Origin of the sequence: Arthrobacter sp. 2MCAF15, from assembly GCF_052115605.1 — a bacterium.
Taxonomy (GTDB): domain Bacteria; phylum Actinomycetota; class Actinomycetes; order Actinomycetales; family Micrococcaceae; genus Arthrobacter.
Map to the genome: position 1 here is coordinate 1 of NZ_JBFRGZ010000002.1, position 227,466 is coordinate 227,466.

Genomic DNA, 227,466 nt, shown 5'->3' on the forward strand with positions numbered 1-227,466 from the left:
TCCGCCGTGCGCCCTATACACACGACGGAAGGAGCCTAAACTGGGTGGCCCCCAAGCACGCCACTACCGGCACCCAAGACCGCTACTGCGCGCTCAGCCCACCGGCCCCCAAACACACGACAGATGGACCCCAAAAACGCCAATATTCAGCCGGGTCGCGGAAGAACCGCACTGACCGGTAGCGGTGTTCATCAATGCCGAGCATTCGCGGGGCCAAGGCATCCACATCGGGCAGCGTCAGCGCCGCGAAGTCCAGAGCCCGCTGCACCAGCCACCATGAGACGCCGAACGAGGAGGCAGCCTCCGCGGCTGCCCTTCCGGAACCGATCACGGCGGCCACGAGGGCGTCGCGGAGCCGCCGGGTGGACCGGGCGCGGCGCGGGACCTGGGCGGTCTCTTCGACGAAGGTCCTGCGCGGGCACAAGTACTCATCGCAGAAGAATCTCCGCTTGGCCCAGATCACCTCGACCGGTCCGGCGACGGGGATGTCGCGCAGGCGTTGGTGCCGGCGGGAATGCACGCGGGTGCTGATGACGCCGCAAGATGGGCAGCCAGCCTCGGCGGTGGCTTCGACCCTGATCCGGCGCTGCCCGAACGCGAGGACCTCAGTGTCGGTGACGCGGTAGTCGGGCAGATTGAATATGGCGGTGGCCGCATCGGGGCGCGGGGAAGTAGGCTCGATCAAGGCTCGTAGCTCCTGACTCTTGATGAATGCGTAGAGAACATCCATCACAGCAGGGCTACGAGCCCTTCAGCTTTCAAGACACGGAATCCAATTCACCACGAACCGTGGAGAGCCCGTTTACGGGCCCTTCGCAGATGAGCGTGGTTAGGGCGGGCTGAGACTGGCGCCGCGGGTAGGGCCGTTTCCGGTGCGGCATGGTGCGGCGGGAAAGAGGTCAGGGCCTCTTTGAATTGGTAGCGACCAAGCAGCCAATATCCAAAGAGACCCTGACGTGAATAACTCTATGTCTTGTTCTGATGGCCCCTGTGCACCCGCGCGGATGCGCTGCTCGGTGTCGAAGGCGTCCACGTGCGCTCCGTCATGGCACGGAGAGGCGGGCAGACGCGCTCGGCGTCGACGAACATGTCTGGGCCCACACCGGCCCGCCCGGCACCGGGATGGTTACGGGGATCGTGGACCAGACCCGCGACGCGGACGGCACCGTTCACGCCCGGCTGCTGGACCTCGTGCCGGGACGTTCCGGAAAGCCTACGCGGACTGGCTCAGGGACTGCGGCGCCGGGTTCACCGCCGGGATCAGGACGGCCGCGCTGGACCCGTTCCGCGGCTACACGAACGCGATCCGTGACGAGCTGCCCGAAGCCATCACCGTGTTGGATGCCTTCCACGTCGTGAAGCTGGGGTCGGCCATGGTCGATGAGGTCCGCCGCCGGGTCCAGCGGGACACCCTGGGACACCGCGGCCGCAAAAAGCGATCCGCTTTACGGGATCCGCCGGAGCCTGCAGATCGGCGCTGAACACCTCAGCGAGAAACAGGCTTCCCGGCTGGACGCGAAGCTCACCGCCGGGGACCCGGACCACGAAGTCACCCTCGCCTGGCAGGGCTACCAGAAGCTCCGGAACATCCACCACGCCCGCCCGGAACACGGCAGGGCCCTCGTCACCGACGTGGTCGCGTCATTTCCGACCTGCCCGATCCCGGAAGTCGCACGCCTCGGGCGGACACTCAGACAATAGAAGTCGGCGATCCTGGCGTACTTCGACACCCTCGGCCCCTCCAACGGGCCCACCGAGGCGATCAGCGGCGTCATCGAGACCACCCGCAAAATAGCGCGAGGCTTCCGGAACTTCGCCAACTATCGGCTCAGATGCCTACTCGCCGCCGGCGGCCACCGCCCCTACCGGGCGAAACAAACCAACCATGCCTAAATACGAAGGGCCCATAATGCGCGTGGAGTAGTTCCGGCTATTGACGAACCCGCGTCCGGTCCGTTTCAGGTGCTTGATGGCGGTGTTGTTCGCTTCGACTTTCGCTGTGGTGGCGCCGGAGACGCTGCTGCAACCGTTACCGGCAGTGACTTTCGAGATCAGCACCTGGACATATGGGCGCAAAGTAGGCCGGAACGGACACATGGTCTGGGCAAAAAAACTTCTACTCCGTCCCGTTCACCCACATCGGCGCGCATGTTGATCTTCGCGTCACGGACACCATGCTCGAGATCTATCGGAGTGGTGAGCGCCTGACCAGCCACCTGCTGCTGCTCCTGAGGACGAACCAGTATCGGACGAACAAAGCCGGCGTTCACGCCGACGCAATCATGGACCGGACCATCCACAACACGATCTGGGTTGAGACAGGCAATTGCAACTTGCGCGAGCGCACAGCACTCGCAACCGCCTAGCAATCGTTACGGAGGGCGTCAGCGGCGCCAGGCCACGCGACCGCTGGCGCTCTCTCGCACGAACCCCGGCGCTGAACCGCACGAACCGGTGGCGCTCAAAGCTTCAAATACTCACCCGGAATCATCCAGGCCCCTTCCAAGGTCACCGTAAACGACGACCACGCCACCTCAATAAGGGCTACCTAATAGAGACAAGCCCACCAAAGACATGACGAGAACCGTAGAAGTGGAATCGTTCAGCAAATTTCTCCGGAACGGAAGTTCGCTGAAAAGATATCATTGGGGGCAATTTCTAGTGGATTTCTCGGTCGCTTCGAGGAAATTTGTGCGCTGGTTGCGGTTCGGTCCCCATGATTGCCTCTTCGAAATCACCGAAATGAACAACTTGGGCCTCAGCAGGGGTTGGGTTCCCCAGACTTGCTACGTCCGATTTGTGGTTCGCTGTTAGACGGCTCGTCTCGTCGTTGCTGTAGTAGCTATAGGCGTATGAGTCGGGGCCCTTGACCGGGAGGCGATTCAGAACGATGCCCAGGACGTTTGCGCCCACCATTGCAAGGGTGCTCAGCGACTTCTCAAGATCGTTTTGCCGGAGCTTCTGAGATCCAACTATTACGACTACTCCTCCAACGTGCTGCGACAGAACAGCAGCATCTGTGACGGGCAGGAGCGGAGGCGCATCGATTACGACTGTATCGAAAGCGTGCTCCAGCCTTGTGATGAGCTGCTTCATCTCATCGGATCCAAGTAGTTCGCTCGGGTTAGGCGGAATCTGTCCCGACGCCAAAACGAAAAGATTGTCTTCACCCCAAGGTTGAAGAAGATCATTAATATCAGCAGACCCAACGAGTGCTGTGGTCAGCCCGGCGCTGCGGTCCAGACCGAGATACTCATTGATCATTGGCCGACGAAGGTCGGCGTCGACCAAACAGACGCTCTGACCAGCCTCCGCAAGCGAAATTGCCAGGTTAGTTGCTGTCGTACTCTTTCCCTCGCCGGGTAGTGACGAAGTAACGAGTACCGTGTTGGCGCGCCCTGACACATTGGCGAACTGGAGGTTCGTCCTTAGTTGCCTGAAGGACTCCGACCGGGGGCTCTGACGGGCCGCCTGAGTGATCAATGGTTTGCGCGTAGCGTCCTGATCGAAGGATATTCCGCCAAGGAGTGGCAGATCCGTAACACGCCGCAGAGTCGCTTCGCCTCTAATCCGATTGTCTAGAGATGTCCTCAAGATCGAGGCGCCGACCCCGGCGGCAAGGCCCAAAACGAGCCCAACCAAAAGGTTGATACGAGTGTTCGGTGCTGATGGCGTGGAAGGGGCCTTGGCTGGCTTCGTGATAGACAAGCTGACCGGCGAGGTGCCCCCTGTTTTGGGTTTTTCCAGGGTATCGACGACTTTGACTAGGCTATCGGCTACGGCCTGCGCGGTCGCTGCAGCTTGCGCGGGAGAAGTGTCCTCCACTGAGATGTTAATAAGAACGGTGTTGAGGTCGGTGTTTGCCTTAACTCTCCCACTGAGTTCTTCGGCCGTAGTGGGAAGGCCTAAGTTGTCGATGACGGGTTGCAGCACTATGGGGGACGCAACGGTTTTTACGTACGACTGCACCCTTGCTTGACTGAAAGTGTTGCCCTGCTGAAGTTCCTGCACTGAACCGGAGCTCTGAATCGCAACAAATAGCTGGGTTTCGGCTCTATAGGTCGGCTTTGTCAAGACCGATCCAACGCCCCCAAGTAACAGGCCAGCCAGGGCAGTGGCCACGATCAGGAGCCAATTGCGGCGCAAAACCCGCAGGCTCTCGTGTAGGTCCAAACTGAGTCCCCCTGTGTCGATGATTCAACCTGCCTACCGGCACGCCTCCAGAACAGCAATAATGTTGCGCTCTCGCCAATAGTACCCGGTGTATGTTGTCCGAAGCGGGAGCCGCCGCGTTGTACCGGTAACGTAAACAGGGAGCGGTCTGGATTGCGGCCGGCCTTTCCAGTGCTACGGAAAGCGAATGTCGAATCTTGCTATGACGTGGTCCGGGCGACCCTACCGCGTATCCACATCCTCGAACACCAAAAACGTCTGGGTGTCCAGGACGCCCGGCATGGACTGCAGCTGGTCGAAGATCACCCGGCGCAGGTCAATGTTGTCCACGGCGCGCACCAGGAGGATGACATCGAAGTCCCCGCCCACCAGCGCGATGTGGTGGACCTCGGGAATGGCGCGCAGGAGTTCGCGCAGCTCGCGCCAGGAATGCTGGCGCACCTTCAGCGTGACGTAGGCCGAGGACTTCAAACCCGCCTTGATGGGATCCACCAGGGCGGTGAACTTGGTCAGCACGCCTTCACCGGTGAGCCGGGCAATCCTGGTGTAGGCGTGGGCGCGGGAAATATGGACGTTCTCGGCCACCTGCGTCACCGACATCCGGCCGTCCCGGGTCAGCTCCGCAATGATGTTCCGGTCCACATCGTCCAGCGGCACCGCCACCTGGTCCGGCTCACGCTCCGCCATTCGTCTACAACCCCCGCCGGTAATCCAGCTCACACTTACGATTTGTCTTCCAGATTAGGGCAAATTTGTGGACTTCTCCACGATTCGCAGTGGAGGTGGATACGAAACATCGGCTGGCGGCATACTGGGAAAGACTAGTGGCTACAGAAGGACGGACCAATGACGATCTCCGCAGACCAAACTGCGCAGCAGCCCGTGCAGCAAGATGCTGCCAGTGAGGCCGTACGTAAGTTCGGCATAACTGTTGAGGACTACATGCTCCCCGCCCGCCACCAGATCCAGATGGTCGGCCCGGACGGCACCCTGAATCCCCACACGGAGCAGGGCACCCAACCCGGGCACGAATACAGCCTGCCCAGCGAGGCCGAACTGCTGGCCGCCTACGAGCAGCTGGTCGTCGGCCGCCGCGTTAACGACCAGAACTCCGCGCTGGTCCGGCAGGGCCGCATGGCCGTCTACCCCTCCAGCCACGGCCAGGAGGCCTGCCAGGTTGCCGCGGCCCTGTGCCTCGCCGAGGGCGACTGGCTGTTCCCCACCTACCGCGACTCCGTGGCCGTGATGGCCCGCGGTGTGGACCCTGTCCAGACCATGACGCTGTTCCGCGGTGACTGGCACGGCGGCTACGACCCCGCCAAGAACAAGGTCGGCATCCAGTGCACGCCGCTGACCACCCAGCTGCTGCACGGCGTCGGCGTGGCCCACGCCGCCAAGCTGCGCGGCGAGGACACCGTGGTCCTGGCCATGTGCGGCGACGGCGCCACGAGCGAAGGCGACTTCCATGAGGCACTGAACTTCGCGGCCGTCTTCCACCTGCCCGTGGTCTTCTTCGTCCAGAACAACCAGTACGCGATCTCCGTGCCGCTCGCGCACCAGTCCGTCGCGCCGTCGCTGGCCCACAAGGCCGTGGGCTACGGCATGGCCGGCGAACGCGTGGACGGCAACGACGTCGTGGCCCTGCTCGCCGTCCTCGGCCGGGCCGTCAAGCTTGCCCGCGAAGGCTCCGGCCCGCTCCTGGTGGAGGCGCACACCTACCGGATGCAGGCGCACACCAATGCCGACGACGCCACCCGGTACCGGCAGGACAGCGAAGTCGCCGAATGGGTGGCCAAGGACCCGCTGAGCCGGATGAAGACCTACCTGACGGACCGCGGCCTGCTCGACGACGGCCGCGCCGCCGGAATCGCCGAAAAGGCGGAGGCGGTTGCCACGCAGCTGCGCGAAGGCCTCGGCGAGGAAGTTCCGGTGGAGCCGCAGGACCTCTTCCGCTACGTCTTCTCCACCCCCACCCCGCAGCTGAAGGAACAGTCCGCCATGCTCGCCGACGAACTGGCCCGCGACGCCGCCGCGTCCACCACCGAGGAGACCGCACGATGAGCCCCACCGTCACCACCTCGTCCGAGGCGAACGGCAACGTCAGCGCCGCCACCGCGATTGCGGCCGCCAAGGCCGCAGCCGCATCCGAAAAGTCCGGCCCGCAGACCATCACGCTGGCCAAGGCGCTGAACACAGCGATGGCGGACGCCATGCAGGCTGACCCCTCGGTCCTGGTCTTCGGCGAGGACGTCGGCATGCTCGGCGGCGTCTTCCGGATCACGGACGGGCTCACCAAGACTTTCGGCACGAGCCGCTGCTTCGATACGCCTCTGGCCGAATCCGGGATCGTGGGCATGGCCGTGGGCATGGCCATGAACGGCATGCGCCCGGTCATCGAGATGCAGTTCGACGCGTTCGCCTACCCGGCCTTCGAGCAGATCGTCAGCCACGTCGCCAAGATGCACAACCGCACCAAGGGTGCCGTGAAGCTGCCCATGGTCATCCGGGTCCCGTACGCCGGCGGCATCGGGGGAGTGGAGCACCACTGCGACTCCTCCGAGGCCTACTACGCGCACACCGCCGGCCTGAAGGTCTTCACCCCCGCCACCGTGGCGGACGGCTACCGGATGCTCCGCGAAGCCATCGACTCCGATGATCCGGTCATGTTCATGGAGCCCAAGAAGCTGTACTGGTCCAAGGACCAGGTGGACCTGGACGCGCTGCGGGCCGAGCATGCCGCGAACGCGGAGCGCGGCACGTCCTCCGAGGGCCGGGCCGCTGTGGCCCGCCCCGGCACCGACGCCACACTGATCGCCTACGGGCCGTCCGTCCCCACGGCGCTTGCCGCCGCCGCGGCCGCCGCCGAGGAGGGCCGCTCGCTCGAAGTGATCGACGTCCGCTCGATCGTGCCCTTCGACGACGAGACCGTCTGTGCCTCGGTCCGCAAGACCGGCCGCGCCGTGGTCATCGCCGAGGCCCACGGCTTCGCGTCCGTGGCCTCTGAAATCGTCGCCCGGGTCCAGGAACGCTGCTTCCACCACCTGGCCGCGCCGATCCGCCGCGTCACCGGCTTCGACGTGCCCTACCCGGCGCCGAAGCTTGAGCACTACTACCTGCCCGGCGTGGACCGCATCCTCGACGCCGTTGACGATCTCCAGTGGGAAGACTGACCATGAGCGAACCGAAAGTATTCCTCCTCCCAGATCTTGGCGAAGGCCTCACCGAAGCCGAACTCGTCAACTGGCTCGTGGCCGTGGGCGACGAGATCCGCGTGGACCAGCCGATCGCCGAAGTGGAAACCGCCAAGTCCATGGTGGAGGTGCCCTCCCCGTACGCCGGCACCGTGGCCGTGCTGCACGGCGAACCCGGCCAGACGCTCGACGTCGGCAAGCCGCTGATCTCGGTGATGCCTGTTGGCGCTGCCGCCGCGGATGATGCCGCCCCCGCCCCTTCGCCGGACGGCATTGCTGCAAGCAGCATGCCATCCGGCTCCGACAGGCCCGATGCCACTCCCGGGGCGGCATCATCCGCGACGGCTGGTCTCGTTGCTGACTCGCCTGCTGCTGTTGCGGCTGAGGCGTACCGCGAGGAGGAGAAGGCTGGGTCCGGCAATGTCTTGATCGGTTACGGGACTCCGGGCGGGCATGGGGTTGCCCGGCGGACTCGGGCTCCGAAGCGGGCTGTTTCCGAATCGGGTTCCGGGGTGTCTGCTGCCGAGAAGGCTGCCGATGACCTGGTGCTGATGCGGACCAGGGTTCCCGGGAAATTGGGGGCCGTTATTTCTCCGCTGGTCCGCCGGATGGCGCGCGATCATGGGGTCGATTTGGGGGGACTCCAGGGGTCGGGGGCCAGCGGGCTCATCATGCGGCGGGATGTGGAGGCCGTGATCAAGCCGTCTCCGGTGGCGGAACGCCCGGTTGTGGAGCCTGCGGCTCCTGCTGCACCGTCCCACACGGATGCGCGTACCGGGCTGGGCATCTCCGGACGTACTGCCGTCCGCGGCGTGCGCAAGGCTGTGGCGGCGAACATGTCGCGCAGCCGGTCCGAGATCCCGGAAGCCACGGTGTGGGTGGATGTGGACGCCACGGCGCTCGTGGAGATGCGCGCCGCCCTGAAGAAGGCCGACCCGCACAACACCCCGGGCCTGCTGGCGTTCATCGCCCGCTTCGTCACTGCCGGATTGAAGAAGTTCCCGGAACTGAACACCCGGATCGTGACTACCGAGGATGCCGCGGGCGGCACGATGCAGGAGATTGTGGCCTTTGACGGCGTCAACCTCGGTTTCGCGGCGCAGACTGACCGCGGACTGATGGTGCCCTCGGTGCGGAACGCGGACAAGCTCAGCGCCCGTGAACTGGACGCGGAGATCCGCCGCCTCACCGCCGTCGTGCGCGAGGGCAAGGCGACTCCGGCGGAACTGGGCAGCGGCACGTTCACGCTGAACAACTACGGCGTGTTTGGTGTGGACGGGTCCGCCGCGATCATCAACCACCCCGAGGTGGGGATCCTCGGCGTCGGGCGGATCATCGACAAGCCCTGGGTGGTCAACGGCGAGCTCGCGGTCCGCAAGGTCACCGAACTGACGCTCACGTTCGACCACCGGGTCTGCGACGGCGGCGCGGCCGGCGGTTTCCTGCGCTACGTGGCCGACGCGATCGAGAACCCGGGATCGGTGCTCGCCGACATGTGAGCCTGACCCGGTCTGTCGGGACTAGCTTGCATATCAAGCCATGCAACCTTGCCTGGCGTCTTACAAGGTAGTTACGACGATCGGTATGCTCATGCTCGCCAAGAAACCTTACGAGCGAATCACTTAGCCGGTCGAAAGATCCCCTTGGCATTGGGACCACGGGGGACGCACCTAAGTCGTTGCCGCCGTTCTTCAGGTTCATCGTGGTTCCAGCAACAGAGGACCTTGTGTACCTTTTGCGAGAAGCTGGCGAAGGGGGTTACTGCTCAGCGGAGTACCGGGAACGGGACAGCATCATGCAGGCCCACGGCTAGGGCGTCAGCTTAGGCAGCGGCCGCGTGATCTTGCGGAGGGCCTGCTGGTCGGCCATGCCTTGATGTACACCTTTATGGAATTCTTCACGGGGCCGGTTAGCGGTCGGAAACCGGCCGCCTGTAAAGTTCGGGACGAGGATCAAAAATGGGGACTGGTCCGCGGCTCTTCGCCGGATCAGGTACCCCGCCAATTCCTGTGTGTCTACCACACAGTCGAGGGGGAATAAGTGGGCGGCAATTCAACGCGAACAGACGCGGCCAAAAAGCAATTCAGACCTGAAATTCAGGCCCTTCGAGCTATTGCTGTCTGCCTGGTTGTCGCCTACCACCTTTGGCCGACTCGGATTGAAGGTGGGTACGTTGGAGTCGATGTATTTCTGGTCATCTCCGGCTATTTGATCACATCGCATTTGCTGAAGGGCTTCGATCAGTCTCCCCGCCTTCGCTTGAAGGACTTCTACGTGGCACGGATTCGGCGACTGCTGCCAGCATCACTCTTGGTTCTCGCAATCGTTGGCATAGCCACTACGGTCTTGCTCCCACAGACCATGTGGGGTACGGTCGGCCGCCAAGTCCTGGCCAGTGCCTTCTACGTCCAGAATTGGGTGCTAGCTTCTGAGTCAGTTGACTATCTCGCCGCGGGCGCGGACGCTAGCCCTGTCCAGCATTATTGGTCACTCTCGGTAGAGGAACAGTTCTACCTCGTGTGGCCACTCTTCTTGATAGCGCTGCTTTGGATTGTCAAACGAAGCGGCGGCAGTCGACGGTTGACAGTCTCGTTGGGTGTTGCCGCTGCGACTGTCGTCTCGTTCGCAGTTTCTTTGATCGCTACTGCGTCAAGCCCCCAGGACGCCTATTTTGTTACTCCGACGCGGATTTGGGAATTCGGGGTGGGCGCACTCTTGGCGATCTGCATGACGAAGCAGGTCGTATCGAAGCCGTTGAGTTCTGTTCTCTCTTGGGCCGGCGTTGTGGGTATTCTCGCGTCAGCGGTCATCTTCACAGGTGCTACCCCGTTCCCGGGTTACGCCGCACTACTGCCAGTCCTGTCGACGGCCGCGGTAATTGCTGCTGGCTGTGTTGATGCTGCGTGGGCGCCGACAAGGCTTTTCGCCTCACGCCCAGTCCAATTCCTCGGTGATATATCATACTCACTTTACCTATGGCACTGGCCTCTAATCGTTATCGTCCCCGTCGCTGTTTCTGGCATCGGATCGACGCTAACTAGTGCGGCCAAGGTGGGGATCATTGTCGCAAGTGTCATCTTGGCCTGGGCCACGAAGGTGCAAATCGAAGATAGATACCGCCGCCGCCCGGAACGATCACGGGGTCGGGTCAACGGCAGACCGAAGGCCAGACTCGTTCTAGCGTCCGCACTGGCTGGGATGATGCTTGTCGGACTTGTGGGAGGGTCTGCGGCTGCGGTCAGCCAGAGTAAAGCCGCGGAGGCAACCGCCGAGCTCGCCGAATTCGAAGCGGCGCCTACGGAATGTTTTGGCGCCAAAGCACTCGACCCTGCCGAGGTAACGGCATGCGGATCTGCGCAAAGCCAGGGGGTCTTCCCTGATCCGCTGATTGCATCCGTCAGCGCGGCAGACCAGGGATGCCAGCAGCGCGTCACGAGAGCAGCTGTCATCAGTTGCACATACGGCGGCCCTGGAAAGCTAAAAGTTGCTATGGTGGGCGACTCACACGCCAACCAGTGGTTTCCGGCCGTTGCAAAAATCGCAGAAGACAAAGGTTGGACGCTGACTACCTACTTCAAGTCAGGGTGCGCCTTCAACGTCGCGCCGTCCGGTCATAAGAGTTGTGCGGAATGGAATTCCTCCGTCAGATCGAGCCTTGTCGACGGTAGATTCGATGTGATCATCACTTCTAACGTGGCCACGGCTGAGTACGAAGGTGGGCACTCCGCTGGCGTAGAAGGCTTCCGAAGGACGTGGCAAGGCCTCAATGACGGCGGCGCCAAGATCATTGCCATTGCTGACACGCCCCGGCCTAGCTCCGCCGGCATCGCCGATCCTCCTTCATGCGTCGAGGCCAAAGGCATAGATGGCTGCTCATTCGACGAGAAGGAAGCCCTATCAAGCGATCCTCAGCAAGAGGCAGCCGCCGAGGAAAGAGGCGTGGTCGATTACCTCGATATGAATGACCTGTTTTGTACTGAATCCAAGTGTCCCGCGGTCGCAGGAAGCGTTCTCGTGTATCGGGACGGCAATCATATGACTGCGACGTACGCACGGTCTCTGACCACCTATCTTCAGGAACGCATGTCTTTCGCTGGTATCCGCAGCTAGCGGATCCAACTGTTAGGAGCCGCCCGGACGGTTCCGCCGCGATCATCAACCACCCGGAGGTGGGATGCTCGGCATCGGGCGGATCATCCACAAGCCCTGGGTGGTCAACGGCGAGCTCGCGGTCCGCACGGTCAGCAAACTGACACTCACCTTTGACCACCGCGTGGGCGACGGCGGCACGGCCGGCGGTTCCTGCTCTACGTCACCTATGCGATTGAGAACCTGGGCTCGGCGCTCGTGGACATGTGAAGTGGGCCGAGACGCCAGGGCCGGCTGGGTCATCAAGCCATGCAACCTTGGCCCGCGTCTGCCAATGTATCTACGCCGAATGGGCTGCTTAACCTCGCCAAAATACGAACCCGACGTCATGTCATGTCGTCCCCGGGCTTCTCTGTGGCACTCCCGAGCGAGCACCGGACCTGAATGCACTGCCAACGACTGGGTCACTTGACCGGTCTTATGGGCCGCATATCATGGGGTCAGGTCTCGACCCTGGGGGAAAAATTTGAAGCAGCACATATCCGGCCTGACTGGAATTCGTGGTCTCGCCGTACTCGCGGTCGTCGCCTACCACGTAGCACCGGACCTCGTCCCGTTCGGATCTGTTGGAGTGACGGTGTTCTTCGTGCTCTCTGGGTTCCTTATCACCGGGCTGATGCTAAAAGAACGGGAGGAGCATGGCGCGTTGGATTTCTTCGCGTTCTACGTGCGTCGGCTTATCCGTCTCGCGCCGGCTCTGATTACCGCGATCATCGGGGGTGGGCTTCTGCTCTGGGCGTTCCGTGATCCTCAGCTCACGAGCACCTATCCGGGCGAGGCTCTTGTGGCTTTCCTCTACTTGGGCGACATTACGCAGCCGTTCGGCATGGACATGCCGGTCATTGGGCACACATGGTCATTGGCGGTGGAAGAACAGTTCTACATGGTGTGGCCGCTCCTGCTGATGTTCCTGGTTTCCTTTACGCGGGGCGATCGGCGGAGGCTTGTCTACGTCATCGCCTCGCTGGCGGGGTTAGCTCTTGCTTGGCGAGTGTACCTGGCGGTTGCCGCTGATACTTGGGAGCGCGCATATTTCGCTCCAGACGCGAATGCCTATGCCCTTTTGTTGGGCTGTGTGCTCGGAGCCCTTCCCGGTTTGAAGCGTGCACCAAAGTTCATGCTCTGGGGCTCACTGGTGCTCTTGGCCGCGCTTTGCGTTCTTCCCTTGGACAGCCATAGCGACGATGGCCGGCGGCTGCAGGTGGTCATCGGAACGGTGTCCGCCATTGTTGCCGTGGGCCTGGTCTGGGCTGCTCCGCGTGCTGGCCGCCTGCTGGAGAACAAACCGCTGGTCTGGGTTGGGAACATCTCTTACGGGTGGTACTTGTGGCACCAGATCATCTGGCACATCCACCCGAACGGGAACGAGCCCAGCGGGATGATCCCTCACGCTATCGCCGCCGGAGTGTCACTGGTGCCAACGGTGCTGTCGTACTACATGATTGAGCGGCCCATCTCCAAGAAGCTCAAGCCACGGTTCGAGCGCGACCGCCCGGCAAGCAAGACGAGCGACATGGAACCGTCAGCACGTCACCTGGCTTCGTAGCCCGGGGCGCCGACTTGCGGCCATGGGGAATACAATTATGCCGCCGATCTTCCGACTCGTCGCTTGGTGGCGGCACCGTCAGTCGCTGTGCACCGCTTGCCACAAGAACCCGAAAGCTGTTGCGGCAGACGGCGCCAACCGATACTGCTCAGATGAGTGCCTGGAGTGGGAAGTTCACATGCAGGCCCACGGCTAGGCCCGCATCCCATACCGGAGCGGCAGGGTTTTGAGTTGCTCCAGCGTCGTGACCGCCTGCGCCAAGTGCCCCGCGTCGTTACGGTGGATTTCGTCACCGACGGAACCCATGTTGTCCCAGTTAAACCCGACGCCTGCGTGGACCGTTCGCGTCTGACCCGGCCCGGCGAACTCCGGTTCGGCCACGACGTCATCAATGATCTTGTTTAGGACATCCAGCCGGTACTGGCCGATGGCGGACGTGATGCCCGCCGTCCGGTAGTTGATGGTGTGGGAGTCTTTGACCACGAAGATGGACGGCGGGGTGACCGGCGGAAGCAGGTAGCCGTTGAAGAACATCTGCGAGCCGACGCCACCTCCGAGTGTCGTGATGACGATATTCCCTGTGAGCGGCAGTCTCGTGACGCGGTAGGCGGTGACCTGGTATCCGTCCGGGTTGACGCCGGGGGAGGAGCAACCGCCTGCGCGGCCCGTGTCGAAGGGTGCCGTAGACGGGGGCGCCGACTTTCACGTCGAAGGTTCGGGGCGCGGTGGCGGTGTAGCCGGTGTAGGCGAGGTGACGACTTCGCCGGTTCCGGGGTTGGGAATGGTTACTGTGGCGCCGACAACGCTGGTCTGCTTGGCGAAGCCGCCGCGTGAGCCGGTCAGCGCACTGCTGCCCCATGTTCCGCCGTAGGTGATGGATGCGTCCGTGGGGTAGATGTAAGCGGAGGACCGTAGAATCCGCAACGCGGTTCGGAGCGCGGCGGTGAAGCCCAGCACGTCGTTGGGGAAGTCGGCGTCCGTGGTGTGCAGAACGTCGTTGAGGACGGACTGAAGCGCAACTAGGGCCTTCGTGTTGGGTTCCCGCTGGACGCCCCCGCCGCTGATCTTGTGCATGGTCTGGGCCATGCAGTAGCCGCCCGTGCCCCGGTTCGTCAGGGCCGTGCCGCTGAGGGCAGCGGACTGGTTTACCCGGCGCTTAGCCGTTGTGGGTTCGCCGTTTCCCGCGACATGTGAGTGCCCGTAGGCGATGAACGCCGCACAGGTCAGGGCAGTCGCTGCGCGGGGCGTGAAGGTCGCGTCTGCCGCGGCCCGGGAGTAGTCGGGGGTGCCGAGGATACCCATTGTTAGCTCACCACAATCTGGGGGACGAGGGTTGCGGCGCCGTTGGCGTTCCGCGTGATGGTCGGCTGCGTGAAAGTCTTCGTGACCGGCGAACCGTACGTAATGTTGTACTCCGTCACAGCACCCAGGGGCCGCGGCTGGTGATGGTCAACGTACCCCGGGAACCGTCAGGCCAGAGAACGGCTGCCGATATGACCTGATCCGAACCGTCCACCGTGACCGCCCCGGCGATCAGCGTGTCAGGGTTCTTCGCCAACTGCACCAGCCCGGGCGGCAAAGGTGGCATTAAGTGCCCTCGGCAACGGTATCCGCAGAAGGCGCCGAATTGTTGCGGCGTGTTTGGTGTGGACGGGTCTGCCGCGATCATCAACCACCCCGAGCTCGGGATCCTTGGCGTCGGGCGGATCATCGACAAGCCCTGGGTGGTCAACGGCGAGCTCGCGGTCGGCAAAGTCACTGAACTGACGCTCACGTTCGACCACCGGGTCTGCGACGGCGGCGCGGCCGGCGGTTTCCTGCGCTACGTGGCCGACGCGATCGAGAACCCGGGGACTGTGCTCGCGGACATGTGAGGCAGCGACTGGGCGAGGTTCGAGGCATGGGCGGTCAATCGTCAGGAACATCTGGCTCACCTGTTGGCCCGCTTGGATGGGCAGAGCTGTCGCCCAGATGAACTGGCGGGCTCATAGCTCGGCCGCTTCTCGCGAACCTCAAAGATTCGTTGCTCTGGGAATCAACGATCCGGCGCGCCTCGAGACGATGTCCTGGGTCGCCGGCGCTGGACGGCCCGCCGCTGACGGCAAGTTGGGGCAGGTACGTCCCCGGCTACCCGGGTAATTTGGCAAGAAAACGCAGGTGCGGGCTACGCGTGTCGAGCCGATTCCGCGTCCCTACACTCGGCATTAATCCGGCGCTGGGCCGGGCTATCCCTAACCGCATCTGGGAGCATAGGCCATCGGGTCTGGACAGAACAGTCTGGGTACTCGAGCGGACTCCAGGATATGGTCTCCGGTTAGCCGCCGAGACACGGGGTCGGGCTGATTCAGATGGACCCGAAGGAAAATGCGCTTCCGAGACGCCGCCGGTTAGCACGAAACAGTTTCATTCTGCTCGTCACCACAGTAGGCCTCCTGATCGTCTGCGCCATGGCAGCATTCCTGGCGCTTCAACCGGCCGCTCGAGTGACAGAAGCAGCGGCCACTCAGAGCCCTTCGGCCACAAGCGTGGAGCCCACGAAAGACCCTCCGGACCCGGGTTCCTCGGCTGCCGCCGTCACAACGACGACGGCCGAGGCCGTTCCCGAGAAGGTCAAGCCTCCAGCTGCCGACAACACGGGCTCCGTGCCCGCCGCCGCGGCTGCGGTCGTGGAGCCCGCGCCGGCAGCGGTGCCGGAAGGTGCTGGAGCGGGTGCAACTGCCACCAACGCGTACGTGGTGGTGGCGGGCGACACGGTCAGTGCTATTGCCAACCGCTTCGGCGTCGACGCCTACCAAATGCTCGCCGCCAACGGGCTGGGCGTGTACACCCTGATCTTCCCTGGCCAGACGCTGAAACTCTCAGGCCCTCCTGTCAGCGTTCCCGCAGCGCCTCCCGCGCGCAGGGCTCCTGCCGAGGCCGCTGCTGCAGCGCCGGGAGTTCGGACCATTCACATCGCCGGCGCCGGAGGCCAGTCCATGGTGGACCGCTGCATCGGCCCGATCCACTTCACCCCCACAGACGCATTCTCGCTGTTCATCACCGAACACGACTGGTGCGGGGGGTGGGCGCGGTTCTCCGGGATCGGGGTCGGGGAAACGGTAAACATCCCCGGCTTCGGAACCTATAAGGCAACGGGCCGCGGGCGGGTTCCCCAGGGCGGTAATACCAACGACGTTTCGGCCGTGTTTGGCGGCTTCCCCCGGGCGATCCTGCAGACATGCATCCCCGGCACGAACCAGATGCTGCTGATCGCACTGAACTAGGTTCGCTTCGGATACCGGACACCTCGCACTAGTGGTCCTCCGAACGAAGCAAGTGGTCAGGTGATGCGAAGACAAGTACTCGCCACGCTGTTTCAGAACTGTCCCAATCTCGCAGGCTTAGTCGCGTGGGTGAAATCCCGATCTTGACGGCTATGGGACTTAGTTGGGGAGACCAGATGAGCACGAGCTACAACATTCATGGGCGTGAGGCTAGGCGTGACTCGAGGCGGCGTGCCTGGCGATTCGCACAGTTTGCCGGGYTCGCTGTCCTGGCGGTCACCACGCTAACGGTTGTTTATCTCGCACTCGCGCGTCAGTACTAGCTCCCCGCTCGTTTCTCCGCCGAGGCCGCCAGCCAGCGCGCCAGCCACGACGCCGGCAGCAGCAGGAGCCACAAAAACGGCGTGTAAGAGTTGAGGGCGAACGCGGCCGGAATCGAGAGCAGGAAGACCAGGGCTACGGCGATGCGCGCGTAGAAGATGCGCCGGTGCACGTGGGCGGCCATCTCGCGGTCCATGAGGCCGGCATGCTTCGCATAGCCCCAGATGCCCGCCATCATGAGATAGACCGCGGCGATGTTGGCGGCGTACAGAACGCTCGGCCACGGGGTGGGGTCGTCCCCGTAGTCGCTGAGAATCGACGTTGGACCGGGCAGCATGGCGATGAAGAACAAGAGCGCCAGGTTCAGCCACGCCAGGGTCGCATTAAAGCGCCGGATGAGGGCAAAGTCGGAGTGGTGGGACATCCAGGTCTTGGCGACGATGACAAAGGACAGCGCGTACGCCAGCAACTGAGGCCAGGCCGCAATCAAGGCGCTGTCGAGCTGGTCCGCGGGAATGCCCTCGGGCAGTGTCAGGTCCAGGGCCAGGAGGGTCAGGGCTATCGCGAAGACGGCGTCGCTGAAGAACACCATCCGTTCCAGGGACGTGCCGGAATTCATCGGGAGCCACCCCCAATCGTTCGGCGGAGCAAATGGCTCATCAAGGGAAGTAGCCCACAGGCTACACCGTGGCACCGGCTACGGCGATGGCCTGCGGACTCGCCCGCCCGCCACCGCGGGACGGCATGCCCTCCGGCAATTGCCAGCCGGCGCGGGTAGAATCGAGGCCTGAACAGCGCACCAAAACGCCGGAATAGCGTCTGAATTACGGAGATTTAATGTCACGTTGGCTCGAGGTCGGTCCGGACAACTACGTACTGACCACTCAAGGTTCCCTGCTCAACACGGGTCTGGTGGTGGGCACCGAACGCGCCATGGTGATCGACACCGGCGGCGGGCCCCGGCAGGGGCGGGAGATCCTGGCCGCCGTGCGGGAAAAGACCGGCCTGCCGCTCGTCGTCGTCAACACGCACGCCCACTACGACCACTTCTACGGCAATGCGGTCTTCGCCAGCGATGGCGTCACGGAATTCTGGGCGCACGGAAACTGCGCCGCGGAGATCGAGGAAAACGGCGACGAGCAGCGCCGGCTCGTCGCCTCGGCGGAACCGGAGATGGCGGCCGGGCAGGGCGCCGACGCTGAGCTGGTGGTACCGAACGCGATCGTGAAGGACCAGCCCGTCCTGGTGGACCTGGGCGGACAGGCCGCAACGCTGTTCTATCTGGGCCGTGGGCACACCGACGGCGACCTCCTGGTGGGCACGGCCAGCACCCTCTACGCCGGCGACCTAGTGGAACAGGGTTCCCACCCATCCTTCGAGGACTCATTCCCGGAAGACTGGGCAGACGCCCTCCGGCACCTGTCCGCGCTGCGGCACCGCTACGAATTCCTGATTCCCGGCCACGGCGAACCGTGCAGCGACGAGTTCGTCAAGACCATGGCCAACACCATGACCACCGCGGTCCGGCAGGCAATCCAGGCCACCCGGGAAACCCCGGACGACGCTACGAAGGCCATCCCGATCCTGCCGTACGGGCCCGAACAGTCGCGCTGGTTCATCAAGCGCCTACAGGACACGGGCGCCGGCCGCTAGAGAGAGGCGGGCTAATGGCGAGTCGAATGGACAACGCCGGTAGCCTGTGAGTAATCTCATCCCGGGTCCCTTTCCGTGGGCCCGCTCTCACAGCGTCCAGCTTTGCCCAGGGATGGGGATCCCGGGCACGCGTCAATGATGTCGCTGCTTTCAGGAGGTCTCACCTGTGACGTTGCCCGGCTATGTCTTTGCGCTGTGCATTTTGCTGGGGAGCCTTCTTTTACTCTCCGCCGTGTTCTACGTGCTGCTTCGCCTCAGGCGCCGCAGGCACGGGCTCACCTCCGTTACTCGCCGCCAGGAGCTTTGACAGTGCCGTACATCGACATCAACCCCCACCGGTCCCGCCCCAAGTGGCGTTCCTACGTGGGCCTTGCGCTCTTGACGGCTGCCACCGCCTGCGTGGTTTTTGTGGCGCTTGCAGCTTTGTAGCTGCCAGCGGCCTTTGGAGCTGGCCCGGTGACGCCGGTTCGCTTGGCGAAATAATCGCTTGACGTGGCCTATCTGAAACATTGCGCATGTAGCATCACCGGCATGGGGACAAACAAGGTTGGGTACTACGCCAAGGATTCCAAACGCGAGGCCCGGAGGAAGCGACTCCACGCGCTGGCCTATGTGGGGCTCGCGGTTCTGGCCATCGCGACAGCCGCAGTGGTGGTGTTGGCGCTCCAGCGGTAAATCCGCAGAAACCCGGCCACGCCCTGCCCGCTGGTCCGTCGTTGAGCATATCTGGGCCTAGACTTGCTGTTTGGACCATTTCAAACAAGCAACGCAGCGGCCTGCGCTGTGATCCCTGGGGGGAATAAACATGTCCAAACCGGTGGACACCAAAACTGCCAATGACGCCGCGGACGCAGAGCAGCCGGACCTCCGGCGCCGGCGTGACCGCCGCGGCGACGACTCCGATGCCTGGACAGGAACCATGCCCATTATTTCGAGCAGCCAGGCAGAACAGCGCCCGACGGCCCCCAGCAGTTCCTGGGCCGAGGCCGCCGCTGCAGCCGACGCTCCCGCGCCGTCCCAGCCCGCCAAACCGTCCCAGGACCCTGTCCGCAAGCCGCCGGCCCCCGAGGCCGCCCCTGCCGTGCCCGCGCAGCCGGCCCGCTCCACGCGTTCCGCCAGCCGTACGGCGGCCCTGGCCGACGGCCCGCTGCCTGACTTCATCAGTTCCCCGGGCCTCTTTGTCCGCGAGCAGAAGCCCCGGCCCGTGGGCGGGTTCCGCGGCGGCCTTTACAAGCTGACCGGGCTGAACCTGGGCCCGAGCGCCCGGCAGCGTGAGGAAGACGAGCTGGCCCGGCGCATCTCCCGCCAGCTCCAGGGCAGCTTCAACACGGCCGTCCTGAGCCTGAAGGGCGGCATCGGCAAGACCTCCACCACGGTGGGTGTCGGCCTGACCCTGGCCGAGTTCCGGGGCGATCCTCCGTGCGCGATCGACGCCAACCCCGATTCCGGCGACCTCGTGGAACGCGCCCTGGGCGAGGGCATCTACCAGCAGCAGAGCCCGCGCACCATCACGGACCTGCTCAAGAACATTGAGTCCGTTGATTCCCTGACGGCCCTGGCCCGCTACATGCACCATGCCGGCAGGCTCCACCTCATTGCGGGTGAACAGGACCCCGAGGTGTCGGATTCACTGACGGCCGAGGCCTACCTGCGGATCCGCAAGCTGATCGCCGGCTACTACTCGGTGGCGCTGATCGACTGCGGCACGGGCGTGACGCACAATGCCATGAGCGGCATCCTGCAGTCGGCGGACAACCTGATCATCGCGGCGGGCTACGCCGTCAGCGGCGCCAAGCGGGCCCGCAGTACCCTGCACTGGCTGGCCAGCCACGGCTACGAGGACCTGGCGCGCAACGCCGTTGTGGTCATCACGGACAAGGACGAGGTGTCCAGCCGCGTGGACAAGGACGCGATCGAGGAACACCTCTCCGGCATCTGCCGCCAGTTGATCGCGGTCCCGCACGACCGCGGAGTGGCCGACGGCGACCTCGTCACCCTGGACGTGCTCCGCCCCGACACGCGGCGCGCCTACCGGGAGATTGCCGCGGCAATCGTCGACGGGTACAGCTGATCCCACCCGGCCGGGCCGCCGCGGTACATTTAGGCATGGCCAACAACTACGTCGGGGACGACGCCGCCCGGCACCTCCAGGACCTGCTTCTCGGGACGGACAACGTAGAGGACTTTCTGGGCCGCCTCGCCGAATTCTCGGCAGCTGCCTTGAGCCGCGCGGCCGACGCCGACATTGACTGCGGCGTCACGCTGCGGCGTCGGAAGCGGTCCATGACGGTGGCGGGCAGCAGCCCGCGGGCGGTCACCCTGGACCGCATCGAACAAAGCCTCGGCGACGGCCCCTGCATCGAGGCGTTGCGGACCAATGATGTGGTCCTGCTGGCGGATGTAGACACAGACCCCCGCTGGCCCGAGTACCAGCGTCAACTCAAAGCCCAAAGCTGCTACAGCATGCTGGGGGTTCCGCTGGAAATCGGCGAGGACGCCGCCGCGGCCCTGAACTTCTTCGGGGCGGACACGGGACTCTTCACTGAGGACATCATTGCGGAGGCGGCCGGGTTCGCCGATCTCGCCGGCCGTGCCCTCCGGCTGGCCGTACGGCTCGGAACCTTCCAGTCCCGGGCCGAGGACCTGCAGGCCGCCCTGGAAAACCGCACGTCCATTGATCTCGCCTGTGGCGTGATCATGGCCCAAAACCGCTGCTCCCAGGACGAGGCCATGGCCATCCTGACCCGGGTGTCCAGCAACCGGAACCAAAAGCTCCGTGACGTCGCCGCGAACGTGCTCAGGAACGTCACCAGCAAAGAAGTCCGCACCCACTTCGACGCGTAGGCTCGGCCTCCCGCGGCGACGTCAAACGAGTGGACAAATAGTAGCCGGATAGCCCCTTGTTCCGGATAGGCTGTGTCTCGATTACCTCGCCGGGTGCCGGCGGGGTCCGTGTATTGGGGGAAAATTGAAGAGAAGAGTCATCCGTCTCGGCGTTGCCGGGACGCTCGCCGCATTGTCCGTCTCCGCCGTCGGAATTCCGGCGCACGCCGCCGACGTCCAGCCCGCCAAGCCGGGTACCGCGGTCGAGGCCACCGCCCTGCCCGCCGTGAAAACACCGGCATTTGTTGAAGCTGCCGGAATACCTGAGGTCGGCGGCGAAGTTTTCATCAGCCATGGCGGCGGGTCTGTCGACGCCAAGGTGAGCTACCAGTGGCTCCGCAACGGCGTTCCGATTCCGGGAGACACCGGGCCCGTCCATAAGGTTGGTGCTGCGGATGTTGGCAAGAGGCTCAGCTACCGGGCCACCTTTTCTCAGGCCGGACACAAGCCCGTCACCCTGACCTCGAACAGCACTGCCGTTGTCCCAGCTGCTTTCCCCGCACCGATCGTCACGGGCACGGCAACCCCGGGAAGTGTCCTGCGCGGAACCCAAAAAGAACCCTGGGCGATGACCGTCCCGGTGAGCGTGAAGTACCAGTGGCTGCGCAACGGCAGCCCGATCCCAGGCGCGACCACCCTGAACTACAAGCTCACCAAGGCCGACCTCAACGCCTTGATCGTGCTGCGGGCCCAGGGCGTCAACGGCGGCAAAGTGGTCGGCAGCTCCTACGCATTGCCGGTCAAACCGTCCACCCTGAAGCCGCTGACCATTTCACCGCAGCCACTGAACGGTGATCCCAGAAACCCCAAGTGGGGTCCGTACACGATCGGCAATGCGGAGGCCGGCGATACCCTGCTTCTCTCCACCGCGGTGTGGAAGCAGGCCGGTGCCACGAACAGCGTCCAGTGGCTGCGCAGCGGAGCGGCGATCCCCGGGGCGACCGGCACCACCTACACGATCACATCCGCCGACGTCGGCAGCAAGGTGACGGCGATGATCACCGGCTCCTTGAAGGGCTATGCGGACACCATCGTTGCGGCCGACTCATTCAACCCGACGGTCAAGGCCGCACCGCCCGCAGGCTCCATGCCCTCCATTACCGGCAAGGCGACGGTCGGGTCCGTGCTGACCGCGACGTGGAAGAAGAATCCCACGGCGGCATTGACCTGGTACCGCAACTACAGGCCCATCCCAGGCGCCACCGGGAAAACCTACAAACTCACGGCAGCCGACAAGGGCGCCCTGGTTTCCGTTGCCACGACGGTGACGGTCCCGGGTAAGACCTTCCCGGAGTACAGGTACAGCCCCAACGTCGTCGTCCGCTGACGCTGAGCATGGGTGCAGCCCCAGACTCGCTGGACCCATCAAAGTCCGGGGCTGCCCCAGCACATGCCTAGGATGAAGGGGATGACCACCACACGCCTCGCCCCCTTCAGCCTCCGCAGCATCGCCGTTCCCGCGTTCGGGCCGGCCCTGATGTTCAGCCTGGGCGAAGGTGCGATCCTGCCCGTGGTGGCCCTGTCCGCCCGCGACCTCGGAGCCTCCGTGGCCGGTGCCGCGCTGGTTGTCACGCTGATCGGGCTCGGATCCTGGTTCTTCAACCTGCCGGCGTCCCTGATCACCCTGAAGTTCGGGGAACGCTGGGCGATCGTGGGAGCCGCTGCCGCCAGTGCGTTGGCCCTCGCCGCCGCGGCCGTCGCCCCGCTGTTCTCCGGCGGCCTCTGGGTGCTGGCGGCGGCAATGGTGGTGGTGGGCATGGCCGCCAGCGTGTTCAGCCTCGCCCGGCAGAAATACCTGACCGAGGCCGTGCCGGTCATGGTCCGGGCACGGGCACTGTCCACGCTGGGCGGCGTCAACAGGATCGGGATCTTCATCGGCCCGTTCATCGGCGCCGTCGTGATGCAGTTTGCCGGCATCAGCGGGGCCTACTGGGCCGGCGTCGTGGCGATGGCCGCCGCCGCGGCCGTCTCCGTGACGATCCCCGACCTTGAGGCGAAGCCGCTGCCGGACGACGGCGTTGCGCCGCAGCAGCCCACCCTGCGCAGCATCGCGGTGTCCCACGCGGGGGTCTTCCTGACCGTGGGCGCGGGGGTCCTGCTGCTGAGCGCGCTGCGTGCCTCCCGCCAGGCGGTCATCCCGCTGTGGGCCGATCACCTGGGCATGGACCCCACCCAGGCCTCCCTCATCTACGGGATCTCCGGGGCGATCGACATGCTCGTGTTCTACCCGGCAGGCAAACTGATGGACCGCAAGGGCCGCCAATGGGTGGCCGTGCCGTCCACGCTCATCATGGGCACGGCCATGGTGCTGATTCCGCTCAGCACCGGCTTCGTCTCGCTCATGCTGGCCGCGCTCCTGATCGGCTTCGGCAACGGGATCAGTTCAGGCCTGAACATGACCCTTGGGGCCGACTTCTCGCCGGACAACGGTCGCGGCCAGTTCCTGGGCATCTGGCGCTTCATGGCCGACGCCGGGTCCACCGGCGGGCCCGTGCTGCTCTCAGCCGTTACCGCCGTCGTGTCTCTGAGGGCCGGCGTGGCAGCGACCGGCGTGATCGGCTTTGCCGCGGCCGCGGTGTTCGCCGTGACCATTCCCCGCCTCAAGCACCGCCGGAACTACTGACTGGCTGAACGACTGGCTCGCGTGGCCGCAAGGCCGAACAACCACACTCCGGCCACCGTGGCGAGGTAGCCCGCAATGACGATCAGCGATGTTCCGGCCCAGAAGTAGCTGGTAGTGCTGTTCTCTTGACCTCCCACGCCGACGCTCAGCATGGCATACGCTGCCACCCCGGCCGCGGCAAGGCCGGTGAGCACGGGAAGCGCCACCCACAGCCTGGCCGAGGCCCAGTGCTTGTTGTAGCCGTCCCAGACGTTCCAGCGCGTGCCCCGCCGGATGATCAGCCAGCCGGCCGGGATCATGAAGGCCCCCACCACCAGGAAAGCAGCCACCACGTCGGCCGGCCGGTGCCACTGGTTAATCAGGGTGGACACCCCCGTGGCGACGGCGAAGCTGCCGCCCAGGAAGCCGGCCAGCGGCCGCCAGCGCGGCGAGACCATCAGGAACACGGCGGCGGCCGCGGAGGCAGCCATGGTGGTGTGGCCGGAGGGCAGCGAATTGAGTTCCAGCGTCTCGACGCCGCGGTACGGCCGGACCGGCAGCCAGTCCTTCAGGACCTGGGTGGCAAGGTTGGCGCCCACGCAGGCCGCTATCGCGATCGCGGCCGCAGACCAGCGGCGCCGCAGGATGGTGACGAAGGCCACCACGATCGACGCGATCGCCACAGAGAGCGCCGGCAGCCAGTCCAGCAGTTTGGTAGCGGCCTTGCCGGCGGTGCCGCTGAGCTCCACCGCCTCCACGAGGGCGGATTCGTCAATGAACTGGCCGGTGCCGGTGCGCACAAAGAAGACATACGTGGCGGCCAGCACGGCGGTACAGGCAAGGGTGGCAAGCACGAACATGGCCGCCGTTCCCCTGCCGGGGGACCGTTGGGGCTGCTGGAGTCGCGTGTCCTGGACCTGGGCCTCCTGGAGTCGCGTGTCCTGGACCTGGGCAGACCGGTCCCAAGGGGTGCGTTCCTGCCGAAAAGTCATGCCATCAAGGGTCCCACAGAACTCTGCACGCCAGCTGAAGGGCCCGGTGGAGGGTCCGGCTCGGCGGGGAAGTAGCGGCCGCCGAAAAAGCAAGTACTCACTACTCGTGCCGCGCCGGAACGGGATTCGTAGAGTCGAGTGTGCCGGCGCGGTTCGCCCCCGGCACCACGCTCCTTGAGCGGGGCCGGCGGAGACGAGTTTCCTGGACCAGGGACTCACCCCCAGTCGATGCCGGCCCAATCAAGGACCTCGTTCTGGTTGCCGTGCAACCGCCCGAGGCGCGTCACGCGATGCCTTGGCTGGGGAAGCGGACGTGCGCATGGCAGGATGAATCCATGACTCCCCACCCCCCTGATCAGGTCCGCGCACGTCCGGGCCGCTGGGTGCCAGGACTGCTGGGAGTTGTTTTGCCGGTACTGATCTGCTCCGCCGCGTGCTCGGCCGAGACTCCTCCGTCGTCGTCCGGCACAGTGAGCGCCGCGTCGGCGGCGACAGCAGCGTCGTCGGCCGCATCGCCTGCGGCCTCACCGGCGGTCCCTGGGACGGCCTCGCCCAGTAGCGGAACTTCTGCCTCGACCGGGATGTCCCACACGGTGGAGGAAGCCCTGGGGACGCTACTTCGTTCATCTCCGCAACCGAGCCGGGAGCAGATCCGGGCGAGCCTTGCCGCGGCCGGGGTTGCCCCCGCCGCCGTCGAGATCACTGCCTCGCGCACACCCACCGGCCTGGCCGTGGATGCCGTCGAAGTCGGCGTGCTGGCCGACCGCCAGTGCGTCATGGTGCAGATCCGTTCCGCAAACCTGGAAACCTCAGTGTTGCCCGTTCTCACGAACGGGCGATGCTTCCTTGGCAGCGTCCAGCAGTAATCAACAGGAGTGCCATGTCTAGGGTATTGAGTCGCCGCGACTTGGTCCGGCAAGAGAGCCAGCGAAAACGCCCGCGCGGCTTGCTGCTCGTGGTGCAGGTCATGGGTGAACTGCTGCTGACCGGCGGGGTTCTGGCGCTGCTCTTCGTAGCCTGGCAATTGTGGTGGACCAACGTTGAAGCCGACGGCGTTCAGTCGGCCGCCGTCAAGCAATTCGTCCAACAGCATCCGGCAACCATCACTGACGCCGCTCCGCAAACGGGGGCCGGCAGCGCGCCGGGGGCGGCACCCGTGCCAGTGGGCAAGGCGCCAGGTCACGGAGAGGCGATCGGGGTCATCTACGTTCCGCGGCTCGGAGCCGATTACAGCAGGCCGATTGTCGAGGGCACCAGCCAGGACGTCCTGGACACGCTCGGCCTAGGCCACTATCCGGGAACAGCCATGCCGGGAGCCCCGGGGAACTTTGTCGTGGCGGGCCACCGGCAGACACATGGTGCAGTTCTCGACAACATCCACATGCTGGTGCCTGGGGACAAGATCTATGTCCAGACGGCCGACGGGTTCTACACCTACGTTTTCCGGAACCAGGAGATAGTCCTGCCGGACCGGACAGATGTGTTGGCGCCGGTGCCCACCGAGCCGGGCGCGACGCCGGAGCAACGGATTTTGACCATGACCAGCTGCAACCCACGCTTTGGTTCCCAGGAGCGCATCATTGCATACTCCGTATTCGAGTCATGGCAGCCGCTCAGCGCCGGCCCTCCGGCGCCCATCGCGAAACAGCTCGCCGAGCTGCACGGAAAGGGCTAGATCATGTACGCGTGGCTTTTTCGGCAACTTCCAGGGCCTCTGTGGCTCAGGATCGCCATTTCCCTGGTGCTACTTGCCGGAGTCCTTGTGATCCTGGACCACTTTGTATTTCCGTGGGTCGCTGACGTGACGAATCTGACCGACGCGACCGTCGGCCAGAACTGAGCGCGGCGCAATCATGGGCACGTTTTCGCCGCGGCCGGACGGCCCCGGACGCCATCCGGAGAAATCCGGCCAGCAGCTTCCTGAACTGGGTGAACTCCTCGCCAGCGCCCATGTTGTGAGCCTGCCCATGCGGGTGAAGTTCCGCGGGATACTGCAGCGCGAAGCCCTGCTGCTGGAGGGCCCGGTGGGCTGGGGCGAATTCTGCCCCTTCCCCGATTACGGCGATGCCGAGGCCTCCCGCTGGCTGGCCGCCGCGATCGAGGCCGGCTGGTCCGGGTTCCCTGCGCCGCTGCGGGACACCATTCCGGTCAACGCCACAGTCCCTGCCGTGCCGGCGCACCGGGTGCCCGAGATCCTGGCCCGCTTCGGCCGGGTGGACGCGGTCAAAGTCAAGGTTGCCGAAAGCGGGCAGAACCTGGACGACGACGCCGCCCGGGTGTCCGCCGTCCGGGAAGCACTGCCGGACGCCGCGATCCGGGTGGACGCGAACGGCGGGTGGGACCTGCCGGAGGCCCTCACGGCACTGAAGCGGCTCGCCGCCGTCGGGCTCGAATACGCCGAACAGCCGGTGCCCGATATCCCGGGGCTGGCCGAGGTCCGGCGGCAACTCCGGGCCGCAGGGGTCCCCGTGCTGATCGCGGCGGACGAGAGCGTGCGCAAAGAGGAGGATCCGCTCAAGGTTGCGCGCGCCGGCGCCGCGGATCTGATCGTTGTGAAGGTGGCGCCGCTCGGGGGAGTGGCGCGCGCCCTGGACATTGTGGCGCAGGCGGGGCTGCCCGCCGTCGTGAGTTCCGCGCTGGACACCTCGGTGGGAATCCGCGCGGGGCTTGCGCTGGCCGCAGCCCTCCCCGAGTTGCCCTACGCCTGCGGGCTGGGCACTGTTTCCCTGCTGGCTGCCGACGTGACCAGGGATTCCCTGGTGCCCGACGACGGCGGCATCCGGCTCCGCGAGGTCCGCGCCGATCCGAATCTGCTGGCGGAATACGCGTCCGCGCCGGAACGCCGGGACTGGTGGCTGGACCGGCTGCGCCGCGTCCACGCGGTGCTCGCCTCGCGCAGGTGACGTTCCCGCACGTCTCGTCGCGGGGCGCGCGGCCGGCTGGGGCCGCTGATACATCTCCACGACGCGCAGATTTCCTGCCGATGCCGGAATGCCGGTAGCGGCAGGTATTCGCGGTGTCGAATGGGAGTTTGCGTGTCGGCGGGGCGAATGGGCGTCGCCGGAAGTGTCGCCGCGGGGTTGAGCACGGGTCGGGCGCGGGGGTTGGGCGCGCTGGCGATGCGGAAGCATGTCCTCGACGCGCAGATTTCCTGCCGATGCCGGAATGCCGGTAGCGGCAGGTATTCGCGGTGTCGAATGCGAGTTTGCGTGTCGGCGGGGCGAATGCGCGTCGCCGGAAGTGTCGCCGCGGGTTGGGCGCGGGTTGAGCACGGGTTGAGCACGGGTCGGGTACGGTGGCGACGCGGAAGCATGTCCTCGACGCGCAGATTTCCTGCCGATGCCGGAATGCCGGTAGCGGCAGGTATTCGCGGTGCCGAATGGGAGTTTGCGTGTCGGCGGGGCGAATGCGCGTCGCCGGAAGTGTCGCCGCGGGGTTGAGCCCGGGTTGGGCGCGGGTCGGGCACGGGTTGGCCGACGGCGACGGCGACGGCGACAGCGGACGACGACGTCGTCGTCAGCGGACAGGCAGGCGGACGGTCAGCGGCCGGCGGCGTAGTGGGCCTGGGCCTGGGCTGCGGTGAGGGCCGTGGGGTAGACGGCGGCGTTGTCGATGCTGCCGGCGAAGAACGAGCTGGTGGCGGCTCCGGGCCAGTCCCTGTTCTTGTCGAAATCCATGCTGTCGTAGCCGACGCGCCAGTAGCCACTGTAGGCGCGCTCAGCAACGAGAGCCTTGTTGGCAGCCACCTGCACACCGTCCACATACAGGACCGACCCGGCAGGGGTCATGGTGGCCGTGGCCAGATGCCATTGGCCGTTGTCATACGAGGTGGGACTTGTGATGGCGGTTGCCTTGTAATTTTGGCTGCTGCCGTTGCGGGTAGCGGCGCCGAAGCTGATTGCGCCGCTGTCCGTCATGTAGAGGTGGCGGTCTGAGAGCGTGGAGTCTCCGGTCTGGGCGTCCCCGAACCCCAGCAGCCGGCCCCCGGTGGCCCCCGGCGTTACCTTGAACCAGATTTCCACTGTGAAAGTATCCGGAGCGCTGAGGAGCTGGGGGGTGCTGACGTAGCCGGAGGAACCGTTCAGGGCCAGGGCAGGACTTTGGCCGGCGGCGCAGGAACCCGCGACGCGTGTAGTGGCGCCGCGCAGCAGGCCGTTCCGGCCGCTGCCTGAGGCGTCCTCGGCCACGGTCTCTGAGTCCTCGTTAAACGCGAAGAACAGAGACGGGTTGTCCTGGACCGTGGGGGACAGGCACGGGTAGCTGCTCAGTGCGGCAAAGCTGCTGGCGTTCGTGGGCGCGGCGGCAGAGTACGCTGCGTGCGCCGGCGCGGCCAGCAACAGCTCCGGAGCCACCAGAAGGGGAAGCGCGGCCAGGCACAGCAAGGCGCGGACGGCGTGGGTCCTTCGCGTCGCTGCCCGGAAACGCCGCCTGATGGCGGGGCGGCCGGGGCGGGCTGTGTGGGCTTGCGTCGGCCGCTGCCGGCCGTCCGTCCCCTCGGTCTTGGCAGGGCCCTGGGTCTTGGAAGGGTCGGATGCGCCGCGGGGAGCAGCGCTGGAACCGGCGGCTGCTGCCAGGGTCAGGGCAGAGACCGCGACGAACACCGCGGCGAGACTACCCCAGTTCTTTTCGGCGATCCAGACAAGAGGGAGTCCCACAAAGGGCACGCGAAGCACGGCCACGCCGTGAACTGCCTCCGGCGTGACCGGGGACGAATCGTTGGCCGAGTTGGCGTCGCCGCGCAGGACGAGGTTGCCGTCCGGCGTGTCCTCTACATAGCGGTGCAGGCGCAGCTTGTTGGCATGGTCCGGGTCGTCAACCAGCAGGATGTGGCCCAGGGAGGCCGTTCCGGTGGGGATTGGCCGGGCGATGACGACGTCGCCGGCGGAGATCCGGGGCTCCATGGAGCCGGTCATCACGGTGGTAGGTTGCCATCCCAGTGCGAAGGGGAGTACGGCCCACGCCAGCATTCCGAGGAGGGCGAACAGGACTGCCCGTGCCACTAGGGACACGGCCAGCCGGGCGGCTCCTACGCTGGCGAGTTCCGGGCCGCCGTCGTGAATCTCGGGGACGGTGCCTTCGCCGGGGGCGGCAGCTGCTGCGGCCATGTGGTCCGCGCGGACCCCCGGGTGCACCTTGAGTGAACGGTGACCCGCCCTGTGGGAGGTGTTGTTGTCCGGGGTCCCGCCGACGATTCCGCGGGACGTCCGGGCACTACGGTGCCCGGACGTCGCGGGCAGTCGGCTCGGTCCGGGCATCGGATTAGCTGTTCTGTGCTTCCCAGGTGAAGCCCATGGAAGCGGTGCCACCCTGGGTGCCGTTCGGGGCATCCGACTTCACCGTGTACGCGATCTTGTACGTGCGGGTTTGCGTAGCGGTGCCGGTCGGAGCCCAGGAACCCCAGCCCGTCGCGAAGCCGGTCTTGTCGGTGCCGAAGGCCGCGAGAGTGCCGGTGTAAGTCGGTGCGGCGGGGGTCAGAACGGCGAAGTCTGTGCAAGCGCTGTCTGCGCCCGTGCCCTCGGTGATGACCAAGTCGATGTTGGAGCTGAGAGCCTTAGTGGTGTTCGGCGTCGTGCCGTAGAGCTTCACGGTGGAGGCCAGGGTACCGGAGGAGGTTACGGTGATGCACTTGGCACCGGTCGAGCCGGGCTTCAGGTTCGTTGCGGTGAACATTGCTGTCGAGGCGTTTGCGCCCGCACCACTCGTGGAGCCGCCGTCGAGTGCGACCGTTCCCGCGGTCCAGTTGCTCGTGGAGCTCTCTACTTTGGCGCTGAAGGCGGAGTAGGAGGCCTGGGAGACGGCGACGCCGCTCACCAGGAGTGCTGCGGGGACAACTGCCCATTTGGCCCAAGTGGCCGTGCGTGCTGAGATCTTTGCCATGACGTGCTCCTGGTGATGAGTTGGGGCCCCTGCCCCTATGAGACCTGCGCCGGCCCCCTGAGCGGGGCCGGCAGAAGTAAATCTACACACGATTGGCTTGATAATCAAGCAAAAAGTTTTTCCGCCTAGTTTTTAGGTCGTCTCACCCCTTGTTTCTAGGGGTTTTTAAAGTATTTAGCTTGAGAGTAAAGTAGATCAGAAAGCGGATTGAGGTTCGATCTGCAGCACAGTTTGAAGCGCGGCGCCTATGATGGATTGCCCGCAGGTAGCTGGGCGCAAAAGCAAGGAGYGGGACATGGCAGACCAACCTGAGGGGTCGACGGGGGACAAGGACGCGCTGCTGCGCATCACCCAGGGCTTGCGGCGCGTTGACGTCGGGACCTACGCCCTCAGGATCCGGCTGGCCGAGAAGCTGGGCATCGGCACGATCGACATTAACGCGATGGCATTCGTGGGCGAAGTCGACGGCATGACGCCGAAGGCCCTCGGCAATCTGCTAAACATCACCACCGGATCCGTGACCGCCATGGTGGACCGCCTGGAATCCAAAGGCTTCATGATCCGCAAGCCCAACCCCACGGACCGGCGCAGCGTGCTGCTGCACCTGAGCCCGGCAGGGACCCACGCAATGCAGTGGGCCACGGAGCACTTTGCCGAAGCTGCCGCGGCAGTCCTCGCGGGATCGCACGAAGAGAGCATTTCCGACGTCGCGAGCTTCCTTGAAGGAATCGGGCAGCGGTTGCTTGCCGCCGCAACAGCGCCGGAATAGTCGCGGAGCCGACAGGGGAGTTCATCGGATCTTCACCCGGGGGACGGGTCCGCGTAGTCCGTGGCTGGAAGGGTGGGCGCGACCGCAACTCACCCCATGGAAGGTCTCTCCATGTCTGTCTCCTCCGGACGCACGTTTTCCCTGCTCCCCATGCTTGGCCACACCAAAGGCAAGCGGAGCCCCATCACCTGCGCGCTGAAATGCGACAACGCCTGCTCGGGCGAAGTCTGCAACACCAGCACCAACAGCTACTTCCGTGACATCGCCTCCGCCACGATGTCCCGCCGTGCCGCCTTGGGCTTCGGCGCCGCCGGCGCGCTCGCCGTCGCGTTCGGGAACGCCGTGACCTCGGCCGGGCCCGCCGTCGCCGATGGCGGCCCGGGCCTCGCGGCCGCCGCCAAGGACGGGTTTGGAAAGTCCAAGCTGCAGTTCACCGCCATCGCTCCGGTGGACGCCGCCGTCGACCAGCTCACCGTCCCCGCCGGGTTCACCTGGCAGCCGGTCATCCGCTGGGGCGACCCGYTCTTCAACGACTCGCCGGCCTTCGACATCGACCACCAGAGCGCCGCGGCGCAGGCCCGCCAGTTCGGCTACAACAACGACTACACGGACATCCTGCCGATCGATGGCTCCAAGGACCGCCGGGCCGTCCTCTTCACGAACCACGAATACACGAACGAGAACATCATGCTGCCGGCCGGGTTCGATGCCGCCGAGACTCGCGCGATCGGCCGGGCAGCCCACGGCCTCACCGTGGTGGAGCTGGAGCGCAAGAACACCAACAAGCCCTGGAGCTACGTCCGCGGCGCCGGACTGAACCGCCGCTTCCTGACGGACACCACCTACGAGCTCGACGGCCCCGCCGCCGGATCCGCGCTCCTGAAGACCGCCGCCGACCCCTCCGGCCGGGCCATCAAGGGCACGCTGGGCAACTGCTCCGGCGGAACCACCCCGTGGGGCACCATCCTGTCCGGCGAGGAAAACTTCAACGGCTATTTCGCCACGCCCGGAACCTCTGATTCGGACAAGCGCTACGGGCTGACCAGCAAGCCCACCGCCCGCCAGTGGGAACTCGACGACCCGCGCTTCGACACCCGCAACCCCGGATACGGGAACGAGGCCAACCGCTTCGGCTGGATTGTGGAAGTGGACCCCTTCGACCCCTCCTCCACGCCGCGCAAGCATTCGGCAATGGGCCGCTTCAAGCATGAGGGCGCCAACGTGATCATCGCCAAGTCCGGCCACGTGGTGGCCTACATGGGCGACGACGAGCGCTTCGACTACCTGTACAAGTTCGTCTCGGCCGGCACGTACCGGCCCGGCAAAACGGCGGCGGACCGCAAGAACAACCTCACGCTGCTCTCGGAGGGTGACCTGTACGTCGCCAAGTTCACGGGCAACTCCCCGGCGGCCGGGTTCGACGGCACCGGGAAGCTTCCGGCCGACGGGGCCTTCGACGGCGCCGGCGAGTGGCTGCCCCTCGTGGTGGGCGGACAGTCCAAGGTGGCCGGAATGTCCGTGGAAGAAGTGCTGGTGTACACCCGCCTCGCCGCGGACAAGGTGGGCCCCACCAAGATGGACCGCTGCGAGGACGTCCAGCCCAGCCTGCACACCGGCAAGGTCTATGTGGTCTGCACCAACAACGCGGACCGCGGCAAGCCGGGCAAGGAAGGGGCCACCGAGGTCAACCCCCGAACCCTGAACCGTGACGGCCACATCGTCGAAATCACCGAGACGGGGGACCAGACCTCCACCACGTTCGGCTGGAACCTGCTGATGGTCTGCGGCGATCCGGCCAAGAACTCCGCCGCCTACTTCGCCGGGTTCCCCGCCAGCCAGGTCTCACCCATCTCCTGCCCGGACAACGTGGCCTTCGACTCCGTGGGCAACCTCTGGATCTCCACCGACGGCGCGCCCTCCAGCATCGGCTACGCCGACGGCCTCTTCAAGGTGACCCTGGACGGTGCCGAACGCGGCCGGGTGGAACAGTTCCTCGCCGTCCCGCGCGACGCCGAGACCTGCGGCCCGGTCATCCACGACGAGGAGCGCACCGTGTTCGTCGCCGTGCAGCACCCCGGCGAGGAAGGCACGTTCGCCGAACAGCACTCCTACTTCCCGGACTACGTCGGCGCGGGCACGACGCCGAAGCCGGGCCAGGTGCGCGCCCCGCGTCCGTCCGTGGTCCAGGTGTTCCGCACCAACGGCTAGCCAGCCGCCGCCACAGCACCACAGCACCGCTGCACCAAAGAATCACAGCACCACTGCACCACTGCAACGCGGGGTCACTTCGCGCCCATGTTTGGGGACCCTGGATGGGCGCGACCTGGCCCCGCGTTGCTTGTGCGGGCGGGCGGCGGATATGGGGAGCGTCGGGGGTGAGGCCCGAACTGATAATTTGGAACTGTGAATAATCCGGCCGAATTGGTTGTCCCCAGAGTCCAGGCTGCAATTGCCACCGCGTTCGGCGAAGAGTTCCGGCAGACGGACCCGGTGGTCAGGCCCTCCCAGTTCGCCGACATCCAGATCAACGCCGCCATGTCCCTGGCCAAGAAGGCCGGCTTGCCGCCGCGGGACGCCGCCGCAAAGATCGTGGAGGCCCTGAACCTGGACGGCATCTGCACCAGCGTGGAAATCTCCGGGCCCGGCTTCATCAACCTCAGCTATGACGGAACGTGGATCGAGGAACTGCTCAACGCAGAGTCGGTCCAAGCCGCGTCCCCGGCCACGGCAGTCACGCCCGCCGCAACGCCGCAGCGCGTCGTCGTCGACTATTCCTCCCCGAACGTCGCCAAGGAAATGCACGTCGGCCACCTGCGCACCACAGTGGTGGGGGACAGCCTCGTCAAGGTCCTCGAAGCACTCGGCGACACCGTGATCCGGCAGAACCACATCGGGGACTGGGGCACACCGTTCGGCATGCTGATCGAGCACTGGCTCGAGATCGGCGAGGACTCCCCGGAGGCGGCGTTGCTGGTGGAGGACCCCAGCGCGTTCTACCAGGCCGCGCGGGCCAAGTTCGATGCCTCGGCCACGGACGCGGAAGGCTTCGCCACCCGGGCCCGGCTCCGCGTCGTCGCCCTGCAGGGCGGCGACGCCGAGACCTTCGCCGTCTGGCAGCGGCTCGTCGCCCAGTCCAAGCGCTACTTCAACGCCATCTACTCCACGCTGGGCATCAGCCTCACCGACGACCACATCGCCGGCGAAAGCTCCTACGACGCGCATCTGGCACAGCTGTGCCAGGAACTCGAGGACCGCGGCCTGGCCCGGATCAGCGACGGCGCCCTCTGCACCTTCCCCGAGGGCTTCAGCGGCCGCGACGGGCAGCCGCTGCCGCTGATCATCCGCAAATCCGACGGCGGCTACGGCTACGGCACCACCGACCTCGCCACCATCCGCTACCGCGTCCGCGACCTGGCGGCCAACCGGATCCTCTATGTCGTGGGCGCCCCGCAGAACGTCCACCTGCGCATGGTCATGGCCAGCGCCCGGGACGCCGGCTGGCTGCCGGACACGGTCGAGGCCGTGCATGTGCAGATCGGCAACGTGCTCGGCGAGGACGGGAAGATCCTCAAGTCCCGGTCGGGTGCCCCGGTGAAGCTCATGGCCCTGCTCGAGGAGGCCGTGGACCGGGCCCGGGCCGTCATCGACGCGAGCCGGCCCGAGCTCAGCGAGGAGGAGCGCGCCGTGACCGCCCGCCAGGTGGGCATCGGCGCCGTCAAGTACGCCGACCTCTCCACCGGCCACGACACCGAGTACGTCTTCGACTTCGACCGCATGCTCGCCCTCAGCGGCAACACCGGACCCTACGTGCAGTACGCCGCGGCGAGGATCCGCTCCATCCTGCGCAAAGCCGGGGTGCTGGAGCAGATCACCAGCGGCCTCGACGGCGGCACGCCGGCATCCGCAGCTGCGGCGACCGGCGCCACCGGCGAAAGCGGGCCCGCGACGGCGATCGCCGTCGTCGAACCCGCGGAACGTGCCCTGGCCCTGCACCTGCTGGAGTTCGACGCGACGCTGAACAAGGTCCGGGAGGCGCTCGAGCCGCACAGGCTCTGCGGCTACCTGTTTGAGCTGGCGCAGCTGTTCACGGCGTTCTACGACCAGTGCCCGGTGCTCAAGGCCGAGGAATCCGTGCGGGACTCGCGGCTGGCCCTGTGCGCGCTGGCGCTGCGCCGCCTGTCCGGCGGCCTGGAGCTGCTGGGCATCGAAACGCCGGAGAACATGTGAGTCCGGCGGATTCCGCGCCGGGATCGTCCACGCCCGGCCTTGCCGCGGTGGAGGCCGCACGGATCGCCGTCGACACCCTGCTCGAAGCCGGTGTGCGCCAGGTGGTGGTGTCCCCGGGTTCGCGCTCGGCACCCATGGCCTACGCCCTGGCCGAGGCAGAGGCCGCCGGACGGGTTGAGCTGCTGGTCCGGATCGACGAGCGGTCGGCCGGGTTCACGGCGCTGGGCGTGGCCTTGTCCACCGGCGCCCCCGCCGCCGTCCTGACCACCTCCGGGACCGCCGTCGGCAACCTCCTGCCGGCCGTCATGGAAGCCAACCACGCCGCCGTGCCGCTCGTGGTCATCTCCGCCGACCGGCCCGAGGAACTGCGGGGCACCGGCGCCAACCAGACCACCGTGCAGCTGGACCTGTTCGGCGAGCACGTACGGTTCGCCGCCGACGTGCCCGCGGGCAGCGATCCGCGGCGCGCCGTTGATACGGCCCTCAGCGCCGCCACCGGGGCCTTCGAGGACGCGCCTCCGGGTCCTGTGCAGCTCAACCTGGCCTTCCGTGATCCGCTGGTCCCGGCCGTGGGCGACGGGCTTCCCGCTACGGCCGGCCGCGGCGTATACCGGGCCGCCCGAAACCCCCTGGCGCTGGACTTTCCGGCCGCGTCGGCCGCCCTGCCGGAGCGGCGCACCGTGGTGCTGGCCGGGCACGACGCCGGCCCGGTCGCCGAGGCGTTCGCCCGCGCGCACGGCCTGCCGCTGCTAGCCGAACCGTCCTCCAACGCCCGCTTCGGACCCAACGCTGTGGGCCCCTACCGGCTGCTGATCGACCACTTCGGCGCGGACTCGGCACAGCCGATCGAGCGCGTGGTCCTCTTCGGCCGGCCGACGCTCTCCCGGCCGGTCAGCGCTTTGCTGGAGCGGGCAGATGTCCCCTCGGCCCTGTACCAGCCCGTCCCGGTGGCCTGGTACGAACCCGGCCGCCGCACCGAACTGCCGCTGGAATCCCTGGCGGACCTGGCCGAGTTCGCCGGCCGCGGAGCCGCCTCGTGGCTCGATGCCTGGCTGCTGGCAGGAGCCGCCGCGCAGCACGCCGTGGACCTGATCCTTGCCGCGTCTCCCGCCGCGACCGGACCGTCCGTGGGCGCAGAGGTCTGGAAGCACGCCCGCGGACAGCTGATGCTGGGCTCCTCGAACGGGATCCGCGACGTGGACCTCGCCGGGGCACCGGTCGCGGAACCACAGGCCACCGTGTTCGCCAACCGGGGCCTGGCCGGGATCGACGGCACCACGTCCACCGCCACGGGGATCGCGCTGGGCGGGCGCCAGGAAACCACCGTGTTCATGGGGGACGTGACGTTCCTGCACGACGCCGGTGGACTCCTGCTCGGCGCCGGGGAGGCCGAACCCCAGCTGCGGATCGTGGTGCTCAACGACGCCGGCGGTGCCATCTTTGGGCTCCTGGAGCACGGCGCAGTCGCCGCGGCGGGGCGCTACGGCGACGCCGTCGAACGCCTCTTCGCCACCCCGCAGCGGGTGGACGTCGCAGCCCTGGCCGCGGCATACGGCGTCGGGCATCAGGCGGTGGGCACGACGGCGGAACTCGCCAAAGCGCTGTCCCAGCCTTTGGAGGGCCGAAGCATTATCGAAGTGCGCACGGACCGGCACCGGCTCGGGGAACTGCACCGCGCCATCCGGGCCGCGGTGGCCACGGCCGTGGAAGGCCTCCCGCTGACGTAGCGGCACCTCCCCGTATACGACGCGCGGCACCCGGGTGCGACGCGCTTCGTGCCCGGCGATGCGCAAAATACCCGCCGACACCGGAATTCCGCCGCGTGGGGTATTTTGCGCGTCGCCGAACTGAATGCGCGTCGCCGTTGTCCCATCGGGTTCGTGGGACGTCCCGCCGCGTGGGTGCGACGCGCTTCGTGCCCAGCGATGCGCAAAATACCCACCGATACCGGAATTCCGCCGCGTGGGGTATTTTGCGTGTCGCCGAACGGATCGCGCGTCGGGTTGCCCCCTCGGGTTCGTGGGATGTCCCGCCGCGTGGGTGCGACGTCGGGTGGGTGCGGGTGCGGGCTCGGGCCGGGTGCGACGCGCTTCGTGCCCAGCGATGCGCAAAATACCGGCCGATACCGGAATTCCGCCGCGTGGGGTATTTTGCGCGTCGCCGAACGGAACGCGCGTCGCCGTTGTCCCATCGGGTTCGTGGGATGTCCGGCCGCGTGGGTGCGACGCCGGGTGGTTGCGACGCCGGGTGGGTGCGACGCGCTTCGTGCACAGCGATGCGCAAAATACCCGCCGACACCGGAATTCCGCCGCGTGGGGTATTTTGCGCGTCGCCGAACGGAATACGCGTCGCCGCCGGTTCAGACATGAATGCGCGTCGCCGAGCGGAACGCGCGTCGGGTTGTCCACATCCGGGCCGCCGTTGATGGCGCCGGCGCACCTGGGCTGGGATCTTCGATCCATGAACGAATTGCCCAGACTGATCCTGGCTCGCGAGCACGTCCAGCAGGGAACTACGCCGAAAGAGCTCGCCAAACGGTGCCGGTCAGGGGCGCTGTTTCGCGTGCGCCAGGGCGTCTACGTCGACGGGGCGGCTTGGAAGGCGCTGCGGCCCTGGGACCAGTACCGGCTCCGGGTCAGCGCCGCGGCGGAGTCATTTACGGCTCCGACAGTCTTTGCCCGCCATTCCGCCGCGGCCGTGTGGGGATTGCCCATGATTGGGCTGGGCGAGCCGGTCCATGCTTTGACCCTCCAGAATGATGGGGGACGCTCGCGGGCAGGGGTACGGAGGCACTACGCGGCCCCGGACGGTCTCAGGGTGTTCCGACGCGAAGGCCTCCTGGTCACGGGAAGGATCCGTACAGTGCTGGATCTGGCTGCTTTTACACCGTTTGCCCAAGCTATCGTTCCGTTGGACCATGTGCTCCGGCCGGACGCCGCCCAGGGGTTGCCCGCGCTCTCCAAGGAACAGTTGCTGGCCGACGTCGACGGCAACTACTCCGCCGCGGCCGTCCGGCGGATCCTGGCTGCCGTGGAATTCGCGGATCCGCGGTCCGGGTCTCCGGGGGAGTCCTACGGCCGCGCGCTCATGCGGGTGGCAGGGTTCCAGCCGCCGGAACTGCAGCACGAAATCCGTGATGGGTCCGGACTCGTGGGCTATTCGGACTACTTCTGGGAGAGAGCACGGCTGGTGGGCGAGTTCGACGGCGTCGAGAAGTATCTGAAACCCGAATACCTGAGGGGGAGGACCGCATCGCAGGCTGTCGTGGACGAGAAAGAGCGCGAAGACCGGATCCGGGACACGGGGCTCCGGGTGCTGCGGTGGGCCTGGGCGGACCTCATGGAGCCGGGCCGGCTGGAACAGAAGCTGGCGGCGTTCGGTGTGCCCCGCCGTCGGGCCCGTTCCGCACGGTGGCCATGACGCGCAATCTGTTCCGCGACGCGCAAATGCCCTGTCGCTACCGGAATTCCGGCAGCGACAGGGCATTCGCGCAGCGACGGGGCATTTGCGCATCGACAGGGCATTCGCGCAGCGTCAGCCAACTTCCGGGTCAGCCAACTTGCGGGTCGGGCAACGTGCAGGTCGGTTACAGCACCCGGCTCAGGAACTCCTTGGTGCGTGGATGCTGCGGGTTGGCCAGCACTTCGCGCGGGTCGCCCGCTTCCACCACCACGCCGCCGTCCATGAACGTCAGACGGTCGCCGACCTCGCGGGCGAAGCCGATCTCGTGGGTCACCACGATCATGGTCATGCCGGACTTGGCGAGGTCCTTCATCACGTTCAGAACATCGCCCACGAGCTCCGGGTCGAGCGCGGACGTGGGCTCGTCGAACAGCATGAGCTCGGGGTCCATGGCCAGGGCCCGGGCAATCGCGACGCGCTGCTGCTGGCCGCCGGAGAGCTGGTTCGGGTAGTGGCCGGCACGGTCGCCGAGCCCCACGCGGTCCAGCAGCTCCAGTGCCCGCTTCCGGGCCACGGCCTTCGACTGGCCCTTGACCTGGATCGGAGCTTCCATGATGTTCTGCATCGCCGTTTTGTGCGGGAACAGATTGAAGCGCTGGAACACCATGCCGATCTCGCGCCGCTGGGCTGCGATTTCCTTGGTCTTCAGGTCATGGAGCCTGCCCTTGACCTCGCGGTAGCCGATCAGCTCGCCGCCCACGGAAATGCGTCCCGCGCTGATGGTCTCCAGCAGGTTCACGCAGCGGAGCATGGTGGACTTGCCGGAACCGGACGGGCCGATCACCACCGACACCTCGCCCTGGTTGACGGTCAGGTCGATGCCGCGCAGCACGTGGTGGTGGCCGTAGTACTTGTGAAGGCCCTCGATCTTGACCAGCGGCTGTTCTGTGGTGATCGTCATTTCGCCTCCTCCTCGGGGAAGTCCATCTTCAGGTCCGGCTCGGCAGCGGCGCTGGGGGCCATCGCCGCGGAGGCCTTGGCTGCCGCGGGGTTGATTGCCGCCGGAACCCGGTTGTCCACGCCCTTGCCGTAGTGCGCCTCAATGAAGTGCTGGCCCACCATCAGCAGGCTGGTCACCAGCAGGTACCAGAAAGCAGCAACAATCAGGAGCGGAATCGGAAGGTAGATGCGGTTGGCCAGGGCATTGGTCGCGAAGGTCAGGTCCAGCGTGAACGGTACAGCCAGAACCAGGGAAGTGGTCTTCAGCATGCCGATGGTCTCGTTGCCGGTAGGCGGAACGATGACGCGCATTGCCTGCGGCAGGATGATCCGCCGCATGATCTTGCCCTTCGTCATGCCGAGTGCCTCGGCAGCCTCACTCTGGCCCGTGTCTACGGACTTCAGGCCGGCCCGGAAGATCTCCGCGAGATACGCGGACTCATTAAGACCCAGGCCAAGGATGGCCGGGATCAGGCCGTGCGTGGGATCCGAGGTCACCCAGGTGACGGTTGCAGGACCAAACGGGATTCCGAGAACGATCGTCGGATAGAGAACAGTTGCTAGTCCCCAGAAGAGCAACTGGGTGTACACCGGGGTGCCGCGGAAGAACCAGACCCAGGTCCAGCTGGACCAGCGGAACACAAAGTTCTCGGACTGCCGCATGAAGGCCAGGAGGATGGCCAGGACGATCGCCAGGACCATGGAGGCAAACGTCAGGAACAATGTCCACATCACGCCCTGGACCACCTTGGTGTCCAGGATGTAGGTGCCCACGACGTCCCAGCGGAAGTTGGGGTTCGTGAACAGGCTCTGCAGGAAGGCGACAAGGAACCCGACGATGATGATGGCGCTGATCCAGCGGCCGGGGTGCCGCACCGGTACTGCGTTGTTCAGTACCGGTGCTGCTTCAGTGTCCTGATGGCTGTCCATCTGTTCCCCTGCTGTTGGTGGGGTTGTGGGAATGCTCAAGATGTCGCCGCCGGGTTGACCTGGGATGTGGTGATGGCACCGTCAGCGGCGCCCCAGCCCTCAAGGATCTTCTTGTAGGAGCCGTCCTGCATCAGTTTGGCGACGGTCTTCTGGATGACGTCGGCCAGGGCCGTGTCGGACTTGGCGACGGCGATGCCCTGGGGCGCGGCGTCGTAGACCTCGCCGAGCTTTTCGAGCTGGCCGTTGGTCTGGGTCAGCGCGTAGCCGATGATGGGCGAGTCGGCCGCCATCGCATCGATGCTGCCGTTGACCAGGCGGGTGGTGATGTCCGTCTGGGTCTTGAGCGTCACGATGTTGATGGGCTGCTTGCCATCGGCCAGGCACTTCTTGTTGCGGCCGGAGAGGTCCGGGTCCTCCTGGATGGTGCCGGTCTGCACGCCGATGGACTTGCCGCAGAGGTCATCCAGCGAGACCTTCTTCGGGTTGCCCTTCTGCACGGCCCAGCCGGTGCCGGCCTGGTAGTAGCTGACCATGTTCACCGCGGCGAGCCGCTCCGGGTTGATCGTGAAGGAGGAGATTCCGAGATCGTACTTCGGGCCCAGGGCCGGAAGGATGCCAGTGAATTCGGCCGTCTGGACCTGGACCTTCAGGCCCAGAGCGGCGCCGATCGCCTTGGCGATGTCGACGTCGTAACCCACGGCGGTCTGGCCGTCGGTGCCGAGGAATTCCGCAGGGGCATAGGAGGTATCCGAGCCCACCGTCAGGGTGCCTTTAGACTTGATCGCCTCAGGCAGCATGGCGGCCAGCGCGTCGTCCTTCTGGACCGTGCTGGGGTCAAAGCTGGCCGCGGCACTGCCGGAAGCGGTGGCCGCGCCGCCGGTCCCGGTCTCGGAGGCGTTTGTGCAGGCCGTGAGGGCCAATGCGCTCACGGCGAGGACCGTGGCGGCCTTGAGTGCGGGGTTGCTCAGGAGCGAACGGGAGATCTGCATTTTCTTACCTTTTGTTGCAGGAGGGATGCGTATTCAAGTCGATATAAAAAGTGTATCGCCGACAAAGAGATGTACGTCACAGAAAACTAAGTTTCACTATTGGATAACTAAACCAGACCCGAATGCAATATCCCCAATGCCCGATGTGTCTGTAATCCCGGATTCCTGCCGGTTCGGCGACCTCTGCGGGCCCTGCCGTTTGGGCGTCACGGCCCCCGCTGGCCCCGCAGGCCTCCCAGACCCCGCAGGCCCCCCATGCCCCGCGGGCCCCCCATGCCCCACGAGCTAGCTGCTGATTCCCAGCGACTCCAGCATGGGGCGGAACTTCGCCCACGTCTCGGCGAGCTCGGTCTCGGGCACCGAGCCATCCACCACGCCGCAGCCCGCGTACAGCCGGACCGTCTGCGGGGATTCGATGACGGCGCCGCGCAGCGCGATGCCCCACTCGCCGTTGCCTGCCGCGTCCAGCCAGCCGACCGGGCCGGCATACGGGCCGCGGTCCAGGTGCTCAAGCTTGCGGATCAGGGCACCCGCCACGGTGGTGGGGGTGCCGCAGACGGCGGCGGTCGGGTGCAGGGCGTTGATCAGGGCCAGGCAGGTGGGGACGTGGCCTTCCACCTCGGCCAGTTCGGCCTTCACATCCGAGGCCAGGTGCCACACGTTGGGCAGTTCCAGGATGAACGGTTCGCTGTGTGCGTTCATGGCCTCGGAAAACGGGGCCAGCTGCGTGGTCAGGGACTGGATGGCGATGTCGTGCTCGTGCCGCTGCTTCTCGGAGCCGGCCAGCACGCGCTCGGCGAATTCCAGCGGGGAGCCGTCCATGCCGTCGGCGTCCCGGCGGTCCAGGGTGCCGGCCAGGACGCGGGCCTGGGCGGTGCGGCCCTCCACCTGGATCAGCATTTCCGGCGTGGCCCCCACCAGTCCGTCCACGCCGTAGGTCCAGCACTCACGGTAGCGGGCGGACAGTTCGCGCAGCACCTGGGCGGCATTGACGCCGGTGGGGACGGTGGCCACGATGTCCCTCGCCAGCACCAGCTTCTCCAGGGCGCCGGTACGGATCTCCTGGACGCCGGCGGCAACGGCAGCCATCCAGGCTTCCTCGGTCAGGGAACCGGTGTGCAGGGTTGCCCCTGCAGCCAACGTCAAGGGGCGTACGACGGCGCCACCCGCCTGAGCGGGCACCGGCAGCGGGTCGTCCACCACGGTGCTGCCGGTATCGGCACCGGCAGTGGCGCTGCCCAGCCACCCGTTCAGGGCGGCGCGCGCGCCGGCCTCGGTGAGTTCGCCGTCGTCGAAGGTCAATTGGGTGAGCCAGGCCTGGCCGTCACGGAGCCCCACAACGATCTCTGGGACCAGCAGGCGTGACTCGTGGGCGGAGGCTTTAGAGAAGGCGAACGAACCGAAAGCGACAGGGCCCGTGCCGGGACAGTCCACGGCGTCCTCGATGTCCGCCTCGAGGACCAGGTGGCGCCACCAGATGTCGGCCTCAAGGAAGCGCTCGGCGCCGGTGGCGGTGAACCGGGCGATCTCGCCGAAGCCCACGAGTCCGGCCTCGCGGCGGGTCCAGCAGTGGACATCGTCCCGGACCAGAAACGACGGCAGGCCCCCGGGGAAAGTTTCGGCATCGAGGGGGACTGTCAAGGTGCGGAACGTGCTCGTCATGATGGCATAACACTAGCCCGTGATCGCCCTGCCGTGGATAATCACCGGCCGGCAGGGGCTGCGCGCGGCGGGCCCGTCCGTTGCCGCAGGTGAAAGCGGCGTTGATTGGCGGCCCGTTCGTGGGCGAGCCGATCATTTGAGACAATGGCATGGTGAACCGAGCATCCTTGGATAAGCGTCCGGACGAAGTAGCCACGATGTTTGACGACGTCGCCCCCAAATACGACGTCGTCAACGATGTCCTGTCGATGGGGCAGACGCGGCGTTGGCGCAAAGTGGTGGTCGACGCCGTGGGCGTTTCGGCCGGCCAGCGAGTGCTGGACCTTGCTGCCGGCACGGGCACCTCCAGCGAGCCGTATGCCGACGCCGGCATCGACGTGATCGCCTGCGATTTCTCCCTTGGCATGCTCAAGGTCGGCAAGCGCCGCCGCCCGGACATCGACTTCATCGCCGGGGACGCCACACGCCTGCCTTTCGCGGACAACACCTTTGATGCCAGCACGATCTCCTTCGGCCTGCGCAACGTCAACGAGCCCAAGAAGGCCCTGGCCGAGATGCTGCGGGTCACCAAGCCCGGCGGCCGGCTGGTCATTGCCGAGTTCTCCCAGCCTGTGGTGCCGCTCTGGCGCACCATGTACACCGAATACCTCATGCGGGCCCTGCCGGCCATCGCCGTCAAGGTCTCCTCCAACCCGGACGCCTACGTCTACCTGGCCGAGTCCATCCGTGCCTGGCCGGACCAGGACCACCTGGCGGCCTGGCTGCAGGAAGCCGGCTGGGAATCCGTCACCTACCGCAACCTCAGCGGCGGAATCGTCGCCGTGCACCGGGCCCAGAAGCCGCTGGCCGGCCCCACAGGTGATCCCGCCAGCGGGGCGGCAGCGCTGGCGGCCCACACCGGACCCGTGGCCAAGCTGCGCCGCAACATCACCCGGCCCGGGCGTTAGCCGATACGCGTCGTGAAAGTACTGATCGTCGGAGCGGGGCCGGCCGGTTCCACTGCCGCCTACTACCTTGCCAAAGCCGGTATTGACGTCACGGTGCTGGAGAAAACCAGCTTTCCCCGCGAGAAGGTCTGCGGCGACGGCCTGACTCCGCGCGCGGTCCGCGAGATCCAGAAGCTGGGACTCCCGCATCCGGAAACCGAGGGCTGGCGCCGCAACAAGGGCCTGCGCCTGATCGCCGGCGGCCGCACCATCGAACTGCCCTGGCCCGAGGTCTCCGACTTCCCGCAGTACGGGCTGATCCGGACCCGGCTCGGCTTCGACGAACAGCTGGCCACGCATGCCCGGTCCGCGGGCGCCGTCGTGCTGGAACGCCACAGCGTCACCGAGGCGCTGCGCTCCGAGGACGGCCGGGTGGCCGGCGTCCGCGCCGCGCTGCTGGACGAGTCCGGGCGCAAGACCGGCGAAACGCGCGACTTCAGCGCCGACGTCGTCCTCGCGGCGGACGGCAACTCCACGCGTACCGCCGTCTCGCTGGGCATCAGCAAGCGCGATGACCGGCCGCTCGGCGTTGCCGTGCGGACCTATTTCACCAGTCCCCGGCACGAGGACGACTGGATGGAAGGCTGGCTGGAGCTTCCCGGCCGCGACGGCAAACTGCTGCCCGGCTACGGCTGGGTTTTCGGCGTCGGCGACGGCACCTCCAACGTGGGCCTGGGCATCCTGAACTCCTCGAAGGACTTCGGCAAGCTGGACTACAAGCAGGTGCTGCGCGAATGGACCGCCGGCATGCCCGCCGAGTGGGGCTTCGCGCCCGAGAACCAGGTGGGCGAGATCCGCGGCGCCGCGCTGCCCATGGGCTTCAACCGCACGCCGCACTACTCTCCTGGCCTGCTGCTGCTCGGCGACGCCGGCGGCATGGTGTCCCCGTTCAACGGCGAGGGCATCTCCTATGCTATGGAGTCCGCCCGCTTTGCGGCCGAATTCATCATCGACGGCGCCGCCCGGTCCGCGTCGGCAGGCTGGGGCTCCGGAACGGAAGCCACCAGAGCCGCCGACGCGCACCTTTCCCGGTACGCCGACCATGTCCGGGAACAGTGGGGCTCGCACTTCACGCTGGGCCGGGCGTTCGCCGCCCTGATCGGCAAGCCGGCCGTCATGAAACTGGCCCTGCGGACGGGCATGCCCATCCCGGTGCTCATGCGTTTTGTGGTGCGGATGCTGGCCAACCTCACAGATCCCGCCGCCAAGGGCTTCGAGGACCGGGTCATCCGCGTCCTGGAATCCCTGGTTCCTGCAACTTCGAATCAGGCACCGTCGAAGCAGGCAAAGTCCAATCAGGCCACGCCCACCACGGACAGCGGTCCGCACACCGGCGCCAACTCCGCGGATTCCGCAACAAAAGTTAGGGTTAACCCGTGACCAACTCTGCCGACCAAAGCTGGACGCACGCCGGACACGGCCTGCCGAGCTCTGAACCCTCCCTCAACACCACGGCGATCGCCACCGGCCTCCAACTGCCGGCAGGCTTCGCGGCCATTGCCGGCGACCCCGAGCTGGGCCCCGCCCTGACCACCAACCTGGCCCGCGTCGAGAAAAGGCTGCGCGAAGCCATCGCCAATTCCGACCCCCTGGCTGACGCAACATCGCGTCACCTCGTGGAAGCCGGCGGCAAGCGCATCCGTCCGCTCCTGACCCTGCTGTGCGCCCACCTCGGCGACGCCTCCCTGCCCGCCGTGGTGCAGGCCGCCGTCGTCGTCGAACTGACGCACCTCGCCACCCTGTACCACGACGACGTCATGGACTCCGCGCCGTTCCGCCGCGGGGCGCCGACGGCCCACGAGGTCTGGGGCAACTCCGTGGCCGTCCTGACCGGTGACCTCATCTTCGCGCGTGCGTCCATTCTGGTCTCGGAGCTCGGCTCCCGCGCGCTGGGCATCCAGGCGCGAACCTTCGAGCGGCTCTGCCTCGGACAGCTGCACGAGACCGTGGGACCCCGCCCTGACGAGGACCCCCTGGCTCACTACCTGTCGGTCATCGCCGACAAGACCGGCTCGCTCGTGGCGGCCTCCGGCCAGCTGGGTGCGATCTTCTCCGGCGCCGACGAGGCCTACGAGCCCCTGCTGGTCGAGTACGGCGAAAAGGTGGGCGTGGCCTTCCAGCTCGCCGACGACGTCATCGACGTCACCGGGATCAAGGTCAAGTCCGGCAAGTCCCCGGGAACCGACCTGCGCGAAGGCGTCCCCACCCTGCCCGTGCTCCTGCTCCGCAACGCCGCCCGTGACGGTGACCAGTCCGCCGTCGAACTGCTCACCCTGATCGACGGCGACCTCAGCTCGGACGAGGCCCTGGCCGCGGCCGTGGCCGGACTCCGCGAGCATCCCGTCACGGCGGAGTCCTGGGTGGTGGCGCGCGCCTGGGCCGATGAGGCCATCGCCGCGCTTGCCCCGCTGCCCGAAGGCGTCGTCAAGGCCTCGCTGACCAGCTTCGCCCACGCGGTAGTGAACCGCAGCAGCTAGCCCGCCGGGTTGGTTCTTGGGCCGGTCCGGCCGGGCTCGTTCGGCACTTCCGGCCGCGCCCCGGCCGGTGGGTCAGGGTTGGCACGGCGGCTGATCTTGCCTGGTTGGCCGCGCCGGGGCGATCTCGTCACGTGGCCGCGCCGGGCTGATTCGGCCGGGCCTGCTGATTCTTAAACGGAATGGCCCCGGTTCCTCACAACGTTCGAGTCTTCCGTTGTGCCGAACCGGGGCCATTTCTCCGTTCGCATCAGATCCACCGGAGGCATTTGGTGAACCCAGAAATGAGTCTATGACAGTTGTGTCATAGCGTCCAGCCCTTTCTGTTATTTTCTTGTCATAAGATTCTCAGGTCCATGCCAGTGTTGTCGCGCCGAGTTTCCCCACCTTTGGCCGGGCAGCTTCAGGACACGCCGGCCCGCAGGCGGGACGCGCCGTCGGACGCCGTCAAAACTGGGGAAAGTCGGCGCAAAAGCCTGGGGGTGCCGGCGCCGGAATTTTCCACATAGATGCCAACAAGGCTGTTGGTGCGCTCGGGCCGGGACTGTGCTGGGCTCATGGACCTCACCACTTACCTCAAATCCGCCGGCTCCGTGGCCCGGACGGGGACGCTGTTGCAGGCCGGCTTCTCCGAGCGGAGCATCAGGATTGCCGTGGCTGCGGGGGAGATGTCACGGCTGCGCCACGGAGTCGTGGCCCTGGAGGGCGCCAGGCCTGATCTGGTGGCCGCCGTGCTCGCGAACGGCACGCTCTGCTGCGCCTCCGCCGCGCCGTTCCACGGCATATGGCGCCTTCATGAGCCCGAACGGCTGCACCTGCTCTGCGCGCACGGATCAGCGCCCGGCGCCGTCATCCACCGCGGTACTGTAGTGCCGCCGGTGTTCCCGTTGCCAGTGGCCGGTCTGACGGACACCCTGCTCCATGCGCTGCGGTGCCTGCCCGCTGTCGAGGCCGCCGTCATGGTGGAAAGCGCCCTTCTCCAGGGCCGCACCACCCTCGACTACCTGCGGGACCGGCTGCCGGGAAACCGGAACGGCGCCGCCCGCGCAGTCCTGGAGCTGGTCGACGGCACGGCGGGTTCAGCCATCGAGGTCGTTGCGAGGCTGCTCTTCCGGAGCCAGGGTATTGGCGCCCAGACGCAGGTGGCGCTGCCCGGGATCGGCATTGTGGATTTCCTGCTGGAGGGATTCCTGATCGTGGAGATCGACGGGAGCACCCATCTTGAGCGGGCGCAGGTCAGGAAGGACCGCGGGCGGAACAACGCCAGCACCCTGACGGGCTATGCCGTGCTCCGCTACGGGTATCAGGACGTGGTCCACACCCCGCAGAAGGTGGTTGATGAGGTGTGGCAGGTGCTCCGCGGCCGGGTCATCCGCTGAAATTCCCCAGGTATGAACGTCCGACGCCGAAAATCACCGCCGGTTTGCCGGACACTCCGTCGAGGGAGGCCAAACATGGGGAGAATCCGCCGCGGGGCAGACAGCGCAGCGGGGGCAGGCAGCGCAGCAGGCCGGGGAAGGCTGGAGGCGGGGCGGCCAGCCCCGGGCTTAGTCTTCGTCCTCGTCGTTGAAGGCCCACTCGAACATGTCGAAGACGAATTCGGAGAAAGTCCCCTCTTCGCTCTTCCACTGGCCGCGGGCGTTGTTGCGGCGGTACACGATGGGATCGGGGATGCTGAGGTCTCCCACGCGGAAGCCCCAGGTGAACTGCTCCTCCTCGTCCTCGAGGAACATGAGGAAGCCTTCGTCGTCGACTTCGAGCTCTTCGGGGTCCCAGAAGTAGTGGTAGGCCTCCATGATGTCCTCGCACCCGCCGACGGCGAGGTAGAACTCGCGCAGGACCAGCGGGACCTGGAACTGGTGTTCGGCGAGGGCGGCGTCGAGCTCGTCGGCCGCCAGGCCATCTTCTTCCTGCCATTCGTCTTCGAGATACTTCGGGACAAGCGCGCGGAATTTCTCGAGGAACATGTCAGTCATGGTCTTATCCTAGCTAATCCTCAGCGGTCGTTTTCCGCCTCGTCCAGGCCCAGCCGGTGCCAGCCGCGGACGGCCAGCGGAACGTACCAGTGGCGCCGCCAGGCGGTGACCCGGAAGGCGAAAACGACGGCGGCGACAGCGCCGGCACTCACCGCTGTGAAAGCCCCCGTCAGGGACAGGATCGCGGTCGATGCCGCCCCCGCGAACGCCGGCAGCGCGTACAGGTCCTTGGGGTCGAAGAGCTGCGGCACCTCGTTCGCGGTGATGTCCCGGAGCAGGCCGCCGCCCACCGCCGTCGTGACCCCCAGCAGCACGGCCGCCACCGGGTTCATCCCGGCGGCCAGGGCCTTCAGGGTGCCGGTGATGCAGAACAGGGCCAGCCCGCCGGCGTCGAACAGGACCAGCAGCGACGTGAAGCGCTGGACGCTGGAGAACAGGAAATACACCAGCACCGTGGCGAACAGGGGAGGCGCCAGGTAGGCCGGGTTGGTGAACGCTGCGGGCGGGCCCGCGTTGATGATGATGTCGCGGATGACGCCCCCGCCAAGGCTCACCAGCGAGGCCAGGAGCAGCGAGCCGATGATGTCGAACTGCTTCCGCGCCGCGAGCAGTGAGCCCGAGACCGCAAAGAAGAAGACGCCGGCAAGGTCAAGCCAGACCAGGACAAGGCTGAAGGAGAAGGTCATGAAGCGTCCCGGTCGATAACAAGGGGCGGATGGGGCGGCTCCAAGGTTACGCTAACGGCTATGAATAGCCCCATCCTGATCGCCTGCGCCCATGGCACGTCCAGCCCGCACGGAGCCGCGGAGGTCAACGCGCTCCGGGACGGCATCGCCGGGCTCCGTCCGGGACTGGACGTCCGCGAGGCCTACGTCGACGTGCAGGATCCGGACCTGCCGGCCGTCGTTGCGGGGCTCCCGGCGGGGGAGCGCGCCGTCGTGGTTCCGCTGCTGCTCAGCGTCGGCTACCACGTCAAGGTGGACATCGCCCGGGCCGTGAAGAGCCGGCCGGACACCCTTGCCGCCGCGCCGCTGGGCCCGGACCCGCGGCTCGCGGCGCTGCTGGACCAGCGCCTGCGCGAGGCCGGGGTGACGGACAACGACGCCGTGGTCCTCGCCGCCGCCGGTTCCTCCGATCCCAGCGCCTCGAAGAACGTCGAGGAGCTCGCCGACCAGCTCCGGGCGCTGCGGTCCAACCGGATCGTGGCGGGGTATGGCGCCTCGGCCAAGCCCTCGGTCCCCGAGGCCGTCGCCATGCTCCGCGAGGAGGAGGCCGGCGGCGCCGGCGCGGGGGAGTCGGCCGGGGCGGTGGACCTGGGCGGACGGGTGGTGATCGCCTCCTATCTCCTGGCGCCCGGCTTCTTCCATGACCAGCTGGCCAAGGCCGGCGCGGACCTGGTGACGGCGCCGCTCCTGCCCTCGCCGGTCCTCGCCGAAATTGCGCTGGAACGCTACGACGCGGCGCTGGTGGCAGCCTCCCAGCTGCCGGGCTGACCGTCCCCGCCGATGCACAGGCGCACGGATCGATCAAGGGTTTTGGGCGGTTCGTGACGAAATGTTTCCCTAGGTGACTTCCCGTTTCCGACCCTTTGTGACGGCATTACGGCCACCCCTACAGTCGATGCATGACTGATACAGCTCTAGCCGGAGCGTCCACGGACAAGCCCTCGCGCCCGGCCCGTGCCTCCCGGCCTGCCGCCAAGCCCCACGGCCAGTGGAAGGTCGACGGAACCACGCCGCTGAACGCCAACGAAACCTGGAAACAGGAAGACGACGGCCTCAACGTCCGCGAACGTATCGAGTCCATCTACTCCAAGGACGGCTTCGACTCCATCCCGGGCCAGGACCTGCACGGCCGCTTCCGCTGGTGGGGTCTGTACACCCAGCGCAAGCCCGGGATCGACGGCGGCAAGACCGCCACCCTTGAGCCGCACGAGCTCGAAGACAAGTACTTCATGCTCCGCGTGAGGATCGACGGCGGCGCGCTCACCACCGAGCAGCTGCGCGTCATCGGCAACATCTCAGTCGACTTCGGCCGCGACTCGGCCGACCTCACCGACCGGCAGAACATCCAGCTGCACTGGATCCGCGTGGAAGATATTCCCGAGATCTGGAAGCGGCTCGAAGGCGTGGGCCTGTCCACGACCGAAGCCTGCGGCGACGTTCCCCGCGTCATCCTCGGCTCGCCCGTGGCCGGCATCGCGAAGGACGAAATCATCGACCCCACCCCGCTCATCGCCGAGCTGGGCGAACGGTTCATCGGCAACCCGCTGCTGTCCAACCTGCCGCGCAAGTACAAGACCGCCATCACCGGCCACCCCAGCCAGGACGTGGTGCACGAGATCAACGACTTCGCCCTCGTCGGCGTCAAGCACCCCGAACTCGGCATCGGCTACGACCTCTGGGCCGGCGGCGCACTGTCCACGAACCCGATGCTGGGCAAGCGCCTCGGCGCGTTCGTCACCCCCGAGCAGGCTGCCGACGTCTGGCTCGGCGTCACCAGCATCTTCCGCGACTACGGGTACCGCCGCATGCGCACCAAGGCGCGCCTGAAGTTCCTCATGGCCGACTGGGGCCCGGAGAAGTTCCGCCAGATCCTCGAGGACGAGTACCTCGGCTACAAGCTGGCCGACGGTCCCGCCGCGCCCAAGCCGTCCACCCCGGGCGACCACGTGGGCGTGCACGAACAAAAGGACGGCAAGTTCTTCATCGGCGCCACCCCCATCGCCGGCCGCCTCTCCGGCAGCCAGCTGGTCAAGCTCGCGGACACCCTCGAGGCCCGCGGCTCCCACCGCCTGCGCACCACCCCGCACCAGAAGCTCGTCGTGCTGGACGTGCCCAAGGACGAGGTTGAGCCGCTCGTGGCAGAACTGGACGCCCTGGGCCTGTCCGCCCGGCCGTCCGTCTTCCGCCGCGGCACCATCGCCTGCACCGGCATCGAGTACTGCAAGCTGGCCATCGTGGAGACCAAGGTCACCGCGGCCACCGCCGTCGCCGAACTGGAACGCCGCCTCGCCGACCTCGCGGACAGCGGCCAGCTGCCCCACGCACTGTCCCTGCACATCAACGGCTGCCCCAACTCCTGCGCCCGCATCCAGACCGCGGACATCGGGCTCAAGGGCATGATGCTCCCCACGCCCGACGGCGACCCCAGCCCGGGTTTCCAGGTCCACCTCGGCGGCGGGCTGGCGTCCTCGGACCGCGAAGAGGCCGGCCTCGGACGCACCGTCCGCGGCCTGAAGGTCTACGTTGCGGACCTGCCGGACTACGTGGAACGCGTGGTGCGGAAGTTCGTGGCGGACCGCGCCGAAGGCCAGACCTTCGCCGAATGGGCCCACGCGGCCGAAGAGGGTGATCTGCAGTGACCGACGCTCAGCCGCTGGGGGCGGCATCGCCTGCCCCCGTCGCACTCCGCTCCCATGAGGAGCTCAAGGCCCTCGCCGAGGCCGGCTCCGCCGAGCTCGGCTGGGACGCCCCGGCCCGTGACGTCATCGCCTGGGTTGCCCGCAACTTCGAGCTGCCCGCGGTCGCCGTCGCCTGCTCCATGGCCGACGCCGTCCTGCCGGCGCTGGTCGCGGACCAGCTGCCCGGCGTCGACGTCCTGTTCCTGGAGACCGGCTACCACTTCCCGGAGACGTACGCGACGCGCGACGAGGTCGCGGCCAACCTGCGCGTCAATGTCGTGGACGTCCTCCCGGAGAACACCGTGGAGCAGCAGGACCGGCTCCTGGGCAAGGACCTGTTCGCCCGCGACCCCGCCCAGTGCTGCGCCCTGCGTAAAGTCGCGCCCCTGCGCCGCACCCTCGCCGGCTACGAGCTCTGGTTCACCGGAGTCCGCCGGGACGAGGCCCCCACCCGCACCAACACCCCGCTGATCACCTGGGACGAGGCCAACGGACTGGTCAAGGTCAACCCGGTGGCGGCCTGGACGTTCGACCAGCTGGTGCAGTATTCCGACGACAACCTCCTGCCCGTCAACCCGCTGCTTTCACAGGGCTACCCGTCCATTGGCTGCCAGCCTTGCACCCGCAAGGTAGCGCCCGGCGATGATCCCCGCGCCGGCCGCTGGGCAGGAACCGACAAGACAGAATGCGGACTACACGTATGAGCACTTTCCTGACTGAGGAGCCCACACAGGTGACCGACGCTCCCGTTTCCACACGCCTCTCCAGCCTGGACACCCTCGAGTCCGAGGCCATCCACATCATCCGCGAAGTGGTCGCCGAGTTCGAGAAGCCGGCGCTGCTGTTCTCCGGCGGCAAGGACTCCGTGGTCATGCTGCACCTGGCCACCAAGGCCTTCTGGCCGGGCAAGGTGCCCTTCCCCGTGCTGCACGTGGACACCGGCCACAACTTTCCCGAGGTCATCGATTTCCGCGACCGCACGGTGGAGCGGCTGGGCCTGAAGCTGGTTGTCGGCTCCGTCCAGGAGTTCATCGACTCCGGTGAACTGGCCGAACGTGCCGACGGCACCCGCAACCCGCTGCAGACTGTCCCGCTGCTGGACGCGATCCAGCGCAACAAGTTCGACGCCGTCTTCGGCGGCGGCCGCCGCGACGAGGACAAGGCCCGCGCCAAGGAGCGGATCCTGAGCCTGCGCGACGAATTTGGCCAGTGGGACCCGCGCAACCAGCGCCCCGAGCTGTGGAACCTGTACAACGGCCGGCACACCGTGGGCCAGCACGTCCGTGCGTTCCCGATCAGCAACTGGACCGAACTGGATGTGTGGCGCTACATCGAGCGCGAAGGCATCGAACTGCCCGGCCTGTACTACGCCCACGACCGCGAAGTCTTCGCCCGCGACGGCATGTGGCGCGCAGTCGGCGAGGTCTCCCAGCCGCGCGAGAACGAGGAAGTCATCACCAAGACCGTCCGGTACAGGACCGTCGGGGACATGTCCTGCACCGGCGCCGTGGAATCGGCCGCCGCCACCGTGCGCGACGTCGTCATTGAGGTTGCCGCCTCGACCATCACCGAACGTGGCGCCACCCGGGCCGATGACCGCATCTCCGAGGCCGCCATGGAAGACCGCAAGAAGGACGGCTATTTCTAATGAGCACGGAAACGTTTCTCCCGGACCCGGACCTGGTGTCCGGGGCGCTGCCCACCACCCTGTTCCGCTTCGCCACCGCGGGCTCGGTCGATGACGGCAAGTCCACGCTGGTGGGCCGGCTCCTGCACGACTCGAAGGCGATCCTCGCCGACCAGCTCGACGCCGTCGCCCGCACGTCCGCGGACCGCGGCTTCGGCGGGGCCGGGGCCACCGGCACGAAGGCGATCGACCTCGCACTGCTGACCGACGGCCTGCGCGCCGAGCGCGAGCAAGGCATCACCATCGACGTCGCGTACCGCTACTTCGCCACGGACCGCCGCAGCTTCATCCTCGCGGACTGCCCCGGTCACGTGCAGTACACCAAGAACACTGTGACCGGCGCGTCCACCGCGGACGCCGTCGTCGTGCTCATCGACGCCCGCAAGGGTGTCCTGGAGCAGACCCGCCGGCACCTGTCCGTGCTGCAGCTGCTGCGCGTGGCGCACGTGATCGTGGCCGTGAACAAGATCGACCTCGTGGACTTCAGCGAGGACGTGTTCCGCGAAATCGAGGCAGACGTCCAGCGGGTGGGGCGCGAGCTCGGGCTGGGGTCCGACGGTGTCGCCGATCTCCGGGTCATCCCGGTGTCCGCGCTCGACGGCGACAACGTGGTGGACGCCTCGGAGCGCACCCCCTGGTACACCGGTCCGGCGCTGCTGGAAGTCCTGGAGACGCTGCCGGCCGCCGACGAGCTCGAAAGCCACCTGGAGAGCTTCCGCTTCCCCGTCCAGCTGGTCATCCGGCCGCAGGGCGCACTGGCGCCGGACGCGATCGCAGCCGGGCTCGACGCCGAGGCGTACCGCGACTACCGCGCCTACGCCGGGCAGATCACCGAAGGTTCGGTCAAGGTGGGGGACCAGGTCAGCATCCTGACCCCGGGCCAGGCCCCGCGCACCACCACGGTCACCGGGATCGACTTCGCGGGCAGCGAGCTCGCCGAGGCTGCCGCCCCGCAGTCCGTGGCGCTGCGCCTGGCCGACGAGTTCGACGTCGCCCGCGGCGACACGATCGCGGCTGCGGGCACCGTCCGCGAGGCCAGCGCGGACCTCTACGCCGCCCTGTGCTGGCTCTCGCCCAAGCCGCTCCGCGAGGGCGCCAAGGTGCTGGTCAAGCACGGCACCCGCACGGTCCAGGCCCTGGTCCGGAATGTGACAGGCAAGGTGGACCTCGCCAGCTTCGGCCTGGAACCGACGTCCACGCTGGAGCTGAACGACATCGGGCACGCGCAGCTTCGGCTCGCCGCCGCGCTGCCGCTGGAGAACTACCTGCACCACCGCCGCACCGGGGCGTTCCTGGTGATCGACCCGCTCGACGGCAACACCCTTGCCGCCGGCCTGGTCAATGACCACCCGGGAGACCACGAGGACGAGCGCTACGCGATCTGACGCCCCTCCTCACGGGTGCAGCCTGTTTCCTTGCCCGCAGCAATTGCCGCGGGCCAGGAAACAGGCTGCCGTCTTTTTCGGCCGAATATGACGCTGCATGAACTTGCGTGACCCCCGGTTTCCGGGCCATTGAACCGCGTTTATGACACTCCCTATGGTGAATGAATGACGACGACGGAACGGTTCCACGGTCTTGTCGACGGGGATCTTCGGGGGCGATGTCGCTGGCGCTGACCACCCCGCCCGGCCTTTCCGCACAGACCCAGAACAGGATTCAGCCCATGTCATCCACACCCGAAAACCGTGAGCCCACGCAGCCCGGCACCACCCGGATCGTCGCCGGCGAGACCGGAAAGCCCAAACGCAAGCGCACCCTGGAGATCGCCCTCGTCGCGGGACTCGTGATCCTGATCGGCGCCGGCGCAGCCGTGGCATCCTCGCTGTCCCGCGCCCCGGAAACGGCCCCGGCGTTGGCCGCGGCGGACACCAGCCCGGCCACCGAACTGCGGCTCGGCTACTTCAACAACATCACCCACGCCCCGGCCCTGGTCGGCGTCAGCAAGGGCATCATCGCCAAGGACCTTGGCGCAACCAAGCTCACCACCCAGACGTTCAACGCCGGCCCGGCCGCGATCGAGGCCCTGAACGCCGGCGCCATCGACGCCACCTACATCGGCCCCAACCCGGCCATCAACTCCTTCATCAAGAGCAAGGGCGAGTCGATCAGCATCATCGCCGGCGCCGCGGCAGGTGGAGCCCAGTTGGTGGTCAAGCCCGGCATCAACTCACCGGCCGACCTCAAGGGCAAGACGCTCGCGTCCCCGCAGCTTGGCGGCACCCAGGACGTGGCCCTCCGCGCCTGGCTCGGCCACCAGGGGCTGAAGACCTCCACCGACGGCGGCGGCGACGTTGCGATCAACCCGACCGAGAACGCCCAGACCCTGAAGCTGTTCCAAGACGGCAAGCTCGACGGCGCCTGGCTGCCTGAGCCTTGGGCGTCCCGGCTGGTCCTGCAGGCCGGTGCGAAGGTCCTGGTGGACGAAAAGGACCTGTGGGACAAGGGCGAGTTCATCACCACCGTCCTGATCGTCAACAAGAAGTTCGCGGCCGAGCACCCGGCCACCGTGCAGGCGCTCCTGAAGGGCCACGTTGAATCGGTCAACTGGCTCAATGCGGCGCCCGCCGCCGAGAAGGCCACCGTCCTCAACGACGCGCTCAAGGCAGCGGCCGGCTCGCCGCTTCCGGCCGATGTGATCGACCGGTCCCTGAAGAACATCGCCTTCACCACGGACCCGCTCGCCGGGACGTACAAGAAGCTGCTCCAGGACGGCGTCGACGCCGGAACCACCAAACCGGCCGACATCAACGGCATCTTCGACCTCACAGCGCTCAACAGCGTCCTGGCTGAGACTGCGGCGGGCCAGAAGATTTCCGCCGAAGGACTGGGCAAGGACTAGCTCCTTAGCCTCCAGCCGCCACCCGCAACAACAGTTAGGACCCGACCATGCCAGTCGTACTGGAAAACCTGGGCAAGCGCTTCGGCGACGGCGCCCCGGTGCTGGACGACGTCAACGCCACCATCGGGCAGGGCGAGTTCGTCGCCCTGCTCGGTGCGTCCGGCTGCGGCAAGTCCACCCTGCTCAACATCATGGCGGGACTGGAGGCACCGACGTCGGGGGCCCTGGAAGTGCCCAGCGACGGCGCCGCCTTCATGTTCCAGGACTCGGCACTCTTCCCGTGGCTCACTGCCCGGGAAAACGTGGAACTGGCACTGAAGCTGCGCGGGCTCGGGAAGGCCGAGCGCCGGACCAAGGCCGGCGAACTGCTCGACCTCGTGCACCTGGGCAGCGCGGGGGACAAACGCCCGCACGAGCTCTCCGGCGGCATGCGCCAGCGCGTGGCCCTGGCCCGCTCCCTGGCACAGGACCGGCAGCTGCTGCTGATGGACGAGCCGTTCGCCGCCCTGGACGCCATTACGCGAGACCTGCTCCATGACGAGCTGGAGCGCATCTGGAAGGAAACCGGCCGCACCATCGTCTTTGTCACCCACAACGTCCGCGAGGCCGTCCGGCTAGGCCAGCGCGTGCTGCTGCTCTCCTCCCGGCCCGGCCGGGTGGTGCAGGAATGGCACGTCACCGAAGAGCACCGCACCGACGCCGGACTGGCCGGCCACCTGACCGGCGTCATCACCGCCCGGCTACGCGAGGAGATCCGCCGCCATGCCAAGTAACCAACTACCCGTAGCCGAAGCTGTGGCGGACGCCCCCGCCGAAACCCGCAAAGTCCACGCGGCCCTGACCCGTTCCTCCACCGGCAAGGAAGACCTGCGGCAGCTCGAGTCGGGGCTCGATTCGCTGCAATCCGATGCTGTACGCAAGGCCGGCATCGACTGGAGCCGGATCCTGCTCCCGGTGGCTGCCCTGGTGGTGCTTGTCCTGATCTGGCAGGTGTACGTCTCCCTTGGCTACAAACGCCGGGACATCGTGCCCGGGCCGATGGACGTCGTTGGGCAGATCGGCACCCTGTGGGGCGAGGGCAAGCTGCAGCAGGCCGTCTGGACCTCGCTGCAGCGCGGCGTCGTGGGCTTCCTGATCAGCGTGGTCGTCGCGACTCCGGTGGGGCTCCTGCTGGCGCAGGTGGCCCCGCTGCGCCGGGCCTTCGGTCCGCTGATCTCCGGGCTGCAGGTCCTGCCGTCCGTGGCCTGGGTGCCCGCGGCCATTCTCTGGTTCGGCCTGACCGACGCCACGGTGTATTTCGTGGTGTTCATGGGCGCCATCCCCTCCATCATCAACGGGCTGATTTCCGGCGTGGACCAGATCCCGCCGCAGTACCGCAGCGTCGGCAAGGTCCTCGGGGCGTCCCGGCTGCAGCTGGCCCTGCAGATCATCCTCCCGGCGGCCCTGCCCGGATACCTCAGCGGCCTCAAGCAGGGCTGGGCGTTCTCCTGGCGCTCACTCATGGCAGCGGAGATCATCGCCGTCGGCGGCACCATCGGCTTTGGCCTGGGCTCCATGCTGGACCAGGGCCGTGCCCTGTCCGACATGACCGTCGTGATGTCCGCGATCCTGCTGATCCTGGGTGTCGGTATCCTGATCGAACTGCTCGTGTTCGCCCCGATCGAAAAGCGGCTCCTCCGCCGCCGGGGCCTCCTGGCGGGCAGCACCCGCTAAGGCACACACCACACCACCAGCAGGGCCCGACGGACCACCGCCGTCGGGCCCTGCTGCGTTCCCGGGAGGCATCCGGGACCTCCCTGTCGGGACCTCCTTGTCGGGACCTCCTTGTCGGGGTTTCCGGCAGGGGCCTACACTCACGCCTATGGGCCGGGTTGTGCCCATTCCACGACTGACTCCAAGGAGGTCGCTGTGGCAGCAAAATTTGGCGTGCTGGCCCTGGTCGAAGCCAAGGCGGGGAAGGAACAGGACGTCTGGGACTTCCTCAACGGGGGCCGCGAGATCGTGCTCAACGAGCCGGGAACCCGTACCTGGTACGCCTTCCGGGTCAATGAGAACACCTTCGGCATCTTCGACACCTTCGACACCGAGGAGGACCGTCAGGCCCACCTCACGGGCGCCATCCCGGCCGCCCTCGGCGAGCACGGTCCCGCACTGCTCGCCAAGGACCCGGACATCAAACTGATCGAACTCATCGCAGTGAAATAATCGCAGTGAAATAATCGCAGTGAAATAGCAGTGACATCACCGTGAAATAGCGGCGCCCGGGTCCCGGAATGGCCCGGTCCCCAATGTGACGCGGCGTTACCTTGCGTGAACTGGTGTTTCCGCACCGTTGTTCCGCAATGTGACGCCGCCCTATCGTCGATGCATGGCAATTCAGGACATTTACCCCACGGCGCTGCGCCTCCTCGGCCGTCCCGTGCTGGTGGTTGGGGCAGGACCCGTGGCCGCCCGGCGCACCAAGGGGCTGCTCGACGCCGGAGCCCGCGTCACCGTTGTGGCCCCGGTTGCCTGCCCGGCCCTGGCTGAACTTGCCGACGCCGGCCTCGTGAACTGGGAGCCCCGCCAGTACCGCCCCTCCGACATCGACGGTGTCTGGTTTGTCCAGACCGCCACCGGCGACGCCGCCGTGGATGCGCAGGTTTCGGCCGACGCCGAGGCGCAGCGCATCTGGTGCGTCAACGCCTCCGACCACGAAGCGTCCGCGGCCTGGACGCCCGCCGTCGCCGTGGTGGACGACGTGAAGATCGCCGTCAACGCCGGCGGGGACCCGCGCCGCGCCATGGCCCTGCGCGACGCCGTCGCCACCGCACTGGACACCGGGGACCTGCCGCTGCGCAGGCGCCGTGTCTCCGGCACAGGCGCCACCGGATCTGTTGCCCTCGTGGGCGGCGGTCCCGGCGACACCGGACTGATCACCGTGCGCGGCCGCCGGCTCCTGGGCCAGGCCGACGTCGTGGTCGCGGACCGGCTCGGCCCCCGCGAACTGCTCAACGAACTCGCCCCCGACGTCCGCGTGATCGAAGTCGGCAAGACTCCGGGCCACCATCCCGTCCCGCAGGCGGAAATCAACCGGATCCTGGTCGATGAGGCCCTGCAGGGCCACCGCGTGGTCCGGCTCAAGGGCGGCGACCCGTACGTTTTGGGCCGCGGCGGCGAGGAAGCAGAATTCTGCCGGCAGCACGGCGTCGAGGTGGAAGTGGTTTCCGGCGTCACGTCGGCCATCTCAGTCCCGGCCGCCGCGGGCATCCCCGTCACGCACCGCGGGCTCGCCAAAGGCTTCAGCGTGGTCACCGGCCACGAGGAACTCTCCGAGGTCCCGGCCCGCGCCGACCACACTGTGATCCTGCTCATGGGCGTGGGCCAGTTGCGCGATTCCGCAGCCTCCTTGGCCCGCGCCGGTTTGCCTCCGGAGACGCCTGTTGGCATCGTAGAGAATGGATACCTGCCAAACCAGCGGGTGACCATTGGAACTCTCGGGACCATCGCGGATCAGGCGGAGGCCGCCGGCGTCGCGAACCCCGCCGTGATCGTGATCGGCGACGTGGTCCGCGTCAGCCCGTTCGCGCCGTCGCACTTCAGGACCGCGGACTACAGCACCACCTCCCCGAACGCTCCCCGCACCACCAAGACCCGCGTACTGACCCCGTAAAGTCCGTCGATTGCTCCATAACTGCCGTTATCAAGCCTCAAAAGGGCGTTTGTGGAGCAACGGATGCAGAAGAAAAAGGAACACAGCCGTGTCAACGAACACCCCTGTAGGAACTGCCGCCCGCCCGCTGCGCGTCGCCGTCGTCGGCTCCGGTCCCGCCGGCGTCTACGCCGCGGACATCCTGACCAAGAGCGAGGCCGTCAAGAGCGGCGAGCTCACCGTCAGCATCGACCTCTTCGACCGCTACCCGGCACCCTACGGCCTGATCCGCTACGGCGTTGCCCCGGACCACCCCCGCATCAAGGGCATCGTCAACGCGCTGCACAAGGTCCTGGACCGCGGCGACATCCGTTTCTTCGGCAACGTGGACTACGGCACCGACCTGTCCATCGATGACCTCCGCACCCACTACGACGCCGTCATCTTCGCCACCGGCGCCATCAAGGACGCGGACCTGAACATCCCCGGCATCGAACTCGAGGGCTCCTACGGCGGCGCAGACTTCGTCTCCTGGTACGACGGCCACCCCGATGTGTCCCGCGAATGGCCGCTGGACGCCAAGGAAATCGCCGTGATCGGCAACGGCAACGTGGCCCTGGACGTGGCCCGCATGCTCTCCAAGCACGCCGACGACCTCCTGGTCTCCGAAATCCCGGACAACGTCTACGCCGGCCTGAAGTCCTCGCCCGTCACGGACGTGCACGTCTTCGGCCGCCGCGGCCCGGCCCAGGTTAAGTTCACGCCCCTGGAACTGCGCGAACTCTCGCACTCCAAGGACGTCGACATCATCCTCTACGCCGAGGACTTCGAGTTCGACGCCGAGTCCGACCGGCAGATCCAGAGCAACAACCAGACCAAGACCATGGTCGGCACGCTCACCAACTGGATCGCCGAGCAGCCCGAGGACCTCTCCGAACTCAAGGCCTCCCGCCGGCTGCACCTGCACTTCCTGCACAGCCCGGTCGAGGTGTACGGGGACAAAACCGGCGGAGCCGGTGCTCCCGGCCGCGTCGCAGGCATCAAGTTCGAGCGCACCGAACTGGACGGCACCGGCAACGCCCGCGGCACCGGCGAGTTTGTCGACTACCCGGTCCAGGCCGTGTACCGCGCCATCGGCTACTTTGGCTCCGCACTGCCCGAGGTCGAGTTCGACCACAGCAAGGGCGTTGTCCCGAACGACGGCGGCCGCGTCCTGGATGCCGCCGGCACCCACGTCCCCGGGATCTACGCGACCGGCTGGATAAAGCGCGGGCCGGTGGGACTGATCGGCCACACCAAGGGCGACGCCCTCGAAACCGTGACCTACCTGCTCGAGGACCGCGCCAACCTGCCGCTGGCCGCGGCACCCGCCCCGGAGAAGATTGTCGAACTCCTGGAGGGCCGCGGCATCCAGTACACAAGCTGGGAAGGCTGGCTGGCGCTCGACGCCCATGAGCGCGGCCTCGGCGAGACGGCGACGGCGGCCGGCCCGTCCTTCGGGGTCGAGGTCACCCGTGAGCGCATCAAGGTGGTCCCGCGCGAGGAAATGGTGGCAATCTCCCGCGGCGGAGTGGCCGCGGAGGTCTAGCCTCAACAGCACAGCGCCCGAAGCTTAGAGCAACGCGGGGTCACTCCGCGCCCTTCCCGGACGGGATTATGGGCGCGGAATGACCCCGCGTTGTTTGTTGTGGGTGGAAACCCGGGTGATAGTCAGTAGGCTTACCGTCATGAGGCTCCGTCACAGCAACGCGTCCGGCCGCGGGTACCGCCGGGTCCCCGCCGGGACCGGCTTCAGCTACAAGGATTTGGACGGGTCCACCCTGCCGCCGGGTCCCGTGCGGGACCGGCTTGAGGGCATCGGGATCCCGCCGGCCTGGACGGATGTCTGGATTGCCCCGTACGACAACGGACACATCCAGGCCACAGGTCTCGACGCCGTGGGCCGGCGGCAGTACATCTACCACCCGGGCTGGCGGGAACGGAAGGACCGGCTGAAGTTCGACCGTTCACTCCAGCTCGCCGAGACCCTGCCGGCCGCACGCCGCCTTGTGACCATGGACCTGCGCTCCGAAGGGCTGGGCCGCGAGCGGGTGCTGGCCGCCGCCTTCCGGATGCTCGACAGCGGATCGCTGCGGGTCGGCTCGGAGCGGTACACCAATGAAAACGGCAGCCACGGCCTCGCCACCCTGCTCTGCGCCCACGTCAAGGTGCACAAGAATGAGCTCCGGCTCAGTTTTCCCGCCAAGAGCGGCAAGACCTGGGAATCGCGGATCGACGACGCCGACCTCGCCGCCGTCGTGCGCCAGCTCAAGCGGCGCGGTGGCAAGGCACGGCTGCTCGCCTACAAGTCAGGCCGCCGCTGGCATCCGGTCTCCAGCGCGGACATCAACGAGTACGTTAAGGAGCGCACGGGGGAGGACTTCACGGCCAAGGACTTCCGCACCTTGCGGGGGACGGCGGCGGCGGCCGTCAGCCTGGCGCGCAGCGGCCCGCAGGCGAAGGTATCGGCCCGGAAGAGGGCGGTCAGCCGCGCCATGGTTGACGCGTCCGCGGTCCTGGGCAACACGCCCTCGATCGCCCGGAAAAGCTACGTGGATCCGCGGCTGCTGGACCACTTCGCCGCAGGGGAGACGATCGATGCCAGGCGGCTGGATTCCGCCGAATCCGAGATCCGTGCCCTGCTGTACCAGGAAGGCGACGTGGTTCCGCTACGGAAGGCCGCCGGCTAGCAGCACCGCAAGGGGCTACATCCGCCCGAAGCGCGCCCGCACCAAGGCGAACGCGCCGTAGGCAATGAAGCCCGTGCCGATCGCCAGGAGCAGGTACGGGCCGAACGGGTGGTCCCGCAGTGCCTTGAGGCTCCCGTCCAGGCCGGTGGAAGAACCGGGGTTGTTCGTGGCCGCGGCAATCACGAACAGCAGCCCGGTCAGAATCAGCGCCAGCCCTTTCGCGACGTGCCCGGTGACGCCGAGCATACTGATCAGCCTGCCGCGGCGGGTGCCCTCGAAATGGTGCAGCTCCTCCTTGAACTTCTTCCCGAAACCCTTGGCGATGAAGTACACGCCGATCCCGATGATGACCAGGCCCAGGCCGACCAGGGCCGGAACCCCGAACGGGGACCGGGCCAGGGCCGTGCTGAAGTCCCGCGTAGAGTCGCCGGAATCGCCGCGCTGGCCGAGCGCGAAGCCGGCGAAGCTCAACCCGACGCTGCCGTACGCGACGGCCAGGAAACCGGAGGAAATGAGCTTGCCCAGCCGCTCGCCGCGCGGCAGGTGCCGGGCCCGCAGGGTCGCCTCGCTAAGCTGCCAGAGCGAAAGCCCGGCGCACGCCGCGCACGAAGCCCACATGACGGCGGGACCCCAGGGGTTGGCCGCGAGCTGTTCGATGGCGCCGGTGGGGTCGGCCTGGCCGGGGACCCCCAACACCAGGGCGATGGCGATGGCCCCGATCACGATGTGAAGCAGCGCCATCACCGCGAAACCCGACCGTGCGGCGACGTCGAGCCAGATGCTGTTCGACGCCGCCTCGGCGGCGTCCGCGGCGCCGTCGATGACGGAATCGCTTCCTGACTTGTCATCTGCCGTAGCGATGCCGCTTAACCTCATCCGGTCCGGTGAAACTCTCTAGTGCCCACGGCGTTGTCCAGTGTTGTGCCCAGGGCGTTGGCTGTGGCCCTGATTCTACGCGCGCCGGCTCCCAGCGTCAGGCAGGAACGGCCGGCGCCAGGACCTTGGCCCTGTCCGCACTATGCCGGGCCCGCAGGATCACCTTGAACAGTTCGCCCAGGAGCAGCAGCACCACGGCCGGCACCAGGCAGATCAGCCACTGCGACCCGTTGAGCTGCACGGTGGCGAACAGGTCCTGCAGCACGCGCATCTGGGTGATCAGCATCGAGCCGACCACTGCCCAGCCGAACGCCCAAAGCAGCTTCGGGTTGGAGACCGTGGACGGGCCGAACGCGCTCTCCTCGGGGAATCGCAGGTTGAGGGCCACGGTAATGTTCATCAGTCCCAGGCCAACTATGGCCATGGTCTGCCCTACCTCCAGCGAACCGTAGCTGGCCTTGCCGATCTGCACGAGGACCAGTGTGGCGGCCGCCATGAACAGCCCGACGACGAACAGGCGCACCATCATCGACCGGACGATGATCGGCTGATTGAACGGACGGGGCTTGCGGTCCATGATGCCCGGCGTCGCGAGGTCCAGGCCCATCACGGCGCCGATGGGGGCGACGATCGCCATGTGGATCCACAGCACCTGGGCCGGGCTGAGCAGCGCGGTGCCGGCGATCGCGAACGCCGACGAGCCGATGAAGGCCAGGATGAACATGAACAGGTTGGCGACCTGGATGCGGATGAACTTCTGCAGGTTGTCGTACACGAGCCGGCCCTGCTCGACCGCGGTCACGATCGTGGCGAAGTTGTCGTCGGCGAGGATCATTTTGGCCGCGCCCTTGGCGACGTCCGTGCCGGTGATGCCCATCGCGATCCCGATGTCGGCCGCCGCGATGGCCGGCGCGTCGTTGACGCCGTCGCCGGTCATGGCGACGACGTTGCCCTTGCGCTTGAGCACTTCGACCAGCCGGACCTTGTGCTCGGGCGCCACGCGGGCGATCACACCGATCCCGTCCACCTGGCTGTCGGCCTCGGAATCGCTCATGGCCGCGAACTCGGCGCCCGTGACCGCGCGCCCCCGGATGCCGAGCTCGTCGGCGATCGCGGCCGCGGTGATGGCGTGGTCGCCGGTGATCATCCGGACCCGGATGCCGGCGTGTTTGGCCTTGGCGATGGCGGCTACGGCTTCGGCGCGCGGCGGGTCCACCTCGCCGATCAGCGCCGAAATCTCCAGATCCTGCATCAGCGCCATGAGGTCGCCCGAGGGCTGGAACGTGGCCGGGTCGAATTCGCGCTGGGCCAGGGCGAGCACCCGCCGTCCCTGGCTGGCGATCCGTTCGTTCGCGGCCAGCACCTTCCCGCGCATTTCCTCGGTGAGGGTCTCGGCCCGTCCGCCCGGCATCCGCCCGGACGAGGACCTGTTGAGGACGACGTCGGGTGCCCCCTTCACGTAGGCCCGGATCACGGGCTTGCCGTCGGCGCCCGGCATCAGGTGGAACGTGGCCATGAACTTGTAGTCGGAGTCAAAGGGCACGGACGCCACGCGCGGGTTGTTCCTGCGGAACTCGCGGACGTCCACGCCGCCCTTCTGCGCGAGCACGTACAGTGCCGCCTCGGTGGGATCGCCGATGACTTCGCCGTTTTCGATATCGGAGTCGTTGCACAGCGCGCAAGGGAACATCACGTAGTCCAGGTCGCGTTCGGCGTCGCCGGTGGTCCGCTGGACCTGGCCGTCGAAGCTGTAGCCCTCGCCGCTGACCGTGTAGTGGTGCTGGACGGTCACGACCTCCCGCACCGTCATCTGGTTCAGGGTCAGGGTGCCGGTCTTGTCTGAGTTGATGGCAGACGTGGAGCCGAGGGTCTCCACGGCGGGCAGGACCTTCATGATGGCGTTCTTCTTGGCCATGTTGACCGAGCCCACGGACAGGATTGTGGTGACGACGGCGGGAAGCGCGTCCGGGATGGAGCCGACCGCCAGGGCCACGCCGATCCCGAACAGCACCGCGAAGCTTTCGCCCTGGGCCAGGCCCATGACCACGATCGCGACGAAGGCGAAGAGGGCCGCGATGATGATGAAGATCGTGAGCCGGTCCACCTGCTTGGTGAGCGGGGTCTTCTCCTCCTTCTGGCCGGAGAGCATATGGGCGATGTGGCCGACTTCCGAGCCCATGCCCGTGGTGGTCACGAGGATCTCGCCGTGGCCCCGGGTGACGTTGGTGTTCATGAAGGCCATGTTCACGCGGTCGCCGATGCCGACGTCGTGCCGGCTGATGGCCCCGACTTCCTTCTCGACGGCGACGCTTTCGCCCGTCAGCGCGCCCTCTTCGACCTGGAGGGTCGCGGCCAGAATCACCCTGCCGTCGGCGGGGACGCGGTCACCGGCGTCGACCACCACGATGTCGCCGGGCACAATCTGCTCGGAGGGGATCTCCGCCATGTCACCGTCGCGGCGCACCTTGGCCATGGACTTCATCATCTGCCCCAGGGAAGCGGCGGCCGCCTCGGCCTTGCCTTCCTGGTGGTAGCCCAGCCACGCGTTGAACAGCGTCAGCAGGGCAAGCCCGATCGCGGTCCCGTACTCCTCGATCAGCAGGCTCACCAGGGCGGCGACGACGAGCACGATCTGCATGTAGTCCCGGTAGTGCTTGAAGAACCGCTTCCAGACCGGCTCCTGCTTCGCGGCGGCCAGGGCGTTGGGGCCGTACTCCTGCAGCCGCTGCTCGGCCTCTGCCGCGCTCAGCCCGCTGGCCGGGTCCACCCTCAGCTCGGACGCCACGTCCGCTGGTGCCATGGAGTACCAGGTTGCGTCCGCTTCGGTCGCGGCCAAGTCTGCTGCTGCTCCGGGATTGTCGGTCATGACTTTCCTCCTCGTGGCCGGGACGGTGCTCAGAAAGGTGTCGGGATGTGCCGGACGGCCAGCGTGGGCTCGCGGTAGTCGCCGGCCTTCTGGCGCTTGGGGAGCTCGACGTCGAGGCCCGGGAACGGCTCATAGGGCACCTGGCTGAGCAAGTGGCTGATGATGTTGAGCCGGCCCCGCTTCTTGACGTCGTTGTGCACGACGTACCACGGCGCCCAGGCGGTGTCAGTCGCTTCGAACATGGCGTCCCTGGCCCGGGAGTAGTCGTACCAACGTTTGTAGGACTTCAGATCCATGGGAGAGAGTTTCCAGGTCTTGCGGGGATCATCTATCCGGCTCTCCAGGCGCCGGGTCTGCTCGTCGGCGCTGACCTCGAGCCAGTACTTGATCAGGATGATTCCAGCATCGACCATCGCCTTCTCGAAGATCGGCGTCATGTTGAGGAACCTTTCGGTCTCCTCCGGGGTGCAGAAGTTCATCACGCGTTCCACACCGGCACGGTTGTACCAGCTGCGATCAAAGATGACCACCTCGCCGCCCGCCGGAAAGTGGGACATGTAGCGCTGGAGGTACATCTGGGATTTCTCCCGCTCCGTCGGGGTGGGGAGCGCCACCACCCGGAACACCCGGGGGCTCACCCGCTCGACGATGCGCTTGATCGTGCCGCCCTTGCCGGCCGTGTCGCGGCCTTCGAAGACGATGCAGACCTTGGCTCCCGTGGACTTCACCCACTCCTGCATGGCGACCAGCTCGCCTTGCAGGACGGCCATCTCCGCCTCGTACTCCTTGCGGGGCATTTTCTTCCGGGCCTGCTCGTCCTGTCCTTCGGCGCGCCTGGCCTTTTTCTTCTTCTTGCCCACCTTCGACCTCCTCGCGGCGTACTTGCTGAGGCAAAGCACAGCAGGCACCGCCGCACGCGGCGAGGCTGTCATCCGGCCGGACTGTCATCCGGCGAGACTGGCACCTTTGTCCGGGGACTGGGGTGCAAGCAGGTGACCCTTTTTCGGGCACCCTCGTGCAGCGTCCTACCACTCTTAGTGTTGACCGTGGCCCGGGCCCGGTCTACGGCCCTAAGACCCTATTGACGGGCCGCTGAGCCCCGCGCCGAAGTCGAGCCGGCCCCTGCTGCTGGGCGCAGGGACCGGCCGTCCGGACTCGGCGTTGAGGCCGACGGTGACGCGAATCCGCGTGCCCGCGGGCCAGGCTGTGAGGCCGGTGCGCGAGTGGCGGGCGCCACTGAGACAGAGCATCTTCCGGCCACCTTCGGAAAACCCTCGGCAACTACTCCTGCAGCCATTCGGCGCAGGAATTCAGGTTCCGCGTGACGCTCTCGACGGCGGCCGCCTCGTCGCGGGCGGCAATCGCGGCCACGAGTTCGTCGTGGCCCTCAAGCGGGAGGCCGTTGAATCCTGCTCGCCGCTGCTGGCGGAGCAGGTCATTGTGGAAAACTCCGCCAAAGCTGACATACAGCTCATGCAGCAGCGGGTTGGCGGACGTCTGCGCCACCCGCGCGTGGAAGTCCCAGTCGGCGCGGGCCCAGGCGGCGTAGTCTCCTGCCAGCCAGGCGTCCCGGCGTGCCGTGAGCAAATCGCGCAGGTCGGTGACGTCCTCAGCCGTCGCGTGGCGGGCGGCAAGGCGGGCGGCCTGGGTGTCCAGTCCGACCCGGACCTCCAGGATGTGCTCCTGGGAGTGGTCCTGGTACATCCGCTGCGTGGCGCCGGCGATCTCGCTCGTGGCGCGGACGTACGTGCCGTCCCCGCGCCGGACCTCGAGCATGCCGCTGTGCGCGAGCGCCTTGATGGCCTCGCGCAGGGTGCCGCGGGAGACCCCGAACGCGGCCATCAATTCCGGTTCGGCCGGAATGCGCTGCTGCAGCGGCCACTCGCCCGAGTGGATCAGTTCCCGGAGCTTGGCGGTGATTTCCTCCGCCAGCGGGGGCCGGTGCGAGGCGGTGAGAGTCATGGCCGGGTCCTTGCCTCGGAGCGCAGTTGGACGGAGCGCAGTTCGGCGGCCCGCCGTTCCTTCTCGCGCAGCTCTTTCGGCCCGGCCGACAGGAGATGGCCCACCACGATCTGGCCGAGGGCCACGGCCAGCAGCAGGGCCAGGGGCAGGGTCCAGGAGTTGGTGGCGCTGTGCAGCAGGCCCATGCCGAACGGACCGAGCGTCGCCAGCAGATAGCCGGCGGACTGGGCCACGGTGGACAGCGCGGTGGTCTCGGCCGTGGTGCGGCCGCTGCGGCTGATCATCACCATGACCAGCGGGAAGATGCCGAGCCCGAAGCCCAGCAGCACCGCGGTCAGCGGAGCCCAGGTAGCCGGCAGGACCAGCATGGCCAGGACGCCGAGGGCCATAGTGACGGTGGCCAGGTAGAACGCTGTGCGCAGCATCCGGGGGCGTGAGCCGACGGCCACCAGCACCATGCCGGCGGGAACGGAGACGAGCTGCATGAGTCCGAACATGAGCCCGCTGTCGGAGGCGGTGAGGCCCATCGTGGCCAGCATGTAGGGGAACCAGCTGAGCACGGCGTAGGCCAGGAGCGCCTGCACGGTGAATCCGAGGGTAATCAGCGCGCCGGTGCGGGTCCGCAGCAGGGGCCACGGGGAAACCCTGGCGGCCTTGCCGGCGGTTGCGTTGCGGTGGGCGTGGACCGCGATCGGGACGAAGCCGAGGCAGGCGCCCAGGGCAAGGAGGCCGATTGCGCCGACGCCCGCCGAAGGAGAGCCAAGGGCGGTGGCCATCGGAACGATCAGCACGGCGGTGACCGTGGCACCGGTGGTCATGGTCAACGTGTAGACGGCGGTCATGAGGGAGGTGCGGTCCGCGAAGTGCACCCTGATGAAGGACGGCATGGCCACGTTGCAGATAGCGAGCCCGGACATCCCCGCCACGGTCCCGGCCAGGAGCATTCCGGTGGACGGAACGCCGCGAAGCAGCAGACCCGCGGCCAGCATCACGAGGGAGAGCAGGATGGCTTTTTCCAGCCCCAGCTGCCGGGTGAGCCAGGACGTGGCGGCCCCGGCCACCGCGAAGCACAGCGTGGGGATCGAGGGGAGCAGGGCCGCGATGAAGGGGCCGTAGCCCAGGACGGCCTGCAGGTCGTGGAAGAGGGCGGCGGCGCCGGTGATCCCTGCGCGCAGGTTGAGCCCGATGAGCACGAGCGCCACGACGCCGGCCACGATCACCCCGCGCGGACGGCCGGCACCGGGTGGAGCTGTCTGGGAAAGTGCGGAAACCGCCGTGCTGCTAGCCATATCTAAAGGTTAGACGTTTGATGTTTGAGCGTCAGCCTTTAGTGGCGAATATCTCTGCGAGTGACAGCGGCTTTGGGGGCCGGGGTCGGGTTGGGCGGTGTGCCGTCAGCGCGGCTGCCGGGCGCTGAGCCGCTGCACCGCCAGCGCGAGCCAGAGCTGCACCCGGTCCGGTGTCTGGGCCGGGTCGTAGCCGGTGAGTTCGGTGATCTGCGCCAGCCGGTAGCGGACCGTATTGCGGTGCAGGGTGAGTTCCTCGGCGACAGCCGCGACGGAGCCGTTGTTGACGAGGTAGCTCTCCAGCGTGGCCATGAGTTCGGCGCCGTGGGCTGCGTCAAAGGCCCGCAGCGGGTTCAGCGATTCGTTGGCCATGTCCGCCAGCGGGACGTCTTCACTGGCCAGCAGCAGCGAAGTCAGGCTCAGCCGCTCCGGCTCGTTGACCGGCAGGCCGTGGCTGGACGCGTCGCGGGCCTCGAAATAGCTCCAGCGCAGGCCGTTGGGTTTGGTGTAGGCCCCGCCAATGCCGATCGTGGCGTGGATCCCGGCTTCGGCCAGATGGTCGCTGAGGCTGCGGGCCAGGGCGCTGGCGCCGCTGCCGTCGTCGGGCATCACCACCACGAGGTCCTTCCCGACGGCGGCGCTGACCGCCGCCTCGAGCGGCTGGGGCAGGGAGGAGCTCCCCAGCTGTTTCTGGTGGGCGGCCGACTCGGCGAGCAGGACCACGTTCTTGCGGGTGCTGTTGATCCCGACGCCGGCGAGGCGCCGGGTGGCTTCGCTGGACTCCAGCGTGCCGTGGATGACGTCGTCGAGGACCTGTCCGGCCAGGGCCCGCTGGGCCTGCCGCTGCTTGACCATGTTGTTCAGTTCAACGCTGATCAGGTTTTGGGCGTAGCCCACGATGCCCGAGTCCTCAAAGGGCTGCTTCACCCACAGCGTGCAGGCGTCGCGGCGGCCCGTGGGGATGGGGTAGGACGCCCAGCCCTCGGCCTTGGGCGCCGGGTGGCCGGGCACGCTGTTGTACAGCTGGGCGGTGAACTGGGTCAGGACGATCTCGGTCCGCAGCATCGAGCCCAGGTGCTTCAGGAGTTCGGCCAGGCCGCCACCGGTCAGCAGGGCCCGGGCCAGGATCTGGTGCCCGGCGATGAGCCGCTCAAGCTTCACCAGGTGGTCCGCGGACTGGGCGTCGGCCACGAGCTTACCGATCGCGATGAACGGCGTCTCGTAGGGCACTTCCACCACCGGCAACCCCCACCGGTTGGCCTCGGCGATCAGGGCCGGAGGTACGGCGTCGTGCGTCAGTCCTACCCCGAACCCGATTCCGACGGCCCCGGCCCGCTGGACCTGCCGCACGAAGCGGCGCTGTTCGGCGGCGCTCTTGAGCCGCATTCCGGTGGTCAGGATCAGTTCGCCGCCGTTGAGGAACCGCTGCGGGTCCTCCTGTTCGGTGACGGCCACCCAGAGGATGTCCTGGTGCCAGGTGGTTTCGGCGAGGCCGGCCTTGGTGAGATTCAGGGACGGAACTCCCAGCAGGGCAGCGAGTGAAATGGCCATGGATTCAGGATAGCCGGGTGCTGGTCAAGCGCACTAAACTCTTGCTGGCAAGGTGTGCAGGTGCCTATTCCCTGGCTTGCCCGGCTGGCATAGGCTCGTGACCAGTCACACACATCCGTCATTGGCAGTAAGAAAGAGGTTGTACACCGTGGTCCAAACCTTGCAGAACTTCATCAACGGCGAGTTCGTCACCCCCGCCGGCACAGGGATGCTGCCCATCGTCAACCCCACCAACGGCGACGTGGTGGCACAGTCGCCGATCTCGGTGCAGGCCGACGTCGACGCCGCCATGACGGCCGCCAAAGACGCCTTCAAGACCTGGAAGCACACCACGCCGGGGCAGCGGCAGCTCATGCTGCTCAAGCTCGCGGATGCCGTCGAGGCCAACAGCGACGAGCTCGTGGACGCACAGCACCGCAACACCGGCCAGGTCCGCTCCCTGATCGCCTCCGAGGAAGTGGCCGCGGGCGCCGACCAGCTGCGCTTCTTCGCCGGTGCCGCCCGCATCATGGAAGGCAAGTCTGCCGGCGAGTATTTTGAAGGCCACACCTCCTACGTTCGGCGCGAGCCGATCGGCGTCGTGGCCCAGGTTGCCCCGTGGAACTACCCGTTCCTCATGGCCATCTGGAAGATCGGGCCCGCCCTGGCCGCCGGCAACACCGTGGTCCTCAAGCCCTCGGACACCACCCCGGAGTCCACCCTGGTGCTGGCCCGGCTCGCCGGCGAGATCTTCCCGGCCGGCGTCCTGAACGTTGTCCTGGGCACCGGCGAGACCGGCGCCATGATGGTGGAGCACAAGGTCCCCGGCCTGGTCTCCATCACCGGTTCCGTCCGCGCCGGCATCGCCGTCGCCTCGGGCGCCGCCAAGGGACTCAAGCGCGCCCACCTGGAACTCGGCGGCAAGGCTCCGGCCATCGTGTTCGCCGACGCCGACATCAAGAAGAGCGCCGCGGCCATCGCCGAGTTCGCCTTCTTCAACGCCGGCCAGGACTGCACGGCCATTACGCGTGTCCTGGTCCAGGATTCGGTGCACGACGACGTCGTCGCCGCCATGGTGGAGCACACCAGGACCCTGCACACCGGCTCGCAGAACGATGAAGACAACTACTTCGGTCCGCTGAACAACGTCAACCACTTCAACGCGGTCACCTCCGTCGTCGAGCACCTGCCGGCGAACTGCAAGATCGAGACCGGCGGCCACCGTGCGGGCGAGAAGGGCTTCTTCTTCGAACCCACCATCGTCACGGGCGCCAAGCAGACCGATGACATCGTCCAGAAGGAAACGTTCGGCCCCGTCATCACGGTGCAGAAGTTCAGCACCGAGGACGAGGCAGTGGAACTGGCCAACGACGTCGAGTACGCCCTGGCGTCCAGCGTCTGGACGACCAACCACGGCACCGCCATGCGCCTGAGCCGCGACCTCGACTTCGGCGCCGTCTGGATCAACACCCACATTCTCCTCACCGCCGAAATGCCGCACGGTGGCTTCAAGCAGTCCGGCTACGGCAAGGACCTGTCCATGTACGGCGTGGAGGACTACACCCGCATCAAGCACGTCATGAGTGCGCTCGACGCATAACGCCGTCGCATAACGCGGATGCAGAACACAGCAGCCGCATAACTCAACCTGACGCATAACTCGCGCGCCTCAACCGCACGCTTAGGAAGGCCTTCCCATGACCACCACCGCACATGACATCACCTACCGGCTCGAGCAGAAGCGCCGCGTCCAGGCCGACTTCCCGGGCCCCAAGTCCGTTGCCCTGACCGAGCGCCGCAAGGCGGTCGTCGCGGCTGGTGTCGCGTCCAGCGTCCCGGTCTTCGTGGCCGACGCCGACGGCGGCATCATCCACGACGTCGACGGCAACTCCTTCATCGACCTCGGCTCCGGCATCGCGGTGACCAGCGTCGGCGCCTCGGACCCCGCCGTCGTCGGCGCCGTGAAGGAAGCCGTGGAGCACTTCACCCACACCTGCTTCATGGTCACGCCCTACGAGGGCTATGTCGCCGTCGCCGAGCAGCTGAACCGCCTGACCCCGGGCGACCACGAAAAGCGCACGGTGCTGTTCAACTCCGGCGCCGAGGCTGTCGAAAACGCCGTCAAGGTGGCCCGCCTGGCCACCGGCCGGGACGCCGTCGTCGCGTTCGACCACGCCTACCACGGCCGCACGAACCTGACCATGGCGCTGACCGCCAAGGCCATGCCGTACAAGACCAACTTCGGCCCGTTCGCGCCCGAGGTCTACCGCATGCCGATGAGCTACCCGTTCCGCGAGGAAAACCCGGAGATCACCGGCGCCGAGGCCGCCAAGCGCGCCATCACCATGATCGAGAAGCAGATCGGCGGCGAGCAGGTTGCCGCGATCATCATCGAGCCCATCCAGGGTGAGGGCGGCTTCATTGTCCCCGCCGATGGCTTCCTGCCCGCCCTGGCCGCCTGGGCCAAGGACAAGGGCATCGTCTTCATCGCCGACGAGGTCCAGTCCGGCTTCTGCCGCACCGGCGAATGGTTCGCCGTGAACCACGAGGGTGTTGTCCCGGACATCATCACCATGGCCAAGGGCATCGCCGGCGGCATGCCGCTCTCCGCCATCACCGGCCGCGCCGACCTCCTCGACGCCGTCCACCCGGGCGGCCTCGGCGGCACCTACGGCGGCAACCCGGTAGCCTGTGCGGCCGCGCTGGCCTCGATCGGCTCGATGGAGCAGTACGACCTCAACGCCCGTGCCAAGCACATCGAGGAGATCGCCCTCGGCAAGCTCCGCGAACTCGCCAACGAGCAGTCCGTGATAGGTGACGTCCGCGGCCGCGGCGCCATGCTCGCGATCGAGCTCGTCCAGGCCGGTTCCAAGGAACCCAACCCGGAGCTGACCAAGGCCGTGGCCGCAGCCTGCCTCAAGGAGGGTGTCATCATCCTCACCTGCGGCACCTACGGCAACGTCATCCGGCTGCTGCCGCCGCTGGTGATCAGCGACGAGCTGCTCCTGGACGGTCTCGCGGTCCTGGCCGCGGCCATCAAGGCCAACGCCTGATCCACCCCCTGAAACATGCCGCCGGGACGGCGATCCCTTCCCGGCGGCCGGCCTTCCGGTAAACGCAGGAGCCGCGGACACACCGTCCGCGGCTCCTGCGTTGTTTTTTGGTCCCGCGTCTTCCGACCCTGGCCCCGGGGCGGAAATCCGGGGCGCTATTTCCAGGCCGACGAATCCAGCTGGATCGCCACCACGTACAGGTGCTGGCCCTGCTCGATCTTTTCCACCTCAGAGACGCGAACCTTCGTCTCCGGGACCGTGCTCATCGGACGGCCGACGCCGATTCCGTAGCTCAGCACGCCCTCGAAGTCCCCGGCCGGCGCGTAGCTGGTGAGCGCCTGGTATCCGATTGCCGGTGGCGGCGCGCTGGTCACGGTGCTGGCCGTGCCATCCGCAGTGTGCGACTGGGCGCCCCGGAACGTTACCTCCAGGATGGTGCCCGTACCGGGCATCGGGATGGGCAGGCCGCTGCCGTCGGCGACGAGTTCGGGGACCACTTCGAGGTCGTAGCTGGGGAATCCGCCGGAGAACCGGAAGCTCAGCTGGTCATACGGCGGGGTGTCGGAGGGGTGCTGGCCCGCGCCGATCGCGTAGAGGGCTGGCAACGGGGACGCCGGCGGAGGCGCGATAGGCACCGGGTTCTGGTGGTCCGTGTGGATCGGTGTGGTCGGCCCGGGCACCGACCAGTCGTGGGCGACCGTCGAGGAAATCACCTTATCGCCAGGTTGCGGCGGTGCCGTTTCATCAGCGTCGCCGGTCGGCAACGGCCTCGCGGTGGCCGTGGTTGTCGGGGACTGCGACGGCGGCGGGCTGCCGGCCGCGGGCTGCGGGGCCGGCGTCGTGCAGGCGGTCAGGACCATCAGGAGCGCCAGGGTTCCCAGCCCCGCTGTCCGCGACCCGGTCCTGCGGTTGCGGATGGCGTTCATGGTCCTCTCCCCTCGACCATCCCAGCGTAGGCGCGGAAGATTGTGCTGCTCAGGGCCATTGGTCACCACCTTTCGGGGGGCTGCTGGACTAGAGTCATCCATATCCACTGCAGGAACGCAGACCGGCCGACGTCGCCCGGAACCCCCGGGGCGCAGCTGGCATCTGCCACAGACCCATAAGGGGTTCATACATGCGATACGTAGTCGGCTATACCCCCACCGAACGCGGCGCGGACGCCGTTGCCCTGGCGTCGGCCATGGCCCGGGCGCAGGGAGCGCATCTTGACCTGGTCTATGTGGTGGACCGGCACACGCCCTATGTGGCGATGAATCCGGAAGGCAGCCGGGTCAGCACCGCCGAGCAGCAGGTTATCTCCGCGGAACGCCAGGGAATGGAACTGGTCCCCGAGGGACTGGAGGCGCACTTCCACGTCCGCCAGGCGGAATCCTTCGCCGCAGGCCTTATCGACGCCGCCCTCGAATACCGGGCCGGCCTGATCGTGGTGGGGGCAGCAAGCAACGGGCTCTTCAAGCGGCACACCGTGGGCAGCGTGGCCAGCGCCCTCCTGCACGCCGCCCCGGTCCCGGTGGCACTGGCGCCGCGCGGTTACCGCCGGACCGAGGCCGTCACGCGGCTGACCCTCGCCGTGGGCCAGCGCGTCGGAGCGGAGGCAGCGATCGACGTCGCGATTGAATCCGCCCAACGCCGCGGAGTGCCGCTTCGGCTGGTTTCCCTCGTGGAACTCGACGTAGAGGGCGACGGCGGGGAAAACGTCAACGCCGCCCACATCCACGCCAACACCGTCCTGGCAGCGGCCGCCCAGCGTCTGCCCGAAGGCCACCACGCCAGCGTGGAGGTGGCCCACGGCCGCTCGATCGAGGAAGCAATCGACGACCTGGAATGGGACGACGGCGAGGTCATGATCGTGGGGTCCTCCCGCCTGGCGGAGAAGTACAAGCTGTTCATCGGCAGCACTGCCAACAAGGTGCTGCGGGCACTCCCCGTCCCGATGGTCGTGGTTCCGCGCGACTACCAGCGGGTGGACACCTTCCCGGAAGTCTAGGTCCCGGAGGCCTGGGGCCGCGGTGCAAGGACCGCCCAGTACGCCGGAATGCTGCCGGGCGGTCCGCCGGGCTCCATCGGCACTGTCCTCAGGACGGTGGAGCCCTCCGCGATGAGGGTCCAGCGGTCAGCGGGGAACACACGCGCGCGCTGCCCTGCGCCGAAATGGCCCGGTTTCGGCAGGGCGGAAATGGCCTGGCGGAGAGGTCCCGGGATCTGCCCGCCCGTGGCGCCGAGGCCCCTGAGGTAACTTAGCGCGCCGCCCGGGACGTTCGTCTCGACGAGGTAGACCCGTCCCCGGGCGCCGAGGAGGACTTCGATGGAGCCCGCCAGGCGGGCCTGCCGTCGCCGGTCCAGGACGTGAAACACACCGCGCACAAAGACGTTGGCGTCGCCGGGTTCGCGGGCCAGCGCCGCCGCTGCGGCCGGCCGCGTGGCATCCAGGCTCCGGAAACTGAGGCCGGGAATGCCCGGGTGCGCGGATTGTGCTGCCGCCACGGCCCCGGGGGAGACGTCCACGCCCAGGACCGTGGGGAAGATTTCGGTGAGCCGCCGGGTGATGGCGCCGTTCCCGCAGCCGAGATCGATCACCGGAAGGCCGGTGTCCATTGTGCCGGCCATCGTCTGCAGATGGTGACGGACCTCCTCGTTGCCGTCGCCGGGGGCCGCATCCCAGATGATCGCTTCCGTAAGGGATCCCTGCGACACGCCGCGCCAGAAGGCATCCCAGCGCCGGTCCGGGCGCCGCGGACGGTGCAAAGACAGGGCGGCGACCCTGGCCGCGAGCCGGATCGTGTCCGCAGCCCTGCCTATGGCGTTCCCGGTTATGCCCGTCCCGTGCGCGCCCGACGTGTGGGTGCCTGTCTTCTGTGTGCCCGTCTTCTGGGTGCCTGTCTTCTCGGTTCCGCTCACGCGACGGCGCCGTCCCGGTGCGCCAGCAGATCCGTCATGCCCTCGACAGGCAGCGGACGGCTGAAGAAGTAGCCCTGGCCGAATTCGCAGTTCAGCTGCCGGAGCCTGTTCGCTTGCTCGCTGTCCTCGATGCCCTCGGCGACGGCGCCGAGGCCGGCCGAATGGATCAGTTGCAGGATGGCCGCGACGAAGGTCTCCTGTTGCCGGTCGGTGGTCAGCCCGTCGAGCAGGGACTTGTCGATCTTGGCCTGCGTGACAGGCAGCGTGCGCAGGTAGCTGATGGACGAATAGCCTGTGCCGAAGTCGTCAATCTCGATCCGGACGCCGAGGTCATTGAGCGATTTCATCGTGGCTGCCACTTCCGGACCGCCCCGCATGATCGCGGTTTCGGTGATTTCGATGGAGACATTGCGGGGTTCGACGCCGTGGCGGGCCAACAGGGTTTCGACGTAGGGGGCCAGATCGACGTGGTGCAGGTCCGCCGGTGAGAGGTTGATGTGCGTGCTGAAGCCCGCTGGAAGCCCGGGTTCGGACTTCCATCTGCCGGTTTGGGCGATGGCGTTCCGGAGCACCCAGTGCCCGATTTCCACCGTGAGCCCGGCTTCGTCGGCGGCGTCGAGGAAGGTATCGGGCGCCAGCAGGCCCAGGGCGGGGTGCCGCCAGCGGATCAGGGCCTCGGCGCCGGCGATGGTGCCGGTGCGCAGATCCATGATGGGCTGGTATTCCAGTTCGAGCTGGTCCGTCGCGAGCGCTGTCCGCAGTTCCGCCACCTGGTGGACCCGCTGCTTGGCAGCCTCGTGCATCGCCGCGGAAAACATCAGGAGCGTGTCGCGGCCACGTTTCTTGGCCTCGTGCATGGCGATGTCGGCATCGCGGATAAGCTCCTCGCTGCGCAGGCCAGGTTCCCCCAGCCGGACCCCGGTGCCGGCCGTGAGGGCGATCGCGACGCCGCCGGCGACGATTCTGGCCTTCAGCGATTCGCCGAGCCGGGCCGCGATCTGCAGCACGGCCTCCGGGTCCTGGTCCGCCACGAGCACGGCGAACTCATCACCGCTCAGGCGTGCGATCAGGTGGCCGGGCCCGGCCGCAGCGCTCAACCGCAGCGCCGCCTCCCGCAGCACGGCGTCCCCCGCACCGTGGCCGAGGCTGTCGTTGATGAGCCGGAAGGAGTCGAGGTCCAGCAGGATGAGGGCCGGCTGGTGTCCGGCCCCGGTCTGGGCTCCGGCTACGGCCTCGGCCGCTTTTTCCTGCAGCAGGGAGCGGCTGGCCAGTCCGGTCAGCTCATCGGTATTGATGACGCGCCGGAGTTCGGCCTTGGCTGCTTCCAGCAGGGCGGTCCGTTCGGCGACCCGGACTTCCAGGTCTTCGTACATGCTTTGGAGTTCTTCGGCCAGCAGGTTGATGCCGGTCGTTACGGCGTCAATGCCGTCCCGTGCCGGGGACACTGGCAGGCGGTTCGACAGATCGCCCGAGGACAGTACGACGATGCCGTCCACGAGTTCCTCGAGGCGGCGGTCATCATCATTCCCCGTCATGGCCCTGCGAGGTCAGCCAGCGGACCGCTTCATCGCCGTTGGTGAAAAAGCGTGTCGGAACCGGCGCGGAATTGACGCCCAGGAAGAAGTTGGCCAGCACCCGGTCCACGGCGGACGAGCCAAGGAGCGCGATGGCCGAGGCGTCGCAGCGCTTGGCGAACACGGCCCGGGCGGCCCGGCTGACGGACTGCGTGGTGGCCATGTCGATCAGCAGCGGCGTGGGCCGGCCGCCGCACAGTTCATTGACGCGGTCCATGGCCAGCTGTGCGTTGGGCGCATCAATCACGATGCCCCGGGCCCACTCCAGGCGCAAGATGCCGCTGTTGTCGAAGTCCAGGGACGAGATATCCCGCCCGCTTGGAGTTCCACGGTCCTCTATTGGCACCAGCAATCCTCAATTCCGCCCCAAAGTGTCCATTCATGATGACACTAGTGCACGGCGGGCGTGGTGTGCAGGACGCCGGCCGGCGGAGTTGAGTGCCGCCTACGCGGTGGCGCGGGCCAGTTTCCGGGTCACGGAGTTCTTCCGGGCAGTGAGCAGCATGTCCACGGTCAGGATCAGCAGGGCCAGCCAGACCACGCCGAAGCCGATCCAGCGGTCAAGTGTCATGGCCTCCTTGAACACGACGAGCGCCACGATGAACTGCAGGACGGGTGCGAAGTACTGCAGCAGGCCAATCGTGGTCATCGGCAGCCGGCGGGCGGAGGCGCCGAAGAACAGCAACGGCACTGCGGTGATCACGCCCGATGCCACGAGGAGCCAAAAATGCCCGGCACCGTTGGAGGCCAGGCTTGCCGCCCCGCTGACCGCGAGGACGATCATGGTGGCCGCAGCCACCGGGGCCAGCACGATCGTCTCCACCGTGAGGCTGGTGATGGCGTCCGCTCGCGGGCCAACGCGTTTCTTGACGAATCCGTAAAGGCCGAAGCTGAACGCCAGCGTCAGGGCGATCCAGGGGAGCTTGCCGTAGGAGACTGTCAGCACGCCGACGGCGATGAAACCGATTCCGACGGCGGCCCACTGCAGCGGCCGCAGCTTCTCCTTCAGGACAAAGACCCCCAGCAGGACCGAGACCAGCGGGTTGATGAAGTAGCCCAGGGAAGCCTCGACGGCCTGGCCGGTGGTCACGCCGTAGGTATACGTCAGCCAGTTCACCGCGATCAGCGCCGCGGCGATGGCCAGCGGGCCGATCACCGTCCGGTTCCGGAACGCGGCGCCGAGCACCCGCCAGGACCGGGTGACGGTGATCAGCAGGATGCAGAAAATCAGCGACCAGACCACCCGGTTCGCCACGATTTCGACCGCGCCGGCCGGACGCAGGACATAGAAGTACAGGGGCAGCAGCCCCCAGAGCCCGTAGGCGCCGATGCCGAACAGGATCCCCGCCGTCGTGTCCTTGTCTACCGGTGCCGGTCCCGCCGGCCGGACGGGGCCGGGGCCTGCGGCAGCGGCGGGGACGGGCGGCGCCGTCGGCGGGGCGGGAGAGAAGGATCCTTCGGGATTAGGCACAAGACCAATAACACCATCTGCGCTGCGCCTATTCCTTCCAATTGGGCGCAGGCGAGCCGGCGACATTTAGAATAGGGGCCTGTGCGCTGTATCTACTGGCGCTGTCCCTAAGGATCAGAAGGGCTCCCGGTGTCCAACTCGGCCGAATCCACATCCACCCGTCCCCTCCGCGTCGCGATTGTTGGCGCCGGTCCGGCCGGCGTCTACGCCGCGGACATCCTGACGAAGTCCAATGAGGTCAAGGACGGCGACTTCCAGGTCAGCATCGATCTCTTCGAGGCCTACCCGGCCCCGTACGGCCTGATACGCTACGGCGTGGCCCCTGACCATCCGCGGATCAAGGGAATCGTCAACGCGCTGCACAAGGTACTGGACCGCGGCGACATCCGGTTCCTCGGCAACGTCACGTACGGCCGGGACCTGACGCTGCACGATTTCCGCGCCTTCTACGACGCCGTCATCTTCTCCACCGGAGCCATCAAGGACGCGGACCTGGACATTCCCGGGATCGGCCTGGAGGGTTCCTTCGGCGGGGCAGACTTCGTCTCCTGGTACGACGGCCACCCGGACGTGCCGCGGGAATGGCCGCTGGAGGCCAAGGAGATTGCCGTGATCGGCAACGGCAACGTGGCCCTGGACGTCGCCCGCATGCTGGTCAAGCACGCCGATGAACTCCTGGTCACCGAAATCCCGGACAACGTCTACCGGGCGCTGAAGGATTCCCCGGTCACCGACGTCCACGTCTTTGGCCGCCGCGGCCCGGCCCAGGTGAAGTTCACGCCTCTGGAGCTGCGCGAACTCAGCCACGCCCGGGACGTGGACATCGTCCTGTATCCGGAGGACTTCGAGTTCGACGAGGCCTCGGACGAGGCGATCCGCAGCAACAACCAGATCCGGACCATGGTCAACACCCTGACGAACTGGCTCGTCGAGGAGCATACCGAGGCCGAGGAACCGTCCTCGCGCCGGCTGCACCTGCATTTCCTGCACAGCCCGGTGGAGGTGTACGAGGACGCCGCGAACCCCGGCAAGGTCGCGGGCATCAAGTTCGAACGCATGCAGCTGGACGGCACAGGAAACGTCAAGGGCAGCGGGGAGTTCCTCGACTACCCGGTCCAGGCCGTCTACCGCGCCATCGGCTACCACGGCTCGCCGCTGGATGAGCTGGAATACGATGCCCGCCGCGGCGTTGTCCCCAACGAAGGCGGCCGCGTCCTGGACGCCGAAGGCAACCCCGTCCCCGGGATCTACGCCACGGGCTGGATCAAGCGCGGGCCCGTCGGGCTGATCGGCCATACCAAGGGCGACGCCCTCGAGACCATCGGCTTCCTCCTGGAGGACCGGCTGACCCTGCCGCCGGCACAGAACCCGGACCCCCAGGCCATCATCGACCTGCTGGAGGAGCGCGGCATCGAATACACCACGTGGGAAGGGTGGATCAAGCTCGATGCCCACGAGCTCGCCCTCGGCGCCGAATGGTCCGCGGCGGAGTCCGCCAACGGGATCGAACGGGAGCGGATCAAGGTGGTGCCGCGCGAGGACATGATCGAGATTTCCCGCGGCTAGGCATGTCGCCTCATTCCGCTGCGTGATGGCTGGAAAAAAGTGTCGGCACGCGGCTGCCTGCGTGCCAGAATCCTCACATGACCAAGGAACGCAGTGAACTGAAGAGCACCGGATACGAGATCTTCATCGGTATCCTCTCGATCCTGTCGATCGTCAATCTCGTGCTCCTGTATGTCGTGCAGGACGCGTCGCTCGATACCGTGCTCACCGTGATGAACGCCATCTTCAGCGTGATCTTCCTCGCCGACTTCCTCTACCGGATCTTCACGGCGCCCTCGGCGGGTGCTTACTTCTTCAAGCACTTCGGCTGGGCCGACCTGTTGGCCAGCGTGCCCGTTGCCCAATTCAAGATCCTGCGTATCTTCCGGCTGATCCGTGTCTACCGTCTGCTCCGCGAGGTCGGCGTCCACACGATCGGCCGCGCGCTGATGAAAGACCGGGCCGGCAGCTCCCTGTACATACTGCTGCTCATGGGCATTTTGGTCCTGGAATTCGGCAGCTTCACGATGCTCCGGGTCGAGCAATACGCCCCAGGGGCCAACATCACGAGCGCCTCGGACGCCATCTGGTACACGATCGTCACGATCTCGACAGTTGGCTACGGTGACCAGTATCCGGTCACCGATGTGGGTCGGGTCATCGGGTCAGGCATCATCGTCCTCGGTGTCGGCATCTTCGGCACGTTCACCGGCTACCTCGCCAACTTCTTCCTGGCTCCCAAGACTCCCGCGCCGCCCGTCGATAAGGCCGACGCCGGTACCGCGACGGTCGAAGGACTCCGCCTGCGCCTGGAAGCATCCGAAGCCAAGCTCACCGAAATCAGAAAGCTGCTCGTCGAGCCAACGTAGTGGCCGAACCAACCCAGTGAACGCCTGGTCCCGCCCGGCGTCCGGACGTAGAATCTTCACGGACACCGACGGCCGCGGCGGGCACCGGGCCGCCGCGATTCCCGCGCATAGTCCCGCGCCGTTCATGCCGTGCCGTTGGTCCCGCCCAGTTAGTCGCTTCGGGAGGTTGCCGTGGACGAACAGCTCCGCTGGATGGATGCCACCGAACAGGCGGACTTGGTCCGCTCCGGCCAGGTCAGCGCCGCCGAACTCCTCGCTGAGGCGCGGGACCGCATCAGGGAAATCAACCCCGCCGTGAACGCAGTGATCGCCGAGCTGGACGGCAACTCTCCGGTTACCGGCAGTCCGGACGGCGGCGCGGCGGCCGATGACCTCCCCTTTCCCGGCGTGCCGTTCCTCGTCAAGGACCTTGCCCTGGAAATCGCCGGGACACCGTTCTCCGAAGGCTCCCGCTGGCTCGCCGGCAACGTCTCACAGCACGACCAGGAGCTCGCGAGCCGCTTCCGCCGGGCCGGGCTGGCCATCATCGGCAAGACCAACACCTGCGAGTTCGGCCTCAGCCCCCACTGCGAACCGCTGCTGCAAGGAGCCACGCGCAACCCCTGGGACCTGTCCCGGTCCACGAGCGGATCGAGCGGCGGGTCGGCCGCCGCCGTGGCCGCCGGGATCGTCCCGATGGCCCACGGCAACGACTTCGGCGGGTCACTGCGCTATCCGGCGGCATGGTGCGGGCTTTTCGCCCTCAAACCGACCCGGGGACGGGTGCCAATGGGGCCGGAATACGGTGATGTGGTCGGCGGCCTCGCGGCCGAATTCGCCCTGACCCGGACAGTGCGCGACGCCGCGGCGCTGCTGGACGCCGTCGCCGGCCCGGCTCGCGGGGACCCCTACTGGGCACCGCCGCAGCAGCGCCCGTACGTGGCCGAAACCGCGACGCCGCCGGGACGGCTGCGGATCGCCGCCACAGCCACGCCCAACAGCGGCCAGAGCGTCCATCCCGACTACCTTCGGACCTTCGACGCCACAGTGGAGTTGCTGGGCAGCCTGGGCCACGACGTCGAAGAGGCGCACCCCGAGCCCCTGGACCAGGCCGGACACCGGGCCATCCGGGCGGTCTACGCCGCCGCAGCCGCCTGGATCGAGGGGTACTGGACACGGCGGTTGGGCCGCGGGCCGGATCCTGGCGAGCTGGAACCGCATACGGAGGTCCTGTTCGGGCGCGGCCGGAAGGTCAGTGCCGGAGACTACCTTCAGGGCGTGGAGGAACTGCAGCGGTTCAGCCGCCGGGTAGCCGGCTTTTTCCGAGTCTACGATCTCTGGCTGACGCCGACGGTGGGCTGGCCGCCGTTGCCGCTGGGCACCCTGACGCCGACGGCGGAGGACCCCGTCCGCGGGGAACGGGAGGCCGGCCGCTTCCTGATGTTCGACGGCGAGTACGCCAACATCACGGGCGACCCGGCCGTGTCCGTTCCCCTGGGCACCGATTCGGCAGGGCTTCCCGTGGGCATGTCCTTCCTCGCCGGCTTCGGTGCCGAAGCGACCCTCTTCCGGCTCGCCGCCCAGCTGGAACAGGCCAGGCCGTGGGCCGGACGGCATCCACTGGTGCCTGTATAGCGATATCGCGCAGCGGAGTCGATGTGAAGGAGAGCGATGATGTATTTGGGAATGTACAGCTTCCGCGGTGACCCGGCAGAGCTTCTGGCCGGCCACGACCGCATGCTGGCCCTCTTGCCGGCCGGCCAGTTGGACGTGCATCTGTGCGTGCAAACGGAGGAGGGCATCGCCGTCCTGGACACTTGCCCGAACCGGGAGATCTTTGACCGGTTCAGCAGCGGCCGGGAATTCCAGGAGCTGCTCACGGCCGCTGGCCTGCCGCATCCCGATATCCGGCACCTGGGCGAGGTCAAGAGCTACGTCCTGCCGCCGGGAGCGGGCGCCTGATCCGCCCGCGGGCCTGTTCAGGCCGGTGCGTTTCCAAACTCCCCGCGCGGAACTAGACTGGGCCGGACGAGGCGGCCTTCGGCACGCCGTCGAGCCCGTCCGGTGGGAGTTCAATGAGGAATCTGGTCCATCCGGCAGCGCTGTTCCCGCCAGCTGGCGGGGTCACAGCAGCGCTGCGCCAGCAGCATGCCAGCGCCGGGCACGAGGAACTGGACTCGCGGGGACTCGTTTCCCCGGAGGCGCTCCAACTGCCCGGACTCAGCAGCCTGATCCAGGAGTCGTGGCGGCGGTCAGCCCAATTGCGCGCCAACCCTGACAACCCCGAGGCGCCGCTGGCCCTGGACCGCGAGGAACTCGAAGAATACCGCCGGCAGCACCCGCTGGCCGCCATCATGCCCGTGATCCATAAGCTGCTGGTCCTGCCCAGCCATGACAGCGGCATGCTGGTAGCTGTGGGGGACGAGGTCGGCAGGCTGCTCTGGGTGGAAGGCGACGCCGAGCTGCAGCGCCGGGCGGAAGGCATGATGTTCGTCCCCGGCGCCGACTGGTCCGAGGCGACAGTCGGCACCAGCGCCCCCGGTACCGCCCTGGCCCTCGGCCGGGGAATCCAGATCTCCGGCGCCGAGCACTACAAGCGCTCGGTGCATCCGTGGAGCTGCACGGCTGTGCCCTTCCACGATCCCGATTCCGGCGCCCTGCTGGGGGTCGTGGACATCACCGGCACCGAGTCGGCCGTGGCGCCGCACACGCTGTCGCTCGTTGAGGCCACAGTCGCCGCGGCCCAGGCCCACCTGCGGGTGGAACGGCTGCAGCTGGCCGCTGCCCGCGAGTCCTCGCCGTCCCGACGGCGCAGCTCGGCGCCCAGACCGTCCGGGGCGCCGGCCGCCAACAGCCTCTACCGCGACAGCCTCCAGCTGCTCGGCCGCGACCAGGCCCTGCTCAGCATCGACGGCCGCACCGTTGCACTGTCCGCCCGGCACAGCGAGATCCTGGCGCTGCTCAGCACGCACCCCGCAGGGCTGAACGCCGAGGAACTCTGCGCCCTCCTGTACCCGGGGGACGCCTCCACCATGACGTTGCGCGCGGAGATGGTGCGGCTGCGCAAGGTACTCCACCAGCTCAACCCCGGCGCCGTCCCGGAATCACGCCCCTACCGCCTGCCGCTGGACCTCATTCCCGACGCCGGACAGGTGCTGGACTGCCTGCAGCGCGGCGCCCACCGGATAGCGCTGGAACTCTACCGGGGCGCCGTGCTGCCACGCTCCGAAGCGCCCGGCATCGTGGAGTTGCGGGGCAGGGTCTCCGCGCTGATGCGCGAGGCCCTGCTGACGGACGGCAGCGCCGAATCGCTCCTGAAGTACGCTGCGCTGCCCGAGGCAAAGGACGACGTCGAGGTCCGGATCGCCGCGCTGAAGCTGCTGGCGCCCCGCTCGCCCAAGCGCGCCGCCGTCGTCGCCGATCTGGAACGGCTGGACAAGGAACTGAGCGCCTGACCCCGGCGCGGGAAGCCGGGACGCCCGACAGGTGACCTGGCTCACATAGGTTGCAACCTGATTGCAACCTATGCCCGCCTACGCTGGGTGCAACGGGGGCCGGAAGCGCCTTGCTGCCCCCCATCTTGCACAGCAAAGGAGCTAGCAATGACTGTTTACGCCCAGCCCGGTACCGAGGGCTCGAAGGTCACCTTCAAGGACCGCTACGAAAACTGGATCGGCGGCGAATGGGTTGCCCCGGTCAAGGGACAGTACTTCGAGAACATCACCCCGGTGACCGGCAAGGCGTTCTGCGAGGTCGCCCGCGGCACCGCCGAGGACATCGAGCTGGCACTGGACGCCGCCCACAAGATCGCACCGTCCTGGGGCAAGACCTCCGTGGCCGAGCGCGCCGCGATCCTGAACAAGATCGCGGACCGGATCGATGAGAACACCGAGATGCTCGCCGTCGCCGAGTCCTGGGACAACGGCAAGCCGATCCGCGAAACCCTCAACGCCGATATTCCGCTCGCCGCCGACCACTTCCGCTACTTCGCCTCCGCAGTGCGCGCCCAGGAGGGCCGGCTGTCCCAGCTCGACGACGACACCACCGCCTACCACTACCACGAGCCCCTCGGCGTCGTGGGCCAGATCATCCCCTGGAACTTCCCGATCCTCATGGCCGTCTGGAAGCTCGCCCCGGCCCTGGCCGCCGGCAACGCCGTCGTCCTCAAGCCGGCCGAGCAGACGCCGTCCTCGATTCTGGTGCTGATGGAACTCATCGGAGACCTCCTGCCCGCTGGCGTGGTCAACGTGGTCAATGGCTTCGGCGTCGAGGCCGGCAAGCCGCTGGCCTCCAGCTCACGGATCCGCAAGATCGCGTTCACCGGTGAAACCACCACCGGACGGCTGATCAGCCAGTACGCCAGCCAGAACCTGATCCCGGTCACCCTGGAACTCGGCGGCAAGAGCCCGAACATCTTCTTCAACGACGTCGCCGACACCAGCGACGCGTTCTACGACAAGGCCCAGGAAGGCTTCACGCTCTTCGCCTTCAACCAGGGCGAGGTCTGCACCTGCCCGTCCCGGGCCCTGGTCCAGGACGGCATCTACGATTCCTTCATGGCCGACGCCATCGCCCGGGTGGAGAAGATCATCCAGGGCAACCCGCTGGACACCGAGACGCAGCTCGGCGCCCAGGCCTCCAACGACCAGCTGGAGAAGATCCTCTCCTACATCGACATCGGCAAGCAGGAGGGCGCCAAGCTGCTCACCGGCGGCGCGCGCGCCGAACTGCCCGGTGACCTGGCCGGCGGCTACTACGTGCAGCCCACCGTGTTCGAGGGCCACAACAAGATGCGGATCTTCCAGGAGGAGATCTTCGGCCCCGTGGTGTCCGTGACCCGCTTCAGCGACTACAACGACGCCATGGGGATCGCCAACGACACGCTCTACGGCCTCGGCGCCGGCGTCTGGTCCCGCAACGGCAACGTCGCCTACCGTGCCGGCCGCGAGATCCAGGCCGGCCGCGTGTGGGTCAACAACTACCACGCCTACCCGGCCGGCGCCGCGTTCGGCGGGTACAAGTCCTCCGGCATCGGCCGCGAGAACCACTCGATGATGCTGGACCACTACCAGCAGACCAAGAACCTCCTGGTCAGCTACAACGAAAACAAGCTCGGCTTCTTCTAAGCCGCATTGACCCGGGCGGGGCGGATCGGCAGTGATCCGCCCCGCCCGCACCATTTCCCGCCAGCCCCGACTTCCGCCCGCATCGACTTCCGCCCCACCGACTTCTGAGGGAGTACTTCCCATGTCCCAGGCCAGGCTCGACGCCGCCATCACCCGCAACGGCGAGGACTTCTCCCGCGTGGCGCTCACCCCCGAGGCCGTCGAGTTGCTGCGCAAGCTCTGGGCACAGCACGGTCCACTGATGTTCCACCAGTCCGGTGGCTGCTGCGACGGCTCCTCGCCGATGTGCTACCCGGCAGGGGAGTTCATCACGGGGGACTCCGACGTCCAGCTGGGCCTGTTCGACATCTCCGACGGGTTGCAGCCCCAGCCGCTGGAATTCTGGATGTCGCGGGAGCAGTTCAACTATTGGAGCCACACTCACCTGACCGTCGACGTCGTTCCTGGCCGGGGGAGCGGGTTCTCGGTGGAAGCGCCGGAAGGCAAGCGATTCCTGATCCGCTCGACGCTGATGGACTGGCCCGTCTGAGCCTATCCGTGGCCCGTCTGAGGCCGATCAGGGTGGGATTTGAGGCTGGTCCGCGGCCGCTGCCACTCGCTTCGGCGTCCACTATGTGGGACAAATCTGGCCGTCCAGTGGATGGACCCTACGATAGATAGGTCTGTTTCCAAACCTGTTATCGAGATTGCGGACTTTCCTAATGAATCTTTTCCGGACCAAATCCATCGAGCAGTCCATGTCTGACGCCGATGAACCCGGACGTAAGCTGAAGCGCTCGCTCAGCACGTGGGACCTCATGATCATGGGGGTCGCCGTTGCCGTGGGCGCCGGGATCTTCTCGGTCGGCGCCAAGGCCGCCGCGAATTTCGCCGGCCCCGCCGTGACCATCTCCTTCCTCGTTGCCGCCGTCACCTGCGCGCTCGCCATCATGTGCTACGCCGAGTTCGCGACAGCCATCCCTGTGGCAGGCTCCGCCTACGTCTTCACCTATGCCACCATGGGCGAGATCCTGGCGTGGATCATCGGCTGGAACCTGATCCTCGAACTCTTCACGGCCGGCGCCGTGATCGCGAAGTACTGGGGCATCTACCTCAGCAAGGTCTTCGCGCTCATGGGCGTGGACATTCCGCCGTCGATCTCCCTGGGCGGCGTCGACCTCTACTGGGGCGCCTTCCTGATCGTTGCGATCTTCACCGTGCTGCTGGTCCTCGGGACCAAGCTCTCTGCCCGCGTGGGCAACATCTTCACGCTCATCAAGATTGCCGTGGTCCTGTTCGTGATCGTGGTCGGCTTCACGTACATGAAGGTCGAGAACTACGCCCCGTTCGTCCCGGCGTCCGAGCCGACCGGAGGCACCGGGACCGCGGATGTCCTCAAGCAGTCCTTCTTTGGCTTCCTGACCGGTGCGGCCCCCGCCCAGTACGGAACCCTTGGAATCTTCGCCGGCGCGGCCCTGGTCTTCTTCGCCTTCATCGGCTTCGACGTCGTCGCCACCTCGGCCGAAGAGGTCAAGAACCCGCAGAAGACGCTGCCCCGCGGTATCTTCGGTGGCCTGGCGATCGTCACGGTGCTGTACATCCTGGTGTCGCTGGCACTGACCGGCATGGTGTCCTACACGCAGCTGGCCGAGGCCAAGAACCCGACGCTCACCACCGCGTTCGAGGCCGTCGGCAATACCGACGCCGCCAAGATCATTGCCTTTGGCTCCCTTGTGGGCCTCACCACCGTCATCATGGTGCTGCTCATGGGCCTCTCGCGCGTGGTCCTCGCCATGAGCCGCGACGGACTGCTTCCGCGTTCGCTGTCCAAGACCAGCACGGTTCGTGCGACGCCGGCCCGCCTCCAGATCATTTGCGGCGCCGCAGTGGCCCTCGTGGCCGGACTGACCAACGTGGACCTGCTGGAAGAAATGATCAACATCGGCACGCTCTCCGCCTTCGTGATGGTGAGCCTGGGCATCCTGGTGCTCCGCAAGAAGCGCCCCGACCTGAAGCCGGCCTTCCGCGTCCCGTTCGGAAAGGTGCTCCCTGTCGTCTCGGCTGTGCTGTGCCTGTACCTGATGACCAACCTCGCCGTGGAAACCTGGATCTTCTTCGCGATCTGGCTGGTCATCGGCATCGCCATCTACTTCGCCTACGGCCAGCGTCACTCCCGGTTGAATGAAAAGTTCGCGGAGGCCCGGGCCTCAGTGAATGGCCCCGGCCAGGGAAGCGCCACCACGACGGCCGGACCGGCTGCCAAGGACGACGAGGACGCGCTCACCCGCTGACCGCGCTACCGGTTCCCGATCGGGACCGTCTGTTCCGGGATGTCGAAGTCGCCGGAGCCGTGCCAAGCCGCCGGAAATTTCCAGCGACTTCGCACGGCTCCGGCGATTTCGGCGTTGTCCGGGAAGGAGCCGGCGCGGGTTGGCCGTCGGCTGCGGGCGCGGGAGGGGCGGGCTGCTCCCTAAGATGGAGGCATGGCCCGCCCCGCACGACCGGAACGCAAAACAGAGTTGTTGTCCGCGATTCTCGATTACCTGATGGACAAGTCGCTGGCGGAGCTCACGTTCCGGAGCCTCGCCGACGGGCTGGGCGTCAGCAGCTACGTCCTGGTGTACCACTTCGGCCACCGGGAACAGCTGATCAACGAAATCATCCGCGGTATCGAATCCCGGCTGGACAGCATTCGTGCCACGGACGTCCGGGACATCGACAGGGACGCGTGGCGTGCCTTCCTCCTTGAGTCCTGGCAGTGGACCATGGCGCAGCGCAACCGGCACCTGGCCCGGCTTGAATTTGAGGCCACAGCGCAGGACGTGGTGGCGGCGGTACCGCGCGGCACCGCCCAGGAGCACTTCCGGATGCTGCACGAAAAGTCCCGGGACTGGCTCGTCCTCCAGGGCATCCAGCCCGAGTTTGCCGACACGGACGCCCGCCTGTTCACCGCCGCCTTCTATGGGCTGCAGTTCGATTTCGTCGTCAACAACCAGCCCGAGGAAGCCAGCGAGGCCTTTGGGCTGATGATGCTGGTCTTCTTCAACAACCTCGACAGGCGCCTGGCCACCGACGGCCAGCACATCTGATTCGCAGGAAGCGGCTGATGCTTAGGAAGCAGCACAGTTGACCCTCAGGGAGCGGCGTAGCGGCCCTCCCACTCCACAAGGGGACGCAGTTCCTCCCAGCGCTGTGCCACTTCCTCCACCGCGCCGGGGCCGGCAAGCCAGTCCGGCTGGCCCACGTTGACCCCGGCCGTGAGCGATTTGTGCTTGAGCAGCTCGGCCCTGGGATGGTCCTTGTCGAAGCCCCGCGGCACCGTCTTGAGGCGTTCGCCCTCCACCGCGAACCCTGCTGCCTCGACTTTGCGCACGATCTCCCGCAGGGCCTCGCCGCTGGAGGGATCATCCACCGCACCGCGAAAGCGCGCCAGCTGGGCCGGGGTGTAGGTGTGGCAGCCGCCGCCGATTAGCAGGCCGTCGGCGCTGAGCTGGATATAGAAGCCCAAGCCCTCGTCCAGCTCGGCGAAGGCGCCCTGGGCGGTCTTGTAGGGCGACTTGTCCGGCGAGAACCGGACATCCCGGTTGGGCCGAAAGATCTTGGCCGGGYCGAAGTGTGGCTCCAGCTCGGCCAGCAGCTGGGTGAGCGGGCCTTTCACCGCGGCGTCGTAGACCGGCTTGTGCTCCAGCCACCAGTCACGGTTGTTGTTCTGTTCAAGATCGGCGTAGAACCGGAAGGCGTCATCCGGAATGCCTGCAAATGCGGTCATGCCCAAATCCTACGGATCCGCGCTCCTCGGATGCGAGGGCCACGCGTACGCATGTGGATAACGCACAACGCCCCGCCACGGAGATCCGTGGCGGGGCGTTCACCGTCGAGCTGACGGCGCAGGTCGAATCAACAGGGACTAGACCTTGTTGGCGGCCTCGGCGTCGGACTCAACCTGCCCGGCACCGAGGTTGGCGCGCAGCTTGGCGCCGAAGTCGGCGTCGACGTTGGTCCAGTACGCGATGGCGCGTTCCTTGATGTCGGCGCTCTTCACGCCGCTGACGGCGCCGGTGACGGTCTCCAGCAGGCGGGCCTTCTCGCCGTCGTTGTAGACCTCGCGGTACAGCGCGCCGGCCTGGCCGAAGTCGCTGTCCTCGGCGTGCAGGGAGTGCGCGGAGAGCGTGAGCTCGCCGTCGTTCTCCCAGCCGCCGCCGGCAACCGCGGGCTCCACGGCAGCCGGGCCGCCCACGGAGTTCGGTGCGTAGACCGGAACGGACGGAGCGTTGAAGTGGAAGCGTCCGGCGCCGTCCTGGCTGTAGTTGTTGACCTGGCTCTGCGGCGCGTTCACCGGGAGCTGGGCGTGGTTGGTGCCCACGCGGTAGCGGTGTGCATCCGCGTAGGAGAAGATGCGGGCCTGCAGCATCTTGTCCGGGGAAGCGGCGATGCCCGGCACGAAGTTCGACGGCGCGAAGGTGGCCTGCTCGATCTGCGCGAAGTAGTTCTCCGGGTTCTTGTTCAGCTCCATGGTGCCGACCTTGACCAGCGGGTAGTCCGCGTGCGGCCACACCTTGGTCAGGTCGAAGGGGTTGAAGCGGTAGGTCTTGGCGTCCTCGTACGGCATGACCTGCACGTGCAGGTCCCAGGACGGGAAGTTACCGGCGGCGATGTTCTCCTGCAGGTCGCGGATGTAGAAGTCCGCGTCCGAGCCGGCCAGTGCCTCGGCCTCATCGCCCGTCATGGACTTGACGCCCTGGTTGGACTTGAAGTGGTACTTGACCCAGAAGCGCTCACCCTCGGCGTTGATCCACTGGTACGTGTGCGAGCCGTAGCCCTGCATCTCACGCCAGGAGGCCGGCAGGCCGCGGTCGCCCATGAGCCAGGTGACCTGGTGGGCGGACTCGGGGGAGAGGGTCCAGAAGTCCCACTGCATGTCGGCGTCGCGCAGGTGGGTGCCCGGGAGGCGCTTCTGGGAGTGGATGAAGTCCGGGAACTTGATGCCGTCGCGGATGAAGAAGACCGGGGTGTTGTTGCCGACGAGGTCGTAGTTGCCCTCGGTGGTGTAGAACTTCACGGCGAACCCGCGGGGGTCGCGCCAGGTGTCGGGGGAGCCGTTCTCGCCGGCGACCGAGGAGAAACGGATGAGCATGTCCGTCTCAGCACCCGGCTGCAGGAACGCGGCCTTGGTGTACTTCGAGACGTCCTCGGTGGCCTTGAAGGTGCCGAACGCGCCGCCGCCCTTGGCATGCACGACGCGCTCCGGGACGCGCTCGCGGTTGAACTGCGCGAGCTTCTCGATCAGGTAGTGATCAGTCAGGATGATCGCGCCGTCGGCACCGACGGACTTGGAGTGGGCGTCAGAAGTGACGGGAGCGCCGGACTGTGTCGTGGACACTGCGGGCGCAGAGATGTTCTCGGTCATCGTTCTCCTTTGTTGGATTTCTTAGTTTCGTTCGGAGGGAAGCTGTTGGGTGCGCTGGCAGTCCTGGCAGATGCCCTGGTACAGCACGTCCGCGATCTGGATGGTCATCGGCTTGGCGTCCGCGTCCCAGTGCGGGGTCAGGCAGGGCGCATGGCCCACGGCGCATTCGACGTCCTCCACGCGGCCGCAGCTGATGCACACTGCGTGGTGGTGGTTGTCTCCGACCCGGGTCTCGTACAGTGCGGGGGAGTGCGGGGGTTCGAACCGGCGCAGCATGTGCAGGTCGGTGAGGTCCCCCAGGACCACGTAGACGGACTGGGCGGTCAGGTCCGGCAATTCCTGCCGGGCGGCGGCAAGGATTGCCTCGGCGGGGGAATGCGGGTGATGTTCGACGGCGGCCAGCACGGCCAGGCGCTGCTTGGTCACCCGGCGGCCGTGGGCACGCAGGGCGGCTGCCCATGCATCGTGGGTGCCCGAGGAATCCGTCATACCCTCATTGAAGCACTTATTATGACTGTCTCACAATAAGGCAGGGCTAAGAATGTCCGTCCGTGTCACAGCCCGTCCCCGGCCGCCGCTAGAGTTGCCCGGTGGAGAATCTTCTGGCGGACATCACCCCAGTGCGCGAAAGTCCCGCCTTCCGCCGCCTGTGGCTGGGCACAGCCGTCTCGGCGCTGGGCAGCCAGTTGACCTTGGTGGCCGTCAGCCTTGAGGTCTACCGGCTGACCCAGGACAGCCTCTACGTAGGGCTGCTGAGCATCTTCGCCCTCGTCCCCCTGATCTTCGGCGGCCTCCTGGGCGGCTCGATCGCGGACGCCCACGACCGCCGCACGGTAGCCCTCCTGGCCTCGTCCGTGCTGTGGCTTAGCACCGCCGCGCTGGCCCTCCAGGCGTGGCTGCAGGTGGGCAACGTGTGGCTGCTGTATGCGATCGTGGCGGTGCAGAGCGGAGCCCAGGCCATCAACCAGCCGGCCCGCAGCGCCATCATCCCCGCCCTGGTGCGCAAGGAGCTGCTGCCGGCCGCCAACGCCCTGAGCATGATGACCTTCGGCCTGACCATGACGGCCGGTCCGCTGCTGGCCGGAGTGCTCGTGGCGTGGATCGGGTTCGGCTGGACCTACACGATCGACCTCGTCACCTTCGCCTTCGCTTTCTGGGCGCTGCTCAGGCTGCCGCCCATGCCTCCCGGGCAGCATGCCAAGCCGGCCGGACTGCGTTCGGTGCTCGAGGGCTTCCGATTCCTTGGCACCCGGCCCAACGTCCGCATGACCTTCGTGATCGACCTCGTGGCCATGATCTTTGCCCAGCCGCGGGCCTTGCTGCCCGCCATCGCTGCACTCATGATCGGCGGCGGCGAGGCAACCGTTGGCATCCTGCTGGCCTCGACGGCCGTGGGTGCCTTCCTGGCCGGATTGTTCTCCGGTCCGTTGGGCGGCGTCCGCCGCCAGGGGACCGCCGTCGTGTGGTCCGTGATGGGCTGGGGCGCCTCAATCGCGGCGCTCGGCCTGGTGGTGGTCCTCGCCGGTCAGTCCGGCGGCGGTGGCGCGACGGTGTGGCTGCTGCCCGCGGCCCTGTGCTGTGCACTCGCCGGGATCGCGGATTCCGTCAGCGCCGTCTTCCGGACCACCATCCTGCAGGCCTCCACCCCGGACCACCTGCGCGGGCGCCTGCAGGGCGTGTTCGTGGTGGTCGTCGCGGGCGGGCCCCGGATCGGGGACATGCTGGCCGGCGGCGCGACTAAACTTTTGAACGAGGGATGGGTCCTGCTGCTCGGCGGGGTGTTGTGCATTGCCGTGGCCTGGACGTTGGCCCGCCGGCAGTCCGGATTCCTGCAGTATGACGCGCGGAACCCTGTGCCGTAGCGGTTCGTTTTTATGGGTACGTATCGAGGTCAAGGGCATATAGGAGGACCAGTGCACCAGCATCACAACGGACTGAAAACCGCGGCCCTGTTCGGAGTCCTGTGGGCAGTCCTGCTTGGCCTCGGGGCGTTCATCGCCGCCGGGACGCGCAGTGCCGCGCCCATCGTGATCATGGCCCTGATCGGCGTCGCCACCACGGCCTACGGCTACTGGAATAGCGACAAGATCGCCATCCGGTCCATGCAGGCCTACCCCGTCACGGAGGCCGAGGCGCCCCAGCTGTACCAGATCGTCCGCGAGCTCTCCGCCCGGGCCAACCAGCCGATGCCACGGATCTACGTCTCGCCCACCATGGCGCCCAATGCCTTCGCCACCGGCCGGAGCCCGAAGACCGCGGCTGTGTGTTGCACCGAGGGCATCCTGAGGCTGCTGGACGCCCGTGAACTGCGAGGCGTCCTGGGCCATGAGCTGATGCACGTCTACAACCGGGACATCCTGACCGCGTCGGTGGCCGCCGCCGTCGCCGGCGTCATTACCTCGGTGGGGCAGATGATGCTGCTGTTCGGCGGCGGGGACCGCCGCAACGGGAACCCGTTCGCCGCGATCGCCATGGCCCTGCTGGCCCCGTTCGCCGCCTCCCTGATCCAGATGGCCATCTCGCGGACACGGGAGTACGACGCCGACGAGGACGGATCCTCGCTCACCGGCGATCCGCTGGCGCTCGCCTCCGCCCTGCGCAAGATCGAGCAGGGTGTCCAGCTGGCGCCGCTGCCCCAGGACCAGCGGCTGGTCAACGCCTCGCACCTGATGATCGCCAACCCCTTCCGCGGGGCGGGCGTGGCCAAGCTGTTCTCCACCCACCCGCCGATGGCCGAGCGGATCGGCCGGCTGGAACGGATGGCGGGCCGTCCGCTCAGCTAGAACGCGCGCGGCTTGGCCGGCGCCGGGCGGCTTGGCTTGCGACGCGCGGATCGGCTGGCGACGGGCGGCTTCGCTGACGACGCGGCATTTGCTCCGCGACACGCAAAAGGGACGGCGATACCGGAATTCCGGTGTCGCCGTCCCTTTTGCGCGTCGTAAGGAAACGTCCACGGCGGACGGGCCGCTAGCTGCGGAAGTTCACAAACTGCAGGTCGGCCTCGTCGAAGCCCTTGAGCAGGTTCATGGTCTCCTGGAGGTCATCGCGGGATTTTGACGTCACCCGGAGTTCGTCGCCCTGGATCTGGGACTTGACGGACTTGGGGGCCTCGTCCCGGATCAGCTTGTTGATCTTCTTGGCGAGGTCCTGGGCAATGCCCTCCTTGATGGAGGCCTCGAGCCGGAACTCCTTGCCGGAGGCGTAGGGCTCGCCGGTGTCGAGGGACTTCAGCGAGATGCCGCGGCGGATGAGCTTGGACTGCAGCACGTCCAGGACCGCCAGGACGCGCTCCTCGGAGTTGGCTTTCATGAGGATCTTCTCGCCGCTGAAATCAACCTCTGCGCCGACGCCCTTGAAGTCGTAGCGCTGCGCAATTTCCTTCTGCGCCTGGTTCAGCGCGTTGGCGACTTCCTGCTTGTCTACCTTGCTGACGACGTCGAACGTGGATTCGCCTGCCATGACTGTCCTCCTGGTGGTTGCCGGGGGCCTCAGGTGAGGCCGGGATCTCTGCATTCCAGCCTAGTACGGATGCCCCGGATGTGGCGGCCGGCGGGTCCGGCTACGTTTCACAGTCCGCTCATAGCTCAATCATGGCGGGAACGAAGCCGGGGCGCCCAGAGTTGCAAGGGTTGGAACCCCCGCTGAAAGGCAAGAACATGCACCACAAGGCCGTCCGCTACGTCACCCGCACCACCGCCGCCGCTGCCAGCACGCTGGCGACGACGGCGAGCTCCGTTGCTGCCGCTGCCCTGGCTGCCTCCATCATCCTGAGCCCGGCCGCCGATGCGTCAGCCCGCATGGACGGTGTCCACGCGGACCTGGCCCGCGCCGTCCAGCTGAACCAGGTCACCGCGGAGCAGGCAGCACGATTCGAGGAACGCCTGGCCGGACGCATTCTCGGAGAGGCCTGATTTTCCGGGGATTTTGGCCCTCTCCAGCGCCGATTCGATTCTTCGGCAGAAGTTCTGTAAAGTTGTCTTGCCCGCGGGTGCTGGAAGCGGAACGGACTGGAAACAGGCGTTCTGGGACTGGAAACCGCGAGTGATCTTCTTTTGAAGTTCGGCAGATTACCCGAGCGGCCAAAGGGGGCTGACTGTAAATCAGCTGGCAACGCCTACGGGGGTTCGAATCCCTCATCTGCCACCCTTGGAAAAGCCTCCGGAACCAACAGGTTCCGGAGGCTTTTTCTTTGCCCTGACGTCCGAGGCCCCAACATTCGGGCCCGCCCCGGAGATCCGGGAGCCCGGCCCTAGGGTCCAGGGGCCGCGAATTTCCGCGGCTCAATTTCCGCGGCTCAGTTGGTCGTTGGACTCGGGATGGTGACCGTGGTGCCGGCGGGCGGTATCCACTCGTGGCTGGTCAGCAGGTTCAGATTGGCAATCCGCAACGCATAGAGCGGGACGCCGTAGCGGCTCGCGATGCCGGAGGGGGTGTCTCCTGCGATCGTCTCGTATTGGAGCCGTCCCTGCCCGTCCTTCCCGGTCACGCTTCCGCCGGCCCCAAGCTGCGGCACGTCCACGCCCCTGAGGTCGATGACTTCTCCCGCGGCAATGGACGCCGGTTCGTTGAAACTCCTGAGGATCTCGGGAGTCATCCTGAAGTGGGCGGCGATTCCCTCCCAGGTGTCGCCGTCGACAGCCGTATAGCGCATCGGCTGGAAGAACCCGTTCGTTTCGGTCGTCCCCTGCAGGCCCGCGGGCGCCGGGGTCGTTGCAGGGGCAGCGGCCGCCGGGGATTCGCCCTGGGCGTCCGCGCCGGATTCGCAGGCTGCCAGCAGGACGGCGAGGACTGCAGCCAGAAGAACCGCGGCCAGAAGAACTGCGGCGGCTGGCGGGATGCGCTTTACACCGGAACTGTGACTCACGTTGGGTGTCCTGTCAGTCGGGGCCTCCCCCCGAGGCCCGTTGCCGCTGATTATTCCATACGTTTGATGAAACCCTTTCTCCCGCCGGATGGGCTCCGGGAGTTCGGTATAGTGCCGGTCATGGATGAAAAGGCGATCTTGCACACCTACCTGCGCACCCGAAGGGCCAGCCTGCTGGCAAAGCTTGACGGGCTCAGCGAGTACGACGCGCGCCGGCCCCTCACGGCCACGGGCACCAACCTGCTGGGCCTGGTCAAGCATGTGGCCAGCGTAGAACTCGGTTACTTCGGCGAGGTCTTTGGCCGGCCCAGCGACCTGGAACTGCCATGGTTTGCCGACGATGCGGAACCGGACGCCGACATGTGGGCTGCCCCCGGCGAGACGCGGGAACAGATCGCAGAGCTCCACCGGGTCTCTGCCGCGCACAGCGACGCCACCATCGAAGAGCTCGCCCTGGACGCGCCCGGCGTGGTGCCCTGGTGGCCGGACGAGCGCAAGCACGTGACCCTGCACCAGATTCTTGTGCACATGTGCGTGGAAACAGCCCATCACCTCGGCCACGCGGACATCCTGCGCGAGCTCATCGACGGCAGTGCTGGCCAGCGCCCGGGGGATCCGAACTTGTCGGTGCGTACGCCCGAAGGGTGGGCCGTTCACCGGGCCCGGATCGAGGCGGCCGCGGCCGAAGCGGGGGCACCGACTGCCGGCCGCTAGCAGTCCGAAGGCGACCCGGAGAGGCGGAATGATCCTTCCGTCCGGGAGATAGCTCAACTAGCATGGCGGCATGAGTCGGTTGCGCCGAAGCGGTCTGCTGGTTGTTGCCATGCTGGTTGCCGGCATGGCGCTGGCGGCACTCACGGGGTGCTCCGGTCCGGCCCTGAAATCGTTCGCCGGAAGTTGGGGGCAGACCGTCAAAGGTCAGCCCAACCTCACGATCACCGACGACGGCTCCTTCCAGGGAACGGACGGCTGCAATCGTTTGACGGGCAAAGGATCGATTTCGGGCGATTCCTTCGAGTTCGGCCCGATCGCATCCACCATGATGGCCTGCAGCGACGTCGACACATGGCTATCGCAGGCGCACACCGCCAAAGTGGACGGGACTGTGCTTGTCGTCTACGGCAACAGCGGTAACAAGATCGGGACCCTGGCCAAGCAGTGACATTGCCGGCTTCGCGCTCTGTTGGCGTTCGTGTTCCGGCAACACCCGCTTTTCTGCGAGCAAAGTCTCAGTTTTCGAGGCACCGCCATCGTACTGTTGTCCGGTCCGCTGTCGAAGAAGTAAAGGGAGAATTCGTGAAGTCGTTTGCCTGTGGTGATGTGGTTCCCGGTTGTGAAGCACGCTGGGTGTGCAGTACGGAAGATGAAATTTTGGTCAATGTCGCTGCTCACGCTGCGTCGACGCATGGGCTGGAGGAGCTGCCGGCCGACGTCGTGCAGGCCGTCCACAGAGCCATCGTTCCCGTTAGTTGATTCACGAGGCAGGCGGCCTCCCGCCCCACGCCGGGGCCGTTCCCGGCCCGGACTGGAACGAGCAGCTGGCGGCCGCCTGCCGGGGTGTCGGCCTTTCCGCGGCCTACCAACCCATAGTTGATACTGCCCGCGGCACGGTGGTGGGCTATGAGGCCCTGGCGCGATTTCCGGGGTTCGCCGAAAAGAACCCCGAAGTGTGGTTTGCCGCAGCGCGCACTCATGGCCTGTCGGCTGAGCTTGAGGCTGCTGCCTTGCGGGCTGCCCTCGCGGCACGTCCCACCCTGCCTGCGAACTGCTTCCTGACCCTCAACGTCTCGCCGGAGCTGCTGCTCACGGACGATATCCGGGAGATCTGGCGCCGCCAGGGAAACCTTGGCGGACTGGTGGTTGAGCTGACGGAGCAAACCCCGATCGACTCCTATCTGGAGCTCGAGCCCGACCTGAACCAGCTGCGCGCCGCCGGCGCGCTGATCGCCGTCGACGACGCCGGGGCCGGCTATGCGGGGCTCCGCCACCTCCTGGCGTTGCGGCCCTCGCTGATCAAGATCGATCGCGAACTCGTCCAGGACCTCGACCGTGACGAGGCCAAACGGGCCCTGATCTCCATGCTCGGAACCTTTGCCAGCCGGGTCGACGCCTGGATCCTGGCCGAGGGAGTGGAACGGGTGGAGGAACTGGACGCACTGGTGGCCCTCGGCGTGCCGCTTGTCCAGGGGTATTGCCTGGCCCGGCCGGGACCGGCCTGGGTGCAGATCGATCTTGACGTCGCCCACCGCCTGGCGTCCAAACCCCCGGTGACGCAGCGGAGCATTATTCGGGACATCGCGGAACCCGCGACGACGGCCACCACGACGGCGACGGCGGCTGCCGCTTTTGATGCCAACCCTGCCCTGCAGTCCGTGGTGCTGATGGGGGAACACCTGCGGCCGGTCGCAGTGCTCGATCCCGCCGCGGCGGCCATGGGCATGGTGAGCCCGGGAATGCGGGTCAACCTGGAAACGCCGATCGGCGAGGCACTGGCGCGTTGCATGACCCGGACTCAGGGCAACCGGTTTGACCCCCTTCTGGTGACGGACAACGCCGGCCGCTTTGCCGGCGTCGCGCGCATGGAGCGGATGATCACCGCCCTGGCTGCGCCGGACAGCTAACGGTCCGCCCCGGACGGCTAACCATCCGGATCGCTCGGCTGGTCCGCGTCGCCGGACTGCCCCGCCAGCAGTTGTCCATCCAACAACTGTCCCGTGCCGGGGTCCTCCCTGCCCTCGAAGTAGCGGTCCAGGACATCTCGGAACACGGATTCACCCGGGGCTGCAAGCCGGAACAGCGTCATGGACGAGTGAAGCTTCCGCGCGTCGATGCTGCCAAAAATCTGCACCGCAGACCGGCCCTCCAGGGAGGCCACTGCGGCGGCAACTTCCCGCAGACGGGGACCAAGGAGCTCATGCCGGATGTAGGCCCGGGCCTCGTCCAGGGAGGAGATGGCATATTTGCGGGCGGTTTCGCTGTGGCCCAGGCCTGCGAGCTGGGGGAAAACGAACCACATCCAGTGGCTCCGCTTCATGCCCGACCTCAACTCCGCCAGGGCGTGCCCATAGGTTCCGCCTGCATCTTGGGCGATCACGAACCGTTCAAGATCGTAGGGGTCTTCCATGTTCGCTAGGCTACGTCGCCGGATCGCGAAGCGACAGGGCCGTGGAAGCGACAGGGAGCGACAGGGCAGTGCCAGGGACGAGGCAGTGTGCCCTAAGGTGACAGGCCTTTCGGCTGGGATCAAATTGTCGGTCTCAGGCGTATTGTGTCCCCCATGGCGAGCGTGGTGGAGATGGCCGGGGTTGTAAAGCGCTTCGGGCCGGTGGTTGCCCTGAACGGGTTGGATTTTTCAGTTGAGGCCGGCGAGGTGCACGGGTTCCTAGGCCCGAACGGTGCAGGCAAATCGACAACGATCCGCCTGCTGCTGGGCATGCTCCGGGCCAACGCGGGTTCCAGCCGGGTGCTGGGCCTGGACCCGTGGCGCGACGTCGCGAGCCTGCACCGGCGCCTGGCCTATGTTCCAGGGGACGTGGCGCTCTGGCCCAACCTGACCGGCGGCGAGGTGATCGACCTCCTCGGCCGGCTCCAGGGCGGCCAGGACGCGGCCCGGCGGGACCGGCTCCTTGAGGCATTCGACCTCGACCCCACCAAGAAGTCCCGGGCGTACTCCAAAGGCAACCGGCAGAAAGTTGCCCTGATCGCGGCACTGTCCACCGACGCTGAGCTGTTCTTGCTGGACGAGCCCACCAGCGGCCTGGACCCGCTCATGGAGGACGTTTTCCGCGGCTGTATCCGGGACCTGCGGAACCAAGGCCGCACGGTGCTGCTGAGCAGCCACATCCTCAGCGAGGCCGAGGCGTTGTCCGACCGCGTCAGCATCATCCGTGCGGGCCAAGTGGTGGACTCCGGGCGGCTTGAGGAGCTCAGGCACTTGACCAGGACCACCGTCACAGCCGACGTCTCAGCGGTGCCGCCGGGTTTGGACATCCTGCCGGGGGTCCACGACGTCGTCATCACAAACCACCGCGTCAGCGCGCAGGTGGAACCGTCCGGCCTGGCCCCGCTCATGCGTGCGCTGACCGACGCGGGCCTCCTCGCGCTGACCAGCCAACCGCCAACCCTCGAGGACCTCTTCCTCCGCCACTATGGCGCAGCGGTCCCCGCGGCCGCGGCAGTGTCCGCAGCCGAGTCCGGCAACGGGCGGTCCGGTGATGCGTGAAACGTTGGCGGGTACAACGGTCCTGGTCCGGCTCGGACTCCGGCGCGACCGCTGGCTGCTGCCGGCATGGATCGCGGGATTCGCCCTAACGACCTATTCCACCGCCGCGGCCGGCGCCGAACTGTACCCCGACGTCGGGAGCCGGGTCGATGCCGCGACGGCCCTGAACGCCACGGCCTCGCTCGTGGCGCTATTCGGCCGGGTGTATGACCCCACATCACTGGGAGCGCTGTCCCTCATCAAGTACACGGCCTTCATGGCAGCCATCCTGGCCGTCCTGATGGTGAGCATCACCGTCCGGCACACCCGCAGCGACGAAGAGTCGGGGCGGCTGGAGTTGCTCGGGGGAGGGCGGCTGGGCCGCGACGCCCCACTCGCGGCCGCCCTCGCCATCAGCTTCGGATCGAGTGTGGTCCTCGGACTGGTAACGGCCTTGTCCCTGGCCGCCGGCGGACTTCCTGCCGCCGGGTCGCTGGCGTTTGGACTCGGCTGGGCCGCGACCGGCATGGCGTACAGCGCCGTGGCCGGGGTCACCGCCCAGGTCACCGCCAGTGCGCGGGCCGCCACGGGAATGGGCGTAGGCGTCGTGGCAGTGACCTATGCGCTGCGGGCCGTGGGGGACCTCGCCGAACCCGGGCCGTCCGCCATGTCCTGGCTTTCGCCGATTGGCTGGAACCAGCAGATCCGGGCCTTTGCCGGGGACCAATGGTGGGTGATCGCCCTGCCGCTGTCACTGTGCGTTATCCTGGTGCCAGTGGCCGTCGGCCTCCGCGCCCGCCGTGACCTTGGCTCGGGCCTGCGGGAGGAGCGCCCCGGCCCGGCGCGAGGTTCCCTCCGCGGTGTCTGGGACCTCGCCGTGCGGCTCCAACTAAGGATGCTTGCCGCGTGGGCGGTGGCGTTCGTGGTGTTCGGCGTGGTGATCGGATCGCTGGTCGGCAACGTCACGGACTTGCTGAGTTCCCCAAACGCCCAGGACCTGATCAAGATGCTGGGCGGAACCCAGGCCATGACGGACGCCTTCATTGCCGCGGAGATCAGCATTATGGGGCTGCTGGCCGCCGCCTACGGGCTCTCGGCGGCCAGCCGGCTCCGCGACGAGGAGACAGACGGCCACGTCGAGGCCCTGCTGGGCACGGCCACCACCCGGCCGCGCTGGGCCACCAGCCATTTCGCCCTGGCGCTCGCCGGCGTCGCCGTGCTCATGCTGCTGGCCGGGTTGTCGGTCGGAGCCGGCGCAGCGGCGGTGCTGGCCGACGGAAACCAGCTTGGACGCGTCACCGTGGCCGCCGCCGCCCAGATCCCCGCGGCCTGGGTCATGACATCAGCGGTACTGGCCGTGTTCGGCTGGGCGCCCCGGCTCACCGGGGCTGTCTGGGCCCTGCTGCTGTTGTTCGTGGCCCTGGGCGAGTTCGGCGTACTGTGGAACGCCCCGGAGTGGCTGATGGAGCTCTCCCCGTTCCGGCATTCGCCGCTGCTTCCGTTGGATTCCGGCGCCGTGGGGCCGTTGCTGGGACTCACCGTGACGGCTTCTGCGCTCGCCGCGGTGGGCTACTCCGGCTGGCGCCGCCGCGATCTCGCGGCCTGAGCGGAACAGACCCGCCCCTGTTCGGCAGACCCTACTCCCAGCAAGGGGGCGGCGGTACGATCAAGATCAAGGGAGTCGTTGGCGTACCTCAGAGTTGGCCGGAGCCGCCGGCGTCCGGAACGGGGCGCCACTCTCGGGCCGGGCCGGAGGGCGGGATGCAGGACGCATATGGGATATATACCCCAACCACACTGGTGGAAATCGGGCTGCTGCTGGCGACATTTGTCCTCTGTTCCCTGATTGGTACCGAGCGGCAGGTCCGGCAAAAGGTCGCGGGCTACCGCACCCACGTACTCGTCGGGCTGGGATCGTGCACCTTTACTCTGATCTCCGCCTACGGTTTCGCAGCCGCTCAGCCGCCCGGGGGCACCATGGACCCGGCCCGCATTGCGGCGCAAATTGTCAGCGGCATCGGTTTCCTCGGGGCCGGCGTGATTTTCAAGGGGCGGAACGTTGTCCGGGGCCTGACGACGGCCGCGAGCATTTGGGTTTCGGCCGCCGTCGGCATGGCGTGCGGGGCCGGAATGCTGTCCCTGGCCGTTTCACTGACTCTTTTCCACCTCATCACGCTGTACGTCGTCTCTCCCTTCATCAGGAAGATACCGACCCCGGACGCCCACCGGGTCCTGCATCTGGGCTACGACGACAACCAGGGCGTGCTGCGGCAAGTGTTGGAGATCGCCACCAATATGGGCTTCAGCTCGTCGATCCTGAGCACCAACAAATCGGGAACCGAACAAAAACCGATCGTCCTCATGGACATTCGCTTCCACGGGCATCTTCCGCTGCGGGATCTCGTCCCCTACCTCCTGGATGTGCCCGGCGTGAAGAGTGTCACCGTTCGCGGCGCCGACCCGAACGAGGAGGACGATGACTCCAGTTCCTGAAAACCCGCAACGGGACCCCCGGGTGGACGCCTTCATCGCGGCGCTGCCGGACTGGCAGCAGGATATCTGCGCCCAGGTGCGTGAACTGGTCCATGCCGCCGACCCGGCGGTTACCGAGACCATCAAGCGCACCACTCAGCCCTATTTTGTCCTTGACGGCAACATCTGCGCGTTCCTGGCGGCCAAGGACCACGTCAACGTCTTCCTGTACGACGGCGGAATAGTCCCGGATCCGGAGGGCATCATCACGGGCGGGCACGACAACAAGACCGCGCGCACCGTCGCCTTCCGGCAGGGGGAAGCCATCCCCGGGCAGGCACTCACCGCGATGTTCCGGCAGATCATTGCGGACAACCGGGCAGGCGGCTGGCGGAAACTCAAGCCGGGCCGATAAAGAGCGATGACCATTCTCGAACTGCTGAGCACGCTGAAGCCGGGCCCCTGATTGAAGCCGTTCCGGATGACAGTTAGAGTCTGCGGATGACCGAGAACAGCTCCGCCCTGACGGACACTGTGCGGGTGCGGGTGCTGCGCAGGCCCGACGCCGGCGCCCTGGCGGACGCCTACCTGCGGAACCGGGAGCACCTGGCGCCCTGGGAGCCCCTGCGGTCCGAGGATTTCTTCACCGTCAACGGACAGTCCGCCGGCATTGAGTCCAAGCTCGGGCTGTTCATCGCGGGATCGGACGTGCCATGGGTTCTCGTGGAGGGCTCCCGCATCGTCGGGGTGATGAACCTCAGCGGGATTGTCCGTGGGCCCTTCCTCAGCGCCCACCTCGGCTACTGGGTGGACAAGGACATGACCGGGCGGGGGATTGGCTCGGCCGCGCTGGAGTTTGCTGTCCAAGCGGCGCGGTCCGAGCTGGGCCTGCACCGGTTGCAGGCCGCCACCCTCCCGCACAATACCGCGTCACAGCGGATCCTGAAGCGTGCGGCTTTTGAGGAGATCGGGCTGGCGCCACGGTACCTTCACATCGCCGGTTCATGGCAGGACCACGTCCTGTTCCAGCGGATCCTCTTCTGATGGCAGCTGTTCCGGAGGCGGCTGTTCCGAATGCAGCTGTTCCGAATGCGCCTGGGGACTTTGGTGCGCTGCACCATGTTGAACTCTGGGTGCCGGACCTGCAACGCGCCAGAGACCAGTGGGGCTGGCTGCTGGGCCGGCTGGGCTACGAGCCCTACCAGGACTGGACCAACGGATGCAGCTGGCGTCGCGGGCCAACCTACATCGTCGTCGAGCAGTCCCCAGCCCTCAGCGGCACCGAACACGAGCGCACGGCTCCCGGCCTGAACCACCTGGCCTTCAGCGCGGGGACCCGGGAGCACGTGGACGCCATGGCGGCCGAGAGTCTCAGCCACGGCTGGGCCGAGCTGTTCCCGGAGAAATACCCGCACGCGGGCGGTCCCGGCCATTTCGCCGCCTACCTTGTCAACACAGACGGCTACGAAGTGGAGCTGATCGCTGCGGACTGAGCGCCCGGCGTCCTACGGATTGCTTGCTGGAGGTGCTTGTTCAGCCTTCAATTCCTCGCCGTGGGCGATGATCGCGTAGATGATCAGCACGTTCATGGCGATGACGATGAAGGCCCACCACGGCTGCTGCGGGATGAGCATCAGCTGCACCACTGCGCTGATGCCGGCCAGGACGACGCCAACCACCCGGGCCCACATTGCGCCTGAGAAGAGCGCGACGCCGGTGAGAATCAAGAGCACTCCGATCGCCAGATTCCACCAGCCCCACCCCTTCGCATCGAAGAGGAACAGGCTTCCCGGCGTCGATAGGTAGTAGGTGTCCGGTCCGGTGAGCGCGACGAGTCCCTGAAGACCACTGAAGACGCCGTTGATGATCAGAATGACTCCGGCGAAGCGGACCCAACCGGTCCAGCCAGTCGAAGCGACGGGATGATGGACAGTGCTCATAATGCCGACCGCTTTCCGTTTGAATGCTCTGCCGTCGGCCTCTTGGTCGGCGCAGTCGTGTCACGAAGCTAGTACCGATTCCGATTATGTTCCTCACGCTCAGCGCCGGTCAATCGCTGGGGGTACTTTGAAGCCATGACCATCTTGCTTGTCGGCGGGGGCCCGGACACCGTCACCACTCCCGTCGTCTTCGACCGGTTCGTCAGGGAACTCCGGTTCCGGGCCCCTGGGAGGGTTCCGCGCGTCGCCTTGGTCCTCTTTGATCATGAGGGCAGTTCGGAATATTTCCTGCCCGCCTATCTGGATCCGCTGGAATCCCGAATCGGCTGCGAGGTGGTCCCGGTCCTTCTCCGCTTTGACAAGGGCGCGGCTGGTTCCGCGTTCGACGACGTCGACGGGATCGTGGTGGGCGGCGGCCCGACGCCGGGCTACCTGGAAGGTCTCCTGTCGTCCGGCGAGGCCATCCGCCGGGCAGTCTCTGATGGTGTGCCGTATATGGGATTCTCTGCCGGGGCGATGGTGGCGCCGGCGAGGGCGATCGTGGGCGGCTACCGCATCCGCGGCACCGAGGTATGCCCGGTGGATTGTTCGGAGGGTCTCGAGGAAGTGGAGATCCGCGACGGGCTCGGATTGGTGCCCTTCGCCGTCGACGTCCACGCCGCGCAGGCCGGGACGCTCAGCCGGGCCGTCGCCGCGGTGGCGAAGGGCCTCGTGGACCGCGCGGCTGCCGTGGATGAGAACACTGCCCTGGTCCTGCACCACACGGACCTGGACTCCTTGGAGGTGATCGGCACCGGGAACTGCTGGACGATTCGCGGCACCGGCCCCAAGGCCACCGTCTCAGTCCTGTCGGCGCATGGCTAGCTCGCCCCCTTGGCACGAGTTGTTACTCGCAAGTAACATTGCCTCATGCACCTTCTTTTCCGCACGCTCCTGCTGCTGTTCACGTCCTCGCGCCGCTCACCGCTGAGCATTTGGGACAACTCATCGCTGCCCTTGCGGGTTCTGCCCACTGACATTGACATCGCCATGCACGTCAACAACGGCATGTACTTCTCGCTCATGGACCTGGGCCGCTTCGACCTCATGGCCCGCAGCGGAACCTGGAAGAAGATGCGCCGCCGGGGCTGGACCCCGGTGGCGGCGGGGGAGACCATCGCCTTCCGCCGCTCGCTGCAGCTTTGGCAGCGGTACACCATCGAATCGAGGATCATCGGGCTCGACTCGAAAGCCATCTACTTCGAGCAGCGGATGGTGGTGGACGGCGAGGTCTATGCGCGTGCGTACATCGCCACCCGCCTGGTCAGCAAAGGCAAGCCCGTCAGCCAGGAGGAAATCATCCGCGAGTTCGGCGCCCCGCCGGCGGATCTGGAACTGCCCGGGTGGATCCATGAATGGCGCGAAACCAACGCCCTGCCCGGCGCCAGGCGCCCGGCTCCGCACGCCTGGGCGTGACCTCCGTACCCGCCTGCCCGGATGTGCCAACAGCGTAATGCCGGGGACAATCCGCGCCTGCTCCCGTACCGTTGACTCATGGCTACCGTAGACATCACAGGTGAACAGTTCGCATCGACAGTCGAGGATAACGACATTGTCCTCGTCGATTTCTGGGCCGAATGGTGCGGCCCGTGCAAGCAGTTTGGCCCCACGTACTCCGCGATCTCCGAGAAGCACCCGGACGTTGTCTTCTCCAAGGTGGACACCGAGGCTGAGCAGCAGCTGGCCGCCGAGGCCGGCATCACCTCGATCCCCACGCTGATGGCCTTCCGCGAAAAGGTCCTGGTGTTCTCCCAGCCCGGCGCCCTGAATGCCCAGCAGCTGGAGCAGGTGGTCGACGCCGTCAAGGCCCTGGACATGGAGGAAGTCCACGCCCATGTGGCCCGGTCCCAGGCTGAGGCCGCCGCAGCGGCGGCCAAGCAGGACGGGACCCAGATTCCGGAAGCCTGAGGCTCCACGGCCTCCTCGGAAACTTAAAGCAACGCGGGGTCACTCCGCGCCCATGATTCCCTCGCAGGATGGGCGCGGAGTGACCCCGCGTTTGTTGTGGCGTTCTTTGTGGCGTTGTGGCGGGCGGGGCGCCTAGAGGGTTTCCAGTTTGACCGGCTCGGCCAGCAGTGCGCTGAGGGATTCGTTCAGGTCCTGGACGGCCGTGCCCTTGGAGTGCTTGTCCAGGTCTGCCTGGCTGGCCCAGCGTTCGGTCAGGACGAGCTTGTCCTCACTGGCCTCCGTGAGCTCGTAGCGGATACAGCCGGGCTCGTTGACTACCTCGTCAATCGCGATGTCCAGGGCGAGCTTCACGCGGAAGAATTCGCCGTCGTTGGGGATGAATATGGCCTGAAGGTCAACGGGTGCAGTCATGGAAATTACCCTACCGGGCCGCTGCGCAGCGGCCGGAAGATGACCCAAGATTTCATAGGACTTCCAAGCTTTGCTCTTCTTTTGCCCCCGGTCAGTTGGTAGCGTCACTTCATGCGTGCTTACACAGCCGGGGACACTGACGTCCCGCTGCTCGAGGAAACCATTGGTGCGAACTTCGAACGGATCGCCGCGCGGTTCCCGTACCAGGACGCCCTGATCGAGGCGGCCGCGGTGCCCGGCGAAGAGGCCCGGCGGTGGAGCTACACCAAGCTGAACGACGACGTCGACCGCCTCGCGCGTGCGCTCCTCGCCTTGGGCGTTGCTAAGGGCGAGAGGATCGGCATCTGGAGCCCCAACTGCGCCGAATGGACCATCCTGCAGTACGCCACCGCGAAGATCGGGGCGATCCTGGTCAACGTCAACCCCGCCTACCGCAGCCACGAGCTCGAGTTCGTGGTCCAGCAGAACGGCATGCGCATGCTGGTCACCGCACCCTCGGACCGGAACAGCGACTACACCGCGATGGCGCGGCAGGCATTGGCGGCGTGTCCGGAGCTGCGCGAGCTGGTCTTCCTCCCCGATGCCGGCCTGGCCGGGCTGAGCGCCGGCGAGCCCGGCAACGAGTCGGAGCGCACGTACGCCGAGCTGCTCAAGCGGGCTGACGACGTCGCACATTCCGCCCTGAAAGCGCGCATGGCGGACCTGGATGCGCACGATCCCATCAACCTGCAGTACACCTCGGGCACCACGGGTTTCCCCAAGGGCGCCACGCTGACGCACCACAACATCCTGAACAACGGCTACTCGATCGGCGAGCAGCTGGGGTATACCGAACACGACCGCGTGGTCATCCCGGTGCCGTTCTATCACTGCTTCGGCATGGTGATCGGAAACTTGGCGGCCCTCAGCCACGGCGCCGCCACCATCATCCCCGGCCGGGCGTTCTCGCCGGCCGCCGCACTGGAGGCCGTGCAGGACTTCGGCGGGACCTCGCTGTACGGTGTGCCGACCATGTTCATCGCCGAGCTCGCGCTGCCGGACTTCGCCTCCTACGACCTCTCGACACTGCGCACGGGTGTCATGGCCGGATCGCTGTGCCCGATCGAGGTGATGAACCGGGTCATCGGCGAGATGAACATGAACGACGTCGCCATTTGCTACGGAATGACCGAGACTTCGCCGGTGTCCACCATGACCCGGAGCGTGGACACCATGGCCCAGCGGACGGAGACTGTCGGCCGGAGCATGCCCAACTTGGAGAGCCGGATCGTGGACCCGGTGACCGGGGATGAGCTGGAACGCGGCGGGATCGGCGAACTCTGCACGCGCGGCTACGCCGTGATGCGGGGGTACTGGGACCAGCCGGACAAGACCGCCGAGGCGATCGACGACGAGGGCTGGATGCACACCGGGGACCTCGCCCGGATGGACGATGGCGGCTACATCGTGATCGAGGGCCGGATCAAGGACATGGTGATCCGCGGCGGCGAGAACATCTATCCGCGGGAGATCGAGGAATTCCTCTACACCCACCCGGACATCCAGGACGTGCAGGTGATCGGCGTCCCGGACGCCAAGTACGGCGAGGAACTGATGGCCTGCGTGATCCTCAAACCCGGAGCCGCGCCGCTGGACGCCGCCGGCCTGGCCGAGTTCTGCCGCGGCAAGCTGGCGCACTACAAGATCCCGCGCTACGTGGACGTCCGCGAAAGCTTCCCGATGACCGTCTCCGGCAAGATCCGCAAGGTGGACATGCGCCAGGAGGCCGCGGCCCGGCTGGGCCTCTAAACACCGACGCCTGACAGCAACGCGGGTCAGTGGCGGCGGTGGTCCTGGATGGTCATGCGCGGGCCGAAGGTCGGTTTCCGGAAGCCGCTCAGGCCGATCATCCGGACCACCCGCTGCCGGTGCCCTGCCCAGGGGGCCAGCAGGGAGAGCATGCCGGCGTCGTCGGTCCGGCGGCCGGTCAGCGCCGCGCCCACGTAGGCCGCAAGGTGGTAATCGCCCACGGCGATCGAGTCCGGGCAGCCGTGCGTGCGTTGGACCACCTCCGCCGCCGTCCACACCCCGATCCCGGGAAGGGTCTGCAGCTTGGCCCCGGCCTCCACGGCGGGGAGGGCGGCGAGCCGTTCGAGCGCGACGGCGGACCGCAGGGCCCGCATGACGGTTGCCGAGCGCTGCGGGCCCACGCCGGCCTGGTGCCATTCCCAGGACGGAATGTGCAGCCACTGCGCGGCCGTCGGCTGGACCAGCAGATTGGCGGGAGCGACCGTGCCGGCCCCCGGCGCCGGCGTCCCGAAGCGGTACATCAGGTAACGGTAGCCGCGGCGGGCCTCGATGACGGTGACCTTCTGCTCTAGGATGGTCGGCACCAGTGAGTCGATGATCCGGCCGGTGGCGGGCAGGCGCAGCGCGAGGTTCCGGCGTCGGGCTTCCACCACCATCCGCGGGAGCGTGGCATGGAACGCGGGCTCATCGAACCCGGACCAGTCGTCCTCGCTGCCGAGCATGCGCGGGACGGAATCGATAGCGTCCACCGCCCCGGGCCCCCAGGCCTGTGCGTCCACTGCCGGGTCCGCCCGCGGCCCCGCCGTCGCAAGGCGCAAAGTGGCCGGGCCGTACGGTGTTGTAAACGCGAGCCAGACCCCGTCCGGGGCGGTGCGGATGGCCGGGTCGCCGTGGCCGCGCAGGAGCGGGCCGATGGTCTGCATCAGGTCGAACGGACCACCCGGGTGCCACCGCAGTGAGGCGTCCGCCGCGGCGGCAAGGCCTGCGGGCACGTCGGCAACGGTCATTCAAACATGTTCCCACGGCCCCCTGACGGCGGCCGCATCAGCCGGCGCGGAGCCTGGGCCGTAGGGCCCTTAACCTCCAAGGCTGCGGGGGCTAGACTCCGGCTGGGGCGTGGCGCGCCGGCGCCCGGATCGTGGCCCGAATCCTTGTTCTTGGGAGAGTGTGATGGCTGGTGGAGTTGTACATTTTGAAATCCCCGCAGACGACGAGAGCCGCGCACGGGAGTTCTACAGTTCGGCGTTTGGCTGGGAGGTCAGCGTCATGCCGGAGATGAGTTATTCCATGATCAAGACGACGCCGACGGATGCGACGGGCATGCCCTCCGTTGCGGGCTCCATCAACGGCGGCATGTTCCACCGCGAGGGGGACCTCACGTCCCCGGTGGTCACCGTGGATGTCGATGACATTGATGCGGCGCTGGAGAAGATCAACTCCTTGGGCGGCAGCACGGTCCTGGCGCGGCAGGAGGTCGGCACCATGGGCTGGGCCGCCTACTTCAGGGACACTGAAGGCAATGTGGTCGGTCTCTGGCAGAGCGCGCCGCGTGAGGGTGGCGCCGGCGCATCGGCGGATGACATCGGCGCCTGAGGTATTCATGCCGCCGCCTGACGCCGGCGCCTGACGCCGGCGGCCGGCGTGCTCCCCCTTCCGCGCACCAGGAATCAGTGCATCCCCGTGGTGAGCCACAGTGCCACCACCGCCAGCGGGACGGTGAGGACAACGGCGACTACGCCGGCCAAGGCGAAGCCTCCCCAGCGGATCTCCACGTTGAGGGCGCGGAGCCGTTCGTGCCACAGAAGCGTGGCCAGGGACGCCCACGGGGTCACCAGCGGGCCCAGGTTCACGCCGATCAGCAGGGCGGCCAGCCGGGCCGGGGAGCCGGCCACCGGTTCCAGGGCCAGATAGGCCGGCAGGTTGTTGACGGCGTTGGCTGCCCCGGCGCCCAGGCCGGCCAGCTGAAGGAGCGCCGGAAGACTCTCGCCCGTGCCGGCGATCCCGGACAGGAACCCGGTGAGGCCATTGGCGTGCAGGGCCTCCACCACCATGAACAGCCCGGATGTGAGCATGAGCGGGCGCCACGGAATCATGGACCATCGCAGAACGGAGCGCCGCCGCCAGAGGAACAGCAGGAGCAGGGCCGCGGCCGCCGCGATCGCGGGGATCTGCACCGGAACTCCGGAGACCAGCGCGGGCAGCAGGACCACCATGACGCCGGATGCCGCGTACAGCAGCACCCGGTCCCGCACCTTATGGACCGGCTGCGGTCCGTACTTGCCGCGCAGATCCTTCCGGAACGCCAACCACAGGAGCACCAGCGGCACCAGGATCCCCACCAGAGCGGGCGCCCACACCAGGGCGGCGAACGCGGCGGGGCTGAGCTTGAGCCGGTCCTGTGCCAGCAGGTTGGTCAGGTTGGAGACCGGCAGCAGCAGCGAGGCCGTGTTCGCCAGCCACACCGTGGTCAGCGCGAACGGCAGCGGCGGGATGCGGGCGTGAATGGCCAGCAGCACCACGACGGGAGTCACCAGGACCGCCGTCGTATCCAGTGACAGGAACACCGTGGAAACGGTGGCGAGGGCGATCACGAGGAACCACAGGAGCAGGACCCGGCCGCGGCCCAGGGCGGCCAGCCGCTCGGTGACCACCCGGAAGAGCCCGGCCTCATCCACGAGCTCGGTGACCAGGGACATCGCCACCACGAACGCCAGCACCGGCGCTGTCCGTGCCGCGAGTTCCTGGAAAGCCGGCACGGGCAGGAGCCCGGTCGCCAAGGCCACGCATCCGGCCAGCAGCATGCCCCCGGGCAGCGCATAACTCTTGAGCTTCTTCAGCCGGGCGATCCACTTCACCGGCTAATCCTCGCACCCGCCGGAGCGGAACGAGGAGCCGTGGCCCCGCCGACATGGCTGACGCGCCGGAGACGGTAACTTAGTACCCATGAAGTACGCCCAGTCCATCCTGGACCTCATCGGCCATACGCCGCTCGTCAAACTCAACCACGTGACCGACGGCATCGCAGCCACCGTCCTCGTGAAACTCGAATACCTGAACCCCGGCGGTTCGATCAAGGACCGCATTGCGGCAAAGATGATCGAGGAGGCCGAACGGACGGGCAAGCTCCTGCCCGGCGGCACGATCGTGGAACCGACCTCGGGCAACACCGGCGTGGGCCTGGCGCTCGTGGCGCAGCAGAAGGGCTACCGCTGCATCTTCGTGGTGCCGGACAAGGTCGGCGAGGACAAGCGGGCCGTGCTCCAGGCCTACGGCGCAGAAGTGGTGGTCACCCCCACCGCCGTCCCGCCGGACAGCCCGCAAAGCTACTACGGCGTCTCCGACCGGCTCGTCACCGAGATCCCGGGCGCGTACAAGCCGGACCAGTTCTCCAACCCTGCGGCCCCGGCGAGCCACTACGAATCCACCGGTCCGGAGATCTGGAACGACACCGACGGGCTCATCACGCACTGCGTGATCGGCGCCGGGACCGGCGGCACGATCACCGGCACCGGCCGGTTCCTCAAGGAAGTTTCCGCCAAGCGGCCCGGGGCCGAGGGCGGCGTCGTGAAGATCATCGGCGCGGACCCCGCGGGCTCGGTGTACTCCGGCGGGACGGGCCGTCCCTACTTTGTCGAGGGCGTCGGCGAGGACATGTGGCCGGCCAACTATGACAAGTCCGTCCCGGACGACGTCATTGCCGTCAGCGACGCCGATTCCTTCGCGATGACGCGCCGGCTGGCCCGCGAAGAAGGCCTGCTGGTGGGCGGGTCCTCGGGCATGGCCGTCGTGGCCGCACTGGAGGTCGCCAAAGACCTCCCGGCGGACGCCGTCGTCGTGGTCATCCTGCCGGACTCCGGCCGCGGCTACCTCGCCAAGATCTTCAACGACCAGTGGATGCGCTCCTACGGCTTCCTGGCCAGCGGGGACGAGGCGTCGGTGGGGGAGGTCCTCAAGGCCAAGACCGGTGAACTCCCGGACCTCGTGCACATCCACCCCAACGAGTCCGTCCGCGATGTCATCAACATCATGAACGAGTACGGCGTCTCGCACATCCCCGTCCTGTCCCAGGAACCGCCCGTGGTCATGGGCGAGGTGCTTGGCGCCGTGGACGAACGCACCCTCACGGCCAAGCTCTTCCGCGGCGAGGCCAAGCTCTCGGACAAGATCTCCGAACACATGGAGGCCCGCCTCCCCGTGATCGGCTCGCTCGAATCGATCTCGACCGCCCGCGAACTCCTCTCCGAGACCGACACCCTCATGGTGACCTTTGTCGGCGCTCCGGTGGGGATCCTGACCCGCCACGACCTCCTCGCCTACCTCAGCAACTGACCAGTTCAAGGAGTCCCATGTCCCAGCCAGAAAACTCTTCCTCGTCCAGCCAGGGGTTCAACACCCGCGCCATCCACGCCGGCCAGGCCTTTGAGCCCCGCACCGGCGCGGTGGTGCCGCCCGTGCACTTCTCCTCGACCTATGCCCAGGACGGCATCGGCGGGCTGCGCGCCGGGTACGAATACGGCCGGGGCACCAACCCCACGCGCGACTCGCTCCAGGAGCAGCTGGCAGCCCTGGAAGGCGGGACCGCCGCGTTCTCCTTCGGCTCCGGCCTGGCCGCCGAGGACTCCATGATCCGCGCCCTCACCCGCCCCGGGGACCACATTGTGCTCGGCAACGACGCCTACGGCGGAACGTACCGGCTCATCAGCCGGGTCCTGGGGGAGTGGGGCATCGGCAACACCCCGGTGGACATGTCCGACCTCGACGCCGTCGCGGCAGCCGTCGCGGCAGGCGGCGCGTCCGACGGCGGCGGCAAGACCCGCCTCGTGTGGGTCGAGACGCCGTCGAACCCGATGATGAAGATCACCGACATCGAGGCACTCGCCAAGGTGGCACACGACGCCGGTGCGCTCCTGGTGGTGGACAACACCTTCGCCTCGCCGTACCTGCAGACCCCGCTGGCACTCGGCGCCGACATCGTGGTGCACTCCACAACCAAGTACATCGGCGRCCACTCCGACGTCGTCGGCGGCGCGATCGTCGTCAACGACCCGGAGCTGGCGGAGAAGATCGGCTTCGTCCAGTTCGCCGTCGGCGCCGTGTCCGGGCCGATGGACGCCTTCCTGACCACCCGTGGCCTGAAGACCCTCGGCGTGCGCATGGACCGGCACAGCGACAACGCCCAGGCCGTGGCCGAATGGCTGCTGGAGCGCCCCGAGGTCGAGGCCGTGCTGTACCCGGGCCTGCCTTCCCACCCGGGCCATGAGCTGGCCAAGAAGCAGATGAAGAAGTTCGGCGGCATGATCTCCGTGCAGTTCAAGGGCGGCGAGGCCGCGGCGCGCAAGGTGGCCGAATCGACCTCCGTCTTCACGCTGGCCGAGTCCCTCGGCGGGATCGAATCGTTGATGAACTACCCCTCGGAAATGACGCACGCCTCGGTCAAGGGCACCGAACTGGCGGTCCCGGTCAACCTGATCCGGCTCTCCTGCGGCATCGAGGACGTGGAGGACCTGATCGCGGACCTCGACGCCGCGATCTCCTCCCTGGATGCCGGCAGCTAAGCGGCAGCCAGCTTTACCCGGCGCAGGCGTCATCTGCGCTGCATTCATTCGGCCACCCTAGCTTTCTCTAAGAGAGTCAGCTAGGGTGGCCGCATGGCACTCCGATCCGACTGGTCCCAACGGACCTGCAGCATGGCCCGCGGCCTCGACATCCTGGGCGATCCCTGGAGCATGCTCGTCCTGCGCGAGGTGTTCTTCGGCAACGGCCGCTTCGACGCCATGAAACAAAGGCTGGGGGCGGCCGATTCCGTGCTCACCAAACGGCTCGCCGGGCTCCTGGACGCCGGTCTCCTCACCCGGCGGCCCTACGACGACGGCGGCCGCACCCGCCAGGAATACGTCCTCACCGCCAAAGGCGAGGATGCCCTCCCGGTGCTCAACGCCGTCGTGATCTGGGCCGAAAAGCACCTCCCGGCTCCGTCCGGGCAGGCGCACATGTTCGTCATTCACAGCGGCTGCGGGGAACGGACCTCCTCGGCCGACACCTGCACGGCCTGCGGGGAACCACTGACCGCTTCGAACACGAGCTGGCACAGCCTGTCCCGCACCGCGGACCCCGTGCCCCTGGCCTCGGCCGGCACGGAAGCCCCTGCCCACCCCCAGAACGGAACCGCCGCATGAGCGCCCTCAAAACCACCATGACCCCCGCGCCCGTCCGCCGCCGGATCCACCCGGCATGGATCGTCGCCGCCGTGGCGTTCCTCGCGCTGGTCGGCGCTGCCGGGTTCCGCGCCGCGCCGGGCGTAATGATGGTGCCGCTGCAGAACGAGTTCGGCTGGTCCACCACCGTGCTCTCCGCCGCGGTCAGCATCAACCTCGTGCTTTTCGGGCTCACGGCGCCGTTCGCGGCAGCCCTCATGGAACGCTTCGGCATCCGCGCCGTCACGGCCGTGGCCCTCGTGCTGATCGGCGCGGGCAGCGCCCTGACGGTCTTCGTGACCCAGTCCTGGCAGATCCTGCTGACCTGGGGCCTGCTGATCGGGCTCGGCACCGGATCCATGGCGCTGGTCTTCGCCGCCACGGTCGCCAACACGTGGTTCGCAAAGAGCCGGGGCCTGGTGATCGGCATCCTCACCGCCGGCAGCGCCGCCGGGCAGCTCGTGTTCCTGCCGTTCATCGCCGTCCTGGCCCAGGACGCGGGCTGGCGGCAGGCCTCGCTCCTCATCGCCGCCGGCGCCCTGGCCGTGGTGCCGCTGGTGCTGATATTCCTGAAGAACTCACCGGCCGACGTCGGCGTGCTGCCGTACGGGGCGACGCCGCCGGCCACGGAAACGGTCACGGAAGCGGCCCCCGGGGCGGACGCCGGGACAGCGGCCACCGGGCCCGCAACAACCGGGCCCGCAACGGCGGAGCCGCGCCGGAATGCTGCCGTCCGGGCCCTGCAGGTCCTCAAGCGGGCCAGCAAGGTCCGTACCTTCTGGGCCCTCGTGGCCGGTTTCGCGATCTGCGGCGCCACGACCAACGGGCTGATCGGCACGCACTTCATCCCCTCCGCCCATGACCACGGCATGCCGGAAACCACCGCGGCGGGCCTGCTCGCCGTCGTCGGCCTGTTCGACATCGTCGGCACCATCGCCTCCGGCTGGCTGACGGACCGCTTCAACCCGCGGATCCTGCTCGCCGTCTACTACCAGTTCCGCGGGATCGGGCTGCTGGTCCTGCCGCTGCTGCTCAGCGCCACCGTCCAGCCCAGCATGATCGTGTTCGTGGTCATCTACGGCCTGGACTGGGTGGCCACGGTGCCGCCGACCGCCGCGATCTGCCGTCAGGTGTTCGGCGCCGACGGGTCCGTCGTGTTTGGCTGGGTCTTCGCGGCCCACCAGCTCGGCGCGGCCGCCGCGGCCCTGGCGGCCGGGGCTGTCCGCGATGCCACCGGCCAGTACACCTACGCCTGGTTTGCTGCCGCCGCCATGTGTACCATCGCCGCCGTCATCAGCGCCACGATCCGCAAAGACGCCCGGAAGCCGGAGTCCATCCCGGTCCCGGCGTAGCTGTTCGGTAGACTGACCCGACAGCGAGGGCGCGTTTCCGCCGCCCCGGACGGAACCGACCAAACGGCCAGCGTCTCACCAGCAGCCCGATTGGGGAATTCATGTCAGTGCTCGATTCCGACCGCAGCCCGGCGCGCCCGTCACCCCTCCCGCAGCTGATCCGGCTCTCCGCACTCCTGGCTATCGCCGGAGTAGGCTACTTCCTCTGGGTCTCGCTCGGCGTCTGGGCCAAGCAGGGCCTGGACTTCAGCGTCTACTGGTACGGCGGGAAGATCCTCAACGACGCCGGCGCGGCGCAGTCCCAGCTGTACGCGGGAAATGTCGACTGGGCCGGCGGGCCAAAGCTGATGTTCACCTACCCGCCGTTCGCCGCCATGGTCTTTGGCCTGTTGGCGCGGCTGCCCCAGGCGGCGGCGCTGACCCTGTTCAACGCGGCCGGCGCCGGCGTGGCGGTCCTGACCACGGTCCGCGCGGTCCGGTACTGGAACGCCAAGACCAGTTGGCGCGCCACCTTCCGGGCTCCCGGCAACGTCTGGGCCGCCGCCGTCCTGGTTCTGGCGGTGCTCAACCTCGGCCCGTGGCGCGAGACCCTCGTGTTTGGCCAAATCAACGCCCTGCTGATGGGCCTGATCGCAGTGGACCTGCTGGCCCGCAACCCGCGCTGGACCCGCGGATTCCCCGGCAGCGGCTTCCTGGTGGGCGTTGCGGCCGGCATCAAGCTGACGCCACTGGTGTTCGGACTGTACTTCCTGGTCCGCAAGGACTGGCGTGGACTGGGCAACATGGCTGCCGGCTTCACCGCCACCGTGGTGGTCGGCTGGCTGCTGCGCCCCGCCGAATCCCTGCAGTTCTGGCTCGAGATGCTGCCGGACACCTCCCGGATGGGGGGAGCCGGCTATGTGGACAACCTGTCGCTGAAGGGCGCCCTGCTGCACTTCGGCGTCCCGGAGGCGCACGTCACCGTGCCGTGGCTGGTGCTGAGCCTGGCGGTGGTGGCCCTGGGCGCCGGCGTAATCAAGGCCGCCAGCGATCAGGGCGCGCGCGTGGTCGCGGTGTCGGCGACGGCGCTCACCATGCTGTTGATCAGCCCGGTCTCCTGGTCCCACCACTGGGTGTGGGTCGCGGCCGTCTTCCCGGCCTTCGCCTGGACCTTGCGGGAAGCCCCGCGGCGCTATACCGGGATGCGCTGGACCATGGGCGCCGTGCTGGGCATCTCGATCCTGGTGTTCCTGTTCTCGCCGAAGACCATCGGCACGGCCCTGGGCGCGGAAAACCTCGATATCCAGACGCCCGGCCTGTGGATCATGGCCTCCAGCGCCGGCGTCTTCTGCGCCCTGGCCCTGCTGGCGTGCTGGCTGGTGGCCCTGCGGCGGGACTCGCTGGCGCCGGGGCTCGACCTCACGTCCGGGCCGGTAGCCGCACAGGACGCCCGGGCCGCCGTCTCCGCTGCCTCTTCGTAGGCGGCTCTTCCTAGGCGCCCCTTCCCGGGTGCGGCTTCTCAGATGCCGTGACGGCCGCCACCGCTAGGCTGGTCGGCATGACTTCCTCAACTCCGCGCAAAACCGCCCTCGTCACAGGTGTCGGCCGGCTCGCCGGAATCGGCGCCGGCATCGCGCGCCGCCTCGCCGCCGACGGCTGGGACCTCGTCCTGACGTACTGGCAGGACTACGACGCGAGGATGCCGTGGGGAGTCCAGCCCGACGACGTCGAACGCCTCACCGCCGAGCTGCAGGCGATCGGCGCCGCCGTCGTGGCCCTGCCGGCGGATTTCGAAGATCCGCAGGCCGTGGACCGGCTGATGGCCGCCGCCGCGGCGGAAGCCGGAACCCTGCAGGGCCTGGTGCTCAGCCATTGCGAATCCGTGGACTCCGGCATCCTGGACACGTCCCTGGCGAGCTTCGACCGGCACTTCGCGGTCAACACCCGTGCCAGCTGGCAGCTGATTGCCGCCTTCGCCCGGCAGGCCGGTCCCGACGGCGGGGCCATCGTGGCCCTCACCAGTGACCACACCGCGTTCAACCTGCCCTACGGGGCATCCAAGGGCGCCCTGGACCGGATTGTGATTGCCGCGGCCCGGGAACTTGGCCCGCTCGGGATCAGCTCCAACGTCCTGAACCCCGGACCGGTGGATACCGGCTGGATGGACGGGCCGCTCCTTGACGATCTGGCCCGTCGGCACCCCGGCGGCCGGCTGGGCACTCCGGCGGACGTGTCCGGCACGGTCGCGTTCCTGCTCTCGCCCGAGGGCCGCTGGATGTCCGGGCAGCTGGTCAAGGCCGACGGCGGCTTCTCCGCCTGAGCCGGAACTTCCACCCGGAACTTCGTCGAGAAGGCACATCACGGCAGTGTTGGCGGCAAACACTGCCGCGACGTGACATCTCGCGCCCCTACCGGAAGGCGGGGAGTCCCGTGATGTGCTGGCCCAGGATCAGGGTGTGGACCTCGTCGGTGCCCTCGTAGGTCCGGACGGATTCCAGGTTGGCGGYGTGCCGCAGCGGGGAGTAGTCCAGCGTGATGCCGTTGCCGCCCAGGATGGTGCGGGCCTCCCGGGCAATGCCGATCGCCTCCCGCACGTTGTTGAGCTTGCCGAGCGAGATCTGCTCCGGGCGCAGCCTGCCGGCGTCTTTGAGCCGGCCCAGGTGCAGCGCCAGCAGGGTGCCCTTCTGGATTTCCAGGAGCATGTTCACGAGTTTCTCCTGCGTCAGCTGGTATCCGGCCAGCGGCTTGCCGAACTGCAGCCGTTCCTGGGCATAGGCCAGGGCAGCCTCGTAGGAATCCCGGGCGGCGCCCATCGCGCCCCAGGCGATCCCGTAGCGGGCCTCGTTGAGGCAGGAGAAGGGTCCGCGCAGCCCCTGAGCCGCGGGCAGCAGCGCCTCCGGGCCCAGCCGGACGGCGTCGAACGTGATATCGCACTGGATCGAGGCGCGCATTGAGAGCTTCTGCCTGATCGGCGTCGCGGTGACCCCCGCGGTGCCGGCCGGGACCAGGAATCCGCGCACGCCGTCCTCGGTCATGGCCCACACCACCAGCACATCCGCCACGGACGCGAGCCCGATCCAGCGTTTGGCGCCGTCCAGGATCCAGCCGGCGTTGGCGCCCCTCCCGTCGGGGCGGGCGAAGGTTTTCATGGACGCCGGATCGGATCCGGCGGTCGGCTCGGTCAGCGCGAACGCGCCGATCAGCTCGCCGGCGGCCATCCGGGGGAGCCACTCCTGCTTCTGGTCCTCGGAGCCCCACTTGTGGATGGCCGTCATGGCGAGGGAACCCTGCACGGAGACAAACGTGCGGACGCCCGAATCGCCGGCCTCCAGTTCCATGGCGGCGAGGCCATATTCGACGGCGGAGCGGCCGGGGCACCCGTAGCCCTCCAAGTGCATGCCGAGCACGCCGAGCTCGCCAAGTTCCGGGGCGAGGTCCAGGGGGAACACGGCGTCCTCGTACCAGCCGGCGATCCCGGGCCTGATCCGCTGGTTGGTGAAGTCGCGGACGCGCTCGCGCACAGCCAGCTCCTCCGCGCTCAGCAGCGAATCGATCGCCAGGACATCGGAAACGTCGGAAATATCGGACAGGCCGGCCTCATTGCTCATGCCAGCATCCTACGGCGGCACCGCAGTGCCGCGCCCGTGCCGGGCGCGGTGCAGGGCCCCGTGGCCGCCCTGCGCAGGGTGGCCGCGCCTGGTCCGGTGCCCGGCGGGCGGCAGGCCTACACTGGTGCCATGGAAACCGCATCTGTCCTTGCTGTCTGCAGGGTTCACCAGCTGCTCGAGGATCCCGGCAGCGTCGGGGTCACTGCGATCGACAAGCGCGCCGTGGACGGACCGGTCCGGGTCCACAAACTCGGCCTGCGCGGTGATGTCCAGGCCAGCAGGATCGACCACGGCGGCGAGGACCAGGCCCTCTACGCGTATTCGCAGGACGACGCCGACTACTGGGCCGGTGAGCTCGGGCGGGACATGCCGCCGGGCATCTTCGGCGAAAATCTGCGAATCACTGGCCTCAACGCCTCCACCGCCGTGATCGGCGAACGCTGGAAGATCGGACTGGACGTGGAGGTCGAAGTCACCTCCCCGCGGGTGCCGTGCGCCACGTTCCAGCGGCGGATGGGGGAGCCGCACTGGGTCAAGAGGTTCACCGAGGCGGGCAGGGTGGGCACCTACCTCCGGGTGGTCCGGACCGGCAGCATCGAGGCCGGCGACCACATCCACCGGCTCTTTGTCCCCGCCCACGGCGTGACGATTGCGAAGTGGTTCACTGATCCCTCGCTGGAGGACATAGAGGCCCTGCGCGACGCCGACGCCGACGGCCAGATCCGCCTCCAGCCCGAGTACCACCAGCGATTCGAGCAGCTGGAGCGCCGCCTCGGCGTCTAGCCGTACGGCGTCGGAATGCACCGTCCGGTGCGCCGGTGTGCGCAAGCTCACCGGCCGCCGTCGGCCTCTCAACTACCACTGTTCTGTTCCATGCCCTACACTTGAAATATCCCCCACTCCGGAAATCCCTTATTCCTGCCCAATTCTTGAGGCAGGACTGGTAAGTGTTGGGGCCCGCAAATGTGATGCGGGCATTTTCATAGGGAGAGCCGGCAAAAGAAAACGCTGTACAGACTGCTGGGATAGCAGCCAAGAGATGCAGCGGGAAGTCCTGCCACGGGATTGCGAAAGCGCCGGACTTCTGTGACCCGCCGGTCAACCGTACGCCCGGCATTTCGTGTCACGCGTACTGCGGCTCCGCTCACCTCGGGTTGTGCCGCTTGGCCCCTATGGATGAGGAAAATTCACCTATGCCCGAAAATCAGAACAACTCCGTCGACACCGAGCTCACCACCGAGAACAGCCAGGCCGACGTCGAGACTTCTGAAACGGCTGCCCCCGCAGCCGGCTCCGCCCCGGAATTCACCGAGGCTCCTGCGGACTTCGTAGCACCGGCGGCTGTTGAAGCCGCTGCCGAGGCTGCCCCGCAGGCCGACACCAAGACCGAGGCGACTTCCGCCCCGGCCAAGAACGACGACGCCGAGGAAGAAGGCGTGAAGTTCGCCGATCTCGGCATCGACGGCCGTGTCCTCGCCGCACTGCAGGACGTCGGCTACGAGAAGCCGTCCCCGATCCAGGCAGCAACCATCCCGCTGCTGCTCGAAGGCCGCGACGTCGTGGGCCTGGCCCAGACGGGCACCGGTAAGACTGCAGCATTCGCAGTACCGGCGCTGTCCCGCCTGGCCGAGCTCCACGACCTCAACGGCCCGTCCCGCAAGACCCAGGCCCTGGTTCTCGCCCCGACCCGCGAGCTCGCGCTCCAGGTTGCCGAGGCCTTCACCTCCTACGCCAAGCACATTGACGACTTCACGGTCCTCCCGGTGTACGGCGGCTCCGCCTACGGCCCGCAGCTCGCAGGCCTGCGCCGCGGCGCCCAGGTTGTTGTCGGTACCCCCGGCCGTGTGATCGACCACATCGCCAAGGGTTCCCTGGACCTCTCCGAACTGCAGTACCTGGTGCTGGACGAGGCCGACGAAATGCTCCGCATGGGCTTCGCCGAAGACGTGGAGCAGATCTTCCAGCAGACCCCGTCGGACCGCCAGGTCGCGCTGTTCTCGGCCACCATGCCGAGCCAGATCCGCCGCATGTCCAAGCAGTACCTGAACAACCCGGCCGAGATCTCGGTGAAGTCCAAGACCACCACCGGCGCCAACACCCGCCAGCGGTACCTGCAGGTCATGGGCCCGCACAAGCTGGACGCGCTGACCCGCATCCTCGAGGTTGAAGAGTTCGACGGCGTCATCGCCTTCGTGCGCACGAAGATGGCTACCGAGGACCTGGCTGACAAGCTGAAGTCCCGCGGCTTCCAGGCCGCCGCCATCAACGGTGACATCCCGCAGCAGCAGCGCGAACGCACTGTCGATGCACTGAAGGAAGGCCGCATCGATATCCTCGTGGCCACCGACGTCGCGGCCCGCGGCCTGGACGTTGAGCGCATCAGCCACGTGGTGAACTACGACATCCCGCACGACACCGAGTCCTACGTGCACCGCATCGGCCGCACCGGCCGTGCAGGCCGTTCCGGCGACGCGATCCTGTTCATGACGCCGCGGGAGAAGTACCTGCTGCGTTCCATCGAGAAGGCGACCCGCCAGCCGGTGGAGCAGATGCACCTGCCCACGGCCGAGACCGTCAACACGCTGCGCCTGGGCAAGTTCGCCGAGCGCATCACCGAGACCCTCGAGTCCGAGGACGTCGCCGCGTTCCGCGACCTCATCTCCTCCTACGAGGAAGAGCACAACGTCCCGGCCTCGGAGATCGCCGCAGCACTGGCCGTCATGGCCCAGGGCGGACAGCCGCTCCTGGTCAAGGAACTGCCGGCCGCGCCCGAATTCCAGAAGCGCGAGCGCTCCAAGGACGGCTTCGGCTCACGCGGCCCGACCCGCACCCTGACCGAGGGCAACGCCACCTACCGGATCGCCGTCGGACGCCGCCAGCGCGTCATGCCGGGTTCGATCGTTGGCGCCATCGCCAACGAAGGCGGCATCTCCTCGGCCCAGATCGGCGGCATCGACATCCGCTCGGACCACTCCCTCGTGGAGCTCCCGGCGGACCTGAGCCCCGATCAGCTGAAGGCCCTGTCCCGCACCCGGATCGGCGGCGAGCTGATCCACCTCGAGCTCGACAACGGCCGCAAGCCTTCGGGCGAGCGCGGCGCGTACCAGGGCAACCGCGGCGGCGACCGCGGTGGGGACCGTGGCGGCTACTCCGGCGGCAGCGGCAACTTCAAGGGCAACGGCGGCTTCAAGCGCGAATTCCGCAAGGGCGACGGCGAGCGGTCTTCCGCTGACCGTGGCGGCCGCTCCTTCAGCGAGCGCTCCGAGCAGCGGAGCTTCGGCGCGGACACCCGCAAGCCGCGCCACGAAGGCGGCTTCAAGCCCCGCAACAAGTGGTAACCACTAGCATTTCCTGAGAACGGGCCGGCTCTTGAGCCGGCCCGTTCTTGCTTAACCATTTCGCCCGCGTGTTCCCTTCGTCACAGCGGCGGCGGGCGGGCCTCCCCAGGGAGCCTGTTTTGGCATCCCGGACCCTGCTGGGAGCCCGGATTTGCGCTGCTTTTGGCGGGTCCGGCGTCGTCCGGCCACCGATTTGTTGGTGGGCGAATCTTCCGGTAGAGTATTTACTCGTTGCCCCCCTAGCTCAGTGGTAGAGCGCGTTCTTGGTAAGAACGAGGTCACCGGATCGATTCCGGTGGGGGGCTCTGAATGAGGGCCTGTGTCAAGGCGGTTTTTGACCGGCTTAGCGCAGGTTTTCCTCATTTATGGCGGTGTAGCTCAGTTGGTTAGAGCGCACGACTCATAATCGTGAGGTCGGGAGATCGAGCCTCCCCACCGCTACAGGCAAGACCCCCGGAATCCGCAAGGTTCCGGGGGTCTTTCTGTTTCTCCCCTCATCTGGATTCCCATCCACCGGACCACCCGTTGCCCTGTCACTTATGGTCCTCATCGAGGCCTGATGGCAACCAAGAGTGATAGCGCAACCGGGTGCGGGGCGCGCTGCAGGTACGGCCCGTGACAAGCGGCCCGTTTCGCCGTAGTTTTGCCTCACCTGACAGATGGGGATATCAGTGGACTTCTTGGGCACCATCATGGCCCCCTTCAAGTGGCTGGTCTCGGCCATCATGGTGGGCTTCCACGACGGGCTCAGCGCCCTCGGCATGCCGCCGGCCAGCGGCTGGACCTGGACCCTGTCCATCATCGGGCTCGTGCTGGTGATCCGAGCCGCCCTGATCCCGGTTTACCTGAAGCAGGTCAACGCCCAGCATCGCATGGGGCTCCTGCAGCCGGACCTGAAGAAGCTCCAGGACAAATACCGGGGCAAGACCGATCCGCTGTCCCGGCAGGCCATGGCCCAGGAACAGATGGCGCTGTACAAGGCACACGGCACCAACCCGTTCTCGGCCTGCCTGCCCCTGCTGATCCAGACACCCTTCTTCTTCGCCCTGTTCCAGGTGCTCTCCGGCATCAGCGCGGCGGCCGGCCAGGACCAGGGCGTCGGCGCCATGAGCGCCGAACAGGTCCGGCAGTTCGACGAGTCCACCATTTTCGGCGCTCCGCTCTCGGCATCGCTGCTGCACGGCGGCGGCAACCAAACGGCCGTGTGGATCCTGTCCATCACGATGATCCTGGCCATGACGGCCGCACAGTTCATGACGCAGCGGCTCATCATGCAGCGGCAGATCACGGCCATGAACACCTCCGAACAGGCCCTGGCGAACCCTTTCCTGCGCCAGCAGAAGATGATGCTCTACATCCTGCCGGTCGTGTTCGGTGTGGGCGGCATCGTCTTCCCCATCGGCGTCCTGATCTACTGGACCACCACCAACTTCTGGACCCTGGGGCAGCAGTACGTCATCCAGTGGGACAGAATGGGTCCATGACGCGAATCGCAATCATCGGCGGCCACGGCAAGGTGGCTTTGGAACTGTCCAGGATCCTCGCAGCGGACGGGCAGGACGTCACGTCCTTCATCCGCAACCCGGAGCAAGCGGCCGACGTCGCGGCCACTGGAGCCACGCCGTCGCTGCTGGACGTGGAGAACGCCACGACGGCGCAGATCGCCGATGCCCTGCGGAACCACGACGCCGTGGTGTTCTCTGCCGGGGCCGGCGGCGGCAGCCCCGAGCGGACCTACGCCGTGGACCGGGACGCGGCCATCCGTTCGATGGACGCCGCGGCTGAAGCCGGCGTGGGCCGCTACATCATGGTGTCCTACTTCGGCGCGGGCCCCGACCACGGGATCCCCGCGGACAACGGCTTCTTCGCCTACGCCGAGGCCAAAGCCGCGGCGGACGCGTACCTGCGCGGCTCGGGCCTTGACTGGACCATCCTGGGGCCCGGCACACTGACGTCCGGTCCGGGCAACGGGATGATCGACGTCGACCCCGCCGACACGTCGGAGGGCACCGCCACCGCCCGCGCCAACGTCGCCCTGGTGGCGGCCGCTGTCCTCGGCCTGCCCGCCACGATCGGGCGCACCATCGAGTTCCGGGACGGCACACTGCCGCTCGCCGCGGCCCTGCAGCCATAGACCCGGATTCCTAAGCCCAGTCCCGGGGCCCAGATCCCTAAGCCCAGTCCCGCAGCCCAGTCCCGCGGCCCCGGCACCGGGCCGATAGGGTGGTGGGGGCGGTCCGTGCATCCACCCGGGATGCAACAGGTCCGCCTCCGGGGAAAGCAGGCACATGGACCAGTTGGCGCTCATCGTTGGACTCCTGCTTGCCACTGTGGTGGCCGTGGGCCTGGGCGACCGGCTGAGGCTGCCGTACCCGGTGCTGATGCTGCTGCTGGCCGTCGCCCTGACGTTCATCCCGGGCTTCCCGGAGGTCCAGATCGCGCCCGAGCTGATCCTGCCCATCTTCCTGCCGCCGCTGCTCTTCGCCACGGCCCAGCGCAGCTCGTGGGCCGTTTTCCGGGTCCGCTGGCGCACGCTGCTCATGCTCGCAGTCGCGCTCGTGGTGGTCTCCACGGCCGTGGTCGCCGGCGCGGCCTGGCTCATGATTCCGGGCATCGGTATTCCGGCCGCGATCGCCCTGGGCGCCATGGTGGCCCCGCCGGATCCCGTGGCCGTGGACTCGATCGCCAGCCGGGTCCACATGCCACGGCGGCTCATCAACGTGCTCCAGAGCGAAGGCCTCTTCAACGACGCCGCCGCCATCGTCATCTTCCAGGCGGCCGTGGCGGCCGCCGTCGCCGGCACCAAGATCGCCTCCGACGTCGTCCTCCAGTTTGTCCTCGGGGCCGCGATCGCGGTCGTCGTGGGCATCGGCATGGGCTGGCTGACCAGCCTGATCACCCGCCTCGTGAGCTCCATGGTGGCCCGCAGTGCCGTCACCCTGGTGGTGCCGTTTGCCGCCTACATCCTGGCCGAGGAGGTGCACGCCTCCGGGGTGATCGCCGTCGTGGTAACCGCGCTGGAAACACAGCGCCACTCCCGGCCCGAGGACGCCGCCGAGCGAGTCACCCGCACCGCCTTCTGGGACGTCGTGGAGCTGCTGATCACCGGCCTGGCGTTCGGGCTGGTGGGGCTGGAGGTCCGGCAGGTCATCCATGAGGAAGGCACCGGCGTGTTCGGCATGATCGGGACGGCCGCCGTGGTCTGCGTGCTCGTCTTCGCGGCACGTTTTGCCTGGCTGGCCATGATGTCCGGCCTGTCCCGGGCCAGGAAGGACGTCCTGCGCCCTACCTCCGCCAAGGACGTGCTGATCCTTACCTGGTGCGGCATGCGCGGCCTGGCCACCCTGGCACTGGCGCTGGCCCTTCCGCTGACCATCGCGGACGGCACGCCGTTCCCAGCCCGGAGCGAACTGCTGGTGATCGCCTGCGCCGTCCTGCTGGCCACCCTGGTGCTGCCCGGGCTGACGCTGCCGTGGCTGATGCGGGTCCTGAAAGCGTCCGAGGACGGCTCCGAAGAACGCGACGCCGCCCGCGTGCTGGCCCGCCGTGCCCAACAGGCAGCGATTGCCGCGCTCAAGGACAACGAGCTGATGAAGGAACTCCCGGCGGAGAAGGTGGCGCTGGTGAAGGAGAAAATGACCAGGCTGCACGCCGAACTGCTGGACGGGAGCCTGCGGAACGAGAGCCCCGGGGAGAAGCGCCAGCGCGGCCGCGAGCTGGCGATCGCGGTGCAGACGATCGCCCTCGACGCGGCCCGCCAGGAAGTCGTGGCGGCCCGGAACGAGCCGGGCATGGACCCGGAAGTCGCGGACCGGGTGTTGCGGCAGCTGGACCTGCGCACCATGATCATGCCTGAATAGGGACCACGTAGCCGGTAGGCCCGAATTGGGGTCAGACCGGCGCCGGCAGGACCAGCTCCAGGGCATTCGCCTCGACGTAGTCCAGGGCATGCCGGACCGCGCCGGCCGTGACGATTCCGTCGCCCAGGGGCGAGACCGTCACCCGCGGGGGAGTCGCGGTGAAGCGGGGGAGCAGCGCCGTGATGCCTGGCAGGAGCGCCCCGGCGGACTCGGCGACAGCGCCGCCGATCACCACCTGTTCGGGGTTGATCAGGCTCGCGATCGAGGCGATGACGCGGGCCATGCGCTCCGAAATCCGGTCCAGGATTGCGAGGGCCGCTGCGTCGCCGGCCTCCGCATCCGCAAAGACCCGCGGGGCACTGGCAGGTCCGCCCGCGGACGGCCCGCCTTCGGCCGCGGACCACTGCCGCACCAGGGCCGCGATGCCGTCGCTGGAGCCGACGCCCTCCACCATGTCCAGGTAGCCCATCTCGCCGGCGGCGCCGCCGCGGCCGTGCAGGAGGCGCCCGGACTCCATCACCCCCGCGCCGAGGCGTTCGCCGGCTAGCAGCACCACGAGGTCGTCCACTCCCGTTCCGGAGCCGCGCCAGCGCTCACCGAGCGCGGCCAGGTTGGCATCGTTTTCCAGGAGCACGGTCCAGCCGTGCAGCTCCTTGAGCGCGGAGCGGAGCCCGACGTCGAACAGGCTCCAGAACCGCTGGGTCACGAGCACGTTGCCCTCGCGGTCCACGGGGGCGGCGATCCCGGCGCCGACGGCCAGGACCTTGCCCGGGTCCGTGCCCGCGGCGTCCAGGGCCTGGCGGCAGGCGAGATCGATGACGGCGATCCGCTCCTGCGCCGGGATGTCCGCCGCGCGGAAACTCTCGCTGGACCGGCCGATGACAGTGCCGCGGAGGTCGGCGACGGCGGCGGTGGTGGTCGCGGCGCCGATGTCCAGACCCAGCACGACGCCGGCCTCCCGGTTGAAGGCGAAGCGCCGGGCAGGGCGGCCCTTGCGCGGACTGGCGGTGTCCGCAACGGGCTGGTCCGGCTCCACGATCCAGCCCCGGCCGATCAGGTCCTCGCAGACGGCAATCACCGAGGCCCGGGTGAGCCCGGTCAGGGCCATCAGCTCGGTTCCGGTGGCGACGTCGGTGTCGCGGACATGGCGCAGCACGGCCTGGGCGTTGACGCGGCGCAGCAGCTGCGGCGTGGCGGCGGCTGCGTGCTGCATCACTTCTTGACCTCTTCTGTCCTGCGGACCCATAATTGTTCAGGCAATATATTTAGCTTGTATCTAAAATACCAGAAGCCCTCCCAGACCCGAAGGAATCTCCTTTGACCAACACCGCCACGCTGGCAACCCTGTCCGGTTCCGACCTCGCCGCCGACCCCAACTGGTGGCGCCAGGCATCGGTGTACCAGATCTACCCGCGGAGCTTTTCCGACTCCAACGCGGACGGCCTGGGCGACGTCAAGGGCATCACGGCCAAGGTCCCGTACCTGAAGGAACTTGGCATCGACGCCGTCTGGCTCTCCCCGTTCTACCCCTCGGCGCTGGCTGACGGCGGCTACGACGTCGACGACTACCGCGACGTGGACCCCAAGCTGGGCACCCTGGCTGACTTCGATGAGATGTCCGCCGCGCTGCACGCCGCCGGCATCAAGCTCATCGCCGACATCGTCCCCAACCACTCCTCGAACCGGCACGCCTGGTTCCAGGAGGCCCTGGCCGCCCCGCGCGGCTCCGCCGCCCGTGAGCGCTACATCTTCCGCGACGGCCTCGGCGATAACGGCGAGATCCCGCCGTCGGATTGGGAGTCCGTCTTCGGCGGCCCGGCCTGGGAGCGCATCACCGAGCCCGACGGCACGCCCGGCCAGTGGTACATGCACATCTTCGCGAAGGAGCAGCCGGACCTGAACTGGGCCAACCGGGAAATCCGCGACGACTTCCTCAAGACGCTCCGCTTCTGGTCCGACCGCGGCGTGGACGGCTTCCGCGTCGACGTCGCGCACGCGCTGACCAAGGACCTCACCGAGCCGCTGATCTCCAAGGTGGAGCTCAGCGCCGCCAACACGGGCACCGACGGATTCCCGGACGGCTCGCACCCGTTCTGGGACCGCGACGAAGTCCACGAGATCTACGCCGAATGGCGCGAGGTGTTCAACGAGTACAACCCGCCGCGCACCGCCGTCGCCGAAGCCTGGGTGCACGCCACCCGCCGCGCCCGCTACGCCAGCCCGGCGGGCCTGGGCCAGGCGTTCAACTTCGATCTCCTGCAGGCCGACTTCAACGCCGTCGAGTTCCGCGAAATCATCACCCGGAACCTCGCCGAGGCCACAGAATCCGGCGCCTCCTCCACCTGGGTCTTCTCCAACCACGACGTCGTCCGCCACGCCACCCGCTACGGCCTGCCCCAGGGCGGCGGCAAGCACGCCAGCGGCCAGGACGGCAAGGGCTGGCTGCTGGCCGGGGCGCCGGCCGAGGAGCTCGACGCCGAACTCGGCCTGCGCCGGGCCCGCGCCGCGACGCTCCTGATGCTGGCCCTGCCGGGATCCGCGTACCTGTACCAGGGCGAGGAACTGGGCCTGCAGGAGGTCACGGAAATCCCCGACGCCGAGCGCCAGGACCCCACCTTCTTCCGCAACAAGGGCGTGGAGATCGGCCGCGACGGCTGCCGCGTGCCGCTGCCGTGGGCCCCGGAGGGCACCTCCTTCGGCTTCGGCGCCGGCGGGGCACACCTGCCGCAGCCGGCATGGTTCAGCCGCTTCGCCGTGGCAGCCCAGGACGGCGTGGAGGGCTCCACCCTGGAGCTCTACCGCACGGCCCTGAAGCTGCGCCGCGAACTGCAGACCTCGGAGGAACTGCAGTGGCACGAGTCCGGCAGCGCCGAACTCCTGCACTTCAGCCGCCCCGGCGGCTGGCAGACCGTGACCAACTTCGGCGACACACCGGTTGACCTGCCMGCCGGCGAGGTGCTGGTCAGCAGTAGCCCGCTGGATGGCGGACTGCTGCCCGCCAACACCACCGTCTGGCTCCGGTGAGCCCCGCCTTGAAGGATCTGTCCGGCACGCCCGCCCCCGACGTGAACAACGGCGTGAGCCCCAACGGCGCCGGCCTGGCCCAGGAACTCGTCTACGGCTGCATGGGCCTGGGCGGCGGCTGGACGGCGGAGCCGTACTCGTCCGCGCATGTGGACGAGGCGGCCGCCGCCGTCGACGCGGCCCTCCAAGCCGGCATCACGCTCTTTGACCACGCGGACATCTACACCAACGGCAAAGCCGAGGCCGTCTTCGGCGAGGTCCTGGCCAGGACACCGGGGCTGCGGGAGAAAATCCGGCTGCAGACCAAGTGCGGCATCCGGCTCAACGAGCAGGGCCTGGAGGCGTACTACGATCTCAGCCGGGACAGCATCCTGGAGCGCGTCAACGAAAGCCTGGCCCGCCTCCGGACCGACTACGTGGACGTGCTCATGCTGCACCGCCCCGACCCCCTGATGGACCCGGCGGAGGTGGCGTCCGCCGTCGGGCAGCTCATGGCCGAGGGCAAGGTGCGCGCCGTAGGCGTGTCCAACATGTCCGGCCCGCAGATCGAGCTGCTGCAGGACCGGCTCGAGGCGCCCGTGGTGGCCAACCAGCTCGAAATGAGCCTGCTGAAGCGTGCCTGGCTCGAAAGCACGGTGCTGGTCAACCATGCCGAGGGCACGGACTACAGCTTCCCGCACGGCACCGTGGAGCATTGCATCCGGAACGGCATCCGGCTGCAGGCGTACGGGTCGCTGGCCCGCGGACTGTACACCGGGGCGCCGGCCGCCGCGCCGACACCGGCTGAGGAAGCCACCGCCGCCCTCGTCGCCGGCCTGGCCGCCGCGAAGGGGGCCACGGGGGAGGCGATCGTGCTCGGCTGGCTCATGAAGCACCCGGCCGGGATTGCGCCCGTGATCGGCACCGCCAACCCGGACAGGATCCTCGCCTGCGCCGGCGCCGCCGACGTCGCCGCGGCGATGACCCGCGCCGAATGGTACGGCCTCTGGATCGCGGCCAGGGGAAGCAACATCCCCTAGCCGTTTCCCCGCCGCCCCACCCAGCTGGCTGGCAGCTGAGGCCGTTTTGAGCGCTGAGAACGGCTTCTGCTGCCAGTTAGTTGGGTGCGGAGGTGATTTTGGTCGTAATGGTCACCCCTGAGGGCCGAATCGCTTAGCGGCAAGTGCCTCCGGGCGGCTAGCGTAGATGCATGACCTCTACAACCACCACCGCCGAATCACTTCGGCCCCAGCGCAAAATCCCGGCCGACATCGCCCGCTCCTGGCTGCTGGTCAACGCGATGAAGACCGACCTCTTCGACCAGTCCGCCGTCTCCCGGGCCGATGCGATCATCCTCGACATCGAGGACGCGGTGGACCCCTCCCAAAAGGACAAGGCCCGCGGCAACGTCGTGAACTGGCTGACCGCCGGCGGCAGCGCGTGGGTGCGCATCAACGATGCCACCAGCCCGTTCTGGGCCGACGACCTCGCCGGCCTGCGCGGCACCCCCGGACTGCTCGGCGTCATGCTCGCCAAGACCGAATCCGCCGACCAGGTCACGGAGAGCTTCCACCGGATGGACGGCAAGACCCCGGTGATCCCCCTGGTCGAGTCCGCCGTCGGCATCGAGGAAGCCAACAACATCGCCAAGGCACAGGGCGCCTTCCGCCTGGCCTTCGGCTCGGGCGACTTCCGGCGCGACACCGGCATGGCGGCCACCGCCGAAGCCATGGCCTACCCGCGCGCCAAGCTGGTGGTGGCCAGCCGCGTCGGCAACCTGCCCGGCCCCATCGACGGCCCCACGGTCGGCACGAACCACCCCATCCTGCGCGAACAGACCGGCATCACCGTGATGATGGGGATGACCGGCAAGCTCTGCCTGGCGATCGACCAGACGCCGGTCATCAACGAGGTCATCAGCCCCACGCCGTCCGACGTCGCCTGGGCCACGGACTTCATGGCCGACTTCGAGGCCAGCGGCCGCGTCATCCGGGACGGCTCGGACCTGCCGCGCCTGGGCCGCGCCGAGAAGATCATGAAGCTCGCGGTAGCCTTTGGGGTGCAGCCGGCCCTGTAGCCACACCCGTACCAGACCAGGAGACCCCGTGACCGATACCCGCTATCTGGTCCACGGGGTCTTTTGGGATGGCCCGGCGCCCGCGGCTGTGGCTATGCCGGGAGAGCCCGGCGGCGGCCTGCCGGTACTGCGCCTCCAGAACCTGCGCTTCCACGAATCTCGCCTCGAGGACCGGGCCCCCGAGGACACCGGCGGGACCTTCACCAACATGCCGCTCGACGCCGGAACCCGGCTCGGATTCCGGCTCGCTGCCGAGGGGAAGTCCTGCCTCGGGCACCACAGGGTCCACGGGCCCGCCGACCGAGACCACGTCCTGTGCCCGGCGCTGGCACCGGCCGTGAAGGGCAGCCAGTGCGAGCGGTGCTTCGTGCTGGACGATTCCCGGCTCATCCACGACTTCCACCGTGGCGGCCGGGTCCCGCCGGGCCTGCGCGCCTACCTCATGCAGCCGCACTGGCTCTATGTGGCCACGTTCGCGGGCGGAGCCAGCAAGGTCGGAACCGCGTCCCACCTGCGCAAATGGAACCGGCTCGCCGAGCAGGGCGCCGTCGTCGCCCGGTACGTCGCCCGGGCGGGGGACGGCCGCGTGGTCCGGATCCTTGAAGACATGCTCACCCGCGACGCCGGTCTGCCGCAGCAGGTCCGCGCGGCCGCCAAGGCGGCCGCGCTCGTGGCGCCGGCAGCCGCCGTCGAACTCGATGTCCTGAACGCACGGCTGGCCGAACACGCCCGGACCCTCCTGGCCGTCGCCGGCGGGGAGGGGTTCGAAATCGTGGACGAGCGGTGGGCCCGGCCGCAGCTCTCTGCCGGCGCCTGCGCACAGGCCACCCGGCATACCTACCCGCACGACCTCGGTACCGGAACGCACGGGTTCCGGATCGACTCGCTGAGCGGCAGCATTGCGCTCGCGGCACTGGACGGCAGCGACCTGGAATTCGTGGTGAACCTCGGACAGCTCAAGGCCAGGGTGATTGAACTCGGTGACCACGGCTCGGAGGTCCCGGCAGTGCAGGAAGCATTGTTCTGACGCTGGAAAAGCCCCGCGACGCGGAAAATACCGGACGCGCCCGTATTCCGGTAGCGCCAGGTAGTTAGCGTGTCGCGAGGAATTTAGCGGCTCGCAGCGTTGCCGGCGCGCCCCGGTAGACTGGCACGGTGCTGAATGAATTCTGGGCCACCGCTTCAACCACCTACAAGGTGCTCGTCTTCAGTGCCATGGGCCTGATCGCCCTCGGGATCGTCCTCAACGTGGTGGGCAACACCACCGGCAACCAGGCCCTGGCGATCGCGTCGCTGCCGGTGATCGGGCTCGGCCTGATCCTGCACATCGCCGGGGTTGTGGTCCGCGGCCAGACGATCCGGAAGAACCTCAAGCGCTAGCGGTCGCGTTCCGCAGCACATGGCTCCGGGCATGTTCCACGGCGTCCGGGAGGGACGTGAACAGGTGCTTGTGATGCCGCAATGAGCGGATAACCCCCACGTTGGTCACGAGCTCCAGATGCTGTGGCTGGACCCCTTTCAACAGGACCGTGACGCCGCGCAGCTCCAGCGCGGAGATCACCTCGACGAGCATATGGGCGCCCGTGGCGTCCAGCATCCGCAGCTGGGACAGCCGGATGATGGCCACCTGGACGTCCTTGACCTGGCTGATCTCCTGCAGGACCCGCTCCGCGGCGCCGAAGAACATGGCACCGTCCAGCCGGAAAATGGCGATGTGCTCGTCTCCCGGAACCGGCGCCCCGGGGATGTGCTCGCGCCGGACCCCGCTCAGGGACGCGAACGTCCGCAGCGTGAACACGGCAGCCGCGGCGAGTCCGATCTGGATGGCCACAATGAGGTCGAAGGCGACCGTGATGAGGGCCGTGATCATGAACACCGCGGCGTCCGCCCGGGTGGACCGGAGGATCGCCGTCACCGTGTGCCGCGAGACCATGCGGGTGGCCGTGACCATGAGGATGCCGGCCAGCGCCGCCAGGGGAATCCTGCCGACGAGTCCCGCCGCCAAGTAGATGATGGCCAGCAGCACGAGGGCGTGCACCACCGCGGAGAGTCGGGTCTTGGCCCCTGAACGGACGTTCACGGCGGTCCGGGCAATCGCGCCCGTGGCGGGCATGCCGCCGAAGAAGCCGGCAGCGATCGAGGCCAGTCCTTGGCCGGTGAGCTCCCGGTCCGGGCTGTAGGGGCCGGACGGACGGCCGTCGGGACCGACCATGCCGGCGGCCACCCGGGCCGAGAGCAGGGATTCGATGGCGGCGAGCGTCGCGATGGAGATGGCGGGCATCAGCAGGCCGCCCAGTGTAGCCGGATCCACAGAAGGCATGGCGGGTGCCGGCAGGGAGTGCGGAAGTGCGCCGATCCGGGGTATGTCCAGCGCCAGCAGCTCTGCCGCCACGGTAGTGAGCAACACGGCGATGAGGCTCGCGGGCAGGGACTTATTGAGCCTGGGCAGCACATACATCAGGGCCGCGACGGCCGCCACCACCGCGAGGGTCTGCAGCACGGTGGGCACGGTTGCCTGCGATGCGCTCTCGACGGCGGCCAGGAGTGTGTTGTGGCCCGGTATTCCCGCGGTACCGGTGGCCAGGGGAACCTGCTGGAGGAAGATGATGGCGGCAATGCCGAGCGTGAAACCCTCCACGACCGGCCAAGGGATGAACGCGACGGCCCGGCCCAGCCCGCTAGCTCCCAGAACCATGACGAGCAGCCCGGCCAGGACCGAGACCAGGGCTATGCTGGCGACGCCGTGGGCGGCGACCACGGGGGCCAGGACCACCACCATGGCGCCTGTCGGGCCGGAAACCTGGACGTTGGATCCGCCCATGACGGCGGCGRCCAATCCTGCCACCACCGCGGTGATGAGTCCGGCCTCCGCCCCGACACCGGAGCTCACCCCGAAGGCCAGCGCCAGGGGGAGCGCCACGATGCCGACCGTGATGCCGGCGAACAGGTCAGTCTTCCAGGCGGACCGCAAGAGCTCGTAATCGCGGCGGGACGGCACAAACCGGGCGAGGCGTGTCCGGAGCGTGTCAGGCGCCCCGGCCGGACTTGATGCTTGGGCCGCGCTCACGGCGCAGTGTTGTCGAGATGGCCAGTGTTGTCGAGGTGGCCGGCCGGCAGCTCCTGCGCTATCCGGAGCTGTTCGCTGGAACCGGCCAGGGTGTCCAGCAGGAAGGTCCGGGCGATCGCGAGAAGCTCTTTGATCTTGGGATGAGCCAGCCGGTAGGTCACCACATTCGCCGTCCGGACCGACGTCACCACGCCGTGCCGGCGCAGCGTCGCCAGATGCTGGGACAGATGCGAGGGCTCCAGCCCCGTCTCGGCGAGCAGGTAACTGACCGGGGCTTGCGTGTCCGGCGCGGCGGCCAGAAGCTCGAGGATCCGGATTCGGGCCGGGTGGGCCAGGGCCTTGAACAGGTTGGCCTTGATTTCGTACAGGGGGGTCTGCGCGGCGGAGATCATGGCAGGAGGACACTTTCTCGCATCCGCTCGCGGTGCGGCCCGGCGGGACAGCGCCGCTCTACGGATTAATGAATTGATGTTTTCATCATATCGCGCGAGTCAAGACCAGTCCCATCAAGACCGGCCCGGGCCCGGTGCCAGTTGTCACGAAGCCGGACGGCCCGGGGCGTGGCGATAGGCTGGAACCATGACTATCAATCCGGACCTGCAGGGGCGCAGCTACCCTGCCGCAGAGGTGTATGACGTCGGCCGCGAGAAGATCCGCGAGTTCGCGCGCGCGGTGAAGGCCACCCACCCCGCCCACTTCGATGTCGCCGCCGCCGAGTCGCTGGGCCACAGCGACCTCGTGGCGCCGCCGACCTTCGCCATCATCGTCGCCCAGCGCGCCGACGCGCAGCTGATCGAGGATCCGGATTCCGGCATCGACTTCTCCCGCGTGGTCCACGCCGACCAGCGGTTCACCCACCACCGCCCCATCGTCGCCGGCGACCGGCTGGTCGCCGAGCTGCACGTCGACGGCGTCCGCGCCATGGGCGGGGGAGCCATGATCACCACCCGCTCGGAAATCTTCGCGCTTGCCCGGGATGTCACCGGCGCTGCCGGTGATCCAGCCGGTGTCCGCGAACCCGTCGCCACCGCCACGTCGTCCATCCTGGTCCGCGGAGAGGGACAGTAGCCATGAGCACTGCATCTTTTGCTCCCAAGTTCGCGGATCTCGCGGTGGGCCAGGACATCGGCAGCCGCAGCATCACCGTCACCCGCACCGACCTCGTCAAGTACGCGGGCGCCTCCGGTGACTTCAACCCGATCCACTGGAACGAGGCGTTCGCCACCGGGGTCGGCCTGCCGGGTGTGATCGCCCACGGCATGTTCACCATGGGCGCCGCCGTCCAGCTGGTGACCGACTGGGCCGGTGACCCCTCCGCCGTCGTGGACTTCCAGACACGCTTCACCAAGCCGGTGCCGGTCGCTGACACCACGGGCACACCCGAGTCCGGGGCCGTGATCGAGGTCAGCGGCGCCATCGGAGCGCTCGACGCCGACGCCGGCACCGCCCGCGTGGACCTCACGGTCGTCTCGGCCGGCCAGAAGGTCCTCGTCAAGGCCCAGGCCGTCGTCAGGCTGGCCTAGCCCCATGGCGCTGCAGTGAGACGAACGGCCGCGAGGAGAACGGCTGTGAGCAGGGATGTCTTCGTCCCGGCCGCCGAGATCACGCACTGGCGGAACGCGGTGGTGGTGGCCTACGCCGCCAGCGGCATCGCGTTTTCCACGTGGGTGTCCCGGCTGCCCGCCATCCGCGACGGCCTGGACCTGACTCCGGGCACCATCGGGGTGCTCCTGCTCTGCCTGACGGCGGGGTCCTTCGTGTCCGTGTCCGCCTCGGGCCTGATTGTCCTGCGGCTCGGCTCCAAGCGCACCATCCGGATCGGCGCCATCATGGTCGGGTTCGGCCTGGTCCTGGCAGGCTTCGGCACCTCCGTGCTCGCCAACCCGGTGGCGGTCGCGGCGGGAATGGCGATCATCGGGCTGGGCACGGCCAGCTGGAACACTGCGTCCAATGTTGAGGGCGCCGCCGTGGAACGCGCCGTCCGGCGGCACATCATGCCCCGGCTGCACGGCTCCTTCAGCCTGGGAACGGTGGCAGGAGCCGGGCTGGGCGCCTGGGCTGCCGGCGCCGGAATCCCGGTCCTCTGGCACTTCGCCGCCGCCGGCCTGCTGGTAGCCGGCTCGGTGACCACCGCTGCGGCGTGGTTCCGCGCCGACATCACGCCGGTCGAGGGCGAACGGCCCTTCAAGGCATCCGGGACCGATACCTTCGAAGATCCCTCCACCGGGCCCATCCCCATCGTCCGGCAGACGGACGCGGTCCCCGAACAGCCGCTGGACAACAAACGCCAGATCGCCCAGGCCTGGCGCGACCGGCGCACACTGCTCCTGGGCGTGCTGGTCCTCGGACTCGCCCTCGCCGAAGGCGCCGCAGGGGACTGGGTAGCCCTGGCCCTGGCGGACGGCCACGGCCAAACCGACGCGGCCGGAGCCGCCGGGTACGGGCTGTTCGTCACCTTCATGACCATTGGCCGCTTCGCCGGCACCCTGGTCCTGGACCGTTACGGCCGCGTCCCGGTGATGCGCTGGTGCGCCGCACTGGCTGTTGTGGGCCTGGGCCTGTTCGTCTTCGCCCCGGTCCCGTGGCTGGCCTACGTTGCCCTGGCCATCTGGGGACTCGGCGCCTCGCTCGGCTTTCCGGTGGGCATGTCCGCCGCGGCCGACGATCCCGTCAAGGCCGCCGCCCGGGTCTCCGTGGTCTCCACGATCGGGTACGGAGCGTTCCTGTGCGGGCCGCCGCTGCTGGGCCTGCTGGCCGAGCACGTCGGCATCCTCCACTCGCTGCTGGCCGTCATGGTGATGCTGATCGCCAGCTTCCTGCTCTCCCCGGTGGCACGCAAACTCCCCCTGGCCGCCCCGGCGGGTTAGGGGAGTGCAGGCAGTCCCGGCTTAGCCGGGCCGATGATCCCGGCTAGGCTGGTCAGGTGACCCAGATTCAGCTCTCCGCCCTGACCACCTCCGCTGTCGGCGGCCCCGCCGGCAGCTACATCGAGGCCAACAGCGAGGCCGGGATCATCGACGCCGTGCGCACGGCGGACGCCGCCGGCCAGCCCCTGCTGATCATCGGCGGGGGCTCCAACCTGCTGGTCTCCGACGACGGGTTCCCCGGTACGGTGCTGAAGATCGCCTCGGAGGGGTTCACCGTCAACGCCGAGGACTCCTGCGGCGGCGTGGCGGTGGTGGTCCAGGCCGGCCACAACTGGGACGCCTTCGTCGATCACGCCGTGAAGCACGCCTGGTCCGGCGTCGAGGCGCTCTCCGGGATCCCCGGCGCCACGGGCGCCACTCCCGTGCAGAATGTCGGCGCCTACGGAGCCGACGTGTCGCAGACCATCGCCGCGGTGCGCACCTGGGACCGGGAACGCAATGCGGTGAAAACCTTCACGAATTCCGAACTCGGGTTCGGCTACCGCGACTCCATCCTGAAGCAGACCACCGTCAACGGCTCGCCGCGCTACGTGGTGCTCACGGTGGAATTCCAGCTCCCGCTCGGCCGGATGAGCGCCCCGATCCGCTACGCCGAGCTCGCCCGGTCGCTCGGCGTCGAGCAGGGCCGGCGGGCCTACTCCAACGACGTCCGGCGCGAAGTGCTCCGGCTGAGGGCGTCCAAGGGCATGGTCTGGGATGCGAAGGACCGTGACACCTACTCCACGGGATCGTTTTTCACGAACCCGATCGTGTCCCGGGACGTCGCCGCACGGCTGCCGCAGGAGGCCCCCCGCTACCCGGGTGGGGCGGATGGGCTGACCAAGCTCTCGGCGGCCTGGCTGATCGACCAGGCCGGGTTCGCCAAGGGCTTCGGGCTGGATCCGGGCAGCGTCTCGGGCGGCCGGGCATCGCTTTCCACCAAGCACACGCTCGCCATCACCAACCGGGGAGGGGCCAGCACCGCGGACATGCTGGCCGTTGCGCGCGAGGTGCGCCACGGCGTCGTCGAACGTTTCGGCATTGAACTGCACCCGGAACCGTTGCTGATCGGCGTGGCCCTCTGAGGGAGCACCCTCGGAAGGCCGGTTCTCCAGGAACAGCGGTCCGTCAGCGGGGCCTAGCTGCTGTGGCGGGGGGTCACCTTGCTGAAAAGCATGAAGGTGAAACCGGACGCGGCGGCCCCGAGCAGGAAGACCTGGCAGAACGCCACCGACTGGACGCTGGGACCGCTCTGCAGGACCAGTCCGGCGCACGCAAACGCTATGGCGCCGGCGAGCAACACCAGCGAGCCGAGCAGGAAAGCCTGTACGGTGGCCGGAAATTCGCCCGCGTAATCGAAGTGGAGGTCCCGGCCACGCGGGGCACCGCTTCCGCGGTTCACGTTCTCCTGCGTCAGTGTTTGAGACCGTGTTTGAGAATGTGCCTGGGACCGTGCGCGCGGCTGCAGCGCCGCGGCCATGACAAAGCTGGCCACAGACACTGCCATGCACAAACCGGCCACCAGCTGCAGGGTACTCATCACCGGCGAAAGCCGGGTCCCGCTGGCGATGGCGACGGCGAGACCGGCAGCCATGCCGGCGGCGCTGGAGGCCCAGCCCAGCAGGGCCAGCTTCCGGCACAGGGGCCGCAGCTGCGGCCACACCTCACTCATCGTCATGCTTCAAGGGTAGGCAGGCCCGCTGGAAGACGGCTGGGAACAGCCGGGCAACAGCCCGACAACTGACGCGCCGCCCGCCATGTGCCCTTTGCTGTGGGCGTCCTACCATGGGTCCATGGCAACAACGTCAGGCATCCGGCTGAGTCCCGGGATCATCGGCAGGCTGCGGCTGGCTTCGCAGGGGCTGCTGGGAGACGGGTTTGAGTCCGTCCCCGAAGCGGTCCGCACCATGACGGCGATGCAGGCCCAGGACCTGCCGGCCGCCCTCTGGGCTGTCGGCCAGCGCGTACCCGGCGCCCGGGTTGGCGATGTCCGCGCGGCGCTGGACCGGGCCGAGATCGTCCGCTCGTGGCCGATGCGCGGCACCCTGCACGTGCTGGTCCCGGAAGATTTGAAGTGGATGCTGTCGATTACCTCTGATCGGCTGATCCGTGGCATGGCCGGGCGCCACCGGGAGCTGGACATTGCAGCCCGGGACGTCGAAGCAAGCCGTGACGCGGCCTTGGAACTCGTCCAAGGTGGCCGGTCGGCGACGCGCCAGCAGCTTTTCGCGGCCTTCGAGGCCGCGGGGCAGTCGACGGCGGGCCAGCGCGGCATCCACCTGCTGGGGATGCTGTGCCAGCGGGCCTGGCTGGTCCAGGGACCGCTCGAGGGGAACCAGCAGCTCATCAAAGCGTTCGACGAATGGATTCCGAAATCGCGCGAACTGGACCGTGCCGAAGGCATCGCGGAACTGCTGCTGCGGTACATGCTCAGCCACGGCCCCGCCACGGAGCGGGACTTCGCCTGGTGGTCGAACACGCCGCTGACGGAGGTCCGCACGGCCCTGGCCCGGGTGAGGGACCAGCTGGTGGGGCTGGAGTTCGGGGGAGCCACCTACTGGCTGTCGCCGTCCACCGCGGCACTGCTCGAGGACGCGGTGCCCGGGCAGCGGACCGTGCTTGCCCTGCCGGGGTTCGACGAGTTCCTGCTCGGTTACACGGACCGGTCCCTCGTGCTGCCGCCCGAGCACGCCGAGAAGATCGTCCCGGGCGGCAACGGCATGTTCAAGAAGACCATCGTCTCCGGCGGCCAGGTGATTGGCACCTGGGCGCGGGCGGGCACCGGCCGGGCTGCCGCCGTCGTGCCTGAACCGTTTGACACGGTTAACGGTCTGCGGCCTGCCGCCCAAAAGTCCTTTGAGCTGCAGGCCGCGAAGTACCTAAAATTCTTAGGCGGCTGAGGATCCCGGTAATCCTAGAGATTGCCGGTGGCGATGCGGAGCATGCGCCGCAGCGGCTCGGCGGCGCCCCACAGCAGCTGGTCGCCCACCGTGAACGCGCTGATGTACTCCGGACCCATCTCCAGCTTGCGGATGCGGCCCACCGGAATGTCCAGGGTGCCGGACGCCGCCACGGGCGTGAGATCGGCCATCGAGGCTTCCTTGGTGTTCGGCACCACGCGGGCCCACTCGTTGTCCGTGGCGAGGAGCTTCTCGATCTCGGCCACCGAGAGGTCTTCGCGCAGCTTCAGCGTCAGGGCCTGGGAGTGCGAGCGCATGGCACCGATCCGGACACACAGGCCGTCCATGATGACCCGGTTCCCGGCCGAAGTGCCAAGGATCTTGTTGGTCTCCACCCCGGCCTTCCATTCCTCCTTGGACTGGCCGTTGCCGAGGTCCGCGTCGATCCAGGGGATCAGCGAACCGGCCAGCGGAACGCCGAACTGCGTGGCGTCGACTCCGGTGCGCTGGTGCGCCAGGACCTTCCGGTCGATCTCCAGGATCGCCGACGCCGGGTCGTCCAGTTCGCTGCTGACCTCGGCGTTGAGGCTGCCGAACTGGTTCAGCAGTTCGCGCATGTGGCGCGCGCCGCCGCCGGACGCCGCCTGGTAGGTCATGGAGGTGCCCCACTCGACGAGGTCGTTCTTGAACAGCCCGCCGAGTCCCATCAGCATGCAGGACACGGTGCAGTTGCCGCCGATGTAGTCCTTCACCCCGCCGGAGAGCCCGGCGTCGATGACGTCCCGGTTGATGGGGTCCAGCACGATGATGGAGTCATCATTCATGCGCAGCGTGGAGGCGGCATCGATCCAGAGGCCGTCCCAGCCGCGGCTGCGCAGTTCGCCGTGGACCTGCTTGGTGTAGTCGCCGCCCTGGGCGGTGACAATAATGGGCAGTTTCGCCAGGGTCTCGAGGTCAAACGCGTCCTCGAGCTTGCCGGCGGCGCCCGCGGCAGCACCGGCAACGGCAGGGGCGGCACCGCCCGCGTTCGAGGTGGAGAAGAAGACCGGGTTGATGTTGGCGAAGTCGCCCTCGTCCTGCATACGCTGCATCAGGACGGAACCGACCATGCCGCGCCAACCGACGAGGCCGACAGACGGGGTAGCTGCTGTAGTCATGGGCCCAGTTTAGACTTCACGGGCCGCCTGACGCAGTCGGTTACGTCACTTGCTAGTCGCCGCGGGGCTCTTCCAGCAGCGCGGACTTCCGCCGGCGCAGCGCGAAGACCGCCCCGAAGGTGAAGACCTGGGTCACCACCACCAGCACAATCGCGCCGATGATCTTGTTGCCGCCCAGGATCATGGTCAGTCCCACGATGGCCGAGAGCAGCGCGAGCAGGGGCAGGAGCATGTACCCCAGGACAAAGAGAGTCTCGGGCTTGCGCAGCATTACTTGGCCTCCGTCCGGCGCCACATGGTGAACCGGTACCGTGTTCCGCTGGCGGACGTGAGCCAGCCCGTGGCCGGCTCACTCGCGGCCAGCTTCCATTCGTAGGTCAGTTCGGGCGCGTAGGTGTCGCCGTCTGTCTCGGAATCGATGAACGTCACCACCGCGACGTCGGCGATGTCCAGGGTCTGCGCAAAGATTTCCCCGCCGCCGAGCACCCACACGGTCTCGTGGCCGGGAGCGAACTGGGACTCCAGCAGCGCGTCGTCGAGCGACTTCACTGCCAGCGCTCCCTCCGCCTCGGAGGTATCGCCCCAGCCTTCCTGCCTGGTGACCACAATGTTGGTGCGCTCCGGCAGCGGACGGTATTTGTCCGGGAAGGAGAGCCAGGTCTTGCGGCCCATGATCACCGGATGCCCGGTGGTCAGCCGGGTGAAGTGCTTCATGTCTTCGGGAAGGTGCCACGGCATGTCGCCGTCCTTGCCGATCACCCCGGCCGTGGTCTGCGCCCAGACCAGGCCAATGCCGGTGGTGCCGGCAGCGATTTTCTCGGTGAAGGCCATGGGATCCATGGCGTCGTCGTTGCTCATACGGCTATCGGGGCCTTAATCGTCGGGTGGTGCTGGTAACCGACCACTTCGAAGTCCTCAAGGGTGTAGTCGAAGATGGAGTCCGGCTTGCGGGTGATGTTCAGCTGGGGGTACTCGTAGGGTTCGCGGGCGAGCTGTTTGAGGACCTGGTCCATGTGGTTGTCATAGATGTGGACATCCCCGCCGGTCCAGACGAATTCGCCCGGTTCCAGCCCGGTCTGCTGCGCGATCATGCGCGTCAGCAGGGCGTAGGAGGCGATGTTGAACGGCACGCCCAGGAAGGTGTCGGCCGAGCGCTGGTACAGCTGGCAGGAGAGTTTGCCGTCCGCCACGTAGAACTGGAAGAACGCGTGGCACGGGGGCAGCGCCATATCCTTGAGCTCGGAGACGTTCCAGGCCGAGACGATGTGCCGCCGCGAGTCCGGGTTGGACTTCAGGTTCTCGATGAGTTCGGCGATCTGGTCGATGTGGCCGCCGTCGGGCGTGGGCCAGGAACGCCACTGCACCCCGTACACGGGACCGAGTTCGCCGTCGGCGTCGGCCCATTCGTCCCAGATCGTCACGCCTTGGTCCTGCATCCATTTGACGTTCGTGTCGCCCCGCAGGAACCACAGCAGCTCCACGGCCACGGACTTGAAGTGCACCCGCTTGGTGGTGATCAGTGGGAAGCTTTTGCTCAGGTCGAAACGGAGCTGGCGGCCGAAAACGCTGATGGTGCCGGTGCCGGTGCGGTCCGATTTGTGCGTGCCGTGCTCAAGGACGTCGCGCAGGAGGTCTTCATAGGGCGTAGGAATGCTCACGGTTCCAGTCTACTGAGTAGTCGCTGGCTCTCCCTTATCCGTCTTGCTGGCTGAGCTGAGCGCGCAGGACCGCCAGCAGGGCAGCGTCGTCCAGTCCTGCTGCGCGGCCGTCAGCAATGTAGCGGTCGACGGCGGCGATCACCTCCGCGGGAGCCGCCGGTGCGGCTGCTTGCCCCGCCGGGGGTCCCGGGACCGCCGCGGCTGCGGGGACCGGCCGGGCAGTCGTCCCCGCGACCACTGTGCCGTTGCGCCGCCGGGTCTCGACCAGTCCCGCTAGTTCGAGCTCCTTGTAGGCCCGGGCAACGGTCCCGGCCGCCAAACCCAAGTCCGAGGCCAGGCTGCGGACGGTCGGCAGCCTGGTTCCCGGTGCCAGCGTCCCGGCCGTGATCAGGGAAGCGATCTGCGCCCGGATCTGCTCGAAGGGCGGAACGGGGGAGCGCAGGTCGACGGAGAGCCCCGCCGTCACGTGGCGGGTTCCTTGTCCGGCCGCGGAGCTGGCGTGGGCCGGTCCCGGGCCAGCATGCGGACGGGGATCACGGCGATGACCACCGCAACGCCGCCCAGGACGGAGCCGGCCAGGGTCGCCGGCCACCAGAATCCGGCGGCCGGCGGGACGCCAGCACCGAAGGCGTCCGGCCCCAGCACCGCCGCCCACACCTGGCTTTGGGTGAGCAGCAGGACCGCGGCCTGGGCGGTGAGGGCGGCCGCGAGGGTCCGCACCACCCGGTGGACAGTGATGGCGCGCAGGGCCGTGTCTACCCCCGCGGGAAGGCCGGGCACCCCCTGCCGGCGCCGGGCAACAAGGAGTGCAGGCACCGAAGCGGCCGCTGTGCCGGTCATGAGCAGGGCGGCCGGAACCCAGTCCCGCTCCTCGGCCGGGAGTGCGGGCCCCGCGGCGGTGACACCTAGGACGGCCAGGAAGACCAGCAGGGCCAGGGCAGCCGTGGTCAGCAGGGCGGGGCTCGCCGCTTGCCGGGGCCAGCGGCGCGGCGCTTCCGGACTTCCGTAGTTGCGCTGCAGGAGCAGCTCACCGCCGGTGATGGCCAACAGCACCGCGGTGGCCATCAGGGCCACGATTACCGCGAGGCCCAGGCTGGCGGGCGCCATGACCACAGGGGTGAGGAAGACGCCGGCCACGAGCGGCAGGGCAGCCGCGAGGCCAAGGAGTGCTCCGAGCGAGGCGATCAGCCGTACCGCCGGGTGCCGGGGGCCGGCGGCGAGCCCGGCTTCGGGCCTGTTCCGCACGCCCAGGCCGGCAGCCGCGAGCCGAGGGGGCCGCCACCACCACATGACCAGGAGGACCGCGGTTGCCGCGATGCCGGCGTAGTTCGTCCACGACGTCGGCCCCTGGGACGGATCGGGACGGGCGGCGAAGTTCCCCGCGATGACGGCAAGCCCGGCAGCCACTGTGGACACCGTGCGCAGCAGCCGGTTCATCGCGATGCTCCGCAGCACGGCGTTGTCGGCGGCGTCGAGGGACTCCAGCTGGCGGCGGCGGGCAATCAGCCACAAGACCAGCCACGTGCCGACGGCCAGCACCAGCAGGGCGCCCCCGAGCCAGGCGGCCTCTTCCGGTCCGGGGATGCGGCCCTCACCGCCGCCGCTGTTGTAGCTGTAATCACCGTGGTTGATGGTCGAGGGGGCGACGGCCGCGAATCCGGGCAGCGTGGCGGCCCGGGCGATGGCCGCCGCGGCCGAGACGAAGATCGCAGCCGTGGTCACTGCCAGCCGGCGGGGAAGGAAATCCCGGATCCGCCGCACCGACAGCACGGCCTGGCGCCGCATTCGCCGCGGACCCGGGTAACTGACCTGGCCGAGGGCGTGCACGGCCAGGCAGCCCAGGACCGGCCATCCCAGTGCGGGGATAATCGCCTCGGCGCTCACGACGGCGCTCACCCCAGCACTGCTGGCCGACGGGTTGGCCGGGATGATGCCCAGGGTCATGGCGCCCTGGAGGGAGCTCGCCAGCCAGCCGATCACGCCTACCCACAGCCCGTGCTCGGACACACTCTGTGCCGTCGTTCCCGTCCCCGGGGCCCAGATCACCCACCGCAGCACGGCATAGACCAGCAGCGCCGCGATCGCGGGACCCAGCAGCAGCATGGGCGGAACGTAGAACTGGACCGGCATGAAATCCCCCAAGATTCAGCAGCTTTGTATCAAGCTTTTGATACAAACTAGTGGCTTGGGACTTCGGGGGTCAAGGTGTCAGTCGTCGAAGGGCTTGAACCGCTCCACGGCAACCACCTTGTTCTTGGTGCCGCGCGCCACATGGCAGATCACGATCTCGCCAGGCGCCAGATAGGGGTCCGAGGACGGCAGCAGATCCCGCAGGCGGGAGCTCATGTGCTTGCCCAGCTGCTTCAGYACGGTGGGCAGTGCCGGGCGGTGCGTGCACACGGCCACGGCCCGCTGCTTGTCGAACAAAGCCTCGACGACGGCGGCCGTCTTGTGCGGGCTGCGGCCGTGCCGGTGCTCGGTCAGGGCCTCGTTGAGCTTCACCTTAGCGTCGGCCGCCTTGGCGTACGGTGCGATGGTGGCCACGCACCGCAGCCACGGGCTTGAAACGATCCGCGCGGGCTTCCACGCCTGCAGGAGCCGCCCTACCGCCTGGGCCTGGCGGGCTCCGGTGGCCGCGAGTGGCCGGTCACCTTCGGCCTTCGTCCACGAGGAGCGCGGTTTGGCCTTCGCATGGCGCACGATCAGCAGCGGCCATGTTGCCAGTTCGCCGCGGTCGTGGGCGTTCACCAGGTGCTGCAGCGGTTCGATGTCGCCGGGGTTGCTCAGGAGGCGGGCGGCCTTCTCTGGCGGGCACCACATGACGCTGTCGACTTCCGTGCCGTCCGGCACCAAGGCGGCGCCATCGACGTCGACCGCCCAGTAGTGGACCACCTTCAAACCAGCCGGCACGTGGTAATGGATGGGCGGAAGCGGGATCCCCAAGGGAGCGGTGAGGCCGATCTCCTCCTCCACCTCGCGCACGGCGCACTCCGGGATGGTCTCGCCGGCGTCGATTTTTCCCTTCGGCCAGGACCAGTCGTCATACCGCGGGCGGTGGATCAGCAGGACCTCGAGCTGGTCCTTGTTGGCCGAATTGAGCCGCCAAGGGATGGCGCCCGCTGCCGTAACGGCAATCTCTTCGTCCGGACGGTCGGTCTGATCCTCTACCAGTGCATCGCTGCTCACACTCACGGTCCCTACCGCAGGGTGGTCGAGCGCTGACGCGAACGGGAGGCGAGCAGCCAGGACTGGACGTCCTGGAGGTTCCCGCCATCTTCTGCCAGGTGATGGCGGGTCCATTCGCCCTGCCTGTCCAGGTGCCAGCTGGCGGTTTCCGGAACCATGTAGCGGTCCAGCAAGTCCAGGACATAGCTAGTGTCATTGCCACTCGCCAGCTGCACCAGGGCCTCTACCCGGCGGTCGAGGTTGCGGTGCATCATGTCGGCCGAGCCGATGTACACCACCGGGTCGCCGGCGTTGGCGAAGGCGAAGACGCGCGAGTGCTCAAGGAAGCGGCCCAGCACGGAGCGGACCGTGATGTTCTCGCTGAGGCCGGGAACTCCGGGGCGCAGGGAGCAGATGCCGCGGACAATGACGTCCACCCGCACTCCGGCCTGGGACGCACGGTACAGGGAATCGATGATGGCCTCGTCCACCATGGAATTGACCTTGATCTGGACGCGGGCGGCGATGCCGGCCTTGGCGTTCCGGATCTCGGTTTCGATCCTGTCGATCAGCCCGGACCGGACCGATCGCGGCGCCACGAGCAGCCTCTTGAACGTGGACTTCGGCGCGTAGCCGGAGAGCTGGTTGAACAGCTTGGAGAGGTCTTCGCCCACTTGCTCGTTGGCGGTCAGCAGGCCCAGGTCCTCGTAGTAGCGGGCCGTGCGGGGGTGGTAGTTGCCGGTGCCGATGTGGCAGTAGCGGCGCAGGCCGTCCACTTCCTGGCGGACCACGAGGGAGAGCTTGCAGTGGGTCTTCAGGCCCACGATGCCGTACACCACGTGGACGCCGGCCTGTTCCAGTTTCCGGGCCCAGGAGATGTTGGCCTGCTCGTCGAAGCGGGCCTTGATCTCCACGAGGGCCAGGACCTGCTTGCCGGCCTCGGCGGCGTCGATCAGTGCATCGACAATCGGGGAGTCCCCGGACGTGCGGTAGAGGGTCTGCTTGATGGCCTGGACCTTCGGGTCCGCGGCCGCCTGTTCCAGGAACGCCTGGACGGAGGTGGAGAAGGAGTCATACGGGTGGTGCAGGAGGATGTCCCGGCGCCGCATGGCGGCAAAGACGTTGGCCGCCTTGGAGGTTTCCGATTCGTTGAGGTACCGGGAGGTGTGCGGGACGTGCTTCGGGTAGTGCAGGTCTGCCCGGTCGATCCCGGCAATCACCGACAGGCCGCGCAGGTCCAGCGGAGCCGGAACGGAGTAAACCTCGGATTCCTCGACGCCGAGCTCGCGGATCAGCAGGGCGCGGATGTTCGGGTTGATGTCATTGGTGACCTCAAGCCGGACGGGCGGGCCGAACCGACGGCGCAGGAGTTCCTTCTCCAGTGCCTGCAGGAGGTTCTCGGCGTCGTCCTCTTCGACCTCGACGTCCTCGTTGCGGGTCACGCGGAAAATGTGGTGCTCCAGGACCTCCATGCCGGCGAACAGCTGGTCCAGGTGCACGGCGATCACTTCTTCGAGCGCGATGAACCGTGCCACCCGCCCGGCGACGGAGCCGGCGCGGGCGCCGTCGATGGAGATCAGGCGCGGCAGCTGGTCCGGGACCTTGACACGGGCGAAGAGCTCCTTGTCGCTGACCGGGTTGCGGACCACCACGGCCAGGTTCAGGGACAGCCCCGAAATGTAGGGGAACGGGTGGGCCGGGTCCACCGCCAGCGGGGTCAGGATCGGGAAGACCTTCTCCGCGAACATGGCGCTGAGCTGGTCCTTGGCCTGCGAGTCCAGCTCCTCCCAGTGCATGAGGTGGATGTGCTCGTAGGCCAGCGCCGGGCGGATCTGCTCGGCGTAGACCCGGGCGTGGCGCTGCTGGAGCCGGTGGGCCTCCTCGCCGATCTGCTCCAAAACCTGCATGGGGCTCAGCCCGGCGGGGGAGGGCACCGCGAGGCCGGTGGCGATGCGCCGCTTCAGCCCGGCCACCCGGACCATGAAGAACTCATCCAGGTTGGAAGCGAAGATGGACAGGAAGCTGACGCGCTCCAACAGGTACAGGTTGGGGTCCTCGGCCAGTTCCAGGACCCGGGCGTTGAAGGAAAGCCAGCTGAGCTCCCGGTCCAGGAACCGGTCGGGGCTGATGTCGCCTTCCGGTTCCAGGTTCGGCGCGAACTCCGGAATGTCGATCCGGTCCTGGGTGGCGCGTGAGGCCGGCACCTCGGAGGAGCCAAAGCGGGCTCGTACCGGACGCGCCCCCTTTTCCGACGTAGCTGGTTCAGACGTGGATGTCCGGGCAGTATCCCGTGGCATGGTGTCTCCTCAATGCTGGCGCGATGTAGGTTCAACCTTACAAGCAATCGTGGCCAGATGACCCCAGATTGCGGCCCGGGCGGGACGGTCATCCGCCGACTTGACTAACGGCCGTCAAAGGGTCCCGCGGCGGCCGGTCAGTGCTGCTGCGGCAGCGGCGCGTACATCACGTCGACATCCCAACGGGTGAATCCGAGCCGCCGGTAGAGGGCCACTGCGGGGGCGTTGTCGGCATCGACGTAGAGCATGACGGCGCGCAGGCCGAGGCCTTGGAGATGCGTGATTCCGGCGACGGTGAGCGCCTTGCCCAGCCCGGAGCCCTGGGCCTCCGGGGTTACGCCCACCACATAGACCTCGCCGATCGCTGGGTGATCGCCATGCCGGGGGTGCACCTTGGTCCAGTGGAACCCCAGGAGCCGGTCCGCCGGGTCCACGGCCAGCAGGAAGCCTGCCGGATCAAACCACGCTTCGGCCATCCGGGCGTCCAGGTCGGCGCGCGTCATGTTGCCCTGCTCCGGGTGGTGGGCGAACGCGGCCCTGTTGGCGGCCAGCCAGGCGTCCTCGTCCCGGCCGGGCTCGAAGGCGCGGAGCCGCACGCCCTCCGGGAGCCGGACCTCCGGCAACGCCGCCGCGGCCGTCATCAGCCGCATCTTCCAGAGTTCGCGGACGGCGCCGTAGCCGTAGCGGGCCGCAAGGTCCGCGGCGGCCTCATGGTTTCCGTGGGACCAGGCCTTCAGGCCGGCGAAGCCGCGGACGCTCTGCAGTTCGCCCACCAGTCGGTCGCCCACGCCCTGGTTGCGGTAGCTGGGGTGGACGGCGACTTCCAGGACCCCCGTGCCGTCGGGTTCTTCGATCACGACGGCGACTCCGGCCAGGTCCTGCGCGGTYGCCGGATCCAGTTGGTCGTCGGGGGCGTACACGGCGAGGGCCAGCACCGAATGCTCGCCCGCGTCGGCGGCGCGCAATGTGACAAGGGTTTGTTCTGACAGCGGCGGATTGCCGTCGGACTCTTCTGCCGCAGCCACAAGGGCGGCGACGTCCCGCAGCAGCCTGCTGTCCACGGTTCCTTTGACGGCGAGTACGGGCCAGTTTTCCGGGTGCGCAGGGCTCATGGTGCAAGGGTATCGGGTTGGGGCAAGGCTATCCGGTGCCCGGGTGTCAGCGGCCGATTTTGTTGAACTCCGGGCGTCGGCGTATAGTCGATATCTCGTCCGGCGTTGAGCCAGATGCGAGGGGGATCCACCACTGGGGTGGCCTCGATACGTTCGACCCGTATGTCCTCCACCAATAAACAGCATCACTGAATGCTGCAGCATGAAGGCCCCGGACTCTGGATTCCAGAGTCCGGGGCCTTCCGCGTTTGGTGCAAATGTCGTTCGGTGCCCGGTGCCCGGTGCCCGGTGCCCGGACGCTTCTGTCGCGGGCGAGCCGGTCAGGCCTCGGTGAGTTCGTCCTCGGGCTGGCGGACCAGGGTCAGGCGGTAGCCCACGTTGCGGACCGTGCTGATCAGGTTCTCGTGGTCGGCGCCCAGTTTGGCGCGGAGCCGCCGGACGTGGACGTCCACGGTGCGGGTGCCGCCGTAGTAGTCGTAGCCCCAGACTTCGGTCAGCAGCTGCTGGCGGGTGAACACCCGGCCGGGGTGCTGGGCCAGGTATTTCAGCAGTTCAAATTCCTTGAAGGTCAGGTTCAGCGCGGCGCCGTTGACCCGTGCGGTGTAGCTGGCCTCGTCAATCACGACGCCGGCGGCCCGGATTTCGGTCGGGACGTCCTCCTGCTCGGGAACGGCGCGCGCCACGCCGAGGCGGATCCGGGCTTCGACTTCTGCCGGGCCTGCGGATTCGAGGAGGATATCGTCCACGGCCCACGCCGAGGACACGGCAGCCATTCCGCCTTCGGTCAGGATGAGCATCAGGGGAGCGCTGAGGCCGGTGGCCTTGAGCAGTTGGGTGAGGGAACGTGCGCCCACCAGGTCCTTGCGGGCATCCAAAAGGACAATGTCGCAGGGGTCGGTTTCGAGCAGGGCCGTGGGCTCGGCCGGAAGAATGTGCACCCGGTGGTTCAACAGTTCCAGCGCAGGCAGGACGTCCACGGATGTTCCGGTGCTGTTTGTCAAGAGCAGGATGTGCGACATTGTTCCTCCAAGGGGTGTCCGCGCATCGTTGGGCGTCTGTGTTGCTGATCATGAGTATACCTAAAGGCCCCTTTCCGGCCATGGTCCCGTCACCTCCGGCCGGTCCATTTGCGACACATACCGTTCATATAGGGCAGGATTGAACCGTCAGGGCCCGCGGCCCGTCGAAATTGAGCCGAGTCGAATTGGGGTCCGCAGTGAGCGAAGGTACGACCATGGCGGGTCTGCCGATGGCGAGCCAACGGTGAAGCCGTGGAGCGTCGGGATCATTGGCCTGGCCGGTCTGGTGGCCATCGTTGCCGGTGCCTATGTCTCTCCTGAGGCCCTCCTGGCCGTCGGGGCCCTCAGCGCCGCCGGCATCGGCATTGGCTGGCCCTATTTCCTTGGCATCCCCGCCAAGAAGACCCTCGCGGTCCTGATTGGCCTGCCCGGCGTCGGGTCGGCGGTGGCGGCGACCTATCTTCCGGCTCCGGGTTTCCTGGACTGGACGCCGTCGTTCATGGCGGTCGGGGTCATGGCCATCTTCGTCATGCAGCTGATCCGGGGCACCGGCCAGGCCCAGCGCCTCGAATCCACCCTGGGTTCGTGCTCGGGGGTCTTGCTGTCCTGCCTGGGCGCCGGCTGGATTGCGAGTTCTCGCTTCAACGGGGTCCGCGAAATGATCCTCGTGGCCGCCATCAGCGCGGCGATCGCCCTGATGGCGGGGCTGATCCGCTGGCCCGACCGGATCGTGGCGCCGCTGGGCATCGTGGCCGCGGGGCTCGCCGGGCCGCTGGCCGGCCTGGTGTTCTCCGACATCGCAGTGCTCCCGGCCGCCCTCGTCGGCGTCGTGGTAGGCGTGGTGCTGGTGAGCTTCCGCCGCCTGGTCATTCTCAATGGCGAGGGCCTGACCGTTTTGGCGGCCGTGGGCATGGGCATTGGCCCGGTGTCGGCCGTCGGTTCCCTGGCCTACTTCATAGACAAACTACTCATCTACTAGGCGTTAGGATGGCATCATGTCCGTACTTGCATATGAGATTTTCTTCCTTGTCCTGCTCGGCGTGGCCGGCCTGTCCATGGCGTGGTTTGCCGGCTTTGTCGTGTACCGCCTCTTCAAAGGCCAGAAGTAACACGTTCCAGAACCCGTAGCTTCCAGAGGTAGATGCTGTGCCGATTGAAATCCCTACTGATCTGACCCCCGAAATCGTTCCGCTGTCCTGGCTCATCGGTGAGTGGGAGGGAAGCGGCCGGCTGGGAGCCGGGGACGAGGACTCCGAGCACTTCGTGCAGCACGTCTCGTTCACCCACAATGGCCTGCCGTACCTGCAGTACCGCGCCGAGAGCTGGCTGACCGACGACGAGGGAACCAAGCTGCGTCCCCTGACGGTCGAGACCGGCTTCTGGGCGCTGGAGCGCAAGCAGCGCGAGGAAGACGGCGGCCCGGGCCTGATCCCGGCCGACATCGTCCCCGTGCTCAAGAGCGCCGACGAGGTCGAGGCCCTGCGCAACAGCGACGGCGGCTTCGACATCTCTGTCTCCATCGCCCACCCCGGCGGGATTTCGGAGCTGTATTACGGCCAGATCAAGGGTCCCCAGATCCAGCTCAGCACCGACATGGTGATGCGGGGGAGTCACTCCAAGGAGTACACCGCGGCCACCCGGATCTTCGGGCTCGTCGAAGGGAACCTGCTGTGGCGCTGGGATGTGGCCACGGGCAAGGGGTCGACGGCGGGCGGCGGCCTGGAAGCCCATGCGTCGGCCATCCTCGCCAAAGTAGGCTAACCACACGGTCTCACTGATTTTTCCGTTGTCTGCATCGACCAAGGAGAAACCCCGTGAATGACTCAGCCACCGGTACGGGCGCCGGCAACGACGCCAGCAACGACGCCGGCAAGACCGGCTATGCCGACTACGCCGACCTGAAGGCGGTGTACTTCAACGGCACCCTCAAGAAGTCCCCGGATGTCTCCAACACCGAAGGCCTGATCGAGGTCAGCCGCCGGATCATGGAGAAGCAGGGTGTCACCACCCGCGTGATCCGCACCGTGGACCATGACATCGCCAGCGGCGTCTACCCGGACATGCGAGAACACGGCTGGGCCACCGATGAATGGCCGGAACTTTACCCGGCCGTCCAGGACGCGGATATCGTGGTCGTCGCCGGGCCCATCTGGCTGGGGGACAACTCCTCCCAGACCAAGAAACTCATCGAGCGCCTCTACGCCCACTCCGGGCAGCTGAACGCGAAGGGCCAGTGGGCCTACTATCCGAAGGTGGGCGGCTGCCTGATCACCGGCAATGAGGACGGGATCAAGCATTGCGCCATGAACGTCCTGTACAGCCTCCAGCATGTCGGCTTCACCATCCCGCCGCAGGCCGACGCCGGCTGGATTGGCCCCGTCGGGCCGGGGCCGAGCTACCTTGACGAGGGGTCCGGGGGGCCCGAGAGCGATTTCACCAACCGCAACACCACCTTCATGACGTGGAACCTGCTGCACCTGGCACGGATACTCAAGGACGCCGGCGGCATTCCGTCCTACGGAAACCTCCCCGAGGCCTGGAAGGCCGGCACCCGCTTCGACTTCGAAAATCCGGAATACCGCTAAAGCTAAGGACGTTCCCTTCAGTATGACTATCACTAGCCCCCTGTTGTCGCGCCCGGCCGCCGTTGAAGCCGGCGGCGCCGACGCCGGCGTCGCCGCCCACTACGGCGAGCCGCTCCGGGAGCAGCGGGCGCTGGCCGCCGGCGCCGCCGTCGTCGATCTCTCCTGCCGCGGCGTGGTCACGGTCAGCGGACCGGACCGCCTGAGCTGGCTCAACACCCTGTCCTCCCAGCAGCTCACTTCCCTGGCCCCCGGCCAGTCCACCGAGCTGCTGTTGCTGAGTGTCCAGGGCCGGATCGAGTTTGATGCACGCGTGGTGGACGACGGCGCCACCACTTGGCTGATCGTCGAAGGAGCCGAGGCGGCACCCCTGGCCGAATGGCTGAACAAGATGAAGTTCATGCTGCGGGTCGAGATCGCCGACGTCTCCGCCGACTGGGCCGTGCTCGGTTCCACCCGGCGGATCCCGGAATGGACCGGGCTGCAGGTCTGGGAAGATCCCTGGCCGCACGTCAGCGCCGGCGGCTACTCCTATGCGGTAGTGGGCGAGGACGCCCACCCCGGACTGGAGCGGCCGTGGTTCGAGTACCTTGTCCCCGCGGCTGAGCTGGTCGCGACGGTGGGGGACCGTGCCCTCGCCGGCACCCTGGCGTCCGAAGCGCTGCGGATCGCCGCATGGCGGCCCCGGTGGGGCGCGGAAACCGACGACAAGACCATCCCGCACGAGCTCGACCTCCTCCGCACCGCCGTGCATCTGGCCAAGGGCTGCTACAAGGGCCAGGAGACGATCGCGCGGGTCCACAACCTGGGCCACCCGCCGCGGCGGCTCGTGTTCCTCCAGCTCGACGGTTCCCAGCACACCCTGCCAGCGGCCGGCAGCGAGGTCCGCGCAGGCGACCGCAAGGTGGGCTCGGTGACCTCCGTGGCGCAGCACTACGAAATGGGCCCCGTGGCCCTGGCCGTGATCAAGCGTTCGGTCGCCCCGGAGGACGTCCTGACCGTTGTTGACGGCGACGAGCCCTATGCCGCGGCCCAGGAGGTCATTGTGGCCCCCGACGCCGGCCAGGTAGTGGGCCGCCAGACCGGCTTCCTGCGGGGGACCCGATGACCGGTTCTTCCCCCCTGGATTCTTCGGCACCGGATTCTTCGGCACAACAATCTTCCGCCAAGGACTCCTCCGCGCCTGATAATGCGGGAGCGGCGCCCGACGACGACACGCTGGCGCTGGCCCACACGCTCTTCGATGCGGCCCGCGAGGGCAACTCCGAACTGCTGGGCGGCTACCTCGCCGCCGGCGCCCCGGCTACGCTGACCAATGCCTCCGGCGACTCGCTGGTCATGCTGGCGGCCTATCACGGCCACGCCGCCACAGTCCGGCTGATCCTCACGCACGGCGGCGACGCCAACATGCCTAATGACCGCGGCCAGACGCCGCTGGCCGGCGCCGTCTTCAAGGGCTACACGGACGTCGCCCGGGAACTGCTGGCAGCCGGGGCCGACCCCGATGCCGGCACACCCTCCGCGCGTGCCGCCGCCGAAATGTTCGCCCGCACGGATATCCTGGCGCTCCTGGGCTGACCCGGTCTGCGGCCTGGCGGTCGCAGGTCGGCGCGGGATTCGGGAACAATTGCGGCCTAATACTCCACGTGGAATAATCGGTGTGGAGTAAGAGCAATTTGGACCGCAGAGGACAGCACCATGGCCCGGGCAACCGCATTGACATCGCTGGGTGTCGCCGCACTTTCCCTGCTCGTGGAGGAACCCATGCATCCCTACGAGATGTACCAGCTCCTGATCGCCCGGCACGAGGACCGGCTGGTCAAGGTCCGGCCGGGAACGCTCTATCACGCCGTCGGGAGGCTCGAAGAGCAGGGTCTGGTCGCGGCAACGGGAACCGACCGGGGAGGCAACCGGCCGGAGCGCACCACGTACACGATCTCGGCAGCCGGCCGAGAGGCGTTCACGACGTGGCTCCAGGACATGCTCGCCACCCCCGTCAATGAATACCCGTCCTTCCCGCTGGCCATCTCCGAGGCCTACAACCTGCCCGCCGACCTCGTCGTCGAACTCCTGGACCGGCGCCTCCAGTCGCTGCACGAACAGATCGCCTTCCTGCTCTCCGGTGAGGAACTGCTCAAGACCAAGGGCGTGGACCGCAAGTACTGGGTTGATGTCCTGTACCAGCAGAGCATGATGCAGGCCGAAATCGCCTGGATCGACGGCCTGCAGGACCAGCTCCGCTCCGGCGAACTGCCGTGGTGACGCCCAAGCACAACCGGCGGCCGGACCCTGGCCGCCAACGAAACATCGACCATCCAGCATTCACGCACCAGACCCTAAGGAACCCCATGGAAAACGTAGCCCGGCCATGGCCGGCACTCTGGTCCCTGGTGATCGGCTTCTTCATGATCCTGATCGACACCACCATCGTCTCGGTGGCCAACCCGAGCATCATGAAGGGCCTCAACACTGACATCAACGCGGTCATCTGGGTCACCAGCGCCTACCTGCTGGCCTATGCCGTGCCGCTGCTCATCACGGGCCGGCTCGGGGACCGCTTCGGGCCGAAGAAGCTCTACCTGTCCGGCCTGGTGGTCTTCACCCTGGCCTCGCTGTGGTGCGGGCTCTCCGGCAACGTCGAGACCCTGATTGCGGCCCGCGTGGTCCAGGGCCTGGGCGCGGCCATGATGACGCCGCAGACCATGGCCGTCATCACCCGGATCTTCCCGCCGGACCGGCGTGGAGCGGCCATGGGCATCTGGGGCGCCACGGCCGGCGTCGCCACCCTGGTCGGACCGATCCTCGGCGGTGTGCTGGTGGACGGCCTCGGTTGGGAATGGATCTTCTTCATCAACGTCCCGGTCGGCATTGCCGGCTTCATCCTCGCGATGCGGTTCGTCCCGACACTGAGCACTCACCCGCACAAGTTCGATATCCCCGGCGTGCTGCTCAGCGCCCTTGGCCTCTTTCTGCTGGTCTTCGGCATCCAGGAGGGGGAGACCTACGACTGGGGCACCATCGTCGGCCCCATCACCGTCTGGGGCCTGATTATCAGCGGCATCGCCGTGCTGGTTGTCTTCGTCCTGTGGCAGAAGTTCAACAAGGGTGAACCGCTGCTGCCCCTGTCCCTGTTCAAGGACCGGAACTTCTCGCTCGCCAACATCGCGATCACCACTGTCGGCTTCACCGTCACGGCGTTCACCCTGCCGCTGATCTTCTACTACCAGATCGTCCGCGGCCTGACCCCCACCGAGTCCGCGCTCATGATGGTGCCGATGGCGCTGATCTCGGGCGGCCTGGCCCCCGTCGTCGGCCGGATCATCGACAGAGTCAACCCGAAATTCATCACCGCGACGGGACTGGTCCTGATGTCCGTGGCGTTGTTCTGGAACTCTCTGCTCATGCACCCGGACACACCCATCTGGCTGTTCCTGCTCCCGAGCGCGGTGCTGGGCTTCGCCAACGCGGGCATCTGGGCCCCGCTGAGCTCCACGGTCACGCGTAACCTGCCGCCGCGGCAGGCCGGCGCCGGCTCGGGCGTCTACAACACCACCCGCCAGATCGGCGCGGTGCTCGGCAGCGCCGCGATCGCCGTCCTCATCCAGTCGCGGCTGGCGGCCGAGCTTCCCGCCCGTCCCGGGGCAGGCGGAGATGCCAGCCCCATGGGCTTCGGCGGAGCGCTGCCCGAGGCACTGCACGAGGGGTTCTCGACGGCGATGGGCCAGTCCATCCTGCTGCCGGCGGCCGTCATCCTGCTCGGCGCCGCCGTGGTGCTCTTCTTCGCCAAACCCAAGCCGGTCCAGGGCTGGGGCGCTCCGGACGACGTTGCCGCGTCAGAGGCGGCGGAAGCCGCAGGCATGTCCGGCACGGCTGCCGGCACGGACCGGGCCATCGGCCGAACGGACAACGCCGCCGCGGAGCGGCGCTAGCCCGGCCGGCATCCGGGTCAGCCCAGCAGCACGCTGGTCTGGATGCCGCCGGCGGAGAAGCCGAGGCTGCGGGCCAGCGCCAGCGACCCCTTGTTGCTGACTTCGGAGCGCCACTGCAGTGTGAGCCCGGCGGCAAGGGCCTCGTGGGCGGCTATTGAGGCGGCCAGCTTGCCCAGCCCGCGGCGCCGCCACTCCGGCGCAACCAGCACGCCCAGATGGGCCAGGAGCCCCTCCCATTCGGCGTAGGCCCCGCAGGCCACAGGCGTCCGGCGCCCGTCTTCCACATGCAGGACAGTGAAACGGTGCTCGAGGTCCGCGAGGCACACCTCGTTGACATCATCGGGCGGGCAGAACGACTCCAGCTCGATTGCTTCCGGATTCCCGTGCGAGACGGTCAGCTCCTCGGAGGGCTGCTGCAGGGGAAGGTCGTCGGCGAAGAAAAGTGCGGCGGCGCCCAGCCCGTGGCCGCCGTGCGCGCGCGTGATGGTCAGCAGCGTCACGTGCTGGGCCAGTTCCTCGTCGGCGAGGCCTTCGGCGGCGTCCAGCGCCCATTGCGGGCCCACCAAGGCGGAGTTGCCGAACAGGCGGACAAACTGCACGGCCCGGGCCGTCTCGTCGGCCCGGGTGAGCCGCACCCCTGCCGCGGCCGCGAAGGCGCCGTCGTCGAACCCCAAGCGGCGCGCCCACGCGAGCTGGACAATTTCAGCGGAACCGGGCTCAAGAGTCATGAAACAACCCTACCCACCGCCGGACCGCGATTCCGGCCACAGCCAGCAGGCGCAGCCGGCAGACACAGCCTGTGGCCACCGCCCGCGGACGGTGCCCACGTTGCCCAGGAGACCTCTTAGCCGAAGAGGACTGCGGCCTCGTCATAGCGGCTCTGCGGTACGGACTTGAGGTTGCCCAGGGCGGCGTCGAAGCCAACATGAACAATGTCCGTGCCGTGCAGCGACACCATCGTGCCCCAGCGCTTCTCGACCACCGAATCGATGGCCGCCATGCCCAGCCGGGTGGCCAGGACGCGGTCGAACGCCGTCGGGACGCCGCCGCGCTGGATGTGGCCCAGGACCGTCGCGCGGGTCTCGATGCCGGTGCGTGCCTCGAGTTCGGGCGCCAGCATTTCGGCGATGCCGCCGAGGCGGGGGCGGCCAAACGTGTCCAGTCCGCGCTCCGAGTGCGGGGACTCCTGGCCTTCGGGCACGAACCCCTCGGCGACGACAAGCAGCGGGGCACGGCCACGGTCATGGGCGGAGACAACCCACTCGGCGATCTGTTCCATGGAGGCCTTTTGCTCCGGGATCAGGATGGCGTGGGCGCCCGAGGCCATGCCGGCGTGCAGGGCGATCCAGCCCACGTGCCGTCCCATGACCTCGGCGATCATGCAGCGGTGGTGGGACTCCCCGGTGGTGCGCAGCCGGTCAATTGCCTCGGTGGCGATTTCCACGGCAGTGTCGAATCCGAAGGTGTAGTCCGTGGCGTCGAGGTCGTTGTCGACCGTCTTGGGCACGCCCACGATCTTCAGGCCGGCGTCGGTGAGGCGCTTGGCGGCGGCGAGGGTGCCCTCGCCGCCGATGGCGATGATGGCGTCGATCCCGAGCCGGTCCATGTTGGCCTTGATGACCTCGGGGCCGCCGCCGTTCTCAAAGGGATTGGTGCGGGACGTGCCGAGGATGGTGCCGCCCTGCTTGGCGATGCCGCGGACCATGGTGCGGGGGATCTCCACGATGTCGCCCTCGACAACGCCGCGCCAGCCATCCTTGAACCCTACGAACTGCTGGCCGTGGACCGCGATTCCCTTGAGGACGGCGCCACGGATGACGGCGTTCAGTCCGGGGCAGTCTCCGCCGCTGGTGAGGATTCCAATTTTCATATCTTGGCTCAAATCCTGGTTTGAAGGGGTACAGGCAGAGCGCCACGCTGAGCTCACCTAGAGTCTAGTGGCGGGTGTGGGGCAGGACACAAACGGTTACAAAAATGCCCCCGCCGTGAAGGCGGGGGCATTTTTTCGTGACGTTGGGCGGGCCTGTGGCCAGCGTCAGGGCCGGAATCAGGGCCGGGAAGAACGCTTCGAGAGGAAGCTCTGGAGGACGATTGCGTTGCGCTGGTCCGGAAGGAGCAGCCACCCGGCAAGGTAGACCACGAATGCCGGTCCCGGGAGCAGGCTCAAAAGCAGGTAGGCGATCCGGACATAGGCCACATCAACATTGAGTTTGGCGGCGATTCCTCCGCAGACCCCGCCAAGCCAGCGCTGCGGACCACGTTTCAGGCCGAAGCCCCGGATGGTGTCGAAGAATTTATCCATGGTTCAAGACTTCCCTGTTGTGGGGTTCTTGTCACGCCTGCGGGCCGAGACCAGCCCGCCGATGATCAGGGCGGCGCCCGCCCCGATCATCAGGCCAATCAGCACATACGTGCCGTTGAGGGCCACGATGCCGAGGCGGGAAATGATGAGCAGAGCGGCCAGCGCTACCACTATCAGCCCCCAGACCACCGTGCCTACCCGGGCCGGGGAACCGGCCTGTTCAAGGTCCTGCCCGGCGTCGGGCCGGGAGTCGTCATAGCTGCTCATGTCAGTTTCCTTCCTTGATGGTCACGTTGCTCACGGTGCCGGAGACCTGCAGGACCAGCCGGGCGCCCGGCTTCGAGGTGTTGTAATCGCTTTGCTGCTTCGTGATGCCGCCGCGGTCCTGGTTGCCGTCGTGGAGGCTCCCCATGGTCATGTCCGCCTGGACCTGCACGGGGACGGTAGTGGGGATGACGACAGTGAGGTTGCTGGCCGTCGCGTCGATCGGCACAACGACGTCGGAGCCCAGTGGCGGATTCAGCGCCAGCTTGGTCAGGTCCACTGTTCCGGCGCCGCCGGTGATCTCGAAGCCGCCGCGGGCCTGTTCAATGCTGGCCGGTGTCCAGTCCGCGTTCTGGAAACGGAACCGGTCCCCGTGCGGAACCACACTGAAGATTCCACCGATCAGCAGCGCCACGACCGCGAAGAAGCTCAGGATCCCGGAGGTCCGGCCCCGCAGCCCTGCAAACAGGATTCCCAGGCCCAGGATGGCCGCGCCAATAGCCCAGACCAGGGCATTGCCGGCGTCGCCGAGGTCGATCACGTTGGCGGCGTCGAGGGCCTTGATGCCGCCGCCCACCAGGAGGGCTGAACCGACGGTCACGGCAACTGCCGGAGCGCCGGGACCAAGGTTACGGGGCGCAGCCGGTGGAGGGGGTGTAGCCCCGGGCCCATAGCCGCCTGGGGGAATGGGGCCGGTGGGGCCGGGCGGGATGGAGCCCGACGGCGGAGGCGGACCCCAGGCGGGACCGGCGCCGGAGACTCCCGAGCCGCTGACGGGCTGGCCAAAGGCCGGGCCGCCGGACTGGGCGAATCCTCCGGTGGCGAAGCCTGCATCGGATTGCTGACCGGCGTCAGTGCGGGAGGTGCCCGCAAAGGCCGCCGTGCCGGCCGGACTGCTGTAGTCATAGCGCGTTGGCATGGGCGTGGCTCCGTTCCGGGTCTTGTTGCGTTGGGTCAGGTAGTAGACGAGGTAGATTGCGCCACCCACCCAGAACACCGTCCAGAGGAAGGCGCCAAAGCCGTAGCGGTCCCAGCCCCAGACGCCGGTGCCGAGGCTGGGGAAACCGATGACCGTGGCGATGAGGGAGCCGGTCATGCCGGCCGTCCACCGGCCGGCGGCGGCCTCCTGGACGTGAATGCGGCCGTCAGGCTCTGGCAGCAGTGCCCAGGCCAGACCGTAGGCGAGCACGCCGATTCCGGCGAAGACAGCCAGGACGATCAGGACACCGCGAATGATGAGGGGGTCGACGCCGAGCCGGTGGGCGATGCCGCTGGCCACGCCGCCGACCCACCGGTCCCGTCCCCGGTAGATGCCATGGCCCCGGATCCAGTCGAAGAAGTTCTGGGACTGGGGCGCCGGGAGCGGCCCGTCCGGGGCCGGGTAAAGCCGCGGCGGCTCCGGCTGCTGCCCGCCGGCCGGTCCGGCGTTGACCGGCTCGGAACCGGCCGGCAGGGCGTTGAAAGGCTCGGAGCCGGTCGCAGCGGAGGCGGGCTGCCCCGTGCCGGAAACTTCGGTGTCAGGGTGTTCTGTGCCGGGACGTTCCGTGTCTGGATTGTCCGTGGCCGGCCGGTCTGCGGAGGCCGGGCCTTCATCGGGGTGCGGAGTGTGCGGATTCATACTTCGATCCTTCCCGTTCCCGGCGCCGGGCTCTACTGGGGAACACCCTGAATGGTCCCTGAGTGTCCCCCGGCCGGGCCCCGAAACTCGTCCGGGGAACCCCGATCCATGCTTGGATTGATGCATGAGTACCCCGCCCGCCCGCCCGCCGCTGGTCCGCAGCAGCGACCGCGTGATTGCCGGCGTCTGCGCGGGCCTCGCCAACCACCTGGGCTGGCCGGTGCGCATGGTCAGGATCGGCATGGTGGTGGCTGCCCTCGCAGGCGGCGCGGGGGTGGCCTTTTACGCCTGGCTCTGGATCATGGTCCCCACGGCGGACGAAAGCGCCCGGCGCAACGCCCGCCGCCCGGCGTCGCCGATCGCCCCGGCGGTAAGCCTCCCGGACGTCCCCGGAGCCACGGGCACCGCGCCGGCTCCCGGCACGCCCGGAACCCCGGGCGGGTCGGGATCCCGCGGCACGCGCGGCACGGCACCGCAGGGTTCCTGGTGGTCCAAGGTGCCCGGCATGCCGTTCGGCAAGGAGATCCTTCTGGGCGCCGGCTTGTTGCTGGCGGCCGGGATCCTGATCGCCCGGCTCCTCGGTGTTGACGTCCCGCTGGGCACCCTGATTCCCGTGGCGGCGATCCTGGGCGGTGCCGCGATCGCCTGGATGCAACTGGACGAGACGCGCCGGGCCGGGCTCGTGGACAAGACCAAGGCGGACCAGGCCGGCGGCTGGGCGCGGCTTGCGGCCGGGCTGGCCCTCGTGGTGGCCGGCGTGCTGGTCATGGTGTCCGGCTCGGGGTCCTGGGAACAGACCTGGCTTGCCCTGCTGGCCTCGGTGGCGGTGCTCGGCGGCGTGGCCCTGGTGCTGTTGCCCTGGGGGCTGAAGTTCTGGCGTGACCTGGAGACCGAACGCGCGGGACGGGTGCGCGCCACCGAGCGCGCCGAGATCGCAGCCCACCTCCACGATTCCGTGCTGCAGACGCTCGCCCTGATTCAGCGCCGTGCCGGCAACGAGCACGACGTCATCCGGCTTGCCCGCGCACAGGAGCGCGAACTGCGGGGCTGGCTGTACCGGGATGCCGGCAAGGAGTCCGGCCAGCTGTCTGAGGGCATCATGGCTGCCGCCGCAGAGGTCGAAGACTCATTGGGGCACGCGGTTGAAGTGGTCAGCGTCGGGGACTGCGCCATGACCCAACGCCATGAGGCCCTCGTCCAGGCGGCCCGCGAAGCCATGCTCAACGCCGCCCGGCACGGAGGCGGAGCCGTGTCCGTGTATCTGGAAGTTACCGACGCCGCCGCAGAGGTTTTCATCAAGGACCGGGGCCAGGGCTTCGACCCGGAGTCGGTTCCGCCGGACAGGCTCGGTGTCCGGGAATCGATCATCGGGCGGATGAACCGCCACGGAGGCACCGCCGCCATCATCAGCAGCCCGGACGGCACCGAGGTGCGGCTGCGGCTGCCCGCCGTCGCCACGCTCGCATCTGGCGGAACCGCGGCGGCTGCCGCCAACAACGTCAACGGAGAGGCCAAGCAGTGACCAGCCCAGCACCAGGAACCCCGGCGCACGACAACCAGTCATCAGGAAATACGGCCCACGTTCGGGTGGTGATCGTCGACGACCACGCCATCTTCCGTTCCGGGCTGAAAGCGGACCTGGACCCGGACATCGTCGTCGCGGGGGAGGCCGGAACCGTGGAAGAGGCGATCGCCGTCATCGCAACGCAGCGACCCGACGTCGTGCTGCTGGACGTCCATCTCCCGGGCGGCCGGGGTGGCGGCGGGCGCGAAGTCCTGGCCGGCTCGGCGCCGCTGCTGGGCACCACCCGGTTCCTGGCGCTGAGCGTCTCCGACGCGGCGGAGGATGTGGTCTCCGTGATCCGGGCGGGTGCGCGCGGCTATGTCACCAAGACAATCTCCGGCGCGGAAATCAGCGGCGCCGTTCGCCGCGTGGCCGGCGGCGACGCCGTCTTCTCGCCCCGGCTGGCGGGCTTCGTCCTTGACGCGTTCGGCACGGCCCCGGCGGACATCGCCGATGACGAACTGGACAAGCTCTCGGCGCGCGAACTCGAGGTGATGCGCCTCATCGCCCGCGGCTACAGCTACAAGGAAGTGGCCAAGGAATTGTTCATCTCGATCAAGACCGTTGAAACCCACGTCTCGGCCGTGCTGCGCAAGCTCCAGCTCTCCAGCCGCCACGAGCTGACCCGCTGGGCCGCCGAGCGCCGCCTGCTTTAACCCAGCGATGCGCTATCACTTGGGGTCCTCTTGACGGGGGCAAAGCAACCACAAGTGATGGCGCATCGGGGGTTTGGGGCGGGCTACTTCGCCTTGCCGAGGAAGTCCTGCAGGCGGGCGACGCCCGTGGCCAGGTCCTCGTCGCCGAGGGCATAGGACAGGCGCAGGTACCCGGACGGGCCGAACGCCTCGCCGGGAACCACAGCGACCTCCACCTCATCCAGGATGAGCGTCGCGAGTTCGGCGGAGGTGGCCGGCCGCACCGGACCGTTCGCGGACGGGAACTCTTTGCCCAGCAGCGCGCGGACGTCCGCGTAGACGTAGAACGCGCCCTTCGGCGTCGGGCAGTCAACGCCGTCAATCGCGTTCAGGCCGGCGACGATCGCCTTGCGGCGGCGGTCAAAGGCCACCTTCATCTCGTCGACGGCGGTCAGCGGCCCGGACACGGCGGCGAGGGCGGCCATTTGGGGAATGTTGGAGACGTTAGACGTCGCGTGGGACTGCAGGTTGGTGGCGGCCTTGATGACGTCCGCCGGTCCGATCATCCAGCCCACCCGCCAGCCGGTCATGGCATAGGTCTTGGCGACACCGTTGAGGATGACCACTTTGTCGCCCAGTTCCGGTGCTGCGGTGGCGATCGAGGTGAAGGGCACGCCGTCGTAGGTCAGGTGCTCATAGATCTCGTCGGTGACCACCCACAGGCCCTTGGACGCCGCCCACTGGCCGATCTCCTTGACCTGCTCCGGGGAGTACACGGCGCCCGTGGGGTTGGAGGGGGAGACGAACAGGAGGATCTTGGTGCGCTCCGTGAGCGCGGCTTCCAGCTGCTCCACCGTGACCAGGTAGCCCTGCTCCGGGCCCGCGAAGACCTCCACGGGTACCCCGCCGCCCAGCCGGATGGCCTCGGGGTACGTGGTCCAGAAGGGGGTGGGAACAATGACCTCGTCGCCCGGATCCAGGAGCGTCGCGAAGGTGTTGTAGACGGCCTGCTTTCCGCCGTTGGTCACCAGCACCTGCGCTGCCGTGGCCTTGTAGCCGGAATCGCGGAAGGTCTTGTCCGCGATGGCCTGCTTCAGCTCGGGAAGGCCGCCGGCGGGGGAGTATCGGTGGTACTTCGGCTGGCTGGCGGCCTCGATGGCTGCCTGCACGATGTAGTCCGGAGTTGGGAAATCGGGTTCCCCGGCGCCAAAGCCAATGACCGGCCGGCCGGCTGCCTTCAGCGCCTTCGCCTTGGCATCGACGGCCAGAGTGGCGGATTCGGCTATGGCGGAAATGCGCCGGGAAATGCGGGCAGAAGACATGGGCGGGTCCGTTCTTCGCTTGCAGCTGGAAGGCTGAATATGGGAATCGACGAAATCTACTCTATGCTGTTCACCGGATCCTCCGGGGTGCCTGAACGCAATTGTGACTGACCGCTGTCAGCCCGTTTGCGCAGGTCCGCAGGGGTCCGGAAGAGGGCCGGTTCGACGTAGGCGCAGTTGTTGCGTAGACTGGTTCTCCGGTGTTGAAAACACGATGATGGCCTGCGCCTCAGGGAAGCCTGGGGAAACGCGTCGGCCGGAACGGATTTTCGCCCCGAAGGGTAGTGGCGCAATTGGTAGCGCAGCGGTCTCCAAAACCGCAGGTTGCAGGTTCGAGTCCTGTCTGCCCTGCGCATGCTGTTCCGGGAATTCCGGAACCAGCGCAGCAACCATGGTTCAGTTCAGAGCCGGGTATCCGATCATTGCGAGGATGAGTGAGGACCAGGTGACCGAAACAGCTGCCAGCAGCTCCAAAGGCCGCCCCGCCAAGAATGCCGTCAAGCCCGGCTTCTTCGCTCGCATCGCGATCTTCATTCGCCAGGTCATTGGCGAACTGAAGAAGGTCGTCGCACCGACCCGTAAAGAACTGATCAACTACACGCTCGTGGTGCTGGTGTTCGTCACCATCATGATGGTGATCGTCACCCTGCTCGACTTGGCCTTTGGGACCGCGGTCGGCTGGGTCTTCGGCGGCAGCGGCCCCACGGACCGCTAAGGGGACCGGTCCGCAGACTGCGTGGATGCCCCGGGAAACCGGAGGTTCCGCGGAGTGTGCGGAATTGAGTCATTTAAATAGGCATGTTAGGCAATTGAGGAAGCAGGAGACCAAGTGTCTGAGCAGGAGCTCGAGGTAACTGAGACTGAGCTGGATAAGCGCCAGGACGCCGCGGTGGAAGCCACGGAAGAGTCCGAGGCTGCGTCTGCTGCGCCCGAATCCGACGTCGCTGACGAGGCCGTAGTCGCGGAAGAAGCTGCCGAAGCCGGCGACGCTGAAGATACCGACGTTGAAGACGCCGAAGAATCCGACGAAGATACCGACGCGCTGGCAGCCGCGGCCGCCAAGGCCGAGGTCGACCCTGCCGAGGAATTCAAGGGCAAGCTGCGCCGCCAGGAGGGTGACTGGTACGTCATCCACTCCTACGCAGGCTACGAGAACCGCGTCAAGGCCAACCTTGAGACCCGCATCCAGACCCTGGACATGGAAGATTACATCTTCGAAATCCAGGTTCCGATGGAGGAAGTCGTTGAGATCAAGAACGCTCAGCGCAAGGTCATCAACCGCGTCCGCATCCCCGGTTACGTCCTGGTCCGCATGGACCTGACGGACGCCTCCTGGGGCGCCGTCCGCCACACCCCCGGCGTCACCGGCTTCGTGGGCAACGCCCACAACCCGGTCCCGCTGCGCCTCGATGAGGTCTTCTCCATGCTCGCCCCGGTCTTCGAAGAAGAGCAGGCCGAGAAGGGCAAGCCCGTCAAGCACGCCGCCGCCCAGGTCGACGTCGACTTCGAGGTTGGCGAGTCGGTCATCGTCAAGGAAGGCCCGTTCGAGACCCTCCCCGCCACGATCTCCGAGATCAAGATCGATTCCCAGACCCTCGTGGTGCTGGTGTCCATCTTCGAGCGCGAGACTCCGGTCACCCTGGCGTTCAACCAGGTCAGCAAGATCTAGCTGTTCCCACAGAATTCGCCCCGGACTGCCCGCTTAGCAGTCACGGAGCGGCCGGCCGCCTTGCCATGGCGGCCACCAACCTGAGGCACGCTCCTGTGCCCCAGGACGTATTTGAGAGAAGGACCTACATTGGCTCCCAAGAAGAAGGTCACCGGCCTCATCAAGCTGCAGATCCAGGCAGGTGCCGCTAACCCGGCCCCGCCGATCGGTCCTGCGCTTGGCCAGCACGGTGTCAACATCATGGAATTCTGCAAGGCGTACAACGCTGCGACGGAAGCCCAGCGCGGCAACGTTATCCCCGTGGAAATCACGGTCTACGAAGACCGTTCATTCACGTTCATCACCAAGACCCCGCCGGCTGCAGAGCTCATCAAGAAGGCTGCTGGCGTCGCCAAGGGTTCGGCTACCCCGCACACCGTCAAGGTTGCCAAGCTGACCCAGGCCCAGGTCAACGAGATCGCCACCACCAAGATGGAAGACCTCAACGCCACGAGCCTCGAAGGCGCAGCGAAGATCATCGCCGGCACCGCCCGTTCCATGGGTATCACCGTCGAGGGTTAATTCCCTTCCGCTGATGGGCCGGGTTCGGGCAACCGATCACGACGCCGTCAGCACCGCCGGCCAGCCGGCACCACCTAAACATTGAAAAGCGGAATTCCGGAACAGATAATCCAGCCGGAATACCGCCTGTGGCAGGGCCCAGCGCGGTCCGCAGACCACAACTGCACAAGGAGAAATAAGCAGCATGGCAAAGCGCAGCAAAGCATATGAGGCAGCCGCCGCCAAGATCGACGCGGAGAAGTTCTACGCGCCGTTCGAGGCAGTGACGCTCGCCAAGGACACCAACCCGTCCAAGTTCGACGCCACCGTTGAGGTCGCTTTCCGCCTGGGCGTTGACCCTCGCAAGGCCGACCAGATGGTCCGCGGCACCGTCAACCTGCCGCACGGCACCGGTAAGGTCGCCCGCGTCCTCGTCTTCGCAACGGGCGACAAGGCTGAGGCTGCAATCGCAGCCGGCGCCGACTTCGTTGGCTCCGATGACCTGATCGAAAAGATCGCCGCCGGCTGGACCGACTTCGACGCCGCCGTCGCCACCCCTGACCTCATGGGCAAGGTTGGCCGCCTCGGTAAGGTCCTGGGTCCGCGTAACCTGATGCCGAACCCGAAGACCGGCACCGTGACCGCTGACGTCGCGAAGGCTGTCAACGACATCAAGGGCGGCAAGATCGACTTCCGCGTCGACAAGCACTCGAACCTGCACTTCATCATCGGCAAGGTTTCCTTCGACGCCATCAAGCTGGCCGAGAACTACGCGGCAGCACTGGAAGAGGTCCTTCGCCTCAAGCCGTCCGCTTCCAAGGGCCGCTACATCCAGAAGGCCACCGTCGCCACCACGTTTGGCCCGGGCATCTCGGTTGACCCCAACGTCACCAAGGTCCTGACCGAGGTCTAGTCCTCACCGGATCCACGGCGCCACCAGCCCCACGGCGCCTCCAGTTCCAAGCGAAAGGCCGTCCTGCACCAGCGGGGCGGCCTTTCGCCGTTTCGGCGCCCGGGAACCCCGCCGTCCCGGACGCATCAGCCGTCCCGGAGCCCTTGGAGTGGCCGGACTTGCCGGTTAGGCTGTCCCGGTGACTACGCCGTCGTACCTCATCGAGCCCCTTTCCCTGCCCGCAAGCCTTGACGGCGCTGGCGTTGGTGCCGACGCAGCGGACTTCCTGGAATTCATGGCACTCTCCGATGAGCTCGTCCTGCAGACGTGGGGCAACCTTGACCGGGCCACGTCCCCGGCAGCGCGTCTTCAGTACTGGCGGGACAGTCCCTACACCCGGGTGCGGCTCTTTTTCGTCCGGGTCGACGGACGCATGGTGGCCAGCTCCTGGGTCCGCTTCGAATTGCAGGACAATCTCAGCAGCGCGCTTCTGCACCTGAGTGTCCTGGATGCCTTTACCGGCCGGGGGATCGGCCGGGCACTGCTGGAGCACGCCGAAGCGGTGGCCGCAGCCGACGGACGGACCATACTGCAGACCTTCACGGAGCACCCGGCCGATTTCGACGTCGACGGCCCAAACGTCATCAGGCCCGCCACGGGCACCGGGGCGCTTCCCGCCGCCGCGCCCGGCGTCCGGTTCGCCGGACACGCCGGCTACCGCCTCGAGCAGGTGGAACGGTTCAGCTCCCTCGACCTCCAGCCCACCGCGGACCCCAACACCGCGGACCTCAACACCGAGGACCTTGACGTTCTGGAACGGGACGCCCTGGCCCACGCGGGGGACTACGAGCTCCTGCACTGGAGGGATGCCTGCCCCGAGGAACACGCCGCCGGGCTCGCGGTGCTGATGTCGCGTATGAGCACCGACGCGCCCAGCGGCGCGCTGAGCTACGAGCCGGAGACCTGGGACGTCGCCCGGGTCCGCCACGTCGAGGACGTCTGGCGGCGGGCCGGCCAGTCCTCCCTGGTGGCGGCGGCACGGCACCGGGCMACCGGGGAGCTGGCCGCCTACACGGTCCTCCAAACTGAACCGGACAAGCCCTGGCTGGCCAGCCAGGACGACACCCTGGTCGCGGCGAACCACCGCGGCCACCGGCTCGGCACGCTCATCAAGATCCTCAACCTGCGCCAATTGCGGGAACAATTCCCTGCGGTGCGGCGTGTGCTGACCTACAACGCCGCGGAAAACGATCACATGCTCAGCATCAACATCGCACTGGGCTTCAAGGCGGCCGGTTACGACGGCGAGTGGCAGCGGACCGCGGCCCCCGCGGGCGCAGCTGGTCGCGGCGGCCGGAACTGACCTCCCGCGGCGGCGGGGAAGCCACTGGAGCGAAACCGTCCGCGTCACCAATGGACCCGCGTCACCAATGGACCAGCGTCACTAATGGACCCGCGTCACCAATGGAAGAGTGGCCCAAACCGGCATATGCTGGCGGTTGAAGGCCCGGTGTGAGCCGGGCCGGACCGATGGTGGATGGCACAACGGCTGGGAAGATGCCCTCTATGGCAAACGAAGTACGGATTGAGCAGCTGTGGATCCCCGATTCCCTTGACGCGCCCGATGCCGCGGACTTTCTGGCCGCCGTCGAGGTGGGAAGAAGAGTCCGGATGCAGACCTGGGGCACCGACGACCTCGCCTATGCGCCGCAGGAGAAGCTCCTCGAGATGGCGGACCCCTACGAACGCCAGGTGATCCTTGTCGCCAAGATCGACGGCGTGATTGTCGGGACGGCGGACATCGCGCTGCCGCTCGTGGACAACCTCGACCTCGCCGAATTCACGCTGGACATCCTGCCGGAATTCCGGCGCCAGGGCGTGGGGCGGCAGCTGCTGGAGGCCGCGGAGCACCTGGCCCGGGACGAGGGCCGCCACACCATCCTGATCGACACGAATCACCCGGGATCCACCCTGAGGGACCCGGAAGCCGAGCAGCTCGTGCCCGGCAGCGGCGTCGGATTTGTCCCGCTGGGAAGCCGCGACGTCGAATTTGCCCGTCACACCGGCTACACCCTGCAGCACATCGAACAGTTCAGTTCCTGCGCACTTCCGCTGGACAGCAAACTCGTCGCCGAGCTCGAGGCCGAGGCCGAGGAAGCCAATGGCGGCCGCTACCGCCTGCACCACTGGACCGACCGGTGTCCTGACCAGTGGCTCGAGGCTGTCGCCGCCCTGGAGAACCAGGCAGGCGAGGACGAAGTGCCCGGCCCGGACGCCCAGGAGATGGTGTTCGACGGCGGAATCCTCCGGGAGGCGGAAGAGGTCACCATCGCCCAGGGCCGCCGGACGGTGGTCACCGCCGTCGAGCACATCGCCAGTGGAACGCTCGTAGGCCTGACCACCATCAGCGTCCTGGCGCTGCGCCCGGATGTCGTCTTCCAGGATGACACCGTGGTGCTGCAGGAACACCGCGGCAACAAGCTCGGTCTGCTGATCAAGGTTGCCAACATGGAACGGCTCAGCGAACAGTTCCCGGATGCCCGTGTCCTGTACACGTGGAACGCCCCGGAGAACCGCTACCTCCTGAAGGTCAACCAGCAGCTCGGATTCACGACGGCGGGCGTCACGGGCCTCTGGCAGAAAGAACTCCCCGACTTCGGCCCGAGCGTCAGCTGAGGGACGGCGGACTCATCCGGCCGGGCCTGTCCGGCCCTGTCCGGCGGGCTCCTGCCCGCCCGATTTGGAACCCGCGCCCGGTGTCCCGTAAGCTGGGATGACCAAAGACCGTCGGTTGTTGGAAATCCACTCTCCCAAGCAAGACTCAATTCTGCAGTCGCGCCGGGAGAGCGCAGTGGATTTCCGGACGAAGGACCCTGAACATAGGGCGGCCGGCGCAGGTGAACGAAGCAAAGCTCCGTGGTCATGGACCGCGTCGAGACAAGCCCCGTGCATCTGCGCGGGGCGTTTTTTAGTTTTAGCTCTCTTGAGCGGGGACCCGGACATACCGGCACTATCCCCGGAAGGAGGGTTATGGCAACGCCTAGCAAGGTTTCAGCAGTAGCTGAGATCACTAACGATTTCAAGGAATCGAACGCCGCTGTCCTGACCGAATACCGTGGGCTCACCGTTGCACAGCTCAAGCAGCTGCGTGTTTCTCTCGGCCAGGAAACCAAGTTCTCGGTCGTCAAGAACACCCTGACCGCCATTGCAGCCAAGGAAGCTGGTGTCGAAGCATTCGACGGTCAGCTTGCCGGCCCCACTGCAATCGCGTTCATCAAGGGTGACGCAGTTGCCGCTGCCAAGAGCCTGACGGATTTTGCCAAGGCCAACAAGCAGCTGGTCATCAAGACCGGTTACTTCGAGGGCAAGGCTCTGAACGCCACCGAAGTTGCTGCCCTGGCAGCACTCGAGTCCCGTGAGCTGCAGCTCGCAAAGGTTGCAGGCATCCTCAAGGCTCCTGCTGCCGCCGCTGCACGCATCATTGACGCACTGCGCCTCAAGCTTGAAGAAGAGAACGGTGCCCCGGCAGCAGCCGAAGCACCCGCCGCTGAAGAAGCTCCCGCAGCAGATGCAGCAGCCGAGGCCGAAGCACCGGCCGAAGCCGCAGCCCCCGAAGAGAACTAGTCCTCTTCTCCATAAGACTCCGGTGCGACAGCGAGCCTCAGGCCCGCCGGGCACCACTATAGGAAGGACGCCACACCATGGCGAAGCTCACCAACGAAGAGCTCATTGAAGCTTTCAAGGAACTGACCATCATCGAGCTCTCCGAGTTCGTCAAGCTCTTCGAAGAGACCTTCGAAGTTACCGCTGCTGCTGTTGCCGTTGCCGGCCCCGCCGGTGGCGCTGCCGCCGAGGAAGCCGAAGAGAAGACCGACTTCGACGTCATCCTCGAAGCTGCTGGCGACAAGAAGATCGCAGTGATCAAGGAAGTTCGCGCCATCACCTCCCTGGGCCTCAAGGAAGCCAAGGACCTGGTTGACAGCGCACCCAAGGCTGTTCTCGAAGGCGCCACCAAGGAAGCTGCCGAGAAGGCAAAGGCTCAGCTCGAAGAAGCTGGCGCCCGCGTTACCCTCAAGTAACTCCTGCCGTCCGGATCCATCGCGATCCGCACTGCTCGAAGGAAACCCCGTCCACTCAGGTGGGCGGGGTTTCCTGCATTCCCGGCCCCGGCATACACATCCCGGGTGCGGGTGAACGGCGCCCAAGGATTTGGCAAAGTTTTTCTGATACCCCTGTCGCACTTGATGGCGCGACCCTAGACTTTGGATTTGTGCCCACCGGCCCCCAACGTTCAGGAGTTCACCCACAATGACGGACCCAAACACTTCCCCCTCCCGCCGCGCCATGCTCACGGCGGCCCTCGTGGGCGGAGGCGCAGCCGCCGCCGCGCTGGCCGGCAGCCCGGCAGCACAGGCGGCCGGCGATCAACCAGGAGGGGGCCAGCCCGGCAGCAAGAAGCAGTTCACGCTGACGGTCCTCGGCACCACGGACCTGCACAACAACGTCTTCAACTGGGACTACTTCAAGAACACCGCCTATGCCGATGCCGCCGGCAACAGGATCGGGATCGCGCAGGCCGCCACGCTGATCAATGCCATGCGGGCCGAGCGCGGCGCGGCCAACACGCTGACCATCGACGCCGGGGATACCATCCAGGGCACGCCCCTGGCCTACTACTTCGCCAAGATCAAGCCCATCTCGGCAACGGTGAAACACCCCATGGCGCTGGCCATGAACGCGATCGGCTACGACGCCGTGGGGCTGGGCAACCACGAGTTCAACTACGGCATTCCGCTGTTGCGGACCTGGGAGAAGCAACTGGACTTCCCGCTCCTGGGCGCGAACGTCCATGACGCCGTCTCGGGCAGGCGAGCCTTCACGCCCTACGTCCTGAAGCGGATCAAGACGGACAGCGGCTGGCTGACGGTCGGCCTGGTCGGCTTCGTGACGCCCGGCTGCGCACTCTGGGACCGCGACAACGTCCAGGGCAAGCTGGACTTCAACGGCATTGTCGAGGAGGCCAGGACCGTCATCCCGCAGGTGAAGGCCGCCGGGGCCGACGTCGTGATCGTCACGAGCCATTCCGGGGCGACGCCCGGATCCTCCTACGGCGACGCCCTGCCCTTCCCCGAGAACGCGTCCACCCAGCTCGCCGAGGAAGTCCCCGGCATCGACGCCATGTCGGGCACGCCCACCTGGAGATCCCGGAGCGCTTCGTCACCAACAAGGCCACAGGCAAGCAGGTGCTCCTGACCGAGCCGCTCAAGTGGGGCATGCGCGTATCGGTCATGGACCTCGGACTCGCCAAGGAAAAGGGGAAGTGGAGCGTCACCTCAGCGCATTCGCTCCTTTTGGACGCCAAAACCGTCGACGCCGATCCCGCCGTCGTCCGGGCCGTGCAGGCCGGGCACGAGGCCACCGTCAGCTACGTCAACGAGGTCATCGGGACCTCCACCGCCCCGCTCAGCACGGCCACCGCCTGCTGGGAGGATTCCGCCGCGATCGACGCCATCAATTACGTCCAGGCCAGCACCATCAAGGCCGAGCTCGCCAACGGTCCCGCGGCCGGGCTGCCCGTCCTGTCCATTGCGGCGGCCTTCTCCCGGGCAGTGGATGTCAAGGCCGGACCGCTGACCATCCGCGATGTCGCCGGACTGTATATCTTCGACAACACGCTGCTGTCCATCAAGGTCACCGGGGCGCAGGTCAAGGCCTACCTCGAGTGGTCCGCGCAGTACTTCAAACCGGTGACCTCCACCACGGCCAGGGCCCAGGACGTCACGAACGCCGTCACGGCCGCGGCCCCGAACGGCACCCCGGACTACAACTACGACGTCGTCTACGGACTGGACGCGCCGCTGGACTATGAGATCGACCTCGCCCGGCCGGCGGGGGACCGGATTGCCAACCTCAGCTACGGCGGCCAGGCGCTGCGGCCCGAGCAGGAATTCGCCCTGGCCATCAACAATTACCGGCAGAGCGGCGGTGGCAATTTCCCGGCCGTCAAGAGCGCACCGGTGCTCTCGAACAGCCAGCGCGAGATCCGGCAGCGCATCATCGACTACGTCGTGGACCGCGGCACCCTGGACGTCGCCACCTTCAGCCAGGCCAACTGGCGGCTCACCGTCAACGGGGCGCCGCTGACCGTCACGGCCTAGCACCCCCGCCACCCCAGCACGCCCACCAAGCAACGCGGGGTCACCTGCGTCCCATCCTGACCGCCGGATGGGCTGTAGGTGACCCCGCGTTGCTTTAAGAGGTGCTGGTTTTAACCCGCGCGGGCTAGTTGGGTTCGGTGATGTCCGCGACGACGGCGCCCAGGGCCGCCGTCAGGGCGTCGGCGTCCACGAAGGCGCTGTAGCCGTGTTCCCCGGCACCCATGGAGATCCGCCGGCCCGTGATGGTCCGGTCGGCGTAGACCGGCCAGGGGCGGATGCTGCCCAGCGGCGTAATCGTGCCGCGCTCGTACCCCGTGGCCTCGAACGCGGTTTCCGCCGCCGGGAGCGAGAGTTTGTTGACGCCCAGCAGCGCCCGCAGCTTGGGCCACGAGATCTGGCGGTCGCCCGGGACCAGGGCGAACAGGAAGCTCCCGTCCTTGTGCTTGACCACCAGGGACTTCACGATATCCGCGGGTTGGATTCCCAGGATTCCGGCCGCCTCCTCAAGGCTCCTGGCGGCGAGGCGTTCCACGATCTCGACGTCCAGGCCGCGGGCCGCGGCGTCGGCCAGGAACCGCTCGCGGCCACCGCTGGTTGTCCGTTGTTCCACCATCCGCGTCAAGCCTTTCCTGCTCCTGGTCGTTGCCGGTTCTCTTGGGTCTGCGGGTGGCGGTTCAGTTGCGGTACAGCAGCAGGGCCTCGCCCTGTCCGCCGCCGCCGCACAGGGACACGGCCGCCTTGCCGGTGCCGCGGCGTTTGAGTTCGTGGGCCGCGTGCAGGGCCAGTCGGGCGCCGGAGGCCCCGATCGGGTGGCCCAGGGCGATTGCACCGCCGTGGATGTTGCACTGCTCCAGCGGATAGTCGAGGTCCTTCAGGGACTGGACCGCCACGGAGCCGAAGGCCTCGTTGATTTCGATGAAGTCGAGGTCGGCGACGGACCAGCCGGCCTTGTCCAGGGCGTTCTTGATGGCGTTGGACGGCTGGGAATGCAGCGAGTTGTCCGGACCGGCGACCTGGCCAGGCTTGCCGACGACGGCGAGGTAGTCCAGGCCGTTGTCCTCGGCGAACTTCCGGCTGGTCAGCACCAGGGCGGCGGCGCCGTCGGACAGGGGAGAGGAGTTGCCGGCTGTGATGGTTCCGTCCGTGACGAACGCGGCGCGCAGCCCGGCCAGCGATTCGACGCTGGTGTCCGGCCGGATGCCCTCGTCGGAGGTGACGGTGATCGGGTCGCCCTTGCGCTGCTTGACGCTCATCGCGGCGATCTCGCCGTCGAAGAACCCGTCCTTGGCGGCCCGCGCCGCGCGCTGGTGCGACTGGGCGGCCACCCGGTCCTGGGAAGCCCGGTCGATGCCGAGGGTCAGGTTCTTGCTCTCGGTGGAAAGCCCCATGGACTGGCCGTCGAAGGCATCGGTCAGGCCGTCGTGCGCGGCCACGTCGAGGGCCTGGACGGTGCCGTACGCCCAGCCCTGCCGGGACCCGGGCAGCACGTGCGGTGCGCGGGTCATGGATTCCTGGCCGCCGGCGACCACCACCGTGGCGTCGCCGCTGCGGATCATCCGGGCGGCGTCGATCACCGCGGTGAGGCCGGAGAGGCAGACCTTGTTGATGGTCACGGTGGGGACGTTCCAGCCGATGCCGGCGCCGATCGCGCTCTGGCGTGCCGGGTTCTGGCCGGCCCCGGCCTGCAGGACCTGGCCCATGATGACGCTGTCCACCTGGTCGGCTTTGACGCCGCTGGCGGCAAGGGCCGCCCGGATGGCGTGGCTGCCGAGTTCGACGGCGGTGAAGCTGGCCAGCTGCCCGTTCAGGCGTCCCTGGGGGGTGCGGGCGGCGGAGAGGATGACAACATCGTTGTTGTCTGCAGGATTGCTCATGGTTTTTTCTTCCGATCTACGTCGACTTATGTCTACGTTATCGTGAGCCCCGTCACCTATCCATTCGGCCCGGTCCGGGCCCTCGCCGCCGCCGACTGGCGAGACTCCGGCGGCGCTGCAACAAGACTCAACAGAACCCCCAGCAGATCCCTGCCGGATCCCCGCCGGAACTTTGTGCTTGCAATCCCGGCGGAAGTGGGGTAGACAAGTAGGTTGCTTTGCCGTATCGTAGATATTTGCGTCTTCCCTGTTTACCTTCAGCCTTCATATAGCGGTGGGCTTAGCCTGACAGCTGTTCTATCAATGTGCCGTCAATAACGTGCACCAGCATGGAACAGCGTGGGTCCCGGGTCATATAGCGGAACCGGACTGGTAGCGCTGCGGAGTCATTCTGCAGAGTGCATAACGGGGGAGATCTGACAACGCCTGAAGRTCTGTGGAAGGATCCCTCTTGGTCGCCTCGAGCACCTCTAATGTAAACAACGCTACCGCTATCAATGCCGACAGCACCGACGGTGCAACCCGCCGGCTCTCATTCGCAAAGATTCACGAACCCCTTGATGTTCCGAATCTGCTCGCCCTGCAAACCGACAGCTTTGACTGGCTGGTCGGAAACGAACGCTGGCAGGCGCGCGTTGCGAAGGCCGTCGAAGAAGGCGACCTCAGCGTCGCCACCTCCTCGGGTCTGTCCGACATCTTCGAAGAGATCTCCCCGATCGAGGACTTCCAGGGCACCATGTCCCTGAGTTTCTCCGAGCCGGAGTTCGCTGACCCCAAATACACCATGGCTGAGTGCAAGGACCGGGACGCAACGTACTCGGCTCCGCTGTACGTCAAGGCCGAGTTCATGAACAACAACACGGGCGAAATCAAGCAGCAGACCGTGTTCATGGGTGACTTCCCGCTGATGACCGAGAAGGGCACCTTCGTCGTCAACGGCACCGAGCGTGTCGTCGTCTCCCAGCTGGTCCGGTCCCCGGGCGCCTACTTTGAGCGCACCGCCGACAAGACCAGTGACAAGGACATCTTCACCGCGAAGATCATCCCGTCCCGTGGCGCCTGGTTCGAACTCGAAATCGACAAGCGCGACCAGGTCGGCGTCCGTCTTGACCGCAAGCGCAAGCAGTCCGTCACCGTGCTGCTGAAGGCCCTCGGCTGGACCGAAGGCCAGATCCTCGAGGAATTCGGCCAGTACGACTCCATGCGCGCGACGCTGGAGAAGGACGCCACGGAGACCCGCGAAGACGCGTTGCTGGACATCTACCGGAAGCTGCGACCGGGCGAGCCGCCCACGGTTGAGGCTGCCCAGTCCCTGCTGGACAACCTGTACTTCAACTCCAAGCGCTACGATCTGGCCAAGGTTGGCCGTTACAAGATCAACCGCAAGCTTGGCATCGACCGCTCCCTTGGCGACAAGGAAGCTTCGGTCCTGCACGTTGAAGACATCGTGGCCATGATCAAGTTCCTGGTTGCGCTGCACGCCGGCGAGAAGACCCTCACGGGCAAGCGCGACGGCCAGGACCACGAGCTCCGCGTCGAGATCGATGACATCGACCACTTCGGCAACCGCCGCATCCGCGCCGTCGGCGAACTCATCGAGAACCAGGTCCGCACCGGCCTGTCCCGCATGGAGCGCGTCGTCCGCGAACGCATGACGACCCAGGACGTCGAGGCCATCACGCCGCAGACCCTGATCAACATCCGTCCCGTCGTGGCAGCCATCAAGGAGTTCTTCGGAACTTCCCAGCTGTCCCAGTTCATGGACCAGAACAACCCGCTCTCGGGTCTGACCCACAAGCGCCGCCTGTCCGCGCTTGGCCCGGGTGGTCTGTCCCGTGACCGTGCCGGCATGGAAGTTCGTGACGTGCACCCGTCCCACTACGGACGTATGTGCCCCATCGAAACTCCTGAAGGCCCGAACATTGGTCTGATCGGTTCGCTGGCATCTTACGGACGCATCAACCCGTTCGGTTTTATCGAGACCCCGTACCGCCTTGTTGCCGAGGGTGTCGTCTCCGATGAGGTCAAGTACCTCACGGCCGACGACGAGGCCGAGGTCCTGATCGCACAGGCCAACGCCCCGCTCGACGAGAACAAGCGTTTCGCGGAAGAGACCGTCCTGGTCCGTGCCCGCGGTGGTGGAGGCGAGCCCGTGCTGGTTCCCGCCGCCGACGTCGAGTTCATGGACGTTTCCCCGCGCCAGATGGTGTCCGTGGCTACCGCCCTGATCCCGTTCCTCGAGCATGACGATGCCAACCGTGCACTCATGGGTGCCAACATGCAGCGCCAGGCCGTGCCGCTGGTCCGTTCCGAGGCGCCGTTCGTCGGTACCGGCATGGAACGCGCCGCAGCCGTCGACGCCGGTGACGTCACCATCGCCAAGAAGGCCGGTGTGGTTACCGAGGTCTCCGCTGAGCTCGTCATCATGCTCAACGACGACGGTACGGAAACCAACTACCGCATCAACAAGTTCGCGCGCTCCAACCAGGGCAACTGCTACAACAACCGTGTCCTGGTGAACGAAGGCCAGCGCCTGGAGGTCGGCGGCATCATCGCTGACGGCCCGGCAACGGACCAGGGCGAGCTCGCCCTCGGTAAGAACCTGCTCGTGGCATTCATGTCATGGGAAGGCCACAACTTCGAGGATGCCATCATCCTGTCCCAGCGCATTGTGGCCGAGGACGTCCTGTCCTCCATCCACATCGAGGAGCACGAGATCGATGCCCGCGACACCAAGCTTGGTGCCGAGGAAATCACCCGTGACATCCCCAACGTGTCTGAGGAAGTCCTGGCAGGCCTGGACGAGCGCGGCATCATCCACATCGGTGCCGAGGTTGAAGCCGGCGACATCCTGGTCGGTAAGGTCACCCCCAAGGGCGAGACCGAGCTGACCCCGGAAGAGCGCCTGCTGCGCGCCATCTTCGGTGAGAAGTCCCGCGAAGTGCGCGACACCTCCCTGAAGGTGCCGCACGGCGAGTCCGGCACCGTGATCGGTGTCCGCGTCTTCGACCGCGACAACGACGACGAGCTGCCCCCGGGCGTGAACCAGCTGGTGCGCGTCTACGTGGCTGCCAAGCGCAAGATCACCGACGGCGACAAGCTCGCCGGCCGCCACGGCAACAAGGGTGTTATCTCCAAGATCCTTCCGATCGAGGACATGCCCTTCCTTGCCGACGGTACCCCCGTTGATATCGTCCTGAACCCGCTGGGTGTTCCGGGCCGTATGAACGTCGGCCAGGTGCTCGAAACGCACCTCGGCTGGGTCGCCAAGACCGGCTGGAAGATCGAGGGCGAGCCCGAGTGGGTCAAGCAGCTGCCGAACCTGCCGCGCGAGAGTGGCCAGACCACTGTGGCGACGCCGGTCTTCGACGGTGCGCGTGAAGAGGAAATCACGGGCCTGCTCGATTCCACCAACGTCACCCGCGACGGCGACCGCCTGATCAACTCCTCCGGCAAGACCCGTCTGTTCGACGGCCGCTCCGGCGAGCCGTTCCCGGATCCGATCTCGGTCGGCTACATGTACATCCTGAAGCTCCATCACCTGGTGGACGACAAGATCCACGCCCGCTCCACCGGCCCGTACTCCATGATCACGCAGCAGCCGCTGGGTGGTAAGGCACAGTTCGGTGGTCAGCGCTTCGGTGAAATGGAAGTGTGGGCGCTCGAGGCTTACGGCGCCGCCTACACGCTCCAGGAGCTCCTCACGATCAAGTCGGATGATATCCACGGTCGTGTGAAGGTCTACGAAGCCATCGTCAAGGGCGAGAACATCCCCGAGCCGGGCGTTCCTGAGTCCTTCAAGGTCTTGATCAAGGAAATGCAGTCGCTGTGCCTGAACGTGGAAGTGCTTTCCACGGACGGAACCACAATTGAAATGCGTGACTCTGATGACGCAGTCTTCACGGCTGCGGAAGAACTGGGCATCGATCTGTCTCGTGCAGAGCCCAGTTCCGTAGAAGAGGTCTAGCAGAGCGCCCGGAGAATAGCAGCCGGCCCCGCCGCGCTGACTTTTCTCCGGGCCTCTCGGCCTCTTCCCGTAACCCAAGACTTCAGAATTTAGAGAACAAGAGAGAACAGGGACCATATGTCCAGCGAATCCTCCTTCGGCCTCATGCAGATCGGCCTCGCCACCGCGGAAGACATCCGTGGCTGGTCGTACGGCGAGGTTAAGAAGCCGGAAACCATCAACTACCGCACGCTCAAGCCCGAGAAGGACGGCCTCTTCTGCGAGAAGATCTTCGGACCGTCCCGCGACTGGGAATGCTACTGCGGTAAGTACAAGCGCGTGCGCTTCAAGGGCATCATCTGCGAGCGGTGTGGCGTTGAGGTCACCCGCGCCAAGGTCCGCCGTGAGCGCATGGGCCACATCGAGCTGGCCGCCCCGGTCACGCACATCTGGTACTTCAAGGGTGTTCCGTCCCGCCTGGGCTACCTCCTTGACCTGGCACCGAAGGACCTCGAAAAGGTCATCTACTTCGCCGCCTACATGATCACGAGCGTCGACGCCGACAGCCGCCACGAAGAACTGCCCAACCTCCAGGTTGAGCACGACATCGAGAAGAAGCAGCTGATCGACAACCGCGACTCGGACATCGCCACGATCGCCCGCGACCTCGAGAACGAGCTTGCCCGTCTCGAAGGCGAAGGCGCCAAGGCTGCCGACAAGAAGAAGGCCCGCGACTCCGCTGACCGCCAGATGGCGAACGTCCGCAAGCGCGCCGACGCCGAAATCGAGCGCCTCGAGCAGGTCTGGGACCGCTTCAAGAACCTTAAGGTCGCTGACCTCGAAGGTGACGAAGGCCTGTACCGCGAACTGCGCGACCGCTACGGCATGTACTTCGAAGGCTCCATGGGTGCCGAGGCCATCAAGAAGCGTCTTGAGAACTTCGACATGCAGGCTGAGTCCGACATGCTGCGCGACGTCATCGCCAACGGCAAGGGCCAGCGCAAGACGCGTGCCCTGAAGCGGCTCAAGGTGGTCAACGCGTTCCTGACCACCAACAACAGCCCGCTTGGCATGGTTCTGGACGCCGTCCCGGTGATCCCGCCGGAACTGCGCCCGATGGTCCAGCTGGACGGTGGCCGCTTCGCGACCTCCGACCTCAACGACCTCTACCGCCGCGTGATCAACCGCAACAACCGCCTCAAGCGCCTGCTTGACCTCGGTGCTCCGGAGATCATCGTCAACAACGAGAAGCGCATGCTTCAGGAAGCTGTTGACAGCCTCTTCGACAACGGCCGCCGCGGCCGTCCGGTCACCGGACCGGGCAACCGCCCGCTGAAGTCCCTGAGCGACATGCTCAAGGGCAAGCAGGGTCGTTTCCGCCAGAACCTCCTCGGCAAGCGCGTCGACTACTCCGGCCGTTCGGTCATCGTCGTCGGCCCGCAGCTGAAGCTGCACCAGTGTGGTCTGCCCAAGCAGATGGCCCTGGAGCTCTTCAAGCCGTTCGTGATGAAGCGCCTGGTTGACCTCAACCACGCACAGAACATCAAGTCGGCCAAGCGCATGGTGGAGCGTTACCGTCCGCAGGTCTGGGACGTCCTCGAAGAGATCATCACCGAGCACCCTGTGTTGCTGAACCGTGCACCTACCCTGCACCGCCTCGGCATCCAGGCGTTCGAGCCGCAGCTTGTTGAAGGCAAGGCAATCCAGCTGCACCCGCTGGTTTGTGGCGCCTTCAACGCCGACTTCGACGGCGACCAGATGGCAGTGCACCTGCCGCTGAGCCCCGAAGCCCAGGCCGAGGCCCGCATCCTGATGCTGTCCTCGAACAACATCCTGAAGCCGTCCGACGGCCGCCCGGTGACCCTGCCTTCGCAGGATATGATCATCGGTCTCTACCACCTGACCACCAAGCGTGTCGGTTCAGCTGGCGAAGGCCGGATCTTCTCCTCCGTCGCGGAAGCCATCATGGCCTACGACCTTCACGAGCTGCACCTGAACTCCAAGGTCAAGATCCGCCTCGAGGGCTTCGTGCCCTACGCCGGCTGGGAAGCCCCGGAGGGCTGGGAGCCCGGTCAGACCACATTGGTCGAGACCTCCCTCGGCCAGGTCATCTTCAACCAGACGCTGCCCGCGGACTACCCGTGGGTTGAGAACGTTGCCGACAAGGGCGAGCTGTCCACGATCGTCAACGACCTCGCCGAGCGCTACCCGAAGGTCGTCACGGCGGCAACGCTGGACAACCTGAAGGATGCCGGTTTCTACTGGGCCACCCGCTCGGGCGTCACGGTTGCCATCTCCGACATCGAGGTGCCCACGGACAAGCCGCGGATCCTCGCCGGTTACGAGACCATGGCCGCCAAGATCCAGGGCCAGTACGACAAGGGCCTGATCGACGACGACGAGCGTCGCCAGGAACTGATCGAGATCTGGAACAAGGCAACCAACGAGATCGCCCAGGCGATGCGTGACAGCCTGTCCCCGATGAACACCATCAACCGCATGGTGTCCTCCGGCGCACGTGGTAACTGGATGCAGGTCCGTCAGATCGCGGGTATCCGTGGCCTGGTGGCCAACCCGAAGGGTGAAATTATCCCGCGTCCGATCAAGTCCTCCTACCGCGAGGGCCTGTCGGTGCTGGAATACTTCATCGCCACGCACGGTGCCCGTAAGGGTCTGGCTGACACCGCCCTGCGTACCGCCAACTCGGGTTACCTGACCCGTCGTCTGGTGGACGTCTCGCAGGACGTCATTGTCCGCGAAGAGGACTGCGGTACCGAGCGCGGCCTGATGACCGCGATCGCCGTGGCCGACGCCAACGGCGTCCTCGTCCTGGACGAGAACGTCGAGAACAGCGCCTACGCCCGCACCCTGGCCGTGGACGTCGTTGACTCCTCGGGCAAGGTCCTGGCAGCGGCCGGCACTGACTGCGGCGACGTCGTCATTGCCGAGCTGTTCGCAGCCGGCATCACCGAGGTCAAGGTCCGCTCCGTACTCACCTGTGAGTCCAGCGTCGGCACCTGCGCCCTGTGCTACGGCCGTTCGCTGGCCACTGGCAAGACCGTCGACATCGGTGAGGCCGTGGGCATTATCGCCGCACAGTCCATCGGTGAGCCGGGTACCCAGCTGACCATGCGTACGTTCCACACCGGTGGTGCAGTTTCGGCCAGCGGCGGCGACGACATCACCCAGGGTCTGCCCCGTATCCAGGAGCTCTTCGAAGCCCGTACTCCGAAGGGTGTCGCACCGATTGCTGAAGCAGCCGGCCGCATCACCATCGAAGAGTCCGAGCGCCAGATGCGCCTGGTCATCACCCCGGATGACGGATCTGAAGAGATCGCCTACCCGGTGCTGCGCCGTTCACGTCTCCTCATCGAAGACGGCGATCACGTCAGCGTTGGCCAGAAGCTCATCAACGGCCCGGTCGACCCCAAGCAGGTGCTGCGCATCATGGGCCCCCGTGCCGCGCAGAAGTTCCTGGTGGACGAAGTCCAGGGCGTGTACCGCAGCCAGGGCATCGGTATCCACGACAAGCACGTCGAGGTTATCGTCCGCCAGATGCTGCGCCGCGTCACGGTCATCGAGTCCGGCGAATCGGACCTGCTGCCCGGCGAGCTCGCCGAACGCAGCCGCTTCGAAGAGGCCAACCGCCGCGTTGTGTCCGAGGGCAAGACGCCGGCTTCCGGCCGTCCCGAGCTCATGGGCATCACCAAGGCGTCCCTGGCGACCGAGTCCTGGCTGTCCGCAGCTTCCTTCCAGGAGACCACCCGCGTCCTGACGCAGGCGGCCATGGAAGGCAAGAGCGATCCGCTGCTCGGCCTCAAGGAAAACGTCATCATCGGTAAGCTCATCCCGGCCGGCACGGGTCTCCCGCGCTACACCGAGGTCACGGTGGAACCGACTGAAGAAGCGAAGGCCAACCTGTTCACCGGCCCCAGCGCATTCAGCGACTTCTCCTACGACACCCTGGGCGGCGACGGAGCTCCCGAGTTCCACGCCATCCCGCTGGATGACTACGACCTCGGCAGCGACTTCCGCTAGCGGGCAGGGCGGGCCCTTTCGTGTCGCGTTCCGCGCCACGTAGGGACCCGGCCGCCCTGCCCTTGCAGCTCGACGTCGGGCCCCGTCACCACTCTGCTTTCCGGCGGAGCGGGGGCGGGGCCCTTCCTTTTGACCCCGTTCAACGATCGATTGCTGAGCTATGGCCCTTTAGACCCTTCAGAAGGGCCGTACCTCAGCAATGGACGGGAATCCGCGCCGATTAAGGGCTGGGACCCGTCCGTGTTAGACTTGAGACTAATTGTTATTGTGGCAGTGGATGAGTGCGCCGGTCTTAGTTAGACAGCTTGCAGCTGTAGGGCTTGACCAGGACGACGTTTCCGGTTTGCAGGGTTCTTGTGCAACGTATGCCACATTTTCGCATGCCTAGGGGCAGTTCGGGTCGAAAGTCCTTGGACCCCGGCGTGCGGTCCGACTATTAAGGCTTCGCCTCAGCTGCTCTGGAGAGAACTTCAAAGCTCGGGCGGCGAGGCGCAGCGACAAGAGAGCGGCCGCCAACGGCCGCTCCGGATAAAACGGAGAACACGAGAGTGCCTACGATTAACCAGCTGGTCCGCAAGGGCCGCACGCCGAAGGTCAAAAAGACCAAGGCCCCCGCGCTTAACGGCAGCCCCATGCGCCGCGGTGTCTGCACCCGCGTGTACACGACGACCCCGAAGAAGCCGAACTCGGCTCTGCGTAAGGTTGCTCGCGTGCGCCTCAACGGTGGCATTGAAGTCACCGCTTACATCCCCGGTGTAGGCCACAACCTGCAGGAGCACTCCATTGTGCTCGTTCGCGGCGGCCGCGTGAAGGACCTTCCGGGTGTCCGCTACAAGATCGTCCGTGGCGCCCTCGATACCCAGGGTGTCAAGAACCGTAAGCAGGCTCGCAGCCGCTACGGCGCAAAGATGGAGAAGAAGTAATATGCCTCGCAAGGGTCCGGCCCCCAAGCGGCCGCTAGTTCTAGATCCCGTTTACGGCTCCCCGCTGGTCACCCAGCTCATCAACAAGGTGCTGGTTGACGGCAAGAAGTCCACCGCAGAGCGCATCGTTTACGGTGCACTCGAGGGTGCTCGCGCCAAGTCCGGCGGCGACCCCGTTGCAGCCCTCAAGAAGGCCATGGAGAACGTCAAGCCTTCGCTTGAGGTCCGCTCCCGCCGCGTTGGTGGCGCCACCTACCAGGTTCCCGTTGAGGTCAAGCCGGGCCGTTCCACGGCCCTCGCCCTCCGCTGGCTGGTTGGCTACTCCAAGGCCCGCCGCGAAAAGACCATGACCGAGCGCCTCCAGAACGAAATCCTGGATGCCTCGAACGGTCTCGGTGCCGCTGTGAAGCGTCGCGAAGACACCCACAAGATGGCCGAGTCCAACAAGGCCTTCGCACACTACCGCTGGTAATACTTCCCGGACGCCGCCGGCTCGAAAGAGCCGGCGGCGAACGTGCAGTCCATCCGAAAGGGAGACACCGTGGCACAGGACGTGCTTACCGACCTTAGCAAGGTCCGCAACATCGGCATCATGGCCCACATCGATGCCGGCAAGACCACTACTACCGAGCGCATCCTGTTCTACACGGGTGTGAACCACAAGATCGGCGAAACGCACGACGGCGCTTCGACGACTGACTGGATGGAACAGGAAAAGGAACGCGGCATCACCATCACGTCTGCCGCCGTGACCTGCTTCTGGGAAAACAACCAGATCAACATCATCGACACCCCCGGCCACGTTGACTTCACGGTCGAGGTTGAGCGCTCCCTGCGCGTCCTCGACGGCGCTGTCGCCGTGTTCGACGGCAAGGAAGGCGTTGAGCCGCAGTCCGAGACTGTTTGGCGCCAGGCCGACAAGTACAACGTTCCGCGCATCTGCTTCGTCAACAAGATGGACAAGCTCGGCGCTGACTTCTACTTCACCGTCGACACCATCATCAGCCGCCTCGGTGCCAAGCCGCTCGTCATGCAGCTGCCGATCGGCGCCGAGAACGACTTCATCGGCGTCGTCGACCTCCTGTACATGCGTTCGCTGGTTTGGCCTGGCGACTCCAAGGGTGACGTCACCATGGGTGCCAAGTACGAGATCCGCGAGATCCCGGCTGACCTCCAGGCGAAGGCCGAAGAGTACCGCGCAACTCTCGTTGAGACTGTTGCCGAGGCCTCTGAGGAACTCATGGAGAAGTACCTCGAGGGCGAAGAGATCAGCATCGATGAGCTCAAGGCCGGCATCCGCAAGATGACGATCAACTCTGAGCTGTACCCGGTCTTCTGTGGTTCCGCGTTCAAGAACCGCGGCGTCCAGCCGATGCTCGACGCCGTCGTGGACTACCTGCCGAACCCGCTCGACGTCCCGCCGATGATCGGTCACGATCCCCGCGACGAAGAGAAGGAACTCACCCGCAAGCCGTCCTCTGAAGAGCCCTTCTCCGCACTGGCCTTCAAGATCGCCGCGCACCCGTTCTTCGGTCAGCTCACCTTCATCCGCGTGTACTCCGGTCACGTGGAAGCAGGCTCGCAGGTGGTCAACTCCACCAAGGGCAAGAAGGAGCGCATCGGCAAGCTGTTCCAGATGCACGCCAACAAGGAAATGCCCGTCGAGGGCGCTACCGCCGGCCACATCTACGCAGCGATCGGTCTGAAGGACACCACCACGGGCGACACCCTGTGCGATCCGTCCAACCAGATCGTCCTCGAGTCCATGAGCTTCCCGGAGCCCGTGATCTCGGTTGCGATCGAGCCGAACACGAAGGGTGACCAGGAGAAGCTCTCCACGGCCATCCAGAAGCTCTCCGCTGAGGACCCGACCTTCCAGGTCTCCCTCAACGAGGACACCGGCCAGACCATCATCGCCGGCATGGGCGAGCTCCACCTGGACATCCTGGTGGACCGCATGCGCCGCGAATTCAAGGTTGAGGCGAACGTTGGCAAGCCGCAGGTTGCTTACCGCGAGACCATCAAGCGTGCTGTAGAGCGTCACGACTACACGCACAAGAAGCAGACCGGTGGTTCCGGCCAGTTCGCAAAGATCCAGATCGCGATCGAGCCGCTGGACACTGCGGAAGGCGAGCTGTACGAGTTCGAGAACAAGGTCACTGGTGGCCGCGTTCCGCGCGAATACATCCCGTCCGTCGACGCCGGCATCCAGGATGCGCTCAACGACGGCGTCCTGGCCGGTTACCCGGTTGTCGGCATCAAGGCGACGCTGATTGACGGCGCTTACCACGATGTTGACTCCTCGGAAATGGCGTTCAAGATCGCCGGCCGTATGGCTTTCAAGGAAGCCGCACGCAAGGCGAACCCTGTTCTGCTCGAACCGCTGATGGATGTCGAGGTCCGCACCCCTGAGGAATACATGGGTGAAGTTATCGGTGACCTCAACTCCCGCCGTGGCCAGATGCAGTCCATGGAGGATGCCCAGGGCGTCAAGGTTATTCGCGCGCACGTCCCGCTGTCCGGCATGTTCGGCTACATCGGTGACCTGCGGTCGAAGACCCAGGGCCGCGCTGTGTACTCCATGACGTTCAACAGCTACGCCGAGGTCCCGAAGGCAGTTGCCGACGAGATCATCCAGAAGAACCGCGGCGAGTAGTCCCTAGGACGCTTCGCAGCAACGAAAACTCGGATGGGCTTCCGCCAGCGGAGATTCATCTGGTGCAGGCGGCCGGACTCCGGTCAGCTGTAGTCCGGCCAGGCCGGAGTGCGGCCGTCTGCACGAACAGGCTCTAGGCACTAGCATTAGTACCTGAATCTGCAATTTCACCAATCCAAAGCCCCCCAAGTAGACTTACTGGAGTTTCTGTCGCGACAAGCGCGGCCGAAGGGTAAGTCATTTGAAAACGTTCTAGGAGGAACCTGTGGCAAAGGCAAAGTTCGAGCGGACTAAGCCGCACGTTAACATCGGTACCATTGGTCACGTTGACCACGGTAAGACGACGCTGACGGCCGCCATTTCCAAGGTGCTGTACGACAAGTACCCGACTCTCAACGAGAAGCGTGACTTCGCGTCGATTGACTCTGCTCCCGAAGAGCGTCAGCGCGGCATTACCATCAACATCTCCCACGTTGAGTACCAGACCGAGAAGCGCCACTACGCACACGTAGACGCTCCGGGTCACGCTGACTACATCAAGAACATGATCACCGGCGCTGCTCAGATGGACGGTGCAATCCTCGTGGTTGCCGCCACTGACGGCCCGATGGCACAGACCCGTGAGCACGTTCTGCTCGCCCGCCAGGTTGGCGTTCCCTACCTGCTGGTCGCGCTGAACAAGGCTGACATGGTCGATGACGAAGAGCTCCTCGACCTCGTCGAAATGGAAGTTCGTGAGCTGCTCAGCTCGCAGGGCTTCGACGGCGACGAGGCTCCCGTTGTTCGCGTTTCCGGCCTGAAGGCCCTCGAAGGCGACCCCGTCTGGGTCAAGTCCGTTGAGGACCTCATGGCAGCAGTCGACGAGTCCGTTCCGGACCCGGTACGCGACCGCGACAAGCCCTTCCTGATGCCGATCGAAGACGTCTTCACGATCACCGGCCGTGGCACCGTTGTTACGGGCCGCGCCGAGCGTGGAACCCTCGCGATCAACTCCGAGGTCGAGATCGTCGGCATCCGCCCGGTCCAGAAGACCACGGTTACCGGTATCGAGATGTTCCACAAGCAGCTCGACGAAGCATGGGCCGGCGAGAACTGTGGCCTCCTGCTCCGCGGTCTGAAGCGCGACGATGTCGAGCGTGGCCAGGTTGTCGTCAAGCCGGGTTCCATCACCCCGCACACCGACTTCGAGGCTAACGTCTACATCCTCTCCAAGGACGAAGGCGGGCGTCACAACCCGTTCTACTCCAACTACCGCCCGCAGTTCTACTTCCGCACCACGGACGTAACCGGCGTTATCACCCTGCCGGAAGGCACGGAAATGGTTATGCCCGGCGACAACACTGAGATGACCGTTGCGCTCATCCAGCCGATCGCAATGGAAGATGGCCTCGGCTTCGCTATCCGCGAAGGCGGCCGCACCGTTGGTTCGGGACGCGTCACCAAGATCATCAAGTAGTACTTGCTGATCATGGTTATCCTGGCCGGTTGACGGTCACGGAAAACTAAGAGAACAGCCCCGCTGCACACGCAGCGGGGCTGTTCTTTTTAAGTTCCTGATACCTTTACAGGAGGGGAAAGGAGCTCACCATGGGCTGGTTCATTTTTCTGCTCATCGTCGTCGCGGCAGTCGTCGCGTTCTTTTGGGCGAAGCGGCACTTCCGCCAGGAGATCGAGCGCGCCAAGCGCATCAACCGGGCGAACCGCAACCAATAACCCGGCGGGGGAGGAACTCAGGCGCGCCGGGCCCGCGCAAGCGCCTGGTACCAGTAGTACGAGTCCTTGGGCGTGCGCTGGAGCGTCTTGAAATCCACATGCACCAGTCCGAAGCGCTGTGAGTAGCCCGCCGCCCATTCAAAGTTGTCCATGAGCGTCCAGACGTAATAGCCGAGCAGGTCAACGTCGTGGGCTATTCCCCCGGGTGAGGTGGCGTCCACCGCCTGGGCCAGGTGCGCGGCGAGGTAGCTGATCCGTCCGGCGTCGGGGATGGGGCCGGTGACGTGGTCCGGTTCGGGGAAGCTCGCTCCGCTCTCGGTGATGTAGAGCGGCGGCAGGGCCTCGCCGTACCTGTCCTTTAACTCCCGGAGCAGGATCCCCAAATGGTCCGGGGCGACCGGCCAGCCGAATCCGGTGCGCTCGTACTCCGGGAACGCGGCGAGATGGAACGGGATCTTCAGCAACTCCTCCACGGTTCCCGAGGGGGTGTTGACGCCGCGCCCCGTGGCCACCTTCACGGGGTAGTAGTAGTTCAGGCCATAGAAATCCAGCGGCTGGTGGATCGTGGCCAGGTCCGCATCGGAGACGCTCCCCAGGGACCGGAACCACGGCCGGGCGATCAGCGGCGGCTTGGGAAAGCGGCCCAGGAGGATCGGGTCCGCGTAGAGACGGTTCAGCACGAGGTCAAACACCCTGGCCAGCAGCCGGTCCGTCAGCGACCCGGATGCCGGCCGGACGGGGGAATGAAGGTTCGTCACGCCGACGCCGCCATGGACCCCCGCCGCCCGCAGGGCCTGCACCGCGAGGCCATGGCCCAGGAGCTGATGGCGCACCGAGGGCAGGGCGTCGAACAGCAGGCCGCGGCCGGGGGCATGGATGTCCATGGCGTACCCGTTGAGCGTGACCGAGGCCGGTTCGTTCAGCGTCACCCACTGCGCGACGCGGTCGCCGAAGCGTTGTCCGGCGGCCGCACAGTACTCGGCGAACCGCTCCGCCGTCGAACGGTTCATCCAGCCGCCCCGGTGCTCGAGGGGGAGCGGGGTGTCCCAATGGTAGAGGGTGGCCATGGGGGAGATGCCGGCGGCGAGCAGCCGGTCGATCAGGCGGTCATAGAAGTCCAGGCCCGCGGCGTTGAACCGGCCGGTGCCCGCAGGCTGGACCCGCGGCCACGAGATCGAGAAGCGGTAGGAGTCGATTCCGAGCTCGCGCATGAGCCCGACGTCTTCGGCCGCCCGGTTGTAGTGGTCGCAGGCGACGGCGGGGGAGTGGCCGTGCAGGATGTTCCCCGGCTTCTCGGCAAAGGCATCCCACCCGGAGGGCCCGCGGCCGCCGGCCGCGAGGGCGCCCTCGATCTGGAAGGCCGCGGAGGCAACTCCCAGGGTGAACCCGGGGCTCAGGCGTGCGGCGAGGGCCTGAACTGCTACAGAGTCCTGCAGAGTCATGCCCCTATCATCCATTCGACGGCGGTTCAGGACAACGACCCAAGGTCAGCTGCCTGCAGTGATTGCACTGCTGTGCAGCGCCCTGATTCGCTTCTGCCCATAAAATCCGGCATACTAGATGAGTTGTTCAAGCGCTCTTTCGCGTCCCGATCCGGATAATGCCGGGTGCCAGGGTCCAGGTAAGAGACCAAACATAACCCACTCCCCACGGAATTGCGGACGAGTACGTGTGAAAACGTGCGACACGCCCGACCGCGGGGGTCGGTTACGCCGGCAGGTTGAGGAACCCGGATCTTTCCGGATTCAGCTTGTGCGGCGGGTGGTAGTCACGACTTCAAATGCCTCGGCAGCCACATACAACAGGTAAGTAAACAGAGCAGCATTTACTGAAAGAGAGTCAGGCGACATGGCGGGACAAAAAATCCGCATCCGGCTGAAGTCATACGACCACGAGGTCATTGACGTTTCAGCACGGAAGATCGTTGAGACGGTCACGCGCGCAGGCGCAACGGTAGTCGGCCCCGTGCCGCTGCCGACGGAGAAGAACGTTTACTGCGTTATCCGCTCTCCGCACAAGTACAAGGACAGCCGCGAGCACTTTGAAATGCGCACGCACAAGCGTCTGATCGACATCATCGACCCCACGCCCAAGGCTGTTGACTCGCTTATGCGTCTCGACCTGCCGGCCGACGTGAACATCGAAATCAAGCTGTAGGGAGGTGCTGAGAGACTATGACCGCAACCCGTAACGTAAAGGGCCTGCTGGGCACGAAGCTCGGCATGACCCAGGTCTGGGACGAGAACAACAAGCTCATCCCCGTCACTGTGGTCCAGGCTGACTCGAACGTCATCACGCAGCTGCGCAATGCAGAAACTGATGGCTATGTCGCCGTTCAGATCGGCTACGGCCAGATCGATCCCCGCAAGGTCACCAAGCCGCTGGCTGGTCACTTTGAAAAGGCAGGCGTCACGCCTCGCCGCCACGTCGTAGAACTGCGCACTGCAGATGCTGACTCTTACGAGCTGGGCCAGGAGCTCTCCGTTGAGCTCTTCGAAGCCGGCCAGAAGATCGACGTCGTTGGCACCACCAAGGGTAAGGGCTTCGCCGGTGTTATGAAGCGTCACGGCTTCCACGGCGTTGGAGCTTCCCACGGTGCCCACAAGAACCACCGTAAGCCCGGTTCAATCGGTGGCGCATCCACCCCGAGCCGCGTCTTCAAGGGCATGAAAATGGCCGGCCGCATGGGCGCCGTTCGTCACACCACGCTGAACCTCACGGTCCACGCGGTTGACGTCGAGAAGTCGCTGCTCCTTATCAAGGGCGCCGTTCCCGGTGCCCGCGGCCAGGTCGTACTCGTACGCACCGCCGTGAAGGGAGCCTAGTTCAATGACTAGCACTGTCAAGGTTGACCTGCCTGCAGAGATCTTCGACGTACAGACCAACGTGCCGCTGCTGCACCAGGTCGTCGTTGCCCAGCTCGCTGCTGCTCGCCAGGGTACCCACAAGACCAAGACCCGCGCCGAGGTTTCCGGTGCAGGTCGCAAGCCGTTCAAGCAGAAGGGCACCGGCCGCGCCCGTCAGGGTTCCATCCGTGCTCCTCACATGACCGGTGGTGGCGTTGTCCACGGCCCCACGCCGCGTGACTACAGCCAGCGCACCCCCAAGAAGATGATTGCTGCTGCACTGCGCGGCGCACTCTCGGACCGCGCCCGCAACGGCCGCGTCCACGTCGTTGCTGACCTGGTTGCCGGCTCCAAGCCGTCCTCCAAAGAAGCACTGGCAACCCTGCGCGGAGTTTCCGAGCGCAAGAACCTGCTCGTTGTCATTGAGCGCGCCAACGACGTTGCTGCACTGTCCGTGCGCAACCTCGAGGAAGTTCACGTTCTGTACGCAGACCAGCTGAACACCTACGACGTGCTCGTTTCCGACGACGTAGTCTTCACCAAGGCTGCCTACGAAGCATTCGTTGCTGACAAGGTTGCAAAGAACGAGGAGGATGCCAAGTGAGTGCAGCCACCATCAAGGACCCGCGCGACGTCGTGCTTGCACCCGTTGTCTCGGAAAAGAGCTACGGCCTGATCGATGAGGGCAAGTACACCTTCCTGGTGGACCCCCGTTCGAACAAGACCGAGATCAAACTGGCCGTGGAGAAGATTTTCTCCGTCAAGGTCGAATCGATCAACACCATCAACCGTGCCGGTAAGCGCAAGCGCACCAAATTCGGCTGGGGTACCCGCAAGAACACCAAGCGTGCCATTGTGAGCCTCAAAGAAGGCACTATCGACATCTTCGGCGGTCCGCTTTCATAGCGGAGACCACTTTAACGAGGAAATAAATTATGGGAATCCGTAAATACAAGCCGACTACCCCGGGCCGTCGTGGCTCGAGCGTAGCGGACTTCACTGAAATCACGCGGTCGACGCCGGAAAAGTCGTTGGTACGTCCCCTCCCGAAAAAGGGTGGCCGTAACAACTCCGGTAAGATCACGACCCGTCACAAGGGTGGTGGACACAAGCGCCAGTACCGTCTGATCGACTTCCGTCGCCACGACAAGGACGGCGTCAACGCCCGCGTTGCCGAAATCGAGTACGACCCGAACCGCACGGCTCGGATCGCCCTCCTGCACTACGTTGATGGCACCAAGCGTTACATCATCGCCCCGAACAAGCTGTCCCAGGGCGACTTCGTAGAGGCCGGCGCCGACGCTGACATCAAGCCCGGCAACAACCTTCCGCTGCGCAACATCCCGGTCGGTACCGTAATCCACGCAGTCGAACTGCGTCCGGGTGGCGGCGCCAAGATGGGCCGCTCCGCCGGCGCATCGATCCAGCTCGTTGCAAAGGAAGGCCGTTTCGCCCAGCTGCGTCTGCCTTCCGGCGAAATCCGCAACGTTGACGTGCGCTGCCGCGCAACCGTCGGCGAGGTCGGCAACGCCGAGCAGTCGAACATCAACTGGGGCAAGGCTGGCCGAATGCGCTGGAAGGGCGTTCGCCCGACCGTCCGTGGTGTCGCCATGAACCCGGTCGATCACCCGCACGGTGGTGGCGAGGGCAAGACGTCCGGTGGACGTAACCCCGTCAACCCGAACGGTAAGCGCGAAGGCCGCACCCGCCGTCCCAACAAAGAGAGCGACAAGCTTATTGTTCGTCGCCGTCGTACTGGCAAGAACAAGCGATAGGAGCCTGGACACATGCCACGCAGCCTGAAAAAAGGTCCTTTCGTTGACCAGCACCTCTTTGTGAAGGTAGCCAGGGAAAACGAAAAGGGCACCAAGAACGTCATCAAGACCTGGTCCCGCCGCTCGATGATCGTCCCCGACATGCTCGGCCACACGATCGCCGTACACGACGGACGCAAGCACATCCCCGTGTTTGTCACTGAGTCGATGGTCGGGCACAAGCTCGGCGAATTCGCTCCCACGCGGACATTCCGCGGCCATGTCAAGGACGACCGTAAGGGCAAGCGCCGCTAGGCGCCTGCACTTACGTCAAAGACGAGAGAAGGAAAGCAATGGAAGCCAAGGCAATTGCGCGTCACATCCGCGTAACGCCTATGAAGGCCCGGCGCGTCGTCAACCTTGTTCGTGGTAAGCAAGCGAATGAGGCTCTGGCAATTCTGAAGTTTGCCCCGCAGGCAGCTTCGGAGCCGGTATTCAAGGTAGTTCAGTCGGCAATCTCCAACGCTCGGGTCCTCGCGGACCGCGACGGCGTGGCGTTTGACGAAGGTGACCTCATCATCAGCGAAGCGTTTGTTGATGAAGGCCCGACCATGAAGCGGTTCCAGCCGCGAGCCCAGGGTCGTGCATTTCAGATCAAGAAGCGCACGAGCCACATCACCGTGGTAGTCGCTACCCCGGAGAAAGAGGAGGCTCGCTAAGTGGGACAGAAAGTTAACCCGCACGGGTTCCGACTCGGCATCACCACCGATCACGTATCGCACTGGTTTGCTGACAGCACCAAGGCCGGCCAGCGGTACAAGGACTTCGTTCGCGAAGACATCCGTATCCGCCAGCTCATGTCCACGGGCATGGAGCGCGCCGGTATCGCCAAGGTCGAAATCGAGCGCACCCGCGACCGTGTCCGTGTGGATATCCACACGGCACGTCCGGGCATCGTCATCGGCCGCCGCGGCGCTGAAGCAGACCGCATCCGCGGCGAGCTCGAGAAGCTCACGGGCAAGCAGGTACAGCTGAACATCCTCGAGGTCAAGAACCCCGAGATGGAAGCCCAGCTTGTTGCCCAGGGCGTTGCAGAGCAGCTGACTTCCCGCGTGGCGTTCCGCCGTGCGATGAAGAAGGCCATGCAGTCCGCACAGCGTGCCGGTGCCAAGGGCATCCGGATCGCTTGCTCGGGTCGACTGGGCGGCGCAGAAATGTCCCGCTCGGAGTTCTACCGCGAAGGCCGTGTGCCCCTGCACACCCTGCGCGCGAACATCGACTACGGCTTCTACGAGGCCAAGACCACCTTCGGCCGCATCGGCGTGAAGGTTTGGATCTACAAGGGCGACGTCACTGCCAAGGAACTGGCTCAGCAGGCAGCTGCTGCTCCGTCCCGTGGCCGTGCCGGCGACCGCCCGGGCCGCCCGGGTGGCGCCGACCGTGGTGACCGCCGCCGTCGTCCCGACCGCCCCGCAGCTGAGGCAGCCCCGGCTGCCGCCGAAGCTCCGGCAGTTGAGGCTGCACCTGCTGCAGTAGAAGGAGGACAGGCTTAAATGCTTATCCCACGTCGAGTCAAGCACCGTAAGCAGCACCACCCGGGTCGTTCCGGCGCTGCTACGGGCGGCACCCAGGTCTCCTTCGGTGAGTGGGGCATCCAGGCTCTGAGCCCGGCCTACGTCACGAACCGTCAGATCGAATCTGCCCGTATCGCGATGACCCGCCACATCAAGCGTGGCGGAAAGGTCTGGATCAACATTTACCCGGACCGTCCGCTGACGAAGAAGCCTGCTGAAACCCGCATGGGTTCCGGTAAGGGTTCTCCGGAATGGTGGGTCTCAAACGTCAAGCCGGGCCGGGTTCTCTTCGAACTCTCCGGTGTCAGTGAAGAGGTAGCTCGCGAGGCCCTGCGCCTGGCAATCCACAAGCTGCCGTTGAAGGCACGCATTGTGCGTCGCGAAGGTGGTGAGTAGAAATGGCAGTAGGATCCAAGGAACTTGCATCCGCACAGCTGGACGGTTTCGACAACGAGCGTCTCGTTGAAGAACTCCGCAAGGCCAAGGAAGAGCTGTTCAACCTGCGTTTCCAGTCCGCCACCGGTCAGCTGGAGAACCACGGTCGTCTGCGCGCGGTAAAGAAGGACATCGCCCGCATCTACACCGTTCTCCGTGAGCGCGAGCTGGGCATTCGTGCCGAGGTTGCCGCACCGGTTGTGGAAGCCAAGGAAGAGAAGAAGTCCAAGAAGGCTGCAACCAAGAAGGCCGAAAAGGCTGAAACGGTTGAGACCGAGGAGGATGCCAAGTGACTGAAAAGAAGGACGAGAACGTGACGGAAACTGTTTCCGACGCAGCCAAGGCTGACGAGCGCGGTTACCGTAAGACGAAGCGCGGCTACGTCGTCTCGGACAAGATGGAAAAGACCATCACTGTCCAGGTCGAAGACCGCGTGAAGCACGCCCTCTACGGCAAGGTCATCCGCCGCAACGCCAAGATCAAGGCTCACGACGAAGAGAACAGCGCCGGCATCGGCGACCTCGTGCTCCTCGCCGAGACCCGCCCGCTGTCCGCTACCAAGCGGTGGCGCCTGGTCGAGATCCTCGAAAAGGCCAAGTAGCACCTGCAGCTTTGCTGCGTGTTGATACAGCAGAAGCCCTCGTTCCCCTCTGGGGGAGCGGGGGCTTCCGCGTTGCCTGGGGCTGACCAGAGTGGCGGTACCGGCGGCGGCGTCACGCTGGGCAGGCTATGAGGAGGCGTACGACGCCGTCTGGGCGGGTTTCCGGGGGCCACCCGCGGCCCGGTGGGCCCAAAGACTGTCCTGCGTGACGCCGTCGGGCGCTGGCGGACGGCCGCAGCGCCAGGGTCTGGCGTGCCGGCGCCATAGACGGGCCCGGCCGGCGTGTGCCGGCGGCAAGGCTGTGATATGGGGATACGCCCAAAACGTGCTAAGATTTTGAGTTTGTATGGCGCTTTTTGCGCGCCGTCATCAACCTCGTAAACAATCGTGCCACGGCATAGTGCCCCCTTGCGCCCCGACTCGTCGAGAACCGCCTGGGAAGCAAATGTTTTTGGCACGGGCGTTTAGGCCTGGTCTGGCAAAATCCAGGCAGGTCAAGAGACACCCCGATCAACCGTTCCGCAAGGCTCATCCCGTAGGAAAAATTTCGGTCTGAGAACCAGCGCGACGCAAGGAGTAAATAGTGATTCAGCAGGAGTCGCGACTCAAGGTCGCCGACAACACGGGTGCTAAGGAAATCCTTACCATTCGCGTTCTCGGTGGATCTGGCCGTCGCTACGCAGGCATTGGCGACGTAATCGTCGCTACCGTCAAGGACGCAATTCCGGGCGGCAACGTAAAGAAGGGCGACGTCGTCAAGGCTGTCATCGTCCGTACCAAGAAGGAACGCCGCCGTGCGGATGGTTCCTACATCAAGTTTGACGAGAACGCAGCCGTCATCCTGAAGAACGACGGTGACCCCCGCGGTACCCGTATCTTCGGACCGGTTGGTCGTGAACTTCGCGACAAGAAGTTCATGAAGATCGTTTCTCTGGCTCCGGAGGTGCTCTAGTCCATGGCTAAGATCAAAAAGGGTGACCTCGTTCAGGTCATCACTGGCGCCAAGGCTGAGCGCGGCGGCGACAAGGGCAAGCAGGGCAAGGTTCTGCGCGTCTTCCCCGAGACCAACCGCGTGTTGGTCGAAGGCATTAACCGCGTAACCAAGCACACCAAGGTCGGTCAGTCGCAGCGCGGCACCAAGACCGGTGGCATCGAGGTCGTCGAGGCTTCAATCCACATCTCCAACGTGGCTCTGGTTGACCCGTCCACCAAGAAGCCCACCCGCGTCGGTTTCCGCACCGAGACCGTTGAGCGCGATGGCGTGAAGCGCGAAGTGCGCGTCCGCGTGGCCAAGAGCTCAGGGAAGGACATCTAATGACTGAGACTCTCGAGACTCCGGCAAGCAAGATCGTTCCTCGTCTGAAGACCAAGTACGCCGATTCCATCAAGAACACGCTGACTGAGGAATTCAAGTACCAGAACGTCAACCAGGTTCCCCGCCTGGTCAAGGTCGTTGTGAACATGGGTGTTGGAGATGCCGCCAAGGACTCCAAGCTGATCGACGGCGCTGTCCGCGATCTGACCCTGATCACCGGCCAGAAGCCGCAGGTCACCAAGGCACGCAAGTCGATCGCTCAGTTCAAGCTGCGCGAAGGCATGCCGATTGGTGCACACGCAACCCTGCGTGGAGACCGCATGTGGGAATTCCTGGACCGTCTGGTCACGCTGGCCCTGCCGCGTATCCGCGACTTCCGTGGCCTCAGCGGCAAGCAGTTCGATGGCAACGGCAACTACACCTTCGGTCTGACCGAGCAGGTTATGTTCCACGAGATCGACCAGGATTCCATTGACCGCGTTCGCGGTATGGACATCACCGTCGTGACCACTGCCAAGACCGACGACGAAGGCCGCGCGCTGCTCAAGGCGCTTGGCTTCCCGTTCAAGACCGAAGACTAATCTAGCTACGTAAAAGGTCCGTCCGCGCTGGTCCCGAATTCTGTTCGGAAATGCAGCACGGCGGAAACCGTTATGAGGAAGGGCAAGAGCCCACATGACAATGACAGATCCCGTCGCAGACATGCTTACGCGTCTGCGCAACGCTAACTCGGCATACCACGACTCCGTGACCATGCCGTACAGCAAGCTCAAGGCACGCGTTGCCGACATCCTGAAGGCTGAAGGTTTCATTGCCTCCTGGAAAGAAGAAGACGCTGAGGTTGGCAAGAAGCTGACCCTCGAGCTCAAGTTCGGTCCGAACCGCGAGCGTTCAATCGCTGGCGTTCGTCGTATTTCCAAGCCGGGACTGCGCGTTTACGCAAAGTCCACCAACCTGCCGCACGTGCTCGGTGGCCTGGGTGTCGCAATCCTGTCCACCTCTTCCGGCCTCTTGACTGACAAGCAGGCCGGCAAGAAGGGCGTGGGCGGCGAAGTCCTCGCTTACGTCTGGTAACGGGAAAGGAAGAGAATAATGTCACGTATTGGACGTCTCCCCATCACCGTTCCTGCCGGCGTTGAGGTCAAGGTTGACGGCTCTGTCGTCAGCGTCAAGGGTTCCAAAGGCGAGCTGAGCCACACTGTGGCCAGCCCGATCGAGGTTTCCCTGGAAGATGGCACCCTGACTGTCGCCCGCCCGAACGACGAGCGCGCCTCACGTTCGCTGCACGGCCTGACCCGCACCCTGATCGCCAACATGATCCAGGGTGTCACCGCAGGCTACGAGAAGAAGCTTGAGATTGTCGGTACCGGTTACCGCGTCCAGGCCAAGGGTTCTGACCTGGAGTTCGCTCTGGGCTACAGCCACCCGGTTAACGTCTCGGCACCGAACGGCATCACCTTTGCAGTTGAGACCCCGACCAAGCTCTCTGTTTCAGGCATCTCCAAGCAGCAGGTCGGCGAGGTTGCTGCCAACATTCGCAAGCTGCGGAAGCCGGACCCCTACAAGGGCAAGGGCATCCGTTACGCAGGCGAAGTCATCCGCCGCAAGGTCGGAAAGGCTGGTAAGTAACCATGGCGATCGCAATTAACAAGAAGCGTACGAACAAGAGCAAGTCTGCCCAGCGCAGCCGCCGCCAGCTTCGTATCCGCAAGCGCATCTCCGGTACGGCTGTACGCCCTCGTCTGGTCGTCAACCGCTCCGCACGTCACGTATTCGTCCAGGTTGTCGATGACACCAAGGGCCTGACCGTGGCAAGCGCCTCCACATTGGAAGCCGACCTTCGTGCATTCGACGGTGACAAGACCGCCAAGGCCAAGCGCGTTGGCGAACTGGTCGCCGAGCGTGCCAAGGCTGCCGGTATCGAAGCAGTTGTCTTCGACCGCGGTGGTAACAAGTACCACGGCCGGATCGCCGCCGTCGCTGACGGCGCACGTGAAGGTGGGCTGGCACTGTGACCGAAAATAACGAAAAGGACATTCAGGTGACTGAAGCTGTAGCTGCTCCGGCAACTGAGACCGCTGCGCCTGCTACCACCGACGACCGCCGTGGTGGCGCCCGTCGTGGCGAGCGTGGCGACCGCGGCCAGGGCCGTGGCGACCGTGGCGGCCGTGGTGGCCGTGACGGCGGCCGCGAAGCCGAGAAGAGCCAGTTCGTAGAGCGCGTTGTAACCATCAACCGCGTTTCCAAGGTCGTCAAGGGTGGTCGTCGCTTCAGCTTCACCGCTCTCGTCGTCGTCGGTGACGGCAACGGCATGGTCGGCGTTGGCTACGGCAAGGCTAAGGAAGTTCCTGCCGCTATCGCGAAGGGCGTTGAAGAGGCCAAGAAGTCCTTCTTCCGCGTTCCCCGCATCGGCAACACCATCCCGCACCGCGTTCAGGGTGAGGCCGCCGCAGGCGTCGTCATGCTGCGTCCGGCTTCCGCCGGTACCGGTGTTATCGCCGGTGGCCCGGTCCGTGCAGTACTGGAGTGCGTGGGCATCCACGACATCCTCTCCAAGTCGCTCGGTTCCTCCAACGCCATCAACATCGTTCACGCGACCGTTGATGCCCTGAAGCGCCTCGAAGAGCCGGCAGCAGTGGCAGCACGCCGCGGCCTCCCGCTCGACGAGATCGCTCCGCCGGCAATGGTGAAGGCTCTCCTGAACCAGAAGGCAGGTGTCTGAGTCATGGCTAAGAACGTGCTTGTTTCCGACGCTCAGTTGGAGATCACTCAGATCAAGTCCGCCATTGGCGGCAAGCAGAACCAGCGCGACACCCTTCGGTCCCTCGGCCTGAAGCGGATCGGACACACCGTTGTCCGCACCGCCGACGCCGTGACCGTTGGAATGCTCAACACGGTTCCGCACCTGGTAAAGGTAGAGGAGGCGAAGTAAATGGCAGAGAAGAACACCGCCGAAAAGGCACAGGGCGCCGCTGAGAAGCAGAACGCACTGAAGGTTCACCACCTGCGTCCCGCCCCGGGTGCCAAGACCGCCAAGACCCGTGTTGGTCGTGGTGAAGGTTCCAAGGGTAAGACCGCTGGTCGCGGTACCAAGGGTACGAAGGCCCGCTACCAGATCAAGGCTGGCTTTGCCGGCGGCCAGCTGCCGCTGCACATGCGCCTGCCGAAGCTGCGCGGCTTCAAGAACCCGTTCCGGGTCGAGTACCAGGTTGTAAACCTGGACCGGCTCAACGAGCTGTTCCCGGAAGGTGGCGCAGTCACCGTGGAGAACCTGGTCGAAAAGGGTGCCGTTCGCAAGAACCAGCCCGTCAAGGTGCTGGGCACCGGCGACATCACCGTCAAGGTTGACGTCACCGTCCACGCATTCTCGGCCAGCGCCGCAGAAAAGATTGCCGCAGCAGGCGGAAGCACCACTGCCCTCTAACGAGGCGGCGGGGCAGTTGCCCGTTGTTGAAACTCCCGGTATCAGGGGCTCAGGCCCCCGGTGCCGGGAGTTTTTTTTATTTTCCGGGCCCCGCCGATTGTTCGCCGCACGCATCCACCGGTTAGACTCGGTTGTTGGGTTTATTTGACCTATCTCACACGACTTTACTTATTACTCAGGAGGACGCTTGCTTAGCGCATTTGGCCGGGCCTTTCGCACGCCTGATCTGCGACGCAAGTTGTTGTTCACGCTGGGAATCATCACAATCTTCCGCTTGGGTGCCTTCATCCCCTCGCCGGGTGTGAGCTACCAGAATGTCCAGCAATGCTTGCAGAACGGTCAGACCTCGGGCGGCATCTACCAGCTCGTCAACCTGTTCAGCGGCGGTGCATTGCTGCAGGTCTCCATCTTTGCCCTCGGCATCATGCCGTACATCACCGCCAGCATCATCGTCCAGCTGCTCCGGGTGGTCATTCCCCGCTTCCAGCAGCTGTATGAGGAGGGCGCATCCGGGCAGTCGAAGCTGACCCAGTACACGCGCTACCTCACGATCGCCCTCGGCCTGCTCAACGCCACCACGCTGGTGTCGCTGGCACGCTCCGGGCAGCTGCTGCCTAACTGCCAGCTGCCGATCATTCCGGACAGCTCGATCGTCACCACGGTCCTGATCATCATCACGCTCACGGCCGGCACCGGCCTGATCATGTGGATGGGCGAGCTCGTGACGGAGAAGGGCGTCGGCAACGGCATGTCCCTGCTGATCTTCACGTCCATCGCGGCAGGCTTCCCCGGCTCGCTCGGTGCGATCTGGAAGGCCCAGGGTCCCGGGACCTTCTTCCTGGTCCTGATCATCGGCCTGCTCACCGTGGGCCTTGTGGTCTTCGTGGAGCAGTCCCAGCGCCGGATCCCGGTGCAGTACGCCAAGCGCATGATCGGCCGCCGCACTGTCGGCGGAACCAGCACGTACATCCCCATCAAGGTGAACATGGCCGGCGTCGTGCCCGTCATCTTCGCCTCCTCCATGCTGTACCTGCCGGGGCTGATCTCACAGTTCAACCAGCCCAAGGCCGGCGAGCCGATGCAGCCCTGGGTTGAGTGGATCAACAACAACCTGACCAAGGGTGACCACCCGATCTATATGGCACTGTATTTCGCCATGATTGTGTTTTTCACCTACTTCTATGTTGCGATTACTTTCAACCCTGAAGAGGTCTCGGACAACATGAAGAAGTACGGCGGCTTCATTCCGGGCATCCGCGCCGGCAAGCCGACGGCGGACTATCTTCAGTACGTCCTATCCCGGATCACCCTGCCCGGAGCCTTCTACCTCGGCTTCGTGGCACTGATCCCGCTGGTTGCACTCGTCCTGATCAACGCGAACCAGAACTTCCCGTTCGGCGGCACCTCGATCCTGATCATGGTGGGCGTCGGTCTGGAGACCGTGAAGCAGATTGATGCGCAACTACAGCAACGTCACTACGAAGGGCTTTTGCGATGACGAGAATGTTGATTATCGGACCTCCCGGCTCCGGCAAGGGAACGCAGGCGGAACGCATTTCGGAGCGCCTCGGCGTCGTTGCGATTTCCACCGGCGACATCTTCCGCGCCAACGTCAAGGGTGAGACTCCGCTCGGCGTCGAAGCCAAGAAGTACATGGATGCCGGCGACTTCGTCCCGGACAGCGTCACCAACAAAATGGTGCGCGACCGCCTCAGCGAGGACGACGTCGAAAACGGCTTCCTGCTCGACGGCTACCCCCGCACCACCGCGCAGGTGGACTACCTCGATGCGATCCTCGCCGACGCCGACCAGAAGCTCGACGTCGTCCTGCAGCTCACCGCGGACGACGAAGAACTGGTCACGCGCCTCCTGGGCCGTGCCAAGGAAACTGGCCGCAGCGACGACAACGAAGGTGTTATCCGTCACCGGCTGGACCTGTACCACGAGCAGACCGAACCCGTTGTGGCCAAGTACGCCGATCGCGGCATCCTGACCCAGGTGGACGGCATCGGCGCCATCGACGACGTCACCGAGCGCGTCATGGAAGCGATCAAGTCGGCCCAGACCGCCTGAGTCATTCCGGCCAAGGCAGTCTTACCGACGCACTTCTGAAGGGCGCGTTCCGTACCATCGTGTACGGGACGCGCCCTTCGCTGTTGGGTGGCGTTGGCTTTCCTGGCGGCGGCCCGTTCGGGTCTGCTGTGCCAGTGCGGGAGAATAGAGCATGAAGACGTGGGTTGAAAGCCCATGGTGGAGGCCCGGGTTGAAGTGCGCCCGGTCCGCGAGAGAAGATTCTGAGGTTCAGATGGCATTCGGCCAGGCACGCATTGAATACAAGACCAACGCCCAGATGCGCACGATGCACGAGGCCGGGCTTGTCCTGAGCCGGGCACTGGATGCGGCCGTTGCCGCGGCGGCCCCGGGCGTCACCACGGCCCGGCTGGACGAGGTCTTCGCCGCTGTGCTGCAGGACGCCGGCGCCAAGTCCAACTTCCTTGGCTACCACGGGTTCCCGGCGACAATCTGCACCTCGGTGAACGAGGAAGTTGTCCACGGCATCCCCGGCGGCCGGGTACTGCAGGACGGCGACATCATCTCGATCGACGGCGGCGCGATCGTGGACGGCTGGCATTCCGACTCGGCGCGGACCGTGATTGTCGGAACCGCCGATCCCGAGGACGTGCGCCTGTCCGACGTCACCGAGGAGGCCATGTGGCGGGGCATCGCGGCCCTGGCCACCGGCAAATTCGTGGGCGACGTCGGCAACGCGGTGGACGACTATGTCTCCTCCGTACCCGRCAAGCCGCTGGGCATCCTGGAGGACTACGTGGGCCACGGTATCGGCTCCGAGATGCACATGGCCCCGGACGTGCTGAATTACCGCACCAGCCACCGCGGGCCGAAGATCCGCCCGGGGCTGTGCCTTGCCATCGAGCCCATGCTGGTCCGCGGCAGCATCGACACCGCGATCCTCGAGGACGACTGGACCGTTGTCACCACGGACGGCAAGCGCTCCTGCCAGTGGGAGCACTCCGTCGCCGTGCATGAGAAGGGCATCTGGGTCCTTTCCGCGCCCGACGGCGGAGCGGCGAAACTTGCGCCGCTCGGCGTCGTGCCCGTCCCGATTCCCTAGCCCCCGCCCCACGGCGACTCGCAGGTTTTCCGGCGACACGCAAAATCCCTGGCGACACCGGAATTCCGGTAGCGCCAGGGATTTTGTGTGTCGCAGGCGAAAGCTAGCTCTTCAGCTTCGGCTTCACGTCCTTGGTGTAGATCCCCTCCAGCGTGGCCTTGAGCCCCGTCATGGTGGCCTTGACGTCGCCCTGCTGGGTAAGGATCGCCGCGGCGGCCTTGGCCATCTCCTGGTCCGCGCCGGGCAGGAACACGCGGGCGTTGTCCTGGACGCGGGTCACGGCGAGCTGGTCCATGGCGGTCTTGATCTGCGGGGTCTTGGCCAGTACGGCGCCCATGTCAGCGGACACGCGGGTGGGCATGTAACCGGTGGCCGCGGAGAACGCCGCCGTGTTTTCCGGTTCCGTCATGAACTTCAGGAACGTGGCGGCCGCCAGCTGGACTTCCTTGCTCACACCGCTGGGAATACCGAGCCCTGCTCCACCCGTGGGGCAGACACCGGTCTCCGACTTCGGGCCGCCGGGGAGGTAGCCGACGCCGACGTTGAACTTCGCGGACTTCAGGACACCGAGCAGCGATCCGGTCGAGGAGATGGTGGTCGACGTGATGCCGGCGGCGAAGTCGTCCGCGGCTTCCTTGGAGGACACCCCGGCCCACTTGTCCTTGTAGATCGAATCCTGGACCCACTGCAGGGCCGCGACCGACTCGGCGGAATCGCAGGTGAAGTTCCACCCGTCCGACCAGCTGCCGCCCCATCCCCACAGATTGTTCTGCAGGGTCCAGCCCGCGTAGCCGGCCAGCGCCGGGTACATGTAGGCGTACTCGGCCCCGGAGCTGGCCTTGAGCTTGGGCGCCCATTCGCCGAACTCCTGCCAGGTCTTGGGGGCGCGGTCCGGCAGCCCCGCCGCCTTGAAGTGGAACTTGTTGTAGTAGAACAGCGGCGTGGAGCGGCCATAGGGGAGGGCCCACTGCTTGTTGGCGTACTGGTAGTCCGCCACGAGTGACTTCTGGAAATCGTCCACCTTGATCTCGAGCTGCTTGATCAGGCCGTCGAGCGGAATGATGTTGCCGTTGGTGAAGTAGCGGAACCACCAGACATCGGAGAGGACCACCAATCCGGGAAGGGCCGACTTCGCGGCCTGGGAGGTCTGGAACTTCTGCGCGATTTCCTCGTAGTTGGCTCCCGCGGTCACGAGGTTGACCTTGATGTCGGGGAACTTGGCGTGGAACTTCTCGATCACCGACTGCTCCACGTCCTGGGATTTCCCGGGGTGGTTCGTCCAGAAATCGAACTGCCCGGCGGCCTTGACGCCGCTGAAGTCGATGTCGGCGGCGCCGGTGGCGGCGGCCGTCCCGGCGGTCGACGGACCGCCGCACGCGGCCAGGGTAGCTGCTCCTGCGCTGGCGCCGGCCAGGCCCAGGAAATGCCTGCGGTCAAGATTGATTGCCACGATGGATCCTCTCAAAGGTATGAAATTCGTTGGTTCTGATGACGGAGGTGATGGACGGGAACTGAACGGGGCCAGCGCAGGGGCAGACTCAGCCCGTGACGCTGCCCTGGGTGAGGCCGGCCACGATGTAGCGCTGCAGCGCGGCGAAGACGAGCAGGATGGGGACGATCACGAGGACGGCGCCGGCCATCAGGATGCCCCAGCCGGAGCCATTGCCCTCGGAGTTCTGCAGCAGGGTCAGGCCGACTGGAAGGGTCATGGTTTCGGGCCGGTCGGTGATGATGAGCGGCCAGATGTAGTCGTTCCACTCGCTGACCACTGTCACCAGGGCGACGGTGGCGATGGAGGGAACGGAGACCGGCACCACGACTTGCCAGAGCCGGCGCCAGTGGCCCGCGCCGTCGATTTCGGCCGCCTCGAGGATGGAACCGGGCAGAGTCCTGAAGTGCTGGCGGAGCAGGAACGTGCCGAAGGCGGTGCCCAGTCCCGGGAGGATGATTCCCCACAGGGTGTTCTTGCCGCCCATCCCGGCGATCAGGATGTAGTTGGGCAGGATGGACACCTGCGGCGGGACCATGAGGGCTACGAGGATCAGCACGAAGATGGCGTTCTTGAACGGGAAGCGGACAAACACGAGGGCGTAGGCCGTCAGGACGGCCAGGATCACCTTGACGGTGGAACCCACCGCCGTGACGATCAGGCTGTTCAGGAAGAACTGGCCGAACGGCACCGTGGTCATGGCCGTCCTGTAGTTCTCCAGGTTCGCACCCTCCGGGAGGAGCTTCAGGTCCATGGTGATGATCTCGCCCGGCTGCTTGAAGGAGCTCAGGAGCATCCACAACAGGGGCAGGAACACCACCAAGGTGGCGAGAACCAGCGGGACGTAGCCGCCGGCGATCGTCTGGACCAGGTTGGTGCGCGAGAACGGAGCAGGGCGCCGGGGCGGCACTTCCAGACCGGAGCCCGGGGCGCCGTCGGAAGGGGGAGTGCCCGTGACGCCGGGACCGGGACTGACGGGCAAGAGCGTGCTCACGAGTAGTGCACCTTCCGTTCGACGAACCGCAACTGGAGGACGGTGATGATGAGCAGGATTGCGAAAAGGACCACGGAGATGGCGGCTGAGTAGCCGGCCCGGTTGAAGGCACCGAACGCCTGCAGGTAGGCCTCGTAGATCAGGGTGCTGGTGCCGTTGCCCAGCGGCGTCATGATCCGGATCAGGTCAAAGGCCTGCAGCGAGCTCAGCATGGTCGTGATGAGCAGGAAGAACGTGGTGGGCGAAAGCAGGGGCAGGGACATGTTCAGGAAGCGGCGGAAGCCGTTTGCCCCGTCCAGGGAGGCCGCTTCCATGACGTCCTGCGGCAGGGACTGAAGGCCGGCAAGGTAGACCACGGCGCAGTAGCCGAGGTTCTTCCAGATGTAGACGACGATCACCATGACCAGGGACAGCTGGGGATCGTTGATCCACTGCGGGCTGGCCTGGCCGATGCCGCGCAGCAGCCATGCCAGGACTCCATACCCGGGGTCGAAGATGAAAAGCCAGACGAGGCCGACGCCGACGCCGCTCAGTACGTAGGGCGCGAACACCGCCGAGCGGGCAAATGTGGTGCCGCGGACTTTGGAATTCAACGCCAGGGCCACCAGAAGGCCCAGCACCATGGACCCGCCGACCGTGACCACGGTGAAGACGGCGGTGGTTCCAAGGACCTTGGCGGCGTCGGGGCTGGTGAAGAACGTGGCGTAGTTGCCCAGGCCCACGACGGTGGCGGAATCGGAACCGAGGGTCCAGTCCAGCGTGGAGTAGTAGATGTTGTTGATCAGCGGCAGGTAGGTGAACACCGCGATCAGCGCGAGGTTGGGCAGGGCGAGGGCCAGGAAGACGAAGAAGTCCCTGCGGGTTCGGCCCGACCAGCGGGGCCGCTGCGGGTGGGCGGTGCGGGCGTGGGCGACGGCGGTCGGCCGGTCAGCCAGTTGTCTTGTCATTCGGGTCTCTAACGGATCCGGGCCGGCCAAGGGCAGGCGGATTGGTGGGGGTACAGGGGTGGGGGTACAGACAGGGGGTCCAGACACACTTCACCACAGGCCAGAGGCGTGAAATCCCGCATCTGGGCCGTCCCGGGAATTGTTGCGGGAGGCTTCTGCGGCCGTTCACAGCAAGTTCGCCGAAGGATTCCATAACGTTTGTTTTGCGGGGGGAGCGCACAATGGAGCCATGACAGCAACAGGGGCGATCACCGACGTCGCCGGGATCCGGGTAGGGCACGTGCAGAAGACAGGCGACGGCTGGCTGAGCGGGGTGACGGTCATTCTTCCGCCACCCGGCACGGTGGGCTCCGTCGACGTCCGCGGCGGCGGCCCCGCAACGCACGAGACGGACTCGCTGGATCCCACCACGTTGTCCTCGAACGTGGACGCCGTAGTCCTGACCGGGGGGAGCGCCTACGGCCTGGCAACGGCGGGCGGGGCCATGCGCTGGTGTGAGGAGAACGGCCGAGGGTTCGCCGTCCCGGGCGGCCTCGTTCCGATCGTTCCCGCGGCCGCAATCTTCGACCTGGGCCGCGGCGGCGACTTCGCGGCCCGCCCCGGCGAGGAGATGGGCTACGCGGCCACAGTGGATGCCGCGTCCCGCCAGGAAGGGCACGACGTCGAACGCGGCAACGTCGGCGCCGGCACGGGAGCAGCGATCGGCCGGGGCACCTACAAGGGGGGAGTGGGCACAGCCTCCCTCACCCTGGACAACGGGGTAACAGTTGGCGCCATTGCAGTGGTCAACGCGCTGGGGCTGCCTTTTGGCACATCGGGCGAACCAGAAACAGGAGCGAGCACGCGGAGGGTTTCGGATTTGCCGCCCTTGAACACCACTCTGGTCGTCGTAGCGACTAATGCCGTCATGGACACAGCAGACTGCAAGCGCACGGCCTCGGCCGCCCACGCCGGACTGGCCCGGGCCCTGAACCCCAGCCACACCCTTGCCGACGGCGACACCGTGTTCGCACTGGCGACGGGCGTCGTCGCGCTTGACCGCAGCACCCCGATGGCCCGGCAGATAAGCCTCATTACGCTGCAGAGCGCAGCCGCCGACGTCGTCCGGCTGGCCATCCTCGACGGGATCGCACAGGCGGAGGCGGTGACGACGGCGGCAGGGACGCTAGGTGCGTACGGACGCTGAGTGCGCTACGATGGCTGGATTTAACTCTCGATTTAACAATCCCGCCGCAATGGCGTAGTGTTGTCTGTTGGTTGTCTGCCCCGTTGTGCCCTTTTGTGGTCGGGTGGCACCAACCAACCAATCAAAAACGTCCGCGGTCATGACCGGTGCAAACCGGGAGGCTGCGGCAACAACAGTTAGCGGAGGGTATGGCCAAGAAGGACGGGGTCATTGAGATCGAGGGCGTTGTGACCGAGGCGCTGCCTAACGCGATGTTTCGCGTTGAGCTCACCAACAAGCACATCGTTCTGGCACACATCTCTGGAAAGATGCGCCAGCACTACATCAGGATCCTCCCCGAGGACCGCGTAGTGGTGGAGCTGAGCCCTTACGACCTGACACGTGGTCGTATCGTCTACCGCTACAAGTAAACACTGGGCGGCCAGGGCAATAGCCAAGGGCCGGTCCAGCTGACCAACTGCAACACGCAAAGGAACGCCATGAAGGTCAAGCCGAGCGTCAAGCAGATCTGCGAAAAGTGCAAAGTGATCCGCCGTAATGGCCGGGTCATGGTGATCTGCGAGAACCCGCGCCACAAGCAGCGCCAGGGCTAATTTCCTTCACGGGAAATCCTGGGTTGCTAACCCACGCAAGTAAATAAAGGCAGCACAAGCTGAATTGGGACGTATGGGCCCGGACAGCTAACCCCTGGTCGGAGGCTGGGGCCGCACTGAAAGTGCGGGTGTACTGCCTACGACCTCCGGTTTATACAAGGAGTACTGCCAATATGGCTCGTCTCGCTGGCGTAGACATTCCCCGCGAAAAGCGGCTGGAAATTGCGCTTACTTACATCTACGGCGTGGGCAAGACCCGTGCACACGAAACCCTGGCTGCTACCGGCATCAGCGCTGACGTTCGGGTCAAGGACCTGACCGACGCGCAGCTGGTTGAGCTGCGTGACTACATTGAAGGCAACTACAAGGTTGAGGGTGACCTTCGCCGCGAGGTAGCCGCTGACATCCGCCGCAAGGTTGAGATCGGCAGCTACGAAGGCCTGCGTCACCGCAAGGGCCTGCCCGTACGCGGACAGCGTACGAAGACCAACGCCCGTACCCGCAAGGGCCCGAAGCGTACCGTCGCCGGCAAGAAGAAGGCCCGTTAATCCCTGAGGGATTAGCTCGGTTTTCCCCCGATAACTTTCTGTAGGAGAAAAAATGCCCCCGAAGACTCGTGGCGCGGTTCGCAAGCCGCGTAAGAAGGACAAGAAGAATATCGCGCTGGGCCAGGCGCACATCAAGAGCACCTTTAACAACACCATCGTGTCCATCACGGACCCGAGCGGTGCTGTCATCTCCTGGGCTTCGTCCGGCGAGGTTGGCTTCAAGGGCTCGCGTAAGTCCACCCCGTTCGCTGCCCAGATGGCCGCCGAAGCCGCCGCAAAGCGTGCACAGGAGCACGGCATGCGCAAGGTTGACGTGTTCGTCAAGGGACCGGGTTCCGGACGCGAAACCGCCATCCGTTCGCTGCAGGCCGCTGGCCTCGAGGTTGGCTCCATCCAGGACGTCACCCCCAGCGCCCACAACGGCTGCCGTCCGCCGAAGCGCCGCCGCGTCTAAGGCTTTCCAGCGCCCAGGAGCTTGCCCGGACCCTCAACGGTCCGGGCAGGCCCGGCCGCGTTAAGTCTTCAGACCGATCTTTCCACCACCTGTGTTGCGTCATATAGCGGATGCTCGCCGAAAGGAAACCTAAGTGCTCATTGCACAGCGCCCCACCCTCTCCGAAGAGGTCGTCTCCGAAAACCGCTCCCGGTTCATCATCGAACCGCTGGAGCCGGGCTTTGGTTACACCCTCGGAAACTCCCTCCGCCGTACCCTGCTCTCCTCCATCCCCGGTGCCTCTGTAACGAGCATCCGGATCGATGGCGTGCTGCATGAGTTCACCACGGTTCCGGGTGTGAAGGAAGATGTCACTGAGATCATCCTGAACATCAAGAACCTGTCGGTTTCCTCCGAGCACGACGAGCCGGTTGTTGCTTACCTGCGCAAGCAGGGCCCGGGAGTCGTCACCGCCGCGGACATCGCTCCGCCGGCCGGCGTCGAATTCCACAACCCGGATCTGCACATTGCCACGCTGAACTCGAAGGGCAAGTTCGAACTCGAACTGACCATCGAGCGCGGTCGCGGCTACGTTTCGGCAGCTCAGAACAAGTCCGGCGACTCCGAGATCGGCCGCATCCCGGTCGACTCGATCTACTCGCCGGTCCTGAAGGTTACTTTCCGCGTGGAAGCTACCCGTGTTGAGCAGCGCACTGACTTCGACAAGCTCATTGTCGACGTCGAGACCAAGCAGGCAATCGCCCCGCGCGACGCCGTTGCTTCGGCAGGTACCACCCTGGTGGAACTGTTCGGTCTGGCCCGCGAGCTGAACACCGCAGCTGAAGGTATCGAGATCGGTCCGTCGCCGACGGACGCTGCCCTGGCAGCGGACATGGCTCTGCCGATCGAGGATCTGGACCTGACGGTCCGTTCCTACAACTGCCTCAAGCGTGAGGGCATCCACACCGTGGGTGAACTCGTTGCCCGCTCCGAGGCTGACCTCATGGACATCCGCAACTTCGGTGCGAAGTCCATCGATGAGGTCAAGGCCAAGCTGGTCGAACTGGGCCTGTCCCTCAAGGACTCCCCTCCCGGTTTCGATCTCGCAGCACGTGCCGCAGCCATCGAAGAGGACGACGCCGCGTTCAGCGACGACGAGCTCTAACCAACAGATCTTGGCCGGCTGGCTGGATGCACCATGGTGTGCGCAGCCCAACGGCTTCCATATGAGGAGAAACTATTATGCCTACCCCCGCTAAGGGTCCGCGCCTCGGAGGCGGAGCGGCTCACGAGCGTCTTATGCTCGCGAACCTGTCCGCCGCACTTTTCGAGCACAAGCGGATCACCACCACGGTGACCAAGGCCAAGCGCCTGAAGCCGTACGCCGAGCGCCTGGTGACTTTCGCCAAGCGTGGCGACCTGGCTTCCCGCCGCCGTGTACTCGGCCTGATCAGCAACAAGGGCGTCGTCCACGAGCTGTTCACCGACATTGCACAGGCAGTGGAGAACCGCGATGGCGGCTACACCCGCATCACCAAGATCGGCAACCGCAAGGGCGACAACGCTCCCATGGCTGTCATCGAACTGGTTCTCGAGCCGGTTTCCGCGAAGCAGGCTGTTGTAGCCGAGGCTACCTCCGCTGCCAAGAAGGACGCAGAGAAGAAGGACGCCGCCAAGGCCGAAGCAGCTCCGGTTGCCGAGACCGAAGAGGCTCCCGAGGCTGAGGTCGTTGAGACCGAAGCTGCAGCAACCGAAGAGGCTCCGGCCGCTGAGGAAGCAGCCGTCGAGTCCGAGAAGGACGCGAAGTAATTCGCTAAAACCTTCTTATAGACTTAAGTCTATGAACGAGCTCAAACCCGCTGCCCCCGTCTTGGGGGGCGGCGGGTTTTTGCGTATCCGGATGGATGTGGCGTACGACGGCGGCCCCTTCAGCGGGTGGGCGGTCCAGCCGGGACTGCGCACTGTCCAGGGGGTCCTCGAGGAGGCCCTCGAACTGCTGATCCGCCGCCCCGTCCGGGTCACGGTGGCCGGCCGCACGGACGCCGGCGTGCACGCCCGCGGCCAGGTGGTCCACCTGGACCTGACCGAGGCGGAGTGGCTGGGCCTGAATCGGGGCGCTGAACTGGATCCCGCCGTTGCCCTGCTCCGCCGGATCCGCGGCGCCCTGAGCCGGGGCCTGGGGGAGCTCAGCGGGGCGATCGAGGTGCACAGGGTGAGCGTGGCGCCCGTTGGGTTCGATGCCCGCTTCTCGGCCCTCTGGCGACGCTATTCGTACCGGATCGCGGACGGCCCCGCGCTGTGGGACCCGCTGGGCCGCGCGTTGACTCTCTGGCACAAGGTCCCGCTGGACGTCGGGCTCCTCAACGAGGGCGCCGCGCGGCTGCTGGGGCTCCAGGATTTCCGCTCGTACTGCAAGCCCCGCGAAGGCGCCACGACCATCCGTGAACTGCAGCGCTTCGAATTTGCGCGCGGCACCGACGGGGTCATCGTCGCCACCGTCCAGGCCGACGCGTTCTGCCACAACATGGTCCGGTCCCTGGTGGGCTCGGCGCTGTACGTGGGGGAGGGCGTGGAGGCCCCGGACTGGCTCTACGACCGGCTGCTCGCCCGGCAGCGCGACGCCAAGTCCGTGCTGGCTGCCCCGCATCCGCTGGTGCTCGAGGAAGTGGCCTACCCAACGGACGGCGGCCTGCTGGCCCGCGCCGAACTGACCCGGGCACTGCGCGCCTAAGACCGCCGATCTTCCCCAGTTTCGACGACACCAGACCGCTGGAAGGCGGCGGTTCGGAGCGACACGTCGGCCGGGGCTTCCGAAGGTGGGGAAACTCCGGCGCAGCCGGCAGCCGGCAACCGGTGACGGCGAATGTAACGCTAGGAGGCGGCCGGGTGCCCGTCGGCGGGAAGCTCAAGTGTGAACGTGCTCCCGTGTCCGGGGCGGGTGCGGCACGAGATGGATCCGCCGTGCCGTTCCACGATGGCTTTCGTGATGGACAGTCCCAGGCCCGCGCCGGGAATGGAACCGTCGCGAACGGCCGGGCTGCGGAAGAAGCGGGTGAAGACGCGGTCGGCGTCGGCGGCTGTCATGCCCATCCCGGTGTCCTCGACGTGGAGGCGCACTAAGCCGTCGCCGGTAGTGGCGGAGACCCGCACCGATCCGCCGTCGGGTGAGTACTTGATCGCGTTTGAGACGAGGTTGTCCAGGGCCTGGCTGATCCGGAGCGGATCCACGTGCGCCCAGAGCGGGCCCCGCACCTCCATGGCGAGGGATACGCGGGACGCCTGGGCGTGGGCCTGGGCCGAGCCGAGGCTCGCCTCCACCAGCCCGGCGAGGTCGGTCCTGCGGGGATGGACATGGAGGGCGGCGCTGGCGGACATAAGCAGGTCCGACACCAGCGCCAGCAGCCGTTCCGCGTTGCGCTGCGCCACTTCGACGCGGCGCACCACCGGGCTGTCCAGGCCCTCCGTGTCGGCGAGCACCAGATCCAGGTTGCCAATGATCGAGGTCAGCGGCGTGCGGAACTCGTGGGAGACAGTGGAGACCACCTCGTCTTTCGCCGCGAGGGCGTCCACCAAGCCGGTGACCTCATTGAAGACCACAACAGCGCCGCGGAAGTCATCGGCGTCGTCCTTCAGGGGCCGGGCCCCCGTTGAGACGACCCGGCTGGCCGGCCCCTCGCCGAAGCAGACAAGGTAATCGGCGAAGGACTCGCCGCCCAGCGCCCGGTGGATAGGGCGGCGCTCCAGGGGCAGCGGCGTGTTTCTGTCCTGCCCGGTCAGCACGAGCCGGCCCTCTTCTTCCGGCACTTCGTCCGTCAGTGACGCTGACGGCGGGTGCGCAGCCGCCGGCCCCGCCGCAGGCACGGCCGCGTTGGGGCGGTCCGCGGAGGCCGCGGACTCCTCCAGCTGGGCCTGCCAGCTGTTGGTCAGCAGGCGGCGACCGTCGGCGTCGACTGCCACGATCCCGACGTCGACGGTGTCAAGAATCGTATTCAGGAGCCGCTCACGCTCGCGGCTGTCTGAGAGCAAGACTTCCAGTTCGGCTTCCTTGGACTTGATCCGCCACTGCTCGTGGCGCAGCCGCGCACGGGCAAAACGCATGGCCAGGGAGACCGCAAGCATCATCAACGGCACCAGCACGGCTTCTGCGATGCGGGCCGCAACCGGTGCACCCCGGTCCGCAAGGAGCCAGGGCGCGGCGGCCAGCAGGGGGACCGTGAAGCTGAGCCAAAGGCTCGCGGGTGCGGACAGGCTGGACGCCGAAATCCACACCACGGGCAGCACAGAGAGCACACCGGGATCCGGCAGGCCAGCTGAACTGCCGTCTCGAAGGAGCCCGATCGCGACCAGGTCCAGGACGGGGATGGCGAGTGGCGCCAACCGCCCGAGGCGCTGCCAGGGGACTGCGACACAGGCCAGCAGGAGCGCGGTCTGCAGGCCTAGCGCGTACCGGCACAAGGTGCTGTCGGGAAGTCCGGGCCACGCGGCGGGGGCAGCGAATACGACGGCCGCCATCATCACTGCCAGCGGCAACTGGCACACGAGGACCCGCGCGCGCGGCCCCAGGGCCTTGCCGTATCGATCCACACCGCGGATCAGCCGCTGTCTAAGCAAAGACGCCGCGCTCCCTTCCCGTTGACCCATTTTTACATCTTGTGTCACGCAAAATTGACACAAATCGAAGTTTTCCCATTTGTCTTAGCTGGCAGCGGAGAATTTGACCCGTAGGGTGGGTATTCTGACAATGCTGGCTGGGGCCGACGGGATCAGTGTTGCCACCGCATCCGCGGGCGGCAACGTAGCGTGCCACGTGAGGGGGGCCATGTCCGACCTTGGAGTCGCCGTTGTCGTAGAAGACGACGAGGATGTTCGGAACCTTGTCGAAGCCGTATTGAGCCAGGCGGGCTTCGAAGTTCACTCCGCGGCCGGCGGCCGGGAAGGCGTCGACGTCGTCAGGGCGCAAGAGGCGAACGTGGTCACCCTGGATGTCGGGTTGCCCGATATCGACGGTTTCGAGGTGCTGCGCCGGATCCGGCAGTTCAGCGACGCATACGTGGTCATGTTGACGGCGCGTACCGATGAACTCGACACCTTGACGGCATTTCACACCGGAGCCGATGACTTCCTGGCGAAGCCTTTCCGGCCCCGCGAATTGCGCGCCCGCGTAGGCGCCATGATGCGCCGGCCCCGGCACGACATCCGGGCCGGGCAGGTATCCAATCCTGAGGCTCCCGCGGCCGTGGAAGCGACCCTCAGTCCCGTGCTGCGCCACAACGGGCTGGACCTGAACCCCGAGACGCGGACCGTTAGCGTCGACGGCGTGGCTGTCAGCCTGACGCGCAGCGAGTTCGACCTCCTGCAGGCACTCCTCAAGGGCGCCGGCGCCGTTCGGTCCAAAACCGAACTGGTGCGGGTGGTCCGCGGCGATTACTACCGGGCGGACGCCTTCATCAGCGAATCCGACGAACGCGCCGTCGAGGTGCATATCGGCAACCTTCGGAGGAAACTCGGCGAGGACCCGGTGGAACCGCGCTGGCTGCAGACCGTCCGCGGCGTGGGCTACCGGTTGGCGCCGTAGCGGTAGCACGCCCGCTCTCAGGCGTGCGGGCGGCCTGACGGGGCCGGTGGTCCGGGTGGATCTAGCTGTCCCACAGGACATAGCTAAACTGGAGCTCGTCGACCGTTTCGTCGCCGCGTTCGGCAACGTCGCGCAAGAGCACCAGGGCATGGCCCATGTCGCCGGCCCTGAGGGCAGTCTCCAGTTCGCCGGCGAGCTGGGCCAGGCGCAGGCCGCCGACCATTTCGGAGGATGTTTTGAGGCTCAGTACCGCGTCCATGGACCGTGCAAGGTCCCCGTCCTCGAGGGCTGAGGCCAGCGTTTGGTAGCGCTGGTCCCACATCTTGGTGTAATCCCTGGCAAATCCCTTAGCCACGGCCGGGCTGTCGAGTTGGGCACCCAGGTCCTGGAGCGCGGCCGGATCCACAAGCGGTGGCGCCGTCGGAAGGGCTGTGGGGTCCATCGTGGGGTCCGCGAACGGAGTGGGCGCAGCAACACTGGCCGCCGGCAGGACAGTCTCCGGCTGTTCGGGAGTGTCCGTGTGAGCGAGGACGACGCTCGCATTGCTCTCGTCGGGGCTGGCACTGGGTAGGGGCATGGGACCACGCTACTTGCTGATATGGCCGATGCCTTGCAGCCCGGCCTATCCTGCGGAAACCCTGAGGCTTTCCGAAGGGGAACCAGCCACGCCCGCTATTGCCAGCCATGGACTCGGCTGTGATGCCGGCCGCTACTGTCCGCTGAACGTGTCTATTGCGTTGATGACAGCAGGGCCCAGGATGGCGATGAAAAGCACAGGAAAGATGAAAAACAACAAGGGGAACAAGATGGTGACGGGCAACTTCATGGCCTTCTCCTCGGCCCGCTGCCGGCGTTTGACCCGCATGACCTTTGCCTGCACCCGCAGCACCCGGCTGATGGCGATGCCGTAGGCGTCGGCCTGGACCACCGCCTGGACGAAGCTGCGCAGCTCAGGCACATTGGTCCGTTCCGCCAGCGCAATATACGACTCGCGCCGGCTGCGACCCACCTGCATGTCCTGCAGGGTCCGGATCAGTTCGTCTGCCAGCGGGCCCTTGCCGTTTTCGCCCGCCCGGGCCATGGCCCCCTCGAAGCCGAGGCCGGCTTCCACGGAGATGAGCATCTGGTCCAGAGTATTGGCCAGTTCCAGCTGCATCGTCTTCTGGCGCTCCTGCCCCTTGCTGTAGAGCAGGAGGTCAGGGATGAAGTACCCCAGCAGGAACACAAAAATACCCACGAGCTTGAGGATCGGCGTCGGGCCGTTGGCGCTGATCCAGAAGCCCAGGAGTGCGCCCACCAGACCAAGGAGCGGCTTTGTCGCGAGCACCCGGCCCAGCGGCAGCGAGGCGGGGCGTCCGGCGAGGGACAACAGCTTGTCCAGCCTGCGGATGTACGCCTTGGGCGTCAGCCGGCGCCCGACCGCTTCCAACAGGCCACTGCGCGCCCGCTGGGTGAGTTCGGCGGGGCCGGTGCCCAGGGCGAGCAGCTCCCGGAGGGCGCGCTGTGACTTGCGGTCGACGGAGAGCAGGGACCACACAAGATAGCCGAGTGGCAAGGCCACCAGGAGCACGGCAAGGAGAACAGCAGGTGCCATGGCTACCTCAGAACTTCAGGTCGATGATCTTGCGCATCCACAAACCACCAATGGTCATCAGGATGACGGAGGCGACGATCATGATCCAGCCCAGCGGGTGCGTGAACATGACGTTCATATAGCCGGGGTTGACAAGCATCAGCATCACGACAATTCCGATCGGCATGGCCATGAGGATATAGGCGGAGAACTTGCCCTCGGCAGCGAGGGACTTGATGTGTCCTTTGATCTCGCTGCGCTCGCGGATGGTCTCGTTGACCTGGTCCAGGACTTCGGCCAGGTTCCCGCCTACCTCGCGGTTGATCTGGATGGCCTGTGCGATCCAGACAAAGTCCTCGTTCCGCATCCGGCCTGCGGTGTCGCTAAGGGAAGCCAGCAGGTCGCGGCCCAGGCTGGTCTCGGTAACCACCCGGCGCATCTCCTCCGACGTCGGGCTTTGCGATTCGGTGGCTGCGGCGTCGATGGCGCGCAGGATGCTGTGTCCGGCCCGGAGCCCGCCGGAGAGCAGCTGCAGGGTGTCGCCGAGCTGCTGGTCGAACTTGCTGCGGCGCTTGCCGGTCAGGTAGCCGATCACGAGGTGCCCCACCACCGGTGCCAGGAGTACCAGCAGAATCGCCAGCAAAGGTCCTGCGACGACGAAACCCGCGAGGCCCCCGGCAAAGGCACCGGCCAGGAGCAGGACGTAGAAGTCGGCCTGGCCCAGGCGCAGGCCGGCCTGTTCCAGCGACTCACGGCTGAAGAGCCGGACCTTGCGGGCCGAGAAGAATCCGTCCACCAGGTGCACGGCCGAGCCGGCGAACCGCGTCAGCTGCGAGTCTGGCTGGCGCTGGACTGGCCTGCGCCGGTCCAGCGGGACACTCACCCCGCCCGGGGCGAGCAGCACGATCCCCAGGACCACCACTGCAATGAAGAGCAGGCCGACGCCGATGGACAGCAGGGTCATGGACGGATCACACCCTTCCGGCCGACATCAGCGGCGCGGCAAATACTGCGGGGGAGACATGGATGCCCAGGTCCTCGAAACGGTCGATGAAGCGCGGGCGGATGCCGGTCGGGACCGGCCGGCCGAGGAACCGGCCGTGGGCATCGACGCCGGCCGCGTAGTCAAACACGAAGGCGTCCTGGAGCGTCACGATGTCTCCCTCCATGCCCTGGACCTCGGTCACGTGGGTGATGCGCCGGGTTCCGTCCCGCAGCCGGGAGATCTGGATGATCAGGTTGACGGCCGAGGCGATCTGTTCCCGGATGGCGCGCAGCGGCAGGTCCATCCCGGCCATGAGCACCAGCGTCTCCAGGCGGGCCACGGCATCGCGCGGCGAGTTGGAGTGGACGGTGGAGAGTGAACCGTCATGGCCGGTGTTCATCGCCTGGAGCATGTCCAGCGACTCCCCGCCGCGGACCTCGCCCACAACGATCCGGTCCGGCCGCATACGCAGCGAATTGCGGAGCAGTTCGCGGATGGTGACCTCGCCCTTGCCCTCGGTGTTCGGCGGCCGGCTTTCCAGCCGCACCACGTGCTCCTGCTGGATCTGGAGTTCGACGGCGTCCTCGATCGTCACGATTCGCTCGTCGTGGGGCAGGAAGGAGGACAGGACGTTGAGCAGTGTCGTCTTGCCGGTGCCCGTGCCCCCGGAGACGATGATGTTGAGTTTGGCCTTCACACATGCATTGAGCAGCTCCGCCATTTCCGGCGTCAGCGTGCCGAACTCGATGAGGTTCCGGACCGTCAGCGGCACCTTGCTGAACTTTCTGATGGTCAGTGACGAACCGCCAACGGCGAGCGGCGGGATGACGGCGTTGACGCGGGACCCATCCTCGAGGCGGGCGTCCACCAGGGGCGAGGACTCGTCGATCCGCCGGCCAACCTTGGAAACAATGCGCTCGATCACCTTCCGGAGGTGGTCCTCGGAGCTGAAACGCGATTCGGTCAGGGTCAGCTTTCCGTGGCGTTCCACGTAGATCTGGTCCATCCGGTTGACCATGATCTCCGTGACGGCGGGGTCGTCTAGGAAACGTTGCAAGGGCCCGTAGCCCAGTACGTCGTCGGCCACGTCGCGGACCAGCCGGGAGCGCTCCTCGACGGACAAGGGGACCTGTTCGGCGTCGATGATGCGGGTCAGTTCCTCCCGCGCGGACGTGCGGAGGTCCTCTTCCTTGGTTGCCGAATCGTTGAAACGGGTTCCCAGGCGTTCGAACAATGCGGTGGCCGCGCGCTCTTTGAGGGCCGCGAAGGCATCCACGGGCTGCTGGCCCCGGGCTCGGGCTTCGTGGTGCTCTGTGAAGCCCGGCAGGGGTGTGGGGCCGCTCTTTTCGAGCACGACGGCGGCCGGCAGCGCCGCCGTCGTCCCGCTTCCCCGGATGGGGGAGCCGGGGAGCGGTGCGGCGTGCAGGGTGGATGCATGCTCGCCGGATCCGTGCTGGGCGGATCCGGCGAGGGTGGCGCCGCCGGGTGTTCCCTCGGCGGAGCGGAGCCGTTCGGAGAGTTTCACCTAGACCACCACCCGCCGGTGGAGTTTCCTTTGGGCAGTGGCGCGCCACGCTGGATCAAACCGGTTGACGAGCTGTTTCAGCCCCTTGATGGCCGGGTCCTTGCGGCCGTCCTGGAGCACCGGAACTCCGCGGTTGGTGGAGATGGCGACTGCCTTGGACCGGGGAATGCTGACGTCCACGGGCGCCCCGATGGTCGCCTCGACGTCCTGGACGCTCAGCCCGGACTTGGAGTCGGCCATGTTCAGGACCACGTGGCGGGTTTCGGGCAGCAGGTCCAGCCGCCGGAGGATTTCCAGGCCCGAGCGCAGCCCGCGGATGCTGGGCACGTCCATGGCGGTTACCCAGACGGCGTCCGTGCATTGCTCCAGGGCGGCGAGCCCGATCTCCGGGAGCCCGGGAGCTGTGTCGACGACGACGTACTGGAACTGTTCGGCCAGTTGATCGAGCAGCCGGGTGACCTGCTGCGGTGTGATGTCGTCAGCCTCCTCGGGCGTCCGGGGGGCGCAGAGGGCGTAAATGCTCCCGGGGTGGACGGTGAGGAAGGCCTTGAGCACGAGGGAATCGTGGCTGGCCGAGGTCGAGACGGCGTCAGTGACGGTGTGCTCCGGGTTCAGGTACAGGCCAGAGGCGACGTCGCCGAACTGCAGGTCCAGGTCCACGATCACCACTCCCATGGGCGCGACTTTGCCGAGCCCGATCGCGATGTTGGTGGCAAGCGTGGTCTTGCCGACTCCGCCCTTGGGGGAGAAGACCCCGATCACCAGTCCCCTGGCGCTGTCCGGCTGGCTGGCGGCCGAGGTCCGGTTGCGGGTGGCGAACGACTGGCAGGCCCGCTCGAGCAGCACCCGGATCTGGGCGGGGTCCGCCGCCGGGCTGAGGATGTCACGGATGCCGGCCCGCATGGCCAGCAGGACGAAGTCCGGTTCTGCCTCGCCGACGAGGATGACGCTCAGTTCGGGAAGCTGGACGTCGAAGACCGTCGCCAGGCGCAGGGCGTCCTCCGCCGGGACATCCGGTCCCAGGATCAGGACCTCGGGCCGTTCCTGGTTGAGGTTCGCGAAGAGCTCAGCCGGGTTCGCGGGATTGACGAATGCGAAGGTCTGCAGGCCGCCCGGAAGGCCCCCGGCCAGTGCCTGGCGGACGCGGGCATCGAAGTCCGTGTTGGGGGAAATCAGGACAAAGCGGCTCACTTGTACACCTCTGGTTTCGTCATGATTCCGGGCCGGCCGCTGTCCTTGGCGTTGAGCGGTTCCTTGCTCAGCCAGAGGCTGGCGGTGTCCGTGAACTCCGAGGCGTAGACGATCTTTCCGGCGTCGACGTCGTTGACGGCGACAGTCAGCAGCAGCGAACCGGTGGGGAGCGACGTGTCTTCGGCCGGTGCGGTGGTGCCATCTGTTGAGGGCTGGGCGGGAGGGGTAGCGACGGGGGCACGTTGCACTGCGGTTACCAGCACCTTGTGGATGGTCAACTGCGTGGTTTGCTTCTCCGGGTTGGCTTCGAGGCCCCCGCTTTTGAAGGAAATGAAGATGCCGACGTGATCCCCGGGTGCCAGCCTGCCGCCCACGACGCGCTGCGGTTCCAGCTGGAAGGACACCTCCTGGAGCCCCACCGGGATGTCCACCGATCCGCTGGTTTTCAGTTCTTCGGGGGCGATCAGGCGCTCCGTGACGAGCTGTTCGCCGGGGAGCAGATCGACGGCGGTGACCTTGCCTGCCAGCCCGTCCAGGTTGCGGAGCGCGGACTTGGCGACGGCCGTGCCCGGAAGTTTTTCGGTGGCGAGGAAGGGCTGGAGGGTCTCCACGGACGTGCCGGCGGGTATGGCTTTAGACACCACGAGAACGTCCTGGGGATCCAAGCCCTGCACGGCCCGTGCGTCGGCTCCCTGCGCGTAGCTGACCACCAGTACGGCTCCGACGACGGCCAGCACCAAGGCCGCGATTCCTGCCAATAGGCGTGACTTCATTTTTAGGGCACTCCAATGGTGAGGCGGACAATTGAGGTCCCGTAGTCCGGTGCTGCGCCGAGTTCGAAGGCGTCGGACAGAGAAACGTATCGGACGAAATAGCCCTTGATGGTCTTGTTCTTGAGCGTTCCGCTCAATGACCAGCTGTAATTGGAAAACCGGTAGCCAGTGACATGGAAGGCGGCAAATCCCTTCACGTAGTACTTGCCGCTGGAGCCGTTGCCGGTGGCCACGTCGTACAGCGGGAAAAGTACTGTTTGGTCATTCATCTTGCTCATGTCCGCAGCCGTGCACTCGCTTGGTGCGCTCGCGCCCGTGTTGCTGGTGAACCATGCGCCAGCACTGTTTGCCTGTCCGGCGGTCAGGGTGACCCCGCATTTTGCATCGCTATCGGAAATCCAGCCGAAGCCACCCGGGATCTCGCCACAGCCGCCGGAATCCATGTCAAGGACCTGTTCGGCGCCGGCCAGCGAGCCTGGCGTCAGGTTGAGTTTGCATTGGGCAATCGCCAGAGGCAGAAGGATCGTACCCGTGGACGGCGTCCCCCACTCCACCCGGGACGTGGCTGTTACTTCCGCGCTTGAAAAACCCAGGGCACGGGCGAAGAAGAGGGAAACCCTGTTGGGCGTCTTACCTGCTTCCTGGGCACCCACCGTTACTTTCACGGTGCGGGCGGTTTTGTCCAGGACGAGGTCAGCGATGTTGCTCGCGCCGTCGCCGGCGTTTCCGTTGGCGAGGCTTCGGGCGAGTGTGGAAGTGGTGGAGCAGTCGGCGTCGTTGATGTTCTTGGCGCACTTTTGGGCGACCATGAGAGCAACAGCATCAGAGCCGTTCTGATCCTGGGTCCTCTCCGCGTACAGCATCCCGACGTCGACCGCCAGTGCGGCAAACCCCAACAAAGTCACCATGAGGATTGCTACAAGGACGCTGATGGCGCCGCGCTCGCCGTCGGTGGTTGTAATTCTTAGCCGCCGCACAGCATGACTCCTTTGCCTTCCATAGTGAACGGGCCTGCGATGCCGGTCATGGTGGAGAGCGAGTAGGTGATCTTGACCGTTACCTGCGCCCCGGAGGTGCAGGGGGTGGGGCTGATCGTGATATCGGCGTCCGTCAAGACAGGCTGCAACGCCGTGGCCGCGTTCTTTGCAGCAGTACGCGCGGCCGTGGTGTCGTTGCCTATTGCCATCACACGCACGCCCTCGCGGGCGGCACTGGATAGCGAAATCTGGGCGTTGTAGGCGCGGCCGAATTCCATGATGCCCAGCAGCAGCATGATCAGTACCGGAGCCAGGAGCGCGAACTCCACGGCGACGGCCCCCCGTTCTTTTGTCGTGGAAATAGGGGGCCGCCTTTCTGGATGTCGCTGGCCGCTGGCGCCTGATGCGGACAGGGTCTGGAGGGCCGAAGCCTTCCGCAACCCTGTTCGGCCGGTCGTGCTGGGTGCTACTTCGAGCAGGAACCGTCCGTGGTCACGCCGCCGGTAGTGGTGGCTGCCGTGTAGGCGCCGCCCTTGACGCTGCACTGGACGGAGTTGAAGGTTTCCTTCAAGGTGCCGCCGAGGAGCGTCACGGCGACGATGATGACGACGGCGATGAGGGAGACCATGATGCCGTATTCGACGGCGGTGGCGCCGCGCTGGTCGCGGCGAACGCGGGCAGCGATGTTGTTGAAGCGGAAACGCACGATGCCTCCTGGGCGGTAGATGCGGCCTGAACGGACCAGAGAACAGGGAAGGGCGGCTTACTTAGAGCACTTGCCGTCGGTCGTGACGCCGCCCGTGGTGGTGGCTGCCGTGTAGGCGCCGCCCTTGACGCTGCACTGGACCGAGTTGAAAGTCTCTTTCAAAGTGCCG

General features: G+C 66.6%; 221 protein-coding genes, 4 tRNA genes and 8 pseudogenes (1 of these 233 only partly in view). 156 read left to right on the forward strand and 77 right to left on the reverse strand.

What is annotated here, in order from left to right; all coding sequences use genetic code 11:
- Positions 1-124: 124 nt before the first annotated feature.
- Positions 125-685: pseudogene (locus AB4089_RS02105) on the reverse strand (transposase family protein); the annotation flags it as partial.
- Between the two features lie 319 nt (positions 686-1,004).
- Between AB4089_RS02105 and AB4089_RS02110 the strand changes: the two are divergent.
- Positions 1,005-1,481: a transposase gene (locus tag AB4089_RS02110; protein ID WP_441407931.1), complete on the forward strand. Its 477-nt coding sequence runs from the start codon at positions 1,005-1,007 to the stop codon at positions 1,479-1,481.
- Positions 1,381-1,893 (forward strand): annotated as a pseudogene (locus AB4089_RS02115) (ISL3 family transposase). The gene AB4089_RS02110 and the pseudogene AB4089_RS02115 overlap by 101 nt, the downstream one beginning before the upstream one ends.
- Here the strand turns inward: AB4089_RS02115 and AB4089_RS02120 are convergent.
- Positions 1,837-2,016: pseudogene (locus AB4089_RS02120) on the reverse strand (transposase); the annotation flags it as partial. The pseudogenes AB4089_RS02115 and AB4089_RS02120 sit on opposite strands and share 57 nt — an antisense overlap.
- 242 nt (positions 2,017-2,258) lie before the next feature.
- Here AB4089_RS02120 and AB4089_RS02125 point away from each other — a divergent pair.
- Positions 2,259-2,366: pseudogene (locus tag AB4089_RS02125) on the forward strand (ATP-binding protein); the annotation flags it as partial.
- 292 nt (positions 2,367-2,658) lie between these two features.
- Here the strand turns inward: AB4089_RS02125 and AB4089_RS02130 are convergent.
- Both AB4089_RS02130 and AB4089_RS02135 read right to left on the reverse strand, forming a co-directional pair.
- Positions 2,659-4,122, reverse strand: a complete 1,464-nt coding sequence (locus AB4089_RS02130) for a polysaccharide biosynthesis tyrosine autokinase (protein WP_441407687.1) — start codon at positions 4,120-4,122, stop codon at positions 2,659-2,661.
- Between the two features lie 273 nt (positions 4,123-4,395).
- Entirely contained in the window at positions 4,396-4,860 is a 465-nt protein-coding gene (locus tag AB4089_RS02135) for an Lrp/AsnC family transcriptional regulator (RefSeq protein ID WP_441407688.1), read from the reverse strand.
- 159 nt (positions 4,861-5,019) lie between these two features.
- Between AB4089_RS02135 and pdhA the strand changes: the two genes are divergently transcribed.
- The 7 genes and pseudogenes from pdhA to AB4089_RS02170 all read left to right on the forward strand — a co-directional run bounded on the left by pdhA (position 5,020) and on the right by AB4089_RS02170 (position 13,059).
- Complete coding sequence (gene pdhA, locus AB4089_RS02140; protein ID WP_441407689.1) at positions 5,020-6,234, forward strand: pyruvate dehydrogenase (acetyl-transferring) E1 component subunit alpha; 1,215 nt, start codon at positions 5,020-5,022, stop codon at positions 6,232-6,234.
- Complete coding sequence (locus AB4089_RS02145) at positions 6,231-7,343, forward strand: alpha-ketoacid dehydrogenase subunit beta (RefSeq protein WP_441407690.1); 1,113 nt, start codon at positions 6,231-6,233, stop codon at positions 7,341-7,343. Before pdhA ends, AB4089_RS02145 begins: the two co-directional genes overlap by 4 nt.
- 2 nt (positions 7,344-7,345) lie before the next feature.
- Positions 7,346-8,863, forward strand: coding sequence for a dihydrolipoamide acetyltransferase family protein (locus AB4089_RS02150; protein ID WP_441407691.1), 1,518 nt, complete (start codon positions 7,346-7,348; stop codon positions 8,861-8,863).
- A 541-nt stretch (positions 8,864-9,404) separates the two neighbouring features.
- Positions 9,405-10,442, forward strand: a pseudogene (locus AB4089_RS02155) (acyltransferase family protein); the annotation flags it as partial.
- A 120-nt stretch (positions 10,443-10,562) separates the two neighbouring features.
- Positions 10,563-11,474 carry an SGNH hydrolase domain-containing protein gene (locus AB4089_RS02160; RefSeq protein ID WP_441407932.1) on the forward strand — a complete coding sequence of 304 codons (912 nt, stop codon included), beginning with the start codon at positions 10,563-10,565 and terminating at the stop codon, positions 11,472-11,474.
- A 26-nt stretch (positions 11,475-11,500) separates the two neighbouring features.
- Positions 11,501-11,723 (forward strand): annotated as a pseudogene (locus tag AB4089_RS02165) (2-oxo acid dehydrogenase subunit E2); the annotation flags it as partial.
- 256 nt (positions 11,724-11,979) lie between these two features.
- Positions 11,980-13,059, forward strand: a complete 1,080-nt coding sequence (locus AB4089_RS02170; RefSeq protein WP_441407692.1) for an acyltransferase family protein — start codon at positions 11,980-11,982, stop codon at positions 13,057-13,059.
- 192 nt (positions 13,060-13,251) lie between these two features.
- Here the strand turns inward: AB4089_RS02170 and AB4089_RS02175 are convergent, their stop codons facing one another.
- From AB4089_RS02175 to AB4089_RS02185, 3 genes are all read right to left on the reverse strand, one after another.
- Positions 13,252-13,593 (reverse strand): hypothetical protein, encoded by a 342-nt coding sequence (locus AB4089_RS02175; RefSeq protein WP_441407693.1) that lies wholly within the window; start codon positions 13,591-13,593, stop codon positions 13,252-13,254.
- 168 nt (positions 13,594-13,761) lie between these two features.
- On the reverse strand, positions 13,762-14,361 hold the full coding sequence (locus tag AB4089_RS02180) for a hypothetical protein (protein WP_441407694.1): 600 nt from the start codon (positions 14,359-14,361) through the stop codon (positions 13,762-13,764).
- Positions 14,362-14,476: 115 nt separating this feature from the next.
- Positions 14,477-14,647 (reverse strand): hypothetical protein, encoded by a 171-nt coding sequence (locus tag AB4089_RS02185; protein ID WP_441407946.1) that lies wholly within the window; start codon positions 14,645-14,647, stop codon positions 14,477-14,479.
- A 37-nt stretch (positions 14,648-14,684) separates the two neighbouring features.
- Between AB4089_RS02185 and AB4089_RS02190 the strand changes: the two are divergent.
- Together AB4089_RS02190 and AB4089_RS02195 are read left to right on the forward strand one after the other, a co-directional pair.
- Positions 14,685-14,933 (forward strand): annotated as a pseudogene (locus AB4089_RS02190) (2-oxo acid dehydrogenase subunit E2); the annotation flags it as partial.
- Between the two features lie 573 nt (positions 14,934-15,506).
- A complete protein-coding gene (locus tag AB4089_RS02195; RefSeq protein ID WP_441407695.1) occupies positions 15,507-16,322 on the forward strand; it encodes a LysM peptidoglycan-binding domain-containing protein in 816 nt (271 codons plus the stop codon).
- A 319-nt stretch (positions 16,323-16,641) separates the two neighbouring features.
- Here AB4089_RS02195 and AB4089_RS02200 read toward each other — a convergent pair whose 3' ends face one another.
- A complete protein-coding gene (locus tag AB4089_RS02200; RefSeq protein ID WP_441407696.1) occupies positions 16,642-17,262 on the reverse strand; it encodes a TMEM175 family protein in 621 nt (206 codons plus the stop codon).
- A 218-nt stretch (positions 17,263-17,480) separates the two neighbouring features.
- Here AB4089_RS02200 and AB4089_RS02205 point away from each other — a divergent pair, with 218 nt between their 5' ends.
- The 6 genes from AB4089_RS02205 (at position 17,481) to AB4089_RS02230 (ending at position 23,802) form a co-directional block, all read left to right on the forward strand.
- Positions 17,481-18,296, forward strand: a complete 816-nt coding sequence (locus AB4089_RS02205; protein WP_441407697.1) for an MBL fold metallo-hydrolase — start codon at positions 17,481-17,483, stop codon at positions 18,294-18,296.
- A gap of 531 nt (positions 18,297-18,827) precedes the next feature.
- Positions 18,828-18,971: a hypothetical protein gene (locus AB4089_RS02210; protein ID WP_441407698.1), complete on the forward strand. Its 144-nt coding sequence runs from the start codon at positions 18,828-18,830 to the stop codon at positions 18,969-18,971.
- 130 nt (positions 18,972-19,101) lie between these two features.
- Entirely contained in the window at positions 19,102-20,367 is a 1,266-nt protein-coding gene (locus AB4089_RS02215) for a MinD/ParA family ATP-binding protein (protein WP_441407699.1), read from the forward strand.
- 35 nt (positions 20,368-20,402) lie between these two features.
- Entirely contained in the window at positions 20,403-21,140 is a 738-nt protein-coding gene (locus AB4089_RS02220) for a GAF and ANTAR domain-containing protein (RefSeq protein ID WP_441407700.1), read from the forward strand.
- A gap of 124 nt (positions 21,141-21,264) precedes the next feature.
- Positions 21,265-22,506, forward strand: a complete 1,242-nt coding sequence (locus AB4089_RS02225; RefSeq protein WP_441407701.1) for a hypothetical protein — start codon at positions 21,265-21,267, stop codon at positions 22,504-22,506.
- 81 nt (positions 22,507-22,587) lie between these two features.
- Positions 22,588-23,802, forward strand: coding sequence for an MFS transporter (locus tag AB4089_RS02230; protein WP_441407702.1), 1,215 nt, complete (start codon positions 22,588-22,590; stop codon positions 23,800-23,802).
- On the opposite strand, the gene AB4089_RS02235 is transcribed toward AB4089_RS02230, so the two are convergent.
- Positions 23,796-24,773 (reverse strand): phosphatase PAP2 family protein, encoded by a 978-nt coding sequence (locus tag AB4089_RS02235; protein ID WP_441407703.1) that lies wholly within the window; start codon positions 24,771-24,773, stop codon positions 23,796-23,798. The genes AB4089_RS02230 and AB4089_RS02235 overlap by 7 nt on opposite strands.
- Before the next feature lie 433 nt (positions 24,774-25,206).
- On the opposite strand from AB4089_RS02235, the gene AB4089_RS02240 reads away from it, so the two are divergent.
- From AB4089_RS02240 to AB4089_RS02255, 4 genes are all read left to right on the forward strand, one after another.
- The gene (locus tag AB4089_RS02240) at positions 25,207-25,332 is read left to right on the forward strand and encodes a hypothetical protein (protein WP_441407704.1); all 126 of its coding nucleotides are present in this window, start codon (positions 25,207-25,209) and stop codon (positions 25,330-25,332) included.
- A gap of 22 nt (positions 25,333-25,354) precedes the next feature.
- Positions 25,355-25,639: a DUF6993 domain-containing protein gene (locus AB4089_RS02245; protein WP_441407705.1), complete on the forward strand. Its 285-nt coding sequence runs from the start codon at positions 25,355-25,357 to the stop codon at positions 25,637-25,639.
- 14 nt (positions 25,640-25,653) lie between these two features.
- Positions 25,654-26,448 carry a class E sortase gene (locus tag AB4089_RS02250; RefSeq protein WP_441407706.1) on the forward strand — a complete coding sequence of 265 codons (795 nt, stop codon included), beginning with the start codon at positions 25,654-25,656 and terminating at the stop codon, positions 26,446-26,448.
- Between the two features lie 178 nt (positions 26,449-26,626).
- Complete coding sequence (locus AB4089_RS02255) at positions 26,627-27,676, forward strand: o-succinylbenzoate synthase (protein ID WP_441407707.1); 1,050 nt, start codon at positions 26,627-26,629, stop codon at positions 27,674-27,676.
- A 636-nt stretch (positions 27,677-28,312) separates the two neighbouring features.
- On the opposite strand, the gene AB4089_RS02260 is transcribed toward AB4089_RS02255, so the two are convergent.
- Both AB4089_RS02260 and AB4089_RS02265 read right to left on the reverse strand, forming a co-directional pair.
- On the reverse strand, positions 28,313-30,028 hold the full coding sequence (locus tag AB4089_RS02260) for a LamG-like jellyroll fold domain-containing protein (protein WP_441407708.1): 1,716 nt from the start codon (positions 30,026-30,028) through the stop codon (positions 28,313-28,315).
- A 4-nt stretch (positions 30,029-30,032) separates the two neighbouring features.
- Complete coding sequence (locus AB4089_RS02265) at positions 30,033-30,650, reverse strand: hypothetical protein (protein WP_441407709.1); 618 nt, start codon at positions 30,648-30,650, stop codon at positions 30,033-30,035.
- A 295-nt stretch (positions 30,651-30,945) separates the two neighbouring features.
- Here AB4089_RS02265 and AB4089_RS02270 point away from each other — a divergent pair, with 295 nt between their 5' ends.
- The 5 genes from AB4089_RS02270 (at position 30,946) to AB4089_RS02290 (ending at position 39,066) form a co-directional block, all read left to right on the forward strand.
- Positions 30,946-31,419 carry a MarR family winged helix-turn-helix transcriptional regulator gene (locus AB4089_RS02270; protein ID WP_441407710.1) on the forward strand — a complete coding sequence of 158 codons (474 nt, stop codon included), beginning with the start codon at positions 30,946-30,948 and terminating at the stop codon, positions 31,417-31,419.
- A 111-nt stretch (positions 31,420-31,530) separates the two neighbouring features.
- On the forward strand, positions 31,531-33,627 hold the full coding sequence (locus AB4089_RS02275; protein ID WP_441407711.1) for a PhoX family protein: 2,097 nt from the start codon (positions 31,531-31,533) through the stop codon (positions 33,625-33,627).
- Between the two features lie 195 nt (positions 33,628-33,822).
- On the forward strand, positions 33,823-35,646 hold the full coding sequence (argS, locus tag AB4089_RS02280; protein ID WP_441407712.1) for an arginine--tRNA ligase: 1,824 nt from the start codon (positions 33,823-33,825) through the stop codon (positions 35,644-35,646).
- Positions 35,643-37,373, forward strand: a complete 1,731-nt coding sequence (gene menD / locus AB4089_RS02285) for a 2-succinyl-5-enolpyruvyl-6-hydroxy-3-cyclohexene-1-carboxylic-acid synthase (RefSeq protein ID WP_441407713.1) — start codon at positions 35,643-35,645, stop codon at positions 37,371-37,373. Before argS ends, menD begins: the two co-directional genes overlap by 4 nt.
- A 733-nt stretch (positions 37,374-38,106) precedes the next feature.
- Entirely contained in the window at positions 38,107-39,066 is a 960-nt protein-coding gene (locus AB4089_RS02290) for a hypothetical protein (RefSeq protein ID WP_441407714.1), read from the forward strand.
- Between the two features lie 166 nt (positions 39,067-39,232).
- Here AB4089_RS02290 and AB4089_RS02295 read toward each other — a convergent pair whose 3' ends face one another.
- The 4 genes from AB4089_RS02295 to AB4089_RS02310 form a co-directional block, all read right to left on the reverse strand.
- Positions 39,233-40,009 (reverse strand): amino acid ABC transporter ATP-binding protein, encoded by a 777-nt coding sequence (locus AB4089_RS02295; RefSeq protein ID WP_441407715.1) that lies wholly within the window; start codon positions 40,007-40,009, stop codon positions 39,233-39,235.
- Positions 40,006-40,977, reverse strand: a complete 972-nt coding sequence (locus AB4089_RS02300; RefSeq protein WP_441407716.1) for an amino acid ABC transporter permease — start codon at positions 40,975-40,977, stop codon at positions 40,006-40,008. The genes AB4089_RS02295 and AB4089_RS02300 overlap by 4 nt, the downstream gene beginning before the upstream one ends.
- Before the next feature lie 35 nt (positions 40,978-41,012).
- Positions 41,013-41,966 (reverse strand): ABC transporter substrate-binding protein, encoded by a 954-nt coding sequence (locus tag AB4089_RS02305; protein ID WP_441407717.1) that lies wholly within the window; start codon positions 41,964-41,966, stop codon positions 41,013-41,015.
- Between the two features lie 285 nt (positions 41,967-42,251).
- Positions 42,252-43,628 carry an isochorismate synthase gene (locus AB4089_RS02310; RefSeq protein WP_441407718.1) on the reverse strand — a complete coding sequence of 459 codons (1,377 nt, stop codon included), beginning with the start codon at positions 43,626-43,628 and terminating at the stop codon, positions 42,252-42,254.
- Positions 43,629-43,780: 152 nt separating this feature from the next.
- Here AB4089_RS02310 and AB4089_RS02315 point away from each other — a divergent pair, with 152 nt between their 5' ends.
- The 3 genes from AB4089_RS02315 to AB4089_RS02325 are packed head-to-tail and all read left to right on the forward strand — an operon-like array spanning position 43,781 to position 47,091.
- The gene (locus tag AB4089_RS02315; RefSeq protein WP_441407933.1) at positions 43,781-44,575 is read left to right on the forward strand and encodes a demethylmenaquinone methyltransferase; all 795 of its coding nucleotides are present in this window, start codon (positions 43,781-43,783) and stop codon (positions 44,573-44,575) included.
- A gap of 12 nt (positions 44,576-44,587) precedes the next feature.
- The gene (locus AB4089_RS02320; RefSeq protein ID WP_441407719.1) at positions 44,588-45,994 is read left to right on the forward strand and encodes a geranylgeranyl reductase family protein; all 1,407 of its coding nucleotides are present in this window, start codon (positions 44,588-44,590) and stop codon (positions 45,992-45,994) included.
- The gene (locus AB4089_RS02325) at positions 45,991-47,091 is read left to right on the forward strand and encodes a polyprenyl synthetase family protein (protein WP_441407720.1); all 1,101 of its coding nucleotides are present in this window, start codon (positions 45,991-45,993) and stop codon (positions 47,089-47,091) included. The genes AB4089_RS02320 and AB4089_RS02325 overlap by 4 nt, the downstream gene beginning before the upstream one ends.
- Positions 47,092-47,491: 400 nt before the next feature.
- Here AB4089_RS02325 and AB4089_RS02330 read toward each other — a convergent pair whose 3' ends face one another.
- Positions 47,492-47,647, reverse strand: coding sequence for a hypothetical protein (locus AB4089_RS02330; protein ID WP_441407721.1), 156 nt, complete (start codon positions 47,645-47,647; stop codon positions 47,492-47,494).
- Between AB4089_RS02330 and AB4089_RS02335 the strand changes: the two genes are divergently transcribed.
- On the forward strand, positions 47,646-48,467 hold the full coding sequence (locus AB4089_RS02335; protein ID WP_441407722.1) for an endonuclease domain-containing protein: 822 nt from the start codon (positions 47,646-47,648) through the stop codon (positions 48,465-48,467). The genes AB4089_RS02330 and AB4089_RS02335 overlap by 2 nt on opposite strands.
- A 168-nt stretch (positions 48,468-48,635) precedes the next feature.
- Here the strand turns inward: AB4089_RS02335 and AB4089_RS02340 are convergent, their stop codons facing one another.
- Both AB4089_RS02340 and AB4089_RS02345 read right to left on the reverse strand, forming a co-directional pair.
- On the reverse strand, positions 48,636-49,064 hold the full coding sequence (locus AB4089_RS02340) for a hypothetical protein (protein WP_229995872.1): 429 nt from the start codon (positions 49,062-49,064) through the stop codon (positions 48,636-48,638).
- Between the two features lie 20 nt (positions 49,065-49,084).
- Complete coding sequence (locus AB4089_RS02345) at positions 49,085-49,750, reverse strand: trimeric intracellular cation channel family protein (protein ID WP_441407723.1); 666 nt, start codon at positions 49,748-49,750, stop codon at positions 49,085-49,087.
- Between the two features lie 60 nt (positions 49,751-49,810).
- Between AB4089_RS02345 and AB4089_RS02350 the strand changes: the two genes are divergently transcribed.
- From AB4089_RS02350 to AB4089_RS02405, 12 genes are all read left to right on the forward strand, one after another.
- A complete protein-coding gene (locus AB4089_RS02350; RefSeq protein ID WP_441407724.1) occupies positions 49,811-50,557 on the forward strand; it encodes a sirohydrochlorin chelatase in 747 nt (248 codons plus the stop codon).
- A 131-nt stretch (positions 50,558-50,688) separates the two neighbouring features.
- Complete coding sequence (locus AB4089_RS02355; RefSeq protein ID WP_441407725.1) at positions 50,689-52,428, forward strand: nitrite/sulfite reductase; 1,740 nt, start codon at positions 50,689-50,691, stop codon at positions 52,426-52,428.
- Positions 52,425-53,171: a phosphoadenylyl-sulfate reductase gene (locus AB4089_RS02360; RefSeq protein ID WP_441407726.1), complete on the forward strand. Its 747-nt coding sequence runs from the start codon at positions 52,425-52,427 to the stop codon at positions 53,169-53,171. The genes AB4089_RS02355 and AB4089_RS02360 overlap by 4 nt, the downstream gene beginning before the upstream one ends.
- On the forward strand, positions 53,168-54,115 hold the full coding sequence (gene cysD, locus AB4089_RS02365) for a sulfate adenylyltransferase subunit CysD (protein ID WP_441407727.1): 948 nt from the start codon (positions 53,168-53,170) through the stop codon (positions 54,113-54,115). The genes AB4089_RS02360 and cysD overlap by 4 nt, the downstream gene beginning before the upstream one ends.
- Positions 54,115-55,539 carry a sulfate adenylyltransferase subunit 1 gene (locus AB4089_RS02370; protein ID WP_441407728.1) on the forward strand — a complete coding sequence of 475 codons (1,425 nt, stop codon included), beginning with the start codon at positions 54,115-54,117 and terminating at the stop codon, positions 55,537-55,539. The genes cysD and AB4089_RS02370 overlap by 1 nt, the downstream gene beginning before the upstream one ends.
- A 281-nt stretch (positions 55,540-55,820) precedes the next feature.
- Complete coding sequence (locus AB4089_RS02375) at positions 55,821-56,996, forward strand: ABC transporter substrate-binding protein (protein ID WP_441407729.1); 1,176 nt, start codon at positions 55,821-55,823, stop codon at positions 56,994-56,996.
- A 47-nt stretch (positions 56,997-57,043) separates the two neighbouring features.
- Positions 57,044-57,769 (forward strand): ABC transporter ATP-binding protein, encoded by a 726-nt coding sequence (locus tag AB4089_RS02380; protein ID WP_441407730.1) that lies wholly within the window; start codon positions 57,044-57,046, stop codon positions 57,767-57,769.
- Positions 57,759-58,709 carry an ABC transporter permease gene (locus tag AB4089_RS02385; protein ID WP_441407731.1) on the forward strand — a complete coding sequence of 317 codons (951 nt, stop codon included), beginning with the start codon at positions 57,759-57,761 and terminating at the stop codon, positions 58,707-58,709. The genes AB4089_RS02380 and AB4089_RS02385 overlap by 11 nt, the downstream gene beginning before the upstream one ends.
- A 195-nt stretch (positions 58,710-58,904) precedes the next feature.
- Complete coding sequence (locus AB4089_RS02390; RefSeq protein WP_390204128.1) at positions 58,905-59,201, forward strand: putative quinol monooxygenase; 297 nt, start codon at positions 58,905-58,907, stop codon at positions 59,199-59,201.
- A gap of 163 nt (positions 59,202-59,364) precedes the next feature.
- Positions 59,365-60,648: a uroporphyrinogen-III C-methyltransferase gene (gene cobA, locus AB4089_RS02395; protein WP_441407732.1), complete on the forward strand. Its 1,284-nt coding sequence runs from the start codon at positions 59,365-59,367 to the stop codon at positions 60,646-60,648.
- 88 nt (positions 60,649-60,736) lie between these two features.
- Positions 60,737-62,215 (forward strand): FAD-dependent oxidoreductase, encoded by a 1,479-nt coding sequence (locus tag AB4089_RS02400; protein WP_441407733.1) that lies wholly within the window; start codon positions 60,737-60,739, stop codon positions 62,213-62,215.
- Between the two features lie 139 nt (positions 62,216-62,354).
- Positions 62,355-63,356, forward strand: coding sequence for a DNA topoisomerase IB (locus AB4089_RS02405; protein WP_441407734.1), 1,002 nt, complete (start codon positions 62,355-62,357; stop codon positions 63,354-63,356).
- 15 nt (positions 63,357-63,371) lie between these two features.
- Here the strand turns inward: AB4089_RS02405 and AB4089_RS02410 are convergent, their stop codons facing one another.
- The 6 genes from AB4089_RS02410 to AB4089_RS02435 form a co-directional block, all read right to left on the reverse strand.
- Positions 63,372-64,232 carry a DUF1206 domain-containing protein gene (locus tag AB4089_RS02410; RefSeq protein WP_441407735.1) on the reverse strand — a complete coding sequence of 287 codons (861 nt, stop codon included), beginning with the start codon at positions 64,230-64,232 and terminating at the stop codon, positions 63,372-63,374.
- 97 nt (positions 64,233-64,329) lie between these two features.
- The gene (locus tag AB4089_RS02415; protein ID WP_441407736.1) at positions 64,330-67,098 is read right to left on the reverse strand and encodes a cation-translocating P-type ATPase; all 2,769 of its coding nucleotides are present in this window, start codon (positions 67,096-67,098) and stop codon (positions 64,330-64,332) included.
- A gap of 29 nt (positions 67,099-67,127) precedes the next feature.
- Complete coding sequence (ppk2, locus tag AB4089_RS02420) at positions 67,128-67,958, reverse strand: polyphosphate kinase 2 (RefSeq protein WP_441407737.1); 831 nt, start codon at positions 67,956-67,958, stop codon at positions 67,128-67,130.
- Positions 67,959-68,379: 421 nt separating this feature from the next.
- Positions 68,380-69,060: a FadR/GntR family transcriptional regulator gene (locus tag AB4089_RS02425; RefSeq protein WP_441407738.1), complete on the reverse strand. Its 681-nt coding sequence runs from the start codon at positions 69,058-69,060 to the stop codon at positions 68,380-68,382.
- Positions 69,057-70,349 carry an MFS transporter gene (locus AB4089_RS02430; protein ID WP_441407739.1) on the reverse strand — a complete coding sequence of 431 codons (1,293 nt, stop codon included), beginning with the start codon at positions 70,347-70,349 and terminating at the stop codon, positions 69,057-69,059. The genes AB4089_RS02425 and AB4089_RS02430 overlap by 4 nt, the downstream gene beginning before the upstream one ends.
- Before the next feature lie 105 nt (positions 70,350-70,454).
- On the reverse strand, positions 70,455-71,897 hold the full coding sequence (locus AB4089_RS02435; protein WP_441407740.1) for a PucR family transcriptional regulator: 1,443 nt from the start codon (positions 71,895-71,897) through the stop codon (positions 70,455-70,457).
- A gap of 148 nt (positions 71,898-72,045) precedes the next feature.
- Between AB4089_RS02435 and AB4089_RS02440 the strand changes: the two genes are divergently transcribed.
- Positions 72,046-73,476, forward strand: coding sequence for a gamma-aminobutyraldehyde dehydrogenase (locus AB4089_RS02440; protein ID WP_441407741.1), 1,431 nt, complete (start codon positions 72,046-72,048; stop codon positions 73,474-73,476).
- 97 nt (positions 73,477-73,573) lie between these two features.
- The gene (gene gabT, locus AB4089_RS02445; RefSeq protein ID WP_441407742.1) at positions 73,574-74,929 is read left to right on the forward strand and encodes a 4-aminobutyrate--2-oxoglutarate transaminase; all 1,356 of its coding nucleotides are present in this window, start codon (positions 73,574-73,576) and stop codon (positions 74,927-74,929) included.
- 155 nt (positions 74,930-75,084) lie between these two features.
- Here the strand turns inward: gabT and AB4089_RS02450 are convergent, their stop codons facing one another.
- The gene (locus AB4089_RS02450) at positions 75,085-75,855 is read right to left on the reverse strand and encodes an AMIN-like domain-containing (lipo)protein (protein ID WP_441407743.1); all 771 of its coding nucleotides are present in this window, start codon (positions 75,853-75,855) and stop codon (positions 75,085-75,087) included.
- Between the two features lie 191 nt (positions 75,856-76,046).
- Between AB4089_RS02450 and AB4089_RS02455 the strand changes: the two genes are divergently transcribed.
- Positions 76,047-76,919: a universal stress protein gene (locus AB4089_RS02455; protein WP_441407744.1), complete on the forward strand. Its 873-nt coding sequence runs from the start codon at positions 76,047-76,049 to the stop codon at positions 76,917-76,919.
- On the opposite strand, the gene AB4089_RS02460 is transcribed toward AB4089_RS02455, so the two are convergent.
- From AB4089_RS02460 to rarD, 4 genes are all read right to left on the reverse strand, one after another.
- Complete coding sequence (locus tag AB4089_RS02460) at positions 76,916-77,830, reverse strand: class I SAM-dependent methyltransferase (protein ID WP_441407745.1); 915 nt, start codon at positions 77,828-77,830, stop codon at positions 76,916-76,918. The two genes, AB4089_RS02455 and AB4089_RS02460, sit on opposite strands and share 4 nt — an antisense overlap.
- Positions 77,827-79,365 (reverse strand): putative bifunctional diguanylate cyclase/phosphodiesterase, encoded by a 1,539-nt coding sequence (locus AB4089_RS02465; RefSeq protein ID WP_441407746.1) that lies wholly within the window; start codon positions 79,363-79,365, stop codon positions 77,827-77,829. Before AB4089_RS02465 ends, AB4089_RS02460 begins: the two co-directional genes overlap by 4 nt.
- The gene (locus tag AB4089_RS02470) at positions 79,352-79,756 is read right to left on the reverse strand and encodes a DUF7793 family protein (protein WP_441407747.1); all 405 of its coding nucleotides are present in this window, start codon (positions 79,754-79,756) and stop codon (positions 79,352-79,354) included. Before AB4089_RS02470 ends, AB4089_RS02465 begins: the two co-directional genes overlap by 14 nt.
- 93 nt (positions 79,757-79,849) lie before the next feature.
- The gene (rarD, locus tag AB4089_RS02475) at positions 79,850-80,875 is read right to left on the reverse strand and encodes an EamA family transporter RarD (protein WP_441407748.1); all 1,026 of its coding nucleotides are present in this window, start codon (positions 80,873-80,875) and stop codon (positions 79,850-79,852) included.
- 129 nt (positions 80,876-81,004) lie between these two features.
- On the opposite strand from rarD, the gene AB4089_RS02480 reads away from it, so the two are divergent.
- The 9 genes from AB4089_RS02480 to AB4089_RS02520 all read left to right on the forward strand — a co-directional run bounded on the left by AB4089_RS02480 (position 81,005) and on the right by AB4089_RS02520 (position 91,462).
- Entirely contained in the window at positions 81,005-82,441 is a 1,437-nt protein-coding gene (locus tag AB4089_RS02480; RefSeq protein ID WP_441407749.1) for an FAD-dependent oxidoreductase, read from the forward strand.
- Positions 82,442-82,518: 77 nt separating this feature from the next.
- Entirely contained in the window at positions 82,519-83,289 is a 771-nt protein-coding gene (locus tag AB4089_RS02485) for an ion transporter (RefSeq protein ID WP_441407750.1), read from the forward strand.
- Positions 83,290-83,460: 171 nt separating this feature from the next.
- Entirely contained in the window at positions 83,461-84,903 is a 1,443-nt protein-coding gene (locus tag AB4089_RS02490; protein WP_441407751.1) for an amidase, read from the forward strand.
- Positions 84,904-84,939: 36 nt separating this feature from the next.
- Complete coding sequence (locus tag AB4089_RS02495) at positions 84,940-85,230, forward strand: hypothetical protein (RefSeq protein WP_441407752.1); 291 nt, start codon at positions 84,940-84,942, stop codon at positions 85,228-85,230.
- Between the two features lie 113 nt (positions 85,231-85,343).
- The gene (locus tag AB4089_RS02500; RefSeq protein ID WP_441407753.1) at positions 85,344-86,723 is read left to right on the forward strand and encodes a GAF domain-containing protein; all 1,380 of its coding nucleotides are present in this window, start codon (positions 85,344-85,346) and stop codon (positions 86,721-86,723) included.
- Between the two features lie 147 nt (positions 86,724-86,870).
- A complete protein-coding gene (gene exaC, locus AB4089_RS02505; RefSeq protein WP_441407754.1) occupies positions 86,871-88,394 on the forward strand; it encodes an acetaldehyde dehydrogenase ExaC in 1,524 nt (507 codons plus the stop codon).
- 121 nt (positions 88,395-88,515) lie between these two features.
- Positions 88,516-88,923, forward strand: coding sequence for a DUF779 domain-containing protein (locus AB4089_RS02510; RefSeq protein WP_441407755.1), 408 nt, complete (start codon positions 88,516-88,518; stop codon positions 88,921-88,923).
- Positions 88,924-89,095: 172 nt separating this feature from the next.
- Positions 89,096-90,664, forward strand: coding sequence for an amino acid permease (locus AB4089_RS02515; protein WP_441407756.1), 1,569 nt, complete (start codon positions 89,096-89,098; stop codon positions 90,662-90,664).
- Positions 90,665-90,856: 192 nt separating this feature from the next.
- Positions 90,857-91,462: a TetR/AcrR family transcriptional regulator gene (locus AB4089_RS02520; RefSeq protein ID WP_441407757.1), complete on the forward strand. Its 606-nt coding sequence runs from the start codon at positions 90,857-90,859 to the stop codon at positions 91,460-91,462.
- A 44-nt stretch (positions 91,463-91,506) separates the two neighbouring features.
- Here AB4089_RS02520 and AB4089_RS02525 read toward each other — a convergent pair whose 3' ends face one another.
- The 3 genes from AB4089_RS02525 to AB4089_RS02535 form a co-directional block, all read right to left on the reverse strand.
- Positions 91,507-92,142, reverse strand: coding sequence for a DUF2461 domain-containing protein (locus AB4089_RS02525; RefSeq protein ID WP_441407758.1), 636 nt, complete (start codon positions 92,140-92,142; stop codon positions 91,507-91,509).
- A gap of 138 nt (positions 92,143-92,280) precedes the next feature.
- A complete protein-coding gene (locus AB4089_RS02530) occupies positions 92,281-93,780 on the reverse strand; it encodes a catalase (protein ID WP_441407759.1) in 1,500 nt (499 codons plus the stop codon).
- 21 nt (positions 93,781-93,801) lie between these two features.
- Positions 93,802-94,269 carry a Fur family transcriptional regulator gene (locus tag AB4089_RS02535; RefSeq protein WP_441407760.1) on the reverse strand — a complete coding sequence of 156 codons (468 nt, stop codon included), beginning with the start codon at positions 94,267-94,269 and terminating at the stop codon, positions 93,802-93,804.
- A gap of 101 nt (positions 94,270-94,370) precedes the next feature.
- Here AB4089_RS02535 and AB4089_RS02540 point away from each other — a divergent pair, with 101 nt between their 5' ends.
- Together AB4089_RS02540 and htpX are read left to right on the forward strand one after the other, a co-directional pair.
- The gene (locus AB4089_RS02540; RefSeq protein WP_441407761.1) at positions 94,371-95,642 is read left to right on the forward strand and encodes an MFS transporter; all 1,272 of its coding nucleotides are present in this window, start codon (positions 94,371-94,373) and stop codon (positions 95,640-95,642) included.
- A gap of 51 nt (positions 95,643-95,693) precedes the next feature.
- On the forward strand, positions 95,694-96,563 hold the full coding sequence (htpX, locus tag AB4089_RS02545) for a zinc metalloprotease HtpX (RefSeq protein WP_441407762.1): 870 nt from the start codon (positions 95,694-95,696) through the stop codon (positions 96,561-96,563).
- Positions 96,564-96,747: 184 nt separating this feature from the next.
- On the opposite strand, the gene AB4089_RS02550 is transcribed toward htpX, so the two are convergent.
- Positions 96,748-97,239: a YajQ family cyclic di-GMP-binding protein gene (locus AB4089_RS02550; protein WP_018773569.1), complete on the reverse strand. Its 492-nt coding sequence runs from the start codon at positions 97,237-97,239 to the stop codon at positions 96,748-96,750.
- Between the two features lie 197 nt (positions 97,240-97,436).
- On the opposite strand from AB4089_RS02550, the gene AB4089_RS02555 reads away from it, so the two are divergent.
- On the forward strand, positions 97,437-97,691 hold the full coding sequence (locus AB4089_RS02555; RefSeq protein ID WP_441407763.1) for a hypothetical protein: 255 nt from the start codon (positions 97,437-97,439) through the stop codon (positions 97,689-97,691).
- Between the two features lie 150 nt (positions 97,692-97,841).
- Positions 97,842-97,923: transfer RNA gene (locus AB4089_RS02560), tRNA-Tyr, on the forward strand.
- A gap of 151 nt (positions 97,924-98,074) precedes the next feature.
- Here AB4089_RS02560 and AB4089_RS02565 read toward each other — a convergent pair.
- Positions 98,075-98,644 (reverse strand): LysM peptidoglycan-binding domain-containing protein, encoded by a 570-nt coding sequence (locus AB4089_RS02565; RefSeq protein ID WP_441407764.1) that lies wholly within the window; start codon positions 98,642-98,644, stop codon positions 98,075-98,077.
- A 120-nt stretch (positions 98,645-98,764) separates the two neighbouring features.
- On the opposite strand from AB4089_RS02565, the gene AB4089_RS02570 reads away from it, so the two are divergent.
- The 4 genes from AB4089_RS02570 to AB4089_RS02585 all read left to right on the forward strand — a co-directional run bounded on the left by AB4089_RS02570 (position 98,765) and on the right by AB4089_RS02585 (position 101,265).
- The gene (locus tag AB4089_RS02570; RefSeq protein WP_441407765.1) at positions 98,765-99,358 is read left to right on the forward strand and encodes a DinB family protein; all 594 of its coding nucleotides are present in this window, start codon (positions 98,765-98,767) and stop codon (positions 99,356-99,358) included.
- A 70-nt stretch (positions 99,359-99,428) separates the two neighbouring features.
- On the forward strand, positions 99,429-99,806 hold the full coding sequence (locus AB4089_RS02575) for an META domain-containing protein (RefSeq protein WP_441407766.1): 378 nt from the start codon (positions 99,429-99,431) through the stop codon (positions 99,804-99,806).
- Between the two features lie 134 nt (positions 99,807-99,940).
- Entirely contained in the window at positions 99,941-100,117 is a 177-nt protein-coding gene (locus AB4089_RS02580; protein ID WP_441407767.1) for a DUF1059 domain-containing protein, read from the forward strand.
- Complete coding sequence (locus AB4089_RS02585) at positions 100,114-101,265, forward strand: EAL domain-containing protein (RefSeq protein WP_441407768.1); 1,152 nt, start codon at positions 100,114-100,116, stop codon at positions 101,263-101,265. Before AB4089_RS02580 ends, AB4089_RS02585 begins: the two co-directional genes overlap by 4 nt.
- Before the next feature lie 17 nt (positions 101,266-101,282).
- Here the strand turns inward: AB4089_RS02585 and AB4089_RS02590 are convergent, their stop codons facing one another.
- Complete coding sequence (locus tag AB4089_RS02590; RefSeq protein WP_441407769.1) at positions 101,283-101,768, reverse strand: DUF1810 domain-containing protein; 486 nt, start codon at positions 101,766-101,768, stop codon at positions 101,283-101,285.
- A 153-nt stretch (positions 101,769-101,921) separates the two neighbouring features.
- On the opposite strand from AB4089_RS02590, the gene AB4089_RS02595 reads away from it, so the two are divergent.
- From AB4089_RS02595 to AB4089_RS02620, 6 genes are all read left to right on the forward strand, one after another.
- Positions 101,922-102,866 carry an ATP-binding cassette domain-containing protein gene (locus AB4089_RS02595; RefSeq protein ID WP_441407770.1) on the forward strand — a complete coding sequence of 315 codons (945 nt, stop codon included), beginning with the start codon at positions 101,922-101,924 and terminating at the stop codon, positions 102,864-102,866.
- Complete coding sequence (locus tag AB4089_RS02600; protein ID WP_441407771.1) at positions 102,859-104,451, forward strand: ABC transporter permease; 1,593 nt, start codon at positions 102,859-102,861, stop codon at positions 104,449-104,451. The genes AB4089_RS02595 and AB4089_RS02600 overlap by 8 nt, the downstream gene beginning before the upstream one ends.
- A gap of 155 nt (positions 104,452-104,606) precedes the next feature.
- The gene (locus AB4089_RS02605; protein WP_441407772.1) at positions 104,607-105,338 is read left to right on the forward strand and encodes an MgtC/SapB family protein; all 732 of its coding nucleotides are present in this window, start codon (positions 104,607-104,609) and stop codon (positions 105,336-105,338) included.
- Positions 105,322-105,732 carry a DUF1801 domain-containing protein gene (locus tag AB4089_RS02610; RefSeq protein WP_441407773.1) on the forward strand — a complete coding sequence of 137 codons (411 nt, stop codon included), beginning with the start codon at positions 105,322-105,324 and terminating at the stop codon, positions 105,730-105,732. The genes AB4089_RS02605 and AB4089_RS02610 overlap by 17 nt, the downstream gene beginning before the upstream one ends.
- An 86-nt stretch (positions 105,733-105,818) precedes the next feature.
- On the forward strand, positions 105,819-106,361 hold the full coding sequence (locus tag AB4089_RS02615; RefSeq protein ID WP_441407774.1) for a GNAT family N-acetyltransferase: 543 nt from the start codon (positions 105,819-105,821) through the stop codon (positions 106,359-106,361).
- Entirely contained in the window at positions 106,361-106,810 is a 450-nt protein-coding gene (locus AB4089_RS02620; RefSeq protein ID WP_441407775.1) for a VOC family protein, read from the forward strand. Before AB4089_RS02615 ends, AB4089_RS02620 begins: the two co-directional genes overlap by 1 nt.
- 12 nt (positions 106,811-106,822) lie before the next feature.
- Here AB4089_RS02620 and AB4089_RS02625 read toward each other — a convergent pair whose 3' ends face one another.
- Entirely contained in the window at positions 106,823-107,257 is a 435-nt protein-coding gene (locus AB4089_RS02625) for a DUF7144 family membrane protein (RefSeq protein WP_441407776.1), read from the reverse strand.
- A gap of 135 nt (positions 107,258-107,392) precedes the next feature.
- Between AB4089_RS02625 and AB4089_RS02630 the strand changes: the two genes are divergently transcribed.
- The 3 genes from AB4089_RS02630 (at position 107,393) to trxA (ending at position 109,204) form a co-directional block, all read left to right on the forward strand.
- Positions 107,393-108,121, forward strand: a complete 729-nt coding sequence (locus AB4089_RS02630) for a Type 1 glutamine amidotransferase-like domain-containing protein (RefSeq protein WP_441407777.1) — start codon at positions 107,393-107,395, stop codon at positions 108,119-108,121.
- 45 nt (positions 108,122-108,166) lie between these two features.
- Entirely contained in the window at positions 108,167-108,712 is a 546-nt protein-coding gene (locus AB4089_RS02635; protein WP_441407778.1) for an acyl-CoA thioesterase, read from the forward strand.
- Between the two features lie 78 nt (positions 108,713-108,790).
- Complete coding sequence (gene trxA, locus AB4089_RS02640) at positions 108,791-109,204, forward strand: thioredoxin (protein ID WP_018773584.1); 414 nt, start codon at positions 108,791-108,793, stop codon at positions 109,202-109,204.
- A gap of 132 nt (positions 109,205-109,336) precedes the next feature.
- Here trxA and AB4089_RS02645 read toward each other — a convergent pair whose 3' ends face one another.
- Positions 109,337-109,615, reverse strand: a complete 279-nt coding sequence (locus AB4089_RS02645) for a putative quinol monooxygenase (protein ID WP_390203660.1) — start codon at positions 109,613-109,615, stop codon at positions 109,337-109,339.
- Positions 109,616-109,726: 111 nt separating this feature from the next.
- Between AB4089_RS02645 and AB4089_RS02650 the strand changes: the two genes are divergently transcribed.
- Positions 109,727-111,403 carry an AMP-binding protein gene (locus AB4089_RS02650; RefSeq protein ID WP_441407779.1) on the forward strand — a complete coding sequence of 559 codons (1,677 nt, stop codon included), beginning with the start codon at positions 109,727-109,729 and terminating at the stop codon, positions 111,401-111,403.
- 26 nt (positions 111,404-111,429) lie between these two features.
- On the opposite strand, the gene AB4089_RS02655 is transcribed toward AB4089_RS02650, so the two are convergent.
- Positions 111,430-112,410: a DNA-3-methyladenine glycosylase family protein gene (locus AB4089_RS02655; RefSeq protein ID WP_441407780.1), complete on the reverse strand. Its 981-nt coding sequence runs from the start codon at positions 112,408-112,410 to the stop codon at positions 111,430-111,432.
- A gap of 163 nt (positions 112,411-112,573) precedes the next feature.
- Here AB4089_RS02655 and AB4089_RS02660 point away from each other — a divergent pair, with 163 nt between their 5' ends.
- On the forward strand, positions 112,574-112,996 hold the full coding sequence (locus AB4089_RS02660; RefSeq protein WP_441407781.1) for a VOC family protein: 423 nt from the start codon (positions 112,574-112,576) through the stop codon (positions 112,994-112,996).
- Positions 112,997-113,070: 74 nt separating this feature from the next.
- Here the strand turns inward: AB4089_RS02660 and AB4089_RS02665 are convergent, their stop codons facing one another.
- A complete protein-coding gene (locus AB4089_RS02665; RefSeq protein WP_441407934.1) occupies positions 113,071-114,204 on the reverse strand; it encodes an SLC13 family permease in 1,134 nt (377 codons plus the stop codon).
- Positions 114,205-114,346: 142 nt separating this feature from the next.
- Between AB4089_RS02665 and AB4089_RS02670 the strand changes: the two genes are divergently transcribed.
- The 6 genes from AB4089_RS02670 to AB4089_RS02695 all read left to right on the forward strand — a co-directional run bounded on the left by AB4089_RS02670 (position 114,347) and on the right by AB4089_RS02695 (position 121,248).
- A complete protein-coding gene (locus tag AB4089_RS02670) occupies positions 114,347-115,732 on the forward strand; it encodes a cystathionine beta-synthase (RefSeq protein WP_441407782.1) in 1,386 nt (461 codons plus the stop codon).
- A 17-nt stretch (positions 115,733-115,749) separates the two neighbouring features.
- Positions 115,750-116,958, forward strand: a complete 1,209-nt coding sequence (locus AB4089_RS02675) for a cystathionine gamma-synthase (RefSeq protein WP_441407783.1) — start codon at positions 115,750-115,752, stop codon at positions 116,956-116,958.
- A gap of 93 nt (positions 116,959-117,051) precedes the next feature.
- A complete protein-coding gene (locus tag AB4089_RS02680) occupies positions 117,052-117,579 on the forward strand; it encodes a winged helix-turn-helix transcriptional regulator (protein ID WP_441407784.1) in 528 nt (175 codons plus the stop codon).
- On the forward strand, positions 117,576-118,949 hold the full coding sequence (locus AB4089_RS02685) for an MFS transporter (RefSeq protein WP_441407785.1): 1,374 nt from the start codon (positions 117,576-117,578) through the stop codon (positions 118,947-118,949). Before AB4089_RS02680 ends, AB4089_RS02685 begins: the two co-directional genes overlap by 4 nt.
- A gap of 101 nt (positions 118,950-119,050) precedes the next feature.
- On the forward strand, positions 119,051-120,409 hold the full coding sequence (locus tag AB4089_RS02690) for a glycosyltransferase 87 family protein (RefSeq protein WP_441407786.1): 1,359 nt from the start codon (positions 119,051-119,053) through the stop codon (positions 120,407-120,409).
- Positions 120,410-120,486: 77 nt separating this feature from the next.
- On the forward strand, positions 120,487-121,248 hold the full coding sequence (locus AB4089_RS02695) for an SDR family oxidoreductase (RefSeq protein WP_441407787.1): 762 nt from the start codon (positions 120,487-120,489) through the stop codon (positions 121,246-121,248).
- Between the two features lie 88 nt (positions 121,249-121,336).
- On the opposite strand, the gene AB4089_RS02700 is transcribed toward AB4089_RS02695, so the two are convergent.
- The gene (locus tag AB4089_RS02700) at positions 121,337-122,536 is read right to left on the reverse strand and encodes an acyl-CoA dehydrogenase family protein (protein WP_441407788.1); all 1,200 of its coding nucleotides are present in this window, start codon (positions 122,534-122,536) and stop codon (positions 121,337-121,339) included.
- Between the two features lie 129 nt (positions 122,537-122,665).
- Here AB4089_RS02700 and AB4089_RS02705 point away from each other — a divergent pair, with 129 nt between their 5' ends.
- The 7 genes and pseudogenes from AB4089_RS02705 to AB4089_RS02735 all read left to right on the forward strand — a co-directional run bounded on the left by AB4089_RS02705 (position 122,666) and on the right by AB4089_RS02735 (position 129,734).
- Positions 122,666-123,319, forward strand: a complete 654-nt coding sequence (locus tag AB4089_RS02705; protein ID WP_441407789.1) for an MOSC domain-containing protein — start codon at positions 122,666-122,668, stop codon at positions 123,317-123,319.
- A gap of 410 nt (positions 123,320-123,729) precedes the next feature.
- On the forward strand, positions 123,730-125,874 hold the full coding sequence (locus AB4089_RS02710) for a DEAD/DEAH box helicase (protein WP_441407790.1): 2,145 nt from the start codon (positions 123,730-123,732) through the stop codon (positions 125,872-125,874).
- 233 nt (positions 125,875-126,107) lie between these two features.
- Positions 126,108-126,179 (forward strand) — tRNA-Thr (locus AB4089_RS02715).
- A gap of 62 nt (positions 126,180-126,241) precedes the next feature.
- Positions 126,242-126,315 (forward strand) — tRNA-Met (locus AB4089_RS02720).
- 230 nt (positions 126,316-126,545) lie between these two features.
- Positions 126,546-127,334, forward strand: a pseudogene (gene yidC, locus AB4089_RS02725) (membrane protein insertase YidC); the annotation flags it as partial.
- A 20-nt stretch (positions 127,335-127,354) separates the two neighbouring features.
- Entirely contained in the window at positions 127,355-128,008 is a 654-nt protein-coding gene (locus tag AB4089_RS02730; RefSeq protein WP_441407791.1) for an NAD(P)H-binding protein, read from the forward strand.
- 154 nt (positions 128,009-128,162) lie between these two features.
- Positions 128,163-129,734, forward strand: a complete 1,572-nt coding sequence (locus tag AB4089_RS02735) for a Na+/H+ antiporter (RefSeq protein ID WP_441407792.1) — start codon at positions 128,163-128,165, stop codon at positions 129,732-129,734.
- 31 nt (positions 129,735-129,765) lie between these two features.
- On the opposite strand, the gene AB4089_RS02740 is transcribed toward AB4089_RS02735, so the two are convergent.
- Positions 129,766-130,947, reverse strand: a complete 1,182-nt coding sequence (locus tag AB4089_RS02740; protein WP_441407935.1) for an ROK family protein — start codon at positions 130,945-130,947, stop codon at positions 129,766-129,768.
- A gap of 104 nt (positions 130,948-131,051) precedes the next feature.
- Between AB4089_RS02740 and AB4089_RS02745 the strand changes: the two genes are divergently transcribed.
- The 5 genes from AB4089_RS02745 (at position 131,052) to AB4089_RS02765 (ending at position 136,194) form a co-directional block, all read left to right on the forward strand.
- Positions 131,052-132,758 (forward strand): glycoside hydrolase family 13 protein, encoded by a 1,707-nt coding sequence (locus tag AB4089_RS02745; RefSeq protein ID WP_441407793.1) that lies wholly within the window; start codon positions 131,052-131,054, stop codon positions 132,756-132,758.
- Between the two features lie 74 nt (positions 132,759-132,832).
- Positions 132,833-133,777, forward strand: a complete 945-nt coding sequence (locus AB4089_RS02750) for an aldo/keto reductase (RefSeq protein WP_441407936.1) — start codon at positions 132,833-132,835, stop codon at positions 133,775-133,777.
- Between the two features lie 170 nt (positions 133,778-133,947).
- Complete coding sequence (locus AB4089_RS02755) at positions 133,948-134,814, forward strand: HpcH/HpaI aldolase/citrate lyase family protein (protein WP_441407794.1); 867 nt, start codon at positions 133,948-133,950, stop codon at positions 134,812-134,814.
- Positions 134,815-134,842: 28 nt separating this feature from the next.
- The gene (locus AB4089_RS02760; protein WP_441407795.1) at positions 134,843-135,841 is read left to right on the forward strand and encodes a DUF2797 domain-containing protein; all 999 of its coding nucleotides are present in this window, start codon (positions 134,843-134,845) and stop codon (positions 135,839-135,841) included.
- A gap of 128 nt (positions 135,842-135,969) precedes the next feature.
- Entirely contained in the window at positions 135,970-136,194 is a 225-nt protein-coding gene (locus tag AB4089_RS02765; protein ID WP_441407796.1) for a DUF3188 domain-containing protein, read from the forward strand.
- On the opposite strand, the gene AB4089_RS02770 is transcribed toward AB4089_RS02765, so the two are convergent.
- Positions 136,184-137,881 carry a SulP family inorganic anion transporter gene (locus AB4089_RS02770; protein WP_441407797.1) on the reverse strand — a complete coding sequence of 566 codons (1,698 nt, stop codon included), beginning with the start codon at positions 137,879-137,881 and terminating at the stop codon, positions 136,184-136,186. The two genes, AB4089_RS02765 and AB4089_RS02770, sit on opposite strands and share 11 nt — an antisense overlap.
- On the reverse strand, positions 137,878-138,273 hold the full coding sequence (locus AB4089_RS02775; RefSeq protein ID WP_441407798.1) for an ArsR/SmtB family transcription factor: 396 nt from the start codon (positions 138,271-138,273) through the stop codon (positions 137,878-137,880). The genes AB4089_RS02770 and AB4089_RS02775 overlap by 4 nt, the downstream gene beginning before the upstream one ends.
- Positions 138,274-138,460: 187 nt before the next feature.
- On the opposite strand from AB4089_RS02775, the gene AB4089_RS02780 reads away from it, so the two are divergent.
- From AB4089_RS02780 to AB4089_RS02795, 4 genes are read left to right on the forward strand one after another with little or no spacing between them, the layout of a single operon-like run.
- On the forward strand, positions 138,461-138,949 hold the full coding sequence (locus AB4089_RS02780) for an FAS1-like dehydratase domain-containing protein (RefSeq protein ID WP_441407799.1): 489 nt from the start codon (positions 138,461-138,463) through the stop codon (positions 138,947-138,949).
- A 2-nt stretch (positions 138,950-138,951) separates the two neighbouring features.
- Positions 138,952-139,404, forward strand: coding sequence for a MaoC family dehydratase (locus tag AB4089_RS02785; RefSeq protein WP_441407800.1), 453 nt, complete (start codon positions 138,952-138,954; stop codon positions 139,402-139,404).
- 45 nt (positions 139,405-139,449) lie between these two features.
- Complete coding sequence (locus tag AB4089_RS02790; protein ID WP_441407801.1) at positions 139,450-140,748, forward strand: MFS transporter; 1,299 nt, start codon at positions 139,450-139,452, stop codon at positions 140,746-140,748.
- 56 nt (positions 140,749-140,804) lie between these two features.
- The gene (locus tag AB4089_RS02795; RefSeq protein ID WP_441407802.1) at positions 140,805-141,872 is read left to right on the forward strand and encodes a UDP-N-acetylmuramate dehydrogenase; all 1,068 of its coding nucleotides are present in this window, start codon (positions 140,805-140,807) and stop codon (positions 141,870-141,872) included.
- A 53-nt stretch (positions 141,873-141,925) separates the two neighbouring features.
- Here the strand turns inward: AB4089_RS02795 and AB4089_RS02800 are convergent, their stop codons facing one another.
- Positions 141,926-142,465: a hypothetical protein gene (locus AB4089_RS02800; RefSeq protein WP_441407803.1), complete on the reverse strand. Its 540-nt coding sequence runs from the start codon at positions 142,463-142,465 to the stop codon at positions 141,926-141,928.
- Between the two features lie 115 nt (positions 142,466-142,580).
- Here AB4089_RS02800 and AB4089_RS02805 point away from each other — a divergent pair, with 115 nt between their 5' ends.
- Positions 142,581-143,687, forward strand: a complete 1,107-nt coding sequence (locus AB4089_RS02805) for a winged helix DNA-binding domain-containing protein (protein ID WP_441407804.1) — start codon at positions 142,581-142,583, stop codon at positions 143,685-143,687.
- A gap of 14 nt (positions 143,688-143,701) precedes the next feature.
- On the opposite strand, the gene asd is transcribed toward AB4089_RS02805, so the two are convergent.
- The 10 genes from asd to AB4089_RS02855 all read right to left on the reverse strand — a co-directional run bounded on the left by asd (position 143,702) and on the right by AB4089_RS02855 (position 154,095).
- Positions 143,702-144,844: an aspartate-semialdehyde dehydrogenase gene (asd, locus tag AB4089_RS02810; RefSeq protein WP_441407805.1), complete on the reverse strand. Its 1,143-nt coding sequence runs from the start codon at positions 144,842-144,844 to the stop codon at positions 143,702-143,704.
- A 52-nt stretch (positions 144,845-144,896) separates the two neighbouring features.
- A complete protein-coding gene (locus AB4089_RS02815; RefSeq protein ID WP_390203629.1) occupies positions 144,897-145,115 on the reverse strand; it encodes an NF038396 family protein in 219 nt (72 codons plus the stop codon).
- Positions 145,115-145,702: a dihydrofolate reductase gene (locus AB4089_RS02820; RefSeq protein WP_441407806.1), complete on the reverse strand. Its 588-nt coding sequence runs from the start codon at positions 145,700-145,702 to the stop codon at positions 145,115-145,117. Before AB4089_RS02820 ends, AB4089_RS02815 begins: the two co-directional genes overlap by 1 nt.
- Positions 145,699-146,502 carry a thymidylate synthase gene (locus AB4089_RS02825; protein ID WP_441407807.1) on the reverse strand — a complete coding sequence of 268 codons (804 nt, stop codon included), beginning with the start codon at positions 146,500-146,502 and terminating at the stop codon, positions 145,699-145,701. Before AB4089_RS02825 ends, AB4089_RS02820 begins: the two co-directional genes overlap by 4 nt.
- A gap of 34 nt (positions 146,503-146,536) precedes the next feature.
- Entirely contained in the window at positions 146,537-146,968 is a 432-nt protein-coding gene (locus AB4089_RS02830; protein WP_441407808.1) for a GntR family transcriptional regulator, read from the reverse strand.
- On the reverse strand, positions 146,965-148,632 hold the full coding sequence (locus AB4089_RS02835) for a hypothetical protein (RefSeq protein ID WP_441407809.1): 1,668 nt from the start codon (positions 148,630-148,632) through the stop codon (positions 146,965-146,967). Before AB4089_RS02835 ends, AB4089_RS02830 begins: the two co-directional genes overlap by 4 nt.
- Positions 148,633-148,710: 78 nt before the next feature.
- Positions 148,711-149,688 carry an NUDIX hydrolase gene (locus tag AB4089_RS02840; protein WP_441407810.1) on the reverse strand — a complete coding sequence of 326 codons (978 nt, stop codon included), beginning with the start codon at positions 149,686-149,688 and terminating at the stop codon, positions 148,711-148,713.
- Positions 149,689-149,699: 11 nt separating this feature from the next.
- Complete coding sequence (locus AB4089_RS02845; RefSeq protein WP_441407811.1) at positions 149,700-151,964, reverse strand: RNA degradosome polyphosphate kinase; 2,265 nt, start codon at positions 151,962-151,964, stop codon at positions 149,700-149,702.
- Positions 151,965-152,101: 137 nt separating this feature from the next.
- Positions 152,102-153,076 carry a mycothiol synthase gene (mshD, locus tag AB4089_RS02850; protein ID WP_441407812.1) on the reverse strand — a complete coding sequence of 325 codons (975 nt, stop codon included), beginning with the start codon at positions 153,074-153,076 and terminating at the stop codon, positions 152,102-152,104.
- Positions 153,077-153,396: 320 nt separating this feature from the next.
- Positions 153,397-154,095, reverse strand: a complete 699-nt coding sequence (locus AB4089_RS02855) for a winged helix-turn-helix transcriptional regulator (RefSeq protein WP_390203621.1) — start codon at positions 154,093-154,095, stop codon at positions 153,397-153,399.
- Between the two features lie 244 nt (positions 154,096-154,339).
- Between AB4089_RS02855 and AB4089_RS02860 the strand changes: the two genes are divergently transcribed.
- The 7 genes from AB4089_RS02860 to AB4089_RS02890 all read left to right on the forward strand — a co-directional run bounded on the left by AB4089_RS02860 (position 154,340) and on the right by AB4089_RS02890 (position 160,606).
- On the forward strand, positions 154,340-155,074 hold the full coding sequence (locus AB4089_RS02860) for a permease (protein ID WP_441407813.1): 735 nt from the start codon (positions 154,340-154,342) through the stop codon (positions 155,072-155,074).
- Positions 155,075-155,241: 167 nt separating this feature from the next.
- Entirely contained in the window at positions 155,242-155,856 is a 615-nt protein-coding gene (locus AB4089_RS02865; protein WP_441407814.1) for an FABP family protein, read from the forward strand.
- A gap of 137 nt (positions 155,857-155,993) precedes the next feature.
- Positions 155,994-156,680, forward strand: a complete 687-nt coding sequence (locus AB4089_RS02870; RefSeq protein ID WP_441407937.1) for a flavodoxin family protein — start codon at positions 155,994-155,996, stop codon at positions 156,678-156,680.
- A gap of 22 nt (positions 156,681-156,702) precedes the next feature.
- Positions 156,703-157,785 carry a CAF17-like 4Fe-4S cluster assembly/insertion protein YgfZ gene (gene ygfZ, locus AB4089_RS02875; protein ID WP_441407815.1) on the forward strand — a complete coding sequence of 361 codons (1,083 nt, stop codon included), beginning with the start codon at positions 156,703-156,705 and terminating at the stop codon, positions 157,783-157,785.
- Complete coding sequence (locus tag AB4089_RS02880) at positions 157,782-158,255, forward strand: ankyrin repeat domain-containing protein (RefSeq protein WP_441407816.1); 474 nt, start codon at positions 157,782-157,784, stop codon at positions 158,253-158,255. The genes ygfZ and AB4089_RS02880 overlap by 4 nt, the downstream gene beginning before the upstream one ends.
- Before the next feature lie 120 nt (positions 158,256-158,375).
- Positions 158,376-158,939, forward strand: a complete 564-nt coding sequence (locus AB4089_RS02885; RefSeq protein ID WP_441407817.1) for a PadR family transcriptional regulator — start codon at positions 158,376-158,378, stop codon at positions 158,937-158,939.
- 86 nt (positions 158,940-159,025) lie between these two features.
- Positions 159,026-160,606, forward strand: a complete 1,581-nt coding sequence (locus tag AB4089_RS02890; RefSeq protein WP_441407818.1) for an MFS transporter — start codon at positions 159,026-159,028, stop codon at positions 160,604-160,606.
- Between the two features lie 17 nt (positions 160,607-160,623).
- Here AB4089_RS02890 and AB4089_RS02895 read toward each other — a convergent pair whose 3' ends face one another.
- From AB4089_RS02895 to AB4089_RS02915, 5 genes are all read right to left on the reverse strand, one after another.
- The gene (locus AB4089_RS02895; RefSeq protein ID WP_441407819.1) at positions 160,624-161,334 is read right to left on the reverse strand and encodes a GNAT family N-acetyltransferase; all 711 of its coding nucleotides are present in this window, start codon (positions 161,332-161,334) and stop codon (positions 160,624-160,626) included.
- Between the two features lie 116 nt (positions 161,335-161,450).
- On the reverse strand, positions 161,451-162,476 hold the full coding sequence (locus AB4089_RS02900) for a 6-phosphofructokinase (protein ID WP_018773638.1): 1,026 nt from the start codon (positions 162,474-162,476) through the stop codon (positions 161,451-161,453).
- A 177-nt stretch (positions 162,477-162,653) separates the two neighbouring features.
- On the reverse strand, positions 162,654-162,908 hold the full coding sequence (locus tag AB4089_RS02905) for a PspC domain-containing protein (RefSeq protein WP_441407820.1): 255 nt from the start codon (positions 162,906-162,908) through the stop codon (positions 162,654-162,656).
- Between the two features lie 3 nt (positions 162,909-162,911).
- The gene (locus tag AB4089_RS02910) at positions 162,912-163,175 is read right to left on the reverse strand and encodes a hypothetical protein (protein WP_441407821.1); all 264 of its coding nucleotides are present in this window, start codon (positions 163,173-163,175) and stop codon (positions 162,912-162,914) included.
- A 1-nt stretch (position 163,176) separates the two neighbouring features.
- Complete coding sequence (locus AB4089_RS02915; RefSeq protein WP_441407822.1) at positions 163,177-164,790, reverse strand: PspC domain-containing protein; 1,614 nt, start codon at positions 164,788-164,790, stop codon at positions 163,177-163,179.
- Positions 164,791-164,914: 124 nt separating this feature from the next.
- Here AB4089_RS02915 and AB4089_RS02920 point away from each other — a divergent pair, with 124 nt between their 5' ends.
- Both AB4089_RS02920 and AB4089_RS02925 read left to right on the forward strand, forming a co-directional pair.
- The gene (locus tag AB4089_RS02920; RefSeq protein ID WP_441407823.1) at positions 164,915-166,312 is read left to right on the forward strand and encodes an ATP-binding protein; all 1,398 of its coding nucleotides are present in this window, start codon (positions 164,915-164,917) and stop codon (positions 166,310-166,312) included.
- Positions 166,313-166,377: 65 nt separating this feature from the next.
- Positions 166,378-167,010 carry a LuxR C-terminal-related transcriptional regulator gene (locus AB4089_RS02925; RefSeq protein WP_390203688.1) on the forward strand — a complete coding sequence of 211 codons (633 nt, stop codon included), beginning with the start codon at positions 166,378-166,380 and terminating at the stop codon, positions 167,008-167,010.
- An 83-nt stretch (positions 167,011-167,093) separates the two neighbouring features.
- On the opposite strand, the gene AB4089_RS02930 is transcribed toward AB4089_RS02925, so the two are convergent.
- Positions 167,094-168,311 (reverse strand): pyridoxal phosphate-dependent aminotransferase, encoded by a 1,218-nt coding sequence (locus AB4089_RS02930; RefSeq protein ID WP_441407824.1) that lies wholly within the window; start codon positions 168,309-168,311, stop codon positions 167,094-167,096.
- A 278-nt stretch (positions 168,312-168,589) separates the two neighbouring features.
- Here AB4089_RS02930 and AB4089_RS02935 point away from each other — a divergent pair.
- The 11 genes from AB4089_RS02935 (at position 168,590) to AB4089_RS02985 (ending at position 177,570) form a co-directional block, all read left to right on the forward strand.
- Positions 168,590-168,662 (forward strand) — tRNA-Trp (locus AB4089_RS02935).
- Positions 168,663-168,741: 79 nt separating this feature from the next.
- Positions 168,742-169,026 carry a preprotein translocase subunit SecE gene (secE, locus tag AB4089_RS02940; RefSeq protein ID WP_441407825.1) on the forward strand — a complete coding sequence of 95 codons (285 nt, stop codon included), beginning with the start codon at positions 168,742-168,744 and terminating at the stop codon, positions 169,024-169,026.
- Positions 169,027-169,140: 114 nt separating this feature from the next.
- A complete protein-coding gene (gene nusG, locus AB4089_RS02945; protein WP_441407826.1) occupies positions 169,141-169,980 on the forward strand; it encodes a transcription termination/antitermination protein NusG in 840 nt (279 codons plus the stop codon).
- A 129-nt stretch (positions 169,981-170,109) separates the two neighbouring features.
- Positions 170,110-170,541, forward strand: a complete 432-nt coding sequence (rplK, locus tag AB4089_RS02950) for a 50S ribosomal protein L11 (RefSeq protein ID WP_018773647.1) — start codon at positions 170,110-170,112, stop codon at positions 170,539-170,541.
- A gap of 184 nt (positions 170,542-170,725) precedes the next feature.
- A complete protein-coding gene (rplA, locus tag AB4089_RS02955; protein ID WP_091251962.1) occupies positions 170,726-171,433 on the forward strand; it encodes a 50S ribosomal protein L1 in 708 nt (235 codons plus the stop codon).
- 178 nt (positions 171,434-171,611) lie between these two features.
- The gene (locus AB4089_RS02960) at positions 171,612-172,775 is read left to right on the forward strand and encodes a GNAT family N-acetyltransferase (RefSeq protein WP_441407827.1); all 1,164 of its coding nucleotides are present in this window, start codon (positions 171,612-171,614) and stop codon (positions 172,773-172,775) included.
- 203 nt (positions 172,776-172,978) lie between these two features.
- Entirely contained in the window at positions 172,979-174,088 is a 1,110-nt protein-coding gene (locus AB4089_RS02965; protein ID WP_441407828.1) for a GNAT family N-acetyltransferase, read from the forward strand.
- A gap of 354 nt (positions 174,089-174,442) precedes the next feature.
- Entirely contained in the window at positions 174,443-175,036 is a 594-nt protein-coding gene (gene rplJ / locus AB4089_RS02970) for a 50S ribosomal protein L10 (protein WP_441407829.1), read from the forward strand.
- Between the two features lie 77 nt (positions 175,037-175,113).
- Positions 175,114-175,491, forward strand: a complete 378-nt coding sequence (gene rplL / locus AB4089_RS02975; protein WP_441407830.1) for a 50S ribosomal protein L7/L12 — start codon at positions 175,114-175,116, stop codon at positions 175,489-175,491.
- A gap of 229 nt (positions 175,492-175,720) precedes the next feature.
- The gene (locus tag AB4089_RS02980; protein ID WP_441407831.1) at positions 175,721-176,665 is read left to right on the forward strand and encodes a metallophosphoesterase; all 945 of its coding nucleotides are present in this window, start codon (positions 175,721-175,723) and stop codon (positions 176,663-176,665) included.
- Positions 176,656-177,570 (forward strand): 5'-nucleotidase C-terminal domain-containing protein, encoded by a 915-nt coding sequence (locus AB4089_RS02985; protein WP_441407832.1) that lies wholly within the window; start codon positions 176,656-176,658, stop codon positions 177,568-177,570. Before AB4089_RS02980 ends, AB4089_RS02985 begins: the two co-directional genes overlap by 10 nt.
- Positions 177,571-177,694: 124 nt before the next feature.
- Here AB4089_RS02985 and AB4089_RS02990 read toward each other — a convergent pair whose 3' ends face one another.
- Together AB4089_RS02990 and AB4089_RS02995 are read right to left on the reverse strand one after the other, a co-directional pair.
- A complete protein-coding gene (locus tag AB4089_RS02990) occupies positions 177,695-178,183 on the reverse strand; it encodes an aminoacyl-tRNA deacylase (RefSeq protein WP_441407833.1) in 489 nt (162 codons plus the stop codon).
- Between the two features lie 61 nt (positions 178,184-178,244).
- Complete coding sequence (locus AB4089_RS02995; RefSeq protein ID WP_441407834.1) at positions 178,245-179,444, reverse strand: acetyl-CoA C-acetyltransferase; 1,200 nt, start codon at positions 179,442-179,444, stop codon at positions 178,245-178,247.
- 451 nt (positions 179,445-179,895) lie between these two features.
- On the opposite strand from AB4089_RS02995, the gene rpoB reads away from it, so the two are divergent.
- The 7 genes from rpoB to AB4089_RS03030 all read left to right on the forward strand — a co-directional run bounded on the left by rpoB (position 179,896) and on the right by AB4089_RS03030 (position 192,720).
- Entirely contained in the window at positions 179,896-183,411 is a 3,516-nt protein-coding gene (rpoB, locus tag AB4089_RS03000) for a DNA-directed RNA polymerase subunit beta (protein WP_090575285.1), read from the forward strand.
- A 117-nt stretch (positions 183,412-183,528) separates the two neighbouring features.
- Positions 183,529-187,428 (forward strand): DNA-directed RNA polymerase subunit beta', encoded by a 3,900-nt coding sequence (locus AB4089_RS03005; RefSeq protein ID WP_441407835.1) that lies wholly within the window; start codon positions 183,529-183,531, stop codon positions 187,426-187,428.
- Between the two features lie 548 nt (positions 187,429-187,976).
- Complete coding sequence (rpsL, locus tag AB4089_RS03010; protein ID WP_018773658.1) at positions 187,977-188,351, forward strand: 30S ribosomal protein S12; 375 nt, start codon at positions 187,977-187,979, stop codon at positions 188,349-188,351.
- 1 nt (position 188,352) lies between these two features.
- Positions 188,353-188,823: a 30S ribosomal protein S7 gene (rpsG, locus tag AB4089_RS03015; protein ID WP_011692813.1), complete on the forward strand. Its 471-nt coding sequence runs from the start codon at positions 188,353-188,355 to the stop codon at positions 188,821-188,823.
- 69 nt (positions 188,824-188,892) lie between these two features.
- Positions 188,893-191,007 (forward strand): elongation factor G, encoded by a 2,115-nt coding sequence (gene fusA, locus AB4089_RS03020; protein ID WP_441407836.1) that lies wholly within the window; start codon positions 188,893-188,895, stop codon positions 191,005-191,007.
- A 265-nt stretch (positions 191,008-191,272) separates the two neighbouring features.
- Entirely contained in the window at positions 191,273-192,463 is a 1,191-nt protein-coding gene (tuf, locus tag AB4089_RS03025; RefSeq protein WP_441407837.1) for an elongation factor Tu, read from the forward strand.
- A 131-nt stretch (positions 192,464-192,594) separates the two neighbouring features.
- Positions 192,595-192,720 carry a hypothetical protein gene (locus AB4089_RS03030; protein WP_441407838.1) on the forward strand — a complete coding sequence of 42 codons (126 nt, stop codon included), beginning with the start codon at positions 192,595-192,597 and terminating at the stop codon, positions 192,718-192,720.
- Positions 192,721-192,737: 17 nt separating this feature from the next.
- Here the strand turns inward: AB4089_RS03030 and AB4089_RS03035 are convergent, their stop codons facing one another.
- The gene (locus tag AB4089_RS03035; RefSeq protein ID WP_441407839.1) at positions 192,738-194,162 is read right to left on the reverse strand and encodes a GH1 family beta-glucosidase; all 1,425 of its coding nucleotides are present in this window, start codon (positions 194,160-194,162) and stop codon (positions 192,738-192,740) included.
- Between the two features lie 406 nt (positions 194,163-194,568).
- Here AB4089_RS03035 and rpsJ point away from each other — a divergent pair, with 406 nt between their 5' ends.
- The 23 genes from rpsJ to map all read left to right on the forward strand — a co-directional run bounded on the left by rpsJ (position 194,569) and on the right by map (position 207,802).
- On the forward strand, positions 194,569-194,877 hold the full coding sequence (gene rpsJ / locus AB4089_RS03040) for a 30S ribosomal protein S10 (RefSeq protein WP_003803825.1): 309 nt from the start codon (positions 194,569-194,571) through the stop codon (positions 194,875-194,877).
- A 17-nt stretch (positions 194,878-194,894) separates the two neighbouring features.
- Positions 194,895-195,545, forward strand: coding sequence for a 50S ribosomal protein L3 (gene rplC, locus AB4089_RS03045; protein ID WP_003803812.1), 651 nt, complete (start codon positions 194,895-194,897; stop codon positions 195,543-195,545).
- Positions 195,546-195,549: 4 nt separating this feature from the next.
- A complete protein-coding gene (gene rplD, locus AB4089_RS03050) occupies positions 195,550-196,170 on the forward strand; it encodes a 50S ribosomal protein L4 (RefSeq protein WP_026537568.1) in 621 nt (206 codons plus the stop codon).
- Positions 196,167-196,472 carry a 50S ribosomal protein L23 gene (rplW, locus tag AB4089_RS03055; protein WP_018773664.1) on the forward strand — a complete coding sequence of 102 codons (306 nt, stop codon included), beginning with the start codon at positions 196,167-196,169 and terminating at the stop codon, positions 196,470-196,472. The genes rplD and rplW overlap by 4 nt, the downstream gene beginning before the upstream one ends.
- A 29-nt stretch (positions 196,473-196,501) precedes the next feature.
- The gene (gene rplB / locus AB4089_RS03060) at positions 196,502-197,341 is read left to right on the forward strand and encodes a 50S ribosomal protein L2 (RefSeq protein WP_390203585.1); all 840 of its coding nucleotides are present in this window, start codon (positions 196,502-196,504) and stop codon (positions 197,339-197,341) included.
- 12 nt (positions 197,342-197,353) lie between these two features.
- A complete protein-coding gene (rpsS, locus tag AB4089_RS03065) occupies positions 197,354-197,635 on the forward strand; it encodes a 30S ribosomal protein S19 (RefSeq protein WP_018773666.1) in 282 nt (93 codons plus the stop codon).
- 38 nt (positions 197,636-197,673) lie between these two features.
- Positions 197,674-198,039, forward strand: coding sequence for a 50S ribosomal protein L22 (gene rplV / locus AB4089_RS03070; protein ID WP_003803798.1), 366 nt, complete (start codon positions 197,674-197,676; stop codon positions 198,037-198,039).
- Positions 198,040-198,873 carry a 30S ribosomal protein S3 gene (gene rpsC, locus AB4089_RS03075; protein ID WP_441407840.1) on the forward strand — a complete coding sequence of 278 codons (834 nt, stop codon included), beginning with the start codon at positions 198,040-198,042 and terminating at the stop codon, positions 198,871-198,873.
- Positions 198,874-199,290 carry a 50S ribosomal protein L16 gene (gene rplP / locus AB4089_RS03080; protein ID WP_018773668.1) on the forward strand — a complete coding sequence of 139 codons (417 nt, stop codon included), beginning with the start codon at positions 198,874-198,876 and terminating at the stop codon, positions 199,288-199,290. It begins immediately after the preceding gene.
- Positions 199,291-199,292: 2 nt separating this feature from the next.
- The gene (gene rpmC / locus AB4089_RS03085; protein ID WP_066436863.1) at positions 199,293-199,622 is read left to right on the forward strand and encodes a 50S ribosomal protein L29; all 330 of its coding nucleotides are present in this window, start codon (positions 199,293-199,295) and stop codon (positions 199,620-199,622) included.
- Positions 199,619-199,930, forward strand: a complete 312-nt coding sequence (gene rpsQ, locus AB4089_RS03090) for a 30S ribosomal protein S17 (protein ID WP_441407841.1) — start codon at positions 199,619-199,621, stop codon at positions 199,928-199,930. The genes rpmC and rpsQ overlap by 4 nt, the downstream gene beginning before the upstream one ends.
- 583 nt (positions 199,931-200,513) lie before the next feature.
- Entirely contained in the window at positions 200,514-200,882 is a 369-nt protein-coding gene (rplN, locus tag AB4089_RS03095) for a 50S ribosomal protein L14 (protein WP_003803789.1), read from the forward strand.
- Positions 200,883-200,885: 3 nt separating this feature from the next.
- The gene (gene rplX / locus AB4089_RS03100) at positions 200,886-201,245 is read left to right on the forward strand and encodes a 50S ribosomal protein L24 (RefSeq protein WP_024366125.1); all 360 of its coding nucleotides are present in this window, start codon (positions 200,886-200,888) and stop codon (positions 201,243-201,245) included.
- Entirely contained in the window at positions 201,245-201,826 is a 582-nt protein-coding gene (gene rplE, locus AB4089_RS03105) for a 50S ribosomal protein L5 (protein ID WP_018773672.1), read from the forward strand. Before rplX ends, rplE begins: the two co-directional genes overlap by 1 nt.
- A 94-nt stretch (positions 201,827-201,920) precedes the next feature.
- Positions 201,921-202,319: a 30S ribosomal protein S8 gene (gene rpsH, locus AB4089_RS03110; protein WP_441407842.1), complete on the forward strand. Its 399-nt coding sequence runs from the start codon at positions 201,921-201,923 to the stop codon at positions 202,317-202,319.
- A gap of 18 nt (positions 202,320-202,337) precedes the next feature.
- Positions 202,338-202,874 carry a 50S ribosomal protein L6 gene (gene rplF / locus AB4089_RS03115; protein ID WP_011692797.1) on the forward strand — a complete coding sequence of 179 codons (537 nt, stop codon included), beginning with the start codon at positions 202,338-202,340 and terminating at the stop codon, positions 202,872-202,874.
- A 2-nt stretch (positions 202,875-202,876) separates the two neighbouring features.
- Positions 202,877-203,260, forward strand: coding sequence for a 50S ribosomal protein L18 (gene rplR / locus AB4089_RS03120; protein WP_018773674.1), 384 nt, complete (start codon positions 202,877-202,879; stop codon positions 203,258-203,260).
- A 26-nt stretch (positions 203,261-203,286) separates the two neighbouring features.
- Positions 203,287-203,967 carry a 30S ribosomal protein S5 gene (rpsE, locus tag AB4089_RS03125; protein ID WP_377985280.1) on the forward strand — a complete coding sequence of 227 codons (681 nt, stop codon included), beginning with the start codon at positions 203,287-203,289 and terminating at the stop codon, positions 203,965-203,967.
- A gap of 3 nt (positions 203,968-203,970) precedes the next feature.
- On the forward strand, positions 203,971-204,177 hold the full coding sequence (rpmD, locus tag AB4089_RS03130) for a 50S ribosomal protein L30 (protein WP_160664304.1): 207 nt from the start codon (positions 203,971-203,973) through the stop codon (positions 204,175-204,177).
- Positions 204,178-204,669: a 50S ribosomal protein L15 gene (gene rplO, locus AB4089_RS03135; RefSeq protein ID WP_441407843.1), complete on the forward strand. Its 492-nt coding sequence runs from the start codon at positions 204,178-204,180 to the stop codon at positions 204,667-204,669.
- A gap of 187 nt (positions 204,670-204,856) precedes the next feature.
- The gene (gene secY, locus AB4089_RS03140; protein ID WP_441407844.1) at positions 204,857-206,167 is read left to right on the forward strand and encodes a preprotein translocase subunit SecY; all 1,311 of its coding nucleotides are present in this window, start codon (positions 204,857-204,859) and stop codon (positions 206,165-206,167) included.
- A gap of 5 nt (positions 206,168-206,172) precedes the next feature.
- Positions 206,173-206,742: an adenylate kinase gene (locus AB4089_RS03145; RefSeq protein ID WP_441407845.1), complete on the forward strand. Its 570-nt coding sequence runs from the start codon at positions 206,173-206,175 to the stop codon at positions 206,740-206,742.
- 232 nt (positions 206,743-206,974) lie between these two features.
- Positions 206,975-207,802, forward strand: coding sequence for a type I methionyl aminopeptidase (gene map, locus AB4089_RS03150; protein ID WP_441407846.1), 828 nt, complete (start codon positions 206,975-206,977; stop codon positions 207,800-207,802).
- A 103-nt stretch (positions 207,803-207,905) separates the two neighbouring features.
- Here the strand turns inward: map and AB4089_RS03155 are convergent, their stop codons facing one another.
- The 3 genes from AB4089_RS03155 to AB4089_RS03165 form a co-directional block, all read right to left on the reverse strand.
- Positions 207,906-209,252 carry an ABC transporter substrate-binding protein gene (locus tag AB4089_RS03155; RefSeq protein ID WP_441407847.1) on the reverse strand — a complete coding sequence of 449 codons (1,347 nt, stop codon included), beginning with the start codon at positions 209,250-209,252 and terminating at the stop codon, positions 207,906-207,908.
- A gap of 88 nt (positions 209,253-209,340) precedes the next feature.
- Positions 209,341-210,207, reverse strand: a complete 867-nt coding sequence (locus tag AB4089_RS03160; RefSeq protein ID WP_441407938.1) for a carbohydrate ABC transporter permease — start codon at positions 210,205-210,207, stop codon at positions 209,341-209,343.
- A gap of 74 nt (positions 210,208-210,281) precedes the next feature.
- Positions 210,282-211,232 (reverse strand): carbohydrate ABC transporter permease, encoded by a 951-nt coding sequence (locus tag AB4089_RS03165; protein WP_441407848.1) that lies wholly within the window; start codon positions 211,230-211,232, stop codon positions 210,282-210,284.
- Between the two features lie 229 nt (positions 211,233-211,461).
- Here AB4089_RS03165 and AB4089_RS03170 point away from each other — a divergent pair, with 229 nt between their 5' ends.
- The 8 genes from AB4089_RS03170 to AB4089_RS03205 all read left to right on the forward strand — a co-directional run bounded on the left by AB4089_RS03170 (position 211,462) and on the right by AB4089_RS03205 (position 216,723).
- On the forward strand, positions 211,462-212,418 hold the full coding sequence (locus tag AB4089_RS03170) for a P1 family peptidase (RefSeq protein WP_441407849.1): 957 nt from the start codon (positions 211,462-211,464) through the stop codon (positions 212,416-212,418).
- Between the two features lie 188 nt (positions 212,419-212,606).
- Positions 212,607-212,828, forward strand: a complete 222-nt coding sequence (infA, locus tag AB4089_RS03175; RefSeq protein ID WP_009358723.1) for a translation initiation factor IF-1 — start codon at positions 212,607-212,609, stop codon at positions 212,826-212,828.
- Between the two features lie 69 nt (positions 212,829-212,897).
- Positions 212,898-213,011: a 50S ribosomal protein L36 gene (gene rpmJ, locus AB4089_RS03180; protein WP_009358722.1), complete on the forward strand. Its 114-nt coding sequence runs from the start codon at positions 212,898-212,900 to the stop codon at positions 213,009-213,011.
- 173 nt (positions 213,012-213,184) lie between these two features.
- Positions 213,185-213,559: a 30S ribosomal protein S13 gene (gene rpsM / locus AB4089_RS03185; protein WP_003803743.1), complete on the forward strand. Its 375-nt coding sequence runs from the start codon at positions 213,185-213,187 to the stop codon at positions 213,557-213,559.
- A 52-nt stretch (positions 213,560-213,611) separates the two neighbouring features.
- Entirely contained in the window at positions 213,612-214,013 is a 402-nt protein-coding gene (gene rpsK, locus AB4089_RS03190; RefSeq protein ID WP_066436904.1) for a 30S ribosomal protein S11, read from the forward strand.
- A gap of 133 nt (positions 214,014-214,146) precedes the next feature.
- Positions 214,147-215,157 (forward strand): DNA-directed RNA polymerase subunit alpha, encoded by a 1,011-nt coding sequence (locus AB4089_RS03195; protein WP_018773683.1) that lies wholly within the window; start codon positions 214,147-214,149, stop codon positions 215,155-215,157.
- 77 nt (positions 215,158-215,234) lie between these two features.
- On the forward strand, positions 215,235-215,801 hold the full coding sequence (gene rplQ, locus AB4089_RS03200) for a 50S ribosomal protein L17 (RefSeq protein ID WP_441407850.1): 567 nt from the start codon (positions 215,235-215,237) through the stop codon (positions 215,799-215,801).
- A 31-nt stretch (positions 215,802-215,832) separates the two neighbouring features.
- Entirely contained in the window at positions 215,833-216,723 is an 891-nt protein-coding gene (locus tag AB4089_RS03205) for a tRNA pseudouridine synthase A (protein WP_441407851.1), read from the forward strand.
- Positions 216,724-216,863: 140 nt separating this feature from the next.
- Here the strand turns inward: AB4089_RS03205 and AB4089_RS03210 are convergent, their stop codons facing one another.
- Positions 216,864-218,507, reverse strand: coding sequence for a sensor histidine kinase (locus AB4089_RS03210; protein ID WP_441407939.1), 1,644 nt, complete (start codon positions 218,505-218,507; stop codon positions 216,864-216,866).
- 304 nt (positions 218,508-218,811) lie between these two features.
- On the opposite strand from AB4089_RS03210, the gene AB4089_RS03215 reads away from it, so the two are divergent.
- On the forward strand, positions 218,812-219,567 hold the full coding sequence (locus tag AB4089_RS03215; RefSeq protein WP_441407852.1) for a response regulator transcription factor: 756 nt from the start codon (positions 218,812-218,814) through the stop codon (positions 219,565-219,567).
- Positions 219,568-219,628: 61 nt separating this feature from the next.
- Here the strand turns inward: AB4089_RS03215 and AB4089_RS03220 are convergent, their stop codons facing one another.
- From AB4089_RS03220 to AB4089_RS03265, 10 genes are all read right to left on the reverse strand, one after another.
- Complete coding sequence (locus AB4089_RS03220) at positions 219,629-220,144, reverse strand: Hpt domain-containing protein (protein ID WP_441407853.1); 516 nt, start codon at positions 220,142-220,144, stop codon at positions 219,629-219,631.
- A gap of 132 nt (positions 220,145-220,276) precedes the next feature.
- A complete protein-coding gene (locus tag AB4089_RS03225; RefSeq protein ID WP_441407854.1) occupies positions 220,277-221,161 on the reverse strand; it encodes a type II secretion system F family protein in 885 nt (294 codons plus the stop codon).
- Positions 221,162-221,168: 7 nt separating this feature from the next.
- A complete protein-coding gene (locus AB4089_RS03230) occupies positions 221,169-222,104 on the reverse strand; it encodes a type II secretion system F family protein (RefSeq protein ID WP_441407855.1) in 936 nt (311 codons plus the stop codon).
- 7 nt (positions 222,105-222,111) lie between these two features.
- Entirely contained in the window at positions 222,112-223,452 is a 1,341-nt protein-coding gene (locus AB4089_RS03235) for a CpaF family protein (protein ID WP_441407940.1), read from the reverse strand.
- Positions 223,453-223,650: 198 nt separating this feature from the next.
- Complete coding sequence (locus AB4089_RS03240; protein ID WP_441407856.1) at positions 223,651-224,841, reverse strand: AAA family ATPase; 1,191 nt, start codon at positions 224,839-224,841, stop codon at positions 223,651-223,653.
- A complete protein-coding gene (cpaB, locus tag AB4089_RS03245) occupies positions 224,838-225,614 on the reverse strand; it encodes a Flp pilus assembly protein CpaB (protein WP_441407857.1) in 777 nt (258 codons plus the stop codon). The genes AB4089_RS03240 and cpaB overlap by 4 nt, the downstream gene beginning before the upstream one ends.
- Before the next feature lie 2 nt (positions 225,615-225,616).
- Positions 225,617-226,591, reverse strand: coding sequence for a pilus assembly protein TadG-related protein (locus AB4089_RS03250; RefSeq protein WP_441407858.1), 975 nt, complete (start codon positions 226,589-226,591; stop codon positions 225,617-225,619).
- Positions 226,579-226,953 (reverse strand): TadE family protein, encoded by a 375-nt coding sequence (locus AB4089_RS03255; protein ID WP_441407941.1) that lies wholly within the window; start codon positions 226,951-226,953, stop codon positions 226,579-226,581. The genes AB4089_RS03250 and AB4089_RS03255 overlap by 13 nt, the downstream gene beginning before the upstream one ends.
- Before the next feature lie 104 nt (positions 226,954-227,057).
- On the reverse strand, positions 227,058-227,297 hold the full coding sequence (locus AB4089_RS03260) for a Flp family type IVb pilin (protein ID WP_441407859.1): 240 nt from the start codon (positions 227,295-227,297) through the stop codon (positions 227,058-227,060).
- A 57-nt stretch (positions 227,298-227,354) separates the two neighbouring features.
- Positions 227,355-227,466 carry the 3' portion of a Flp family type IVb pilin gene (locus AB4089_RS03265; RefSeq protein ID WP_441407860.1) on the reverse strand. The gene runs 128 nt beyond the window's last position, so the window shows 112 of its 240 coding nt (coding positions 129-240); its start codon lies off the right edge, out of view; the stop codon is at positions 227,355-227,357.

Bases quoted from the DNA above. Each gene is read 5' to 3' on its own strand.
- AB4089_RS02405 (WP_441407734.1), top strand. From the start codon at position 62,355: ATGAGGCTCCGTCACAGCAACGCGTCCGGCCGCGGGTACCGCCGGGTC.
- AB4089_RS02535 (WP_441407760.1), bottom strand. From the start codon at position 94,269: ATGACGGATTCCTCGGGCACCCACGATGCATGGGCAGCCGCCCTGCGT.
- AB4089_RS02355 (WP_441407725.1), top strand. From the start codon at position 50,689: ATGACTGATACAGCTCTAGCCGGAGCGTCCACGGACAAGCCCTCGCGC.
- AB4089_RS02880 (WP_441407816.1), top strand. From the start codon at position 157,782: ATGACCGGTTCTTCCCCCCTGGATTCTTCGGCACCGGATTCTTCGGCA.
- AB4089_RS02920 (WP_441407823.1), top strand. From the start codon at position 164,915: ATGAGTACCCCGCCCGCCCGCCCGCCGCTGGTCCGCAGCAGCGACCGC.
- AB4089_RS02755 (WP_441407794.1), top strand. From the start codon at position 133,948: ATGACCTCTACAACCACCACCGCCGAATCACTTCGGCCCCAGCGCAAA.
- AB4089_RS02455 (WP_441407744.1), top strand. From the start codon at position 76,047: ATGCGATACGTAGTCGGCTATACCCCCACCGAACGCGGCGCGGACGCC.
- AB4089_RS02690 (WP_441407786.1), top strand. From the start codon at position 119,051: ATGTCAGTGCTCGATTCCGACCGCAGCCCGGCGCGCCCGTCACCCCTC.
- rplL (WP_441407830.1), top strand. From the start codon at position 175,114: ATGGCGAAGCTCACCAACGAAGAGCTCATTGAAGCTTTCAAGGAACTG.
- AB4089_RS02815 (WP_390203629.1), bottom strand. From the start codon at position 145,115: ATGCTGCGCAAGCCCGAGACTCTCTTTGTCCTGGGGTACATGCTCCTG.
- rpmC (WP_066436863.1), top strand. From the start codon at position 199,293: ATGGCAGTAGGATCCAAGGAACTTGCATCCGCACAGCTGGACGGTTTC.
- AB4089_RS02805 (WP_441407804.1), top strand. From the start codon at position 142,581: ATGGCAACAACGTCAGGCATCCGGCTGAGTCCCGGGATCATCGGCAGG.
- AB4089_RS03145 (WP_441407845.1), top strand. From the start codon at position 206,173: ATGTTGATTATCGGACCTCCCGGCTCCGGCAAGGGAACGCAGGCGGAA.
- AB4089_RS02915 (WP_441407822.1), bottom strand. From the start codon at position 164,790: ATGAATCCGCACACTCCGCACCCCGATGAAGGCCCGGCCTCCGCAGAC.
- AB4089_RS02800 (WP_441407803.1), bottom strand. From the start codon at position 142,465: ATGACGATGAGTGAGGTGTGGCCGCAGCTGCGGCCCCTGTGCCGGAAG.
- pdhA (WP_441407689.1), top strand. From the start codon at position 5,020: ATGACGATCTCCGCAGACCAAACTGCGCAGCAGCCCGTGCAGCAAGAT.
- AB4089_RS02855 (WP_390203621.1), bottom strand. From the start codon at position 154,095: ATGTCGCACATCCTGCTCTTGACAAACAGCACCGGAACATCCGTGGAC.
- AB4089_RS02905 (WP_441407820.1), bottom strand. From the start codon at position 162,908: ATGGATAAATTCTTCGACACCATCCGGGGCTTCGGCCTGAAACGTGGT.
- rpsM (WP_003803743.1), top strand. From the start codon at position 213,185: ATGGCTCGTCTCGCTGGCGTAGACATTCCCCGCGAAAAGCGGCTGGAA.
- AB4089_RS03220 (WP_441407853.1), bottom strand. From the start codon at position 220,144: ATGCCCCTACCCAGTGCCAGCCCCGACGAGAGCAATGCGAGCGTCGTC.
- AB4089_RS02890 (WP_441407818.1), top strand. From the start codon at position 159,026: ATGGAAAACGTAGCCCGGCCATGGCCGGCACTCTGGTCCCTGGTGATC.
- exaC (WP_441407754.1), top strand. From the start codon at position 86,871: ATGACTGTTTACGCCCAGCCCGGTACCGAGGGCTCGAAGGTCACCTTC.
- AB4089_RS02450 (WP_441407743.1), bottom strand. From the start codon at position 75,855: ATGAACGCCATCCGCAACCGCAGGACCGGGTCGCGGACAGCGGGGCTG.
- AB4089_RS02110 (WP_441407931.1), top strand. From the start codon at position 1,005: ATGCGCTGCTCGGTGTCGAAGGCGTCCACGTGCGCTCCGTCATGGCAC.
- AB4089_RS02605 (WP_441407772.1), top strand. From the start codon at position 104,607: ATGCAGGACGCATATGGGATATATACCCCAACCACACTGGTGGAAATC.
- AB4089_RS02220 (WP_441407700.1), top strand. From the start codon at position 20,403: ATGGCCAACAACTACGTCGGGGACGACGCCGCCCGGCACCTCCAGGAC.
- AB4089_RS02650 (WP_441407779.1), top strand. From the start codon at position 109,727: ATGCGTGCTTACACAGCCGGGGACACTGACGTCCCGCTGCTCGAGGAA.
- AB4089_RS02780 (WP_441407799.1), top strand. From the start codon at position 138,461: ATGACTATCAATCCGGACCTGCAGGGGCGCAGCTACCCTGCCGCAGAG.
- AB4089_RS02465 (WP_441407746.1), bottom strand. From the start codon at position 79,365: ATGACGGGGAATGATGATGACCGCCGCCTCGAGGAACTCGTGGACGGC.
- rplQ (WP_441407850.1), top strand. From the start codon at position 215,235: ATGCCTACCCCCGCTAAGGGTCCGCGCCTCGGAGGCGGAGCGGCTCAC.
- AB4089_RS02630 (WP_441407777.1), top strand. From the start codon at position 107,393: ATGACCATCTTGCTTGTCGGCGGGGGCCCGGACACCGTCACCACTCCC.
- ygfZ (WP_441407815.1), top strand. From the start codon at position 156,703: ATGACTATCACTAGCCCCCTGTTGTCGCGCCCGGCCGCCGTTGAAGCC.
- AB4089_RS02595 (WP_441407770.1), top strand. From the start codon at position 101,922: ATGGCGAGCGTGGTGGAGATGGCCGGGGTTGTAAAGCGCTTCGGGCCG.
- AB4089_RS02820 (WP_441407806.1), bottom strand. From the start codon at position 145,702: ATGAGCAACGACGACGCCATGGATCCCATGGCCTTCACCGAGAAAATC.
- AB4089_RS02270 (WP_441407710.1), top strand. From the start codon at position 30,946: ATGGCAGACCAACCTGAGGGGTCGACGGGGGACAAGGACGCGCTGCTG.
- AB4089_RS02255 (WP_441407707.1), top strand. From the start codon at position 26,627: ATGGGCACGTTTTCGCCGCGGCCGGACGGCCCCGGACGCCATCCGGAG.
- AB4089_RS02330 (WP_441407721.1), bottom strand. From the start codon at position 47,647: ATGAGCCCAGCACAGTCCCGGCCCGAGCGCACCAACAGCCTTGTTGGC.
- rplR (WP_018773674.1), top strand. From the start codon at position 202,877: ATGGCGATCGCAATTAACAAGAAGCGTACGAACAAGAGCAAGTCTGCC.
- AB4089_RS03215 (WP_441407852.1), top strand. From the start codon at position 218,812: ATGTCCGACCTTGGAGTCGCCGTTGTCGTAGAAGACGACGAGGATGTT.
- AB4089_RS02210 (WP_441407698.1), top strand. From the start codon at position 18,828: ATGGGGACAAACAAGGTTGGGTACTACGCCAAGGATTCCAAACGCGAG.
- AB4089_RS03030 (WP_441407838.1), top strand. From the start codon at position 192,595: ATGGGCTGGTTCATTTTTCTGCTCATCGTCGTCGCGGCAGTCGTCGCG.
- rplO (WP_441407843.1), top strand. From the start codon at position 204,178: ATGGCAGAGAAGAACACCGCCGAAAAGGCACAGGGCGCCGCTGAGAAG.
- AB4089_RS02160 (WP_441407932.1), top strand. From the start codon at position 10,563: ATGATGCTTGTCGGACTTGTGGGAGGGTCTGCGGCTGCGGTCAGCCAG.
- AB4089_RS02150 (WP_441407691.1), top strand. From the start codon at position 7,346: ATGAGCGAACCGAAAGTATTCCTCCTCCCAGATCTTGGCGAAGGCCTC.
- AB4089_RS02835 (WP_441407809.1), bottom strand. From the start codon at position 148,632: ATGCCGGTCCAGTTCTACGTTCCGCCCATGCTGCTGCTGGGTCCCGCG.
- AB4089_RS02310 (WP_441407718.1), bottom strand. From the start codon at position 43,628: ATGACGAGCACGTTCCGCACCTTGACAGTCCCCCTCGATGCCGAAACT.
- AB4089_RS02520 (WP_441407757.1), top strand. From the start codon at position 90,857: ATGGCCCGCCCCGCACGACCGGAACGCAAAACAGAGTTGTTGTCCGCG.
- rplJ (WP_441407829.1), top strand. From the start codon at position 174,443: ATGGCAACGCCTAGCAAGGTTTCAGCAGTAGCTGAGATCACTAACGAT.
- rpsS (WP_018773666.1), top strand. From the start codon at position 197,354: ATGCCACGCAGCCTGAAAAAAGGTCCTTTCGTTGACCAGCACCTCTTT.
- AB4089_RS02555 (WP_441407763.1), top strand. From the start codon at position 97,437: ATGCACCACAAGGCCGTCCGCTACGTCACCCGCACCACCGCCGCCGCT.
- AB4089_RS02670 (WP_441407782.1), top strand. From the start codon at position 114,347: ATGAAGTACGCCCAGTCCATCCTGGACCTCATCGGCCATACGCCGCTC.
- AB4089_RS02845 (WP_441407811.1), bottom strand. From the start codon at position 151,964: ATGCCACGGGATACTGCCCGGACATCCACGTCTGAACCAGCTACGTCG.
- rplA (WP_091251962.1), top strand. From the start codon at position 170,726: ATGGCAAAGCGCAGCAAAGCATATGAGGCAGCCGCCGCCAAGATCGAC.
- AB4089_RS02495 (WP_441407752.1), top strand. From the start codon at position 84,940: ATGATGTATTTGGGAATGTACAGCTTCCGCGGTGACCCGGCAGAGCTT.
- AB4089_RS02885 (WP_441407817.1), top strand. From the start codon at position 158,376: ATGGCCCGGGCAACCGCATTGACATCGCTGGGTGTCGCCGCACTTTCC.
- AB4089_RS03165 (WP_441407848.1), bottom strand. From the start codon at position 211,232: ATGACAAGACAACTGGCTGACCGGCCGACCGCCGTCGCCCACGCCCGC.
- AB4089_RS02345 (WP_441407723.1), bottom strand. From the start codon at position 49,750: ATGACCTTCTCCTTCAGCCTTGTCCTGGTCTGGCTTGACCTTGCCGGC.
- rpsK (WP_066436904.1), top strand. From the start codon at position 213,612: ATGCCCCCGAAGACTCGTGGCGCGGTTCGCAAGCCGCGTAAGAAGGAC.
- AB4089_RS02385 (WP_441407731.1), top strand. From the start codon at position 57,759: ATGCCAAGTAACCAACTACCCGTAGCCGAAGCTGTGGCGGACGCCCCC.
- AB4089_RS02735 (WP_441407792.1), top strand. From the start codon at position 128,163: ATGGACCAGTTGGCGCTCATCGTTGGACTCCTGCTTGCCACTGTGGTG.
- rplX (WP_024366125.1), top strand. From the start codon at position 200,886: ATGGCTAAGATCAAAAAGGGTGACCTCGTTCAGGTCATCACTGGCGCC.
- AB4089_RS03035 (WP_441407839.1), bottom strand. From the start codon at position 194,162: ATGACTCTGCAGGACTCTGTAGCAGTTCAGGCCCTCGCCGCACGCCTG.
- AB4089_RS02185 (WP_441407946.1), bottom strand. From the start codon at position 14,647: ATGCCACCTTTGCCGCCCGGGCTGGTGCAGTTGGCGAAGAACCCTGAC.
- cysD (WP_441407727.1), top strand. From the start codon at position 53,168: ATGAGCACTTTCCTGACTGAGGAGCCCACACAGGTGACCGACGCTCCC.
- AB4089_RS02230 (WP_441407702.1), top strand. From the start codon at position 22,588: ATGACCACCACACGCCTCGCCCCCTTCAGCCTCCGCAGCATCGCCGTT.
- AB4089_RS02685 (WP_441407785.1), top strand. From the start codon at position 117,576: ATGAGCGCCCTCAAAACCACCATGACCCCCGCGCCCGTCCGCCGCCGG.
- AB4089_RS02785 (WP_441407800.1), top strand. From the start codon at position 138,952: ATGAGCACTGCATCTTTTGCTCCCAAGTTCGCGGATCTCGCGGTGGGC.
- AB4089_RS02550 (WP_018773569.1), bottom strand. From the start codon at position 97,239: ATGGCAGGCGAATCCACGTTCGACGTCGTCAGCAAGGTAGACAAGCAG.
- AB4089_RS03230 (WP_441407855.1), bottom strand. From the start codon at position 222,104: ATGACCCTGCTGTCCATCGGCGTCGGCCTGCTCTTCATTGCAGTGGTG.
- AB4089_RS02965 (WP_441407828.1), top strand. From the start codon at position 172,979: ATGGCAAACGAAGTACGGATTGAGCAGCTGTGGATCCCCGATTCCCTT.
- AB4089_RS02485 (WP_441407750.1), top strand. From the start codon at position 82,519: ATGACCAAGGAACGCAGTGAACTGAAGAGCACCGGATACGAGATCTTC.
- rplC (WP_003803812.1), top strand. From the start codon at position 194,895: ATGACCGCAACCCGTAACGTAAAGGGCCTGCTGGGCACGAAGCTCGGC.
- AB4089_RS02145 (WP_441407690.1), top strand. From the start codon at position 6,231: ATGAGCCCCACCGTCACCACCTCGTCCGAGGCGAACGGCAACGTCAGC.
- infA (WP_009358723.1), top strand. From the start codon at position 212,607: ATGGCCAAGAAGGACGGGGTCATTGAGATCGAGGGCGTTGTGACCGAG.
- AB4089_RS02425 (WP_441407738.1), bottom strand. From the start codon at position 69,060: ATGACTCTCACCGCCTCGCACCGGCCCCCGCTGGCGGAGGAAATCACC.
- AB4089_RS02705 (WP_441407789.1), top strand. From the start codon at position 122,666: ATGGAAACCGCATCTGTCCTTGCTGTCTGCAGGGTTCACCAGCTGCTC.
- rplD (WP_026537568.1), top strand. From the start codon at position 195,550: ATGACTAGCACTGTCAAGGTTGACCTGCCTGCAGAGATCTTCGACGTA.
- AB4089_RS02645 (WP_390203660.1), bottom strand. From the start codon at position 109,615: ATGACTGCACCCGTTGACCTTCAGGCCATATTCATCCCCAACGACGGC.
- AB4089_RS02245 (WP_441407705.1), top strand. From the start codon at position 25,355: ATGTCCCACACGGTGGAGGAAGCCCTGGGGACGCTACTTCGTTCATCT.
- AB4089_RS02195 (WP_441407695.1), top strand. From the start codon at position 15,507: ATGGCAGCATTCCTGGCGCTTCAACCGGCCGCTCGAGTGACAGAAGCA.
- AB4089_RS02615 (WP_441407774.1), top strand. From the start codon at position 105,819: ATGACCGAGAACAGCTCCGCCCTGACGGACACTGTGCGGGTGCGGGTG.
- AB4089_RS02665 (WP_441407934.1), bottom strand. From the start codon at position 114,204: ATGCTGCTGGCCGGATGCGTGGCCTTGGCGACCGGGCTCCTGCCCGTG.
- AB4089_RS02200 (WP_441407696.1), bottom strand. From the start codon at position 17,262: ATGAATTCCGGCACGTCCCTGGAACGGATGGTGTTCTTCAGCGACGCC.
- rpmD (WP_160664304.1), top strand. From the start codon at position 203,971: ATGGCTAAGAACGTGCTTGTTTCCGACGCTCAGTTGGAGATCACTCAG.
- AB4089_RS03170 (WP_441407849.1), top strand. From the start codon at position 211,462: ATGACAGCAACAGGGGCGATCACCGACGTCGCCGGGATCCGGGTAGGG.
- AB4089_RS03005 (WP_441407835.1), top strand. From the start codon at position 183,529: ATGTCCAGCGAATCCTCCTTCGGCCTCATGCAGATCGGCCTCGCCACC.
- AB4089_RS02435 (WP_441407740.1), bottom strand. From the start codon at position 71,897: ATGGCCATTTCACTCGCTGCCCTGCTGGGAGTTCCGTCCCTGAATCTC.
- AB4089_RS02410 (WP_441407735.1), bottom strand. From the start codon at position 64,232: ATGAGGTTAAGCGGCATCGCTACGGCAGATGACAAGTCAGGAAGCGAT.
- AB4089_RS02515 (WP_441407756.1), top strand. From the start codon at position 89,096: ATGAATCTTTTCCGGACCAAATCCATCGAGCAGTCCATGTCTGACGCC.
- AB4089_RS02370 (WP_441407728.1), top strand. From the start codon at position 54,115: ATGAGCACGGAAACGTTTCTCCCGGACCCGGACCTGGTGTCCGGGGCG.
- AB4089_RS03205 (WP_441407851.1), top strand. From the start codon at position 215,833: ATGAACGAGCTCAAACCCGCTGCCCCCGTCTTGGGGGGCGGCGGGTTT.
- rpmJ (WP_009358722.1), top strand. From the start codon at position 212,898: ATGAAGGTCAAGCCGAGCGTCAAGCAGATCTGCGAAAAGTGCAAAGTG.
- AB4089_RS02995 (WP_441407834.1), bottom strand. From the start codon at position 179,444: ATGAGCAATCCTGCAGACAACAACGATGTTGTCATCCTCTCCGCCGCC.
- AB4089_RS02380 (WP_441407730.1), top strand. From the start codon at position 57,044: ATGCCAGTCGTACTGGAAAACCTGGGCAAGCGCTTCGGCGACGGCGCC.
- cpaB (WP_441407857.1), bottom strand. From the start codon at position 225,614: ATGAAGTCACGCCTATTGGCAGGAATCGCGGCCTTGGTGCTGGCCGTC.
- AB4089_RS02990 (WP_441407833.1), bottom strand. From the start codon at position 178,183: ATGGTGGAACAACGGACAACCAGCGGTGGCCGCGAGCGGTTCCTGGCC.
- trxA (WP_018773584.1), top strand. From the start codon at position 108,791: ATGGCTACCGTAGACATCACAGGTGAACAGTTCGCATCGACAGTCGAG.
- gabT (WP_441407742.1), top strand. From the start codon at position 73,574: ATGACCACCACCGCACATGACATCACCTACCGGCTCGAGCAGAAGCGC.
- AB4089_RS02655 (WP_441407780.1), bottom strand. From the start codon at position 112,410: ATGACCGTTGCCGACGTGCCCGCAGGCCTTGCCGCCGCGGCGGACGCC.
- AB4089_RS02600 (WP_441407771.1), top strand. From the start codon at position 102,859: ATGCGTGAAACGTTGGCGGGTACAACGGTCCTGGTCCGGCTCGGACTC.
- AB4089_RS02570 (WP_441407765.1), top strand. From the start codon at position 98,765: ATGGATGAAAAGGCGATCTTGCACACCTACCTGCGCACCCGAAGGGCC.
- AB4089_RS02180 (WP_441407694.1), bottom strand. From the start codon at position 14,361: ATGGGTATCCTCGGCACCCCCGACTACTCCCGGGCCGCGGCAGACGCG.
- AB4089_RS02740 (WP_441407935.1), bottom strand. From the start codon at position 130,947: ATGCAGCACGCAGCCGCCGCCACGCCGCAGCTGCTGCGCCGCGTCAAC.
- rplF (WP_011692797.1), top strand. From the start codon at position 202,338: ATGTCACGTATTGGACGTCTCCCCATCACCGTTCCTGCCGGCGTTGAG.
- cobA (WP_441407732.1), top strand. From the start codon at position 59,365: ATGGCAATTCAGGACATTTACCCCACGGCGCTGCGCCTCCTCGGCCGT.
- AB4089_RS02350 (WP_441407724.1), top strand. From the start codon at position 49,811: ATGAATAGCCCCATCCTGATCGCCTGCGCCCATGGCACGTCCAGCCCG.
- rplB (WP_390203585.1), top strand. From the start codon at position 196,502: ATGGGAATCCGTAAATACAAGCCGACTACCCCGGGCCGTCGTGGCTCG.
- secE (WP_441407825.1), top strand. From the start codon at position 168,742: ATGAGTGAGGACCAGGTGACCGAAACAGCTGCCAGCAGCTCCAAAGGC.
- AB4089_RS02660 (WP_441407781.1), top strand. From the start codon at position 112,574: ATGGCTGGTGGAGTTGTACATTTTGAAATCCCCGCAGACGACGAGAGC.
- AB4089_RS02415 (WP_441407736.1), bottom strand. From the start codon at position 67,098: ATGACCGACAATCCCGGAGCAGCAGCAGACTTGGCCGCGACCGAAGCG.
- AB4089_RS02900 (WP_018773638.1), bottom strand. From the start codon at position 162,476: ATGAAAATTGGAATCCTCACCAGCGGCGGAGACTGCCCCGGACTGAAC.
- AB4089_RS02930 (WP_441407824.1), bottom strand. From the start codon at position 168,311: ATGTCTTCTGCCCGCATTTCCCGGCGCATTTCCGCCATAGCCGAATCC.
- AB4089_RS02265 (WP_441407709.1), bottom strand. From the start codon at position 30,650: ATGGCAAAGATCTCAGCACGCACGGCCACTTGGGCCAAATGGGCAGTT.
- AB4089_RS02235 (WP_441407703.1), bottom strand. From the start codon at position 24,773: ATGACTTTTCGGCAGGAACGCACCCCTTGGGACCGGTCTGCCCAGGTC.
- AB4089_RS02215 (WP_441407699.1), top strand. From the start codon at position 19,102: ATGTCCAAACCGGTGGACACCAAAACTGCCAATGACGCCGCGGACGCA.
- rplP (WP_018773668.1), top strand. From the start codon at position 198,874: ATGCTTATCCCACGTCGAGTCAAGCACCGTAAGCAGCACCACCCGGGT.
- AB4089_RS02710 (WP_441407790.1), top strand. From the start codon at position 123,730: ATGCCCGAAAATCAGAACAACTCCGTCGACACCGAGCTCACCACCGAG.
- AB4089_RS02575 (WP_441407766.1), top strand. From the start codon at position 99,429: ATGAGTCGGTTGCGCCGAAGCGGTCTGCTGGTTGTTGCCATGCTGGTT.
- AB4089_RS02295 (WP_441407715.1), bottom strand. From the start codon at position 40,009: ATGACGATCACCACAGAACAGCCGCTGGTCAAGATCGAGGGCCTTCAC.
- AB4089_RS02205 (WP_441407697.1), top strand. From the start codon at position 17,481: ATGTCACGTTGGCTCGAGGTCGGTCCGGACAACTACGTACTGACCACT.
- AB4089_RS02590 (WP_441407769.1), bottom strand. From the start codon at position 101,768: ATGGAAGACCCCTACGATCTTGAACGGTTCGTGATCGCCCAAGATGCA.
- AB4089_RS02375 (WP_441407729.1), top strand. From the start codon at position 55,821: ATGTCATCCACACCCGAAAACCGTGAGCCCACGCAGCCCGGCACCACC.
- rplE (WP_018773672.1), top strand. From the start codon at position 201,245: ATGACTGAGACTCTCGAGACTCCGGCAAGCAAGATCGTTCCTCGTCTG.
- AB4089_RS02430 (WP_441407739.1), bottom strand. From the start codon at position 70,349: ATGGCTAGCAGCACGGCGGTTTCCGCACTTTCCCAGACAGCTCCACCC.
- AB4089_RS03210 (WP_441407939.1), bottom strand. From the start codon at position 218,507: ATGATGGCGGCCGTCGTATTCGCTGCCCCCGCCGCGTGGCCCGGACTT.
- AB4089_RS02530 (WP_441407759.1), bottom strand. From the start codon at position 93,780: ATGACCGAGAACATCTCTGCGCCCGCAGTGTCCACGACACAGTCCGGC.
- AB4089_RS02980 (WP_441407831.1), top strand. From the start codon at position 175,721: ATGACGGACCCAAACACTTCCCCCTCCCGCCGCGCCATGCTCACGGCG.
- AB4089_RS02620 (WP_441407775.1), top strand. From the start codon at position 106,361: ATGGCAGCTGTTCCGGAGGCGGCTGTTCCGAATGCAGCTGTTCCGAAT.
- AB4089_RS02175 (WP_441407693.1), bottom strand. From the start codon at position 13,593: ATGTTCTTCAACGGCTACCTGCTTCCGCCGGTCACCCCGCCGTCCATC.
- AB4089_RS02775 (WP_441407798.1), bottom strand. From the start codon at position 138,273: ATGATCTCCGCCGCGCAGACCCCCCTGTACGAAATCAAGGCCAACCTG.
- AB4089_RS02340 (WP_229995872.1), bottom strand. From the start codon at position 49,064: ATGACTGACATGTTCCTCGAGAAATTCCGCGCGCTTGTCCCGAAGTAT.
- AB4089_RS02625 (WP_441407776.1), bottom strand. From the start codon at position 107,257: ATGAGCACTGTCCATCATCCCGTCGCTTCGACTGGCTGGACCGGTTGG.
- AB4089_RS02910 (WP_441407821.1), bottom strand. From the start codon at position 163,175: ATGAGCAGCTATGACGACTCCCGGCCCGACGCCGGGCAGGACCTTGAA.
- AB4089_RS02250 (WP_441407706.1), top strand. From the start codon at position 25,654: ATGTCTAGGGTATTGAGTCGCCGCGACTTGGTCCGGCAAGAGAGCCAG.
- AB4089_RS02680 (WP_441407784.1), top strand. From the start codon at position 117,052: ATGGCACTCCGATCCGACTGGTCCCAACGGACCTGCAGCATGGCCCGC.
- AB4089_RS02510 (WP_441407755.1), top strand. From the start codon at position 88,516: ATGTCCCAGGCCAGGCTCGACGCCGCCATCACCCGCAACGGCGAGGAC.
- AB4089_RS02695 (WP_441407787.1), top strand. From the start codon at position 120,487: ATGACTTCCTCAACTCCGCGCAAAACCGCCCTCGTCACAGGTGTCGGC.
- rpsJ (WP_003803825.1), top strand. From the start codon at position 194,569: ATGGCGGGACAAAAAATCCGCATCCGGCTGAAGTCATACGACCACGAG.
- AB4089_RS02305 (WP_441407717.1), bottom strand. From the start codon at position 41,966: ATGCAGATCTCCCGTTCGCTCCTGAGCAACCCCGCACTCAAGGCCGCC.
- AB4089_RS02335 (WP_441407722.1), top strand. From the start codon at position 47,646: ATGGACCTCACCACTTACCTCAAATCCGCCGGCTCCGTGGCCCGGACG.
- AB4089_RS02895 (WP_441407819.1), bottom strand. From the start codon at position 161,334: ATGACTCTTGAGCCCGGTTCCGCTGAAATTGTCCAGCTCGCGTGGGCG.
- asd (WP_441407805.1), bottom strand. From the start codon at position 144,844: ATGACTACAGCAGCTACCCCGTCTGTCGGCCTCGTCGGTTGGCGCGGC.
- AB4089_RS02730 (WP_441407791.1), top strand. From the start codon at position 127,355: ATGACGCGAATCGCAATCATCGGCGGCCACGGCAAGGTGGCTTTGGAA.
- rpsH (WP_441407842.1), top strand. From the start codon at position 201,921: ATGACAATGACAGATCCCGTCGCAGACATGCTTACGCGTCTGCGCAAC.
- AB4089_RS02635 (WP_441407778.1), top strand. From the start codon at position 108,167: ATGCACCTTCTTTTCCGCACGCTCCTGCTGCTGTTCACGTCCTCGCGC.
- AB4089_RS02260 (WP_441407708.1), bottom strand. From the start codon at position 30,028: ATGCCCGGACCGAGCCGACTGCCCGCGACGTCCGGGCACCGTAGTGCC.
- rplV (WP_003803798.1), top strand. From the start codon at position 197,674: ATGGAAGCCAAGGCAATTGCGCGTCACATCCGCGTAACGCCTATGAAG.
- AB4089_RS02610 (WP_441407773.1), top strand. From the start codon at position 105,322: ATGACTCCAGTTCCTGAAAACCCGCAACGGGACCCCCGGGTGGACGCC.
- AB4089_RS02135 (WP_441407688.1), bottom strand. From the start codon at position 4,860: ATGGCGGAGCGTGAGCCGGACCAGGTGGCGGTGCCGCTGGACGATGTG.
- AB4089_RS02290 (WP_441407714.1), top strand. From the start codon at position 38,107: ATGAACGAATTGCCCAGACTGATCCTGGCTCGCGAGCACGTCCAGCAG.
- AB4089_RS02300 (WP_441407716.1), bottom strand. From the start codon at position 40,977: ATGGACAGCCATCAGGACACTGAAGCAGCACCGGTACTGAACAACGCA.
- AB4089_RS03225 (WP_441407854.1), bottom strand. From the start codon at position 221,161: ATGGCACCTGCTGTTCTCCTTGCCGTGCTCCTGGTGGCCTTGCCACTC.
- rpsG (WP_011692813.1), top strand. From the start codon at position 188,353: ATGCCTCGCAAGGGTCCGGCCCCCAAGCGGCCGCTAGTTCTAGATCCC.
- AB4089_RS02500 (WP_441407753.1), top strand. From the start codon at position 85,344: ATGAGGAATCTGGTCCATCCGGCAGCGCTGTTCCCGCCAGCTGGCGGG.